This is a genomic window from Ruegeria sp. HKCCD6428 (assembly GCF_013110595.1).
Taxonomy (GTDB): Bacteria; Pseudomonadota; Alphaproteobacteria; order Rhodobacterales; family Rhodobacteraceae; genus Ruegeria.
On sequence record NZ_WVQX01000001.1, the window covers coordinates 904,675 to 1,095,357 of the forward strand.

Annotated in this window: 188 protein-coding genes (1 of these 188 only partly in view); 82 read left to right on the top strand and 106 right to left on the bottom strand. The window is 58.2% G+C overall.

Annotated features, from left to right (window positions below):
* The 4 genes from GS620_RS04475 to argS all read right to left on the bottom strand — a co-directional run.
* Positions 1-726, bottom strand: the 5' portion of a protein-coding gene (locus GS620_RS04475; protein ID WP_152458239.1) for a ScpA family protein. The gene continues 69 nt to the left of window position 1, outside the view; the window shows 726 of its 795 coding nt (coding positions 1-726); it begins with the start codon at positions 724-726; the stop codon falls past the left edge of the window.
* Positions 716-1,723: a beta-N-acetylhexosaminidase gene (nagZ, locus tag GS620_RS04480; protein ID WP_171614259.1), complete on the bottom strand. Its 1,008-nt coding sequence runs from the start codon at positions 1,721-1,723 to the stop codon at positions 716-718. Before nagZ ends, GS620_RS04475 begins: the two co-directional genes overlap by 11 nt.
* On the bottom strand, positions 1,720-2,784 hold the full coding sequence (locus GS620_RS04485) for an SPOR domain-containing protein (protein WP_171614261.1): 1,065 nt from the start codon (positions 2,782-2,784) through the stop codon (positions 1,720-1,722). Before GS620_RS04485 ends, nagZ begins: the two co-directional genes overlap by 4 nt.
* Positions 2,785-2,872: 88 nt before the next feature.
* Positions 2,873-4,618 carry an arginine--tRNA ligase gene (argS, locus tag GS620_RS04490; RefSeq protein WP_171614263.1) on the bottom strand — a complete coding sequence of 582 codons (1,746 nt, stop codon included), beginning with the start codon at positions 4,616-4,618 and terminating at the stop codon, positions 2,873-2,875.
* Positions 4,619-4,751: 133 nt separating this feature from the next.
* Here argS and GS620_RS04495 point away from each other — a divergent pair, with 133 nt between their 5' ends.
* Positions 4,752-5,303: a hypothetical protein gene (locus tag GS620_RS04495; RefSeq protein ID WP_171614265.1), complete on the top strand. Its 552-nt coding sequence runs from the start codon at positions 4,752-4,754 to the stop codon at positions 5,301-5,303.
* Here the strand turns inward: GS620_RS04495 and GS620_RS04500 are convergent, their stop codons facing one another.
* On the bottom strand, positions 5,304-6,443 hold the full coding sequence (locus GS620_RS04500) for a deoxyguanosinetriphosphate triphosphohydrolase (protein ID WP_171614267.1): 1,140 nt from the start codon (positions 6,441-6,443) through the stop codon (positions 5,304-5,306).
* A 76-nt stretch (positions 6,444-6,519) separates the two neighbouring features.
* Here GS620_RS04500 and GS620_RS04505 point away from each other — a divergent pair, with 76 nt between their 5' ends.
* Positions 6,520-6,843, top strand: coding sequence for an iron-sulfur cluster assembly accessory protein (locus GS620_RS04505; RefSeq protein WP_152458245.1), 324 nt, complete (start codon positions 6,520-6,522; stop codon positions 6,841-6,843).
* A gap of 278 nt (positions 6,844-7,121) precedes the next feature.
* Positions 7,122-7,901 carry an exodeoxyribonuclease III gene (xth, locus tag GS620_RS04510; protein WP_171614269.1) on the top strand — a complete coding sequence of 260 codons (780 nt, stop codon included), beginning with the start codon at positions 7,122-7,124 and terminating at the stop codon, positions 7,899-7,901.
* Positions 7,902-7,905: 4 nt separating this feature from the next.
* Here the strand turns inward: xth and GS620_RS04515 are convergent, their stop codons facing one another.
* Both GS620_RS04515 and dksA read right to left on the bottom strand, forming a co-directional pair.
* Positions 7,906-9,051 (bottom strand): FAD-dependent monooxygenase, encoded by a 1,146-nt coding sequence (locus tag GS620_RS04515; protein WP_171614271.1) that lies wholly within the window; start codon positions 9,049-9,051, stop codon positions 7,906-7,908.
* Positions 9,052-9,123: 72 nt separating this feature from the next.
* On the bottom strand, positions 9,124-9,546 hold the full coding sequence (gene dksA / locus GS620_RS04520; protein WP_171167736.1) for an RNA polymerase-binding protein DksA: 423 nt from the start codon (positions 9,544-9,546) through the stop codon (positions 9,124-9,126).
* Between the two features lie 382 nt (positions 9,547-9,928).
* Here dksA and GS620_RS04525 point away from each other — a divergent pair, with 382 nt between their 5' ends.
* The 5 genes from GS620_RS04525 (at position 9,929) to GS620_RS04545 (ending at position 14,065) form a co-directional block, all read left to right on the top strand.
* Positions 9,929-10,774 (top strand): MoxR family ATPase, encoded by an 846-nt coding sequence (locus tag GS620_RS04525; protein WP_152458249.1) that lies wholly within the window; start codon positions 9,929-9,931, stop codon positions 10,772-10,774.
* Positions 10,775-10,875: 101 nt separating this feature from the next.
* Positions 10,876-11,334 carry a GNAT family N-acetyltransferase gene (locus tag GS620_RS04530; RefSeq protein ID WP_171614273.1) on the top strand — a complete coding sequence of 153 codons (459 nt, stop codon included), beginning with the start codon at positions 10,876-10,878 and terminating at the stop codon, positions 11,332-11,334.
* The gene (locus GS620_RS04535; RefSeq protein WP_171614276.1) at positions 11,331-12,698 is read left to right on the top strand and encodes a DUF2927 domain-containing protein; all 1,368 of its coding nucleotides are present in this window, start codon (positions 11,331-11,333) and stop codon (positions 12,696-12,698) included. Before GS620_RS04530 ends, GS620_RS04535 begins: the two co-directional genes overlap by 4 nt.
* A complete protein-coding gene (locus tag GS620_RS04540) occupies positions 12,679-12,876 on the top strand; it encodes a hypothetical protein (protein ID WP_171613446.1) in 198 nt (65 codons plus the stop codon). Before GS620_RS04535 ends, GS620_RS04540 begins: the two co-directional genes overlap by 20 nt.
* Positions 12,877-12,880: 4 nt before the next feature.
* Positions 12,881-14,065: a VWA domain-containing protein gene (locus GS620_RS04545; RefSeq protein ID WP_171614278.1), complete on the top strand. Its 1,185-nt coding sequence runs from the start codon at positions 12,881-12,883 to the stop codon at positions 14,063-14,065.
* 15 nt (positions 14,066-14,080) lie between these two features.
* Here the strand turns inward: GS620_RS04545 and GS620_RS04550 are convergent, their stop codons facing one another.
* Entirely contained in the window at positions 14,081-15,565 is a 1,485-nt protein-coding gene (locus GS620_RS04550) for an inorganic phosphate transporter (RefSeq protein ID WP_171614280.1), read from the bottom strand.
* A 209-nt stretch (positions 15,566-15,774) separates the two neighbouring features.
* Here GS620_RS04550 and GS620_RS04555 point away from each other — a divergent pair, with 209 nt between their 5' ends.
* Positions 15,775-16,461 (top strand): M48 family metallopeptidase, encoded by a 687-nt coding sequence (locus tag GS620_RS04555; protein WP_171614282.1) that lies wholly within the window; start codon positions 15,775-15,777, stop codon positions 16,459-16,461.
* Between the two features lie 70 nt (positions 16,462-16,531).
* On the opposite strand, the gene GS620_RS04560 is transcribed toward GS620_RS04555, so the two are convergent.
* Genes GS620_RS04560 through GS620_RS04580 form a run of 5 tightly spaced genes read right to left on the bottom strand, consistent with a single transcriptional unit; the run spans position 16,532 to position 21,796 of the window.
* Entirely contained in the window at positions 16,532-17,074 is a 543-nt protein-coding gene (locus tag GS620_RS04560) for an RSP_2648 family PIN domain-containing protein (protein WP_171614284.1), read from the bottom strand.
* Positions 17,071-18,273, bottom strand: coding sequence for an RSP_2647 family RNA methyltransferase (locus GS620_RS04565; RefSeq protein WP_171614286.1), 1,203 nt, complete (start codon positions 18,271-18,273; stop codon positions 17,071-17,073). Before GS620_RS04565 ends, GS620_RS04560 begins: the two co-directional genes overlap by 4 nt.
* A gap of 38 nt (positions 18,274-18,311) precedes the next feature.
* A complete protein-coding gene (locus GS620_RS04570; RefSeq protein ID WP_152458258.1) occupies positions 18,312-18,584 on the bottom strand; it encodes a hypothetical protein in 273 nt (90 codons plus the stop codon).
* On the bottom strand, positions 18,568-21,363 hold the full coding sequence (locus GS620_RS04575) for a glutamine-synthetase adenylyltransferase (protein WP_171614288.1): 2,796 nt from the start codon (positions 21,361-21,363) through the stop codon (positions 18,568-18,570). Before GS620_RS04575 ends, GS620_RS04570 begins: the two co-directional genes overlap by 17 nt.
* Before the next feature lie 49 nt (positions 21,364-21,412).
* Positions 21,413-21,796 carry a nuclear transport factor 2 family protein gene (locus GS620_RS04580; RefSeq protein WP_253283786.1) on the bottom strand — a complete coding sequence of 128 codons (384 nt, stop codon included), beginning with the start codon at positions 21,794-21,796 and terminating at the stop codon, positions 21,413-21,415.
* A gap of 148 nt (positions 21,797-21,944) precedes the next feature.
* Between GS620_RS04580 and GS620_RS04585 the strand changes: the two genes are divergently transcribed.
* From GS620_RS04585 to GS620_RS04610, 6 genes are all read left to right on the top strand, one after another.
* Positions 21,945-22,367 carry a DUF2852 domain-containing protein gene (locus tag GS620_RS04585; RefSeq protein WP_171614292.1) on the top strand — a complete coding sequence of 141 codons (423 nt, stop codon included), beginning with the start codon at positions 21,945-21,947 and terminating at the stop codon, positions 22,365-22,367.
* Positions 22,368-22,432: 65 nt separating this feature from the next.
* The gene (locus tag GS620_RS04590) at positions 22,433-22,864 is read left to right on the top strand and encodes an RDD family protein (protein ID WP_171115477.1); all 432 of its coding nucleotides are present in this window, start codon (positions 22,433-22,435) and stop codon (positions 22,862-22,864) included.
* Between the two features lie 75 nt (positions 22,865-22,939).
* Complete coding sequence (locus GS620_RS04595) at positions 22,940-23,764, top strand: arginyltransferase (protein WP_152458263.1); 825 nt, start codon at positions 22,940-22,942, stop codon at positions 23,762-23,764.
* Positions 23,765-23,771: 7 nt separating this feature from the next.
* A complete protein-coding gene (locus GS620_RS04600) occupies positions 23,772-24,161 on the top strand; it encodes a VOC family protein (protein WP_171614294.1) in 390 nt (129 codons plus the stop codon).
* A 715-nt stretch (positions 24,162-24,876) separates the two neighbouring features.
* Complete coding sequence (locus GS620_RS04605) at positions 24,877-25,317, top strand: hypothetical protein (protein WP_171614296.1); 441 nt, start codon at positions 24,877-24,879, stop codon at positions 25,315-25,317.
* A 96-nt stretch (positions 25,318-25,413) separates the two neighbouring features.
* A complete protein-coding gene (locus GS620_RS04610) occupies positions 25,414-26,166 on the top strand; it encodes a hypothetical protein (RefSeq protein ID WP_171614298.1) in 753 nt (250 codons plus the stop codon).
* Between the two features lie 68 nt (positions 26,167-26,234).
* Here the strand turns inward: GS620_RS04610 and GS620_RS04615 are convergent, their stop codons facing one another.
* Complete coding sequence (locus GS620_RS04615) at positions 26,235-27,242, bottom strand: AraC family transcriptional regulator (RefSeq protein WP_171614300.1); 1,008 nt, start codon at positions 27,240-27,242, stop codon at positions 26,235-26,237.
* A 111-nt stretch (positions 27,243-27,353) separates the two neighbouring features.
* Here GS620_RS04615 and GS620_RS04620 point away from each other — a divergent pair, with 111 nt between their 5' ends.
* Together GS620_RS04620 and GS620_RS04625 are read left to right on the top strand one after the other, a co-directional pair.
* Positions 27,354-28,865 (top strand): DUF1214 domain-containing protein, encoded by a 1,512-nt coding sequence (locus GS620_RS04620; protein ID WP_216597806.1) that lies wholly within the window; start codon positions 27,354-27,356, stop codon positions 28,863-28,865.
* A gap of 34 nt (positions 28,866-28,899) precedes the next feature.
* Positions 28,900-30,393 (top strand): DUF1254 domain-containing protein, encoded by a 1,494-nt coding sequence (locus GS620_RS04625; RefSeq protein WP_171614302.1) that lies wholly within the window; start codon positions 28,900-28,902, stop codon positions 30,391-30,393.
* 240 nt (positions 30,394-30,633) lie between these two features.
* Here GS620_RS04625 and GS620_RS04630 read toward each other — a convergent pair whose 3' ends face one another.
* The 3 genes from GS620_RS04630 to GS620_RS04640 form a co-directional block, all read right to left on the bottom strand.
* Positions 30,634-32,988 carry a TRAP transporter large permease subunit gene (locus tag GS620_RS04630; RefSeq protein WP_171614304.1) on the bottom strand — a complete coding sequence of 785 codons (2,355 nt, stop codon included), beginning with the start codon at positions 32,986-32,988 and terminating at the stop codon, positions 30,634-30,636.
* A 17-nt stretch (positions 32,989-33,005) separates the two neighbouring features.
* Complete coding sequence (locus GS620_RS04635; RefSeq protein ID WP_152458266.1) at positions 33,006-33,932, bottom strand: TRAP transporter small permease subunit; 927 nt, start codon at positions 33,930-33,932, stop codon at positions 33,006-33,008.
* A 120-nt stretch (positions 33,933-34,052) separates the two neighbouring features.
* Complete coding sequence (locus tag GS620_RS04640; RefSeq protein ID WP_171167705.1) at positions 34,053-35,135, bottom strand: TRAP transporter substrate-binding protein; 1,083 nt, start codon at positions 35,133-35,135, stop codon at positions 34,053-34,055.
* A gap of 245 nt (positions 35,136-35,380) precedes the next feature.
* On the opposite strand from GS620_RS04640, the gene GS620_RS04645 reads away from it, so the two are divergent.
* Both GS620_RS04645 and GS620_RS04650 read left to right on the top strand, forming a co-directional pair.
* Entirely contained in the window at positions 35,381-36,814 is a 1,434-nt protein-coding gene (locus GS620_RS04645; protein WP_171614306.1) for a cache domain-containing protein, read from the top strand.
* Positions 36,811-37,458, top strand: coding sequence for a response regulator transcription factor (locus GS620_RS04650; RefSeq protein ID WP_171614308.1), 648 nt, complete (start codon positions 36,811-36,813; stop codon positions 37,456-37,458). Before GS620_RS04645 ends, GS620_RS04650 begins: the two co-directional genes overlap by 4 nt.
* 95 nt (positions 37,459-37,553) lie before the next feature.
* Here the strand turns inward: GS620_RS04650 and GS620_RS04655 are convergent, their stop codons facing one another.
* Positions 37,554-37,925: a VOC family protein gene (locus tag GS620_RS04655; protein ID WP_171204926.1), complete on the bottom strand. Its 372-nt coding sequence runs from the start codon at positions 37,923-37,925 to the stop codon at positions 37,554-37,556.
* 47 nt (positions 37,926-37,972) lie between these two features.
* Positions 37,973-38,818 carry a 2OG-Fe(II) oxygenase gene (locus GS620_RS04660; RefSeq protein ID WP_171614310.1) on the bottom strand — a complete coding sequence of 282 codons (846 nt, stop codon included), beginning with the start codon at positions 38,816-38,818 and terminating at the stop codon, positions 37,973-37,975.
* 422 nt (positions 38,819-39,240) lie between these two features.
* Between GS620_RS04660 and GS620_RS04665 the strand changes: the two genes are divergently transcribed.
* The 3 genes from GS620_RS04665 (at position 39,241) to GS620_RS04675 (ending at position 42,654) form a co-directional block, all read left to right on the top strand.
* The gene (locus GS620_RS04665; RefSeq protein ID WP_152458271.1) at positions 39,241-40,992 is read left to right on the top strand and encodes an acetolactate synthase 3 large subunit; all 1,752 of its coding nucleotides are present in this window, start codon (positions 39,241-39,243) and stop codon (positions 40,990-40,992) included.
* A 69-nt stretch (positions 40,993-41,061) separates the two neighbouring features.
* A complete protein-coding gene (ilvN, locus tag GS620_RS04670) occupies positions 41,062-41,622 on the top strand; it encodes an acetolactate synthase small subunit (RefSeq protein ID WP_117868667.1) in 561 nt (186 codons plus the stop codon).
* 312 nt (positions 41,623-41,934) lie between these two features.
* Positions 41,935-42,654, top strand: a complete 720-nt coding sequence (locus GS620_RS04675; RefSeq protein ID WP_171167696.1) for a helix-turn-helix domain-containing protein — start codon at positions 41,935-41,937, stop codon at positions 42,652-42,654.
* A 9-nt stretch (positions 42,655-42,663) separates the two neighbouring features.
* On the opposite strand, the gene GS620_RS04680 is transcribed toward GS620_RS04675, so the two are convergent.
* The 4 genes from GS620_RS04680 to prfB all read right to left on the bottom strand — a co-directional run bounded on the left by GS620_RS04680 (position 42,664) and on the right by prfB (position 46,813).
* A complete protein-coding gene (locus tag GS620_RS04680; protein WP_171614312.1) occupies positions 42,664-43,449 on the bottom strand; it encodes a DUF2189 domain-containing protein in 786 nt (261 codons plus the stop codon).
* 26 nt (positions 43,450-43,475) lie between these two features.
* Complete coding sequence (locus GS620_RS04685) at positions 43,476-44,876, bottom strand: amidase (RefSeq protein ID WP_171614507.1); 1,401 nt, start codon at positions 44,874-44,876, stop codon at positions 43,476-43,478.
* 103 nt (positions 44,877-44,979) lie between these two features.
* Entirely contained in the window at positions 44,980-45,684 is a 705-nt protein-coding gene (locus GS620_RS04690) for a M50 family metallopeptidase (RefSeq protein ID WP_371809769.1), read from the bottom strand.
* A 1-nt stretch (position 45,685) separates the two neighbouring features.
* The gene (gene prfB / locus GS620_RS04695) at positions 45,686-46,813 is read right to left on the bottom strand and encodes a peptide chain release factor 2 (RefSeq protein ID WP_171228125.1); all 1,128 of its coding nucleotides are present in this window, start codon (positions 46,811-46,813) and stop codon (positions 45,686-45,688) included.
* A 77-nt stretch (positions 46,814-46,890) separates the two neighbouring features.
* On the opposite strand from prfB, the gene GS620_RS04700 reads away from it, so the two are divergent.
* Positions 46,891-47,718 carry an aminoglycoside phosphotransferase family protein gene (locus GS620_RS04700; RefSeq protein WP_171614314.1) on the top strand — a complete coding sequence of 276 codons (828 nt, stop codon included), beginning with the start codon at positions 46,891-46,893 and terminating at the stop codon, positions 47,716-47,718.
* Here GS620_RS04700 and GS620_RS04705 read toward each other — a convergent pair.
* The 3 genes from GS620_RS04705 to GS620_RS04715 form a co-directional block, all read right to left on the bottom strand.
* The gene (locus GS620_RS04705; RefSeq protein WP_171614316.1) at positions 47,715-50,204 is read right to left on the bottom strand and encodes a PBP1A family penicillin-binding protein; all 2,490 of its coding nucleotides are present in this window, start codon (positions 50,202-50,204) and stop codon (positions 47,715-47,717) included. The two genes, GS620_RS04700 and GS620_RS04705, sit on opposite strands and share 4 nt — an antisense overlap.
* A gap of 94 nt (positions 50,205-50,298) precedes the next feature.
* A complete protein-coding gene (locus tag GS620_RS04710) occupies positions 50,299-51,519 on the bottom strand; it encodes an N-acetylmuramoyl-L-alanine amidase (protein ID WP_171614318.1) in 1,221 nt (406 codons plus the stop codon).
* Positions 51,520-51,585: 66 nt separating this feature from the next.
* Positions 51,586-52,749: a pyridoxal phosphate-dependent aminotransferase gene (locus tag GS620_RS04715; RefSeq protein ID WP_152458278.1), complete on the bottom strand. Its 1,164-nt coding sequence runs from the start codon at positions 52,747-52,749 to the stop codon at positions 51,586-51,588.
* On the opposite strand from GS620_RS04715, the gene GS620_RS04720 reads away from it, so the two are divergent.
* The 3 genes from GS620_RS04720 to GS620_RS04730 are packed head-to-tail and all read left to right on the top strand — an operon-like array spanning position 52,748 to position 55,980.
* Entirely contained in the window at positions 52,748-54,130 is a 1,383-nt protein-coding gene (locus tag GS620_RS04720) for a M48 family metalloprotease (RefSeq protein ID WP_171614320.1), read from the top strand. The genes GS620_RS04715 and GS620_RS04720 overlap by 2 nt on opposite strands.
* On the top strand, positions 54,127-54,885 hold the full coding sequence (locus GS620_RS04725; RefSeq protein WP_152458280.1) for a DsbA family protein: 759 nt from the start codon (positions 54,127-54,129) through the stop codon (positions 54,883-54,885). Before GS620_RS04720 ends, GS620_RS04725 begins: the two co-directional genes overlap by 4 nt.
* A gap of 24 nt (positions 54,886-54,909) precedes the next feature.
* On the top strand, positions 54,910-55,980 hold the full coding sequence (locus tag GS620_RS04730; protein ID WP_171614322.1) for an agmatine/peptidylarginine deiminase: 1,071 nt from the start codon (positions 54,910-54,912) through the stop codon (positions 55,978-55,980).
* Positions 55,981-55,998: 18 nt separating this feature from the next.
* Here the strand turns inward: GS620_RS04730 and ispG are convergent, their stop codons facing one another.
* The 3 genes from ispG to hemA form a co-directional block, all read right to left on the bottom strand.
* Positions 55,999-57,120 carry a flavodoxin-dependent (E)-4-hydroxy-3-methylbut-2-enyl-diphosphate synthase gene (ispG, locus tag GS620_RS04735; RefSeq protein WP_171614324.1) on the bottom strand — a complete coding sequence of 374 codons (1,122 nt, stop codon included), beginning with the start codon at positions 57,118-57,120 and terminating at the stop codon, positions 55,999-56,001.
* A 71-nt stretch (positions 57,121-57,191) separates the two neighbouring features.
* A complete protein-coding gene (locus tag GS620_RS04740; protein WP_152458283.1) occupies positions 57,192-58,397 on the bottom strand; it encodes a helix-turn-helix domain-containing protein in 1,206 nt (401 codons plus the stop codon).
* Positions 58,398-58,526: 129 nt separating this feature from the next.
* Entirely contained in the window at positions 58,527-59,750 is a 1,224-nt protein-coding gene (gene hemA, locus GS620_RS04745) for a 5-aminolevulinate synthase (protein WP_171328057.1), read from the bottom strand.
* Between the two features lie 325 nt (positions 59,751-60,075).
* Here hemA and GS620_RS04750 point away from each other — a divergent pair, with 325 nt between their 5' ends.
* Positions 60,076-61,461, top strand: coding sequence for a dipeptidase (locus tag GS620_RS04750; protein WP_171115441.1), 1,386 nt, complete (start codon positions 60,076-60,078; stop codon positions 61,459-61,461).
* 153 nt (positions 61,462-61,614) lie between these two features.
* On the opposite strand, the gene lpdA is transcribed toward GS620_RS04750, so the two are convergent.
* Positions 61,615-63,009 (bottom strand): dihydrolipoyl dehydrogenase, encoded by a 1,395-nt coding sequence (lpdA, locus tag GS620_RS04755; RefSeq protein WP_171614326.1) that lies wholly within the window; start codon positions 63,007-63,009, stop codon positions 61,615-61,617.
* A 213-nt stretch (positions 63,010-63,222) separates the two neighbouring features.
* Here lpdA and GS620_RS04760 point away from each other — a divergent pair, with 213 nt between their 5' ends.
* A complete protein-coding gene (locus GS620_RS04760) occupies positions 63,223-63,657 on the top strand; it encodes a hypothetical protein (protein WP_171614328.1) in 435 nt (144 codons plus the stop codon).
* 43 nt (positions 63,658-63,700) lie between these two features.
* Here the strand turns inward: GS620_RS04760 and GS620_RS04765 are convergent, their stop codons facing one another.
* The 4 genes from GS620_RS04765 to GS620_RS04780 all read right to left on the bottom strand — a co-directional run bounded on the left by GS620_RS04765 (position 63,701) and on the right by GS620_RS04780 (position 70,232).
* Positions 63,701-64,276, bottom strand: coding sequence for a DUF924 family protein (locus tag GS620_RS04765; protein ID WP_152458288.1), 576 nt, complete (start codon positions 64,274-64,276; stop codon positions 63,701-63,703).
* A 109-nt stretch (positions 64,277-64,385) separates the two neighbouring features.
* Positions 64,386-65,657: an MFS transporter gene (locus GS620_RS04770; protein WP_171115435.1), complete on the bottom strand. Its 1,272-nt coding sequence runs from the start codon at positions 65,655-65,657 to the stop codon at positions 64,386-64,388.
* A 111-nt stretch (positions 65,658-65,768) separates the two neighbouring features.
* Positions 65,769-66,815, bottom strand: a complete 1,047-nt coding sequence (gene queA / locus GS620_RS04775; protein ID WP_171614330.1) for a tRNA preQ1(34) S-adenosylmethionine ribosyltransferase-isomerase QueA — start codon at positions 66,813-66,815, stop codon at positions 65,769-65,771.
* A gap of 42 nt (positions 66,816-66,857) precedes the next feature.
* Positions 66,858-70,232, bottom strand: coding sequence for a DUF3971 domain-containing protein (locus GS620_RS04780; protein ID WP_253283787.1), 3,375 nt, complete (start codon positions 70,230-70,232; stop codon positions 66,858-66,860).
* A gap of 80 nt (positions 70,233-70,312) precedes the next feature.
* Between GS620_RS04780 and GS620_RS04785 the strand changes: the two genes are divergently transcribed.
* The 6 genes from GS620_RS04785 (at position 70,313) to aqpZ (ending at position 75,407) form a co-directional block, all read left to right on the top strand.
* Positions 70,313-70,774: a peroxiredoxin gene (locus GS620_RS04785; protein ID WP_171614334.1), complete on the top strand. Its 462-nt coding sequence runs from the start codon at positions 70,313-70,315 to the stop codon at positions 70,772-70,774.
* 60 nt (positions 70,775-70,834) lie between these two features.
* Positions 70,835-71,677, top strand: coding sequence for a ferritin-like domain-containing protein (locus tag GS620_RS04790; protein WP_171614336.1), 843 nt, complete (start codon positions 70,835-70,837; stop codon positions 71,675-71,677).
* A gap of 174 nt (positions 71,678-71,851) precedes the next feature.
* On the top strand, positions 71,852-73,183 hold the full coding sequence (locus GS620_RS04795; protein ID WP_171614338.1) for a DUF5930 domain-containing protein: 1,332 nt from the start codon (positions 71,852-71,854) through the stop codon (positions 73,181-73,183).
* Positions 73,173-73,673 (top strand): polymer-forming cytoskeletal protein, encoded by a 501-nt coding sequence (locus GS620_RS04800; protein ID WP_117868644.1) that lies wholly within the window; start codon positions 73,173-73,175, stop codon positions 73,671-73,673. The genes GS620_RS04795 and GS620_RS04800 overlap by 11 nt, the downstream gene beginning before the upstream one ends.
* 121 nt (positions 73,674-73,794) lie before the next feature.
* Positions 73,795-74,604 carry a zinc-dependent peptidase gene (locus GS620_RS04805; RefSeq protein WP_171614340.1) on the top strand — a complete coding sequence of 270 codons (810 nt, stop codon included), beginning with the start codon at positions 73,795-73,797 and terminating at the stop codon, positions 74,602-74,604.
* 113 nt (positions 74,605-74,717) lie between these two features.
* Positions 74,718-75,407: an aquaporin Z gene (gene aqpZ, locus GS620_RS04810; protein ID WP_171167669.1), complete on the top strand. Its 690-nt coding sequence runs from the start codon at positions 74,718-74,720 to the stop codon at positions 75,405-75,407.
* A gap of 62 nt (positions 75,408-75,469) precedes the next feature.
* Here aqpZ and GS620_RS04815 read toward each other — a convergent pair whose 3' ends face one another.
* Positions 75,470-76,027: a peptidylprolyl isomerase gene (locus GS620_RS04815; protein ID WP_152458297.1), complete on the bottom strand. Its 558-nt coding sequence runs from the start codon at positions 76,025-76,027 to the stop codon at positions 75,470-75,472.
* Entirely contained in the window at positions 76,020-76,526 is a 507-nt protein-coding gene (locus GS620_RS04820; RefSeq protein ID WP_171614342.1) for a peptidylprolyl isomerase, read from the bottom strand. The genes GS620_RS04815 and GS620_RS04820 overlap by 8 nt, the downstream gene beginning before the upstream one ends.
* Before the next feature lie 133 nt (positions 76,527-76,659).
* Between GS620_RS04820 and pgk the strand changes: the two genes are divergently transcribed.
* The 7 genes from pgk (at position 76,660) to GS620_RS04855 (ending at position 82,980) form a co-directional block, all read left to right on the top strand.
* Complete coding sequence (gene pgk / locus GS620_RS04825) at positions 76,660-77,850, top strand: phosphoglycerate kinase (RefSeq protein WP_171614344.1); 1,191 nt, start codon at positions 76,660-76,662, stop codon at positions 77,848-77,850.
* Between the two features lie 71 nt (positions 77,851-77,921).
* Positions 77,922-78,266 carry a lysozyme inhibitor LprI family protein gene (locus tag GS620_RS04830; protein ID WP_171614346.1) on the top strand — a complete coding sequence of 115 codons (345 nt, stop codon included), beginning with the start codon at positions 77,922-77,924 and terminating at the stop codon, positions 78,264-78,266.
* Between the two features lie 140 nt (positions 78,267-78,406).
* Positions 78,407-78,706 carry a septum formation initiator family protein gene (locus tag GS620_RS04835; RefSeq protein WP_171115419.1) on the top strand — a complete coding sequence of 100 codons (300 nt, stop codon included), beginning with the start codon at positions 78,407-78,409 and terminating at the stop codon, positions 78,704-78,706.
* A gap of 170 nt (positions 78,707-78,876) precedes the next feature.
* Entirely contained in the window at positions 78,877-79,866 is a 990-nt protein-coding gene (gene pdhA / locus GS620_RS04840; RefSeq protein ID WP_171115415.1) for a pyruvate dehydrogenase (acetyl-transferring) E1 component subunit alpha, read from the top strand.
* 15 nt (positions 79,867-79,881) lie between these two features.
* Positions 79,882-81,255: a pyruvate dehydrogenase complex E1 component subunit beta gene (locus tag GS620_RS04845; protein ID WP_171614348.1), complete on the top strand. Its 1,374-nt coding sequence runs from the start codon at positions 79,882-79,884 to the stop codon at positions 81,253-81,255.
* Positions 81,256-81,269: 14 nt separating this feature from the next.
* Complete coding sequence (locus GS620_RS04850; RefSeq protein WP_171228107.1) at positions 81,270-82,583, top strand: pyruvate dehydrogenase complex dihydrolipoamide acetyltransferase; 1,314 nt, start codon at positions 81,270-81,272, stop codon at positions 82,581-82,583.
* 226 nt (positions 82,584-82,809) lie between these two features.
* Positions 82,810-82,980 carry a hypothetical protein gene (locus GS620_RS04855; protein ID WP_171614350.1) on the top strand — a complete coding sequence of 57 codons (171 nt, stop codon included), beginning with the start codon at positions 82,810-82,812 and terminating at the stop codon, positions 82,978-82,980.
* Between the two features lie 4 nt (positions 82,981-82,984).
* On the opposite strand, the gene cysE is transcribed toward GS620_RS04855, so the two are convergent.
* Entirely contained in the window at positions 82,985-83,794 is an 810-nt protein-coding gene (gene cysE, locus GS620_RS04860) for a serine O-acetyltransferase (RefSeq protein ID WP_152458304.1), read from the bottom strand.
* 83 nt (positions 83,795-83,877) lie between these two features.
* Between cysE and GS620_RS04865 the strand changes: the two genes are divergently transcribed.
* On the top strand, positions 83,878-84,216 hold the full coding sequence (locus GS620_RS04865; RefSeq protein ID WP_171614352.1) for a TraR/DksA C4-type zinc finger protein: 339 nt from the start codon (positions 83,878-83,880) through the stop codon (positions 84,214-84,216).
* Here the strand turns inward: GS620_RS04865 and GS620_RS04870 are convergent.
* The 16 genes from GS620_RS04870 to GS620_RS04950 all read right to left on the bottom strand — a co-directional run bounded on the left by GS620_RS04870 (position 84,197) and on the right by GS620_RS04950 (position 96,871).
* Positions 84,197-84,493: a hypothetical protein gene (locus GS620_RS04870; protein ID WP_152458306.1), complete on the bottom strand. Its 297-nt coding sequence runs from the start codon at positions 84,491-84,493 to the stop codon at positions 84,197-84,199. The genes GS620_RS04865 and GS620_RS04870 overlap by 20 nt on opposite strands.
* Positions 84,493-88,608, bottom strand: a complete 4,116-nt coding sequence (locus GS620_RS21925; protein ID WP_253283788.1) for a glycoside hydrolase/phage tail family protein — start codon at positions 88,606-88,608, stop codon at positions 84,493-84,495. The genes GS620_RS04870 and GS620_RS21925 overlap by 1 nt, the downstream gene beginning before the upstream one ends.
* Positions 88,608-89,054, bottom strand: coding sequence for an NlpC/P60 family protein (locus GS620_RS04885; RefSeq protein ID WP_171614354.1), 447 nt, complete (start codon positions 89,052-89,054; stop codon positions 88,608-88,610). Before GS620_RS04885 ends, GS620_RS21925 begins: the two co-directional genes overlap by 1 nt.
* Entirely contained in the window at positions 89,051-89,938 is an 888-nt protein-coding gene (locus GS620_RS04890) for a DUF2163 domain-containing protein (protein WP_171614356.1), read from the bottom strand. Before GS620_RS04890 ends, GS620_RS04885 begins: the two co-directional genes overlap by 4 nt.
* Positions 89,938-90,570, bottom strand: a complete 633-nt coding sequence (locus GS620_RS04895) for a DUF2460 domain-containing protein (protein WP_171614358.1) — start codon at positions 90,568-90,570, stop codon at positions 89,938-89,940. Before GS620_RS04895 ends, GS620_RS04890 begins: the two co-directional genes overlap by 1 nt.
* 15 nt (positions 90,571-90,585) lie before the next feature.
* Positions 90,586-91,248: a phage tail tape measure protein gene (locus tag GS620_RS04900; protein ID WP_171167644.1), complete on the bottom strand. Its 663-nt coding sequence runs from the start codon at positions 91,246-91,248 to the stop codon at positions 90,586-90,588.
* Entirely contained in the window at positions 91,235-91,444 is a 210-nt protein-coding gene (locus GS620_RS04905; RefSeq protein ID WP_171614360.1) for a rcc01693 family protein, read from the bottom strand. Before GS620_RS04905 ends, GS620_RS04900 begins: the two co-directional genes overlap by 14 nt.
* Positions 91,441-91,761, bottom strand: a complete 321-nt coding sequence (locus GS620_RS04910) for a gene transfer agent family protein (protein WP_171115401.1) — start codon at positions 91,759-91,761, stop codon at positions 91,441-91,443. The genes GS620_RS04905 and GS620_RS04910 overlap by 4 nt, the downstream gene beginning before the upstream one ends.
* A gap of 4 nt (positions 91,762-91,765) precedes the next feature.
* Positions 91,766-92,179 (bottom strand): phage major tail protein, TP901-1 family, encoded by a 414-nt coding sequence (locus tag GS620_RS04915; protein ID WP_170343937.1) that lies wholly within the window; start codon positions 92,177-92,179, stop codon positions 91,766-91,768.
* Positions 92,180-92,199: 20 nt separating this feature from the next.
* Complete coding sequence (locus tag GS620_RS04920; RefSeq protein WP_152458314.1) at positions 92,200-92,613, bottom strand: DUF3168 domain-containing protein; 414 nt, start codon at positions 92,611-92,613, stop codon at positions 92,200-92,202.
* Positions 92,610-92,948 (bottom strand): phage head closure protein, encoded by a 339-nt coding sequence (locus GS620_RS04925; protein WP_171614363.1) that lies wholly within the window; start codon positions 92,946-92,948, stop codon positions 92,610-92,612. The genes GS620_RS04920 and GS620_RS04925 overlap by 4 nt, the downstream gene beginning before the upstream one ends.
* Positions 92,945-93,544, bottom strand: coding sequence for a head-tail connector protein (locus GS620_RS04930; RefSeq protein ID WP_171115395.1), 600 nt, complete (start codon positions 93,542-93,544; stop codon positions 92,945-92,947). The genes GS620_RS04925 and GS620_RS04930 overlap by 4 nt, the downstream gene beginning before the upstream one ends.
* A 170-nt stretch (positions 93,545-93,714) precedes the next feature.
* A complete protein-coding gene (locus tag GS620_RS04935; protein WP_171614365.1) occupies positions 93,715-94,893 on the bottom strand; it encodes a phage major capsid protein in 1,179 nt (392 codons plus the stop codon).
* A 34-nt stretch (positions 94,894-94,927) separates the two neighbouring features.
* Positions 94,928-95,473, bottom strand: a complete 546-nt coding sequence (locus GS620_RS04940) for an HK97 family phage prohead protease (RefSeq protein WP_171614367.1) — start codon at positions 95,471-95,473, stop codon at positions 94,928-94,930.
* 26 nt (positions 95,474-95,499) lie between these two features.
* Entirely contained in the window at positions 95,500-95,718 is a 219-nt protein-coding gene (locus tag GS620_RS04945; RefSeq protein ID WP_152458319.1) for a hypothetical protein, read from the bottom strand.
* Positions 95,711-96,871, bottom strand: coding sequence for a phage portal protein (locus GS620_RS04950; protein WP_171115389.1), 1,161 nt, complete (start codon positions 96,869-96,871; stop codon positions 95,711-95,713). The genes GS620_RS04945 and GS620_RS04950 overlap by 8 nt, the downstream gene beginning before the upstream one ends.
* Before the next feature lie 179 nt (positions 96,872-97,050).
* Here GS620_RS04950 and GS620_RS04955 point away from each other — a divergent pair, with 179 nt between their 5' ends.
* Positions 97,051-98,019 carry a cation transporter gene (locus GS620_RS04955; RefSeq protein ID WP_171614369.1) on the top strand — a complete coding sequence of 323 codons (969 nt, stop codon included), beginning with the start codon at positions 97,051-97,053 and terminating at the stop codon, positions 98,017-98,019.
* A gap of 19 nt (positions 98,020-98,038) precedes the next feature.
* On the opposite strand, the gene GS620_RS04960 is transcribed toward GS620_RS04955, so the two are convergent.
* On the bottom strand, positions 98,039-99,265 hold the full coding sequence (locus tag GS620_RS04960) for a DNA-packaging protein (protein WP_171614509.1): 1,227 nt from the start codon (positions 99,263-99,265) through the stop codon (positions 98,039-98,041).
* Positions 99,266-99,861: 596 nt separating this feature from the next.
* Complete coding sequence (locus GS620_RS04965; RefSeq protein WP_171167632.1) at positions 99,862-100,239, bottom strand: VOC family protein; 378 nt, start codon at positions 100,237-100,239, stop codon at positions 99,862-99,864.
* A 138-nt stretch (positions 100,240-100,377) separates the two neighbouring features.
* Between GS620_RS04965 and GS620_RS04970 the strand changes: the two genes are divergently transcribed.
* The gene (locus tag GS620_RS04970; RefSeq protein ID WP_371809770.1) at positions 100,378-100,815 is read left to right on the top strand and encodes a winged helix-turn-helix transcriptional regulator; all 438 of its coding nucleotides are present in this window, start codon (positions 100,378-100,380) and stop codon (positions 100,813-100,815) included.
* A gap of 326 nt (positions 100,816-101,141) precedes the next feature.
* Positions 101,142-102,407 carry a DEAD/DEAH box helicase gene (locus GS620_RS04975; RefSeq protein WP_171614373.1) on the top strand — a complete coding sequence of 422 codons (1,266 nt, stop codon included), beginning with the start codon at positions 101,142-101,144 and terminating at the stop codon, positions 102,405-102,407.
* 81 nt (positions 102,408-102,488) lie between these two features.
* On the opposite strand, the gene mltG is transcribed toward GS620_RS04975, so the two are convergent.
* The 7 genes from mltG to fabD all read right to left on the bottom strand — a co-directional run bounded on the left by mltG (position 102,489) and on the right by fabD (position 108,799).
* Positions 102,489-103,646 (bottom strand): endolytic transglycosylase MltG, encoded by a 1,158-nt coding sequence (mltG, locus tag GS620_RS04980; RefSeq protein ID WP_171614375.1) that lies wholly within the window; start codon positions 103,644-103,646, stop codon positions 102,489-102,491.
* Positions 103,647-104,912, bottom strand: coding sequence for a beta-ketoacyl-ACP synthase II (fabF, locus tag GS620_RS04985; protein WP_152458327.1), 1,266 nt, complete (start codon positions 104,910-104,912; stop codon positions 103,647-103,649).
* Positions 104,913-105,095: 183 nt separating this feature from the next.
* Positions 105,096-105,839 (bottom strand): HisA/HisF-related TIM barrel protein, encoded by a 744-nt coding sequence (locus tag GS620_RS04990; RefSeq protein WP_152458328.1) that lies wholly within the window; start codon positions 105,837-105,839, stop codon positions 105,096-105,098.
* A 123-nt stretch (positions 105,840-105,962) separates the two neighbouring features.
* Positions 105,963-106,502 (bottom strand): GNAT family N-acetyltransferase, encoded by a 540-nt coding sequence (locus tag GS620_RS04995; protein WP_171167622.1) that lies wholly within the window; start codon positions 106,500-106,502, stop codon positions 105,963-105,965.
* Between the two features lie 138 nt (positions 106,503-106,640).
* A complete protein-coding gene (locus GS620_RS05000) occupies positions 106,641-106,874 on the bottom strand; it encodes an acyl carrier protein (RefSeq protein ID WP_008756330.1) in 234 nt (77 codons plus the stop codon).
* A gap of 206 nt (positions 106,875-107,080) precedes the next feature.
* The gene (gene fabG / locus GS620_RS05005; protein WP_171115373.1) at positions 107,081-107,818 is read right to left on the bottom strand and encodes a 3-oxoacyl-[acyl-carrier-protein] reductase; all 738 of its coding nucleotides are present in this window, start codon (positions 107,816-107,818) and stop codon (positions 107,081-107,083) included.
* Between the two features lie 42 nt (positions 107,819-107,860).
* A complete protein-coding gene (gene fabD / locus GS620_RS05010) occupies positions 107,861-108,799 on the bottom strand; it encodes an ACP S-malonyltransferase (RefSeq protein ID WP_171614377.1) in 939 nt (312 codons plus the stop codon).
* Positions 108,800-108,973: 174 nt separating this feature from the next.
* Between fabD and GS620_RS05015 the strand changes: the two genes are divergently transcribed.
* Entirely contained in the window at positions 108,974-110,200 is a 1,227-nt protein-coding gene (locus GS620_RS05015; RefSeq protein ID WP_171231423.1) for a cytochrome b/b6 domain-containing protein, read from the top strand.
* Positions 110,201-110,261: 61 nt separating this feature from the next.
* Here the strand turns inward: GS620_RS05015 and GS620_RS05020 are convergent, their stop codons facing one another.
* Complete coding sequence (locus GS620_RS05020; RefSeq protein WP_171115366.1) at positions 110,262-110,834, bottom strand: YceI family protein; 573 nt, start codon at positions 110,832-110,834, stop codon at positions 110,262-110,264.
* A gap of 125 nt (positions 110,835-110,959) precedes the next feature.
* Positions 110,960-111,478 carry a hypothetical protein gene (locus GS620_RS05025; RefSeq protein ID WP_171167615.1) on the bottom strand — a complete coding sequence of 173 codons (519 nt, stop codon included), beginning with the start codon at positions 111,476-111,478 and terminating at the stop codon, positions 110,960-110,962.
* 283 nt (positions 111,479-111,761) lie between these two features.
* Between GS620_RS05025 and rpsF the strand changes: the two genes are divergently transcribed.
* The 6 genes from rpsF (at position 111,762) to GS620_RS05055 (ending at position 115,546) form a co-directional block, all read left to right on the top strand.
* Entirely contained in the window at positions 111,762-112,115 is a 354-nt protein-coding gene (rpsF, locus tag GS620_RS05030) for a 30S ribosomal protein S6 (protein WP_152458335.1), read from the top strand.
* Positions 112,116-112,143: 28 nt separating this feature from the next.
* Positions 112,144-112,371 carry a 30S ribosomal protein S18 gene (rpsR, locus tag GS620_RS05035; protein WP_005608650.1) on the top strand — a complete coding sequence of 76 codons (228 nt, stop codon included), beginning with the start codon at positions 112,144-112,146 and terminating at the stop codon, positions 112,369-112,371.
* Between the two features lie 12 nt (positions 112,372-112,383).
* Complete coding sequence (gene rplI / locus GS620_RS05040) at positions 112,384-113,004, top strand: 50S ribosomal protein L9 (RefSeq protein ID WP_152458336.1); 621 nt, start codon at positions 112,384-112,386, stop codon at positions 113,002-113,004.
* Between the two features lie 156 nt (positions 113,005-113,160).
* Positions 113,161-113,646, top strand: a complete 486-nt coding sequence (locus GS620_RS05045) for a lytic transglycosylase domain-containing protein (protein ID WP_171167611.1) — start codon at positions 113,161-113,163, stop codon at positions 113,644-113,646.
* Positions 113,647-113,882: 236 nt separating this feature from the next.
* Positions 113,883-114,584 (top strand): autoinducer binding domain-containing protein, encoded by a 702-nt coding sequence (locus GS620_RS05050; protein ID WP_152458337.1) that lies wholly within the window; start codon positions 113,883-113,885, stop codon positions 114,582-114,584.
* Between the two features lie 107 nt (positions 114,585-114,691).
* Complete coding sequence (locus GS620_RS05055) at positions 114,692-115,546, top strand: acyl-homoserine-lactone synthase (protein ID WP_152458338.1); 855 nt, start codon at positions 114,692-114,694, stop codon at positions 115,544-115,546.
* A 100-nt stretch (positions 115,547-115,646) separates the two neighbouring features.
* Here the strand turns inward: GS620_RS05055 and tig are convergent, their stop codons facing one another.
* From tig to GS620_RS05070, 3 genes are all read right to left on the bottom strand, one after another.
* The gene (gene tig, locus GS620_RS05060) at positions 115,647-116,978 is read right to left on the bottom strand and encodes a trigger factor (protein WP_171614379.1); all 1,332 of its coding nucleotides are present in this window, start codon (positions 116,976-116,978) and stop codon (positions 115,647-115,649) included.
* Between the two features lie 184 nt (positions 116,979-117,162).
* Positions 117,163-118,287 (bottom strand): porin, encoded by a 1,125-nt coding sequence (locus GS620_RS05065; RefSeq protein ID WP_171362661.1) that lies wholly within the window; start codon positions 118,285-118,287, stop codon positions 117,163-117,165.
* A gap of 308 nt (positions 118,288-118,595) precedes the next feature.
* Positions 118,596-120,197 (bottom strand): NAD(P)H-hydrate dehydratase, encoded by a 1,602-nt coding sequence (locus GS620_RS05070; RefSeq protein WP_171614381.1) that lies wholly within the window; start codon positions 120,195-120,197, stop codon positions 118,596-118,598.
* Between the two features lie 171 nt (positions 120,198-120,368).
* Between GS620_RS05070 and GS620_RS05075 the strand changes: the two genes are divergently transcribed.
* From GS620_RS05075 to GS620_RS05095, 5 genes are all read left to right on the top strand, one after another.
* A complete protein-coding gene (locus tag GS620_RS05075) occupies positions 120,369-120,707 on the top strand; it encodes a P-II family nitrogen regulator (protein WP_152458342.1) in 339 nt (112 codons plus the stop codon).
* 41 nt (positions 120,708-120,748) lie between these two features.
* On the top strand, positions 120,749-122,155 hold the full coding sequence (gene glnA / locus GS620_RS05080) for a type I glutamate--ammonia ligase (protein ID WP_171228085.1): 1,407 nt from the start codon (positions 120,749-120,751) through the stop codon (positions 122,153-122,155).
* Positions 122,156-122,281: 126 nt separating this feature from the next.
* Entirely contained in the window at positions 122,282-122,929 is a 648-nt protein-coding gene (locus tag GS620_RS05085) for an MSMEG_1061 family FMN-dependent PPOX-type flavoprotein (protein WP_152458344.1), read from the top strand.
* Between the two features lie 66 nt (positions 122,930-122,995).
* Positions 122,996-123,784, top strand: a complete 789-nt coding sequence (locus GS620_RS05090; RefSeq protein WP_171204971.1) for a lytic transglycosylase domain-containing protein — start codon at positions 122,996-122,998, stop codon at positions 123,782-123,784.
* Between the two features lie 197 nt (positions 123,785-123,981).
* Positions 123,982-124,893 carry a hypothetical protein gene (locus GS620_RS05095; RefSeq protein ID WP_171614383.1) on the top strand — a complete coding sequence of 304 codons (912 nt, stop codon included), beginning with the start codon at positions 123,982-123,984 and terminating at the stop codon, positions 124,891-124,893.
* A gap of 36 nt (positions 124,894-124,929) precedes the next feature.
* Here GS620_RS05095 and GS620_RS05100 read toward each other — a convergent pair whose 3' ends face one another.
* Positions 124,930-125,673 carry a DUF3445 domain-containing protein gene (locus GS620_RS05100; RefSeq protein WP_171614385.1) on the bottom strand — a complete coding sequence of 248 codons (744 nt, stop codon included), beginning with the start codon at positions 125,671-125,673 and terminating at the stop codon, positions 124,930-124,932.
* Positions 125,674-125,796: 123 nt separating this feature from the next.
* Between GS620_RS05100 and dddP the strand changes: the two genes are divergently transcribed.
* Positions 125,797-127,140, top strand: coding sequence for a dimethylsulfonioproprionate lyase DddP (gene dddP, locus GS620_RS05105; protein ID WP_171614387.1), 1,344 nt, complete (start codon positions 125,797-125,799; stop codon positions 127,138-127,140).
* 10 nt (positions 127,141-127,150) lie between these two features.
* Here dddP and GS620_RS05110 read toward each other — a convergent pair whose 3' ends face one another.
* Complete coding sequence (locus tag GS620_RS05110) at positions 127,151-127,345, bottom strand: hypothetical protein (protein WP_171204975.1); 195 nt, start codon at positions 127,343-127,345, stop codon at positions 127,151-127,153.
* A gap of 274 nt (positions 127,346-127,619) precedes the next feature.
* Between GS620_RS05110 and GS620_RS05115 the strand changes: the two genes are divergently transcribed.
* Positions 127,620-128,834 carry a bifunctional alpha/beta hydrolase/OsmC family protein gene (locus GS620_RS05115; protein ID WP_171614389.1) on the top strand — a complete coding sequence of 405 codons (1,215 nt, stop codon included), beginning with the start codon at positions 127,620-127,622 and terminating at the stop codon, positions 128,832-128,834.
* Positions 128,835-128,864: 30 nt separating this feature from the next.
* Here the strand turns inward: GS620_RS05115 and GS620_RS05120 are convergent, their stop codons facing one another.
* From GS620_RS05120 to GS620_RS05130, 3 genes are all read right to left on the bottom strand, one after another.
* Complete coding sequence (locus GS620_RS05120) at positions 128,865-129,194, bottom strand: hypothetical protein (protein WP_171167593.1); 330 nt, start codon at positions 129,192-129,194, stop codon at positions 128,865-128,867.
* Positions 129,195-129,204: 10 nt separating this feature from the next.
* Positions 129,205-129,765, bottom strand: a complete 561-nt coding sequence (locus tag GS620_RS05125; RefSeq protein ID WP_171614391.1) for a hypothetical protein — start codon at positions 129,763-129,765, stop codon at positions 129,205-129,207.
* A gap of 174 nt (positions 129,766-129,939) precedes the next feature.
* A complete protein-coding gene (locus GS620_RS05130) occupies positions 129,940-130,272 on the bottom strand; it encodes a hypothetical protein (RefSeq protein WP_171614393.1) in 333 nt (110 codons plus the stop codon).
* Positions 130,273-130,360: 88 nt separating this feature from the next.
* Here GS620_RS05130 and purB point away from each other — a divergent pair, with 88 nt between their 5' ends.
* The 4 genes from purB (at position 130,361) to GS620_RS05150 (ending at position 134,814) form a co-directional block, all read left to right on the top strand.
* Positions 130,361-131,665 carry an adenylosuccinate lyase gene (purB, locus tag GS620_RS05135; protein ID WP_171228076.1) on the top strand — a complete coding sequence of 435 codons (1,305 nt, stop codon included), beginning with the start codon at positions 130,361-130,363 and terminating at the stop codon, positions 131,663-131,665.
* Between the two features lie 374 nt (positions 131,666-132,039).
* Entirely contained in the window at positions 132,040-132,582 is a 543-nt protein-coding gene (locus GS620_RS05140; RefSeq protein WP_171614395.1) for a tetratricopeptide repeat protein, read from the top strand.
* A 96-nt stretch (positions 132,583-132,678) separates the two neighbouring features.
* On the top strand, positions 132,679-133,752 hold the full coding sequence (locus tag GS620_RS05145) for a flagellar motor switch protein FliG (RefSeq protein WP_253283800.1): 1,074 nt from the start codon (positions 132,679-132,681) through the stop codon (positions 133,750-133,752).
* 138 nt (positions 133,753-133,890) lie between these two features.
* Positions 133,891-134,814: a lysophospholipid acyltransferase family protein gene (locus GS620_RS05150; protein WP_171614397.1), complete on the top strand. Its 924-nt coding sequence runs from the start codon at positions 133,891-133,893 to the stop codon at positions 134,812-134,814.
* Here the strand turns inward: GS620_RS05150 and GS620_RS05155 are convergent, their stop codons facing one another.
* The gene (locus GS620_RS05155; RefSeq protein WP_171614399.1) at positions 134,815-135,516 is read right to left on the bottom strand and encodes a thioredoxin family protein; all 702 of its coding nucleotides are present in this window, start codon (positions 135,514-135,516) and stop codon (positions 134,815-134,817) included.
* Between the two features lie 224 nt (positions 135,517-135,740).
* Here GS620_RS05155 and acnA point away from each other — a divergent pair, with 224 nt between their 5' ends.
* The 3 genes from acnA (at position 135,741) to GS620_RS05170 (ending at position 140,894) form a co-directional block, all read left to right on the top strand.
* Positions 135,741-138,431 (top strand): aconitate hydratase AcnA, encoded by a 2,691-nt coding sequence (gene acnA, locus GS620_RS05160; RefSeq protein ID WP_171614401.1) that lies wholly within the window; start codon positions 135,741-135,743, stop codon positions 138,429-138,431.
* A 119-nt stretch (positions 138,432-138,550) separates the two neighbouring features.
* On the top strand, positions 138,551-140,053 hold the full coding sequence (locus tag GS620_RS05165) for a BCCT family transporter (protein WP_171614403.1): 1,503 nt from the start codon (positions 138,551-138,553) through the stop codon (positions 140,051-140,053).
* Positions 140,054-140,192: 139 nt separating this feature from the next.
* Complete coding sequence (locus GS620_RS05170; protein WP_171115317.1) at positions 140,193-140,894, top strand: SDR family NAD(P)-dependent oxidoreductase; 702 nt, start codon at positions 140,193-140,195, stop codon at positions 140,892-140,894.
* 29 nt (positions 140,895-140,923) lie between these two features.
* Here GS620_RS05170 and GS620_RS05175 read toward each other — a convergent pair whose 3' ends face one another.
* The 10 genes from GS620_RS05175 to yajC all read right to left on the bottom strand — a co-directional run bounded on the left by GS620_RS05175 (position 140,924) and on the right by yajC (position 147,921).
* Complete coding sequence (locus GS620_RS05175; RefSeq protein ID WP_171231406.1) at positions 140,924-141,463, bottom strand: DsbE family thiol:disulfide interchange protein; 540 nt, start codon at positions 141,461-141,463, stop codon at positions 140,924-140,926.
* The gene (gene ccmD / locus GS620_RS05180; RefSeq protein WP_171115312.1) at positions 141,456-141,614 is read right to left on the bottom strand and encodes a heme exporter protein CcmD; all 159 of its coding nucleotides are present in this window, start codon (positions 141,612-141,614) and stop codon (positions 141,456-141,458) included. Before ccmD ends, GS620_RS05175 begins: the two co-directional genes overlap by 8 nt.
* Positions 141,611-142,384 carry a heme ABC transporter permease gene (locus GS620_RS05185; RefSeq protein ID WP_171614405.1) on the bottom strand — a complete coding sequence of 258 codons (774 nt, stop codon included), beginning with the start codon at positions 142,382-142,384 and terminating at the stop codon, positions 141,611-141,613. The genes ccmD and GS620_RS05185 overlap by 4 nt, the downstream gene beginning before the upstream one ends.
* Positions 142,385-142,445: 61 nt before the next feature.
* Complete coding sequence (gene ccmB / locus GS620_RS05190) at positions 142,446-143,102, bottom strand: heme exporter protein CcmB (protein WP_171614407.1); 657 nt, start codon at positions 143,100-143,102, stop codon at positions 142,446-142,448.
* Positions 143,099-143,713 carry a heme ABC exporter ATP-binding protein CcmA gene (ccmA, locus tag GS620_RS05195; protein ID WP_152458363.1) on the bottom strand — a complete coding sequence of 205 codons (615 nt, stop codon included), beginning with the start codon at positions 143,711-143,713 and terminating at the stop codon, positions 143,099-143,101. The genes ccmB and ccmA overlap by 4 nt, the downstream gene beginning before the upstream one ends.
* Before the next feature lie 144 nt (positions 143,714-143,857).
* Positions 143,858-144,211 (bottom strand): Mth938-like domain-containing protein, encoded by a 354-nt coding sequence (locus GS620_RS05200; protein ID WP_171614409.1) that lies wholly within the window; start codon positions 144,209-144,211, stop codon positions 143,858-143,860.
* A gap of 12 nt (positions 144,212-144,223) precedes the next feature.
* A complete protein-coding gene (locus GS620_RS05205; RefSeq protein WP_371809771.1) occupies positions 144,224-144,988 on the bottom strand; it encodes a TSUP family transporter in 765 nt (254 codons plus the stop codon).
* Positions 144,969-145,937, bottom strand: coding sequence for a protein translocase subunit SecF (gene secF / locus GS620_RS05210; protein ID WP_171614411.1), 969 nt, complete (start codon positions 145,935-145,937; stop codon positions 144,969-144,971). The genes GS620_RS05205 and secF overlap by 20 nt, the downstream gene beginning before the upstream one ends.
* A 1-nt stretch (position 145,938) precedes the next feature.
* Positions 145,939-147,600, bottom strand: a complete 1,662-nt coding sequence (gene secD / locus GS620_RS05215; RefSeq protein ID WP_171614413.1) for a protein translocase subunit SecD — start codon at positions 147,598-147,600, stop codon at positions 145,939-145,941.
* Positions 147,601-147,633: 33 nt separating this feature from the next.
* The gene (gene yajC, locus GS620_RS05220) at positions 147,634-147,921 is read right to left on the bottom strand and encodes a preprotein translocase subunit YajC (RefSeq protein ID WP_152458368.1); all 288 of its coding nucleotides are present in this window, start codon (positions 147,919-147,921) and stop codon (positions 147,634-147,636) included.
* A 201-nt stretch (positions 147,922-148,122) separates the two neighbouring features.
* On the opposite strand from yajC, the gene GS620_RS05225 reads away from it, so the two are divergent.
* Entirely contained in the window at positions 148,123-149,787 is a 1,665-nt protein-coding gene (locus GS620_RS05225; protein WP_171327979.1) for a mechanosensitive ion channel family protein, read from the top strand.
* Between the two features lie 72 nt (positions 149,788-149,859).
* Positions 149,860-151,152 (top strand): serine--tRNA ligase, encoded by a 1,293-nt coding sequence (serS, locus tag GS620_RS05230; RefSeq protein ID WP_171614415.1) that lies wholly within the window; start codon positions 149,860-149,862, stop codon positions 151,150-151,152.
* A gap of 57 nt (positions 151,153-151,209) precedes the next feature.
* Here serS and GS620_RS05235 read toward each other — a convergent pair whose 3' ends face one another.
* Positions 151,210-151,851 carry a helix-hairpin-helix domain-containing protein gene (locus GS620_RS05235; protein ID WP_171614416.1) on the bottom strand — a complete coding sequence of 214 codons (642 nt, stop codon included), beginning with the start codon at positions 151,849-151,851 and terminating at the stop codon, positions 151,210-151,212.
* A 93-nt stretch (positions 151,852-151,944) separates the two neighbouring features.
* Positions 151,945-152,928 (bottom strand): fatty acid desaturase, encoded by a 984-nt coding sequence (locus tag GS620_RS05240; protein ID WP_171614418.1) that lies wholly within the window; start codon positions 152,926-152,928, stop codon positions 151,945-151,947.
* Between the two features lie 458 nt (positions 152,929-153,386).
* Between GS620_RS05240 and GS620_RS05245 the strand changes: the two genes are divergently transcribed.
* Positions 153,387-153,809 (top strand): hypothetical protein, encoded by a 423-nt coding sequence (locus GS620_RS05245; protein ID WP_171614420.1) that lies wholly within the window; start codon positions 153,387-153,389, stop codon positions 153,807-153,809.
* A gap of 44 nt (positions 153,810-153,853) precedes the next feature.
* Here GS620_RS05245 and der read toward each other — a convergent pair whose 3' ends face one another.
* Genes der through GS620_RS05260 form a run of 3 tightly spaced genes read right to left on the bottom strand, consistent with a single transcriptional unit; the run spans position 153,854 to position 157,405 of the window.
* Positions 153,854-155,317: a ribosome biogenesis GTPase Der gene (gene der / locus GS620_RS05250; RefSeq protein ID WP_171614422.1), complete on the bottom strand. Its 1,464-nt coding sequence runs from the start codon at positions 155,315-155,317 to the stop codon at positions 153,854-153,856.
* 49 nt (positions 155,318-155,366) lie between these two features.
* On the bottom strand, positions 155,367-156,689 hold the full coding sequence (locus GS620_RS05255) for a PQQ-like beta-propeller repeat protein (RefSeq protein ID WP_171614424.1): 1,323 nt from the start codon (positions 156,687-156,689) through the stop codon (positions 155,367-155,369).
* A 44-nt stretch (positions 156,690-156,733) separates the two neighbouring features.
* A complete protein-coding gene (locus tag GS620_RS05260; RefSeq protein WP_171362641.1) occupies positions 156,734-157,405 on the bottom strand; it encodes a hypothetical protein in 672 nt (223 codons plus the stop codon).
* Positions 157,406-157,630: 225 nt separating this feature from the next.
* On the opposite strand from GS620_RS05260, the gene GS620_RS05265 reads away from it, so the two are divergent.
* Positions 157,631-158,857 carry an efflux RND transporter periplasmic adaptor subunit gene (locus GS620_RS05265; protein WP_171614426.1) on the top strand — a complete coding sequence of 409 codons (1,227 nt, stop codon included), beginning with the start codon at positions 157,631-157,633 and terminating at the stop codon, positions 158,855-158,857.
* Positions 158,854-162,642 (top strand): efflux RND transporter permease subunit, encoded by a 3,789-nt coding sequence (locus tag GS620_RS05270; protein ID WP_171614428.1) that lies wholly within the window; start codon positions 158,854-158,856, stop codon positions 162,640-162,642. The genes GS620_RS05265 and GS620_RS05270 overlap by 4 nt, the downstream gene beginning before the upstream one ends.
* A gap of 44 nt (positions 162,643-162,686) precedes the next feature.
* Here GS620_RS05270 and GS620_RS05275 read toward each other — a convergent pair whose 3' ends face one another.
* The 3 genes from GS620_RS05275 to GS620_RS05285 all read right to left on the bottom strand — a co-directional run bounded on the left by GS620_RS05275 (position 162,687) and on the right by GS620_RS05285 (position 166,398).
* The gene (locus GS620_RS05275) at positions 162,687-163,085 is read right to left on the bottom strand and encodes a DUF2147 domain-containing protein (RefSeq protein WP_152458379.1); all 399 of its coding nucleotides are present in this window, start codon (positions 163,083-163,085) and stop codon (positions 162,687-162,689) included.
* Between the two features lie 57 nt (positions 163,086-163,142).
* Positions 163,143-164,948, bottom strand: coding sequence for an ABC transporter ATP-binding protein/permease (locus GS620_RS05280; protein WP_171614430.1), 1,806 nt, complete (start codon positions 164,946-164,948; stop codon positions 163,143-163,145).
* Positions 164,949-165,024: 76 nt separating this feature from the next.
* Positions 165,025-166,398 carry a LysM peptidoglycan-binding domain-containing protein gene (locus GS620_RS05285; protein ID WP_171614432.1) on the bottom strand — a complete coding sequence of 458 codons (1,374 nt, stop codon included), beginning with the start codon at positions 166,396-166,398 and terminating at the stop codon, positions 165,025-165,027.
* Between the two features lie 127 nt (positions 166,399-166,525).
* Here GS620_RS05285 and GS620_RS05290 point away from each other — a divergent pair, with 127 nt between their 5' ends.
* Complete coding sequence (locus GS620_RS05290; RefSeq protein ID WP_171115275.1) at positions 166,526-167,077, top strand: TIGR00730 family Rossman fold protein; 552 nt, start codon at positions 166,526-166,528, stop codon at positions 167,075-167,077.
* A 43-nt stretch (positions 167,078-167,120) separates the two neighbouring features.
* Here the strand turns inward: GS620_RS05290 and GS620_RS05295 are convergent, their stop codons facing one another.
* The 3 genes from GS620_RS05295 to GS620_RS05305 form a co-directional block, all read right to left on the bottom strand.
* Complete coding sequence (locus GS620_RS05295) at positions 167,121-167,582, bottom strand: host attachment protein (protein ID WP_152458383.1); 462 nt, start codon at positions 167,580-167,582, stop codon at positions 167,121-167,123.
* 218 nt (positions 167,583-167,800) lie between these two features.
* Positions 167,801-168,679, bottom strand: a complete 879-nt coding sequence (locus GS620_RS05300; protein WP_171614435.1) for a metallophosphoesterase — start codon at positions 168,677-168,679, stop codon at positions 167,801-167,803.
* Positions 168,680-168,683: 4 nt separating this feature from the next.
* On the bottom strand, positions 168,684-169,283 hold the full coding sequence (locus GS620_RS05305) for a superoxide dismutase (protein WP_152458385.1): 600 nt from the start codon (positions 169,281-169,283) through the stop codon (positions 168,684-168,686).
* Between the two features lie 100 nt (positions 169,284-169,383).
* On the opposite strand from GS620_RS05305, the gene GS620_RS05310 reads away from it, so the two are divergent.
* Together GS620_RS05310 and GS620_RS05315 are read left to right on the top strand one after the other, a co-directional pair.
* Positions 169,384-170,145 carry an FkbM family methyltransferase gene (locus GS620_RS05310; RefSeq protein WP_171205038.1) on the top strand — a complete coding sequence of 254 codons (762 nt, stop codon included), beginning with the start codon at positions 169,384-169,386 and terminating at the stop codon, positions 170,143-170,145.
* 102 nt (positions 170,146-170,247) lie between these two features.
* Positions 170,248-170,640 (top strand): hypothetical protein, encoded by a 393-nt coding sequence (locus tag GS620_RS05315; RefSeq protein ID WP_171205001.1) that lies wholly within the window; start codon positions 170,248-170,250, stop codon positions 170,638-170,640.
* Positions 170,641-170,673: 33 nt separating this feature from the next.
* On the opposite strand, the gene GS620_RS05320 is transcribed toward GS620_RS05315, so the two are convergent.
* The 4 genes from GS620_RS05320 to GS620_RS05335 form a co-directional block, all read right to left on the bottom strand.
* Entirely contained in the window at positions 170,674-171,240 is a 567-nt protein-coding gene (locus GS620_RS05320; protein WP_171167529.1) for a sarcosine oxidase subunit gamma, read from the bottom strand.
* Complete coding sequence (locus tag GS620_RS05325; protein ID WP_171614437.1) at positions 171,233-174,247, bottom strand: sarcosine oxidase subunit alpha family protein; 3,015 nt, start codon at positions 174,245-174,247, stop codon at positions 171,233-171,235. Before GS620_RS05325 ends, GS620_RS05320 begins: the two co-directional genes overlap by 8 nt.
* 67 nt (positions 174,248-174,314) lie before the next feature.
* Positions 174,315-174,644, bottom strand: a complete 330-nt coding sequence (locus GS620_RS05330; protein WP_152458389.1) for a sarcosine oxidase subunit delta — start codon at positions 174,642-174,644, stop codon at positions 174,315-174,317.
* Between the two features lie 75 nt (positions 174,645-174,719).
* Positions 174,720-175,964, bottom strand: a complete 1,245-nt coding sequence (locus GS620_RS05335) for a sarcosine oxidase subunit beta family protein (RefSeq protein ID WP_152458390.1) — start codon at positions 175,962-175,964, stop codon at positions 174,720-174,722.
* A 176-nt stretch (positions 175,965-176,140) separates the two neighbouring features.
* Between GS620_RS05335 and ccmI the strand changes: the two genes are divergently transcribed.
* Genes ccmI through GS620_RS05350 form a run of 3 tightly spaced genes read left to right on the top strand, consistent with a single transcriptional unit; the run spans position 176,141 to position 178,073 of the window.
* Entirely contained in the window at positions 176,141-177,361 is a 1,221-nt protein-coding gene (gene ccmI / locus GS620_RS05340; RefSeq protein ID WP_171614439.1) for a c-type cytochrome biogenesis protein CcmI, read from the top strand.
* Complete coding sequence (ruvX, locus tag GS620_RS05345) at positions 177,358-177,822, top strand: Holliday junction resolvase RuvX (protein WP_171115259.1); 465 nt, start codon at positions 177,358-177,360, stop codon at positions 177,820-177,822. The genes ccmI and ruvX overlap by 4 nt, the downstream gene beginning before the upstream one ends.
* 17 nt (positions 177,823-177,839) lie before the next feature.
* Positions 177,840-178,073, top strand: coding sequence for a DUF1289 domain-containing protein (locus GS620_RS05350; RefSeq protein ID WP_171614441.1), 234 nt, complete (start codon positions 177,840-177,842; stop codon positions 178,071-178,073).
* Positions 178,074-178,726: 653 nt separating this feature from the next.
* Here the strand turns inward: GS620_RS05350 and GS620_RS05355 are convergent.
* From GS620_RS05355 to dusA, 4 genes are read right to left on the bottom strand one after another with little or no spacing between them, the layout of a single operon-like run.
* Positions 178,727-179,455 carry an STAS/SEC14 domain-containing protein gene (locus GS620_RS05355; protein ID WP_171614443.1) on the bottom strand — a complete coding sequence of 243 codons (729 nt, stop codon included), beginning with the start codon at positions 179,453-179,455 and terminating at the stop codon, positions 178,727-178,729.
* 36 nt (positions 179,456-179,491) lie between these two features.
* Complete coding sequence (locus tag GS620_RS05360) at positions 179,492-180,247, bottom strand: hypothetical protein (protein ID WP_371809772.1); 756 nt, start codon at positions 180,245-180,247, stop codon at positions 179,492-179,494.
* 23 nt (positions 180,248-180,270) lie between these two features.
* Positions 180,271-181,095, bottom strand: coding sequence for a sulfite exporter TauE/SafE family protein (locus GS620_RS05365; RefSeq protein WP_152458396.1), 825 nt, complete (start codon positions 181,093-181,095; stop codon positions 180,271-180,273).
* 15 nt (positions 181,096-181,110) lie between these two features.
* Entirely contained in the window at positions 181,111-182,112 is a 1,002-nt protein-coding gene (gene dusA / locus GS620_RS05370; RefSeq protein ID WP_171614447.1) for a tRNA dihydrouridine(20/20a) synthase DusA, read from the bottom strand.
* Between the two features lie 162 nt (positions 182,113-182,274).
* Here dusA and GS620_RS21935 point away from each other — a divergent pair, with 162 nt between their 5' ends.
* On the top strand, positions 182,275-183,357 hold the full coding sequence (locus GS620_RS21935; RefSeq protein ID WP_171614449.1) for a site-specific integrase: 1,083 nt from the start codon (positions 182,275-182,277) through the stop codon (positions 183,355-183,357).
* A gap of 63 nt (positions 183,358-183,420) precedes the next feature.
* Here GS620_RS21935 and GS620_RS05380 read toward each other — a convergent pair whose 3' ends face one another.
* From GS620_RS05380 to GS620_RS05390, 3 genes are all read right to left on the bottom strand, one after another.
* On the bottom strand, positions 183,421-183,948 hold the full coding sequence (locus GS620_RS05380) for a hypothetical protein (protein WP_171614451.1): 528 nt from the start codon (positions 183,946-183,948) through the stop codon (positions 183,421-183,423).
* Between the two features lie 200 nt (positions 183,949-184,148).
* A complete protein-coding gene (locus tag GS620_RS05385; RefSeq protein ID WP_171614453.1) occupies positions 184,149-184,454 on the bottom strand; it encodes a hypothetical protein in 306 nt (101 codons plus the stop codon).
* Between the two features lie 162 nt (positions 184,455-184,616).
* Positions 184,617-184,877, bottom strand: coding sequence for a pyocin activator PrtN family protein (locus GS620_RS05390; protein ID WP_171614455.1), 261 nt, complete (start codon positions 184,875-184,877; stop codon positions 184,617-184,619).
* Between the two features lie 605 nt (positions 184,878-185,482).
* Between GS620_RS05390 and GS620_RS05395 the strand changes: the two genes are divergently transcribed.
* The 3 genes from GS620_RS05395 (at position 185,483) to GS620_RS05405 (ending at position 189,145) form a co-directional block, all read left to right on the top strand.
* The gene (locus tag GS620_RS05395) at positions 185,483-185,977 is read left to right on the top strand and encodes a type IIL restriction-modification enzyme MmeI (RefSeq protein WP_216597807.1); all 495 of its coding nucleotides are present in this window, start codon (positions 185,483-185,485) and stop codon (positions 185,975-185,977) included.
* A 596-nt stretch (positions 185,978-186,573) separates the two neighbouring features.
* Positions 186,574-187,251, top strand: a complete 678-nt coding sequence (locus GS620_RS05400; RefSeq protein WP_171614457.1) for a hypothetical protein — start codon at positions 186,574-186,576, stop codon at positions 187,249-187,251.
* 571 nt (positions 187,252-187,822) lie between these two features.
* Positions 187,823-189,145, top strand: coding sequence for a radical SAM protein (locus GS620_RS05405; protein ID WP_171614459.1), 1,323 nt, complete (start codon positions 187,823-187,825; stop codon positions 189,143-189,145).
* Positions 189,146-189,430: 285 nt separating this feature from the next.
* Here GS620_RS05405 and GS620_RS05410 read toward each other — a convergent pair whose 3' ends face one another.
* Positions 189,431-189,808 carry a type IIL restriction-modification enzyme MmeI gene (locus GS620_RS05410; protein ID WP_171614461.1) on the bottom strand — a complete coding sequence of 126 codons (378 nt, stop codon included), beginning with the start codon at positions 189,806-189,808 and terminating at the stop codon, positions 189,431-189,433.
* A gap of 105 nt (positions 189,809-189,913) precedes the next feature.
* Between GS620_RS05410 and GS620_RS05415 the strand changes: the two genes are divergently transcribed.
* Positions 189,914-190,465, top strand: coding sequence for a tyrosine-type recombinase/integrase (locus GS620_RS05415; RefSeq protein WP_216597831.1), 552 nt, complete (start codon positions 189,914-189,916; stop codon positions 190,463-190,465).
* Positions 190,466-190,683 lie beyond the last annotated feature (218 nt).

Genomic DNA, 190,683 nt, shown 5'->3' on the forward strand with positions numbered 1-190,683 from the left:
ATGTCCTTCTTTCACCAGTTCCAACGAGGCCGCAAAGGTCGCCGCCGTTGCCGACCTGCGCCTTACCGGGTCGGAATCCCAGCCATCGGGCAGGTAAGTTTCCATGTCGGTCCATGTCCCGGCAAACCCGATCAGCGGTCGCATCCGTTCCAGTGCCTGTTCCATGGTGAATACCGAATCGCGGTCCATCACAAACGGGCGGAATTCATCACGGGTGCGGATGCGGGCATAGCCCTGCATCAGATCCAGCAGCGTGGCGGAATAGGTGACGGTGCGGATCCGGGTGATATCTTCGCCCTGCCCGCGTTTGAAGAAATCTCGCCCCAGCTGATCGCGCGCCATCAATCGTGCCGCAGCGTCGCGCATCGCCTGCAAGCGTTCCAATTGAAACGCCAGATGTGCGGCCAGTTCCTCACCCGAAGGTCCCTCGTCTTCGGGGTCTGGCGGCAACAGCAGGCGGGATTTCAAAAAGGCCAGCCAGGCCGCCATCACCAGATAGTCGGCGGCCAGTTCAATGCGCAACGCACGCGCCTTTTCGACAAAGGCAAGGTATTGCTGCGCCAGCGCGAGTACGGAAATTTTCCTCAGATCAACCTTCTGCGTGCGCGACAGGGTCAGAAGAACGTCCAGCGGGCCTTCGAACCCATCGACATCAACAATCAGCGCTTCGGCCGCAAGACGATCCGCGACCGAGACAGGGTCTTCGCTGAAAAGATTATCGTTCATATACCTGCCCGCCCATTAGGGCAGATAGTTCCGCCTCGACGGCAGGGATGTCAAGTTCCTGCGGAGCTTTGCGCATCGCCAGCGCCCGTTCTGCGCGGGCCTGTGCCACATCGGACATCTCCCCGGCAGCTTCCATCACCTGGGCGCGCTCGGCAAAGGTTCCGTTGCAGTGCAGAACGACGTCACAGCCCGCGCTTATGGCTTGCCGCGACACCTCAGCAGGCGTTCCGCTGAGCGCCTTCATCCCGATGTCATCGGTCATGATCAGCCCGCCGAAGCCAATCCTGTCGCGGATCACATCCATCATGGTTGCCGAGATAGTGGCAGGCTGCGGGTCAATCCGGTCATAGACCAAATGCGCAGTCATCCCCATCGGCAGGTCGTTCAAGGCCCGGAACGGCACGAAATCGCTGCGCTCAAGCTCATCCAGGGGCAGATCCACATGCGGCAAGTCATGGTGGCTGTCCAACGTGGCACGTCCATGGCCCGGAATATGCTTGAGCACTGGAAGCACTCCGCCATCCAGATGACCCTGCGCCACGGCTTTGCCAATTCTGGAAACGCGTTCAGGATCAGCGTCATAACAGCGGTTCTTCAGGAACTTGTGCGTCTCGGGACGCGCGACATCCACCATGGGCGCACAGTTGCTGTCGATGCCCAGACTAAACAATTCATCGGCAATCAGGCGGTACCTCAGATACATGGCGCGCTCGGCCTGCTCGGCGGCATTGGCTACGTGATCCAACGGAGGCAGCCATTCGCGGGCCAGCGGCGCCCGCAGGCGCTGCACGCGCCCACCTTCCTGATCGATGGTGATCGGGCAATTACGCCCGACTGCCTCGCGGAAATCATCACACAAGGCGCGCGCCTGATCCGCGTGTTCGATGTTGCGGGCGAACAGAATGAACCCGAACGGGTTCATCTGCCGAAACAAGTCTTTTTCCTGTTGTGTCAGGCGCAGGCCCTCTGCATCGGTGATCGTGGCACCGTACTTCACCTGACGGCCACCGGGATACAATCAGCCCCTTGCGCAACAAGCGCGGCACAAAACTGGCGCGAGTCGCTCAGGTCTTCAAAGCCCAGCACGCGCAGGCGGTAAAAGGTGCGCCCACCGCTTGAGGTCTTCTGGATAACGCGCTGTTTTCCTGCCATATATTCGCCGAACTTCCCGTTCAGGCGATCCCATTCCGTTTGCGCAACCTGGACGCTGTCATAGGCCCCAAGCTGCGCCAGACGCGTGCCTTTTGCCAGCGTATCAGGATCAACATCCAACCCAACCGCAGCCTTCACCGCGGCATTGATGGCGTCTTCGGAATTCTCGCTTGGCGACACCCGGCTGCGTGAGGTGCGTGCCGGGCGGGTCAAGGGGCGCAAGGACCGGCGCACGCCCGGCAGCGCGGCAATGGCCGGGTCCGGCAAGGCGGCTGCGAAATCGGCCGGGTCAATTGCGGGTTCTTCCTCGGGGGTGGTCAGCGATGCCAGCTGCACGCCATCCTCGGCGTTTTGCTGCGTTTTGGCGGCCTCACCAGCCAGTTCTGCTACCAGCGCATCCACTGCGTTTTGGCGCAATCGGGCGGCTTCCTGGGTTGAAATCGGCTTTTCCACAACATGCAGCGCCGGTGTCGGCTTCAGATCAGCGGCAGGTACGTCTTCATCCGTCAACGAGACCGGCCGCGGCGCAAGGATCAGACGATCCGCCGGGGCGGCAGCACTGCCCTTGGCGGCCACGGCATTGACGGCCAATCCCTGATGATCGGCTGGTGTTCCGCCCGGGTTTTCGGGCTGCACCCGCATCGGCCCTTCGGCTGCACGCACGACCGGCACGCCGCTGACATCCCGCATGACAAGCTTGTATCCCCAGACACCAACGCCGGCGACCAGTGCCAACGATGCGACAGCCCCCAGGAAATTGACGGCCCGCCCCAGTCCGAACGCGCCGCGCGGCGCGTCGTAATCCTGCATCTCGTCGGGATAGTCGTACGCATCCTCGAAATGCGCTTGATTCGGGTAATGATTCTGCCCGGGGCTTTGGTGCCCCGAGTAATCGTAACTCGCCATGTCCGCCTCACTGCCCGCTTCGCGCCCGAAAATAAGGCGCGCGGGTCATTTCTTGCCTACCTCGTACCGGCGGTTCGGGCGATATTTGTTACCGCATCTCCTGCGCCGGGGTAACGCCAAGAATACCCAAGCCCGCTGAAATCACAACAGAAACGGCCCGGGCCAGCGCAATTTTCGACTGGCTTGTGGCAACATCGCCATCCTGAATGAAACGCAACTGGGTTTCGTCATTGCCCTTGTTCCACAGAGCGTGAAAATCCCCAGCAAGTTCATACAGATAGAAGGCGACACGGTGCGGTTCGTTGGTCCGCGCGGCGATCTCGACCAGGCGTGGCCATTCCGCCAGCTTCTTGGCAACCGTCAGTTCGGCGGGGTGGTCCAGCGACGCCAGATCGGCCCCGCGCAGCGTGGTGTCGGTGGCGTCGATCCCCGCCTCGGCGGCACGGCGCAGCACGCTCATCACCCGGGCATGGGCATATTGCACATAGAACACGGGGTTCTCGCGGCTCTGTTCCAGCACTTTGTCGAAATCGAAATCCAGCGGCGCGTCGTTTTTGCGGGTCAGCATCACGAAGCGCGTGACGTCGGGACCAACCTGATCGACCACATCGCGCAGGGTGACAAAGTTCCCGGCCCGTTTCGACATCTTGAACGGCTCGCCGTTTTTCCACAGTTTCACCAGCTGCGTCAGCTTGATGTCCAGCGGCACCTTGCCATCGGACAGGGCCGACACGGCCGCCTTCATCCGTTTGACATAGCCGCCATGATCCGCCCCGAACACGTCGATCAACGCGTCAAAGCCACGGCTCACCTTGTCATAGTGATAGGCGATATCGGGGGCGAAATAGGTCCAGCTGCCGTCCGACTTCTTGACCGGGCGGTCGACGTCATCGCCATGTTCGGTGGATTTGAACAAGGTCTGTTCGCGCGGCTCCCAGTCTTCGGGCTTTTTGCCTTTTGGCGGCTCCAGCACGCCTTCATAGATCAGGCCCTTTTCAGTCAGCGATTGCAGCGCGGCCTCGATCCGGCCCGTGCCATAGAGCGATTTTTCCGAGAAGAACACATCCATTTCTACGCTCAGCGCCTTCAGGTCGGCGCGGATCAGGTCCATCATCGCGTCGGTCGAAAACTCGCGCAGCTCTTCCAGCCATTCGCTTTCCGGCTTGTCGATCAGGCTGTCGCCATATTTCTCTTTCAGCGCCTCGCCAATCGGGATCAGATAATCGCCGGGATAAAGCCCTTCGGCAATCTCGGGGCTGAGGCCATTGGCCTCGCGATAGCGTTCATAGGCCGACCGCGCCAGCACATCCACCTGCGCGCCACCGTCGTTGATATAGTATTCGCGGGTCACGTCATGGCCCGAATAGGCCAGCAGGCTTGCCAATGCATCCCCGAACACCGCGCCGCGTGTGTGCCCGACATGCAGCGGACCGGTCGGGTTGGCCGAGACATATTCGACATTGACCTTCTGCCCCTGCCCCATGGTCGAGCGCCCGAAATCGGTGCCTTTTTCCAGCACAGCCGCCAACACGCCTTGCCAGACGGACGGCGCAAGACGCAGGTTCAGGAAACCGGGACCTGCCACTTCTGCGCTTGTGATCCGGTCATCCGCTGCCAGTTTCCCGGCCAGAACATCCGCAATGTCGCGCGGCTTCATCCTGGCAGGTTTCGCCAGCACCATCGCGGCGTTGGTTGCCATGTCCCCATGGGCCGCGTCGCGCGGAGGCTCGACCGCCACGTTGTCAAAGCTCAGCCCCTCGGGCAGTGCGCCTTCGGACTGCATCTGCGCCAGCGCGTCCAGTACAAGGCCGCGGATCTCGGAAAACAGGTTCATTTCGGATGTCCTTTTGCTTGTCGCGGGGTTTACCACGCAAACCGGCAAGGTCAATGGACGCCTAATGTTTAAGCTTGGTTTGGCGAAACATCTCGCTAATCTCGGGCCTGTACGCCGCTACCGGAGACCGTAGATGCACCGCGCCTTGTCCTTTGCCTTGCTTTTGTCCACCGCCCTGCCTGTGCTGGCCGACCTGCCACAGCCCAAAGGCCATGTGCTGCTGACGCTGGGTGGCGCCGTCAGCGAAACAAACCTGCCTGCGCGGGGTCAGAATGACGGCGGTCTGCTGGGCTATCTGGAGGTCACGCATGACGGCGCGGCTGGTTTTGACGCAGCCATGCTGGACGGGCTGGAGCAGTTCGAGATCACGATCCCCTATGGTCCTCCGCGCAATGAGCGGGAATACAGGTTTTCAGGTCCGCTTTTGGCAGACGTCATGACATTGGCGGGGGCCGAGGGGAAAACCGCTCTTCCCATGGCGCTGGATGGGTATCAGGCTGAAATCGAGTGGGACAGTATAGCCACGCACAAACCGATCGTTGCAACGCATGCTGATGGCGCACCGATGGGGATCGGAGGTTACGGCCCGACGATGATCGTGTTCCCACCAACGAAGAACGCCGAACAGTCCGCTAAACAAGCCGCTCAGCAAGTCTGGGCCATCGCTTACATAGCCGTGGAGTGATCAGCCCGTCAGCCGCGCATGGTCCTGCAAGGCAAATCGGTCGGTCATGCCCGCAATGTAATCGGAAACGATGCGGGCCAAGGCTGTGTCGTCCCTGGCAGCTTCAATGTCATCGTGCCAGCGCACAGGCATTTGCCTGGGATCGTTCATGTAGATCGGAAACAGATCTTCCACGATCTTTGCCACCTCTGCCCGCACTGACATCACCCTGGGTGCGCGATACATCCGTGTGAACAGAAACGACCTGATTTCACGCAGTTGCGCCCAAACCTCATCCGAGAACTGGATGACAGGATACCCAAGATGTCGGATTTCTTCGACGGACTGCGCGCCAGACACGGCAATGAGATCGTTCGAAGTGTTGATGACATCCGCCACCATGACCCCGAAAACCCGCCTGAGCGCTTCGTGACGCCGGCGATAGGAATCCAGCCCTGGGTATCTGGCATCCACCTCGGCGTGACAGACCCCGACAATCGGCAGGTCCTGCAAATCGTCATCCGTGAACAACCCTGCGCGCAACCCGTCCAGAAGATCGTGATTGTTGTAAGCTATGTCATCAGAAAGGGCGGCAACTTGCGCTTCCGCGCTGGCATGGGTGTGCAGTTCTAGATCAAACTCCTGATCGCACTCGGCCAATGCCCAGGGCAGATCGCCCTCTACCGGACCATTGTGCTTGGCTATCCCTTCCAGACATTCCCAGGTCAGGTTGCACCCGTCGAATTCTGCATAGTGGCGCTCCAGCTTTGTGACGATCCGAATGGCCTGCGCGTTGTGATCAAAACCACCATAGGGTTTCATCAACGCGTGCAACGCGTCTTCGCCGGTATGTCCAAAGGGCGTGTGCCCCAGATCGTGCGCCAGAGCCACGGCTTCAGTCAGCTCTGGGTTCAGGCCCAGGGCACCGGCAATGGTCCGGGCCACCTGCGCCACCTCGATGGAATGGGTCAGGCGGGTGCGGTAACTATCGCCCTCATGCTCAACGAAAACTTGCGTCTTGTGTTTGAGGCGCCGAAAGGCACTGGCGTGAATGATCCTGTCCCGATCGCGCTGAAAGCATGATCGGAAACTGCTTTCCTCCTCGGCTACGAGCCGTCCCCTGGTGCGGTCCGGATCCGAGGCAAAACTAGCTCTGTCCAAATGGCCCGTCCTTGTCGCCTGTCCTTGCACTTTCTATATTGTATGGCGTAACGGAAGGAAACCTTTGGAGACCGGCATGAATCTGCCCCCAACAGTCACGGATCGCGCCTTTGAACGCCTCGCAGAAATCGGCGCGGCGGATCAGGGTCAGGCACTGCGCGTCGCAGTGGAAGGCGGCGGTTGCTCGGGGTTTCAATACGAAATCGCTTTGGATACGCCAAAAGAAGATGATCTGGTCCTTGAAGGCAAAGGGCAAAAAGTCATTGTTGACGCCATTTCGCTGCCCTTTCTGGAAAACGCGGTTATCGACTTCACCCAGGAACTGATTGGCGCGCGATTTGTGATCGACAACCCCAACGCCACCTCTTCCTGTGGTTGTGGCACATCTTTTTCGATGTAACCGTGGGGGCTTTGCCCCCACACCCCCAGGATATTTTCAGCCAGATGAAGCAGGAGTCCGCCCTCTGACCGAAAGACCAGAGGGCTTCACCTGGCGCGGTCATCGGCGTCCCCGCCTGTCCCGCAACTTCAGCTTGAAGAAATTCGGTTAATAATCCGTTTCTTCATCTGGCCAAAAATATCCCGGAGCGCGAGGCAGAGCCTCGCAAATACGATCTCCGCCTTGCCGTTGGGCCCGTTCTGCGCGATAGGTTGCACCAAGTATTCGGAGGATCGCGCATGAAAATCGCCACGTTCAACATCAACGGCATCAAAGCGCGGGTCGAAGCCCTGCCCCGTTGGCTGGACGAAGCGCAGCCGGACGTTGTGCTGTTGCAAGAGATCAAGTCGGTCGATGAAAACTTCCCGCGCGAGATATTCGAAGAGCGTGGGTTCAACGTGGAAACCCACGGACAAAAAAGCTTCAACGGCGTTGCAATCTTGTCGAAGCTTCCCCTCGAGGATGTATCCCGCGGCCTTCCCGGCGATGACGCGGATGAACAGGCCCGCTGGATAGAAGCCACCGTCGTTGGCAAAAAGGCTCTTCGGATCTGTGGGTTGTACCTGCCCAATGGCAATCCGGCACCCGGCCCGAAATACGATTACAAACTGGCATGGATGGAACGGCTATATGACCGTGCCCGTGATTTGCTGGCAACCGAAGAACCCGCGTTGATGGCGGGGGATTACAACATCATCCCGCAGGCGGAAGACGCCAAACGCCCCGAAGCATGGCGCGACGATGCATTGTTCCGCCCCGAAAGCCGCGCCGCATTCCGCAAGATCCTGAATCTGGGCTTCACCGAAGCGTTCCGGGCCACCACCCAAAGCGCGGGGCACTATTCATTCTGGGACTACCAAGCCGGGGCCTGGAACCGGAACGACGGAATTCGCATCGATCACTTTCTGCTGACCCCGCAAGCGGCAGATCTAATGCGGGATTGCCAGATTGATGCCGCCGTGCGCGGGCATGAAAAACCCTCGGATCACGTGCCTGTCTGGGTCGATCTGGATATTTAGCGGTTCAGGCCGTGACGTCGTAGCTGTATATCCATTCGTAGCGGCGTGACAATTTCCCCCCTATGGCCATAAGCGCACATTGGGCCGCCAAACGGACGGGGCCTGACAGGTGGAAATTGCGTGCGTTCGACCCGGCCGCGGCAACCACGCTTTCTGCCCTTGGCCTGCGCGTTTGCTCGTAGGCGGCAAGCGCGCTGGTGACGCCCGAGTGTTCGTCGAATGATCGTGCAAGCGTCCAGGCGTCTTCCAGCGCCAGGCAGGCGCCTTGCGCCATGAACGGCAAGGTCGGATGCGCCGCGTCCCCCAGCAATGCCAAACGACCGTTCTGCCATTTTTCTGCGACCGGGCGCAGGAACAGGGCCCACAGATTCGCATCCGAGACCTTTGACAGAATCTCACCTACCGGACCGCCGAACCCTGAAAACCGTGCGCGCAGCTCGTCCGGATCGCCCTTCAGCTTCCATCCCTCTTCCTGCCAGTCCGAGCGTTCCTCGACCGCAACGATGTTCATCATGCTTTGATCGCGTAAAGGATAGGTTACGACATGCCGACCCGGCCCCATGGTCAGGGATGCCGTAACCACGCCTGAATCCGGTCGCCAGGGAATGGTGGCGCGCCAGGCGACCTGGTGCGTGAACTCGGGTGTCTCGGGCCCGTTCAGAGCCGGGCGAATCGTGCTTCGGCCACCGTCGGCGGCGATGACGCATTCGGCGCGCAGCCGTTCGTCGCTCGCCAACAGAATTTCGGCTTCGTTGGGGTGTTTCTGCACGTTGGAAACCTTGGCCCCCAGACGGACATCCACACCGGCCTTGCGGGCCGCAGAATGCAGCAGATTCAACAGATCGGCACGGTGAAAATAATAGGTCGGGCCAGCCGTAGGCCCGGGCAGCCGGCTGACAACGCGGCCTTTGCGGTAATCGCGCAAGATCGTACCGTGCGACTTCTGGCCCGCAGACAGATCCGCCACCCCAAGGGCCCGCAACACGCACATCCCATTTTCACTGATCTGAAGGCCCGCGCCAACCTCGGTCAATGCCGGGGCTTGCTCCAGCAGGGTGACCTGCGCCCCGTGTTGCCGCAGCGCCAACGCAGCCGCCAGACCGCCGATACCGCCGCCAATTACACAGAAATTCAACCGATTGATCTTCATGCCCCCCGCATAACGCAAAAACGCCAGAGCCACAGGCCCCGGCGTTCGTAATTTTCCAGCTGCACCCGGCGATCAATCGTCGCGGTGGACCTTTTCGCGGCGCTCGTGGCGCTCTTGCGCCTCCAGCGTCATGGTTGCAATCGGACGTGCATCCAGGCGTTTCAGCGAAATCGGATCGCCGGTCTTTTCGCAGTAGCCGTATTCACCTTCTTCAATCCTGCGCAGGGCTGCGTCAATCTTGGCAACCAGCTTGCGCTGGCGGTCGCGAGTCCGCAGCTCCAGAGCGCGATCGGTCTCCTCGCTCGCGCGGTCTGCGACATCCGGGATGTTTCGGGTGTTGTCTTGCAGCCCTTCGATCGTATCGCGGCTGCCCGCCAAAAGCTCATTCTTCCAATCCAACAGCTTGCGGCGGAAATATTCAAGCTGACGTTCATTCATGAAAGGTTCATCTTCGGCCGGGCGGTAATCCTCCGGCAGAAAAACTTCCTGTTTCATATTTGCTCCCTCGGTATGGCCAGAAACGTCGGTCGCGGATGTTTCACCTGACATTTGGCACCCCCTTCTGCGCAGCGTTTAGCCGACGGGCGTGGGATTGTCACTACACAAACGTTGCTTCAGCACGCCCTCGTGCTGTTTTGTCTAAATATGAGACAAACAACAACAAAACCCTGTTTTTCTATGAAATTTAGCAGGCCTTTTTGAGGCAGGTGTCAATTGGCAGGGTACATTCGCGCGCACGAATCAACCAAAAGGGCTTGGAGTTCCTGCAAAAATCGCCTCAACCGACGCAGGGACGCGGGTTGTCAAAATCATTGACCGTCTGTAACCCGGACAACACAACCTGCCCACGGATCACGAAAAACCACACGAGAGGCCCATGACCGCACGCTTTCAAGGTACAGCCGAATATGTCGCCACTGACGATCTGACGATTGCCGTGAACGCCGCCGTCACACTTGAACGCCCATTGCTGGTCAAGGGCGAGCCCGGCACCGGCAAAACAGAGCTGGCCAAACAGGTGGCCGGCGCACTGGGGCTGAGGATGATTGAGTGGAATGTGAAATCCACCACCCGCGCGCAGCAAGGCCTGTATGAATATGACGCGGTCAGCCGCCTGCGGGACAGCCAGTTGGGTGAGGAACGCGTGCATGACGTGTCGAACTATATACGCAAGGGCAAGCTGTGGCAGGCCTTCGAGGCCGACGAAAAGGTCGTTCTGCTGATCGACGAGATCGACAAGGCGGATATCGAGTTTCCAAACGACCTTTTGCAGGAACTCGACAAGATGGAGTTCCATGTCTACGAGACAGGGGAAACGATCCGGGCCAAAAACCGCCCTATCGTCATCATCACCTCGAACAATGAAAAGGAACTGCCGGACGCGTTTCTGCGCCGCTGTTTCTTTCACTACATCCGCTTCCCGGACGAGGCCACGATGCGCCGCATCGTCGAGGTTCATCACCCCGGCATCAAGGATGCGCTGCTGACCACCGCCCTGACCCAGTTCTATGAAATCCGCGAGACGCAGGGGCTCAAGAAAAAGCCGTCAACATCGGAAGTGCTGGATTGGCTGAAGCTGCTGCTGGCCGAGGACCTGAGCGCCGAAGACCTCAAGCGCGGCGGCGCAGATGCGCTTCCGAAGCTGCATGGCGCGTTGCTGAAGAATGAACAGGACGTGCATCTGTTCGAACGTCTGGCCTTTATGGCACGCGGCAAACGATAGCCGGACGGTGACCAGACGGTGATCATGGCTTGCCTTGGGACGGCCCGGATGCCAGCATCGGTCCATCTGGCGAAACAGAGCTTCGCCGCCCACAGAATTGGATGAAACGCGTGGCGAACGCACTGACAATCCGCACCCTGCGTGCCGAGGACAAAAGCCAATGGGCCGACATGTGGCGGGACTATCTGGCATTTTATGAAACCGCCCTGCCCGATGATGTATACGAAACAACCTTTTCCAGACTGCTGGGCGACGACCCGCAGGATTTTTCCTGTTTCGTTGCCGAGCAGAATGGCGCCTTGGTCGGACTGACACATTATCTGTTTCATCGCCACGCTTGGAAGGTGGAAAAGGTCTGTTACCTGCAAGACCTGTTCGCGCGCCCCGAGGCGCGGGGGGAAGGCGTTGGCCGGGCCTTGATCCAGGCGGTCTATGATGAGGCAGATCGTCAGGGCGCGCCGTCGGTCTATTGGCTGACCCAGGAATTCAACCACACTGCGCGGAAACTGTATGATCGCATCGGCACACTGACACCGTTCATCAAGTACGCCCGCTCATGAAGCGATTGAGTGCCCTTTTTCTGGCACTGGTTGTTGCCGGCTGCGCGACGGTTGAAACGATCGAACTGCCCGATCAGGTCGCGCCCATCGAAGCAAGCCTGCCGCCTGCAAAGTCTTTTTCAACGGCGCGCCCTTCGCCGCCTGCTCGGTCCAACAAGAACATCGCCTCTGACTTCCTGTCCCTGCATTTCGAACTGGAAAGCGGCGCCGCCCTGCCCGTTTTCACGCGTTTTGAGACCCCGGTCACAGTCCGCCTGACAGGATCGCCGACCGCAAGCATGCAGCAGGATCTGACCCGGTTGCTCAACCGTCTGAAGCGCGAGGCCGGGATCAACATCCGACAGATCGACGAAGGACAGGCCAATATCACCATCGAAGCCGTCAGCCAGAAAGACATTCTGCGCATTCTGCCCAATGCGGCCTGTTTCGTCGTCCCCAACTCCTCGAGCCTTGAAGAATATCGCCGTGACCGCCGAAAGATCAAAAGCAGCTGGACTGAACTGCGCAAACGCGAACGGCTTGGGATTTTCATCCCATACGACGTCAGTCCGCAGGAAATACGTGATTGCCTGCATGAAGAACTGGCCCAAGCGCTTGGTCCGCTGAACGATCTGTATCACCTGCCGGATTCGGTGTTTAACGACGACAATATCCATACGGTTCTGACCGGGTTCGACATGTTGATCCTGCGGGCTGCCTATGCGCCGGAACTGCGCACCGGCATGACCCGCGATCAGGTCGCCGCGGTCATCCCGGGGGTTCTCAGCCGGATGAACCCGCGCGGGGACAGGGTGCCCGTTCAACCCTTCACGGATACGCCGCGCGAGTGGATTGACGCGATTCAGAAATCACTGGGGCCGGGGTCGGGTTCGCCCAGACAGATGCGCGCGGCGCGAAAGGCGGCACGGATCGGGCAGCAACAGGGATGGACAGATCACCGCCGCGCCTATCCCCATTATCTGATGGGCCGGATGGAACAATTCCGGGACCCCAACGAAGCTCAGCGCCAGTTTCAGATTGCGCAGCAATTTCTGAAGGCCACGCCCGGCACAGAGGTGCATCAGGCCTATGTCACCACGCAAACCGCGGCATTTGCTCTGGCACAGGACAAGGGGCCCAGTGTTCTGCCTGAACTGGACAGGGCCATCGATGTCATGACACGGGCTGAAAATGCGTCTCTGCTGGCCACGTTGTTGTTGCTGAAATCAGAAGCGCTGAAACAGGCAGGGCAGATACAGCAGGCACGTGTCGTCAGGCTGGACAGCCTGGGATGGGCGCGGTACGGGTTTGGCTCGGATCTGGTGGCCCAGTCATTGTCGCGGGGCAATGGCCGAAGAAACACGGATGGCACGAAAGACGGATGACACACATATGTTGGTAGTTCTGGGAATGGCGGCACTGGGTGCGACCTTGGGCGCACTGGCCGCGAAAAAGCGCAGCGGCAATCGCGCCGACATGGCGCAATATGCCGCCGGATACGGCATTGCCTTTGCGCTGGTGGGTCTGGTGATCTCGTTGGTTCTGGTGCGTTTGGTGGGCTGACACGATGTTCCTGCCCTTTTTCGAAAACCTTCGCAAAGCTGGCATCCCGGTATCGCTGCGGGAGTATCTGACTTTTCTGGAAGGCATGAAAAAGGGTCTGGCCACCTATGATGTCGAGGCGTTCTACTATCTCGCCCGCGTGTCGATGGTGAAGGACGAACGCAACATCGACAAGTTCGACCGCGCCTTTGCCGCCAGTTTCGAAGGACTGAACGAGATCAGCTTTGACCAAGTTCTGGAAGCCGTTGACATCCCCGGCGACTGGCTGGCCAAAATGGCCGAAAAGCACCTGTCGGATGAAGAAAAAGCCGAGATCGAGGCGCTTGGCGGTTTCGATAAGCTGATGGACACGCTGCGCGAGCGTCTCAAGGAACAACAAGGCCGCCATCAGGGCGGCAACAAGTGGATCGGCACGGCCGGGACCTCTCCTTTCGGGGCCTATGGCTACAATCCCGAAGGCGTGCGCATCGGCCAAAAGGAAAGCCGCCACCAGCGCGCGGTCAAGGTTTGGGACAAGCGCGAATTCAGAAACCTGGACGACACGGTTGAACTGGGCACGCGCAACATCAAGGTTGCCCTGAAACGCCTGCGCCGCTGGGCGCGCGAAGGTGCTGCGGAAGAACTGGATCTGGACGGCACCATTCGCGCCACGGCCGAACACGGCTATCTGGACGTCAAGACCCGCCCCGAACGTCACAACGCGGTCAAGGTCCTGCTGTTCCTGGATGTTGGCGGTTCAATGGACCCGCATATCAAAGTGGTGGAAGAGCTGTTTTCAGCCGCACGGTCCGAGTTCAAGCATCTGGAATATTTTTATTTCCACAATTGCCTTTACGAGGGCGTCTGGCGTGACAATCGCCGCCGCTGGGACCAGCAGACGCCCACGCATGAAGTGTTGCGCACCTATGGGCCCGACTACAAATGCATCTTCGTCGGCGACGCCTCGATGAGCCCATATGAGATCGCCTATCCCGGCGGCGCCAACGAGCATTGGAACGCCGAGGCCGGGCAGGTCTGGCTGCAACGCGCGCGGGATCAATGGGCGTCGAACCTGTGGATCAATCCCGTGCCCGAGAAATATTGGGAATACACCCATTCCATCGGCATGATTCAGGAAATCTTCGAAGGCCACATGGTGCCGATGACCCTGGCAGGGCTGGAACAGGGAATGAAAGCGCTGACCCGTTGAGGTCAGCGCCAGAGTTTACCCGGCAATCACCTGAATCCCAAGAAACAGGATCGCTGCCAGCATTGCTGCGGCGGGAACAGTGATAACCCACGCGGCAACGATGGTCAGGAAATGCGACCGGCGAACCAGCTTGCGGCGGCGGCGTTCTTCCGGCGCGACGCGGGGGCGTTCGGGAAAGGCCAGCCTTGCGCGTTTCAGCCTCCGCTCGGCATCCCATTCCCGGAAGAACCCGACCCCGAAGACAGCGCCAACCGCGATATGGGTGGAACTGACAGGCAGGCCCAGCCAGCTTGCAACGATCACCGTGATCGCGGCCGACAGGGCGACGCAATAGGCCCGCATCGGGTTGAGCTTGGTGATCTGGCTGCCGACCATGCGGATCAGTTTCGGACCAAACAGGAACAGGCCGAACGATATCCCGAACGCACCGATGACCATGACCCAATGGGGAATGCTGACGGCATGAGTGAAATCGCCCGAGGCAGAAGCCTGCACAATCGCGGCCAACGGCCCCACCGCGTTGGCAACGTCATTTGCGCCATGCGCAAAGCTCAGCAGCGCCGCAGAGACGATCAGTGGAATTCCAAACAGAATCTTCAGCGATTTGTTGCGGTTCTCAAGCCCTTCGGACTGGCGGCGGATCACCGGGATCATCACTGCCCAGATCAGCCCTCCACACGCCGCACCGATCAGCAACGCCGTCCCGAGATCGATCTTGATGATTTTCTTGAGGCCCTTGAGCGCCAGATAAGATGCAAAGGCGCCCGCCATGATCCCGACCAGCATCGGCACCCATTTGCGGGCCGCGGCGATCTTGTCTTCCTGATAGATGATCCTGGCCTTGATGAACCACAGGAAACCGGCTGCGACCAAGCCTCCCAGAAGTGGCGAGATCACCCAACTGGCGGCGATTTTACTCATGGTACCCCAGCTTACGGCGCCGAACCCAGCCGCGGCGATCCCTGCCCCCATGACGCCGCCCACAACCGAATGCGTGGTGGAAACCGGCGCACCGACCCATGTGGCCAGATTGACCCAAAGCGCCGAGGACAGCAGCGCCGCCATCATCGCCCATATGAAGACATTGGCCGTTCCCATGCTTTCCGGCGCAATAATTCCCTTGGCGATGGTCGACACGACATCGCCCCCGGCAATGAGCGCCCCGGCGCTTTCAAAAATGGCGGCAATCGCGATGGCACCGCCCATGGTCAGCGCATTCGCCCCCACCGCAGGGGCCATGTTGTTGGCGACGTCATTGGCCCCGATATTCAGCGCCATATAGGCCCCGAACATCGCCGCGATCACGACGACAAGCGTGTTGTTGCCCTGCCCGAACAGAAAAGCGGCCACAAGGCCTGCGGCAGCAATGAATGCCAGGGCAATCCCTGAGCCCACAAAGGGCCGTCCAGCCTGTGCGGTCGCCATTTCTAGGCGTGAAAAGCGCCGCAAATCCCGGTCGAGTGTTTCCAGGTGACGCGCTTCATAGTTCTTGTCGGTCATGGGTCCCCCATCGATAGCGCCCCGTCGGTTAAGTGGGATCGTTGAAATAATCAACAGCTCATATCGCAAGATCACAACTTATCGAAGGTTGTGCCTGTTTCGGCGCACGAGGAGGGTTTTGCCGATTTCGGCGCACGAACATGCGGGTCCCGACGAACATCCCGCAGGTGTGACTTGCGCAATGCCCATGTTCGGACCATATCTTTGACATGCTTCGATTGACCCCGATCCTGCTGGCAATTGGCTACGCCATCGTGATGTACCGCATTTCGGTCTGGCGCACCCATCGTGAGCTGGACGCAAAATCGACCGAACTGGCCGACCCGGTGCTGAAACGGATGACGGACCGGCTGGCCGCAGCTTTGGAAATCGATCGGGTCCCCGTCTATATCTACGAGATCGACCCGGTGAACGGGCTGGCTGCTCCGGACGGTCGGATTTTCATCACGCGCGGGTTTTACCGAAAATTCCGCAACGGAGAGGTTTCGGCCGAGGAGATGGCCAGCGTGATCGCACATGAGTTGGGGCACGTTGCCTTGGGTCATGCAAAGCGACGGATGATTGATTTTTCAGGTCAAAACGCAATGCGGACGGCGCTGATCATGGTGCTGAACCGGTTTATTCCGTTCATCGGAGCGATGATTGCGAATGCCTTGACGTCATTGCTGGCCTCGCGCCTCTCACGACAGGATGAGTATGAGGCAGACGAATATGCCGCCGCCTTGCTGACCAAGGCCGGAATCGGGATCGGGCCGCAGAAATCCTTGTTTCACAAGCTGGAAGACCTGACGCGGCAACGGGCGGGCGTTGCCCCGGCATGGTTGATGAGCCACCCGAAAACGGGTGAGCGCATTGCGGCACTGGAGGCCCTTGAGCAGCGTTGGGCGCGTGGCTGAGGGTGCGCAGCGAGAGGCCAGCCTCTCGCGCTCTCCGGGATATTTTTAGCCAGATGAAGGGGGGCCCAGTCTATTGAGTGAGCGCCTTGCCAAGGCATGGAAGGCGGGCCTTTTTCATCAGCGCGCGCAAGGTCCATTGGTGGCCGGAAAGGCGGATGGCTTCACTCAGAACGCGATCGGCGATGGTCGCCAGGCCGTCAGGGTCCGATAGCCAGAGACCATGCAGCAAGCCGTCGGGATCTCGGCGGTCGAGCCCCTCCTCTGCCAGAATATTTCTGGGGAAATCCTTGGCGTTGACGGTGACGATGACGTCAGCCGAGGCCGTGATGGCCGTCGCCAGGACGTGGATATCGGCTGCGTCGGGCAGCCAGAGGCGCTGCTCCAACCCCGGGACCGGCGCGCGTTCGGCCTGCGGCCACTGCGCCTGCGCCAAGGCAATTTCGGCGCGGGCTTGCGCCTCGCCCGTCGGGCCCAGCTTGCGCGCGGCGCGGGCCCATTCTTCGAGGATGCGGGCAGACCAGATCGGAGTGAAATGGCCAAGGCGGGCCGCGCTCAGCAGCATCTCGCGCATCACCGTGGGATAGATGACGCAGGTGTCGAGAACGGCCTTCACAGGCGGTAGAACACTGCTTTGAGGTAGCCGCTTTCCGCCAGTTGCGGCAGTTGCGGGTGATCCGGACCCGCAAACCCGGTGTGGATCAGTTGCGCCTGACGCCCGGCGCGCCCGATCCCACGGGAGGACGCATCGCGGAACCGGCTCAGGTCAGCCGCGTGCGAACATGAACACAGCCCCAGATAACCACCGGGTTTGACCAGAGGCGCCGCCAGTCGTGCGATACGTTCATAGGCGCGCAGCCCCGCATCCAGCGCTTGTCTGGACGGTGCAAACGCGGGCGGATCGCAGATCACCACGTCAAATCGCGCGCCTTCTTCGCCCAATTGAGTCAGAACCTCGAACGCGTCGCCCTGTCGGGTCTGGAACTTTTCAGCAAGGCCCGACGCCTCGGCCCCTTGTTTCGCGAGGTCGAGCGCGGCGGCTGAGCCATCGACGGACAATGCCTGCCCCGCTCCACCTGCAAGCATCGCCAGACCGAAGCCGCCCACATGGCTGAACACGTCCAGCACCTGCGCATCGGGATGAACCAGGCGCGCGGCAAAGGCGTGGTTGGGGCGCTGGTCGTAAAACAGCCCGGTCTTCTGACCGCCTGTCAGATCCGCCATGTAGGTGGCGCCATTCATCGGCACCGGAAGGGGCGCATCGGGCGCGGTTCCGCGCAATACCTGGTTGACGTCGTCCAACCCCTCCAGCCCGCGTGTACGGCCCGAGGCGTTCTTCAGCACCGTGGTCACGCCAGTGACTTTGACCAGAGCTTGGGTCAGCACATCCAGATGCGCCTCGGCCCAAGCCGCGTTCGGCTGAATGACGCAGGCCTCGCCAAAGCGGTCGATGATGACGCCGGGCAAGCCGTCCGCTTCGGCATGGATCAGGCGATAATACGGGGCGTCAAACAGGCTTTCCCGCAGATCGAGGGCGCGCTGCAAACGGTTCTCGAACCACGTCGCGTCAAGCTGCGCGTCGATGTCACGGTCCAGCACCCGGCACATGATCTTGGACGCGGGGTTGACCGCGACCAGCGCGACGGGCGCCCGTTTGTCATCTTCAAGCACTGCCAGAGCGCCCGCGGGGATTTTTCTGGTACGGCGGTCCGAGACGATGTCATTGGCGTAGACCCAGGGGAAGCCATGGCGCAGGCCGCGCGCATTGGCTTTGGGTTTCAGGCGGATGCGGGGACGGTCGGCAGATTGGGTCATGGCGCCCTCATAGTCCTGAACGCGCCGGTGCGAAAGCCCTAGCGGTTACGGGATCGCCAACCGCCGCGGCGTTTTGGGGCCTTTGCCGTCTGAAGGCCTTCGGTCAGAACCTGTGTCATCGGATGATCGGGGTTCTGCTCGGCATAGCCCGCGTGCAGCTCGGCCAGCGCCGTGTTCTGGTCGCGATCCGCAGGAAGGCTCAGCGCCCAGTCCAAAAAGATGCTGCGGCACTCTGGCAGGGTGATGCCGTCGATTCGATAGGCTTCGCGGATCAGACCTTTGTGGTCGTTGGGATCACTGCTGCGCGCCATCTTCTTCCCCCTTGATCACGCCGCCGATCAGATCGGCCGCGGTCGTGTAACATTCCTGCAATGCCGCCTGCAACGCCTCGACCTGTTCGAACCCGGTGGCGCGGCACAAAAATGCAGTACCGCCTTCGCCGATCTTGTCGGCTTCGATTGTCTTGCCCGACAGCAACCGCGCGGCGCATTGCACCGACCAGAATAGGTCATAGCAGTCTTTCAGAGATTGCGCCTGCGCGACATCCAGCAACCCGGCTGCGACGGCACCATCCAGACCCGACGCGACATCGCGCTGCGCGGACCCTGCCAGCAAAGCACCGGTTTCGGCCATCAATTCGATATCCATCAGCCGGCCGGGGCCGTTCTTGGCGTCCCAGATGCCGGCGGGTGCCTTGGCCGCGGCCAGACGTGACCGCATCTCGGCCACTTCGCGCAGAACCTTCCCCTGCTCTCGCGGGTGCGACAGAAACTCGGTGCGGAAGGCTTCGATTTCCTCGGCCAGTCCGGCGTCCCCGGCAACAACATGCGCGCGGGTCAGAGCCAGATGCTCCCACACCCAGGCTTCGTTCCGCTGGTAATTGACAAAGCTGGCCCAACTGGTCGCAACCGGCCCCTGATTGCCCGAGGGACGCAATCGCATATCGACCTCATACAAGCGTCCCTGCGACATCGGCGCGGACAATGCCGTGATCAGGGCCTGCGTGAACCGCGCATAATACGTGCGCGTGGCCAAAGGGCGCGGACCGTCAGACATGTCCTGATCCAAAGGATCGTAGATGACGATCATGTCCAGATCGGATTGCGAGTTGATCCGGCCTGCCCCCAGCGACCCCATCCCAAGCACGGCAGCGCCGCGCCCCGGTGCAGGGCCGTGTTTGCGGGCGAAATTTTCGGTGACATGCGGCAGGATGGCCGCGATGACCGACTGCGCAAGCTCGGCATATTGCCGACCTGCCTTCTTTCCGTCGATCAGGCCGCGCAGGTGATGCACGCCGACCCGGAAATGCCATTCCTTGCACCAGCGCCGGGCAAGATCAAGCTGGGTTTCATAATCCGTTTCTTCCGACAAAGCCTGCGTCAATTCCGCTTGCAACGCCTCTTGCCCGGGCCAATCCGCAAAGAAACTGCCCCCGATCACCGCATCAAACACCGACGCGTTGCGGGACAGGTGCGAAGCCAGAGCATGCGAGGTTCCGACGATATCGATCAGCAAGTCGATCAGTTGCGGATTCGCCTCGAACAGCGAAAACAGCTGCACCCCGGCGGGCAGGCCCGCCAGGAACCCGTCCAAAGCCAACAATGCTTCGTCGGGCTTGGCGGTTTTGGCCAGACGTGACAGCAACTCGGGGCGAAGACGTTCGAAAATCCGCGCGCCGCGCTGGGACCTGAGGGCCGGATATGTCGTCCATCGGGCCAGAACGTTCTTGTCGAACTCCACATCCTGTACATGGGCGGGCGCCGCACCAGGTCCGGGGGCAAAGAACCCTTCGGTCAGCTCATGCACTTCGGTCAGACGGTTTTTCAGGTCCTGCGTCAACTCGGCACTGCTGATACCCATCAGGCAGGCGACGCGTTCGATCCCGTCGGGTGAGTTCGGCACCTTGTGGGTCTGGGCATCATGAATCATCTGGATGCGATGTTCGACTTCGCGGTGCGCGCGGTAATGATCTGTCAGCTTGTCCGCCACATCCTGTGGCACCCAGCCTTTTGCCGCCAGCGCCGCCAACCCGGGAACCGTGCCTCGTACCCGCAGGTCAGCGTCCCGCCCGCCCGCGATCAACTGGCGGGTTTGCGTGAAAAACTCGATCTCGCGAATACCGCCCTGCCCCAGTTTCATGTCGTGACCGGGGATCGACAAAGACCCGCCTGTCCCTTTGTTTTCCCGGATGCGCAGGCGCATGTCATGGGCGTCCTGAATGGCGGCAAAGTCCAGATGGCGGCGCCAGACAAAGGGGCGCAAGCCGTCCAGGAAACGCTGCCCCGCATCCAGATCCCCGGCGCAGGGCCGCGCCTTGATGTAAGCCGCACGCTCCCACGTGCGACCGAGGCTTTCGTAATACCGCTCGGCGGCCTCCATCGCCATGCAAACCGGTGTCACGGCCGGGTCGGGGCGCAGCCTCAGATCCGTTCGGAACACATAGCCATCCGCCGTCTTCTCGCTCAACGTCGCACAGAAGTTGCGCGTGGCCCGAACCATGCCCTGCCGGGCCTCGTAAAAGTCTTCGGGGTCAAAGCGCGTCTCATCAAACAGGACGATCAGATCGATATCCGAGCTGTAGTTCAGCTCATGCGCGCCCATCTTTCCCATCGCCAGTATGACCAGGCCGGCTGCGGTTTCGACATCATCCTCGGTCATGCCCGGCAGCTTCTTGCGCCGGATCAGTGTCGCGATCTCGGCCTTGGCGGCAACATCCGCGGCCAGCGCACCGAAATCGGTCAGGGCCGCCGTGACCTTCTCCAATGGCCACGCACCTGCAATATCGGCCAACGCCGTAAGCAGAGCCATTCGCCGCTTGGCCTGCCGCAATCCGGGTTTCAACTGATCCGGCGGCAGATCACGCGCAGCAGCCATGACGTCAGCCAATGCCTGATCCGGGTGCATCAGGGCCTCGGGCAGCCAGCCCTCCTCTTGTTCGATCAGACTTTTCAGATAGGGGCTGGAACCGGCGGTGCCCGCCACCAATTCTGCCATCTCGGCCGGCAAATCAGGCATCAGGGCCTGCGCCTCGGCCCCCAGGGATGGATCGAAAGGGCGCGGAAGTCGTGAAATGGCTAAAACGTCTGTCATGGGCGCAAACTGCGCATCGCGGCGCGTGATCGTCAATGGGGCATTCTGATCAGGTGTTCTGAACCGGCGTGTCCTGACTGAAACTGTTGACCCAAACGTCGTTACTGCGTTCCCACAAAGAAGAAATCAGCATCGCCTCGCGCGTTGCCGCACCCGGGCGCAGGTAATCGGCCTTGTAGGACAGCAAGACGATATCCGGTGTCAGAACACGCAATCTCTCGTCGCTCAATTCAAACTCGGCCATCGTCGGTGCGTCTGCAAATTGACCGACATGATCGTCACGATTGGCAAATCCCGTCGGATAGACCCCAAGAAAATCCGCGCTCAGCAAAGCCCGGTCTGCGCTTGCGTTGCCCTCAACCAGCGCCATCCAGACCTGCTTTTCCAAATTCAGAATCTCACTCAGTGCAGGTGCCGTTTTGTGTTCTGTCATATCCATTTCCGCAACCTGCGGCTGATGGCGCTCACCGTCAACCGAATTGCTGAATGTAAATCTTTTTTACATTGAGCCCTTGCAACCCTCGTCTACGACCCCATCTAAGCAATGTGAAAAGAGTTTACATCAACCCTGGAGAGCTCAAATGACCGCATTGTCCGACCCCGCCGTCCCCGCGAATCCGGGATGGCTTTATCGAATCGAGGCCTGGCTGGATGACAAAGGCAAAGGGGCCTGGATCGCCGCCATGGTCCTTGGTTTCATCTTTTTCTGGCCGGTTGGCCTGGCCCTTCTGGCTTACATGATCTGGAGCAAACGCATGTTCAACAAATCCTGCAGCCGCCGCAAATCCTGGCACAGCCACATGAGCGCAATGAAACCATCCGGCAACAGCGCATTTGACGCTTACAAGGCAGATACACTGGCCCGCCTTGAACGCGAACAGCAGGACTTCGAGGCATTCCTGCGCCGCCTGCGCGAGGCCAAGGACAAGGCTGAATTCGACGAGTTCATGGACGAACGCGCCCGCGAGAACCATGAAGACGACGGAAATGCCAAGCCCGCCTGATTGACCTTGCCCTGTCCCGGCATTCCGGGACAGGGTACCCTGACCCTTTTTTTCGGACCTGACGAATGAACCACCTGCCTGACCCGGATACCCAACCAGAATTCTACAACTCGGTGACAAGCAAACGCTTTGTCGCTTGGTTGTTTGATATCGCCTTCATCTCGCTGCTCTGCACGGTGGCGATCCTGTTGAGCGCAGGCCTCGGTCTGTTTTTTCTGGCAGTGATCTATGCCGTGATCAGCTTTGTCTATCGCGTAGTAACCATCACCAACGGCTCGGCTACACTGGGCATGCGGTTCATGGGAATCGAATTGCGCGACGCATTCGGAGAACGAATGGATATGGGCAAGGCCATCGCCCACACTGCCGGCTATTTCGTCAGCATGGCGTTTGCGGTGATCCAGATCATCTCGGTGATCATGATGTTGACCAGCGCCCGCGGCCAGGGTCTGACCGACAGTTTTCTGGGCACGGTCATGATCAATCGACGGGCCTGACACGCGGTTGCGCGAAACACTTGGCGGCCTCGGGAACGGTTGCTATCATCCCTCCCGAGGCTATCTGGGAACTTCATGCGACACACGCTGCCAATTGCGCCACAATTCTATGTCACGGCCCCGCAACCCTGCCCCTATCTCGATGGCAGGATGGAGCGTAAGCTGTTCACCGCGCTCCAGGGCGAAGGTGCGGAACAGTTGAACAATTCCCTGTCGCAGCAGGGGTTTCGCCGGTCGCAGAATGTACTCTACCGCCCTTCCTGCACAGATTGCGCGGCCTGCCTGTCCGCCCGGATCGACGTATCGGCTTTCCGCCCGACAAAAAGCCAGAAACGCGCGGTGAAACGCAACGGATATCTGCAACGCCGCGCCACATCGCCCTGGGCCACGGACGAGCAGTATGAGCTGTTCCGCCGCTATCTTGACACCCGGCACGCCGACGGCGGCATGGCCGACATGGACGTGTTCGAATTTGCGGCAATGATCGAGGAAACCCCGATTCGAAGCCGGGTGGTGGAATATGCAGATCCTGAGACCGGCGACCTGATCGCTGTCAGCCTGACCGACGTGCTCGATGATGGGCTGAGCATGGTCTACTCTTTCTACGATCCGAACCAGCCTCAGAATTCTCTGGGCACCTATATGATCCTGGACCATATCGAGATCGCGCGCGAAGCTGGCCTGCCCTATATCTACTTGGGCTATTGGGTCCCCGGCAGCCCCAAGATGGGCTACAAGGCAAAATTCTCTGGGCTTGAGGCCTATGTTCAGGGCGAATGGCAAAAGATCACAGATCCGGATACCTTCTGCTCTTCCTCACGGCACCCCCTGTCCACCGCTCCGATTGCCGAGCAAGTGGCCAATATCCAGCTTCCCGACCGCCACCCCACCAAGGGCTGACCATCCGATGAAACAGAACCTGCACGCCGTCACCCTCGTGGTGCAGGATTACAATGACGCACTTGCGTTTTATACGGAAAGACTTGGCTTCCAGCTCTTGAAGGACATCGATCTCGGGGGCGGAAAACGCTGGGTCCTGATCACACCGCCGGGTTCAGACGGCGGCGGCCTTCTTCTGGCCAAAGCCGACGGGCCCGAGCAACGCGCCGCCATCGGCAACCAGACCGGCGGCCGTGTGGGCTTTTTCCTTCAAACCGATGATTTCCAACGCGACTACACACAGATGCGTGCCAACGGGGTCCATTTCGAAGAAACTCCCCGCTTTGAATCCTATGGCACAGTCGCCGTCTGGCGCGATCCTTATGGCAACCGCTGGGATCTGATCCAATTCACCTGATCCGCTTCTTCATCTGGCCCCAAATATCCCGGGGATGAATTGGCCGCAGGGCAAGAAGGGGCTGGCCCCTTCCCTGCAACAAACAAGAAAAAGGGGGCCTTCGGGCCAAGCCACTATAGGTAAATGTTGACGAGCTATCGACCAGCAGTTCGGCTGCTGGTCGTTTTCGTTTAGAAATAAGAGCTTGTGACGTGCCGGAACCCAAGAAGGCTTCGCAACATCCGCGAACAAAATGAGAACTTGACTTCCTCGCCTGCCTGGAGGTTTCTCAGTCAATTTTTGCCGCAATCCACTTTGTGACCGTTACGGCGTATTGCCTGACCCGCGAGATGGGCGCGGCCGTCCAGCTACTCCTGGTTCGAACTTGGCGCGGGGCAAGGTCTCCGGGTCTGGCGATGAGCGCACCTATGTTTGCCCAAGTTGCGGACGGTCTTGCATCCTCAAATCCAACAAGGCATTGGCGGAAGAATACGCAAGGCTCTCCCGCCTGAATAGAAGAACAAAACATGAAAGTTGTCCGAGTGTTGCATGTATCAATCATGGAGCGACCGTTGAGCTTATGCCGAGCCGGTATCGAAAGTTCGGTAAGACGGCCAAAGGAGATCCAAGATATCAGTGCAAAGCGTGTAAGAAGACCTTTTCGATTGGTCGCTCGACTAGGCGACATAAGCGTAGCGACCTAAATGTTAAAGTCTTTAGGTCGCTGGTTAATGGCGTGACGCGTTCAGCTATCTCACGATTGCTCGATACATCACTTCCGGAAGTCTATTCGAAGATCGACTTCATCCACGAGCAATGCCAAGCGTTTGCAGCAGATCGGGAGAAGCGACTGCCCGAAGTTTTTGAAGGTGATTGTCCTCACTTCGCCACGGACACACAAATCCTTCAGGTGAACTGGCCCGACAAAGGTATTCGTAAATTGGTAGAAGTGCGTCAAATGTGGACCGTCCACAGCTACAGAAAATATGTCATTGCGTCTACAACAGATGTTGATCCTGACGTTCACCCGCTTGCCGTCGAAAAGGCGATGGATATTGTCGGGGACAAAGAAAAACCTCGTTCTATGCGGGAGAACGCTCGGATTTGGTTTGCCAGTGAGTACATCGAGTACATTTGCAAACGACACGAGGCGACCAACCCAAAATCAAGTAGGTGACACCGTAACAAAAAGCCAAGAGAGCTTGATGACGATATCAGGCTCCTTGAGATGGCCGCTAGGGTTCGACAAGACGCGGCCGAGTTTGCCCATATCATGCTGATTAAGAAGAAGATCGGTCGGAAGTATCGACTGCTGAACTTTTCAGTCGACAGCGATACGGGTGTCTCTTCAGCCTTTTCGGCTGTGTTCAAAATTGAAGTGCAGAGGAAAGTGGTGCGGATTGCAGACGTCACGATGGCAAAGAATGAAAGCCATCCGCGGCGCTTGGGATTTGTGGCTGATGGTAACAGGGAATTAGAGCGCGTGGATTATTTGATGCGTCAGGCAGGGTTCTTGCCTGGAGACGGTGATCAGGCTGTCTCCAGACCACAAGACGGCGCCATGGAGTACCTTTTGGAATCCTCCTTTGGCAATGTGGCACTCTCCGACGTCAGGGAGCTCCTAATGGATCATACCGGTCAGTCTGAAACGGCCGGCATTCACTACCCATTCCACTTCATCAATGAGCCGCAAAAGCGGGTGATTTTCCGCACTGACCCGACACGATTAGACTTTGCCCAGATGGCCCAGTTCGCAGTTCGAGCGGGAACGCATCCGGTAGACATGTATCACGCTCGGGCATGGACCAAGGTCATGGAATTTGAGCGTCGCTTGGCGACCTCGGGCCGCCGAAGTCTGTGGCACTACAAGCAGTACTACAATCCGGTCATAGTTATGAATCTGGTGGATATCTTGAGGTTTGCACATAACTACACCGACCTCATGGTAAAAGAACACAAGAGCCCAGCTATGAAGCTCGGTATTGCGAAGGGCTTTGTGTATGATCGGGATCTCTTCAGTTTTTGAATTCGGTAACCTCAACTTAAATTTGTGAGCAATGCAGACGCCAACGGCTTGATTTTGCAGACGGCCATTCAAGTATGACCGGAGTTCATCTTGCGATAGTCAGAGGGCGTCAGTCCCGTCACCTTCCTAAATGCGCGGCTGAAATTATTTGCGGTTTCATATCCTAGCATGGAGGAGATACTGGAGACTGTCTCGCGCGTATCTGTGAGGAGTTCCTCGGCCCTTGCTACCCTGACATCGTTGACGATTTCGCGAAAACGAACCCCTTCGCTTGCTAACTTCCGCTGTAGTGTGCGAACGCCAAGATCGAGCGAACGCGCGGTGGCATCAATCGACATTTCCTCCCGATGAAGTTGTTGCCAAACCACTTCCTCGACTTGTCCTCTAAGTGTTTGAGGTGGGCCGCCCAATCGTTCGCGAGAAATATCTCCGACAGTTGTCGAGCCGCCGGTGAGTTTTTTGGGCGTGGCTTCGGAGCTCAAAGCCGAAGCTTCAAACTCAACCCCAAGGCGGGTGGCGTTCCAGATTACAGGACAAGCGTAAGTGTCTTCTGCCTCGACAAACCCAGGAACTTTCGGAAAGTCCAAGAGCACGGCCGATGGCTTCCAGTCGTTTCCTAAATACGCGCGGAATATGCTCAAAAAAACCCCAACGGCCGAGAAACCGATGTCCGGATACGCGAAATGCGAGCGAAGTCCAAAACGATAACAGTAGCGCGCGCTAGTGCCCGAAGTTTCAAGCCACGCGCGATCCGTGGACGAATGAAATGGCATGACGGCAGAAGCTCGTATTAGCGCTGCCCCCAGCGTTGGAGCAGAAAGAACGTAACTCCCCCAGGCGCCGTAGTCAGCGACAGTGAGATACGGTGACCACAACAATCCGATGTTTTGTTGTCCCGAGGATCGTGCGGCTTCGTGCACAAAGGTCGCCAAGGCATGCTCCGAGATGTAACCGCCTCTTTCCTCAATGAAGTGAACAGGAAGATCGGCAGAGTCAAAAGCACGCAACAGGCGTCTTTCCCCAGCGGCTTCAAGCACAAACTGGGGCATCGCACCCAAGGCCTTGGCCGAAATCATCGGTGGTAGGTTCAATCCGTCAACCCGCTTGTTCGCCCGCGTGTCGTGAAATGATACGCATCGGCTGAACGGATGTGCAAGCTTTCCCTAAACAGCAGGGAGCATTGCAATATGAAAATACTTCGGCCACTACACGGCGGTTTTTCGATGCATTTTTTGGGAATGGTGCTCGGCGCAGGTATTTCTGCTTCACCAGTTTTCTCGCAGTCCTTCAACGACACGGGCGACATCCTTGCACGATCAGCCGAGGTCGAGGACATCGAGTACAAGATTATGGTGCAGCGTGCCACCCAGACGGCCATCTGGGGAATGCCTGCCGCCGGTATGATCGATTTCCTCAAGGGCATTCGTCGCGACCTCGGTGGCGACTACAATGACATCATTTATCTCAACAAGCCGTTCGACTCCAAACATGGGTTTCTTACGGCCAACGATGTTACGGCCTATGCTTGGGCTTCGATGACCTCCGAACCCGGCCCCCTTGTCATTGAAGTGCCCGCTGCCACCGACAAGGTGAACTACTTCGGTACAATCGTAAGTGCCTGGGATGTTCCGATTGTGGACGTTGGTCCCGACGGTTTCGATGAAGGTGCTGGCGGCAAGTACCTTATGCTACCCCCAGGCTACGAAGGGGATATGTCGCTGGAAGAATTAACTGAGGCGGGATACCTTCCCTTTGAAACAGATACCTACGAATATGGGTTTTCGTTCCGGCCAAAACTGACGAATGGCGGAACGGACGCCGATGCGGCCGACTACGCTCAAACGATCAAAGTGTACTACCTGTCTGAGGCCGACAATCCACCACCCAACAACTATCTCGAAGCGTCAGAAGTGCCGTACGACTCGCTTCCATACTACAACGAGACCTTCTTTCAGGATTTGAACGATTACGTTCAAAACAACCCCGTCAGACCACAAGACAAGGTCATGGTAAATTTCCTGAAGGATCTCGGGATCGAAAAGGGAAAACCTTTCGAGCCATCGGAAATTCAGATGCAAGCAATGAATGAGGGTTTGTTGTTGGCGTATGCCTCAATGCAGAATTACTTTGTAACGCCCGGCAAAGCCATGAATCCGCTCTGGGTCGACGATAGCGGCGAGATGAAAAGCCAGTGGCTGATATGGGACTTTGCCGAAGGTCAACCCGAGGCAGGTTTCCCGTATGAGACTGAGACTGAAGTCCTTGTGGATGCACGTGCGGGCGGCAGTTATTTCTGGATTACATACCTGCCGAAACAACTGGGCGGGGGTACATTTTATCTGACTGGCCTACGCGATAGCGATGGCGAAATGTACGACCACAATGAAACCTACCGACTAAACGTTCCGGCAGACACACCCGCCGACGATTTCTGGTCCGTGATTGTTTACTCGATGGAGACCAAGAGTTTCATTCGGAACGTTGATCCTGTCGGTTTGTCCGAGCGCGACACTGATGCGATGCAGGCTAATGAAGACGGTTCTTACGACATCTTTTTTGGACCAGAGGCACCGGAGGGCGTGGAAAGCAACTGGATACCAACCACGGAGCCGTACTTCCTTTTGTTTCGTCTATATGGGCCGCAAGAAGGATGGTTGGAGAGTGGCTGGATGCTGGGCGATCTTGAAAAAGTAAACTGATCAAAACAAACAGAAATTCCCAATGGAGTGAACAATGAAAACAAAGTCGTTAGCTGTGCTGACTGCCCTGGTACTCGCATCGCATTCTTCAGCCCAAGAATTCAAAGCCGACGTGCCTGAGAATGTTCTTACACCAGACAAGGTCGAGACTCAGACGCTTGGTGAGCTGGAATTCTTCGATGGTATGCCATCACCTGAGACGGTGGAGAAAGTCTTCGACAACCTTGATCTGATCAGAGCAACGACGGCTTTCCTGGATGGCATGAAGATCGCTTCGCTTCGAGCGATGTTCCAAGCTTACGAAGATCTTGGAGTGGAGCCAAACGAAGTTGTCATTGCAGAAGATTTGCTTGATGCTCGTTCCATTTGGCTGACACCCAATACAACGACGATCTACACCGGTTCGAACGTTGACATATCTGAGGGTCCGATGGTGATTGAGGTGCCGCCCGGGTTGCTTGGCCTATTGGACGATGCGGCATTCGAATATGTGACGGACATTGGTGCGCTTGGCGCTGACAAAGGCGAAGGCGGCAAATACCTTCTTCTTCACAAAGACGATGAAACGCCTGTGCCAGAAGGGTACTTTGAGCTGCGCACAAAGACCTACGAGCACTGGCTCATCCTTCGCAGGCAGCCCGGGCCAGATGGCGATACGGCTGGGCCTGTTGCAGAGATCAAAGCAGGTTTGAATATCTATCCGCTTAGCGAAGCGGATAACCCGCCTGTTGAAACCTTCTTGAATATCTCAGGTGTCCAACACAACACTGTTCACGCAAACAACGAAGACTTCTTTGAAGAGATCCATGTTGCACTCGAAAACAATCCAATAGGCGCTTTCAATCCGGAGATCGTAGGCACGTTCGCTTCCATAGGGATCAAGAAAGGCGAGCCCTTTGAGCCCGATGCCCGTATGCAGGGCATATTTAAGGAGGCAGCAGCAATCGCAAACGCCACGGCGCGAGCGATCACGTATGCCTCGCGCGATCCAGGAGTGTTCTTTTATGACGACCGGCAATGGAACTCACCGTTCCAACGCCAGAGCTATCTTTTTCTTGAGGACGGCGCGCGCATCCTCGATGATCGGTCGTACTTTTTCTATATGGCAACGGGCATAACGCCTGCGATGACCTCGCCACCGGTCGGGACGGGGTCTGTCTATGCGATGACAGCGCGAGACAACAACGGACAGTACCTTGACGGCTCAAAAACCTATAAGGTAACGCTACCGGCGCCGGTTCCCGCCAAAAACTTTGCGTCGTTTATGTTGTATAGCGGACAGACTCGGTCAATCCTTGAAACTGACCAGCAATCCGGTGGTATCGACTCTAATAGACCGGGGATAAAACCTAATGAGGATGGGAGTACCAGCATCTATTTTGGTCCAGAAGCCCCAGAAGGTTGGGAGAACAACTGGGCGCAAACCATGCCCGGGCAAAGCTTCAACGTGATGATGCGCCTCTACGGCCCGCTCGAGCCTTGGTTCGACAAGACCTGGCGTCCCGGTGATCTGGAACTGGTAGAATAAAGCGACAACCGCGACTATCGGGCGACGCTGCTTTTTGGCGTCGTCTGGCATTTTTTCGGTGTCCGCTTTGGGCTCGAAGCGGTCCTTCGCTGCACCAAAATCAAACGTCTGATAATTAACGCCAATTCTCGAACTTCTCAATCTGAGCACAAAAGGAAAGAGGCTGAACTCCCAGCCTCTTTCAACATTTACCTATAGGGCCTTGCCTTCGGGCCCCCTTTTGCATTTTGATGATCCGGATCAGTTCGGGATCAGGTCCGGTACGATCGTGACAATCGCCGGGAAGAACCACAGAATTGCGATCCCTACCACCTGGATCAGAACAAACGGAATGATCCCGCGATAGATATGGCCCGTCGTCACTTCCTTCGGCGCAACCCCTCGCAAGTAGAACAACGCGAACCCGAACGGTGGTGTCAGGAAGGATGTTTGCAGGTTCACCGCCACCATGATCGTCACCCATTTCGGGTCGAACGACCCGCCATAGATCACCGGCCCCACGATCGGGATCACGATGTAGATGATCTCGAGGAAATCCAGCACGAAGCCCAGAATGAACAACACCAGCATAACGATCAGGAAGACCGTGAACTCGTTGTCAAAACTCTTCAGGAATTGCTGGATATAGTGCTCCCCTCCGAACGAGATCACCACCAGGTTCAGCAATTGGGATCCGATCAGGATGGTAAACACCATCGAGGTCACCTTGGCCGTCTCGCGCACCACCGGGGTCAGAACTCCGCTTGAATACAGCACCCAGCACCCGAACAGCAGCCCGAACAAGGCATACAGATAGGCTGCATACGCGATGATGAAGGCGATCCAGGTCTCCAACGTCACATTGCCCTGATTGACCCGCAGGTCAAAGTTGACCCCCATCAGCAAGGCGATGATCACGGCAAATGTCGACCAGATGATCACCTTGCCCGATCGCCCCTGATCCTGCAGCTTACGATAGGCCGCCAGCATGATCGCGCCACCCGCCCCCAGCGCAGCTGCCGGTGTCGGGTTGGTCACACCACCCAGGATCGATCCCAGAACCGCGATGATCAGAACCAGTGGCGGGAAGACCACGCGGATCAGGTCATTGGTCGCACATCGCGCTGCGGCTTCCTTGCAACCATACATGGCCAGCGCAAATGGCAACGCGAGCAACAGGAACGTCGCCCCTGAAGTTGTTGTGGGCGAAATCAGCAAAATATCGACCAACAACATAAGAAGCAGACCAATCGCACCAACGATAAGCGGCTGTGGCGCACGCGAGGGGGCGATGCCACGGCCCAGAACCAGAGTGAGGCCCAACAGCACGACCGTGATCGCGACACCCGTGCCAATTGGTGCGGCTGATGCAATCATTTCCTGTTGTGCGGCGGCCAGTTCTTCTTCGGTCAGGCGCTGAGACTCAGCTGCACCGCCAGCGGCATCAATTGCTTCCTGCTCGGCGACGGCCTGATCCCAGGCGGCCTGACCATGCAGATCGATCATCGATACCTTGCATTCTTCCGACACGTTGGTACGCAACGATGCGCCCTGTCCGATGTCCGAGAAAGCCGAGACCGAAATGTTCTGGCTGCCGATCAGGCCGACATTGCCCAGCAACACGGTGCCGACGATCAGCGCAACCGGTGCGCCCAGCAGCCAAGTCAAACCTTCGGACCGGGTGATCGGCTCACCCGACCCGCCTGACAGCGCCACAGCAGGTGCCTTATGGGGATTCAGCAATGCATAACCAAACGCATACAACGCATAAAGCAGGGCCAGAAGGATCCCCGGCAAAAGCGCCGCCTGGAACAAAGTTCCGACCGAGACAACCGCGGGCTCCCCCAGATAGGTCAGCGCATCGGTGCAGCCGGCCTCGACAGCCCGTGTCTCTTGCGCCGTGGAATACAGATCGCCCGCCAATGTGCCAAGCAGAACGATCACGATCGAGGGCGGAATAATCTGCCCCAGCGTACCCGAGGCCGCGATCACACCCGTTGCGAGTTCCGGCGAGTAATTGTTCCGCAACATGGTTGGCAGCGCCAGCAGGCCCATGGTCACCACGGTCGCGCCAACGATGCCGGTAGAGGCCGCAAGAAATGCCCCCACAACCACGATGGACACGGCCAGACCACCCGGCAGCGGTCCAAAGACGCGCGCCATCGTCGTCAGCAGGTCGTTCGCGATTTTCGAGCGTTCCAGCGTGATCCCCATCAGAACGAACATCAGCACGGCCAACAGGGTCTCAATGGATTGCCCTGCCAGTACGCGCTCGTTCATGCGGTTCACGATGAACGACACGTTGCGGTCCAGCGCGGTTTCCCAGCCAGAGACAAAGACCGGCTCGGCTATCCTTGGCAAATCCGGGTATCGGAATACCGATATGACATCAGGTTTTACCCCGGAATTTACAATATCCCGATAGGCTTGTGAGCCTGTGTCGATTGCCTGGTGGATCAACAGCCCGGCACTGTCCAGTGCCGCGATGATCCCAAAGGAAATCACTCCGGCGCCGCCGATGGCAAAGGCCACCGGGAAGCCGGAAAGGATGCCTCCGAAGAGGCAGAAGAATACGATAATGAGGCCTATCTCGACGCCATCAAGTCCGAACAACATAGTCTGGGTCTCCGTCCCTAATGTGCGCCTTCATAGGCTTCTTCACCCTCACCAAGGCTGTCCTTGTCGAGGTATTTTCCGGTGCTTTCCGGCCCTTCCACGTATTCCAGATACGACCGGTACAGGAATGCGATTGCGTGCAGGAACACCATGGCTGCAAAGGCCACCAGCAAGATCTTGAACAGGAAGTAGGCGTTGAATCCGTTGGGGCTGAACCCAATGGTTTCCACGTTCCAGCGCAGCGCACGGGACTTGGCCACCAGTCGGTCCAGCGTGTCACTGGCCGAAGGTTTCGGCACGATCAGGTGCCGCCACATGAAGTACCAGCCATACATCCAAGTTAACACCGCCATGGGCATCATGAACAAAACCGCACCGCACATATCAACCACCCGTTTGGCACGGTGGCTGATGCCGGCATAGATGAGGTCAACGCGCACATGCCCACCCTGCACGAATGTGTAGGTACAGCACAGGCACACGACCATCGCATTATACAGCTTCAGTTCTTCCGCGAACCAACTGATATCCATCTGGAACGGGATACCCAAACCAAAAGACATATCGGGTCGTGTAAAGACCCGCTGCATGAAAACGATCACGATCTGCTGGATCACCATCAAAAGGCCCGCCCAGGCAAAGAAGCGGCCGGTGGTATTGGCGAACCCCTCAAGGCCCCGCACGATGGCCCACATGAAGTTCCGGTAGTACAGCCCGATGGCCGTCAGAACCAGAAAGAACGTGAACACCACAAAGAAGAACTCGACCGAACCGCCGTAATAGACAAAGCGCATGATCGACGCCTTGTCGGACCAGTCCAGCCAGAGTTGCGGATGCGTGATGGCGTATCCGAAATTATAGAAGGCTTCGGCAATGTTCTGAATGAACCAGACCAGTCCATTCCACAGGGCGCCGAAGAACGAGATACCGTTTTCGTCCTGCATGTTGTCCCCAGGTCGTCTCAGTTGTGCATGGGATTATTGTTGCTTGCCCAAACCCCTTAGCGCAACGGGAAAGGCTCCCCCACGACGCGGGGGAACCGGTTTTTCTTGGATCAGAATGGCTTAGCCGCGAACACGGTCGCGCTGAGCGGTGTAAACACCCGATGACAGGTTGTTCCAAGCAGACGATGCTGCCATCGACGTCATCGCGCTGTCGTGGATCTTCTTGAACAGCTCATCGCCCATGTTCTCGTCCAGAACTTCCTGGCTGGCCTGACCGAACGCGTCCCAGACACTGTCCGGGAATTCCAGAACCTTGACGCCGCCCGCCTGCAGGCGCTGCAGCGCTGCGCCGTTGTTGGCCAGGAACTGCGCCAGGTTCCACTGGTGCGCTTCGGCGGCAGCGACCTCGATGATCTTCTGCTGTGCCGGGGTCAGTTCATTGAACACGTCGCGGTTGGTTGCCAGCGACAGACCTGCGCCCGGCTCGTGGAAGCCCGCAGTGTAGTAGGTCTTGGTGATTTCCTGGAAGCCGGCCTTTTCGTCGGCCCATGGACCGATCCACTCGGTACCGTCGATCGCGCCGGACGACAGCGCCTGATACACTTCCGACCCCGGAATGTTTTGGACCGATGCGCCCAGTTTACCCAGCGCCTTGCCGCCCAGACCCGGCATACGGAACTTCAGACCGTTGAAGTCTTCGGGGCTGTTGATCTCTTTCGAGTACCAGCCACCCGCCTGCGCACCGGTGTTGCCGGCCAGGAAGGACTTCAGGCCAAAGATTTCGCCCAGCTCGTCATGCAGCTCCATACCGCCGTCATGATAGTACCAGTTCACCAGTTCCTGTGCAGTCATGCCGAAAGGAACGGCCGTGAAGAACGCATAACCCGGGTGCTGACCCACAAAGTAATAGTCAGCGGCATGATACATGTCCGCCTGACCCGACGACACCGCGTCAAATACTTCGAAGGCGCCAACCAGTTCGCCTGCCGCCTTGATTTCAACATTCAGGCTGCCATCGGACATGGCGTTGATGCTGTCGGCACAACGCTGCGCGCTGTCAAACACGCCCGCCAGACCACGACCCCACGAGGTCACCATGGTCAGGGTACGCTGGCCCTGAGCATAAGCCGGTGCCGCCAATGCTGTCGCTGCAGCTGCCGAACCGCCCAGCGCGGATTTTTTCAGAAATGAACGACGATCCATATGAGTGTTCCTCCCCTTCATAGTCACGGTCCGGCAGAACCGGACCTGTCGCATTCAGTGCGCGTCAGCCTAATGTGACCGAACTGAAAGGGAATACCTACTACTGCGTAGAGAATCGGATTCTTTGCGATTTCCGGCAAGAAATCAGACCTCAAAGCACGTCTTCCCCGACAATAAACTCTGTATTCCCCGAACAAAGCCCAATCTTTTTGCATTTTCGCCGCCGCTTGCGTATCGATTCGTCCATGCAAAGACTCCGACATCTGATCTCGCTGACCTATGCGCAGAAATTGTCACTGGTTGCCGCAATCCCGCTGGTCGTGGCCGTGGCGGCAATTGCGGTGCTTGTGGCATACGAGGCGCGCGCGACCGCCGAGCGTGAGATCGAAGCGCTGGAACGCAGCCTGGTCGAAGCCAAGAAGGAAGAGTTGCGCAACTACGTGACACAGGCGCGCAACGGGTTCGCCTATATCTACGGCCGGGCCGAGCCTGATGACGAGGTCGCGAAAAACCTCGTGTCCCAAATCCTGTCGGCAATGATCTATGGTCAGGATGGGTTCTTCTTTGTCTACGATTATGACGGCAATAATCTGGTCAGCCCCCGCCAGACGCAGTTCATCAACCGAAACTGGGAAGGGCTGACGGACAGCGATGGCACTCCGATCGTTGATGAATTCATCCGCCTCGCCCGCCAGGGGGCTGGTTGGCACAGCTTCATGTGGCAAAAGCCTTCGACCGGAGAGGAAGCGCAGATGATCGCCTATGTCGTCGGGCTTCAGGACTGGCGCTGGGTCGTGGGAACCGGAGTCTTCATCGACGACATCGTTGCAACGGTCGCCAACGCCAGGGCCGAGGTCGAGGCCCGCGTTCAACGCACCTTCATGTATATCGGCGCGATCGTTGTGGCGGCGGTGCTCATCGTCTTTGCATCTGGCATGTTGCTGAACATCCGCGAGCGCAGACTTGCGGACGCCAAGCTGAAGGAACTGACCCAGCGCGTCTTCGATGCCCAGGAAGAGGAACGAGGCCGCGTTGCCCGCGAACTGCATGACGGCATCAGCCAGATTCTGGTCGGTGTACGCTATGCGCTGGACAACGCGCGGCGCCGCCTGTCGCGCGGCGATGACGCGGGCGCACGCGATCCGCTGGACAAAGGGATTGACCATCTTGGCACCGCCATCACCGAGGTCCGCCGCATCAGTCGCGACCTGCGCCCCGGCGTACTGGACGATCTGGGCCTTGGGCCAGCGCTGAAAGCTCTGACCGACGATTTCCGGGACCGCACCGGGATCGAGACGGAATTCTCGACCGTGGTGTTCCGCAACCGGCTGGATCAGGACAGCAAGATTGCCCTGTATCGCATCGCGCAAGAGGCGCTGACCAATATCGAGCGCCACTCTGGCGCCACGCATGTTACGATAGACCTGCGCGGGCACAAGAAAGGTGCAACCATGCGGATCACCGACAATGGCCGGGGCATGCGGACCGATCCGGGTACCCCCAGCACCGGGATCGGGTTGCGCAACATGCAAGAGCGCATCGAACAGCTTGACGGGTCCCTGCGCATTCTGTCATCACGCGGACCGCGTGGCGGCACCGTCATCGAAGTCAGCCTGCCGCTGAGCCACCTTCTGCCACCGCAGGAAGACGCAACCCCGAACCGAAAGGCCGGCACATGAGCGCCGAAAGCATCCGAGTTCTTATCGTCGACGACCATCCCATGGTGGCCGAGGGCATTCAGTCCATCCTGGAAAGCTATGATGAGATCGAAGTGGTCGGTACGCTTGGCAGCGGACAGGCGGCAGTGGATCAGGCTGTTGACCTTGCCCCGGATGTGATCCTGATGGATCTGAACATGCCCGGCCTCGGCGGTCTCAGCGCCACGGAAATCATCCTGGAACGATTGCCGGAAACGCGCATCCTGATCCTGTCGATGCATGACAGCCCGGAATATATCTCGACCGCGCTCAGCCACGGTGCCAAAGGTTACGTGCTCAAGGATGTGCCCACGGAAGAGATCAAGCAGGCCATTGATGCGGTGATACGGGGTGAACAGTATCTGTGCACCGGCGCCAGCGGATCGCTCAAGCCCAAGGGCAACAACGTGCGCGAAGCGCTGACCGGACGTGAACAGACCATTCTGCTGGAACTGGCGCAGGGCAAATCCAACAAGGAAGTTGCGCAAACGCTGGATATTTCCGTGCGGACGGTCGAAACGCACCGCAAGAATATCAAACGCAAACTCGGCATATCCTCAACCGCCGGGCTGACACGCTACGCTTTGGAACATGGCGTGCTGCAGGGGACTGGCGTCGGTTTCTGATCTGCACGCGCCCGCAGCGCGCAGCGCTGCCCGGCCCAACCAGAGGATACGCGCCGCAAGCGTGTTGAAGATGGGCGGGAGCGGTACCCGCCGGGTCAAAGACCTTCTCCGAAAAAAACCAATGTCCCGTCTTCGTCCAGAACGTGGAATTCACGCTGATTATAGGGCTGATTGAACGGCGGCCTGACACGGCCTTCGGGCAGATCGGCCAATCGGTCGCGCAGGCTGTCATAAAGCCCATCAATATCTTCAACATCGATATAGAAGGAGTGTTCATCACCCAATGGCTTGCCGTCATCCCGCGGCGGGCACTCCAAAAGGCGGATCGCAACAGGACCACGTTTCAAAAAGGCATAATTGTCTTGCATGAACCCACAGGTGAACCCAAGGCGATCACAATAGAAGTCGATCTGGTCCTTCAGGGACGAGCACAACACAAATGGTGTAAGCTGCAAAATCTTGGGCATCTGACTCTCCGGACATCAATCAGATGCATTGTACCGAGGTTGAACACTCAATCCAGCAATTGATCCTTTCGCAGCCCCGCGCGCTTGTAGTGATGCGGCAAAACGCGGCCATACAATTGCTGCGTCCGTTCCACACCGCCACACATGCCTTCAGCCTCGACAAAGGAAAAGATGCCGACATAGCGACGGCGCTTGCCTCTAACCGGAGCGACCCGGTGCAGTGAATACCGGCCCTTGAAAATCTGCAAATCCCCCGGCCGCAGCTCCAGCCGGCGAACCCGCCCCATGTTCCCATCGAGAACCGAGGCCACCAGATCAAAGTTTTCATTTTCCGCCGTCCGCAGGTTGGGCACATACTCGAACGCGCCGCCCGTCTCTCCGTTCTGGATGGCCAGCGTCACGGTGTAGTTGTTGGTGTCGAAATGCCAGGGAAAGCCCTGCCCTTCTTCCACGACATTGATGATCACGTCCGCCAATGGGTCATCGTAGCGGAAAAAGCGGTCTTCGGGTTCATTCAGGGCATCGCGGACAAAGGGAAGAAAGCCGTCGAACTCGTAAATGCGCCGCAGCGGGCCGGATTTCGAAAGATTGTCGGCCGGAACAAAGGCGTTCGAACGATCATAGAACCGGCGGATCGGATGAGCGATGCCAAGCCTTGGGTCGTCCTTCGTGAAATAGGCGTTGGTTCTGTTGAAGGACCGGTGCGCCTTGGGCGCTACCCCCTCGGCTTCTTGCACCAGAAGCTTGACCCCTGCTTCGTGCACGAAACCCGGCAGAACGGCACATCCATCCTGTTCCAACTCGCGTCTCAAATCCTCGATCAGCCGATCATAAGCCGGTGAATCCGGACGATCGATTGGATAGCGGCCAAGATCAACCAGGTCCTGCAACATTTCAAGCCTCCGGGTTTTGCCCCCTGCACGTTCAGCGTGGCGCAGAAAAAAGTAATGGTCATGCCCGTTTCGGACATCGGCCTGACGCTTTCAGACCGCCTTATCCGCACACAAAACGGCCAATTTTCACGTCGAATTCCCGGAAATTCCCGACATGCGGCAATCTACGCAATAAAATGTCGCAAAATACCGCCGCTGAGATAGAAAATTGGTGCAATTGCCTGTTGACGCCCCTTCCCCCCGACCATAATGTCGCCTCCAAGCAAAAAGGAGCCTCTGGCGATGAGAACGCTAGTCGTAATCGTAGGAACCACGCGCATGGGCCGGTAACGGTAAACCATAATCGAACCCATGCGCCTCCGAAAAATCGGGGGCTTTTTTTTGTCGAACGCAAGACACATGTCGCGAACGGAGCAAAGCAGATGACACGTGAGATGACCGGCGCAAAGATGGTGGTTCAGGCCCTCAAGGATCAGGGCGTGGACACGGTATTCGGATACCCCGGTGGCGCCGTGCTACCGATCTATGATGAAATCTTTCTGCAAAACGACATTCGCCACATTCTGGTGCGTCACGAACAGGGCGCTATCCACGCCGCCGAAGGCTATGCCCGATCGACGGGAAAACCGGGCGTCGCGCTTGTCACCTCCGGCCCCGGTGCCACCAATGCTGTCACCGGTCTGACCGATGCGTTGCTGGATTCGATCCCGATCGTCGTTCTGACCGGGCAAGTCCCGACCTTCATGATCGGATCGGATGCGTTTCAGGAGGCCGACACTGTAGGCATCACCCGCCCCTGCACCAAGCATAACTGGCTGGTGAAGGACACGGACTCGCTGGCTGAAACCCTGCACGAGGCATTCCATGTCGCCACCTCGGGCCGCCCCGGCCCGGTGCTGATCGACATCCCGAAGGATGTGCAGTTCGCGTCGGGCGAATATGCCAGCCCGAAACCTTCGACCTCGCATTACCAACCCGCGATGAAAGGAGATCTGGAAGAGATCACCGAACTGGTTGCCGCGATGGAAACCGCAAAGAAACCGATCTTCTATACCGGCGGTGGCGTTATCAATTCCGGCCCCGCGGCCAGCCAGTTGCTGCGTGAACTGGTGGATGCAACGGGCTTTCCGATCACCTCAACCCTGATGGGTCTGGGCGCCTATCCCGCCTCGGGCGAGAACTGGCTGGGGATGCTCGGCATGCATGGCCTTTATGAGGCCAATATGGCGATGCATGATTGCGATCTGATGATCAATATCGGTGCGCGGTTCGATGACCGGATCACCGGGCGCATCGATGCGTTTTCGCCGAACTCGAAAAAAGCGCATATCGACATCGACCCGTCCTCGATCAACAAGGTCATCCGGGTGGACATCCCGATCGTCGGCGATGTGGCGCATGTGCTCGAGGATATTCTGAAGATCTGGAAGTCGCGCGGCCGCAAGACGGACGCCGCGAATGTCAAACAATGGCAGAACCAGATCGCCGAGTGGCGCAAGATCAACTGCCTGGCCTTCACCAACAGCGAAAAGTCGATCAAACCGCAATACGCGCTGCAACGCCTTGAAGAACTGACAAAAAAGCATGATCGCTACATCACCACCGAGGTGGGTCAGCACCAGATGTGGGCGGCGCAGTACCTTGGGTTCGAAGACCCCAACCGCTGGATGACATCGGGTGGTCTGGGCACGATGGGCTATGGGTTCCCCGCCTCGATCGGCGTGCAGATGGCGCATCCGGATGCTCTGGTGATCAATGTCGCCGGCGAGGCCAGCTGGCTGATGAACATGCAGGAAATGGGCACCGCCGTTCAGTACCGCCTGCCGGTGAAACAGTTCATCCTGAACAACGAACGTTTGGGCATGGTCCGCCAGTGGCAGGAGCTGCTGCATGGCGAGCGCTATTCACATTCCTGGTCCGAGGCCCTGCCCGATTTCGTGAAACTGGCTGAGGCCTTTGGCGCCAAAGGTATCCTGTGTTCCGACCCCGCCGATCTGGATGACGCGATCATGGAGATGATCAATTACGACGGTCCGGTGATCTTTGATTGTCTGGTCGAAAAGCACGAAAACTGCTTCCCCATGATCCCGTCGGGCAAGGCCCATAACGAGATGCTGCTGGGTGAGGCCGAGACGCAGGGCGTGATCGACTCCAAAGGTTCGGTTCTGGTTTAACGAAATTCGACGGATTTGGTTGAGCGCCGCGCTGCGCCCAACCTGTCAAGGATGATGAAAGGGACGTAAATGTCTGCCCTACATATCAAAAAAGGCTCTACCCGCCATTCGGCCTATAACCTACGGCCCACCTTCTCGGACGTTCAGGAACGCCATACCATCGCGGTTCTGGTCGAAAACGAGCCCGGAGTGCTGGCCCGTGTCATCGGCCTTTTCTCGGGTCGTGGGTACAACATCGAAAGCCTTACGGTGGCCGAGGTTGATCATACCGGCCACCTGAGCCGCATCACCATCGTCACCACCGGCACGCCCCAAGTCATCGAACAGATCAAGGCGCAGCTTGGCAGGATTGTCTCGGTGCGTGATGTGCATGATCTGACGGTCGAGGGCGCCTCGGTCGAGCGTGAACTGGCGATCATCAAGGTTGTCGGCGAAGGCGACAAGCGGGTCGAAGCCCTGCGACTGGCCGATATCTTCCGCGCCAATGTTGTCGACAGCACACTCAATTCCTTCATCTTCGAAATCACCGGTGCGCCCGACAAGATCGACGCATTTGCCGACCTGATGCGCCCGCTGGGCCTGATGGAAATCGCGCGTACCGGCGTGGCGGCCCTGCTGCGCGGCGATTGATCGAACTGTCCCGCCTTGGCACTTGTCTTGCAGCCAAGGCGGGAACACTTATTAGGGTGGCTGGTCCTTTCAAATTCAACTCTTGCGATCTGAATGCGCTATAATTGCCATAAGGTCGGCTTTTCCCGAAAAAGATCAGGCATTTTCAGATAAAGCCTATTGCCTTTACACATGAGGACGTTAGCCTCGAAGCTGCAACGCGACGTGGGGATACGTTGCTTGGGGTCATTCTGTACGATTTAAAAATGCACTGGGCTTCGGCTTCAGTGCGACGATGGTTTCTTTCAGAAACTAAGCAAGACGTGGGCACCCATGACTGACGATATTCGTAGTCCGGCTGAGATTCGCGCAATGTTTGGTGCGAACCTTCGGCAATTGGCGAAGCGATATCGCTCGATCTCGGCGCTGTGCCGACAACTTGGCGTAAACCGTACCCAGTTCAACAGATATCTTTCCGGTGAAAGCGTTCCCAGACCAGATGTGCTGGACCGTATATGCAGGTTTTTCGATGTCGATGCCCGCATTCTTCTGAAACCGCTGGACGAGATCGAGAAGATCGAAGAACACCCTGCAACTCCGGCCCTGACAGAGTTTCTGGGCTCGGGTGCGGATGCGATCGAGAAATCCCCGTTTTCCCCCGGGTTCTACGCGGTGATCGAAAGCCTGTCGGCTGAACACCGGATGACCCTGCTGCACGCCCGACCCCTGGCCCAATGTACGTTGATCCGTGGTTACGTGTCGCGTGCGGCAATGCCCGAGGCACCCCCGAAGGCGCGGGAGATACAGGGGATAGCGGCCGCAAGCGGTGACACTGTCTATATGCTCACCTCCCAGCGGGAAGGTCACAACAGCCGGGTCTATCTGATCTCTCCGGACCCTACGGGAACGGCAGTTCATTGGCGTGGGTCGGTCATCAGCCCGACAAATGCGACAACGCCCGAACCCGTTGTGCTGAAATACCTTGGGCACGACTCGACGGCCATCTTTGCTGCTGCGCGATTGTCGACGAACAACGTGGCTAAGCACCTGTAACCTACCGTCTCAGGTAGTTGTTTTCCCTTCATCATTCTGCGTGATCTGCCGGTACAGATGCCAACTGGCATGTCCCAGCAACGGCAGAACCACCAGCAACCCCAGAAACCAGGGCACCATCGCCAGAAATGTCAGCACCGCGATGAAGGCACCCCAGGCCAGCATCACCGGAAAGTTCTCTGACACGTAGGTAAAGCTGGTGATCATGGCCGTTACGAAGTCCAGCTCGCGGTCCAGCAGCAGAGGGATCGACAGAACGGTGATCATGTACAGAACGGTCGCAAAAACCGCCCCGACGGCGGTGCCGACGGCCAGCATTGTCAGGCCATTCAGTGTCAGAAACACCTCAAGCGAGGTCGACACGTTGGTCATCGTCGCCAAACCCATGAACAGGGCAAAAATCATGTGCCCCAGAAAAAACCAGAAAAGAAACACGACAACTATGATCGCGCAGATCGAGGGCAATTGTCTGCGGCTTTGCTGCATCACGACCCCGAAGATCGCGCCAAAATCGAGCGGCTTTCCTTGTTCCAGCCTGTGCGATACCTCGTACAGACCAACAGCGGCAAACGGGCCGATTAGCGGAAACCCGATGGCCGCCAGCACCAGCCAAAAGGTTGTTCCGGTCTGAACTGTCACCCATGCCATCGCCCACCCGGACAGTACGTAAAACCCCGCAAAAATAAGGCCGAACAGCGGTGCGCGGCGAAAGTCGGCCCAGGCGCGCTGCAATGCAGTACGCAGCATGGCGGTATCGACCGGCCGCATATCCGGAACACCAAAGGGTTTGTCCATGTTGTCTTCCTCCTCCCTGACCGGCGTTATGGCATCGCCGGCCTCTTGTTCGGCCAATTGGTTTCGGCGTGGTAAGCCGCACCGACTGACAATAGTTTCCGATCCGATCCTCTGGGCCCGAACAATTGAAACCCCATCGGCAGCCCCTGCGTGCCAAACCCCGCGGGCGCAGCAAGACATGGCAGGCCGATCAGGCTGACCGGTATCGTGACATGCATCCATCGGTGATAGGTATCCATGGCCCGGCCCGCGATCTCTGTCGGGTAAGGCAAATCAACCGAAAACGGCCAGATCTGAGCAGACGGCAGAACCAACGCGTCAAACTGTTCGAACAGGTTCGCCGCGCAACGGAACCATTCCGAGCGGATGACACTGGCGTGGTGTACCTCCATTGCACTCATTGCCAGACCCCGATCCAGTTCCCATTGTGCTGAATCTTTCAAATCTTCCTTTTCCGACGCCAAGGGTTCCAGCCCGGCGGCCACGCTGAACGACCGCAGGGTGATCCAGCTGGTCCAGAGTTTTTCGGCATCGAAAGGCGGGGCGACGTCCTCAACCCGCGCGCCACGTGTTTCGAACACGTCCATCGCGTCTTTACAGATGTCAAGAATACCGGGCTCGGTCGGAAAAGCGCCGCCCCAGTCGCCAAGCCACCCGATCCGCAGCCCTTGCAGATCTGTGGCGGTCACCGGCGACACCGGCGCACTTTCAACGGCCAGCGGCAAGCGCGGGTCCGGACCCGAGATGACATCAAGCAGAACACCCAGATCTTCGGGGCAGCGCGCCATGGGGCCCAGTGTCGACAACTGGTGCAAAAAGCTGTCCCCTACGGGATCGGAAGGCACCCTGCCCCAGCTTGGCCGAAAGCCATAAACGTTGTTCCAGGCGGCAGGGTTGCGCAAGCTGCCCATCATGTCCGAGCCATCGGCCAGCGCAACCATGCCCGTCGCCAAAGCAACCGCCGCCCCGCCGGATGAGCCACCGCAGGTACGATTGGCATCATAAGGGTTGCGCGTTGCCCCATAGACCGGATTGAACGTGTGCGATCCCAGCCCAAATTCCGGCGTATTGGTTTTGCCGATCAGGATGGCACCGGCTTGCCGCATCCGGGCGGCGATCAGATCGTCACTGGCTGGCACGTGGTCTTGAAAAACAGGTGATCCTTGCGACGAGACGACACCCGCCACATTCACAAGATCCTTGACTGCGATTGGAAGACCGTGCAGCGGGCCGGTGATCGGGCCGTCGTCACAGGCCTTCGCCTCGGCCATCAAACCATCTGAATCCCTCAGCGCCACGATGGCATTCACCTCACCATTGACCTTGGCGATGCGATCCAGCGTGGCCTGCATCACGTCCGAGGCTGAAACCTGCCGGTTAGTCAACTGTTTCAAAAGGTCTGCAGCCGATATCCGGGTCAGGTCCATGACGCGCCAATCCATTGTCGTTTCCGGCAGCCTAGCGGGCAGCTCGGATCATTTAAACCCACTGTTTAAATGTATCTTTTCAGCGTCGTCCCAGACGGCAATGTCAGCGCGCTGATCTGCGAAAATGCAGGTTACTGTCAGCCCCAAGCCAGTAGCGCAGGCAAAGAACGATCACGATGCAGCTGAGCACCAGCCAGATCCCGCCCCACAACATGGCAGAGCCACCGAATTCCTCGGCCAGCATGAATGCATCCGAACGAGCGCCAGACCGTCGGATCGTGTCATCGAAGATGTCGAAAGGGACATAGATCATACTGGTCAATCCGATCACACGCAGCACCAGATCGCTTGCATCGGGACGTAGATACCACGCCGCAGCAATCATCGCAGCCCCGGTTCCGATGCTGAAAACAAGGGCGAACGGGTCGCGGATATACAGCACCGCCACCAGACACATAACACCACCAAAACCCGCCAGAACGGCGCGGTCGGCCCTTGTTCGCAAGGCAAGGATCAAAAGGGCCATGCCAAGCGCCAGTGAACCAAGATACCCGGCAGACAGGCTGAGAAAGCGATTGCCGCCCCGGCCGACGACAACGCCGCCCTGTTGTGGTGAGATCGAAAAGCTCTCGACCGAGCCGCCCGTCATCAGGATCGTCACCGCATGAGACAACTCATGCAGAAAGACGACCAGTATCTTCAGTGGAACCGCAACCGGTGTATTCCAGAGCAAAAACACCAGGGCCGTGATCAGGATAAGCTGCCAATGCCCTTTCAAAACGTTCAGGAAAGGGCTGTTACGCTTCACCTCAGCTGTCGCCCTGGGCCTCGGAGCGGCTCTTGCCCGCCACGTTCAGGGCCAGTGTGGCCGCCATGAAGCCGTCCAGATCGCCGTCCAGAACACCCTTGGTATCCGAGGTCTCGTAATTGGTCCGCAGGTCTTTGACCATCTGGTAGGGCTGCAAAACATATGACCGGATCTGGTTGCCCCAGCCCGCATCCCCCTTGGCCTCGTGTGCCGCGTTGATGTCGGCGTTCCGGCGGTCCAGCTCCAGTTGATACAAGCGCGATTTCAGAGCCTTCATGGCGATATCGCGGTTCTGGTGCTGCGACTTCTCGGACGAGGTCACGACAATCCCGGTTGGAATGTGCGTGATCCGCACGGCCGAGTCCGTGGTGTTCACGTGCTGACCACCGGCACCCGATGACCGGTAGGTGTCGATGCGGATATCGGCGGGGTTCACCTCGATCTCGATATTGTCGTCGACCACGGGATAGACCCAGACCGAACAGAACGAGGTGTGCCGCTTGGCCGCCGAGTCAAAAGGCGAAATCCGCACCAGCCGGTGCACGCCGCTTTCGGATTTCAGCCAGCCATAAGCGTTGTGCCCCGAAATCTTGTACGCAGCGGATTTGATCCCTGCCTCTTCGCCCGGGGTTTCGGACTGAAGCTCGACCGTATAGCCTTTTTTCTCGGCCCAGCGCACATACATCCGCGCCAGCATCGAGGCCCAGTCGCAGCTTTCGGTTCCGCCCGCGCCCGAGTTGATCTCGAGGAAGGTGTCGTTGCTGTCGGCCTCACCGTCAAGCAGGGCCTCAAGCTCTTTCTTCGCGGCCTTGGCCTGAAGCGCCTTGATCGCGGCTTCGGCGTCCTGGACAACTTCTTCGTCTTCTTCCAGTTCGCCCAGCTCAATCAGTTCGATATTGTCGCTTAGATCGGTTTTGATGGCCTCGTAGGTCTCGATCGCGTCGACCAGCATCTGCCGATCGCGCATCAGTTTCTGCGCCTTTTCCGGATTGTCCCACAGGTTGGGATCTTCGACACGCGCATTGAATTCCTCAAGGCGATGCGGCGCGGTCTCATAGTCCATGCGCTGCGCCAGCAGCTCCAGCGACTTTTCGATTTCCGCCACAGTGTTCTGGGTTTCGGCGCGCATGGTCTTGTCCCAACTTGCTCAATCAGGCCTGCGTGATAGCAAGAGGTGCGAGACACCACAAGACGGGCTGAGCGTGAATGCAAGGCACATTCAAAGAGTTTCTGGACCGATGGGAATTGCATCAACCGGAACTGGTTGCCGAGACGGCCCAGGCGCGGGTGTGGAAGGTACGGTCGGAACACGGGCCCGCCGCCCTGAAACTCTATCGCGGACCGGATCGCGGCAACGAAGAACCCGGGACCGCTTTGTTGAAGGCCTGGCATGACCGGGGCGCGGTTCGGGTTCTCAACGAGGAACGGAATGCCGTTCTGATGGAATGGCTGGAAGGCCCGTCTTTGGGGGACATTGCACGGGCAGGACGCCCTGAAGACGCTGTTGCGATCCTTGCAGAAACGGCGGCGCGCCTGCATGGGAAGGCCACCGCTGACATCGGTGGCTTGAAACCCCTGAACCAGGTGTTCGCCCCTTTGTTCGGCTGCGCCTTTGCTCCGGCCTGCCCAACCCTTCTGCGCAAGGACGTGCTGTCTGCCACGAATCTGGGTCAGCACCTGTTGATCAGCCAGCCCACGCCGGTACCCCTGCACGGGGATCTTCACCCGGACAACATTATTCTGACCCACAATGGCCCGCGGGTTTTCGATGCCAAAGGATATGCAGGAGATCCGGCCTTTGAACTGGCAAATGCACTGCGGCACCCAAAAGGCATGACCGAATTGGTGCGCGATCCCCGGCAGATCGAAACCTGCCTGTCGCTCTATTCCGAAGCCATGAATGTTTCAGAGAAACGGCTGGCCCAATGGGCAGCCGTCAAATGCGCCTTGTCCATCTGCTGGCGATCCGAAGGTGCCATCGAAAACGACCCGGAAGCCGACCTTTTGCGCCTTTTTCTGGACGTGGCCGATTAGTAAAGACCGCCGGTACTCAGATCGCCTTGCGTGGCCTTGGGGCCGACCGTGATGGTTTGACCGGTGGAGGTTTGAACCTGCACACCTGCGCGCTGCGCTTCCTCGAACAAAGGCAGGTCGGAACCAATCGCAAAACCACCGTCATAAACACGGTCGATGAACCCATCGACACCGTCGCGGAAGAACTCGGCCACGACAAAGTCGCCAGTGGCGTCATCCGGCAGGCGGGCGCCGCTGAAACGGTCGATTTTGATAAAGTGACCACCTTCTGGAACCTTGAATGGCCCACCGCCATACTTTTCGACGGCTTTTTCCATGAAGCTCTGGAACACCGGGCCGCACAAGGTACCACCATAAGCCCCCCGTCCCATCGGGCGCGGGCGGTCGTAACCGATATAGCAGCCCGCCACGATGTTCGAGGTGAAGCCGATGAACCACGCATCCTTGGATTCGTTGGTGGTTCCGGTCTTGCCGGCCGTCGGCACCGGCAGGTTCACATAGCGCGAGGCGGTGCCGCGATCCACCACGCCTTTCATCATGGACGTCAGCTGATAGGCCGTGATGGCATCCATGACCTGCGCGCGGTCCGTGACAAGGGTTGGGGCCTCGTCGGGCTCGAGCCAGGTCGAGTTGCAATTCAGGCATTGACGATCATCATGACGATAGATGGTCTTGCCGAACCGGTCCTGAATACGGTCGACCAGTGTGGGTTCAACCCGCTGACCCCCGTTCGCGAACATCGCATAAGCCGCGACCATCTTGTACAGCGTCGTTTCTTCGGACCCCAGCGAGTTTGCAAGGAACGCGCCCATCCGGTCATAGACGCCAAAGCGTTCGGCGTAGCCTGCAACCACCGGCATCGTGACCTCTTGGGCCAGACGGATGGTCATCAGGTTCCGCGACTGCTCGATCCCGGTGCGCAAGGGCGTCGGCCCGTAGAACTTGTTCGACGAGTTCTTGGGCCGCCACAAGCCCTGTGGCGTGTTCACCTCGATCGGTGCGTCCACAACGATGGTTGCCGGGCTGTATCCGCTGTCCAGCGCGGCGGCATAGACAAAGGGTTTGAAGCTGGACCCCGGCTGGCGCTGTGCCTGCGTGGCGCGGTTGAAAACGGTATCCTGATAAGAAAACCCGCCCTGCATCGCCAGAACGCGGCCCGAGTTCACATCCATCGCCACAAAGGCGCCCTGAACTTCGGGCACCTGACGGGCAGACCACTGCCCCTCTTCGCCCTCGACAACGAGGATCACATCACCGCGCTTGAAGTTCGCCGCAAAATCACCCTGCATCCACTTGATATCGGACCGCGGAATGGTGCCATCCGCAGGGCCGTCTTCGATCCCGACGGTAAGTTGCTGATCCGAGACATTCAGAACCACGGCGGGATACCAGCGGGTCGGCAGCACCACATCGCGCGGGATTTCCAGAAGCGACAGCGCCTCGCGCCACTGCGCTTCATCCGCCAGTTTTTCTTCCGAGATCACTTCGCCGGTGCCGCGCCATTTCCCGCGCGACCGGTCATATTTTTGTAACGCCGTGCGCAGGGCCTTTGCGGCCTCGACCTGCATTTCTTCGTCCACCGACGCACGAACCGTGAAGCCGCCGGTAAAGAACTCACCTTCACCAAAGTCCTCGCTCAGTTGGCGACGGATTTCATCGGTGAAGTAGTCGCGCGGCGGCAATGCGGTGCGGAAGCTTTCGAAATCGCCGTTCTGAACCGAGCGCAGCGGCATCTCGACCTCGGACTCATAGGTCGCCTGATCGATGTAACCGTTCTGGTACATCTCGCGCAACACATAGTTTCGGCGGGCCAGCAGGCGTTCCTTTTCCCGAACCGGGTGGTAATCCGACGGCGCCTTGGGCATCGCGGCCAGCATCGCAGCCTCGTGCGGGGCCAGTTCCTGCAAGGTCTTGTTGAAATAGGTCTGCGCGGCGGCCGTCACGCCGTACGAGTTCTGACCCAGAAAGATCTCGTTCAGGTACAGCTCAAGGATCTGCTCCTTGTCCAGGGTATCCTCGAGCCGGGTGGCCAGGATGATTTCCTTGATCTTGCGTTCCGCCCGGCGGTCGCCCGACAACAGGAAGTTCTTCATCACCTGCTGCGTAATGGTCGACGCACCGCGCACGGTACCGCCTTTGGTGCGCACCGCTTCGACACCTGCCGCGACGATGCCGCGTGGGTCGTAACCCTGATGGGTATAGAAATTCTTGTCTTCCGCCGAAATAAACGCCTGCTTCACCAGATCGGGAATTTCCGCGGACGGCGTGAACAGGCGGCGTTCCTGCGCAAATTCGTCGATCAACTGACCTTCGCCCGAATAGATCCGGCTGATCGTCGGGGGCTTGTACTGGGCCAGGGATTCGTGGCTGGGCAGGTCCCGGCCATACATCCAGAAGACCGCACCGATCACCAGTGCGACCATGAAAATACCCAAGGTAACGATACTGAAGATCGCCCCGAAAATCGAAAGAATGAACCGGATCACGTTACTGCCTTTTTCTCGCGGTGGTGCCTATATAGTGTTGCACCGCCCAAGGGTCAAAACACCAAGCGCATTCTAGCCGTTTTGCGCCGTAAGGTCACTGGCCAATCAGGGATTTGCGGATCACATCCTGCTGACGCCAGTCTTCGATCCCCTGAAAGATCCCTAACGCCATTTTCGCCCGCCATTCCGAATCCCTGAGGTTTTCTCGATCTCTGGGGCTCGACAGAAATCCAAGTTCGACCAAAACAGACGGAATATCGGCCGCCTTGAGCACCGAGAACGAAGCGGTCCGCAGCGGTTTTCGGTTCATCGGCCCGCCTTGCTGGGCCATCCCGTTGGCGATCGCGCTGGCCAAGGACCTGGTCCGCGGCATCGTTTCCTGGCGCGCCAGATCAAGTAGAACATCGGCCACCTGATCATCGGCACCATTCAGATCGATACCCGAGATCAAATCCCCCCGATCATGCCGCTCGGCCAGTTTTGAACTGGCCACATCCGAAGCATCGGCCGACAGGGTATAGACGGCAGCCCCATGGGCCTGACCTTCCGAAAGGGAATCCGCATGCAGCGAAATGAACAGATCCGCGCCAGCCCGATGCGCCAGGGCAATCCGGCGCTCCAACGAGACGAACTGGTCGTCAACCCGGGTCAGGACCACCTCATAACCTCCTGATCGCAAGAGAACTTCGCGCAGTTCGCGGGCAAAGGTCAGCATCAGGGTTTTTTCATCAACGCCGTCGATTTCGGCACCCGGATCAATCCCGCCATGCCCCGGATCGAGCATCACGCGCAACGGCCGGTCTGCCGAGCGCGCCGATGCCTGCGGCACATCAGCTGGCTCCGGCAGGTCCCATCCCGGGTTGCGCGGCGCACCTGCGGTTGCGTTGAACGTATCAAAATCCGTGCCCTTGAGGTTGAGAGACAGCAAAGCCGCCCCCGAAACCTCGGAAACTGACAATACGGCAGTGTCTACGGCCATCGGAGCGCCCAGTTCCAACACCAGCCGCGACCAACCCGGAACATAGGCTCCGAATTGCACGCCGCTGACGCGTTCGGATTGCAGGAAATCCGTTCGGTTCAGCCCGGTCCAATCCACTTCGTTGAAGTCCAGAACCATCCGGTACGGATCCTGCAAGGTGAAGATCCGGTACGGCACCCCCTGGCTCAGGCCGATATCCACGCGAACGCCAGTTCGCCCCACATCCGTGATGCGGCTTTGGTCGGGCTGAACGCGTGCCAGCGCGCTGAAATCCTGCGCGACGGCACTGCCGCACAGCGCCCAGATCAGGGCGATGCAAATGAAGATCCTGCTCATGGCCTCAAGTTTTCCCGAGATCGTTTGCCGGGCAGCCTATACCACAAGGGCTGATTTGTGAACGGCTCAGGCAGGTTCCCCGATCACCTTCCGCTCGGTCATGAAAACGCGCAACCGTTCCAGCCCGTCCTGAATGTCGGCCGTCGAACGCGCATAGGAAAAACGCAACGTCGTATGGCCGCGCTGCGGATCGAAATCCAGACCCGGCGTGACCGCGACCCCGGCCTTTTCCAGAATCTCGGCCGCAAATGCGCGGCTGTCATCGGTCAGGTCAGACACGTCGGCATATACATAGAAAGCCCCGTCCGGAGGCGCGATTTTCGTAAAGCCCGCCTTGGGCAGCCCGTCCAGCATCAGGGCGCGGTTTCGGCGGTACACGTCCAGATTGGCTTGCAGTTCGTCCTCGCAATCCATCGCGGCCAGTGCGGCAACCTGACTGGCATGCGGCGCGCAGATGAACATGTTCTGGGCTATCCGCTCGACCACGCGCACCTGATCCTCAGGCACGACCATCCAGCCCACGCGCCAACCGGTCATCGAGAAATACTTGGAAAACGAGTTGATCACATAGCACTCATCCGTCAGTTCCAGCGCGGTCACGGCCTTGGCCTCATATTCCAGACCATGGTAGATTTCGTCGCTGATGAAGGATGCCCCCTGCCCGTGTGCGGCTTCGATCAGCGACCCCATGGCGGCGTGATCCAGCATCGTGCCGGTAGGATTCGCCGGAGACGCCACCATCAGCCCCTTCAGGCCCATTCCCTGAATATCCGCTGCCACGGGTTGCAGACGGTTTTCAGGCGCGGTCGGCAGATCGACCGGCACCAATCCAAGTGCCCTGAGAATCTGGCGATAAGACGGATACCCCGGCGCACCGATTCCGACGCGATCCCCGCTGTCGAACAATGCCGTGAAAGCCAGCAGAAACCCGCCGGACGATCCGGGCGTGATGACCACGCGCCCCGGGTTCAGGTCCACATCGTACCACTCACCATAAAGCTGCGCGACACGCTTTCGCAGTGCAGGCAAACCCAGAGACACCGTATAGCCTAACGGGCTTTGATCCATCGCCTTGGCCAGCGCCTCGGTCGCGCCCTTGGGGGCGCCGGTTCCGGGCTGGCCAACTTCCATGTGAATCACATGGCGGCCCGCTTCTTCCGCACGGCGCGCGGCCTCCATCACGTCCATTACGATGAAGGGATCGACCCCGGACCGGGTTGAGTTTCTCATGCCCATCTCCCATGTTGCAGCCATGGCTTTTGAACGCGTATCCCTGCTGACGTCAATCCCGGCTCTGATCCTGTCGGTTGGTGTCTGGCTGGCGGCGGCAACGCAATCCCATGGGCAAAGCCTGATCCGCGACCCCGATATCGAGCGTGGCCTGCGCGAGCTGGCCTTTCCGGTTCTGCGCGCCGCCGGTCTGAACACCAATCGGGTTCAAATCCTTGTGGTCAATGACAACACGTTCAATGCATTCGTCATCGACTACAACGCCATCTATTTGAATTACGGGCTGATCCTTACGGTCGAAAGCCCCGAAATGCTGCAAGCGGTGATCGCGCATGAGGCCGCGCATATCGCGAACGGCCATCTGGCCCGCCGCGCCGAAAACCTGAAGGCGGCGCGGCGCAATGCGGGCCTTGGTACCGCTTTGGCCCTGCTTGCGGCTGCGGCCGGAGGGGGTGAAGCCGCCATTGGCATCGCCGCAGGCACCCAAGGCGCCGCAATCCGCAGCTTTCTGGGCCATACCCGCGCCGAAGAGGCCTCGGCCGACCGAAGCGCCGCAAGCTATCTGCGATGGGCTCAGATTTCCCCCAGCGGCATGGTCGAGCTGCACAGAAAATTCGCGGGTCAGGAATTGTTGAGCGTCGCTAATCAGGACCCGTACATGCGGTCGCATCCCACCAGTCGTGAACGATTGCGCGCCGCCGAAGCGTTTCTGGATGAGTTCGGCGACAAGGCCGTTCCGAATGCCAATGCCGATTACTGGTTTGCCCGCGTCAAAGGCAAACTGTCGGCCTTTTTACGCTCACCCAGTTGGACATTACGACGCGCCAAAGAAGAAACCGCTCAGGACATCCGCCTGATGCGCGAGGCTTCGGCCCATCATCAGAACCGTGATTTGGATCGCGCGCGTCGTGCCATCGACGAGGCCTTGGCGCTGCGCCCGAACGACCCCTACTATTATGACCTGAAAGGGCAAATTCTGCTGGAAAACAGGCAAATACGCGCGGCTGTTGAAGCGTACGGAAACGCTGTTGAAATGGCTCCGAACGATGCGCTTATCCTGGCTGGATACGGGCGGGCGTTGCTGGCGCAGGGTCAAACCAAACAGGCCCTGAGCGTGCTGGAAAAAGCCCGCGCCCGGGACTACCGGAACGCCAGGCTGTTGCAGGATCTGGGTGTGGCCTATGCTCAGGTTGGCAATGATGGTATGGCATCCACCGTGACGGCAGAGCGGTATGCGCTGCAAGGGCGGTTGAAAGATGCCGGAATTCACGCGAAACGCGCCGTGGCACGACTGCCCGAAGGTTCACCGGGTTGGCAAAGGGCACAAGACGTGTTGATTGCGGCAGAACGACTCGACAAAGACAAAAGGAAACGGAAATGATCCTCAGACATGCTGCACCCGCCCTTCTGGGGCTTTCCATGGCGGCGACCTCGGCGCAGGCGCTGGACTTGAATGCGATGAACGATGCCGAGAAGGCGGAATTTGGTGCCCAGGTGCGCGAATACCTGCTGGAAAACCCCGAAGTGATCATCGAAGCCATCAACATTCTGGAAGAGCGCAATGCCGTCGCCGAAGCCGCGGCGGACAAAGAACTGGTCGCCGCCAATGCGGATGAACTGTTCGATGATGGGTACAGCTGGGTTGGCGGCAACCCGGATGGCGACATCACGCTGGTCGAGTTCATGGACTACCGGTGTGGCTATTGCCGCCGTGCCGTTCCCGAAGTTACCAGCCTGCTGGCAGAAGACGGCAACATCCGCCTTGTGATCAAGGAATTCCCCATTCTGGGTGATGCGTCTGTGCTGTCCTCACGTTTTGCCGTGGCCACCAAACACGTGGCGGGCGACGACGCATACAAGCAGGTCCATGATGCCCTGCTGGAATTCACCGGCGAGCCAACCGAAGTTGCCCTGCGCCGCATCTCGGACGGTTTGGGGCTGAACAGCGACGAGATCATCGCGGCGATGGACAGCGATCGCGTTACGGATGAGATTGCGCGCACCCGTGCTCTGGCCCAGCGGATGCAGATCTCGGGCACGCCTTCGTTCGTGTTGGGCACAGAGATGCTGCGTGGCTATTTGCCAGCCGATCAGATGCAGCAGATCGTTAACGGTATACGTGCCGAACGCGGCTAAGGCCGGATCTGTCGGCGACGTGCCATGAAGCGGCGGGAATTTCTGGTGGCCGGAGGAGCGTTGGGTATGACGGGTTTCTCTGGCCAGTCTATTGCGCAGTCCGCGACAGGCTTCCACGTGCCGGCCGAAGACGCCAGGCATGAACGCACTTTCATGCAATGGCCGGTAAGCCGCACCGTCTATCCCGACCCCGTTTTTTTGGAATTGGTACAGGGGACCATTGCGGAAATCGCAAACACGATCTCTGCTTTTGAACCCGTTACAATGCTCGCCGGATCGGAACATCACGCAGACATCAGCAAACGGCTTTCTGCGGCGGTCGAGATCTGGGATGTCCCGACCGAAGATCTGTGGTGCCGGGACGCAGGCCCTGTCTTTGCGATCAATACCCGTGGCGCGCTTGCGGTCCAACAGATCCAGTTCAATGGGTGGGGAAGAAAACAGGTTCACGCACATGATGCGAAAATTGCCGGCAGAGTGGCCGAAAGGCTGGGTCTGCCCCTGTTGCCGACCGGGCTGATCGGCGAAGCCGGTGGCGTCGAGCAGGATGGGCATGGGACACTTATGGCGCATGAAAGCTCGTGGGTGAATGACAACCGCAATCCCGGCCTCACTCGGGACGAGATCGAAGCCCGGTTGTTGGCGGCCTATGGGGCCAAACGCATGATCTGGTCCGAAGGTGTCTGGGGCGAAGACATCACCGACTATCACATTGACAGTCTGGCCCGCTTTACCGGCCCCGGTCGCGGCATCATCAACTTGCCGGATGAACCGGACAAAGATGATCCTTTCCACTTGGCCGCGCTGGACACCTACGATCGTCTCATTGCCGCGGGCATCAACATGGACGTGATACCCGAGCCGCATTTCCGCCGTGTCAAAAACCCGGATTTCGTGGCCTCTTATGCCAATTACTACGTCTGCAATGGCGGTGTGATTGCGGCCCGGTTCGGAGACTCGGAAACAGACAGGATCGCGTCGGAAACGCTTGCAAGGCACCACCCTGGGCGTGAAGTCGTGACGCTTGACGTGGATGTGCTGGGAGAGCTTGGCGGCGGCATCCATTGCGCTACACAACAGATGCCCGGTTTTTAAATGTCGCGAAGAAACATGCTATTCAGCCGCTTCAGCCGCCGCATCCAGTTCAGCCGCCTTTTTCTCGACCTCTTCCACGATGTGATCGATCATCTGGTCGTTCGACATCTTGTGGCTGGCTTTGCCGGCCAGATAGACCATGCCGGACCCTGCCCCGCCGCCGGTGAAACCAACATCGGTCATGAGCGCTTCACCCGGCCCGTTGACCACGCATCCGATGATCGACAGGCTCATCGGCGTCTTGATGTGTTCAAGGCGATGTTCCAGCGCCTCGACGGTTTTGATGACATCAAAACCCTGTCGCGCGCAGGATGGGCACGAGATGATATTGACGCCCCGATGACGCAGGCCAAGGGATTTGAGGATTTCAAACCCGACCTTGACCTCTTCCACCGGATCAGCAGACAGGCTGACGCGGATCGTGTCGCCGATCCCCATCCACAGCAGGTTGCCCAACCCGATGGCCGATTTGATCGTGCCGCTGACCAGCCCTCCGGCCTCGGTAATGCCCAGATGGATGGGGGCATCCGTCGCCTCGGCAATGCCCTGATAGGCCGCGGCCGACAGGAACACGTCGCTGGCCTTTACGCTGATCTTGAACTCGTGAAAATCATTGTCCTGAAGGATGCGGATATGTTCCAGCCCGCTTTCGACCATCGCCTCGGGGCACGGCTCGCCATACTTCTCAAGTAGGTGCTTTTCCAGGCTGCCCGCGTTCACGCCGATGCGGATCGAGCAGTTGTGGTCGCGCGCCGCCTGGATGACTTCCTTTACACGGGTTTCGTCTCCGATATTGCCGGGATTGATGCGCAGACAGGCAGCGCCCGCTTCGGCGGCTTCAATCCCGCGCCGATAGTGGAAATGAATGTCCGCCACGATGGGTACCGGGCTTTCCCGAACGATCTGTTTCAACGCCTTGGACGACGCCTCATCAGGAACCGAGACGCGAACGATATCCGCACCCGCTTCGGCCGCGGCCTGCACCTGCGCCACGGTCGCCGCCACATCGGTGGTCAGCGTATTGGTCATGGTTTGAACGGCAATGGGTGCATCGCCACCAACGGGGACGTTGCCGACCATGATTTGACGGGATTTACGACGATAGATGTCGCGCCATGGGCGCACGTTATTGAGGGACATAAGGACGGATCCGCGTCTGCCTGAGTTGCGACTGTAGATAGTTCGGCAACGGGGTTATCGCAATGGCTAGATCACTCGGCGGGCGTTTCTGTCGCCTCGGTTTGCAGTTCCGCCACCAGTTGCTTGAGCGCACTGTTCTGTTCCGCCTCCAGATCGGCGACGGCATAGGCCTCGGACACGGCGTCTTTCGACAGAACGACACCCTTGGCGACAGTGCCCGGAGCACCCGCCGGGCCGTAATGTTCACCGTTCATCGCGAAATATACCGATCCCGACGCGCCCGCACGCAATGTCGGCGGTTCTTCCGTCAGGGGCACTTCGAATACGCTGCCTTGCTCGACGGTTCCCAGCGTACCTTCGAAAATGACGCTGCCATCCGCAGCCGTCACACGCATCCAGGCGGGATCAACTGCCACGATCTTGAGCGTGGTATCGATCTGTTCGACCACTTGCGGCAGGGCCGGTTTTTCGACCGTGTGCAGTTCAGCCACTTCGAACTGCGGCAATTCGGGCGGGCGGAAGGTTCCAACCTCGCGCGGATCAAGCGTTGAGATCGGAGCATCCCGCGAGACCAGCACCGGAACATCCAGCGCCTGCGGACGATAGAGACGGTCCAGTGCTTCTGCGCTTGCTACTTCCGTAACATCATCTGACACGTTGCTGCGCGCCGCATCCAGCGGATCCAGATCAGACAGAACCACCGGTGCCTGTTCAACCGGGCTGACCTGTACTTGCTGAATCTTGTTCAAAACAGCCCAACCGCCATAGCCAATGCCACCGATCACAGCGAGCAAAACCAGCGACGAGCCGATTGCACGAGGTTCAATCTGACTGACCAGAGACTCCTTGCCCGGGATATAGGGCGTATTGGGCGAAATGAACGGATCCCGCCCCATCGGGCCGCGCGCAGGCAAAGCCCCTGAAGGTTTCCGCACCACCGAGGCCTCTGCGGACATGCCATGCGCAACCTCAAATCCGCTTTCCTCGCAGAAAGTCGCGAAGGTCTCATCGGGGTTCATACCCAGATAGCGCGCATAGGAACGCACATACCCGGCGATAAAGCCGGGTGTATCAAACGCATCGGGGTCGGCGTTTTCAATTGCAGCTATATAGTTGGCTTTGATCCGCAGCTCGCGCTGAACATCCAGAAGAGATTTGCCCATCGTTGCGCGTTCACCGCGCATCTTGTCGCCTAGGCGAACTTCGTAGTCGTCAAACCCTTTTGGTCTGACATCTACGTCCTCTTCGGATTCGCGCTGAGATCTGCGCCCAATCATCCCTGCTGCCCCATTCTGCCTGTCGCGTATTTCGCGTAAGTGGCGAATCATCCCCAGAATGATTCGTCTACTCGTTTTGTTAGCGTAAGCTTAACACGCGGCAAACTCGTTGCACACTTTGGCGTTAGGTTATCCGGCAAGTTCGGCGCGATTTAGCGCACAATGTGACCAAAGTTCGTCCATCGCCTGCACCAGACGGTTCATTTCGTCGGGTCCGTGCACCGGAGACGGGGTAAAACGCAGACGTTCGGTTCCGCGCGGGACGGTCGGGAAATTGATCGGTTGCACGTAAATACCATAATCGTCCAGCAGCATATCGCTGAGCTTTTTGGTGTGAACCGGATTGCCGACGATCACAGGTACGATATGGCTGCCGTGGTCGATCAGCGGAAGGCCCATTCCCTTCAGCCGCAGCTTGAGGATCTTCGCCTGAGTCTGGTGCTGCTCGCGCAGCTCAGACGCGGTTTTCAGGTGCGCAACGGATGCAGCAGCCCCTGCGGCAACTGCCGGCGGCAACGATGTCGTAAAGATAAAGCCCGGCGCATAAGACCGCACGGCATCGCACATCTTTGCGCTGGCGGCGATATAGCCCCCCATGACGCCATAGGCCTTGGCCAAAGTGCCATTGATGATGTCGATCCGATGTGCCAGCCGGTCACGCTCGGTCACGCCGCCGCCGCGCGGGCCATACATGCCCACCGCGTGCACTTCGTCGATATAGGTCAGCGCGCCGAATTCATCTGCCAGATCGCAGATTTCTTCGATTGGACCAAAATCGCCATCCATCGAGTAGACGGACTCGAACGCGATCAGCTTGGGTGCGGCGGGATCGTCCGCCTCAAGCAATTCGCGCAGATGCGCCAAGTCGTTATGACGGAAGATGCGCTTGGCCCCGCCGTTTCGGCGCACCCCCTCTATCATCGAAGCATGGTTCAGCGCGTCAGAATAGATGATCAGCCCCGGAAACAGCTTGGGCAGCGTGCTGAGCGTGGCGTCGTTGGCGATATAAGCACTGGTGAACAAAAGCGCGGCTTCCTTGCCATGCAGATCTGCCAGTTCGGCCTCGAGCCGTTTGTGATAGACCGTTGTTCCCGAGATGTTGCGCGTACCGCCCGATCCCGCACCTGCGGCTTCGACCGCCTCGTGCATTGCGTTCAGAACAACAGGGTGCTGGCCCATGCCCAGATAGTCATTGCCACACCATACGGTGATGTTCTGCTGCGAGCCGTCCGGGCGCGTGCGTACCGCGTGCGGAAAGTGTCCGTTGCGACGTTCGATATCGATAAAGGTCCGGTAACGTCCTTCGTCATGCAGCCTGGCAATCGCTGAATCGAGCTGAGCAGTATAGTCCAACGGACCCTCCTTGAATGCCCGTTTCCGGTTTCCCTTGGGCAATTAGTCTGCCACATCCAACAGCTTAACCTGTATCAGCAGCTTTGTGTTACTTTATTCAGCTGGTTACAGCCGAACAGGTGAACCCAACTTTGATTTGCATCAAATATAAGTTTGCAATGCTCACGGCAAGTATAGTTCCGGCTATCGGACGCGTGGAAACGACGCAGCCCGCGCAACGTCATTCGCGGGCTTGTGATTGCATGAACAATTCAGATCAACCGCTCTGGACGGCGCCGTCAACGCTGCTAGGGTTCGCGCGAACACAGACAAGCAGGAGATCCCCATGTCGCTAGACACCGTGCTGAACCGGATTGACGAAGATCTGCAAACCTCGATCGACCGCCTGATGGAGCTGCTGCGCATCCCTTCGATCTCAACCGATCCCGCGTACAAGGCCGACGTCAGCCGTGCGGCCGACTGGCTGGTTGCCGACCTCAACAGTATCGGAATTGCAGCAGAAAAACGGGAAACCCCGGGACACCCGATGGTCGTAGGCCATGTGGGCGAGGACTCGGATGCACCCCATATCCTGTTTTATGGCCATTATGATGTGCAACCCGTCGATCCGTTGAACCTTTGGACGCGCGACCCGTTTGACCCCGCCATCGAAGATACCGAGCACGGCCACGTCATCCGCGGGCGCGGGGCATCGGACGACAAAGGTCAATTGATGACATTCGTCGAAGCCTGCCGCGCATGGAAAGCGGTGCACGGATCCCTGCCCTGCCGCATCACCTTCTTCTTTGAAGGCGAAGAGGAATCCGGCTCACCCTCGCTGGTCCCCTTCCTCGAAGAAAACGCGGCCGAACTCAAAGCGGATCTGGCGCTGGTTTGCGATACATCCATGGTGTCGCGAGGTGTTCCGTCGATTGCCGCGCAGCTTCGCGGCATGCTGAAGGACGAGTTCACGATCATCGGGCCCCGCATCGATCTGCACTCCGGCCATTACGGTGGCCCGGGGCTGAACCCGCTGCGCGAGCTGTCGAAGATCGTTGCCTCATTCTATGATGACGAAACCGGGCGTGTCGCGGTCGATGGTTTCTATAAAGGCGTTCATGAAGTGCCCCAGGACCAGCTGCGCCAGTGGCAGAATTGCGGTTTCGATGAAGCGGATTATCTGAATTCGGTCGGCTATACCCAGCCGCACGGCGAAAAAGCCTATTCGACGCTCGAACAGCAATGGGCGCGCCCGACACTTGAGGTGAACGGGCTGTGGGGCGGATACAATGGCGCAGGCTCGAAAACCGTTATCCCTTCGGAAGCGCATTGTAAAATCACGTGCCGACTGGTCGGCGACATGGACCCCGACGCGCTGCGCAACAAGATCCGCAAACATGTCGAGGATCGCCTGTCCCCGGATGCAAAAGTTGTCTGGGACAACGATCTGGAAGGTTCGCCCGCTTCGGTCATGAATATCGATCGCCCGGAATTCGAAGCCGCGCGCAAAGCACTGTCGGACGAGTGGGACCGCGAAGCGGTGTTTACCGGCATGGGCGGCTCGATCCCCGTCGTCGGGTATTTCAATACCGTTCTGGGGCTGGATTCGATGCTGGTCGGCTATGCCAACGAGGACGACGCCATCCATTCGCCGAATGAGAAATACGACGTCAAAAGCTTTCACAAGGGCATCCGTTCGTGGGCCCGCATTCTGGATGCTTTGAACAAGTAACGGATTTCAGCGAGGCTCTGCCTCGCGCTCCGGGATATTTGCCGCCAGATGAATAAAAGATCCCTTGTTCATCGGGCCCAAAATATCCCGGGGGAGCCGCGCGCAGCAAGGCGGGGGCAGAGCCCCCTGTCCGACCGCAACACGCGTATGACGTTACATGTGGATCACGCGGCCATAAGCGTCCAACACGCTTTCATGCATCATTTCTGACAGAGTCGGGTGCGGGAAGACCGTGTTCATCAGGTCTTCTTCGGTGGTCTCCAGCTGCCGCCCAACCACATAACCCTGAATCAGTTCCGTGACTTCCGCGCCGATCATATGGGCCCCCAGCAGTTCGCCAGTCTTGGCGTCGAACACGGTTTTGATCAGACCTTCCGGTTCGCCCAGAGCAATGGCCTTGCCGTTGCCGATGAAGGGGAAGCGACCCACTTTGATGTCATAGCCCAGCTCTTTGGCCTTGGCTTCGGTATATCCCACCGAGGCCACTTGCGGCTGACAATAGGTACATCCGGCGATGCTTTCGGGCTTGACCGGATGCGCATGCTGGCCCGCGATCAGATCGGCAACCATGACACCTTCGTGGCTGGCTTTATGTGCAAGCCAGGGCGCGCCCGCGATGTCACCGATCGCATAAAGGCCATCGACGCCGGTGCGGCAATATTCATCCGTCACCACATGCGTGCGGTCGATCTTGACGCCCAGCGCCTCGAGCCCGAGGTTTTCGACATTCCCAACAATCCCGACAGCCGAGATAACGGTGTCGAACTCGTGCTTTTCAACCTTGCCCTTGACCTCGATATGAGCGGTGACCTTGCCCTTGCCGCGATCCAACTGCTTGACCATGGCTTTTTCCATGATGGTCATGCCTTGCTTGGTGAAGGCTTTCTTAGCCAAGGCACTGATTTCCGCATCTTCCACGGGCAACACGCGGTCCATCACCTCGACCACCGTCGTGTCGGCCCCCAACGTGTTGTAGAAACTGGCAAATTCGATTCCGATCGCGCCCGAGCCGATGACCAGCAGCTTCTTTGGCATCCGGGGCGGTTGCAGCGCGTGCTTGTACGTCCAGACCAGATCGCCATCAGCCTCGAGACCGGGCAGTTCGCGGGCCCGTGCGCCGGTTGCAAGAATGATGTTCTTGGCCGTCAGTTCTTCGGTGCCCTTATCGGTCTTGACGCTGACCTTGCCTTTTGCGGGGATCGTCGCCTCACCCATCACCACGGCGACCTTGTTCTTTTTCAGCAGATGGCCGATGCCGCCCGAAAGCTGCCCGGCAACGCCACGGGATCTTTTGACGACCGCGTCCAGATTGTAACCGATCTTGTCGGCCTTCAATCCGAAATCCTTGGCGCGTTCCATCAGGTGGAACACTTCGGAAGACCTCAGCAATGCCTTGGTGGGAATGCACCCCCAGTTCAGGCAGATGCCACCAAGGTGCTCGCGCTCGACCACGACGGTTTTCAGACCAAGCTGGGCCGCACGGATGGCGGCGACATAGCCACCGGGGCCAGCCCCGATTACGATCAGATCATAGGATTGTGCAGCCATGTGTTCCTCTCGGCGCAGGTGGTGAAAATTTAGTTTACCATTAAACTATTTTCAGAAACGCATCAACACGCGTTCCCGCGACAAATGAGACACAGGGTAAACCTTACCTGAATATGCGGATTTCAGCCTATACGCAGGCCCATGCTATGGCTAGAACAGAAACGCCGACGCCGCTCGGACATTTGTGAACACATTGAATTCAAGGGGTTTACCATGGCCAAAACACTAAAAGATCTGGCGCTTGCTCTGCTAAACGCAACTTTGATACTTGTGGCGCTGTGCTTGTTTTTAGGCTGGAAGCTGGCATCGAAAGTCGAAAGCGTCTCGGCGGAATTCTCAGAGACAGTGCAAGTTCTTGCCCCTATTCGGGATGAAGCGAAGGGCATTCGGGGCGAGCTTTCCGCGTTGCGCGGTGATTTGACGACGCTGATGAGGGAAAACCAAGTTACGGACAGTCAAACCGCTCAAAATATCCAGGCAACATTGCGCCGCCTGAACGCGGTTGAACAAAAGCTACAAACTGCGCAGGAGCGATTCACAGAACTTGCAGAGACACCAGAGGTTTTGATCGCCCAGGCCATACAGACCGGAGCAGACGTCGCGTCCGAACGCGTCTTGTCGTTCAAAGGATGCGAGCCGGGAGCCTGAAGCCACCGCACTAACAACAGAGGCGCAAAACCTTTGTACAGTCTCACGCCATTGCTTGCAGCTCTCGCACAGTGCTGCCATAGCCGCCCATGTCGACGTAAGCCTCTTCATGGGGGGTCGAGCTGCGCGACAGTGCTTTGTTCCGGTAAGGGAAACGACCGAACTTGCGGATCACTTCGCGATGCGCACGGGCGTGCAGCAGATTGCTTGTATCGCCGCTTAGGTTCTGACAGATCAGACGCACGCAGCGTTCCTGATCACACAGATTTTCCGAATGCATCATCGGCAGGTAAAAGAACTGCCGGGCCGGTTCATCGATCTTCTTGTCCCAGCCTCTGTCTACCGCGCATTTTGCAGCTGCCAGGGCCGCTCGGTCCGTCGCGAAAGCACGCGCTTGCCCGCGGAACATGTTGCGTGGAAATTGGTCCGTCAAAATTATGTAAGCCAGTGACCCGCTGGGATAGGTCAGCCAGAGCGAAAACTTGCCCTCGGCCGCAGCCTCCCACGTTGATTGAAAACGTGCGCGGATTTCTGAATCCAGCGCTTCATCCTCTATGTACCAGCCCTTTGGACCCACCTCATCTAACCAAAAACTCAATACTTCTTCAGGCGTTACCATTGCCTTAAACTCCGTCTTGTGCCCGTAGTTTGGACGTAACGTCATTTAAGGCCGTTTTACAGAACTGTTACAGTAACATATTGCAACACTTGCGACATAATCCTGTGTCCTAGGCATCTTCCTGCTCAGCCTGTTCGGCCTCGGCGGCTTCGATGGCGACTTCCTGTGCCACTTCAAACGCAACTGGCGAGGCCGTTGGATACAGCGTCGACATTGTGCCGGTTTCGTCCACGGGTATCGATGCCCGCTGCGTCGTCCGATACAGGGCGTAAAGTGCCATTGCGAGTAACAGTGCCGCAATAAAGAGAAAAAAGCCCGGTGGCCCGAATACGGCATCCCCCATCAGCCAGCCGGTGATCACCGGCCCGGCAATCGCGCCCAGACCGTTGATGAATACCAGCCCACCGGATGCGGCCGCCATGTCCTCGTGATCCAGAAAGTCATTCGCATGCGCGATCAGCAGTGAATATAGCGGGTTGGACATACCGCCGATCAGGAAAGCCGAAGCAAGCAGAATTGGAAACGATCCCCCCATCATCATAGCGATCGTTGCGCCACCGGCACCGGCGAGCGCCACAAGCAGGATCAGAAAGCGGCGATCCATACGGTCGGAGAACCAGCCCAAAGGGTATTGCAGAACCACAGCGCCGATATAAAACGCCGCAACGAAGGTCGAAATTTCAACAAGCGACAGCCCTGCCCGGGCGCCATACACCGCCGCCATGCCGAACTGCGCGGAAAACACACCCCCCAGAAGAAACATGCCCACGCAGCCCAGAGGCGAGGTTTCCAGTAGTTTCTTCAAGGTCATCGGTTTGGTGGTATCAAAGGCCGGTGTCGGCGAGATCGACAGCAAAATCGGTGCGAAGGACACTGAAACCAGGATCGAGGCGATCACAAACGTCTCGTAACCGGCCGGGTCGCCGACAAGAACAAGCGCCTGCGCACTGATGATCCCCGTCATCTGTACGATCATATAGAGCGACAGCGCCTGCCCGCGATTTTCATTGCTGGCCGCATTGTTGAGCCAGCTTTCGGCAGTGACATAGACGCCAGAAAAACAGAACCCGATCACCACCCGGCCCAAAGCCCACGCGATCGGGTTGGTCAGCATGGGATACATGATCATCACGGCCGAAATAAATGACGCAAGTGCCGCAAAGACCCGCACGTGGCCAACGCGCCGGATCATCTCGGGCGCAAGGCGTGAGCCGCCCAGAAAGCCCAGAAAATAGGCCGACATGACAAAAGACATCTCAAGGGTCGAAAAGCCTTCGATCTCACCCCGCACACCCAGAATCGTGCCCTGAAGGCCGTTTCCGACCATCAGCAACCCCATGCCGAGCAGCAGCGCCCATGCGCTGGAAAGGACTTGAATCATTGGGGCCTCCGACTAGTGCCAACCTGATTTTAGTGTCGTTCTGCGATCAAAGACCGCCTACGTCGCGCTTGTCTACGACATTCCCGATCCGCGATGCTGTTTCCGCGCCTCTCAAGGGATCAAAAGCGACGCGTCGCCATAGGAAAAGAACCGGTATTTCCGGGCGATGGCATGCGCGTAGACATCGCGCATCCGATCCTGCCCCATCAGTGCCGAAACCAGCATGAGCAACGTGGACTTCGGCAGATGAAAATTGGTCATCAATGCGTCAGTGACATGGAATTCAAAACCGGGATAGATGAAGATATCCGTTTCGCCTTCCCAGGGTTCGATCTTTCCTGACCTTGCCGCACTTTCGATCAGTCGCAAAGCCGTTGTCCCCACCGGGATCACCCGCCCGCCGGCGACCTTGGTTGCCTGTATCTCAGCGGCGGCGTCGGGGCTTACCTGCCCCCATTCAGCATGCATCTTGTGTGTTGTGACATCCTCAACCTTGACCGGAAGAAAAGTCCCTGCCCCCACGTGAAGCGTCACATGCGTGAAGCTTACACCTCGCTCGGCCAGCGCCCTCATCAGCGCCTCATCGAAATGCAATGATGCGGTCGGGGCGGCCACGGCGCCGGAGTGATTTGCCCAGATGGTCTGATAATCCGTCTTGTCCCGTTCATCAGCCGGACGTTTGGCTGCGATGTAGGGCGGCAGAGGCATTGCTCCGGCCTGATCCAGCGCCGCGTCGAAATCCTCGCCGCTGAGATTGAAGCGCAGATAAGCCTGGCCATCCGCAACCCTGTCCAGCGTGGCGCTGAGATCGTCCGAGAAGACAATCTCTTCCCCAAGCTTCACCTTCTTGAGCGGCTTGATCAACGCAGACCACGTGCCATCGGCCTGTGGATCAAGCAAAGTGGCCTCGATCCCTGCGGAAACCGGCCCCTGCGCGCTGTCCCGGTGGCGTCGGCCGTTCAGTCGCGCCGGAATGACCCGTGTGTCATTCAACACCAGCCGGTCACCTGGCCGCAGAAAATCGGGCAGGTCGAAAACATGGCTGTCCGTGATTGCATCCCCCTGCGCCACCAGCAGACGTGCAGAGGAACGCGGGCTGGCCGGCCGCGTGGCGATCAGGTCTTCGGGCAGATGGAAATCAAAATCGCTGAGTTTCATGCCCGCGCCTTACAACCCTGCATCAGATTCGGCCATATCCTGTCAGCGGTCACTTGGGGATGAGCCGAATGTGCGTTTGGGTTCATCCGGTTTCTGCGGCACTGCGTTCGGACCATCCTGAACTTTGGGTGCCGGGGCGCGCATCAGGTCGCGCAGGAACAGAGGTGCGAGACCGGACAACGGATTTACCGACACTTTGGGCGAGGCAAGCGGGCCGGTCAGAGTGTAGTTGAAGCCAAAGACGCCCTCGCCCTTGCGCGTAAACACGCTGCCAACTGCGTTGAGGAGGTATATGGGCGAGATCGCACCGCGCAGGTTCAGCAATCCGTTCACCGTATCGATGGTGCCATCAAAAGACAGGCCCATCGACGGGCCGACGGCACTGCCGCTTAGCACTTTGATGTCTGTGGGGGTGACACGCATCCGGCTGTCGATTGCTGCAAAAAAGATACCCTGCCCCGCCATTTCATCCAACAGGCCCACAAGGCTGATGGCATTCAGCAAGGCCGCCATGGCCGGGGCGTCGGTAATCCGTGTGTTGGTGATTTTCAGTATCACGTCATAGCTGCCCGGTGCCGTCACAGGTTCGAGCTTGAGATTCATTTCTCCGCCCCGCGCCTGTGTCAGTACTCCGGCCGATCGCAGCGCGGACCCCGCATCTTGCGACGTAAGGTCAACAGCACTTCGGTTCCCTCTGGGGCTGACCTGCCCCCTGACCGGCGCGCCGCCATTGACCTGCGCGGTGAAGTTCCCTTGTATTCCGCCGGTCGTCTGAAATGCGCCCCGGAACCCGGTCAGCGCGACGGTTTCCGTAACCTGTAGGCGATCCAGAGCCACGTCCAGTTTAGGCCCGGCGCCGCCCCCGCCGCCCGATCCGCCGCTTTCGCCGAAATTCGCGCGACCCATATCAAGGACGCCGCCAAGCACACGGATATCCGGCATGGCGTTTCCGCGCCCGATCAGCTCTGCCGGGACCGCCAGCCAGTCGCCGAGGTCAAAAGAGGTGAAGCGAACCCGGTCATATTCGCCGTTTTCGCGAAACGTAATGGAGGCTGATGTACGCAATCCGGCTGCATTCAAGCGCAGGCTATCCACCTTCAACTGCGATCCCAAAGTCGCTTCGGCCGTCAGAGAGCCGGTCGAATTGGCCCCCTTTCTCCAACCAAGTTCGGGTATGGCCAGCGCGACCCCCTGCAAATCGGATGTGACGGATAATTTCGGGGCAACCCCGGCGCCGAGCCCCAACGTGATATCTGCAATCCCTTTGCCGGTCAGCATCCCCGGAGGCAGGCCGGCGCCGATCTCATCCATCAATCGCGGCGACAGCTCGATCTGACCGGTCAGGGTGCTTCGCTGATCCGACTTGCCGTCTATAGGCTGCCGCCAGAGCGCCGTCAGCGGTACATCCCCGAACTGCCCCTGCCCCTGAATCTGAACGCCGGACTGATCACCAGAAAGGTCCAGAAGATCAGCACTAACGTCAAATCCGGGCACCAAGCGGTCACTGAACAGGTTGGCCAACCTTCCGTCGAAATGGAACTCGGTCTCGTCAAACTTGAGACCCTTTTTCAAAGGCAAGGAAAGGGTTCCCGCCAGCGACACCGTTCCTTTCGCTACGTCAACGGGCAACCCCGCCTTGCTGAGCAATTCCAGCGGAGGCCTGTCCAACAACGACAACGCGGCCGTCACGCTGCCTTTGGCCTGAATGCGCGCAATCGCAGGCGCGGATTTCTTGATATCCGTGTCGGGTATGATGAAGGACGTCCCCGACGCATCAACAGCACCGCCGTCATCCGCAATCACAACACCCTGCTGTGCAGTGACCGTGAACCTGCTGTTGATCAGGCTGGCCTGACCCTGCGCCTTTTCGATCGGCGGCAGCGTTTTGACAAACCGAATCTTCGCCTTTTCAAATCCGAAATCCAGATATAGATCCGGTTTCGATCCGGGCAGCAGGCGCAGGGCAAAGTCCATATCCGACAGAACCCCTTCGTACAGGTTTTCGGTCACCCACTCTCGCGGTTTCGGGGCCAGACGTTCGGGCCAGTATCCCAGAACCTTGTCCGACGTCATTTGATCCAGGTGTGCGTCCAGCTTGACGGCCCAGCCATCCGGCCGCCCGGTCAGGACGCCAAAGGCACGCACCGTGTGACCCGGATCTTCAATGGTCATCTGACCCAGATGCAGCTGGAACGGGTTGAGGACCATCTTGAAATCCAGGCTGGCCCGCGAAAGCTGAATAGGTTGCGGGAACAGGTTTGCCGGGTTCACGTTGATACCGGACAGCCGCAACTGTGCAGACAGGCTGTCCAGCACGCCATCTTCTGCACCTTCCAGATACGCCTTTCCGTCAGCCTGAACCTCACCCCAGGCCGAGACCACCGAAACTTCGTTGAAATCCAGAATCTGACCTTTGGGATCATAGGTGAAATAGGTGCGCGCGGATTCGAAGGGAACCGGGCGTGTTTCCGGGTTTGGCTGCACCGCCCCCGCCCCCAGATTCAGCGTGGCGTACAAAGTTCCGATCGCTCCGTTTTCGTCGACACCACCGCGCAAGGCACCCGAGATCGGGGCCCGCAGAACCTGCAACCAGGCAAGGGCAGGCGTTTGGCCCGCGATGTCCTCGGCCGGAAGATCGGTGACCGAGATTCCGAATTGTGCGGCAGGTGTGCCCAGAACGCTTGTATAATTGGCCTCGATGGCACTGACATAGTCACGCCCCGCCAGAACCGAAAACCCGGTTGCCAAGCGCACTTCGTTGCCGCTTCGGTTGGCTTGAATATGCCCACCGTCCAGAATCCAGGACCGCCCCTGCCGAAGATCGCGATAATCCAGTGTGATCGCATCAAGCTCGACCGAGGTCAGCGCCGACAGGGCCGGAGACAGGAAAACCTGATCCGAAGCCTCGATAAGCTGTGCCAGGTTCGGGGCCTCCTGCACCGGTGCGCTGCCGGACCCGACCGTAAGGCTCAGCGCCCCGTCCTTGTCCCGGGTCACGGCGATCTGCGCACCCCTCAGAATTATCCTTTTGGGGCGGACGTGCCCCCGCAACAAGGGGCGCATGGCCAGGCTGGCGCGCATGTCGGACACCTGCGCAATTTGCCGACCCTCAGCGTCGCTGATGGCCACATCGGTCAAGCGCAGACGGGGTCGCCATCCCTCGTGAATGATGAAACTCACATCGCCAAACCGGATTTGCAGCCCGCCCAAAGCCTGCTCAAGCCGCGCTTCGACCCTGTCCCGCAGCCAGACGGGTGCGTGCATTCGTTGTCCGACAACCATGAAACCGGTGAACAGCGCCAGAAGTACCAGCACGAAAGTGCCGCGCATGGCCCACAGACCAGCGGCCCGGCGGCGAGACCGACGGCGCGCGGGCTTAACGGGCTGTGCTCCGTCGTCGTCTTCGTGCTGCTTCAAATTGCTATCCACGCCTTCCAACCCGCACGCGTTGCCCTATGATATCAGGCAGCCTTTAAAAACCTTTAGCGGAGTTTCCAATGCCCGACGTTTCAGACATCGCCCCTGACTTCACTTTGCCGCGCGACGGCGGCGGCGAGGTGACGCTTTCGGCGTTGCGCGGTAGCACCGTGGTTCTGTTTTTCTACCCCCGCGATGATACGCCGGGCTGCACCAAGGAATCCATCGGTTTCTCGGAACAACTTCAGGCCTTTGCCGATGCGGGCGCACAAGTTTTCGGCATCTCGCGCGACAGCGTCGCCAAACATGACAAATTCGTCGCCAAACATGGGCTGACAACACCGCTGTTGTCGGATGAGAACGCGACCGTCTGTGAAGACTACGGCGTGTGGGTCGAAAAGAACATGTACGGGCGCAAGTCGATGGGGATTGAGCGTTCGACCTTCATCATCGACCCCGAAGGCAAAATTGCCCGCGTTTGGCGCAAGGTCAAAGTTCCCGGCCACGTGGACGAGGTGCTGGAAGCCGTGCGCGCGATGTAACGCCCTCGACCACGGTCGCCATCCGGTTTAAGAGCCACAGGATCAACCAGGCGGAGAATAATGGTGTCCAAATCGCTGACCCAGATGGCGACCGAAGTTCTTGCAACGGCAGAAGGTCGGGAAAAGACCGCCCTGTCCAAACAGCACGCCGCCGCGTGGTTTGCGTCGCGCAAGGGCGACGCGCCCCCGATCGAGATCGGGACGGCGTCACCCCCGCTGCGACCCGCGCGCCCGGAACGGCCAGAACTCCTGTCTCCGCGCGAGGTACCAAAGCGCAAACCGGGCACCGAGGCGGGCCGCATCGCCCTTTTGCACGCCGTGGCGCATATCGAACTGAACGCCGTCGATCTGCATTGGGATATCATTGCCCGCTTTGGCCATGTGCCGATGCCGATCGGGTTTTATGACGATTGGGTAAAATGCGCCGAAGAGGAATCGCGCCATTTCGAGATGGTCTGCGATTGTCTGGAACAGATGGGCAGCCACTATGGCGCCTTGCCCGCCCATTCGGGCATGTGGCGCGCGGCCGAAGACACCGCAGACGACCTGATCGGACGGCTTGCGGTCGTTCCGATGGTTCTCGAAGCGCGTGGTCTGGATGTGACCCCCGGCATGATCGAGATTTTTCGCAAGGCCAAGTCTGAGCAGGCCATCGCGGCGCTTGAGGTGATCTATGCCGAAGAAGTCGGCCATGTCGCTTATGGGTCCAAGTGGTTTCACTTCCTATGCGGCCGGGAAAACACGGACCCCAAGGACGTGTTTCACGCATTGGTACGCCGGTATTTCCACGGCGTCCTCAAACCACCCTTCAACGAGGAAAAACGGGCCGAGGCCGGGTTGCCGCCCGATTTCTACTGGCCGCTGACCGAAGACCTGCCCGCGCCTGGCGAAATCACGAGCTGACGCCTCAACATGCTTTTCGGCAATTTCCCGCCGATCTTTGGGGGGATTTCTACGCAGTTGGCGCCAGACTGATCAACAAACTTGCCCGAACGCTGCCTGCCCTTTATGCAGTCGGCCCAAGGAGCGGCCGGCACTCACGACCGGGCCCGATCTTGGGGATGAGAGGTAGGACGCGTGCGAACACGTCTGGCAATAAAAATACACTCCGCATTTGAACGGTACTTTCCGGAACGCCGGGTTTTTCTGAAGTCTGACAAAGATACACGTTTTATCCGTCTCAGCTCGGAAACGCAGGTGGTCGCGGTGGCCGGTGTTGCCGTCATGGTCGGATGGACCGCGGTCGCAACTGCCATTCTGCTTATGGACAGCATCGGTTCGGGCAACTTCCGGGAACAGGCGAAACGCGACCAGGCAACCTATCAGGAACGATTGAATGTCCTGTCCGCAGAACGCGACGCCCGTGCGCAGGAAGCCCTCGCCGCTCAGGATCGTTTCAACGCCGCACTGGAACAGATATCCGCCATGCAGTCCGAACTGCTGGCCTCGGAAAACCGCCGTCGCGAACTTGAGACGGGGATCGAAGTCATTCAGACCACGCTGCGCACAACCATGAAACAGCGGGAAGATGCGCGGAAGGAACTGGCGGCGCTGAAGCAGGAAAACAGCAACGCTGACATGTACGTAACGGCCTCCAGCGCGCCGGTACAGATGGGTTTCATGACGGACGCTCTGGCGCGTACGGCCGAGGAACGCGATCAGATCGCCGCCGACGCCCGGCAAGCACTGGACCAGCGCGATGATCTTGAGCTGGAAATCCGCCTGATGCAGGAACGCAGCGACGAGATTTTCCGGCAGCTGGAAGAGGCCATGGTGATCTCGGTCGAGCCGCTGGACAAGATGTTCCGTCAGGCGGGAATGCCAACAGACCGTATCATCGAAGAGGTTCGGCGCGGATACAGCGGTATGGGCGGTCCGCTGACCCCTTTATCCCTTAGCACGCGCGGTGAGGTGGACGAGTTGTCCGCCGAGGAAGCCCGCGCGAATACATTGCTGAAACAGATGGATCAGCTGAACCTTTACCGACTTGCGGCGGAAAAGGCCCCCTTTGCCAATCCTGTACATTCGGCCGTGCGTTTCACCAGCGGCTATGGCAGCCGGCGCGACCCCAAAACCGGTGGTCGCCGGATGCATAACGGGGTCGATTTCGCAGGGCCGCAAGGCACGGATATCTTTGCGACCGCAGACGGCGTCGTTACCCATGCAGGCTGGCAATCCGGTTTCGGACGGCTTGTGAAAATCAAGCACGCATTCGGAATTGAGACACTTTACGCTCATAACACCAAGATCAACGTGAAGGTTGGTCAAAGGGTCTCGCGCGGGGATCATATTGCTGATATGGGTAGCACCGGACGGTCGACCGGCACGCATCTGCACTATGAGGTGCGCGTGAACGGAAAACCCGTAAACCCAATGACTTACATCAAGGCTGCGAGAAATGTTTTCTAAAAGCAAAATCAACGAGCCCGCATCCAAGGCACCCGAGGCGGCCAAACCAGCCGCTCCGGCGACCCCAGCGGCCCCTGCACCGACCGAGTCGAAACCTGCCACTGCACCCAAGCCCAAGCCACCTGCGTCGGTTTTGTCTTCGGATCTGCACATCACTGGCAATATCAAAACCTCCGGTGACATACAGGTGGAAGGCACAGTCGAAGGCGACATCCGCGCTCACCTTCTGACCATTGGTGAATCGGCAACGATCAAAGGTGAAGTCACCGCAGATGACGTCGTGATCAACGGACGTATCGTGGGTCGCGTACGTGGCCTCAAGGTGCGTCTGACATCGACCGCACGTGTCGAAGGCGACATCATCCACAAGACCATCGCCATCGAAAGCGGAGCGCATTTCGAAGGGTCTGTACAGCGCCAGGACGATCCGCTGAATCCGGGCCGCAGCGCCAAAGCCGGATCGAACCCGGCAGCAGACGTCAAACAATAATTCGACCCTTCAGGTCAGATCGGAAACGCCGCAGGGAGACCAGCGGCGTTTCTTTTTTGCGCCACAGCCTGTACCCGGGAAACTTGTTTTGATCCCGCCGGGATCACGCTAGGGTCGGGTCATGTTGATTTTTCTGACACTTGTTGCGGTGATCGCCGCAGGTCTGGTCTTTTACTTCTGGTCCAAACGACAGGCGCGCCACGCCCTGTTGACCGCGCCGTTGACTGACAAACAAAGGCAGCTTGTCGACACTCAGGTCCCGATCTTGCGGAAACTGCCGCACGGCCTGCGCGCAAAGCTGGAGGGCAAGATCAACCTGTTCCTTGATCAGGTTGAATTCATCGGGTGTGACGGCCTGGACGTTACCGAAGACATGCAACTGTCCATCGCCGCGCAAGCCTGTCTGCTGGTTGTGAATACCGATCTCTGGTATGACAACCTGACCACCATTCTGATCTATCCCAGCGCATTCAAATCCAGGCAGAGCCGGCACAGCGGCTATGTCGTCACCGAGAAGGAAATCGTGCGCACAGGGGAAAGCTGGAACCGCGGCCCGGTGATCCTGTCCTGGGCGCATAGCCAGCGCGGGGCCATGAACGATCATGATGGCCAAAACGTTGTGTTTCACGAATTTGCCCACCAGATCGACGATCTGACAGGGTCGGCCAACGGAGTGCCCGTACTTAGCGACGACCAAAGCTTTTCAGAATGGGAATCCGCATTCCTGACAGCCTATGACGCGCATGTCCGCGCCGTCGAATCCGGGCAGCCAACCGTAATCGACCCCTATGGTGCGGAAGGGCACGAGGAGTTTTTCGCCGTTTCGGTTGAAGTGTTCTTTGAGCGACCAAAAGCCCTGCGCAGGTCGGACCCGGAGGTTTACAAGCAACTGTCCAAGCTGTTCCACTTGGATCCTGCTCAATGGCACTAAGGGCTTTTCGACCCCTGGTGCGAGGGTGCCGGGAAAATTCCCCGTTCGGCACAATTTAACAAAAGTTAATTTATGAACTACGCTTAAGCGCATTGCATTGTGGAGGAAATTTCATGTCATCAAAACTACTGGCCGAGTTCTTCGGCACCTTCTGGCTGGTTCTCGGAGGTTGCGGCAGTGCCGTATTGGCAGCGGGCGTTGCAGATGTCGGCATTGGGTGGCTTGGCGTTTCCTTCGCCTTCGGCCTGACGGTTCTGACAATGGCTTACACGGTTGGCCATATCTCGGGCGGGCACTTCAATCCAGCGGTCAGCCTGGGCCTGATGATTGGCGGACGGTTTCCGGCAAAGGATCTGCTGCCCTACTGGATCGCTCAGGTCATCGGCGCCATCGCCGCCGCAGTGGTTCTGTATCTGATCGTCAGCGGCGCGCCCGACTTCGCCGGCGTCGGGGGATTTGCGTCCAACGGATATGGTGAGGCCTCACCCGGCGGGTATTCTTTGATGTCGGCTCTGGTGATCGAGATCGTGATGACCGCTTTCTTCATCCTGATCATCCTGGGTGCAACCTCGGACAAGGCGCCGGCTGGTTTCGCCCCCATCGCAATTGGTCTGGCCTTGACCCTGATCCACCTGGTATCAATTCCGGTCACCAACACTTCGGTCAACCCGGCCCGGTCCACAGGCGTCGCCCTGTTTGCCGACGGCCCTGCCCTGTCACAGCTGTGGCTGTTCTGGGTGGCCCCGCTGATCGGCGGCGCGATCGGTGCTGTCATCTGGAAAGCGATGTCACAAGACGATTGAGTTTCGTTCAATCGACCATAAGGAACAGCCCGGCGCTCTTTGGAACGCCGGGCTGTTTCGGTTCATTCGGTGACGGTGACTTTTTTCATTACGTCGGGCTGTCCCGTAACCGCTCCGGTCTGGGAATGCCCCCGTTTGATTGCATCCACCACGTCCATCCCGTCGGTCACCTGACCGACCACGGTGTACTGGCCATCCAGAAACGGGCCGGGTTCGAACATGATAAAGAACTGCGAATTGGCTGAATCCGGGTTTTGCGACCGGGCCATGCCGACCACGCCACGATCAAAGGTCAGATCAGAAAACTCAGCCGGCAGATCCGGGCGGTCTGACCCACCACGCCCGGCATACCGCATGTCAAAGCCGTTCGCGGTGGAATTGCCGTATTGAACATCGCCGGTCTGGGCCATGAAACCTTCGATCACGCGGTGGAACACCACACCATCATACTTGCCGTCCGCAGCCAGTACCGTGATCTGTTCCACGTGCTTCGGCGCGACATCTTCGAACAGATCGATGGAGATCGTGCCATTGGCCCCTTCCCCTTCGACCTCGATCTGCAAACCGCTGGCCAGCGCCGGGCTTGCCAGCAAGGCAAAGGTGGCGGCAAGCTTATACATCTGCGGCCACCTTGACGCTGATCATGCGGTCGGGGTTCGCAGGCGGCTCGCCACGAACGATCGCGTCCACATGCTCCATGCCTTCGATGACGCGGCCATAAACGGTGTACTGACCGTTCAGGAAGTGGTTGTCCTTGAAGTTGATGAAGAACTGAGAGTTGGCCGAATCCGGGTTCTGCGACCGGGCCGCGCCCAGCGTACCGCGATCATGGGGCAACTTGGAGAACTCTGCCGGTACGTTCGGCAGCGACGAACCGCCGGTCCCCGCCATACGCAGGTTGAACCCATCTTCCATGTCGCCATGCTGCACGTCACCGGTTTGGGCCATGAAGCCGTCGATCACTCGGTGAAAGGCCACGTTGTCGTATTCTCCGCTGCGGGCCAGTTCTTTCATCCGCGCGCTGTGCAAAGGCGCCACATCCGGCAGCAGCTCGATGAAGACATTGCCGTCTTTCAGCTCGATGATGATCGTGTTTTCGGGATCCTTGATCTCGGCCATGAGGCCCTCCTGTCGTTTATCTTGCGCAAATACCTATGACGCACGCGTACGAATGCCAAGTGACGCATTGACCTGAGGGCAAATTGCAGGAAAAGAACCGCCTAAATCATTTGCCAATGACAAGGATCGCACAATGGGCTGGAAAACACTGGACGATATGGACCTGAACGGCAAACGCGTACTTGTGCGTGTGGATATCAACGTGCCCGTGGTTGACGGTGTTGTGACCGACGCCACCCGCATCCAGAGAATCGTGCCGACGGTGCGCGATATTCTGGCCGCAGGCGGCAAACCGATCCTTCTGGCCCATTTCGGTCGCCCCGGAGGAGAGCGGCGCGAGAACCTGTCGCTCAAGCAACTGGTTCCGACCCTCGAAAGCGCTTTTGACGCCAAAGTCCTGTTTGCCGCCGACTGTGTCGGAACCGAGGCCGAACTGGCGGCACAGGCGTTGCAGCCCGGCCAGGTTCTGTTGCTCGAGAACACGCGTTTTCACGCGGCCGAAACCAAGAACGATGCTGATCTGGCCGCAGGTATGGCCAGGCTGGGTGACGTGTACTGCAACGACGCGTTTTCAGCGGCGCACCGGGCCCACAGCTCGACCGAGGCCATCGCGCGCCTGCTGCCCGCCTGCGCCGGTCGTTTGATGCAGGCCGAGTTGCAGGCACTGCAAAGCGCGTTGGGCGCGCCCAAACGCCCGGTGACAGCGGTTGTGGGCGGGGCCAAGGTTTCGACCAAGCTGGAATTGCTGGGCAATCTGATCGACAAGGTAGATTATCTGGTGATCGGTGGCGGCATGGCCAATACGTTCCTCGTCGCGCAAGGTGTCAGCGTCGGAAAATCGCTGGCCGAAACGGCGATGAAAGACACCGCAGCCGAAATTCTGACCAAAGCCGAAAACACCGGCTGTCAGATCGTTCTGCCACGTGACGTCGTGGTTGCCGAAACGTTTGAAGCCAATGCCCCTCATCAGGTTTTGCCCGCGGATCAATGCCCCGACGATGGCATGATCCTGGACGCTGGCCCCGAAAGCGTGGCCGCGATCATCGAGATATTCGAAAAAAGCAAAACCCTGATCTGGAACGGACCGCTGGGCGCATTCGAACTGAAACCGTTCGACGCCGCCACCAATGCCGCCGCCTTGAAGGCGGCCGCGCTTAGCCGTTCGGGCCAGCTCATCTCGGTCGCCGGGGGTGGAGACACAGTTGCGGCCCTGAACGCCTCGGGTGCCGCCAAGGACTTCACCTATATCTCGACCGCGGGTGGCGCGTTTCTGGAATGGATGGAAGGCAAAACGCTGCCCGGTGTCGCTGCGCTGGATCAGTAAGCACCGCTTGCCGCCTTTGATCGCCTGATATGGTCCATGGTAGTATCCCCTTTTGAACGGGGGATATTACCGTGAAGCCAATTTACCTTCTTGTCCTAATGAACCTGCCCTGCTCTGCCGTAGCTCAATCCAGTTGCGGCGGCCAGACCCAGCTTGACGCCAGTTTCTGCGCCAAAGAACAATGGGAAGTCGCAGATCGCGAACTCAACCGGCTGTGGGCTCAGATCAAACCCGCAGCCGATGCGTGCGGCGACGGTGATGCCCTTCTGACCGAACAACGCGCCTGGCTGAAGGCCCGAGACGCAACCTGTGACAATGAATTGTCGGGCGGCGGCAGCGCTGCGCCGATGTTCTACTGGACCTGCATGAAAGAACAGACCGTCGCGCGAAATCAGGCGCTGGAATCCTGGCGCTGACGCGGATCAGGACGCGCATAAATTACTGATGAAAAAATCGAAACAGGGGATTCACAACCCGAATCACCTGTGACATAGTGTGTCCAGATGCTCGCAAAGGGCACGTTTTTGAGGCTAGTTTTCATACGGCGGTAAACAGAGTGTCCCGTTCCCATCGGCCCGGTTTGGGCTCAATCATCTTCTTCTCGGTGGCTTTCATGCTTGGTGTGTATTTCACCTTTGCCGCCGTACAAGGTGACTATGGCCTGTTTCGGCGGGTCGAAATTGCTGCGGAACGGGACGCCCTGTCACAGGACCTGGAAAAGCTGAATGCCCAAATCGCCGAATTGGAAAACCTGACCCGGCGCCTGTCCGACACCTATCTGGATCTTGACCTGCTCGATCAGCAGGCGCGTTCGGTTCTTGGCATGATCCGGGCGGATGAGATCGTGATCCGCTGATCCTTCTTAGGCCGCCGGACATCTTCGAACCATCGTCGCACCGCTTTGTTTGTCGGCTGCGCCGCGCCTGCGCGGACGCTGCGTCACATTTCCCCTCGCCAGAAAGCCACAAATGCTTTATGAGATAGTTTAACGCTAAACTATCTTGCCGAAAGGGGGAGATCGCCACTATGGCTGCGCGAAAAACCACAAAGAAACCAAATGTTTCTGCGGAAGAACTCAAGACATACTACCGCGAGATGCTTCTGATCCGTCGATTCGAAGAAAAGGCGGGTCAGCTTTATGGCATGGGCCTGATCGGCGGGTTCTGCCACCTGTACATCGGTCAAGAGGCGGTTGTTGTCGGGCTCGAAGCGGCAGCACAGGACGGCGACAAGCGGATCACCTCGTATCGTGACCACGGCCATATGCTGGCCTGTGGCATGGACCCGGGCGGCGTGATGGCCGAACTGACCGGGCGCGAAGGCGGCCTGTCCAAGGGCAAGGGCGGCTCGATGCACATGTTCTCGAAAGAAAAGCACTTCTATGGGGGCCATGGCATCGTCGGCGCGCAGGTTCCGCTGGGTGCAGGTCTGGCCTTTGCCGACAAGTACAAGGAAAATGGCGGCGTGACCTTTACCTATTTCGGCGACGGTGCCGCAAACCAGGGTCAGGTCTATGAGACGTTCAACATGGCCGCCCTGTGGGATCTTCCCGTGGTTTTCGTGATCGAGAACAACCAATACGCAATGGGCACAGCGCAGGCGCGTTCGACCTCGTCACCCGATATCTATGTGCGCGGCGAAGCCTTCGGCATCCCCGGCGAGATCGTGAACGGAATGGATGTGCTGGCCGTCAAAGCCGCCGGCGAAAAGGCCGTTGCCCACTGCCGCGCCGGCAAGGGCCCATACATTCTTGAGGTAAAGACCTACCGCTATCGCGGCCACTCGATGTCTGACCCGGCCAAGTACCGCACTCGCGAAGAGGTTCAGAAAGTCCGCGAACAAAGCGACCCGATCGAACATGTGCGCGAGTTGCTGCTGACCGGCAAACACGCGACCGAGGATGACCTGAAGGCGATCGACAAGGAAATCAAAGAGATCGTGAACCAAGCCGCCGAATTCTCGAAAGAAAGCCCCGAGCCCGCCGTTGAAGAGCTCTGGACCGACATTTACGCCTGAGAGGACGAATAAGACATGGCAACCGAAATTTTCATGCCCGCCCTTTCGCCCACGATGGAAGAGGGCACGCTGGCCAAATGGCTGGTCAAGGAAGGCGACACCGTATCAAGCGGTGACATCCTGGCCGAAATCGAGACCGACAAGGCGACAATGGAATTTGAAGCTGTCGACGAGGGTATCGTCGGCAAGATCCTGATCGCCGAAGGCACCGAAGGGGTCAAAGTGAACACCCCGATTGCGGTTCTGGTCGAGGAAGGCGAAGACGCCTCGGCCGTGACCGCGGCTGCACCGGCAGCCGCAGCGGTGGCCGAAGCCGCCCCGGCGGCGGTCGAGGCCCCCGCTCCTGCCGCTGCGGCCCCCGCTGCGCCGGTAGTCGACCTGTCGCCCGACTGGCCGGCAGATGCCGAGATGAAATCCGAAACCGTTCGCGAAGCTCTGCGTGACGCGATGGCCGAAGAAATGCGCAACGACGAAGACGTCTATCTGATGGGCGAGGAAGTCGCGGAGTATCAGGGCGCATACAAGATTTCCCAGGGTCTGCTGGACGAATTCGGCCCCAAGCGCGTGATCGATACACCAATCACCGAACATGGTTTCGCCGGTATCGCCGTCGGGTCGGCCTTTGGCGGTCTGAAGCCGATCGTCGAGTTCATGACCTTCAACTTCGCCATGCAGGCGATCGACCAGATCATCAACTCGGCCGCCAAGACGCTTTATATGTCCGGTGGCCAGATGGGCTGTCCCATCGTGTTCCGCGGCCCCAACGGCGCCGCCGCCCGCGTCGCGGCCCAGCACAGCCAGGACTATGCCGCCTGGTACATGCAGATCCCCGGCCTGAAAGTCGTCATGCCCTATTCGGCGGCTGACGCCAAAGGATTGCTGAAATCAGCCATCCGCGACCCAAACCCGGTGATCTTCCTGGAAAATGAGATCCTCTACGGTCGCTCCTTCGACATGCCACAGGTAGACGACCTGACCATCCCGCTGGGCAAGGCACGTATCTGGCGCGAAGGCTCGGACGTGACCATCGTCAGCTTTGGCATCGGAATGCAATACGCGCTGGAAGCCGCAGACAAGCTGGCCGAAGAGGGCATCAGCGCCGAAGTCATCGACCTGCGCACCATCCGCCCGATGGATACCGGCGCGATCATCAACTCGGTGATGAAAACCAACCGTCTGGTGACCGTGGAAGAAGGCTGGCCGCAAGGTTCGGTCGGCAGTTACATCTCATCCGTCGTGATGCAGGAAGCATTCGATTATCTCGACGCGCCGGTCATCAACTGCACCGGCAAGGATGTTCCGATGCCCTACGCCGCGAACCTCGAAAAGCTGGCCCTGATCACTACGGACGAGGTGATCGAAGCCGTGAAACAAGTGACCTACCGGTAAGGAGCGACAGACAGATGCCCACCGAAATTCTGATGCCCGCCCTTTCACCGACCATGGAGGAAGGCACGCTTGCAAAATGGCTGGTCAAGGAAGGCGACACCGTCTCCTCCGGCGATTTGCTAGCCGAGATCGAAACCGACAAGGCCACGATGGAGTTCGAAGCCGTCGATGAAGGCATCGTCGGCAAAATCCTGATCCCCGAAGGCACCGAAGGGGTCAAAGTCAATACCGCCATCGCGATTTTGCTGGAAGATGGCGAAAGCGCCGATGACATCGCCGCGGCCCCGGCCAAGACCCCGGAGGCTGCCCCCGCAGCCGACGCGGGCAACGAGGCCGCCGCCCCTGCGGCGTCCGAGGCGCCCGCCCCTGCCCCTGCGCCGGCCGCTCCGGTCAAGGCGGATGGCGGTCGTATCTTTGCTTCCCCTCTAGCCCGACGGATCGCTGCGCAGAAAGGCCTAGATCTGGCACAGATCACAGGCTCTGGCCCGCATGGCCGCATCGTCAAGGCGGATGTCGAGGGCGCGACGGCCACTGCGACGCCCCCTGCCCCGGCAGCCGCCGCGGCCGCGCCTGCGACCGCACCGGCGGCGGCCTCTGGACCGTCCGCCGATATGGTCGCGCGGATGTATGAGGGCCGCGAGTACGAAGAAATTCAGCTCGACGGGATGCGCAAAACCATCGCTGCGCGACTGGGCGAGGCCAAACAGACCATCCCGCATTTCTACCTGCGCCGTGACATCAAGCTGGATGCGCTGCTGAAGTTCCGCAGCCAGTTGAACAAGCAGTTGGAAGGCCGTGGCGTGAAGTTGAGCGTGAACGACTTCATCATCAAGGCCGTCGCCAACGCGCTTCAGCAGGTTCCGGCCTGCAACGCCGTCTGGGCGGGTGACCGCGTGTTGCAACTCAAGCCGTCGGACGTGGCCGTAGCGGTCGCGATCGAGGGCGGGTTGTTCACCCCGGTTCTTCAGGACGCCGACATGAAATCTCTGTCGGCGCTTTCGACCGAGATGAAGGATCTCGCCGCCCGTGCCCGCGAGCGCAAGTTGGCACCGCACGAGTATCAGGGTGGCACGTTTGCCATCTCGAACCTCGGCATGTTCGGCATCGACAATTTCGACGCCATCGTGAACCCGCCTCACGCCGGTATTCTGGCGGTGGGTACCGGCGTGAAAAAGCCCGTTGTCGGGGATGATGGAGAACTGACGGTGGCGACCGTAATGTCCGTTACCATGTCCGTCGATCACCGCGTCATCGACGGCGCGCTGGGGGCAGAACTGCTCAAGGCTATTGTCGACAACCTGGAAAACCCGATGGTCATGCTGGCCTGACGACCCAAAGAATGCCCGCGCCCCGGACAGCCGGAGCGCGGGCAGCCTCAAGTGTTTGCACTGAATTGAACTTGCGTGATCGGGGCACCGATTGCCCGATGTATCCAAGCGCCCCACTTCCTTCCTTTAGAAGCAGACGGAAGGCAGGTGCGCGATGCTCTCAAGAAATCTCATTCTCTGCCTGACTGTTTTGGCGATACTCGCAGCCACGGCACCTGAATGTGCCATGGCAAAGCCCAACGGCTATCCGGGTGAGCATTCAAAGTTCAAGCCAAACGATCCGGCCGCGATTGCCCGGCAGAAAGCCGCACTGGACAGACGGCAGGAGCTTCGCAAACAAAAAAGGGAAGAACGGCGGCGCAAGCGGTTGGACAAACGCGCCAACCGCTCTCGCTGAACTGTTACTGATCCTTGCCCAGCATATGATCCATCGAGATCGAAGGCTGGTCGCACCCGGCTTCCCCCACGATTTTGGCGGGGATACCGGCGACGGTCTTGCAGGGCGGCACCTCTTGCAGCACCACCGAACCGGCCGCGATGCGGCTGCAATGGCCAATGGTGATATTGCCCAGCACCTTGGCCCCGGCTCCGATCAGAACACCGTCTCCGATTTTTGGATGGCGGTCTTCTTCTTCCTTGCCGGTTCCGCCCAGTGTCACCGAGTGCAGCATCGACACGTTGTCGCCCACCACTGCCGTCTCGCCAATCACGATGGAATGGGCATGGTCGATCATGATGCCCTTGCCGATTTTGGCTGCCGGGTGAATGTCGATCCCGAAAATCTCGGATGAGCGCATCTGGAAGAAATAGGCCAGATCATAGCGCCCCTTGCGCCACAACCAATGGGCCACGCGATATGCCTGCATGGCCTGGTACCCTTTGAAATACAGGATCGGCTGCAACAGCCGATGACAGGCCGGGTCACGTTCGTAAACGGCCATAAGGTCCGCCCGAGCAGCTTCGAGCAAACCCGGATCGTCGGCATATGCCTCATCCACGATTTCACGCAGAACCATCATCGACATTTCGTTCGAGCACAGCTTCGCCGCCACCCGATATGAAAGCGCGCGTTCAAGGCTGCGGTGATGCAGGATACAGGCGTGCACGAGCCCCCCCATGAGGGGCTCTTTCTCGACGGCCGCATGGGCCTCGGATGTGATACGGGTCCAGACCGGATCAACCGGTGTCACATGGCTGCGCTTTTCGAACATGGCTTTGATCCTTTGCTGCGCCTAGAATGCCATTTAGTGGCAAAAAGACCAAACGCAAACCCATGATCGGTCATGTAACGAAAATGAATGAGTCAGAGCGCACCCATTTCGAAACACGAATTCGCGAGCGATTGGCGGAATTGCAGCAGATGTCAGCGTCGGGACAGCAGGCCCAGGCCGTTGTCGAGCTGGATCAACAGGCCGTTGGACGGCTGAGCCGCATGGATGCGCTGCAAAATCAGGCCATGGCCAAGGCACAGCAGGCCAATCGCGATGTGGAAACACGCCGGCTTCTGGCCGCGTTGGAACGGCTTGACGACGGCGAGTTCGGATATTGCGAAGACTGCGGCGAGCGCATTCCGGATGGGCGTCTGACTCTGGATCTGGCTGCCAGCAAATGCGTCAGCTGCGCGTCCGGCTAGCCTGAAATCTGGCAAGCTGGTGCAGAACCATCTCAAAACACTGGCAATATTGCAGATCGTCAAACCCGGGTTCATCGGCCAGGGCCCTGTTTCGCGCAACGGCCATGAGAGAACCATTGCCGTAAACCGGGTGGAGCTTGCCCGTGCGCTCCAAATGCCTGTCGGCCAATTCCGCCTCGTGGATCATCCGCACACACAAAGCCCCCCTGTCCGGCTGCGGCACGGCCAGCAAGGCGCGCGCCGCAGCACTGACATCTCCATGCAGAACCGGCCGCATCAAGCAGCTTGCCCAACCGCAAGACGCGACCAGGCACCCGGTCCGAATACAGCAGATACCTGGGCCACTTCGACCTCATAGCCCCCGGACAGACCATCCGCCGCTTTCATGGCTGCCGAATAGGTCCACCTTGGTTCGGATGTCAGTTCTTCGCGCAGAACGGTTCCAACCGAAATGACACGGACCAGGTAGGATTCGCTTTCTTCGCCCAGGGGAATCTCCAGCCCCGACCAGTCATCCGCATCCGTTCGGGCACGTCGGATCCACGTAAGCTCATCCCCGGCGGTACCAGACCGAGCCCGCATGTGCACAGGCGCATAGGGGCGCAATCCGTTGCCTGCAAACGAGGCAATCAGGTGTTGATAGGACGGGTCATCATAGCCGCGGGTCGCAGGCCCAATGCGATAATGTTTGGCAAGACGCCTTTCGTTTCGCAGCAGGCTGATCTGTTGCACCCTGTCATTCAGCAGCACGAATACCGATCCATCCGGCCAGACATCAGGCATCAAGGCGTCTGTTCCCAGTTGACCCCTGAGCCGCCCGGACAACGCGTATACATCCGGGGCCTCGAGCGCCGCGTCAGCGAACTGAAAAACCTCCCAGTTACCGGGTGTTCCGTCACCGATTGCAGCCAGATTGACGCCATTCAGCACCGAGCTGCGCGGGCGGGATTCCAACTGACCTGCAAGCAGTTTGACCTTCAAGGCAGGGCCCTCATCCCAGACACCGACACTGGCGCGCCTCAGCGGTGTTTCGGTCACGCCGACCACTGCCCGCTGGGCAATGACGTCGCTCAGGCGATAGCCATCGTCACTGGACGAGGAATAGACCGCTGCCGCCCCGGGCCACGGATCTCCGGTAACGGCCAGATAGGGCGCATGAGGGGCCTCGGCCCCCGTGATCAAGGGCAGATCCAGAAAGACCGGCAGCACGGGGACCGGCGCCGCATATGGTTTGACCGTTGCCGAGTCGTCATTCAATTCGGACGCCTTGTACACGCCCTGTTCGATCCGGACTGCGTCAACCAGTTGCAGGTCAGCGGATTCCAACCGGTCAATCCGGTAAACCGGCCCGGTTTCAGCGTCTGTCAAACGAACCAGATCCCCTGCCCCCAGGTGCATTTGAGACGGCGGAAGCGCAAACCGAACCGTATCGCGCGAAACTCTGGCTTCGCTCAACCAGCGTTCGGCTGTTTGCCGCCCCTCGGTGCGGGTCATGGACAGAGGCATCTCATTCACGGATACGGAATGGGTGCGATCATCGGGCAAAACCGCCTCTTCCGCGACGACATCATGATCCGCGTCTGACTGAACAAAGCGCAGACGAACGCGCCCGGTCATTTCGGCCTCGGCCTCGCGCCGGTGTTCGACCGTACCCTCAAGATCGCTGCTGATCGCCAGATGGTCGGGGTTCAAGGCAACTGCGCCGTACCCGTCGCGCATCTGGAACTTCAACACTCCATCCCTTTCGATCGCATCAAACCCATAGCGCAGCATCAGCGGCTGCAAGGCGGAACGGGCGTTCGTCACGTCTTCGATGACATACCCTCGGACCACACCGTACAGACCAGAGACGTCTATATCCGTGACACCTGCACCGTGGCAGATTTCGGTCACCACGGATGCCAACGTGCGAGACCCGGACCGACCGTTCAGCCAGTGCCCTCTGGGATAGTTCTCGCCATCGTCCCACTGGCTTTTCAGGTTCGGAAAGGTCGGAAACGGACGGGTATCCCATGCCCAGACATAAGCGTTTGCCATGTCCAGCATCGGCGCGCCGTAGATGTCCGAGATCGGATTGACCTTCGGATCGCTCCAATAGCCAAACATCGCCGTCAGATACTGAACCTGAATGAAGTCGTCGCGCAGCCCGTTTGAATACGCGGGCAACAGCGATTCCGATGATTTCGGGTCCAGGAATTTGTTTGGCTGGTTCGTGCCTTTGTCGATTGCCGCGCACCCCAACTCGGTGAACCAGATCGGTTTCGAGCCGGGCACCCAATCGGTCGGGTTGGGTTGACGCACGCCTCCGACCCGTTCGTGATGCGGATTCGACCACCAGTTGCGCAGGTCCTTGTATCGCCAGATCCACGGCTCGTCATGCCCCTGATCCTCGATCGGAGTCCTGATCTGCGCTTCCGCCTCTTCCGGAGAGGCGTAATACCAGTCATACCCTTCACCGCCTTCGATATTGCTGCGAAGATACCCCAGGTCGTATATCGAAGGCGCGCCGGCCTCGGCGTCCAGATGGTGTTCACCGTCGCGCCAATCGGACAACGGCATGTAGTTGTCGATGCCGATGAAATCGATGTTGTCGTCCGCCCAAAGAGGGTCGAGGTGAAAATACCTGTCGCTGGTGCCCTGTGGCTGGTATCCGAAATACTCGCTCCAGTCCGCTGCATAGCCGATTTTCGTGTCCGGCCCCAGAATCTGACGGACCTCGGCCGCCAAGGCGCGAAGCTGCGCAACGGCCGGAAAGCCCGAAGCCCCCCTGATCTGGGTCAGGCCACGCATCTCGGACGAGATGCAGAATGACGAAACTCCGCCAGCAGCCTTGCACAGCATGGCATAGTGCAGAATGAAACGCCGCAGGCCCCATTCCTGAGGGCCGGAATATGTGATGATTTCTTTGGCCGTGACTCCGCTGTCCCCTAGCAGCCCGCCAAAGGTACCGCCCCCGGAGACCCAGGTTAAACCGGTATCCCCTCTGTCGTCGGGCCGACCACCCGGTCTGGGCCTGACCGGACCACCCGAGCCACCGCCGGTGCCGCCCGATCCGTTCGTATCCTGGTTGATCGCAAAATCCTGCGCTCGAGCTGTTCCGAAGAACGCGGCGACCTGTGCATCGGCCGCGGCCGTCTGGTCCACAGAACCCGGACGCCCCGGCGCCACATCCAGGGTGATCCGCCCACGCCACGGCAGGTGAGGCTGACTTGACGCATCCGACCAGGGATCGGGCAGCCCATTCCCCGGCAATTGCTCCATCAGGATGAATGGGTAAAACATCACCCGCTTGCCGGATTGGTTCAGATGCCGGATCGCCTCGACCACGGCCGCATCCGCCGGAGTTCCCCCATAGACCGGGCGGCCGTTCTGTCGCACCACAAGCCCGGCGCCGCTTCGGGCCTGATCAGATACGATCCAGGGCATATCGCTGCTGTCGATCTCACGCTGTTCGATCTTGGGCCGAATTTCGCATTGCCCGCATCTCAGATCATTGCCGAACCACGACACCACCAATGATGCGGCATCACAATTGGGCAACTCGCTTTCCAGCGCTCGGGTCGAGGAGACAAGATCCGAGGTGCCGGACGCGGAATGTGCGTTGGCAGGCCAGCTTTTACCAGATTGTGAATAATTCACCTGAGAGCTGGCCAGAGCATATTCTCCGGTCCCCGGTATCATGGCGACCCCGCGCACGACCTGAGGCAATGCACTGTCATGATCCGGCATGTCCCGCTGCGTGGGGCGAACAACTTCGAATGAAAACTGCGGCACCCGGTTGCCGAAAGCGCCGAGCGGGAAGTCCTCGATCACGACATAGGCGGTTCCGCGATACGCTGGAACTGTTCCCGCGCCTTCAATCGCCTCGATCAGCGGGTCCGGTAACTGATCCCACGTACCATGGTAAACCCGCATGTTGAGGCTGGATCGATCTTGTTCTTCTCCATCCGCCCAGATGCGCGCGACATCAGCAATCTCACCAGCGCCGACCGCAATCGCCAGCGAAATCGAGTAACTGTACGTGACGGTAGTCACCTCAGGGGTCTTGGGTTTCCCCTTGCCACCCCCGCCACCACCCTCTGTGGTGGTCGTCTGGGTCTCGAGAAAATCCGAAGCCCAAATGACCTGACCACCCACACGCATACGGCCAAACACGGTGGTCACCGGCGCACCTTCGCCGGTTTCCGTCAACCGAAACCGATCCATGCGGCCGGTTTCGACGACTTCACTGCCACTGCCCATTACGGACTGGCTAAAGAACTTCTGGTCAAGGACCCGCCCGACCGTCGCACCGACGGCCCGACCGATAACTGCGGTTGAAAGGCCCGCGACCGTGCCACCTATCGAACCGCCCAGCGCGGCCCCGGCTGCAGAAAGAAGAATAGTGGCCATCAATGCATCTCCATCGGGAATTCGAAACAGGAAACGATACGGCGGTACCACGGCCTGCTCAGTGCGTTTTCCACCACGCCGTGGCCGGAATACGCGTGAATAAAGCGCGGCTCGGGTTGCGTGCTACTGACGATGCCCAGGTGTTTGGCGACGCTTGTGTCGCGCATCCGAAACAGCAGAACGTCCCCCGATGCCATCTTGCCTATTGGTTTTTCGACCAGATGCCGCCTGGCAGCCACCCACATCCGTTCCTCACCCTGCGGTTCGGACCAGTCCATGCTGTAGGCCGGAACAGATTCAGGTTCCCGCCCGATCACGGCGCGCCAAACGCCCCGCAACAGGCCCAGACAATCCGCACCGGCACCTTTGACCGAGGCCTGATGCACATAAGGCGTTCCAAGCCATTCGCGCGCCTCTGTCACGATATCCTCTCTACGTATTGTCACCGTAAGCTGCCTCCGCTATTGGCTTTGCTTTTCTTGGGAACAGCCATGACCCAGTCTTCGCCCGGAAGATCTGGAAACCCTTGAAAATTCAAAAAGTTGTTGAACTTGAACCGGCAGGTTTCCATGCGCTTGTCGCATCCTGCCCGCAGCTTCACACTGTCGCCGATCGCCAGGCTTGCCCCGAAGCCGGACCAAAGCGTGATCTCCCGCCCGGTTGCCGTCTGCCTGTCGTTCTTGATCGAAGACCACAACCCCTTGGCAGAACCAGACAATACATCCACGCGTCCCCGTTCGAACCAGCCTTCTTCAATGGTCTGGCCTCCTGCGACATGCAGAAGAGTGCCGCCATCGAAACCCGAGATCACACCGTCGAACCAATAGCCCGGCGTGTCGGTGTTGAACCGGCAGGCCCGATCCCCCAACACAGCCGTGCAAGGCTTTTGGTAAACGCGCCCCAAAGGGCGGTTCAGCAAGTCGGTCAGGCCACGCAATTCCGCATGGAACGCGCCGCCAGAGCGGCGCAACTCACCAATTGAACCCCGGAACTGAAGGACGCGTTGATCCAGATCTGTCCAGTTGACCAACCAGGCGCGCACCTCGGCCCCGTCAAAACGCCCCGCTTCGATATCCTCGTCGCGAATGGCCGCATCAGACAGGGCGCCCATCGCTTCCGTGTTGTCGATGGACAGGCCCGTAGCCTGCTCGATGGCAGCGGCCGTCAGACCGGTGCTGGCCTTGAAGGTCAACCCGTCAAAACTCAGCTCCATGTCGTGGTCGGTGAAACCGTATTCCTGACCGTCCGTGCGTTTGATCGCCCAACAGCGGCAGACCGTTGTCAACCCGCTTTGCAGATGCGCGTGCAGGCCCTGTATATCTTCAGCCATCAAATGCGCACCTCGACCACTGGAACGTTCGGTACGTCGCCGGCCTGGAAACTGGCAACACTGGTCTGGATTTTGTCGGTGTCAAAACGCACCGGCACATCAAACTCAAAACCCGCGGTGATATCGACTTCTTCCGGCGGCGGGTCCGCAAACGTGACCTTGCCAGTCGTCAGATCAACGTCAAAATCCACGCCCTCGCGGACCTCATCCTGATCCAGCCCCAGACGCACCGTCCCCAATACCGGTTTCACGATGGGGCGCGCATAGCTTGCTCCGCCCGAATGGTAGGTCTTGATCAACTGGAATTCGGTGCGTGTTCCGTCGCCTTTCGCGATCACCTGATCTCCGAAATTGGTATCCGCCGTGGCCTTGCCGGATTTGAAATCCGACCAGTCTTTCCAGCGAAAGCCGAACATCTGGCCCTGCCGCGCTTCGAAGAACGAAATCAGTGTCTCGATATCGTCCAGCGAACGCATCCCCAACCCCGCGTCATATCGGCGACGCGAATGGGCCCAGGGCGTGTTGCGCTCTTCAAAACCATTGGCCAGCGTCACGATGTCCGTGCGCCGTTCCGGCCCCCCGACCGAGCCAAAGCTCAGGCTGGCGGGAAATCTCACCTCGTGGAAATTCATCAGCTGCTCCCTGATTTACCTGTTGCGATTGCCGCGCCCCAGCGCGCGGCTCATCTGGGCCGCAATCTGCCCCTGAGAGCGGCGGAACCCCTGCACGTCAGGTGTCGAAATGTTCATCACCACATTCACGGCACGCCCGGCGCCCTGCGTCCGCACGCCCAGTTTGCCATCGGCCCCGCGCGCAAGCGGCATGATCGCCTCTGGCCCGGCTTCTCCCATCAGCCCGGTGCCGCCGCGCATGGGAAACATGGTCGGGCCGCTGACCACACCGCCATTGGCGAACGGCATCACCCGGCCCTGGCTGAAGCTACCGCCATCAGCAAAGGGCAGAATTCCCTTCACCAACCCGCCAACCGTGTTGGCCAGCATGCCGCCAAAGTGGTCCGTCACCGGCTTGATCGCAGCCGCATAAGCCGTTTGGATCAACGAGTTCCTCAGGATATCCAACGCACCGGAAAGGCTCATCCCATCCAGAACGACACCATCGAAGGCCTTGCGCAATCCGCTGGACATGCCGCGCTCCAGCGTGGCGACATCCTTGCCGGTCTCTTCAAATGCGGCGCTGATGCGCTTCATCTGGCTGTCAAACGCCGCCGCCATAGTCGCTGCATCGCCGAGGGAATCGCCCAGCGCTTCACCTCGTTCTTGCAGGTCATCAAACCCGTCACGATCTGTCATCACTCTCTCCTTGTGTCTTGTCCGGATAGGCCGCCAGCAAAGCGTCCAACCCCACCCGGTTCATTGCGGGCGCTCCGGAACCCTGCCCCAGCATCAGCCGCAGCTCTGCCGGGGTCAGACGCCAGAATTGATCCGGCGTCAGTCGCAGCCCCAGAAATCCGGCCCGCATCAGGGCAGGCCAGTCGAACCCGTTCATGCGCCCTCCGGCACCATGAAGGCGCGCGCCAACAATTCGGCTGCGGTTCTGGCGGCAGCCATGGGGCCGCCTTCGATCTCGGCATGCATCAGGTCGGCCCGGGCAATGTTCAAGCCACCGCCCCGCAAACCGGCACCGATCAGCGCCAGAACATCCGCACTGGAATACGCACCGCCCTCAAACCGTTGCACCAGCTCAACCAGCGACCCAGCATTCAGCTCCTGCTCCAGCTCCGCCAAAGCACCAAGCGTCAGTTTGAGCACCCGCTGCTCGCCATCGATGGTCAGCGCCACCTCGCCTGTCCACGGATTGGCCATCGGATCAAAGCGCCGTAAAGGTCAGAGCACCGGCACTGGCCATGCTCATCTCATAGGTCGCCTCACCGTTGTGCGAGCCCGCGTACTCGATGCTGGTCACTTGGAACGGGCCTTCTACAATCCCGAAATCAGGGATGATGACCTGAAAGGCCGGAGTTTCGCCATCAAAGAACAACTGCCGCGCGCGTTCATCCGTGCCAGCATCCTTGAACACGCCAGAGCCAGAGATCGAAGCCGATTTGACCCCCGCCCCGGACAAAAGCTCGCGCCATCCACCCTGGCTTTCCAGACTGGTGACATCCACACTTTCAGCATTGAAACTTATGCGCGTGGCCCGCAGCCCCGCGATGGTCTGGAACAGGCCGGTACCGTTCATATCCATTTTGACCAACAGGTCTTTTCCGTTCTGGGCAGCCATGTGCTCTCTCCGTTGATTGCTTAGTCATCTTCCACGCGGGCGCGGAACTTCAGGTCGATCTGGCGGATGGTGCCGCCGGTCCCGGTGCGCCGGGCCGAGGCCCGCTCGAACCACAGCCCCACCAAACGCCCGCGAACCAGGTTGAGTGGCGCGTTTTCCAGCGCGTCACACACCGCGCCCGCCAGTGTTTTGGCAGCACCGAACCCTGCCTCCTGGGACACCACCGAAACGGTGAAGCGGTGTATCGCGCCCGCGCCTGTTCGGTCCGACGCGTCCCGCACCTCTTCGGGGCCCAGCGTCACATAGGTCTGCGGCACGGTTCCCGCGGGTACGGCATCATAGATCGCGCCCCCCGATTGGCTGCTGACTGCTGCGTCCGCTGAAAGCTGTTGATACACGGCCGCCTGCAAAGCGGCGGAAACGCCATAGCTCATGCCGCCACCTCTTCATCTGCGAAACAGGTCAGGAACTTGCCGCGCGGGTCATGCTCGGCCACGGCCCGGATTACGAAACAGCGATTTCCCTCGCGAAACCGCTGATCTGGCGCGGGGCGCACCGAAGATCCCATGGGCGCTCCGCGTACCACGATGCGGAACCCGACGCGCGAAACGGACGCTCCGGCGATCTGCCGTTCGGCGCCACTGCGCGCCGTCACCTCGGCCCACAGTGTCCCCATCGCAGCCCATGTTTCGGTATAGCCCCCCGCCCCATCAGCACTTCGCATTGGCGCCTCCAGCACCAGTTTACGGTTCAGATGCGGCGTATTCATTGCGATACCCCCGCCCCGAAACGCACCATGCGATAGCGCTGGATCAGGCTGGTGACACCAAAGGGCATACATCCAGCGCCCAATGAGGTTTCATCCCGGTATTCATAGTAATGCGCCGCCAGCAGCAGCACGGCTTGCCCAAGATCGGCAGGCAACCCGCCCCAATCCTGCGCCATCCCCGCGACAAACGAAATCTTTACGGAACCACCCGTTTCGATGGCAGGCAGGCTGGATCCCAATGGGCGGATCCGGGGCCGCTGACTATCATGCTCCAGGCGATAGGTCGCGGCGTCCGCAACTGTTTCGGCTCCTTGCTTGTCAGTCAGCGTCACGGCCTGCACTGAAACCACCGGGGCCACAGGCAGCACTTCGCCCGACGGGTCGCGCCACCTGTTCAAACTCCACGAGAAATCCCGTGTGATCAGAACCGTGCCAGTGCGCGCCTCGATCGCCGCGATGGCGGCCCGCAGGAACCCCTTCAACACTTCATTCTGCACATCATCTTCGGCAAAGCCCGTGCCCAACCTCAGATGCGCCTTGAACTGATCCACCGGCAGCGCCGCATCCGCGATGGCGGTCTCTTCGATCAACATCATCCACTCACTCCGCAATCTCGGACCCCTCCAGGGCCCCATCCTTGGACAATGGCGGGCACGCGCCGCCCCACGTTGCTCGGACGGAGGGGAGCAGCTAGACAACGCAGAGGATCTCACTCCGGCCCGCGCCCGCCGTCCGAGGGGCCAGGGCCCCCCGGATTCAGCCCGCGTTAGGCGGTGCCGAATTTCACCAGCTTGATCGCAGCAAAGTCGCTGACATCGCCGCCGACGCGCTTGGTCGCGTAGAACAGGACATGTGGCTTGGCGCTGAACGGGTCGCGCAGCACGCGCAGATCAGGACGCTCGGCAATGGTGTAACCAGCCTGGAAGTCACCAAAGGCAATCGAGAAACTGTCGGTTGCCACATCCGGCATGTCCTCGGCGATCAGAACCGGATTCCCCATCAGACGCGCCGGCTCACCTGCGGCCAAACCATCGGACCACAGGAAGCGGCCATCGCTGTCCTTCAGCTTGCGGATCACACCTGCGGTCTTCGAATTCATCACGAAGGTCCCGTTGACCCGGTACTGCGCGCCCAGCGCATAAACCACATCGACAATCGCATCCGCATCAATACCCGCATCAATACCGGTCGCGACATAGCCAAGGCTGCCCCAGGACCAGCCATCATTCGGAACCGCTCGGTGGATCATCAACCCCTTGGGCTTTTCGACGCCATCGCCGTTGATGAATGCGGCCGCCTCGGCGCGTGCAAACTTGTCGGCAATGCGCCCGGCCAGCCAGCCCTCGACGTCGAAGGCGCTGTCATCCAACAGACGCTGCGACGCTTTGGGCAGCGCGCTCAGCTCGTGCAGCGGGATCGAGATGCGATCGATCGACGATGTTCCGGTTTCCGCTGTGGCCGAGTTTTCGTCAGCCCAGCCCGCACCTACATCGGTGTGATCGATCAGCACGTCGAACGAATTTGCCTCGACATTCACGACCGATGCAATCGAACGGATCGAGGCGGTCGAGTTCAAAACCGACTTGATCGTCTCGGCAGTCTGCGGATCAACCAGATAGCCACCATCGCTGTTGACCGCTGTTGACAGGGACTTGGCCTCCATCTCGAGGCCACGCAGCCCGTCATCTTCGCCGGACCGCACATAGGCGTCAAATGCCTTCTGATGCGGGGCTCCGTCTTCGATCGAAGCGGCAAGATGCGGGCGTGCCGCGATGGTTGATTTACGATCCAGCATGGTCAGTCGCTCTTCTGTTTGTTGCAGTCTGGTGTTAACTTCGGCTTTCAGGCCCTTGAATTCATTCACGAAGCCAGCCATCGCCTGCTTCACCTCCTGAACCAGGGGCGCACCCTCTCCGGTCAAGGCCGGGGTTTCGGTCTTGCTCATCAGCATGTCCTGTTCTGAGTGGTTTTGAGGCGCGCTAGTTCCGCGCCAGCTCCTGCCGGGCATCGTTGAATACGTCGGCAATACAGCGCAGGGCCTCCTCGGCGTCAGGTGTCCTTCCCTTCGCCGCCACCCGCGCACTGGGCAGCATCGGGAAGGTCACCAATGACACCTCCCACAGCTCCAGTTCGGTCAGGACCCGCTGGCCCCTGTCATTCTTCACGGCCCGTTTGGTGCGGTAGCCGATCGACAGACCATCCATCGCACCTGCCCGGATCAATTCTGCCGCCTCGCGGCCCTTCTGCGTGCTCTCCAGCAGACGCCCCTTGACCCACAGGCCCTTGTCGTCCTCGCGTACTTCGTCCCACACGCCGATGGGCTGCGCCGGATCATGCTGCCACAGCATCTTGACGCGCTGCCTCGCCCTGGCCAACCTGTCAAGCGAACCGCGATAGGCGCCACGCTGCACCACGTCACTGCCCTGATCGACCTGCCCAAACAGGCTGGCATAGCCCTCGATTACCGCATCATCCGTAACCGACAAACCGTCGCCGAACCGTGCGAACTTATGCTCCAAATCCATGAACTTCTCCACGTAACCCATTGAACTCATGGCGCTACCACCAAGAGAGATTGAAACGCCTGTGCCAGAATCACCGCCGCCACGCCATAAACCGTCAGCCACAGCCGGCGCTCCAGCCGCTCCATCATCTCTTCGATCTGATCCAGACGCCGACACAGATGTGCATGCTGGATCTCGGCCACCCGCTCATGCGCGGCCAGACGCAGACCCGGCGCGCACTCGAACGAGGGATACCCCTCACCCATCCGCACGCTCCGGCAGGCCCAGCAAGGCACGCTTCTCGGCGTTGGTCAGGAAGTCGGCCCCGTTGACCCGCGCCCATTGCGCATCCCGTTCTGCGGACAGCGCAGGCACCTGATCCAGATCGGGCTTCAGCATCAAATCCTCACCGGTAAAGCCCACCAGCCACTCCGACACCGCCGCCGCCACCCGCGTCACCAGGGGCAACACGGTCAGGCGATAAAACGCCCGGTTGGCCTCCTGATAGTTCGAATAGGTCGCATCGCCCTGGATCCCGAGCAGCATCGGCGGGACACCGAAGGCCAGCGCGATCTCACGGGCGGCGGCTTCCTTGGTCTTTTGAAACTCCATATCGGACGGAGAGAACCCCATCGGCTTCCAATCCAGCCCCCCTTCCAGAACCATCGGACGGCCTGCATTGCGCGCCCCGCGATAGTTCGCCTCGATCTCGTCTGACAGACGCCGGAACTGATCTTCGCCCATCACCCCGTGGCCATCACCCTTCCAGACCAAAGCCCCCGAAGGCCGCGCCGCATTGTCCAGCAGCGACTTCGACCATCGCGACGCGCTGTTATGTACATCAATCGCCATCGCAGCCGCCTGCATGGGCGAGAACCCATAGTGGTCATCCTGAGGGTGGAACGATTTGATATGGCAGATGGCTTCCGCCGCAAACCGATGCTTCTTGCCGCCAACCGCATAGTCATACGCCTTGGGCCATCCATCCGCCCCCGGCACGACGCTCATCCGGTCCGAGCGCAACACATGCAGCTCGACCGGCAGGCCTTCCTCTGCCTGAACCGCCTCGACATAGGCATTGCCCGACAGCAGCAACTGCCCGAACAGAGCCTCCATCAACTCCGCTTGCCCCTGCGCCGCATTCGGACGACGCATCAGGGACAGGATCGGATGGGTATCAAACCGCTGCGCCTGATCCTGCAACACCAACGGCAAAGCCGCCGCCGCCTCGGCAATCAGCTTGACGGAACGAAACCCCACCGGGTTCCCTGAAAACCCCGTCCGCGTCAGCGACACCGCGTCCCTGGGGCTCCAGGCTACGCGCCCGCCCGTCTGCCACGCCACCACCGGCCCAGCCGCGCTTGCTTTTGCCTCGGGCGCCGCTTCAGCCGATCCACGACGCAAGAAATCGAATACCATCTGTGCTCCTTTCTGCCGCCGCTCTGCCCGGCTTGTTGAAAGGAGTTATGACGGAAAGAAGTTTAAGCCTCGGGAATGGGGCGTACGGGGGTTGGGCAACACGAACAACCAAAGTGGGTGGCGAATTCCGAATGGATGGCTATTGGTAGAAGTACTGTAAGCAAAGCGGGACCGATCGAATGACCCAGCCAGAATTGGCCATCAGAAAACGACTGGAAAGCCGCGCACTAGTAGTGGCAATGGGCGGAAATCTCTTCATGGGTGCCGCAGGAATCCTGGCCAGCATTCTGTCGAATTCGAACGCGATCATGATGGACGGACTGTTCTCACTGATCGGTTTTACTTCAGCCGTTCTCGGCCGAAGGATCAGCCAACGAATTGATGCCGGACCCGACAAGCTACGACCGTTCGGCTATGCCGCAGACGAGGCCATCTTTTCAACACTCCGCTCTCTATCCCTTTTGGGTCTTGTATTGTTTGCTATCACCAGCGCCCTCAAAAGCATCTACAACTATCTGAACGGCCTGCCCCCCGAGCCACTGAGCTTTGCGCCAATGATCCTCTATTTCTCAGGTATTGGGCTGACCTGCACCTTGCTCTGGGCCTTTCATCATTTCACCTGGCGTCGCATCGGACGAAACAGCGCAATCCTGCGACTGGAGGCCAAAGCGGCGCTTTTTGACGGGATGATCACTGCGGCGGCAGGCATCGGCCTGGCTGCCATCTACTATTCCAGGGAAGGACCACTTGCCTTGATCGCTCCGATCGGGGACTCCGTGATTGTCCTACTGCTTTGCTTGCTGGCCCTCGGGGCGTATATCCGTGAATTCAAAGGCGGATTGGGCGAGCTTGCAGGGTTAAGCGCCAGCCCCGCCACTATTGCGACCGCGCGCCGCGCCGTACGTGCAACTCTCATTGAAGATGGCGGCCGGATCCGGGATCTGTCTGTTACCAAACTGGGCCGATCCCATTTAGTGACTGTCTACTACGACCCATGTCGCTCCGTTTTCGCGCACGAAATCGACCGCCTCAATCTGGATTTGATACGTGATGTTCGAACCGTATTGGCCGGGGCTGACGTTCTGCTGATTGTCTCTGAACACCCCAGACGATGGCCAGATGAACTCGCCCCTGTCCAAAGCGCTTGATGTGTTTGCCGCACTGGGCTTACAAAATCCGCACCCTCGGCCGCCGATACGCCCCCGCGGGCCCCACGACCAGCTCATGCAGCGCCCAGACCAGCGCGTCGACGCGGTCGGGCGAGCCCTGCCCCTCGAACCCGCGCGCGGTCATCTGGCACATCTGTTCCTCCAGCGCGTCCAGCCCGGCCACATGGAGCACCCGCCCCTGTTCGTACAGCGCCGCCACCGGCTCGGCCCGTGCGACCTTGCCACGTGAGGCCCGCACCGCCCGGAACGGGACCAGAGGGTCCACCTGCCGCACCACCTCTTCCACCAGCTGCCCGCCCTGATTGACCTCGGCCACCAGCCGTTCTGCGCCAAACTCGTCCATCGCGTCAATCGCCGCCTGTGCCCAGCCCGCCGGGCCAACGCCCTGCACCGTCCGATCAGCCAGCACATAGGCGCGCCAGTCCTCGGGCGGGCCTTGCAGTTGCGCGCCCACCACCACGATCCCGCAGGCATCGGCGCTTGATCCCGCCGTCACCGCCGGGTCCAGCGCAACGACGATGCGATCCAGCTCGGGCACTGCCTCGACCCGCGCCGCATCCAGCATCGAGCCTGTCCACAACGCCCCTTCGGCATCGGCCAGCAGCACCCCGTCTAGCTCCTGCCGCCCCAGCCGCGTGCCCGCATAACGCGCACGCACCTCTTGCAGGAACGAGTCCGCCAGATTGGCCCGGTTCGCCTCGGTCGGAGCATGGGTCTGAACCGTGGACGGCGAGGCCAGCAGATCCTTCAGCACTTTCACGTTGCGCGGCGTCGTGGTCACGCAGACCCGAGGCTGATCCCCCAACCGCAGCGCAAATTGAAGCATGTCCCAGGTCTCGCCGGCCTTCTTCCACTTGGCCAACTCATCCACCCATGCCGCATCGAATTGCGGGCCGCGCAGCCCCTCGGGATCATGCGCCGAAAAGGTCTGCGCCTCGGCCCCGTTGGGCCAGATCAGCTTGCGTTCCGATGCCTTCCACACAGGCCGCCGATCCGGCGGTGAACATTGCAATATCCCGCTATCGCCAAAAATCATCACATCGCGTACCTGATCGAAGGTCTCACCAACCAAAGCCACCCGACAGGCCTTGCCCCCATCCAACGGCAAAGACCCCTCGACCATCGACCGTACCCACTCGGCCCCGGCGCGTGTTTTGCCCGCACCGCGCCCGCCCATGATCACCCAGGACCGCCAGTCGCCCTCGGGTGGCAGCTGATGCGGCAGCGCCCAGAATTCGAACAGGAAAGGGAGAGCACACAGCCCTCCCTCCCCGATCTCACTCAGAAATCTGTTCTGCGCCGCAACAGGCGCGGAGGCGAGCCAGCCTGCACCCGACTTCAAACCGAGCTCGGTCAAGATCGAGCGCGTACCCTCCTTGGGCAATTCCGGCTTGTCTGTGATGTTGTTCGACAAAGCTTGTCTCCACTTTCTGACAACTTCGGATCAGCCCCTCTAACTGCCCGAGTTGCTTGGCTGAACCAGCAAGATCTGCATCCTCCCCGGCTCCGATCTGTTTGCGCAGGTCTTCCGCCGCTTGCCGCAGATCGCGAATGGACCTCTCAAGCGACTGCAACAATTCAGCCGTCTGGGAAATCCGCTCTTCCGGGGTAATCAAAGTCATGTTTGCCTGTGACCTCATGCGTGAGTTTTCTCCGCACGAGAGAAGCAATAAACGGCCACCGGGTCGCCCCGGGGCCGTTGCCCACTTCTTCTAGCATGACACAAGCTATACGGTATTAAGTGCGCAAAGTCAATGAGTTGCGCAACGTCGACGCAACACGTAGCGGTCGCTGTGTTGAGTTTTCCTTTTCCTCTTACTCTCAGCTCTGGCCTGTCAAATCCTGCGCCAGCATCAGCGCATTCCTATCCGGATCATAAAACGTTGCCGTGCTGACCATACCCTCAATCGTGTCCGTTTCACCGTCAAATTCCACTCCTGCAAGTTCCAACTTTCCGCGCGCCTCCGCGATATCCGCGACTTCGAAAACAGGCACGCAATTCCCCGGAGAGGCTTCGGCCTGTTCGCCCAGCCCCAAAGTGACTCGGTCGACATTGGTTCGCAATTCGCTCCATCCCGCTTCATCAATGTGGTGGATAAGCTCAAATCCCATCTTGGCGGCATACCATTCCGCACTGGCGTGTCGATCCCGAACGGACATCGCAAGTGTGATGGTGTTTTTCAATGAAACGAGCGACATAAGGCTTTTCCTTTTTGAAAATTATATTTACTATACTTTATGGACATAAATACACTTGTCAAGCTGACATCGCGGGCTTGGTCCCTGAAAATTCTTGCCCTGCTGCACGCCAAAGTTCCGGGCCGGCAAGCCCCGCTTTTGGCAGCGACCGACGCAAGCCGAACGGCCTTTGCAGCCAGCCTTTCTCATCTTATTGAACTTGGAATGATCGAAAGAAACCCCGGACATGGGCACCCTCTGCGTCCAGAATTTCGACTTACGCCATTCGGAACCGAGGCTGCCGAGATCGCCAGCAAGATAATTACTACCGCCCGCTCTGAGGATGAAATCAGACTGCTAAGAAAATCCTGGACTGTGCCAGTTCTGGCGTTGACAGGTACCCCTCATCGTTTCTCGGCCATCAAATCTGGTCTTACGATCATTACAGATCGGGCGCTGTCCTCATCCCTTCACCAATTGGAAGCACAAAACTGGATCCGACGCGACATTCACACTGCCGAGAGGATGCCATTTCCAACCTATCAGGCCGTGAATACTGGAATGGCGATCAACAGGGCCGTTGGTTTTACGCTGTAATTCAATGGCAGTCTGGTGCCGCGAACAGTGCCTTATTCGACTCAGTAGACCACCAGAAGGCTTGCCAGCGCTTGACATTTCATGGCGGAACCCTCATGTGCCCCACATCACAGCGCTGATGCGTGAGTTCAAGCGGACCTCGTCCGCCCCACAGCGCCAACTCATCATTCCAGTTCCCCATCACGCAGGGTTCTTGACGCGGCGGCCGGATGGCGCAGGATACGCCTGCTCGTCCCGAGGTCTCGCACAACCCCTGTCGGTCGCCAACGCGCGACCCTTCATGACCTGTCCGTGGGCCAACGCTCCGGGCTGCAAAGGATAGTTATTTGTTCGACTTTGATATGCTGGGCCTTGCCCCGGCACTGAACGAGGCACTCAAACGCGCCAATTTCACTCAACCCACCCCAATCCAGAACCAGGCGATTCCACTTGCTCTGAATGGTCACGACATTCTGGGACTGGCGCAAACCGGCACCGGAAAGACCTTGGCTTTTGGCCTGCCTCTGATCGATCACCTTCTGGCCCAACCCGGCAAGCCCGACCCGAAAACCGCCAAAGCACTGATCCTGGCGCCCACCCGCGAACTTGTGAATCAAATCGCCGACAGCCTCCGCGCCTTGACGAAAGGCACCAAGCTGCGTGTGGCCACCGTTGTCGGTGGCCAATCGATCAACAAGCAGATAATGTTCCTTTCCCGTGGCACCGATATTCTGGTCGCCACACCGGGCCGCCTGATAGATCTGATGGAGCGGGGCGCGGTAAACCTCGGAGCGGTACGCCATCTGGTGCTGGACGAAGCAGACCAGATGCTTGACCTGGGCTTTATCCATGCACTGCGAAAAATCGCTCCTGCCCTGGGCACCCCACGCCAAACCATGTTGTTTTCGGCCACCATGCCGAAGCAGATGGAAGAGCTCAGCCGCGCTTACCTGACCAACCCGCAGCGGGTGCAGGTCTCGCCTCCGGGCAAAGCCGCAGACAAGATTACGCAATCTCTGCACTTCGTCTCCAAACCCGGGAAACCAGCCAAGCTGCGTGACATCCTGTCGAAGGACATGGATGCCCTGACACTGGTCTTTACCCGCACCAAACATGGCGCGGAACGGCTGATGAAAGGGCTTGTGGCCGATGGCTACAACGCCGCATCCATCCACGGCAACAAAAGCCAGGGTCAGCGTGATCGCGCGATCAAGGCGTTCCGCGCGGGTGACATCAACATTCTGGTGGCCACCGACGTTGCCGCCCGAGGCATCGACATCCCGGGCGTCGCCTACGTGATCAACTTCGACCTGCCCGAGGTACCTGACAACTACGTCCACCGTATCGGCCGCACTGCCCGCGCAGGGCGCGAGGGCGAAGCCATCGCCTTCTGTTCCGCGGAAGAAGTTGATCTGCTGCGCCAGATTCAAAAGCTAATGAAGATCGAGATTCCAGTTGCCAGTGGCGCGATGCCCGAAGCTGTGCAACCTGAAAAACCGGCGCGCCGCCCGAACAACCGTCGCCGGGGGTTCAAACCCAAATCCGCCGACGCGGGGTCAAAACCCGCAGCAAACAAACGGCGTCGCCCACGCGGCAAACGTCCGGCGGCCTAAGATCGGAACACAAAAAAGCCAACGCCGGTTCAATGACCGGCGTTGGCGCAACACGATGAACGAAACCATTTTTCGTTCAGATCAATTCCCCGAATTCTGCTCTGCCTCAATCTCGCGCCATTTGGCGACATTGCGATTATGCTCCTGCAAGGTTTCGGCAAATGCATGGCCGCCCGTGCCATCGGCAACGAAGAACACGAAATCCGTGTCATCCGGCGCAACAGCAGCTTCAAGGCTGGCCAAGCCCGGATTGGCAATCGGCGTCGGCGGCAAACCGTCTATCTGATAGGTGTTCCACGGGGTTGGTCGGTTCAGCTCGCTGCGGCGCAGCCCGCGCCCCAACGTGCCTTGCCCTTTGGTGACGCCATAGATGACGGTCGGGTCCGTCTGCAACCGCATCCCCTGTTTCAGCCGGTTCACAAAAACACTGGCCACTTGCCCGCGCTCTTCCGGAACTCCGGTTTCCTTTTCGATGATCGACGCAAGGATCAGCATTTCTTCGGGATTTTGCAGCGGCAACCCGTCCTGACGGCTTTCCCAAACGGCATTGATCCGCAATTGTTGCTTGTCCTGCATCGCCTGCAAAATGTCGTTACGGTCCTGGCCCGCCACAACATCGTAACTGTCAGGCGCCAGCATCCCTTCGGCCGGGATCTCGGTCACCTCACCTGTCAAAGCGTCGAACGCCTTCAACGCCTGGACCACCTGCCACGAGGTCACACCTTCGGCCAGCGACACGCGGTAACGGGTGTCCGCCTCGTTGCGTTTCTCGGTATAGGTCTCAGGCACCTCGTCTTCCGAAGGATCAAACGACGCGATTTCGACAAAATCCAGGGTCGCAGGGTTCAACTCGCGCACACGGGTCTGAGCACGCGTCACACCGATACGATACTCAATCTCGGATCCGCAGGTGCTGGCACCGCTGCTGGTAATTTCGTCGATGATTTGCTCCATCGACGCGCCTTCCCGCACCAGGAAGCTGCCGGCTTTCAACTGCTGTGCCCGATCCGTGTAATCGGCGGCCATCCGAAAGATCGTGGCACTGCGGATGGCGCCCTGCTCTTCCAGTTCCTGACTGACACGTGTCATGTTCGATCCGCTTCTGACCTGAAGGCAGATCGCGGTTTCAAGCGGGCCTTCGGCCTTGTACTGGGTCTGCCCCCAAAGGATCAGTCCACCCATCAGGAACAGGCCGACCACCAGAATGGTCAGCGCGTTCGAAGCAATGGCCCGCCACATTTAGTTGGCCTTTCCAAAGATCACGCTGGCATTGGTGCCGCCAAACCCGAACGAGTTCGACAGGGCCACGTTGATCTCGCGCTCACGCTTGGCGTTCGGGGCCAGATCAATCGGTGTCTCCACCGCGGGGTTGTCCAGGTTGATCGTCGGAGGTGCGACCTGATCGCGGATCGCCAGAATCGAGAAGATTGCCTCGATCGCCCCCGCTGCACCCAAAAGGTGACCGGTTGCCGATTTGGTCGACGTCATGGTGGCGTTCGCGGCGTGGTCTCCCAGCAGACGTTCGACCGCACCCAGTTCGATCGTATCCGCCATGGTCGAGGTGCCATGGGCGTTGATGTAGTCCAAGTCCTTCGGCTCCAGCCCGGCGCTGCGCAACGCGGCTTTCATCGAACGTTCTGCCCCGTCACCATCCTCGGACGGTGCCGTGATGTGATATGCGTCGCCCGACATGCCATAGCCCAGCACCTCGGCGTAGATCTTTGCACCGCGAGCCTTTGCGTGTTCATACTCTTCCAGGATGACGATGCCCGCACCTTCGCCCATGACGAATCCGTCGCGGTCAACGTCATAGGGTCGGCTGGCCGCCTTCGGGTTGTCTGCATATTTGGTCGACAACGCCTTGCATGCGTTGAACCCGGCGATGCCAATTTCGCAGATGCAGCCTTCGCCGCCGCCTGCAACCATGACGTCTGCGTCCCCTGCGCGAATGATACGGCTGGCGTCACCGATTGCATGGGCACCGGTGGAACACGCCGTCACGACCGAATGGTTCGGCCCCTTGAAGCCATGCCGGATCGACACCTGACCTGATGCCAGGTTGATCAGAGCGCCCGGAATAAAGAACGGTGAAACCCGGCGCGGGCCCTTGTCGCGGATCAGATTGGCTGTATTCGCGATCGAACCCAACCCCCCGATGCCAGAACCGATCAGAACACCTGTTCGCAGGCGGTCCTCTTCATCTTCCGGCAACCAGTTCGCATCCTTGCAGGCCATTTCCGCGGCTGCGATGGAATACAGGATAAAGTCCTCGATCTTGCGTTGCTCTTTCGGCGGCATCCAGTCATCGGGATTGAAGGTCCCATTGGTTCCATCCCCGCGGGGCACCTCACAGGCGTAGGTCGTGGCGACACCACTGCCTTCCGCATCAAAATGCGTGATGGGACCAGCGCCGGACTCTCCGTCCAGCAGCCGCGACCAGGTTTCCTCGACCCCGCTGGCCAAAGGAGTGACCAATCCAAGACCGGTTACAACGACTCTGCGCATGAAGTGCCTCTTGCCTGCTTCCTGTTATGAGAACCGCTCTTACCCCGGCCCGGGGTGCGGGGGCAAGAGCAACGGCGATTTCAGGCGGGCTTCCCGCCGCCGGGCAACCGAAGCAGTACCGCTGTGGGTTACGGAAATCGGTGCCCGCCCTTTCACGGATCCGGTTGAAAGGGCGAAGCGTATTTATTGGAACTGTGCCACCGGCTCATGCGCCGATTTTGCCATTTCCAGTGCATCCGTCAGATCAAGTGTCTTGCGAAACAGTGCACGCCCCACGATTGCACCCGAGATATTGGGAATATAGGCCAGCCGCGAGATGTCATCCGCGGTACGTACAACCCCGCTTGCTATCACCGGGGTGCGCGAATGGCTGGCAAGTCCCGAGATCAGGCCAAGCTGAGCCTCGACGTCCTCCATATCGCTGTCGATATCCGTCACCACGATAGCAGCAAATGGCGCTCCTTCGAATGCATCGATAAACGCTTCGGGCGTGAATACGCTTTGGCTGCGCCAGCCATCCGTCATTACATAACCTTGCCAGACATCGACCGACAGCACGATTTGATCCGGGTAGAGCGTGGCCAATTCCTTGACCAGTTTCGGCTCGCGCGCTGCCAGCGTCCCGATCACGACGCGACCGACGCCCTTGTCGATCCAGCGTTCGACCTGTTCGCGGGTCCGCATACCCCCCGCCAACTGAACCGGGATTTCGGCAGCGCGGATAATCTCTTCAATCAATTCGACGTTGGTATCCTTGCCTTCGATCGCGTCGAAATCGGTCAGATGCATCCATTCGGCACCCGCTTCCGCCCAGCTTCGCGCTGTTTCGACTGGGTTTACATGCCAAATCATAGCGTTGTCCAAACGACCTTTGTCCAACGTGACACACCGGCCGTTCTGCAATTCCATAGTGGGGTATATCCTCATGAGCTCGGTCCTCCGCTCAATCGCTCTGAAAATCCCCGGAAGCATACACCTTGAACGCCCTCCCAATATCACCGGGATCGGCACAGTTTGGCCATTTTGCGGCATAGTGTCGAAGTGGCGGATTTACGCGAGCGCCGGTGGCCCGTTGCGCCGAAGCAAATGCACCGGGGTTTCATTATACACCCCTTCCCGCATCAATACATAGCCCAGCTTTTTGGCAAGTTTCTGCGACGAGGCGTTGGACGCATTCACCATCGCAACCAAAGGCCCGGGAATCACCCGGTCAAACCAGTCATGCGCTGCCTTGGCCGCCTCATACCCCAGGCCCTGCCCCTGCGCCTCGGGCGCCAGAACCCAGCCCGCCTCGGGAAAGCCGTCGAAATCATCGCCCATCTGACGGTTTCCGTAAAAGAAACCGGCCTGTCCGATCAGCTTTCGATTCGATTGTTGCAGCACACCCCATTGTCCAAACCCGGCCATGTGCCAATGCCCGGCATTGCGCAAAAAGGAATCCCATGCCTCTCCGCGCGATCGGGGTGAGCCGCCAATATGCTGAACGACGCACGGATCCCCCCAGATCTCGGCGAACCGGTCAAAGTCCTCCGGGCGCATGGCACACAGCGTCAAACGCGCGGTATTTATCATGGGAGTGGATCTTATCATGCCCTGTCCACTTTGAATTTTGCCTCAATGGAAACAGTGCGCATCCGAAAATGCACGCGCAAGCATGAATTTTGAGCGGGCATAAAAAAACGGCGCCTCCGTTGCTCGGAAGCGCCGCTTTTGATCAGAAGGAAACGCTTAGGACGCTTCGCTGATGAATTTGACCGCGTCGCCGAAGGTCTGGATGGTCTCGGCTGCGTCATCGGGGATTTCGATGCCGAACTCTTCTTCGAAGGCCATGACCAGTTCAACGGTGTCCAGGCTGTCTGCGCCCAGATCATCGATGAAAGACGCGTTTTCCGCGACTTTATCTTCTTCAACACCCAGGTGCTCAACAACGATCTTCTTAACGCGATCTGCGACGTCGCTCATGTCTATTCCTCATTCCTTTACAGGGCGGTCTGCCCAATTCTGCCCTTGCCCGCACGGGTTGGCTTTGATTTGCCCGTTTCGGGCGGTTTGGGTCCCGGCGAACCGGGAAGTCGAAGGCCGACCTGAACAACCGACCCCGCATAGATGCGCCGCCTATAGCATAGTCGACGCAAGAGGCAAACGCTTTCGCGCTGCCCCTGTGGCGATCACAACATGGCCATACCACCGTTCACATGCAAGGTGCTTCCGGTAACATAACCCGCTTCGGGGCTGGCAAGATACAGAACAGCCGCTGCAATTTCTTCGGGTTCACCCATGCGGCCCGCCGGAACCTTGAGCAACAGACCCTTTTTCTGCTCCTCGGTCAGCTTCTCGGTCATTGCAGTCGTTATAAAACCCGGTGCCACGGCATTAACGGTAATTCCGCGCGTTGCCACTTCGTGAGCCAAAGCCTTGGAAAACCCTATTATCCCGGCTTTTGACGCAGCATAGTTGGCCTGCCCCGGGTTGCCAATTGCGGCCACCACGGACGAGACATTCACGATCCGGCCCCAGCGTGACTTCATCATGCCGCGGATCACACCTTTGCATAGTTTCATCGTCGAGGTCATGTTCACGTCTATCACGCTCTGCCATTCCTCGTCGGACATGCGCATGAACAGGTTGTCGCGCGTGATACCCGCATTGTTCACCAGGATATCCACCGATCCCATCGCCTCGACCGCTTGCTTTGGCAACGCTTCTACGGCTTCCGGATCGCTCAGATTGCAAGGCAGCACATGCGCGCGTTCGCCCAGTTCGTCTGCCAGAGCCTGCAATGGTTCGACTCGTGTACCGGACAATCCGACCGCTGCGCCAGCACCGTGCAACGCACGTGCAATGTCGCCTCCGATACCGCCCGAAGCACCGGTGATCAGCGCATTTTTACCTGTCAAATCAAACATTCGGTTTTCCTCTTGGTGCGTCGGCCACGACGCTTTTTGAGCTTACGATTCGGCCTGAATGGCCTTTTGAACATCTTCCGGTGTGCCCACAGCCTTGCCTGCAATGGCACGATCGATCTTGCGGATCATGCCGGACAACGCTTTGCCGGCACCGATTTCCCACGTTTCAGTCACGCCCTGCGCGGCCATGAACTGAACGCTTTCGCGCCAGCGAACCGACCCCGTCACCTGTTCCACCAGTAACTGACGTATCAGATCCGGATCACTGACGGCTTCGGCGCGCACATTGGCCACCAAAGGCACGGAAGGCGCCTTTATCTCGACGGCAGCAAGCGCTTCCGCCATGACATCTGCCGCAGGCTGCATCAGCGCACAGTGAAATGGAGCACTTACAGGCAACATAACAGCACGTTTTGCGCCTTTTTCCTTGGCAATCTCGGCGGCACGCTCCACGGCAGCCTTGGAACCGGACACAACGACCTGGGTTGGATCGTTGTCATTGGCAGCCTGACAGACCTGCCCCTGCGCGGCTTCTTCTGCAACGGCGCGCACCGCCTCCAGATCCAATCCAAGAATGGCCGCCATTGCGCCCTCGCCCACCGGTACGGCACTTTGCATCGCCAGACCGCGGGTGCGCAGCAAGCGCGCGGTGTCCGCGACCGACAAAGCCCCCGCAGCCGCAAGGGCCGAGTATTCACCCAAGGAATGACCCGCCACAAAAGCCGCCTGACCAACCGAAACGCCTTCGGCTTCCAGCGCACGCATTGCCGCCATGGATGTCGCCATAAGAGCAGGCTGGGCGTTCTGAGTCAGCGTCAAGTCGGCGATATCGCCTTCCCAGATCACGCAGCTCAGCTTCTCTCCCAGTGCCTCGTCCACCTCATCGAAGACGGCCTGCGCCGCCGGATAGGCATCGGCCAGTGCTTTGCCCATACCGATGGTCTGGGCGCCCTGCCCCGGAAAAACAAACGCGAGTGTCATTGCAACCTCATGGATGATGTCAGGTTGCGGCGGGGTGTAAACTGACTGATCGTCTGGCACAAGCATTGCCTGTGTTCTGCATTCTGGCACCTTGGCTGTGCACAAGCGCTTACTTGTGTCGACCTCCGATAACCTTAACTTGAGCGCAGCACAGAATCCCGGAGCGTTGCACCCATGGCCTCGACCAATTCCTTCTCAAGCTACGGAAGTGTCGCAAAGACGTTTCACTGGCTCACCGCGTTGCTGATTTTCACGGCCCTGCCGCTCGGCTGGATCGCGGACAATCTGGCCCACGCCGTATTGCATGCCTCCACAGCCCCAAGCGAGGCCGAAATCGCACGCGCGGCGCGCATGTTCTCATTGCACAAAACCGTAGGCGTCACCGTGTTCTTCGTTGCTTTGGCTCGGATAATGTGGGCCTTCACGCAAACCAAGCCCGGCCTGCTGAATGCCGACAACAAGCCCGAGGCTTTTGCCGCCGAAACTGTCCACTGGCTTCTTTATGGGTCACTGGTGCTTGTGCCACTGACCGGTTGGGTGCACCACGCCGCAACCGAAGGGTTTGCTCCAATCCTCTGGCCCTTCGGCCAAAATCTGCCTTTTGTACCGAAATCAACCATTGTGGCCGAGGTGACAGGCGTTCTGCATTGGCTGTTCATGTGGACGCTCGTCGGCGCGCTGGTCCTGCATGTTGCCGGAGCGTTGAAGCATCACGTCATAGACAAAGACAGCACGTTGCGCAGGATGTTGCCGGGTGGGTCAGATGCACCGGAGCCTCCACACCAGCATCATTCCCTTGTGCCCGCCGTCGCCGCGGTGGCCGTTTGGGCGCTTGTCCTCACCGGCGGCTGGGTCTCTGGCGAATTTGCGCGTGAGGCCGACGATGATGACGCCGACGTCCAACTGGCCGAGGTGCAATCAGACTGGCAGGTTCAGAACGGCACCCTTTCCATCACGATTTCCCAATTGGGCAGCCCGGTCACCGGCTCGTTTTCCGACTGGACAGCCGCAATTGCTTTTGACGACCCGGCCGAGCCTGGTCCGGCCGGGTCCGTCGAGGTCACGATCGCAATAGGTTCTCTCAGCCTCGGAACCGTAACCGAACAGGCCATGGGTGCGGATTTCTTCAACAACGCCCAGTTTCCGACGGCCCAGTTCGCGGCTGACCTTTTCAAAACCGAAAGCGGATATGAGGCACGCGGACCACTGACAATCCGCGACAAGACGATCGATATCATACTACCGTTTTCACTGGACCTTCAGGACGACACCGCGACCATGACAGGCTCGGTTGATCTGAACAGGTTGGATTTCGGCATCGGCGCATCGCAGCCCACCGAAGATTCGCTCGGCTTCACCGTCACAGTCGCTGTGGAACTAGCCGCGTCCCGCAGTCAGTGATGCCAAATAAATACCGCCGGTGACAGGATCACCGGCGGTTTTCGTGTTCGCCGTCTTGCGCTTACTCGGCTTTTTGCGCTTCGACCGAGATCTGCACCTGCACTTCGTCACTGACAAACGGTGCGAACTGCCCCAGATCAAATTCACTGCGGACAAGGGTCGTGGTGGCGTCGAAACCGGCCCATGGCTTGTTCGCCATTGGATGGGTATCAACCTTGTTCAGTTTGGCATCCAGAACAACGGATTTGGTCACGCCGTTCATGGTGAGGTCGCCGGTGATCTTGGCAGTGTCTTCACCGGTCACTTCGATACCCGTCGAGGTAAAGGTGATCAGATCGCCCTCGGTCGCACCAAAAAAATCCTCGGTCATGAAGTGATCTTCACGCGGCTTCCAGCCGGTGAACATTTCCAATACCGGCATCGACACGCTCACGCTGGAGGCGGCGGGATTTTCCTGATCAAACATGATCTCGCCCTCAAAGCCCGAGAACATGCCGGTTGTGGTTGAAAAGCCCAAGTGATCATAGCTGAAGACAACCTGGCTGTGGCTCGGGTCCAGCACGTATTTCTCGGCGCTGGCGAATGCCGTGGTCGCCGATACGGCCAGTGCAGCAGCAAGAAGGGTGGATTTCATAACAATCTCCGCGTTTTTGTGAACGCAACCCGGTAGGGTTGCTCACAAACAAAATGTGCCGCCTGTCGGCGGCACACAACCTTTTTCGAGTCACAACATCTGTTCCTTTTTGAACAGAATAAAGTTCAGCCGAAAATTGTTACGCTCTTGCTCAGTTGCCCTTTCAGCGCTCGGCTGACATCCGCCGATTCAAGGGGCAGCTTCATCAAAAGGCTCCCGTCCACATCAAACAAGTGGACTTCGTTTTCTTCAAAACGTGCACCACCCAGCGATTCATAGCTGCGGCGCAGCACCGTCTGAGGGCGTCCGTCTTCGTTCTTTTGCAGAACACGGACTTCGCGACGGATCGGGTCGAAATAGGCATCCGGGCGCTGATCAAGAACTTCGATCGTCAGCAAACTGACACCGACGATCAGAAACAGCATGGATGCCACCATCTTGATCGGCCAGACATCTGCACCCACGATTGAACCTGGCATCAGCCACATCGAAAACGCCGAAAAGATCAAGAACGCTCCTACCAACCGCGCCAGAATCAAACGGGCCTTCCAGTTTGGCGCGAAGGCAATCATTACCGGCACCGAATGCTCAAAGCGCGAGCCCGCCGCCTCTTCCCGGTATGTGTTTGTATTGGTCGCGGTCATAACACTTCACCTTTTATCAGGTTACTGTCGAATTTCTGTTTGGTCCGGGTAACGTCCGGTATGCAAAACAACTTTGAGCCGAAAAGCGTCAGCATTTGGGCGGCCCAAAGGAAATTGGGCGGCGTCTCAAAGGCATATGTGGCGGGGCTTGCTCCTGCGGTTCAAACGTGTATACGGGGCCATCCTTCGCAATCAGATGAATCGCGCAGCCTCTCGTGGCAGGGTCGCGAAGGACCGGATGGCCCCGCCTATGAAATGCGCCTTGACATAAACAGGAGTGCACATGCCACTGTATGAGCATGTAATGATCGCGCGTCAGGATCTGTCCAACGCGCAGGCGGAAAGCCTCGTCGAACATTTCGGCACCGTTCTGGCTGACAACGGCGGCAAGCTGGTTGATAGCGAGTACTGGGGCGTCAAGACGATGGCCTACAAGATCAACAAGAACCGCAAGGGCCACTACGCCTTCCTGAAAACCGATGCGCCCTCGGGTGCGGTTCAGGAAATGGAACGCCTGATGCGCCTGCATGATGACGTCATGCGCGTGCTGACCATCAAGGTTGACGGTCACGAAGACGGCCCGTCGGTTCAGATGCAGAAGCGTGACGAACGTGGCGACCGCCGCGAGCGTCGTTGATCACCGCCTGAGGAAAGGACACTAAACCATGGCCGCAAAACCATTTTTCCGCCGCCGCAAGGTCTGCCCGTTCTCGGGTGAGAACGCGCCGAAAATCGACTACAAAGACACTCGTCTGCTGCAGCGCTACATCTCTGAGCGTGGCAAGATCGTACCTTCGCGCATCACCGCCGTTTCGGCGAAAAAGCAGCGTGAACTGGCCCGTGCTATCAAGCGCGCCCGCTTCCTCGCCCTGCTGCCCTACGCTGTGAAGTAAGGAGAGACTGATATGCAAGTTATCCTGCTGGAACGCGTTGCGAAACTGGGTCAGATGGGCGACGTCGTTGACGTCAAGCCCGGCTACGCCCGCAACTTCCTACTGCCTCAGGGCAAAGCTCTGAGCGCCTCAGACGCCAACATCGCGTCGTTCGAAGCCCAGAAAGCGCAGCTTGAGGCACGCAACCTGGAAACCAAGAAAGAAGCTGAAGCACTGGCTGAAAAGCTGGACGGACAGCAGTTCATCGTGATTCGCTCGGCATCGGATGCTGGCGCTCTGTACGGCTCGGTCACCCCGCGTGACGCCGCAGAGGCTGCAACCGAAGCTGGTTTCACCGTCGACAAAAAGCAGGTTGTTCTGGTCAATCCGATCAAGGAACTGGGCCTGCACTCGGTTGCAGTCAAGCTGCACCCCGAAGTCGAAGTTGAAATCAAGATGAACGTGGCGCGTTCGGAAGAAGAAGCCGAACTTCAGGCCTCGGGCAAATCGATCCAGGAACTGGCCGCTGAAGAAGAAGCAGCCGCTGAATTCGAGATCGCCGAACTGTTCGACGACATCGGCTCGGCCGCATCCGAGGACGAAGAGCTGGCTGCAGAAGCCGCTCCTGCCGAGGAAGACGAAGCCAAAGCCTGATCCGGCAAGGTTTCGAACACAACAAAGGCCGTGCTTCAGCGCGGCCTTTTTTCTTGCCTCCGAGCCAAACCAGCAAATTTTAGCCCAACTCCATCCATAATCTTGCAGCCAAATACTCAGACCATATCATTGCAACTCGAAACCCCGGAGAAACGTATGCCCCTGTTCACCCGTCGCAATCTCATGGCACTCTTACTGACAGCCCCGTTGGTTGCCTGCGGTGCAGGAGAAGTATCCAAGGCGGAGACACAACAATTCAATCCTCCGCTCTATCCAAACGAAACGCCGGAACTGCGCGCGTCGATCAACAAATGGGCGGACCACTACGAGCTTCCGCGAGAGCTTGTTCACAAGCTTGCTATTCGTGAAAGCACGCATCGCCCTTGGGCGGTCAACCGACCCTATTATGGGTTGTTGCAAATCCTTCCGGCCACCGCGCGATCCATGGGATACACCGGAAACGCCAAAGGCTTGTTGGACGCGGACACCAACCTTGAGTTCGCCGGGAAATACCTTCGTGGCGCCTGGCTTTTGTCTGATGGCAACCAGGATCGGGCCATATTTCTTTATGCCAAGGGCTTTTACCCCGAGGCCAAAGCGCGCGGATTGTTGGTGGAAACTGGGCTGAAACCCGCCAACTGACGGTGATTAGCGTCAGAAAGCCGCGTGAAATTAGCACTTTTTACCGAATAGTGACAAAAATGTTCTATTGAATGTCTCATTATTTGGAATTGCGCAGACAATTAGTACCTCGCCTTGTCATGTTTAGGAAAGTATGGTGTTCTGGCTCGGTGAGGTAAACGGGTTCCACTCTGTGTTATATGCATGCTCGACGACACCATCGGGCTGTAAGATGGGCCGCAGCTGGTAGGCACCACATGGAAATTGTCGATCTGAGCACTCTGCCGGATTCAGAAGTTCGATACACCGAATTTCTTAGGCAAATCTGTGAGAAGCATGATATGGATCATGCTGCTTATGCTGGCATGAACCCTGCTGCCGGCACGGTTGCCGGCTTTGTTACCTATGACGACGCCTGGAATGAGCACTACCAAAACCAGGGTCTGATCATGATTGATCCGACCATCCATATGGCCCGCCGCAGCATCGCGCCAGTGGATTGGAGCCGACTTGAGCGCAGCCCCGACTTCCAACGTGTATTCCGGGATGCCCATGATTTTGGATTGCCAAACCAAGGCGTTACAATTCCCGTGCGGGGTCCATACGGAGATATCGGCCTGCTGAGCGCAACGCGCAATTGCAGCAAAGAGGAATGGCGCAAGCTATACACGCATGTCATCAGTGACTTGCAATCGATGGCAGTGCACATCCATGACAATGTGGTTTCCTCAGACGAATTGACCAGCGCGCTGTATCATCCAACACTTTCCAGACGTGAGACAGAGATCTTGCAGTGGGTTGCAGCAGGGAAATCGCAACAGGACATCGGCGATATTTTGTCCATTTCACACCGAACCGTAGAAGTGCACTTGCGTTCCAGTCGAGAAAAGCTTAGTGCGCTGACCACCCCTCAGGCCGTTGGCCGGGCGATTGCAATTGGGCTTATTACCCCAAGTTAAACAAAAAAAACGCAAAATTTCGCCAAAATACGGGAAACCCCCAATAGAAAAATCCCCTGTGTCCGGTAACGTCTAAGTTACCGAACAACCACTCGAAGGGGGAAGAAATGATCATCGTGGTAGATGGCCTGAACAGACATATGTTCAGCGAAGTTCTTGATGAAATGTTCGAGTTGAGAGCAAGAGTTTTTGGCGAACGCCTGGGATGGGACGTCAACATTGAAGATGGCAAAGAGATCGACGAGTTCGATCACCTGGACCCGGCATATGTAATCGGACTCGACGATGAGGGGAATGTCGTCGCAGCCGTGCGTGCCCTCCAGACCACCGGACCACACATGTTGTCGGATGTCTTTTCGGCGATCCTTTGCGGCGAAGCACCACTTCGCAGTGCGACCATGTGGGAATCGACCCGGTTCTGCGTCGACACGCAACGGCTCACGCGTGGCAAAGAAAAGAACTCGGTCTCCTACGCGACTTGCGAGTTGATGATCGGATCTTTGGAATATGCGAAGAATGCAGGTATTCAGGACATCATCACCGTGATTGATCCGGTTATGGATAGGGTGTTGAAGCGTTCGAATTGCGCGCCTTACGACTATGTCGGTAAGACAGTTCCAATGGGTAAGGTTCACGCATTGGCCGCTCTGCTGGACTGCACCGAAGAACGCATCGCCGGCCTGCGTGAATTTGCGGGCATTCACAACGACGTCTTTATGGACGAAGAAGAAGCGTTAGCTCTGTTTGCCGCGAAGAAAGCCGCAGCACAGAACCCCGCGAACCAGGATCACAAACCACTCACCGATCTCGAGAAATATTTTGTGGAACAGATGAGCGCCGCAAAAACAGAAGCTGAACGGCAGGATGTCCTCAAGCTGATCGAAGCGCTCACGGATACGTTCACGCCAGAGCAAAGAACTGCTCTTTTGGAAACCCCCCGTGCTTTTGCTCATGAGGCCTGACCCCCTCACCTCATAGATACAAAAGCCACCCATGCGGAGCCGTCTGATTGCAGGCGGCTCCGTTTTTTGTCCCTTCTTTTGACGAAGGGAAGGAAGAGGATTACTCCTCTTCCAATGCGTCAACGGCTTTCTTAAGGTCATCTTTGCTGACTTCCTTGTCAGTGACCTGAGCCAGCTCCAACACATAGTCCACAACCTTGTCTTCAAAGATCGGGGCACGCAGCTGCTGTTGCATCTGCGCGTTCTGCTGAACGAACTCGAAGAACTGACGTTCCTGACCCGGGTACTGACGTGCCTGGTTCATGATCGCCTGCGTCATCTCGGCGTCGGTAACTTCAACCTCGGCCTTCTGGCCCAGTTCAGCCAGCAACAGGCCCAGACGCACGCGACGCTCGGCCAGCTTGGTGTGCTCGTCCGTGGGCTCGATCGGGTCATGGTCGTGGCCTTCGACTTCTGGGTTTTCTTCGTGCCACAGTTGATGCGCAATCTGCTTGGCCTCGGCTTCAACCAGCGACGGCGGCAGATCGAACGACACCTTCTCGTCCAGCGCATCCAGCAAAGCGCGCTTGATCACGGCGCGCGATGCACCTGCATATTCAGCTTCCAGGCGCTCTGCGATCTGGCTTTTCAGGGCTTCAAGATCTTCGGCACCGAATTTTTTAGCCAGTTCGTCGTTCACTTCCGCAGCAACCGGTTCTTTGACTTCCTTGATGGTGCAGGTGAAAACAGCGTCTTTGCCAGCAAGATGCTCGGCGCCGTACTCTTCAGGGAACGTAACGTTGACGTCCTTTACTTCTTCGGCTTTCACGCCAACCAGCTGCTCTTCGAAGCCGGGGATGAAGCTGTTCGAGCCCAGAACCAGCGGGTAATCCTCTGCCGAACCACCTTCAAATTCTTCGCCGTCAACCTTACCGACGAAATCGAACACGATCTGGTCGCCGTCCTTGGCTTTTGACCCCTTGCGGCGCGCTTTGAAATCCTGAGCTGTTTCCGCCAGATTGTTAAGAGCTTCCTCGACGGCTGCTTCATCAGCCTTGACGATCAGCTTTTCCAACTCGACCGATTTCAGATTAACTTCCGGGATCGCTGGCAGCGCCTCGTAAGACATGGCGACTTCTACGTCATCGCCTTCTTTCCAGTCCTCATTGGTCATCTTGACCTCGGGCTGCAGCGCAGGGCGATCACCACTGTCTTCGAAATGCTTGTTCATGGCGCCGTCGATGGTTTCCTGCATCGCCTCGCCCAACAGGCGCTGGCCGAACTGCTTTTTCAGCAGCGCCATAGGCACCTTGCCTTTACGGAAACCTTTCATTTCGATTTCCGGCTGCGCTTCGGTCAGCTTTTCATTGACCTTTTCGTCCAGCTCGGCTGCTGACACAACGATGTTGTAGCCACGTTTCAGACCTTCGTTCAGCGTCTCGGTAACCTGCATTATGGTAGTCCCCATAGGATTCGGGGCGCGCAAAACGGGCGCGCCGGGCAAATTTGAAGCCTTCTATTTGCCCTGCCGCCCGCGTGCAAGGGGCAAAGGCTGAATCCAGTGGTATTTGATCGCCAAAACCGCAAAAAAGAACGCCCCGGAAACTGGGGCGCTCGCACTTAGCCCAGCCCGACAATCAGAACTTCCAGCGTGCGCCCAGAACCCATGCTTCGTTGTTGTCGAATGACGAGCCGTCATCGAAATCGTGGTTGCGGTATTTCAGATAAACATCCGTGTTGATCGGCTCGACTTTCTGCACGACCGCGATACCCCATGCTTTGGTGTCAGAACCGTTGCTCTGGAAATCCGAGCCATCATAATAATCGATGCCGACGCCGGTCTTGCCCCAGGACACCCAGTTGCCTTCGTACGAGATCTTACCGTACCAATAGTTCGGATCCGTGGCACCGGCCTGATCATCGTCGCGCGTACCGCCCGCAATCGTAAAGCCCAGGCCGCTGGGAAGCAGGACGGAAGCGGAACCGATCGTATCTTTGCGATCCCCCGAATTGTTATCCCGGTCTCTTACCGAATAGGCAACGGCTGCAGCGAATTCCACACCACCGGCAAAGGTGTTTTCATAAAACAGGCCGACGTCATAATAGTCGTCGTCGTCGCTGCTGGACAAAATGTTCTGACCATATGCGAATCCGGCGGAAAACCCGTTGAACGACGGCGTATCATACCGCACACGACCACGCCGCGCGCCGTCAAAGTTGCTGGAACTGTCACCAACCGTAATACCGCTCAGCATACCGGTCGTGTCCCGATAGAAGAACCCTGCATTTTCATCGTTGGTAAACGAATACAGCGCGGTTCCGACATATGACAGATCAACTTCTGCGGCGCCATCAGCGACCATGCTGCCCTGACCTGCCGAAAACTTGCCGTAGCCACCTTTCAGCGAAAAATCCACGTGGCGAATGTCTTCGCGATTCCAACCATCTGCGTTGGTTCCGAATTGATCGGCAGACGCCGAACCCGGCAGGCCAAGGCCTGATTCAAACCAAAATTGGAATTCGTTGCTTCCATATGGCTGCACGAGACGCAGGCCAACACGGCTGTTCGACAGATCGTTGTCGAGAACACGGGTCTCGGTATCCTGTCCGTCATCCACCGAGATCAAGGCGGGGTGCAGTTGTCCATACAGCAGCACATATCCGCCACTATTGTTTTCGTATTTCATTTCCGCCACAGCCGGGATGGCGGTCGTCGCAGTCAGAACAGCGGCTACTGATATCGGTTTGATGTTAAGGGTCATTTCACTCACCATGAAAGGTTCGGGGTTCAGGTACTGTCCATTTGTTTACGAACTGCGAGCGTTCCAGTGGCCCGCATTCACTCCCTCGCAAGAATTGCAAATTCGCAACATGGCATATCGAAAAATTGGTTATTTTTCATTTTATTTCATACAGTTACGAATCCATTCGAAGATCCAAAGCACAGTGTGCAAATAAATTGTGACGTCCAGCCATGCATCTGGCAAACATTCGGTCTGCACTGATGTGAACCTTGACGGCGGATTTCCGCCGACTCGCCGTAAATTGAGCCGTTCCACGCCCAACAAACTCAAGTATTCAATTTTCTAAAAACCTCCGGCACCTGTTCCGGCAAATCTTCCGCGATCAAACCCGGCCCGAACTGGCGCGCACATTCCACATGCAGCCACGCGGCAGTTTCCGCCGCCTGCATTGGTGCCAAACCTCGCGCCAACAAACCTGCGATGAACCCTGCCAGCACATCGCCAGACCCGGCCGTCGCCAACCAGGGAGCCGCTCTTTCGTATACGGCCAAGTTGACCACGCACCGTCCATCCGGCACAGCGATCACCGTGTCCGGGCCCTTGAACAGAACCACGCACCCAGCCCGTTTTGCGGCAGCACGCGTTGCGTCCACCTTGGAAAACGCCGGGCCTTTGGCCGGTTGCGCGTTCATCTGCGCGGCGATGTCCGGGAATACCCGAGCAAATTCCCCGCCATGCGGTGTCAGTACGCATTTGTCGTGCAATCGCGCGATCAGGGCGCCGGGATCCTCTGCAAAAGCTGACAAAGCATCCGCATCCAACACGGTCGCCCGCCGTGCAGCTAGGACAATCGGCACCAGCGCCCGCGCCCGCTCGAATCCCAGCGCAGGCCCAAGGCAGAGTGCATTCAGGCGCGTATCCTCAAGTATTTCAGACAATCCATCAGCCCCATCAACCCGCTGCAACATGAGAGCCGTGATCTGGCTGGCCACCTCCATCTGCGCAGACGGCGGCACGCCCAGCGTCACCAGCCCCGCTCCAACCCGCAAAGCCCCCCGCGCCGCCAAACGCGCGGCCCCTGTTTTGCCCGCCCCCCCAGACAGGATCAAAGCATGACCATGTGAGTATTTGTGGCCAACCGAAACTTTCGAAAGCTTCACCCCGTCAGCCTCGGTCGTGTGAACGATCTGACCGTCTTCCAGTGTTTCAAGCCCGATCGACTTGGTTCGGACCGTCCCGCAGGTCACCGGACCATCGCACAGAACATGCCCAAGCTTCTTGCTGTGAAACGTCACCGTCATATCCGCAACAATCGCCTGACCAAGAATGCGACCACTGTCGGCGCACAAGCCGCTTGGCGCGTCAATTGAAACGACCTTTACGCCTCGATCTCGCAGCAGGTCTCTGACCGGCGCATTGGCCAACATGGAAAACGCCCCTGCAAATGGCCGGGTGAGACCCGTGCCAAAAACCCCGTCGACAACCAGATCAATGCTCTTTGGAAACCCAAGAAAATCATCCGCCAACGGGGCGGAGTCGACAGCGAAGACGCGAACCTCGTTCTTTGCCCCCCATCTCTCATAATTCACCCGCGCATCCGGAGGCAGCTTTTCCGGGTCTCCATAAAGGAACACCTCAACCGCCCACCCCTGCTTCTGCAAAAGCCGCGCCACGACAAACCCGTCACCCCCATTGTTGCCCGGTCCGCACAGCACCACTGCGCGCAGCGGATCCTCTTCATCTGGCCCTAAATATCCCGGGGAGCGCGAGGGGCTGGCCCCTCGCCTGTCCAACACGGGCCATTCTTCGAAAATCGCGTCAACAACACCCCGCCCGGCCCGCTCCATCAGCTCCAGACCGGTCACGTCACCAGACTTGATGGCGGCCTGCTCAATGGCCCGCATCTGTGCCGCTGTCAGCAATTCCATCCTTTCACCCCTTGCTCGATTCAATTTTGATTACTTTTTGTGCAAGTCGCTCAAAAAATAGCACGCAGCCGTTTTTCCAAGCACCCCGACCCGCACGATATCGCAATCACATTGCCGCCCGATCTTAGACGTGATCACTGCCCCTGAGACAACCATTCAAGGTGAGCCGGGATGAAAAAGATCGAAGCGATCATCAAGCCGTTCAAACTGGACGAAGTGAAAGAGGCATTGCAGGATGTGGGCGTCCAGGGCCTCAGCGTCATCGAGGTCAAGGGCTTCGGTCGCCAGAAAGGCCATACCGAACTGTATCGCGGCGCCGAGTATGTCGTCGATTTTCTGCCCAAGGTTAAGGTCGAGGTCGTATTGGACGACGACCAGGTCGACGCCGCGATCGAAGCCATCGTATCGGCCGCCAAAACCGACAAGATCGGAGACGGCAAGATTTTCGTCTCGCCCGTCGACCAAGCCATTCGCATCCGGACCGGCGAGACCGGCTCAGAAGCACTCTAACTCACAACATTACTGACACATCTATCAGAAGGACCAAGGGAATGAGCGCAGAGGCAGTTCTCAATACAATCCGCGAAGAAGACGTCGCATATGTCGACATCCGCTTCACCGACGTGCGCGGCAAACTGCAGCACGTCACGGTGGACGTCGATCTGGTCGACGAAGACTTCCTGGAAGAAGGCTTCATGTTTGACGGCTCGTCCATTGCAGGCTGGAAATCGATCGAAAACTCGGACATGAAACTGATCGCCGACACGACTTCGGCTTACATCGACCCGTTCTATGCGGAGAAGACACTGTGTCTGCACTGCTCGATCGTTGAGCCCGACACCGGTGAAGCCTATGGCCGCGACCCGCGCGGAACCGCGCAGAAAGCCGAAGCCTACCTGAAGTCCAGCGGTATCGGTGACGTTGCCTATATGGGTCCCGAAGCTGAATTCTTCCTGTTCGATGACGTTCGTTTTTCCAACAGCATCAATAAAGTATCTTTCGAAGTTGATGCAACGGATGCGTCGTGGAACACCGACACCGAATACGAGATGGGCAACATGGGCCATCGTCCGGGCGTCAAGGGCGGCTACTTCCCGGTCAACCCCATCGACGAAGCGCAGGACCTGCGTTCGGAAATGCTGTCGACCATGAAACGTCTGGGCATGAAGGTCGACAAGCACCACCACGAAGTGGCCTCGTGCCAGCACGAGCTGGGTCTTGTCTTTGACAGCCTGACCAAGCAGGCCGATGAGCTGCAAAAATACAAGTACGTCATCCACAACGTAGCACACGCCTACGGCAAATCGGCCACTTTCATGCCCAAGCCGGTCGCAGGTGACAACGGCACCGGCATGCACGTGAACATGTCGATCTGGAAAGATGGCAAGCCGCTGTTCGCTGGCGACAAATATGCCGACCTTTCGGACGAGGCGCTGTACTTCATCGGCGGCATCCTGAAACACGCCAAGACCCTGAACGCCTTCACCAACCCGTCGACCAACAGCTACAAGCGCTTGATTCCCGGGTTTGAAGCCCCCGTTCTGCGAGCCTATTCGGCACGTAACCGTTCGGGTTGTGTGCGTATCCCATGGACTGAAAGCCCCAAAGCCAAACGTGTCGAGGCGCGGTTCCCCGATCCGTCATCCAACCCCTATCTGGCGTTTGCCGCCCTGCTTATGGCTGGCCTGGACGGTATCAAGAACAAGATCAACCCCGGCGAGGCGATGGACAAGAACCTGTACGACTTGCCCGCCGAGGAACTGGCCGACATCCCGACCGTCTGCGGCAGCCTGCGTGAGGCTCTGGAAGCTCTGGCATCCGATCACGACTTCCTGCTTCAGGGCGATGTGTTCACCAAAGACCAGATCGACGGTTACATCGCACTTAAGATGGAAGAGGTGGAAACCTACGAGCACACGCCGCACCCGGTGGAGTACGGCATGTACTACAGCTGCTAAGCTGAGTACGGAAACGATTTGGCAGGGCGCCCCTTCGGGCGCCCTTGTCATTTCTGCCCACACGGTTTGACGCGCCGCCGTTGATCCAACAAACTGGTGAGAACACTCCCGACCGGAGACGACAGCATGCCTTGCGATACCTCACCTTTCTCGAAATTCACAAACCTTGTGACATCCGAACAGGAGCTGAGGAGGATCTCTGGCCATCCGCTGCCACAGATCACTGCCAAGGAGGTGTCCTCCCTCGATCAGATGTGTCGCGATTTCATAGCGACCTCGCCCTTTTGCCTTATCGCTTCGGCCAACACGGATGGGCATCTTGATGTTTCACCCCGTGGTGACCCGCCCGGCTTTGTTCAGGTGCTGTCCGATACCCTGATCGCGATCCCGGATCGGCCGGGAAACAAACGCGTGGATACGTTTCACAATGTTCTCAAGGATCCGCGCGTCAGCGTCCTGTTCTTTGTTCCCGGCAAGATGGAAACGCTCCGCATTCGCGGCACGGCCCGCATCTGTGCTGACCCCCGTTTGCTTGAAACCATGGCCATTGACGGGCACCCACCCAAACTGGCGCTGCTCATCCACGTCGAGACAGCATTTGCACACTGTCCCAAGTGTGTAATCCGCGCACATCTGTGGCAACCCGAAGACTGGCCGGATTCGACCCATCTGCCAAATATGAATGCGATGATGGTGAAACACGCCCGCATCAATGCCACGCCTGAGGAATGGTTCGAAACGCTCAGGAAAAAGGGCGAGTTGGACCTTTATTAACCGCTTTGCCCAAGACGCAGCCCACGCTAGGCTAACCGCAGATTTCAATTCCATCGGATTACGCCCATGTTTCGCCTTGCCACCATTCTTGCCCTTTCCCTGACGTCCCCGGTTCTGGCCGCACCCTGTGGCAACACCAGCGCAGGATTTGAGGCGTGGAAGGCCGATTTTGCCAAACAGGCACGCAAGGCGGGAGTGAAAAAGAAAGGTCTGCAAGCGCTGTCCCAGACCCAATATGCCACGCGCACCATCGCCGCGGACCGCAATCAAAAAAGCTTCAAATACTCGCTGGACAAATTCATGCGTGTTCGAGGGGCCGATACAATCGTCGCACAGGGGCGCAAACGCAAAGCCGCCAACCCGAACTATTATGCCGCCTTTGAGCGGCAATATGGTGTTCCTGCGGGCGTTCTGATCGCCATTCACGGCATGGAAACCGGCTTTGGCAATTTCATGGGCGACAGTCAGGTTGTTTCCGCAATCACAACACTGGCCTATGATTGTCGCCGGTCAGAGTTCTTTATTCCCCACGCAATTGGGGCACTGAAACTGGTCGACATGGGTAGTATCACAATGGCGACAAAAGGGGCAAAACATGGCGAACTGGGCCACACGCAATTCCTGCCCGGCAACGCCCTGACCTATGGTGTCGATGCTACGGGCGACCGGCGCGTGGACTTCTACAACATGACGGATGCACTGGCCTCAACCGCCAATTTTCTTCGCAAGAAGGGGTGGAAACCGGGGCGCGGTTATCAACCCGGAGAACCAAATTTTCGCGTCTTGCAGCAGTGGAATGCAGCCTCGGTCTATCAGCAATCCATCGCAATAATGGCTGCCCGAATCGACAATTAGCCCCGCCGCACCGGCACCACGCGCCGCACCTGATTTCGCCACATTTCCGCCACAGTGACAAACAAAAGCCTTTAGTTGCTTGGTTTCCAAAGCGTAACCAATCGCTAGGAAATTTCACTTTTTTGCATTTTTCGCCAAATTCTCTCCAAGATGGGGTGCTAGTCTTTGAATAACAGAACGCAGAAAAGGACGGGGCAGTGGCTCGGAAGCACAGCTACCATGGCGGCCTGCAATTTGATGGCGACGCAACCGGCGCAATAGAGCGCTTTGGATCCATCGTTGCCACGACGCTGGAAGACTACGGTCATCTGGTCGAGCGCAAGGCCCTGCTCAGCGCGACCGAGGCCAGCATCGTCTCGAGCCAGTATCTTGTGCGGATGACTCTGGATACAGGCGCCTCCGGGCAGCAGGACCGCTACGAGCGCATGGATCGCGCCGCAGGGTTGAAAACCATAACAAAGCCCCGCGTGTCGCATCCCCAAAACAGGTTGGTGCTGACAATTACTCCAGTCTCGCCACTTTTGGACGACGCCGAGATTTCGGAACTGATGCTGGTGGTCACTCTGTATCGCATGGTCGATATCTGTTCGACCCGACGGGTTGAATGGTTGTCGCCGCACACGGTTCTTACAGTCGAGCACTTCATGAGCGCCTTTGACACCCTGACACCAAGCCGAACAACGCGGGATCGAAAGCAGATCTTTCAATCACTGACCGGACAGTTCGCCGGGATGCAGCAGTCTGAACAGGATGACACGATCACTGCCCTACACTCTCCTGCCGCGCGTCCAATTCAACTGACCGACGAACAATTGCTCAGCATCGCGTTCCGAAGCGACGAGGCAGACCTGCCCACCCAGATAGACGCAGGTGCGGCCATCGCGGATGATGATGACAAGCCAAGCGACATCCTGCGCCTTAGTAGTTGGTGCATGACCGGAGTTTTGGCCAGCATTTCAGCGCCAATTGCCGTATCGATGGCCGCAGTCAACCTGATCCGGGGCGAGGATTTCCGCCTGAACACACAGGTGCTTGTGCTCACATTCGCCATTGTCGCGCTGAACGCCAGCAACGCGTTGGCTGATGTTGCGGGTGCCTTGGGCATGTAAAAGAATTATCGAAGACCCTCCTAGGAGGCCCCGCCATCAGGCGGGGTTTTCCGTTTTTGGGATCGCGTTTGCGGCCAGAATGTATGTGTGGATGGAAAACACGACCGCGTTGGTTTTCGGCAAACGCAACAACGTCTGCCGCTCGCTTCGCAGATAAGACGCCTGACGCCGGTCCCGTATTTCGCGCGGCTCACTGGCACTGCGAGGTTGGAACAACTCCGGGTCTTCGTACCACAGGGCGTTGAAGCGCCACAGCGGGCGACCGGGTTGAATACCGTCAAACAGCCTCTGTACCCGTTTCGCGACATTGGCGTCATAGCTTTCCACGGGCACGTGGATATCAATCAGCGGCCGCATGAATTTCTCGGACAAGCGCCAACTGGCAGGAAAACACAGAATGGCACCCGTCAGAACATGCTCATTTCCCCGTTTCTGAAGAATGCAGAAGTCCTCCTGCACCAGCCTGCACAGCGTATCAAGCGGACGGTCGCGGTCGATCGCGACGGATACGCCATCCGGCCTTGCGGCCTCTGCCACGGCCGTGGGATATGTCTGCATCAGCACCAGATCCAGCAACTCCACCGCGGCAGGTTTGGCCCCAGGATCAAGCGCAAGAACATCGTCGCGCCGCTCAGACAGAATTTCTTCGCGGCGCCGCATCTGGTCGGCAAAAGCCTCATCCTGATGCAGCCAGTTTTCCATGGTTGCCGGTTGAATACCCGGCAAAGCGCGTGGGTTTTCGACATCATACGGGATCTTGTTTTGCAGAATACGAGTCATGCCGGGGGCTTAGCATGCGCAGCATTTCTTGTCGGTCGAAAACGACAACCTCGCCGTCGCATTTTTCTCAGACGATTGGTCGTGGCGGATGAATTGTAATTGGAACAAGCAACGAGGCCAGCCATGAACCAGCACTACCGAGACGCGCGCAAGATTGACCCCAGCCGTGGCACGACATTGGGCGATGGTACGCCAAACGAAAATGACCGGATCGAGATTGGTCCGACGCAGCTTGCGTTTGACGAGTGGGCCGCTGCGGGGCTGGAACTTCCCAATCTGGCACGGATGCGGGAACACCGCTGGAAGCGGCTGACACAGGCCGTCGTGGATCGCGGCTATGGCGGTTTGCTGATTTTTGACCCGCTGAATATCCGCTATGCCACCGACAGCACGAATATGCAGCTGTGGAACACCCACAATCCGTTTCGGGCGGTTTTGCTGTGCGCGGATGGCTATATGGTGATCTGGGATTACAAGAACTCCCCCTTCCTCAGCACCTTCAACCCACTTGTGCGCGAGCAGCGCTCGGGCGCTGACCTGTTTTACTTCGACCGGGGCGACAAGGTTGACGTGGCCGCAGATGTGTTCTCGAACGAAGTACGCGTACTGATCGAAGAACACGGCGGCGGCAATATGCGCCTGGCGGTCGACAAGATCATGCTGCACGGATTGCGCGCGCTCGAGGCGCAGGGGTTCGACATCATGGAAGGCGAAGAACTGACCGAGAAGACCCGCGCCATCAAAGGGCCTGACGAAATCCTGGCCATGCGCTGCGCCAGCCATGCCTGCGAAACTGCGGTTGCCGAAATGGAACGGTTTGCCCGTGCCAATGTCGGCGACGGCAAGACCTCGGAAGATGATATCTGGGCTGTCCTTCACGCCGAAAACATCAGGCGTGGCGGTGAATGGATCGAAACCCGTCTGCTGGCTTCGGGCCAGCGGACCAACCCGTGGTTTCAGGAATGCGGCCCGCGGATCACCCAGCAGAACGAGATCATCTCGTTCGACACTGACCTGATTGGTTCTTACGGGATTTGCATCGATATTTCCCGCAGTTGGTGGATCGGCGATCAGAAGCCACGCGAGGACATGATCTATGCCATGCAGCACGCCCATGAACACATCATGACCAATATGGAGATGCTCAAGCCCGGCGTTATGATCCCGGAACTGACCGCAAATTCCCACAGGCTGGACGAGAAGTTCCAGGCGCAGAAATATGGCTGTCTGATGCACGGCGTCGGGCTTTGCGATGAATGGCCGCTGGTTGCTTATCCGGACAAGGCGGTTGAAGGGGCCTACGATTATCCGCTGGAACCCGGAATGGTCTTGTGTGTCGAAGCCTGCGTGGGCGAAGTGGGTGGCGATTTCAGCATCAAGCTGGAGGATCAGGTTCTCATAACCGAAGACGGATATGAGAACCTGACGAAATACCCCTTCGATGCCCGGTTGATGGGGCTCGAGTGAGGCCGGCGCCTCATTCTGACCAATGAGACCGGCGCACGTTGCCGTGCCAATCTTCGACAGTTGGACTTGCCTGAGCCTGCGGCCCGCTGAAAACTGCGGGCCGGGATTGCCCGACGGCAAAACCCACGAGGCCAGCCAGAACAATCGCCATGACTGTACCGGGAAGTATCTTTGGAAGGTGTGCGGCAGCGTCTGCATGTGCCATCTGCGTCTCCTTTATCAATTGCTGTAGGCCGTAGATGGGCCTGATTGCGACATAAGTGAAACGAATGCTTGTTCGGTTTTGCATCACACACATTGATGGAACGCCAAGCACCCCCAATTAGCGGCCGCGCCTGTCACCGCCCGGGGCATCTTTCGGATTGCAAGGCGCTCGCTTGGTTCTCACCTTCCCGTGACGCGTTTGACATAAGGGTTGTGACCCGGCGGGCTTGACCACAGTATTGGGGATGTTTCCCCGAACCGTTCAAGGAGCCGACATGCCCACGGAACGCATCACTTTTGCCGGACATGAAGGCAGCCAATTGGCCGCGCGGCTGGATTTGCCGGATGGTCCGGTCCTTGCGACAGCCCTGTTTGCCCATTGCTTCACCTGTTCCAAGGACATACCTGCGGCCCGGCGCATTTCGGCCCGCCTGGCGGCCATGGGAATTGCAGTGCTTCGGTTCGACTTTACCGGCCTGGGTCATTCCGAAGGAGAATTCGCCAACACGACCTTCACGTCGAATGTCGAGGACCTGATCTCGGCCGCGCAATATCTGGCCGGACGAAACATGGCCCCTGCCCTTCTGATCGGTCACTCGCTTGGCGGCGCAGCGGTTTTGCGGGCGCGTGCCGGAATTCCGACGGTCAAGGCTGTGGTCACCTTGGGCGCACCGGCGGATCCCGTCCACGTGTCCCATCATTTCGAGGAAGCCCTGCCCCAGATCGAACAGGAGGGCAGCGCCGAGGTCACCTTGGGCGGGCGCCCGTTTCGAATTGGCAAAGCGTTCGTGGACGACATTGCGGGATCGGCCCTGTCTGCCTCGATCGCTGATCTCAAGGCCGCTTTGCTGATCCTGCACGCCCCTCGGGACGAAACGGTCAGTATCGACAACGCAAGCACCATCTTTCTGGCTGCAAAGCACCCAAAAAGCTTCGTCACCCTCGACGATGCCGATCACCTGATCACACGGGCGTCTGATGCTGAATATGCCGCGGATGTCATCTCGGCTTGGGTCTCGCGCTATCTGAAACTTTGCCCACCCGCGCCGCCCCCGGGTGCGCCCGAAGGTGTCGTTCGCGTGACAGAGGCGGATCCGAATGGCTTCATGCAGGATATTCAGGCAGGCCCGCACCATCATGCGGTTGCGGATGAGCCTGCCTCTTATGGTGGCACGGATAAGGGCATGTCGCCTTATGGCTTTGTCTCATCCGGCCTCGGCGCCTGCACGTCCATGACGATAAGGATGTACGCGCGCCGCAAAAAATGGCCGCTGACCAGTGTCAGCGTAGATGTCTGCCATGACAAAGTTCATGCTCAGGATGCCGGTTTGGCAAATGAGGGCAAAGTGGATCAGTTCCGCCGCAAAATCCGCCTGAACGGCCCGCTTGATCAGGAACAAAAACAGCGCCTGCTGGAAATCGCAGACAAATGCCCGGTTCACCGGACACTTGAAGGCTCGGCGCATATCACAACCGAACTTCTTACCTGAGAAAAGGCCGCCGGACAGGCGGCCTTTTGATTATCTGCGGCGTGGTGCCGGGCGATGGATCGGTGGCCGCGCGGCAGGTGGCCGGGCCACCGGGGGCCGCGGCCGCGCAGGCGGTTTGGCAACCGGTGGATTCGGACGCTCGGGACGCACGGGCCGATCAGGTCGATCTGGGCGGTCCGGGCGGTCGATATCAACATTCACATCGACATCGCGATAGTAGTCGTTCCACAGCATCGAGTCATAGAACGGGTCATACCCGTATCCGACGCCGACCGTTACGCCGTCACAGGCCGACAACGTCAAAGTCGCGGCCCCCAGCCCCAATGCGAGGGAAATCCGTTTGATCAGTCCAATGCGCATCTTGCCCCCCTTACAGAAGCGACCGGAACGACGCGAAAACGGCGTTCAAATCTTTGGCGAAATCCGGGTCTGCCCCGTCCCGCAGGATGGCAACAGCTATGGCGACACGGTTGCGCGGCAAATCAATGACAGTGGCCGTGAAGTTCACCCCCTTGCCATCGCGGCGCCCCGTCCCCCGAAAGACCCGGGCGGGCAACCCGCCGATGCGGATGTCGCTGGTGCTGGTAAGGGTCGGGTCTTTGACCAGAAACTTGTCGATGTCCTGCAAGTAGCGGACCCCATCCTGAATGGTTGCAACCCCTGAAGGTGAAACAAACCCCATCCAGACGTTGTCGTCCGTTACGGGGCGCAGCCCCATGACCCGAGCCACCGCACGCGGATCATCCAACCCGGTGTCTTCGATCTCACGCGGGCCGCCAGTGCGCAGCACCCAGAAATCGGGCACGTCGAATCTAAACAGAGCGCGACCATCCTCGGTATATGTCACCGGAGTGTCGGCCAGTGCTGATCCTGCCTCACCCAGCCAGACAGCGGCGCAAGCGGCAAGAATTGGAGATGATAATAAACGCATATCTCAATAACCTGATGATTTCTTCGCCCTCAGCTTGACCGCTCAAGGCGCGACTTGTCCAGCACTGCGTTGCGAAGACCCAGGAAAACCGCGTTCAGGTATTTCCCTTCCCCGCACATGTCGCCTGACTCTTGCAAGCATCACGCCCCAGTTTTTCATACAAATACATGAGTTCTATTTCGCATAGACCCCGACGGTCTGGCCGCCCGCATCATCAACGAAACGGATCGCGTCCCCGTTTTGCCAGACGTCATAGCAGGCCCACAAATCGGCAGGTGGCCATGCCGAGCAGTATTGATCCCCTCTCACCGCCCAGCGCCCGACACTGGGCCCGCCCGAGAAATACTGCGTGGTCATGCTGGCTTCGAAAACCTGCCAAACACCCGCGCCGTATTCCAGCTTCTTGCCCGCCAAGGTTGACAGGATTTCCTCTCCGGACAGTTTCTGGAAGTCTCCGGCCACTAAAACACCCGGCCAAAGGGCGAAAATCAGGGCAAACCGTCTCATACCTGTTCTCACATCTTGTTCCCTTGCGCACAGGCGGCTAAACCCCGCGCCAACGCCTCATCCCAATCACATAAAGGTGCTGCCGCCAATGATTCCCCGTTATTCCCGCCCTGACATGGTTGCCATCTGGTCGCCCGAAACGAAGTTTCGCATCTGGTACGAAATCGAGGCGCATGCCTGCGATGCCATGGCCGATCTGGGCGTGATCCCGCGCGAGAATGCAGAAGCCGTCTGGAAAGCCAAGGACGTGGAATTCGACGTCGCCCGCATCGACGAGATCGAAGCCGTCACCAAGCATGACGTCATCGCATTCCTGACCCATCTCGCCGAACATGTCGGTAGTGAAGAGGCCCGGTTCGTGCACCAGGGCATGACCAGTTCGGACGTGTTGGACACCTGCTTCAACGTCCAGCTGACGCGCGCGGCGGACCTTTTGATCGCCGATCTCGAAGGGCTTTTGGCAGCGCTCAAGCGCCGTGCGTTTGAACACAAGGACACCGTTCGCATCGGCCGCAGCCACGGCATCCACGCAGAGCCCACGACAATGGGCCTGACCTTTGCCCGGTTCTATGCCGAGATGGACCGCAACCTGTCCCGTATGCGCGACGCCCGTGCGGAAATCGCAACCGGGGCCATCAGCGGCGCCGTCGGCACATTCGCCAATATCGATCCCGCCGTCGAGGAACATGTCTGTGACAAACTGGGCCTTGTGCCCGAACCGATCAGCACCCAAGTGATCCCGCGTGATCGCCATGCGGCCTTCTTTGCGACGCTTGGCGTCATCGCCAGCAGCATCGAAAACATCGCCATCGAAATCCGCCACATGCAGCGGACCGAGGTTTTGGAGGGCGCAGAATTCTTCTCGATGGGCCAGAAAGGCTCGTCTGCCATGCCGCACAAGAAAAACCCGGTACTGACCGAGAACCTGACCGGGCTGGCCCGCATGGTACGCGCGGCAGTGATCCCGGCAATGGAGAATGTCGCGCTCTGGCATGAACGCGACATCTCGCATTCCTCGGTCGAGCGCATGATCGGTCCGGATGCCACGATTACACTGGATTTTGCGCTGGCCCGTCTGACCGGCGTGATCGACAAGATGCTGATCTTCCCCGAAAACATGCTGGAAAACATGAACAAATTCCCCGGTCTTGTCATGAGCCAGCGTGTTCTGCTGGCCCTGACCCAGGCAGGGGTCAGCCGTGAGGACGCCTATGCCATGGTCCAGCGCAACGCGTTGAAGGTTTGGGAACACCGCACCGATTTCAAACAGGAACTGCTGGCGGACGCCGATGTAACTGCCGCGCTCAGCCCCGAAGAAATCGAAGAGAAATTCGACCTCGGCTATCACACCAAACACGTTGATACGATCTTCGCCCGGGTATTCGGCGAATAACGTAGGTCTCGACGCCGCCTTCCCACGGCCCGGTCTGCATTTCACAGGCCGGGCCTTGTTTTTTGCCAGACCGCCCGAAATCGGTTATTCTGTGGATGATTTTTTGGGGAGAGGCACCATGATCCGTACCGTTCTTTGCTCACTTGCACTTGTTTGTGTGGCATCTGCCAGCTTTGCGTGCAGCGGGCATTCCAAACAGACGCAATCCTGCGCGCCCGGCACAACCTGGGACACTGAAACGCAAAGCTGCGCGAAATCCGTCAACAGCTGACGAATTTCTGTCCGACTTGTGAATAAAAGCAACCGTTCCACTGTTAGCTTTTTTGTAGATCGCACTATGATTTTGTGAGCAGCCCCGAGAACGGAGTAAGAATATGCGCCTTTTGTTAGCTTCAGCCCTCGCTTTGCAGGCCTTCGCCTTTGCCCCGGTGGTCCACGCCGCAGGCGGCGACAGCAGCAGCCCGCCGAAACCGACGAATACGACCAAGAAATGTTTGTTCGGTCGGGTCTATGACGAAGCCAGAGGCCGGTGCGTGAAACCCAACAAAACCAACCTGTCGGAAAATCAGCTTTACGACGCCGTCCGCGAACTGGCCTATGACGGGCAATACGGGCACGCGCAGGATATCCTGCGGATCATGGATCAGGACGACGACCGTGTGCAGACCTATTGGGGCTTTACCTACCGCAAGATGGGCGAGCTGGAGCTGGCGAACGTCTTTTACCAGAATGCCATCAATGCCAATCCCGACAATCTTCTGGCGCGCAGCTACATGGCGCAAGGCTTTGTAACCGAAGGCAAAACCGATCTGGCAATCGAGCAATGGCGCGAGATCAAGGCCCGCGGCGGCGAAGGGACCTGGGCCGAGACGTCTCTGCGCGAGGCCATCCGGACAGGGTTGACCTACAGCTACTGAGCTTCAGGGTTATTTAACCCAACTCCCGTTAATCTGCCCGTGGTTCGGAAAATTTGGCACTACGGGCAGATGCAGGACACAAACGCTTTGATACAAATGGCAAATGGGGGGTCTGCCCCACTTGCCGCGGGGGATGAACACGCGCCGCAAGTTGTTCCGCGAACATTGACCGGTCGGCAAAAAGCGGCCGTTGTCGTGCGCCTTCTGTTGAACGAAGGCGCCGATATTCCACTTGAGGAATTGCCAGACGACCTGCAAGAGACATTGACCCATCAACTTGGTCAAATGGGCCTTGTCGATCGCGTCACTCTAGGCGTGGTGGCCCAGGAATTCAGCGACGCTCTGGACAATGTCGGGCTTGCTTTTCCACATGGGCTTGCAGGTGCATTGGATGCGGTGAACGGAAAGATCGCACCATCGACGGCCGCGCGCCTGCGCAAGCTTGCCGGGGTGCGCCAGATCGGCGATCCATGGCAACGCCTGCGTGAGGTATCCGTTGAGGATCTTGCCAAAATGGCCCAGGCGGAAAGCACCGAGGTGGCGGCCGTCATGCTTTCAAAGATGGATACCGCACAGGCGGCGCAGATGCTGGCCCATATGCCGGGCCCGGTTGCGCGGCGCATTACCTATGCCATCTCGAAAACAACAAATGTCACCCCCGAAGCGGTTGAACGTATTGGCTGGTCGCTGGCCGCGCAACTGGATCAGCGGCCTGCTCAGGCTTTCGACAATGGTCCCGACGCACGCGTGGGCGCGATCCTGAACCAGTCGGCGGCCGCAACACGCGACGACTTGTTGAACGCATTGGACGAAGACGACGCCGAATTTGCGTATCTGGTACGCCAGTCGATCTTTACCTTTGCCCATATCCCAAGCCGTATCGCGGCCCGCGATGTTCCCGCCATCCTGCGTGAAGTGGAACAGCCGGTTCTTGTCACCGCATTGGCAGGTGCCGCCGCAGATGATGACAAAGCCTCCGTTGAATTCATTCTGTCAAACATTTCGTCCCGCATGGCCGATAATCTGCGCGAGGAAATGGCCGAACGTGGGCGCGTCAAACAATCAGAAGCCGAAGATGCCATGACACAGGTCGTGGCCGCCATTCGCGTTCTGGTCGATGCCGGTTCCATTGTTCTGATCGAAAACGATGACGAGGAAGATGCAGCCTGACCCCGCGAACCCACGGGTATTGCGCGATCCGGCCACCTGCTGCGGGTTCAGGTTTTCCGCCCGTCTGGGCGCTTGAGCTTGCAGGCATCGGGCTGTATGTCTTTCTCAGCAATTCGCAACACGCGGTGAGACACCTCCATGCCCGTTGAAAAGTCGGAGCTCAGCCGGTTTGAGCTTGGGAAATACTATGTCGCCAACCTGTTTCTCCAGGGGGTCATCCGCGTTATGCGCATGCTTCCCTATGAGCGGCGTATTGCAACGATGGGGGCCATCGTGCGGTTTCTGGCACCTGTCGTCGGGTTTCGCAAACGTGTCCGTCGAAATCTGAAGCTGACTTGCCCGGACTTGCCTGAAGCCGAAGTCAGGCAGATCTGCCGCGATGTGCCGGACAATGCCGGTCGTGCGATCATGGAACATTTTTCTCCGGAAGACTTTATCGAACGGCAGAGCAAGGCCAAGATTTCTGGGCCAGGTATCACTGCATTAGACGCGGCTGTTGCCGAGGGGCGTCCGGTCATGATGATTACGGCGCATTTCGGTCACTACCTGGCAGCGCGCATCGCCTTGCAGACATACAGCGGTCAGCCCATCGGCTGCCTGTATCGGCGGATGGCCAACCCGTATTTCAACGACGCTTATGTCGAATCCTTCTACAAGACAGGCGCCCCGATGTTCGAACAGGGGCGGCGCGGAATGGTCGAGATGGTACGCTCGTTGAAAAAGGGCGGGATCATTGCCATCGTTTCCGATCTTCATGCAATGGGCGGTGAGGAACTGATGTTCTTCGGCAAACCCGCCGTGACATCCGTGCTGAACGCCGAGTTGGCCATCAAATACAATGCCGAGCTGATTCCGTGTTACGCGGTGCGTCAGCCCAACGGTATCGATTTTGAGATCGTTCTGCACGAACCGGTTCCGCACACGGACCCTAAAACCATGACCCAGTTCACCAATGACGATCTGGAAAAGATGGTGCGGCAGCATATGGGGCAATGGTTCTGGATTCACCGTCGCTGGAAACATTGGAACGGGTTGGGCATCAAACCGGAAGAAATGCCCTGATCACTTGACCCGGGTGGCGGCAACAATCGGCCCTTCCCCGGCCCTTTGAACCAGAACGACTGCCGGCAGGTCCAAACCAAGCTGAACCGTGAATGATTGCGGTGCAGTTCCATCCCATTGCCCCGCAATCTGCCAGGCCTCAACGACATTGGCATAGTCCAGCTCGTGCCCGGCCAGCTCTCCACGACGGATCGAAGCGTGACGCAGGGGAGAATACTGAACCACATGCACGTCATAGGTATCGCCTTTCGGCAACTCGACGGGCGTCACATCCACTGTCACTTCATCGGCTGAGCGCACGGCCGTCACAAGCGCTTCGGGCGCTGCTTTCAGATGCGCTTCGATCAATCGATCAAGTTCACGGGATTGCGCCCCGACGATGTCGTGCTGCCCGTTGATCACCATCTGCGGGGTATAGATCATGGAACGCCCCCCCTCGCGGGCATAAGCCCGCTGCCGAAGCGTATGATCGGGGTTCGCATATTCGTCCTTCCACCCGATATAGTCCCAGTAGTCGACATGCAAAGCGAGCCCTATGACGTCGCCGCGCTTGGCCAAATCATGCATGATCCGATCCGCCGGCGGGCAGGATGAACACCCTTGAGACGTGAACAGCTCGACCACAACCGGGTCTTCCTCGGCCGCGACCTGTACCGCCACAAGGCAGGAAAACACGGTGGCCAAAGCAATGGATCTGAACATGTGAACTCTCGGGTTGGGCGGTTGGATCTCAGGGATAGCTGCTTTGACACTCAACAGCCAATCAAGGTTTCTTGAGGCTTTGATACATTCCCTCCGCGAAAAAGTGTACAATAGTATACAAAATTGCCTCTCATTGCGTGTTCAGCCTTGAACACGGGGGCTTGGTGATGCAGATAACACTCAGCAAATCCTAATATCCAAGTCATTTGAGAGGGAGGCCACAGATGCCCATCAAAGTCGGACAGGATACCGCCAAAACGCGCCGCAGTCTGAGCGTGAATGGTAAATCCATTTCCTATTATTCGATCCCCGCCGCGCAAGAGGCCGGTCTGGGCGATTTCTCGAAACTGCCTGCCGCACTCAAGGTGGTGCTGGAAAACATGTTGCGGTTCGAGGATGACGGCTTTTCAGTCTCTGTCGAAGATATCAAAGCCTTCGCCGAATGGGGTGCCAACGGTGGAAAGAACCCGCGTGAGATAGCGTACCGCCCTGCCCGAGTGCTGATGCAGGATTTCACTGGCGTTCCGGCAGTAGTGGACCTTGCGGCGATGCGCGACGGCATCAAGGGACTGGGCGGCGATGCGCAAAAAATCAACCCGCTGAATCCGGTTGATCTGGTCATCGACCACTCGGTCATGATCGATGAATTCGGCAATCCGCGCGCATTTCAGATGAACGTGGACCGCGAATACGAACGCAATATGGAACGCTACCAGTTCCTGAAATGGGGCCAGTCGGCGTTCAATAATTTCCGTGTCGTGCCCCCCGGAACCGGTATCTGCCATCAGGTGAATCTGGAATACCTTGCGCAGACTGTCTGGTCAGACACAGACCAAAACGGGGATGAGGTCGCCTATCCTGATACGCTGGTCGGTACTGACAGCCACACCACCATGGTCAACGGCATGGCCGTTCTGGGTTGGGGCGTTGGCGGCATCGAAGCCGAAGCCGCGATGCTGGGTCAGCCGATTTCGATGCTGATCCCCGAAGTTGTGGGTTTTGAACTGACGGGTTCGATGGTCGAAGGCACCACCGGCACAGACCTTGTTCTCAAGGTCGTGGAAATGCTGCGCGAAAAGGGCGTCGTCGGTAAGTTCGTCGAGTTCTACGGCGAAGGCCTGGACCGTCTGCCATTGGCCGACCGTGCGACCATCGCCAACATGGCGCCGGAATACGGCGCGACCTGCGGCTTCTTCCCCATCGACGGCGAAACCCTTCGTTACATGCGCAATACCGGCCGCGACGAGGACCGTCTGGCGCTGGTCGAAGCCTATGCCAAGGAAAACGGTCTCTGGCGCGACGCGGACTACGCTCCGATCTACACCGATACCCTGACGCTGGATATGGGCACGATTGTTCCGGCGATCTCGGGCCCGAAACGCCCGCAGGACTATGTTGCCCTGACCGACGCCAAGGCGGCCTTTACCAAGGAAATGGCCGAAACATTCAAACGCCCGATGGGCAAACAGGTCGAAGTCAAAGGCGAAGAATACGGCATGGAGTCGGGTAAGGTCGTGATCGCTTCGATCACCTCCTGCACCAACACCTCGAACCCTTACGTGATGATCGGAGCGGGCCTCGTGGCGCGCAAGGCAGCCGCGCTGGGGCTGGATCGCAAGCCTTGGGTCAAAACCTCACTGGCACCGGGGTCGCAGGTTGTGTCCGCTTACCTCGAGGCCGCGAGCCTTCAGGAGGATCTGGACAAGATCGGCTTCAACCTCGTCGGATACGGCTGCACCACATGTATCGGCAACTCGGGTCCGATCCAGAAAGAAATCTCGGAGGCCATTGCGGAAGGCGATCTGGTCGCCACTTCGGTCTTGTCCGGCAACCGCAACTTCGAAGGCCGCATCTCGCCTGACGTGCGCGCAAACTATCTGGCTTCGCCGCCTCTGGTCGTCGTGTACGCCCTGGCAGGCACCATGGACATTGACCTGACATCCGAACCGATCGGTCAGGACAAGGACGGCAACGACGTCTATATGAAAGACCTCTGGCCGACGCAGCAGGAGGTCGCGGAACTGGTCGAACAGACCGTCACGCGCGAAGCGTTCCAATCGAAATACGCCGACGTCTTCAAAGGGGACGAGAAATGGCAGTCGGTCGAAACCACCGATGCGGAAACCTATGACTGGCCGCCGACATCGACCTATATCCAGAACCCGCCCTATTTCCAGGGCATGGGCCCCGAACCAGGCACGATTTCCAACATCGAAGGCGCCAAGGTTCTGGCCATTCTGGGTGACATGGTCACGACCGACCACATCTCGCCCGCGGGGTCATTCGCGACGACCTCGCCCGCAGGCCAGTACCTGATCGAACGTCAGGTTCAGCCGCGTGAATTCAATTCATATGGTTCACGTCGCGGCAACCACGAGGTGATGATGCGCGGCACTTTCGCCAACATCCGCATCAAGAACGAAATGCTGGACGGCGTCGAAGGCGGTTACACCAAAGGCCCGGACGGTGAACAGACGTCAATTTATGACGCCTCGATGGCCTATCAGGCGAACGGCACCCCGCTTGTGGTATTCGGTGGCGAGCAATATGGCGCAGGCTCAAGCCGCGACTGGGCGGCCAAGGGCACGGCGCTGCTGGGCGTCAAGGCCGTAATCGCCGAGAGCTTTGAGCGTATCCACCGTTCAAACCTTGTTGGCATGGGGGTCATTCCGTTCGAGTTTACAGGTGGCGACACCCGCAAAACCCTGGGGCTGAAAGGGGATGAAACCGTTTCGATTCACGGGCTGGATACGATCGAGCCGCTACAGGAAGTCCCCTGCACGATCGTTTATGGCGATGGAACCGAAAAGACCATCACCCTGAAATGCCGCATCGATACCGCGCCCGAGATTGAATACATCGAAAACGGAGGCGTGTTGCATTACGTCCTGCGCAATCTTGCGAAGGCATCATAACCGATACCAAAGCGTGCAATTCAAACCCCCGGCCACCCGCCGGGGGTTTTTTGTATTCTGGTCATTTATTCGAAAACCTGAAACTGTTGGGCAAGGTCATCAACGGAAAACCATTCGCCATGAAGAAACCCAACGCCCTGCTGGTATGTTCGCTCAGCGTAATTGCCGTGATCGGGATATGGGGTATCGTGGACATTCAAAGCCTGGTGACCTGGGCAAGCGGCATCGTCCAGCAGACCTTCCACAGCCGCGGCTGGTTCGTGATGCTCGCCGCTTCGGGCATGTTGATCGGATGCCTGTTTCTGGCATTTTCACCCTATGGAAACATTCGCCTCGGCCGGGATGACGAGGAGCCAGAGTTTTCCACCGCCACATGGATTTCAATGTTGTTCTCCGCCGGTATGGGCGTCGGCCTGCTGTTTTGGGCTGTGGCGGAACCGCTGACCCACTTCAACTTCATCTCCGGCATGGCACCGGATTTCATCGCGGCGCAGCAGGCGATGCTGGCGACAAATTTCCATTGGGGGCTGCATGCCTGGGCGATTTATGGCTCCACCGCGCTGACTATTGCCTATTTCAGTTTTCGGCGTGGTACGGGGATGATGGTCAGTGCGCCGATCAAGAACCTGTTTCCCGATGAACGCTGGGCTGAACGCGTCGGGTGGCTTTCGGACTTCATGGCGATCATCGCCATTGCCATTGGTGTCGGTGGCTCCATGGCCATGGGCGTGTTTCAGGTGGCAGACGGCATCGCAGTGCTGGGCGGTCGGGAAACGGTCGGCGCCCTTTTGATTGGTGTCGTGTTTCTGGCAATGGTTGCTGCGTATATCCCGGCACTCATGATCGATCTGAGCCAGGGCATGGCGCGCCTGTCCAATGCCGCCATGCTGATCGCAATCGGCCTTGTTGCCTACACGGTGGTCCTTGGCCCCACCGAATACCTTCTGAATACCATCGTTCAGGGGTTCGGCGACTATGTCACCAATGTCATTCCCAGGGGATTTCAGACCTTTACGTTCTTCGGCGATGACGTCACCAGATGGTTCAGCGACTGGACCCTGACCTACATGGTCTGGTGGATTGCCTGGGGCCCGTTCGTGGGCGTCTTTGTCGCCCGCATCTCTCGCGGTCGCACGATACGGGAATTCGTGATCGGCGTCCTGTTCGCCCCCACGCTGTTTTCAATCCTCTGGTTCGGTGCCTTTGGTGGCATTGGCCTGTTCGAGGCACTCAATGGTGCGGGCGAACTGCTGGCCTATACGCAGACAAATATCGAACGCGTGACCTTCGCCTTGCTCGACCGACTTCCACATTCAATGATCACCACGCTTGCAACGGTACTGGCCGCCTTTCTGTTCATCGTGACCAGCGTCGTAAGCGCAGCCTTTGTTCTGGGCACCTTCTCGACGGGCGGGGACGAGAATCCCCCGCCGCGTGTGCGTCTGATCTGGGGGGGATTGCTGGGACTGCTGAGCGTTGCAATGATCCTTTCGGGATCCGTGGACTCGGTGAAGATCCTCATCTCGCTTGGCGCATTGCCCTTTGTCTTCATTTCGGTCCTGCTGATGGTTTGCTTGTTCCGCGGGCTCAGAGAGGAGGGCCAACGCAATGCTGATCGGTGATCTCACGGACACATTGATGAACCTTGTCACCTTCGCTTTCATCGCGGCAATGCTCTGGATATTGCTGCGCAAGTGACAGCAATCCGGCAGCGCAAAAAACAACGTTGAATCCTGGGCGCTTTGCCGGTCATCTGAGTTCATGGAAAAAGTTGCACTGATAACCGGTGGCGCACGTGGAATTGGGCGGGCAATAGTCGAAGACCTGCGCGGTGATCACCATGTCGCCTTCACCTGGTTGGCCAGCCACCCCGATTCAGAATTGCTGAAAGGTGACGTTCTGGCGGTTCAGTCTGACCTTACAAAAGACAACCAACCCAACCGGGTGGTCGAAAAGGTCATTGATCACTTCGGGCGACTGGACGTGATCGTGAACAACGCTGGTCTTGTTCGCTCCACTCCGAAACAAGAGTTTCAGGCCGCGGACCATCGCGCCATTCTTGACCTCAACGTGCTGGCCCCCGCCGCGTTGCTTGCTGCGGCGTTGCCGCATCTGAAACGCGGCGCTTCGATCGTCAGCATCTCATCGATGAACGCAACATTGCCACCGCGCGACGCCGCGACCTATGGGGCAAGCAAAGCCGCGCTGAACCTCTGGACGCGCGCCATGGCGAAAGAGCTTGGCCCGGACGGAATCCGCGTCAACGCGGTTGCGCCGGGTGCCATCAACATCCCCGAAGACCCCCGTCCTGACGATCTGACATCGCTATTCGTCAAGGAAACGGCGCTGGGCCGGATCGGAACTCCGGAAGACATTGCCAGGGTCGTTCGGTTTCTGGCCTCGGACGCGGCGGGATTCGTAACCGGAGAGGTTCTGGGCGTGACCGGAGGCTATCGCTTGTAAGATAGCTTAAACCTCGTTTTTCAAATTGCTCAACCGCCCGCAGCCTTTTCCAACGCCGGACGCAGAGTGTTTTCAATCACACGCTGCGTAATCGGGCCGGCAAAGCGCAGAATGATCGTGCCGTCGCCATCAACCACATAGGTTTCGGGAACGCCGTAAAGGCCCCAATCCAATGCCATGCGACCCTTCTCATCACGTCCAATCGCGGCGTAGGGGTCACCCAGCTCGGTCAAGAACGCTTGGGCGTTGTCCAACTGGTCTTTGTAGTTGATGCCATAGACCGGGATACCTTCGGCGGCCAGGGCCTCCAGATTGGGATGCTCGGCGCGGCATGGTGCGCACCAGCTGGCCCAGTAGTTGACCAGCTTGACCTCTCCATCCCGCAGCGTGGCGTCATCAAACAGCTTCTTTTCCGGGAACTCGCTCAGAACCACGGGCGGAGCCGGTTGGCCTTCGCGGGCAGAGGGCAACGCGTTGGGGTCTTCACGGAACATACCGATCCCGGCCAACACGGCGAAAGCGCCAAAAATCAAAGGCGGCGCGATCATCAGGGGCGATATCTTAGCCATTTCGCGAAATCCTTTGTTCGATCTTTTCCATTTCAGTGCGTACCTTGCGCCCTCGCATCACGCTGAACACGATCAATGCCACCAGCAGCACGATGGACACGGCATAAGACGACAAAACCGCGTCAGCATATTTTCCAAGATCGGGGATCATCCGCCTACCCTTTCCCGCGCCTGCAACGCCTTTATGCGCCGCGCGCGGATTTCAGTTCCGGTGCGGTACAGCACCAAAGCGATGAACAGCAGCACAAATCCGATAATGCACAGCAACAGCGGATAGAAGTAGATATTGCTGACTTTTTCTTCCGTATCGGCCCCGGTCACGGCTGCCGCGCGCATGACCGATGCACCCTGATGCAGGCCCTGGTTCCAGAAGTTGACCGCATATCGGCTGAGCAGCGCAAACACGGATCCGACCAGACACAGAACCGAAGTCAGGTCCGCCGCAGTGTCCGGATCCTCGATGGCTTCCCACAACGCGACATAGCCAAGATAGAACAGGAACAGGATCAGAAACGACGTCAGGCGCGGATCCCACGCCCACCAGGTGCCCCACATGGGCTGTCCCCAGATCGCCCCGGTCAGCAACGCAATAAGGGTCATCACGATCCCGATCGGCGCAGCCGCCCGTGCCGCCAGCGCGCTGACATGATGACGCCGCACCAGCCAGACCAGAGAAGTTGCCAACATCATCAGCCAGCAATTGATCGCCATCAGGGCCGCCGGGACGTGCAGATAGATGATCTTGACCGTCGACCCTTGTTTGTAGTCGTCCGGCGTGAAGAAGAACCCCCAGATCAGCCCGACGACGATACTTAAAATCGAGACAATCCAGAAAAACGGCAGGACACGTTCACTGGTCGCAAGAAACTTGCGCGGGTTGGCGTATTCCCAGAGGGCATTGGCTTTGGCTGCTATCGACATGGGCCCTATCTAGTCCGAGTTGGGGGTTTTCTCAATTGACATCAGTCAAAGTTGGGACGGTTCACCGCAGATTGATACGCAACACAGCCGCGCTGGCGAAGGGCAACAACGCGATGGTGGCCGCCGTGATCCCCGCCAGCATCAACAACGGCGTCTGCACGTCCATCCCCGTTGCCCCACGCCGGGCGACCTCGGCCCCGAAAATCAGGGTGGGGACGTAAAGCGGCAGCACCAAGAGCGACAACAGCAACCCGCCGCGCTTGAGACCGACGGTCAAGGCAGCGCCGAATGTTCCGATCACGCTCATGGCCGGGGTGCCGATCAGCAGCGAGATGACAAGCCAGAAGAACCCTTGCGCAGGCAGGTTCAGCAAGACCCCCAGAAAAGGTGCGGCCAGAACCAAAGGCAGGCCTGTGGTCAGCCAGTGGGCCAGCGCCTTGATGGTCACGACTGATTCCAGTGGCAGCGGCGCCGTGGCCAGCAGGTCCAGTGACCCGTCCTCCCAGTCCAGCGCCAGAAGACGGTCAAGAGACAGCAGGCAAGCCAGCAACGCCCCCAGCCAGAGCACACCGGGCGCAATGGTGGACAGCAGTGACGATTGTGGCCCCACTGCAAACGGCACCATCACGGTCACGATCAGGAAAAAGGTCAATCCCAAACCAAACCCGCCGCCCGCACGGAAGGCCAGTTTCAGGTCGCGCAGCAGAAGGGCGATCACAGGAAGCCTCCGTCGAAATCGTCAATGGGTTTGGGTTTGGCCTTGTTCGGGCCGACGTCCAGAACCTCACCATCGAGGCCAAGGTCGATATGGGTCGCGATCAGGGCTGACCCACCCTGCCCCAGATGCGCGCGGACTGCATCGGCGAACATCTGCACCGCATTTCTGTCCAGAGAAACGGTCGGCTCGTCCAGCATCCAGATCGGCCGCCCGGTGACCAGCATGCGTGCCAGCCCCAGCCGCCGTTTCTGACCTGCCGACAGGTTCCCTGCATGGCGATCCGCCAGCTCGTTCAACTGGAACGCGTCCAACGCCGTCTGGATGCCGTTGGTTCCAAAAACAGAAGCCCAGAACGTCAGGTTCTCGGATACAGTCAGCGTCGGTTTCAGCCCGTCCGAATGGGACGCATATGCAATCTGATCTTCCGCGCCCTGAATCTGACCCTTCAGCGGCGGCTGCAACCCGGCCAATGTGCGCAGAAGGGTCGTTTTACCGATCCCGTTCGGCCCACGCAGAATCAGCGCTTTGCCAGGAGGCAGCTGAAAGCTGAGATGCTCCAGGACGGGAATGCCACCACGGGTGATCGACAGGTCGGTTACAATCAGAGTCATGAGACCCGCTTATCGGAATGTCATCAGAGGCAAAAGGTGGGATTTGCCGCAGTTCGGTTGTGGGAGCTCTGAGCAGAGAGGTCCGAGTGAGGGGCCAGCCCCTCACACACCCCGGGATATTTTCAGCCAGATGAAGGGATCCCGTCAGACCGGGATCAGAGCAAGCGCTATTCGACGACCTTCAGAAAGCAAGACATTGTAGGTGCGGCACGCAGCCGGAGAATTCATGATTTCGACGCCGACACCGGCACTCTCCAGCCGGGTGCGCAAAGACTGGGGAATGTGGGCCATGTCTTTGCCCGTACCGACAAGCAGAACGTCAATTCCATCGGCCAGCTCCAGAAGTGGCTGCGCATCTTCATAACCGCCCCAGGTGGCAGGTCCTGCGGGGCCCGTCAGAACGGCGCCTTCGAACACATCACCGCCAATGCGAAAAAAACCGGGGCCATAGCCATCAACCGGTTTGGCATCTGAAAACGTAACTTGGTTCAGGCGCATTTCTTCCCTCCTTCAATCCAGGATCGGCAAGCCGGACACGACTGCTATCAGAATGACCGAATAAGCCGCAGCGCGATAGATCCGTTCGAGCTTTGGATCGAACAGAGCCTTGCCGATCAGTGTCGTGGTCAGATAGGGCAAGCCCAGCAGCAGGACAATCCAAAGGATCGACAGATCCGCAGCGCCTCCGATCAGGATGCTGAAGACGATGGCCACGTCCAGCAAAGCCAGAAAGATGATCGTGTTGGCACGAATCTTGCGTATGTCTGAAGAGCTGGCCAGATAGAATACGATAACGACCGGGCCGGTCAGTCCGGTCATGCCGCCGATCACGCCTGCGCTGCCTCCGATGGCCAGCCGTCCCGGCACACCCAGCCGCCCCTGCCAGCGCCAGCCAGTGACGATCGCCAACAGGGTCACGCCGGTGATACCGCAGGCAATCCAGCGCAGAACGACCGTGTCGGCCTGTGCCATGACCCAAAGGCCAAGCGGCACGGTTAATGCCGCTGCAACGCCCAAAGTGCTGATTTCAGTCTTGTCGCATTCACGCCATGCCTGCGGCGCCAGCGCAAAGGTCGATACGATCCCGGTAGCCGCCATCAGAAAGACGACATCGGCAATCGGCAGAAATTGAGTGGCCACCGGAACAAAGATCATCGCGGTGCCAAAACCAGTGAAGCCGCGGACAAGTCCCGCGGCTCCGATGGTAAGAACCAACCAACCCAGCCCCGGCAGGGACAAGGCCTGTTGCAACGCCTCAGGCATCAATATTGGCAAACTGGTTGCCCGCCGTGTTCGACGGCTTGGACCAGTCGCGCTTGACCCCCAGCCACAACAGGATGGTCGAGGCGACGAAGACCGATGAATAGGTGCCCACGATCACGCCCCAGATCATCGCGAATACAAAGCCGCGGATCACATCGCCACCCAGAACATAAAGTGAGATCAACGCCAGCAACGTGGTGACCGAGGTCATCACCGTCCGGCTGAGCGTCTCGTTGATCGAAATGTTCAGCACCTGTTTGAGTTCTTTCTTTTTGTACTTCCGCAGGTTCTCACGCACCCGGTCGAAAACGACCACGGTATCGTTCAGCGAATAACCGACGATGGTCAGAAGGGCCGCGATAATGGCCAGGTCAAACCGGATTTGCAGTTCCGAGAAGATGCCGATGGTCAGGATCACATCGTGAACCAGTGCCGCCACGGCCCCCAGCGCGAACTGCCATTCGAACCGTAGCCAGATATAGACAAGCACCGCGCCAATCGCCAAAGCCACCGCGATGACGGCGGTCTGGATCAACTCGCCCGAGACCTTGGGGCCGACGGATTCCACGGACACGAACTGTATGTCCGGAACAACTTGCTGCAACGCGTCCTCTACGGCGGTGATGGTCGCTGCTTCGACAGCCTCGGCATCTTCCTGCGCCTGGATGCGGATCATCGCAACGTTTTCGTCATCCGCAAAGGTTGGATCGAAAATCTCGGTGATGGTCACATCGCCCAGTTCCAGCGGGGCGATGGCATCTCGGTATGTGCCCACATCGATCTCGACCGCGCTTTGCGTCCGGATCGTCGTGCCACCCCGGAAATCAATACCGAAATTCAGCCCTTGCAGCATGAACGAGGTGAAGGCAATCACCATCATCAGGCCGGAAATGCCCAACCAGACCTTCCAGCGGTTGAAGAAATCGAACGAGGTGTTCTGGGGTACGAGTTTCAGTCTCATGTCAAACCTCGATCGTTTTCGGACGGCGGCGTTCGAACCATATCACGATCATCAGGCGCGTCACGAAGATCGCGGTGAAGACCGAAGTCAGAATGCCGAGGCCCAGAGTGATTGCAAAGCCGCGCACCGGGCCACTGCCCATGGCAAACAGGATCACGGCGGTGATGAATGTGGTCACGTTCGCATCCAGAATGGCAGACAGCGCCTTTTCATAGCCCAGTTCGATTGCGCGCGCCGGACCTTTGGCGGATTTCAATTCCTCGCGGATACGTTCAAAGATCAGCACGTTGGCGTCCACCGCCATACCGACAGTCAATACGATCCCAGCGATACCCGGCAGGGTCAAGGTTGCTCCGATCATGGACAGCAGACCGAACAACAGGCCCACATTGATGATCAGCGCGATGTTGGCGAAGATCCCGAACAGACCATAGCTGAGCGCCATGAAAACCAGTACTGCCACAAAGGCCACGATTGTGGCGACTTTGCCCGCGTCGATACTGTCCTGCCCCAACTCGGGTCCGATGGTACGTTCTTCGAGGAATTCCAAACTGGCAGGCAGTGCGCCCGCTCGCAGCAAGACGGCCAGGTTGGTGCTTTCCTCAACCGTAAAGTTGCCGGTGATGATGCCCGAGCCGCCCGGAATATGACTTTGGATCACGGGGGCCGAAATTACCTCGTCGTCCAGAACGATGGCAAAGGGGGCTCCGATATTGTCGCGGGTGTAATCCCCGAATTTGCGCGCACCAGACGTGTTGAACCGGAAGTTGACCGCAGGGCGACCGTTTTGGTCGAACGCGGGCTGCGCATCGACCAGTTCCTCTCCGGTAACGACCGGAGCGGACTCAATTGTGTAGTAAACACCGCTTTCGTCAATCGACGGCACAATTTCTTCGCCGATGCCTGCAACGGCATCCGGATCGGTGCCGCGTCCGGCAACCGGGTTAAAGGTCAGTTGCGCCGTCGTGCCGATGATCTCTTTCAACTCACCCGCGCTGCCGATGCCAGGCACCTGAATCAGGATACGATCGGCACCCTGACGTTGAATGGTCGGCTCTCGGGTGCCCACTTCGTCGATCCGGCGGCGGATGATTTCCAACGATTGACGCACTGTGCGGTCGTCTGAGGCCAGTTTTTCTGCCTCGGACAACTGAACGACAATCGTGTCGCCTTCGGCACGTGCCTCGATATCCGTTGCCCCGACACCGGTCAGGGTCTGCACTTGACGGGCAAGACCGCGCACGACCTCCAGTGCCCGCGCCATGCCCTCAGGCTGGCTGATGCGCACGCGAATCTCATCTGGGGCCGATTCCTGACGGCGGACCGTCCCAACGGTCGAACGCTCATCGCGCAGGGCGTCACGGATATCTGGCCACATCGCCTCCATCCGGGATTCGTAGACGTCCTGCACCTGAACTTCGGCCAACAGATGTGCACCGCCGCGCAGGTCAAGGCCCAGATTGACCAATGACGAGGGCAGCCAGTTCGGCCATTGCCCCGCCTCGACCTGCAACTCGGGCGTGTCCACGCCCAGCTCGATCGCAGCTTTGGCATCGTTTGATTGCTCGACCCGTGTATAAAACGCATTTGGCAGGGCCATGATCAGGCCAGTCACGCAGACCAGCCAGATCAGAACCCGCTTCCAGGTATCAATGTGCAGCATTACCCTGCCTTTTCAAGGATTTGTAAGGTGATGTTATTTCGCAGGTTCGGTTTTGTTCAGAACCTGAGCGATGGTCGATTTAACCACACGCACTTTAACACCTTCGGCGATCTCGACTTCGATCTCGTTTTCGCCTTCCTTGACCTTCGACACTTTGCCGATCAGCCCGCCCTGGGTGACAACCTGATCCCCCCGACGCACGGCATCGACCATGGCCTGATGTTCCTTCATTTTCTTCTGCTGCGGACGGATCAGCAGGAAATACATGATCGCAAAGATCAGTATAAGCGGGAGAAACTGGGCGATTGCGCCACCTTCCATGGGATATTCCTTTGTTCAGATCTTGCGGCACCGTTCCGCAAATTTTGCCGGAACCTATGCTTTGAAATGCGCGTTTGCAAGCAAAGGTGGTCATGTGATCGGCCGCAACCTGACAAAGGTGCCACATGAACCGGTCAATCGTTGCAGATATGTCCTATGCAGATATCTCAATTTGGCTATAGTCGAACATCAGGGGGGGCAATGAGAGCTAGATACAAACCATTCCAATCGTTGACGCTTTTGCTGTCTCTGCTGAGCTTGATCTTGTGTCTGGCCGCATCGGTGAAGGCCCAGGAATTGCCTGCCGAAGCCACCGAACCCGAGGCAGAAGAAACCGAAAGTTTCAAGGCACCCGTCATCGTGGACGGCGACATGTTGTTCTTCCTGCGCGGCTCCAGCGCCCTGCCCGCGCCGGAACGTGCCGAAAGCGTGCAGAACAAGATCATTGAGGTGGCCGAGGCCTCGGAAAGCCCCACGGTCGACATCACCTTTGAAGAAACCGACCTGGGTATACGCATTCGCGCCGACGGTGAAATCGTATCGATCGTTACAGTTGCAGACGCCGAACTGGACCAGATGGAGCTGGACGTCCTCGGCTTCTTGCATGGTCAGGCCATCGAAGAGGCCATCCTTGCCTACCGCTCCAACCGTACAGATCAAGCCCGGGTATCCGGAGCGATTGAAGCCGCGGGATGGACCTTAGGTTTTGTCGTCTTCGTGCTGGTTATCCTTTGGCTTCACCGGCGGATCAGGCGGCGCACTCTGAAACTGGTAAAGCGTTATTTGAAGGATGTCGAAACGGCGACGGCCAAAAGCGTTCAGGCCGAAGCAATCGCCGCCCTGATCCGATACGGGCTGAATTTTGCCCTGTTGGTCATCTTCTTTCTCGGCTTCTACTACTACCTGTCCTTCGTTCTACTGGCCTTTGCGGAAACACGCTATTTCGCGCAACTGCTGCTTACCTATCTGACAGAACCGGTACTGCTGATATTCAAGGGAATACTCAGCTATATCCCAAACCTGATTATGCTCAGCCTGATCGCATGGGTCACTTTGTACATAATCAAGGGCATGCGCGTGTTCTTCGACGCGGTCGAAGCCGGTTCGTTCGAAATGGGCGATTTTGAAAAACACTGGGTCAATCCGACGTTCAACATCGCTCGGGTTATCGTGATTCTGATCGCGCTCGTCTTTGCTGTTCCCTACATTCCCGGTTCGGATTCGGCCGCCTTCCAGGGTCTGACCATTCTGGTCGGCGCCATGCTGTCGCTGGGTGCCAACTCGGTCGTGTCCAACATGCTGGCAGGGCTGTTCGTGATCTATCGTCGTTCCACGTCAATCGGCGACCGCATTCAGATCGGAGAGCATATCGGCGACGTGGTTCAGATCAAACTGATGGAGACGCATCTGAAATCCATCAAGAACGAGCTGATTTCGATCCCGAACGCCCAATTGATGAATTCGGACGTCGTGAATTTCTCGAAGAAGACCGATGGCAGTGGGTTGCTGCTGCACACGACTGTTGGCATCGGATATGAAGAACCGCCCGAAAAAGTCGAAGCGATGCTGATCGAGGCGGCCAACCGCACCAAGGGGATCAAGGCCAAGCCTGAACCTTTCGTGTTGTGGACGGCGCTGGCCGACTACGCCATCAATTATCAGATCAACGGTTACACCACTCGCGGCAGCATCATTCCCAAAATCCGCTCGGACCTGCATCGCAATATTGTCGCCGTTTTCAACGAGAACAAAGTGCAGATCATGACGCCATCTTACATGGCTGATCCGCCAGAACCAAAAATCCCGGCGGATGAATGGGATGGTCATCTGGCACATGAATCGCACGAGGAAGCGGATAAGTCGTAACCGGCGCTACACCCTGCCCCACAGATGGTGCATAAGCGGTTTCAGTGATTCACGCATTCAAGGATCTGAGACATGCACGACATCCGCGCCATTCGCGAAAACCCTGCCGCTTTCGACGCCGCTTTAGCGCGCCGTGGGGACGCGCTGGTGTCGTCAGATTTGCTCAGGTTGGACGAAAGCCGCCGCGCCAAGATTCTGGCGGCCGAAACAGCGCAAGCCGAACAGAACAAAGCGTCCAAGGAAGTCGGGGCTGCCAAAGCTCGAGGCGACGAAGCCGAATTCGAACGCCTGCGCGCGCTGGTCGCCGAGAAAAAGGCCGAAATCGCGCGCATGCAGACCGAGGCCAAGGATCTGGATGCCCTGCTGACGGATCAGTTGATCCGGATCGCAAATCTGCCCGCCGAGGATGTGCCGGATGGCGTGGATGAAAACGACAATGTCGAGATCAGCCGCTGGGGCACACCGCGTGAACTGGATTTTGCGCCCAAGGAACACTTCGAGATCGAAGCCGTTCAGCAAGGCATGGATTTCGAAACCGCGGCCAAACTCTCGGGTTCGCGATTTGTGCTGTTGTCCGGTGGAGTCGCTCGTATTCATCGCGCTTTGGCGCAGTTCATGCTGGATACGCATATCACCGAAAACGGGCTGACCGAGGTGAATGGCCCGGTTCTGGTTCTGTCCGAGATGATGCAGGGCACCGGCCAATTGCCGAAATTTGGCGAAGACAGCTATCAGACCCGCGAAGGCTGGTGGCTTATCCCGACCTCCGAAGTGTCGCTGACCAATATCGTAAACGACAGTTTGATCGAGGAAAGCTATCTGCCCCGTCGCTACACCGCGCATTCCCTGTGCTTCCGGTCCGAGGCCGGATCCGCGGGCAAAGACACCCGCGGGATGTTGCGGCAACACCAGTTCGAAAAGGTCGAGATGGTTTCGATCACGCATCCGGACAAATCGGATGAAGAACAAAAGCGCATGCTGCGCTGCGCCGAGGGCATTCTGGAAAAGCTGGGCATTCCTTACCGCACTGTCATCCTGTGTACCGGTGACATGGGCTTTGGCGCCCGCCGCACCTATGATATCGAGGCCTGGTTGCCCGGTCAGGACACCTATCGCGAGATCAGCTCGGTTTCGACCTGTGGTGATTTCCAGGCCCGCCGCATGAACGCAAGGTTCCGTCCCGAAGGTGGCGGCAAGCCGGAATACGTCCATACGCTGAACGGTTCGGGTTTGGCCGTTGGGCGTTGCCTGATTGCAGTGCTTGAAAATGGCCAGAACGCGGACGGCACCGTGACCCTGCCCGAAGTCCTGAGCCCCTATCTGGGCGGCAAACTGACCCTGCAACTGGACGGCACACTAGCCTGAAAAACGAAACCGGCACCACCGGGCGCCGGTTCACAATGCAAGACGGGGCGAAGGAATTTATTTCTTCGCCTTTTTCTTATCCTTCTTGCTATCTTTCTTCTTGTCACTTTTGTTCTTGCCCTTCTCGGCGTCTTTTTTGCCCTTCTTGGCGTCTTTTTTCTTTTCGTCCTTTTTCGATTTTTTGTCCTTCTTGGACTTTGCTTTCACCTTATCCTTGGCCTTGGAAAACGCTGCTTCCATTTCTTTGCGTTTCTTGGCGGCTTTTTCAGCTTTCGCCTTGGCCTTGGCCTTTTTCTTGGCGGCGGCTTCGGCTTTTTCGGCCGCCGCTTGTTCCTCTGCCGCTTTGCGTGCAGCTTCTTCCGCCCGTTTTTCTGCCGCTACAGCGGCCACGGTCTTGCGCGGGGCGGCTTTTCGTGTCGCCGCCTTTCGGGCGGCTGGTTTTGCGGCTGCTGGCTTCCGTGCCGCTGGCTTTCGTGCCGGCGCCTTGCGCGCGCCAAGTTTACCGGCAGTGGGTGTTGCGGCTATTGCGGCTTTTGCGGCTTCGATCAATACGGCGGCTCGGCTCTCACCAACCCGAGGAACCTTGACCAGATCTGCCGGTGACGCCTTCGCTATCGCTTCTGCGGTCTTAAAGCCATTGGCTGCAAGGGCTTTTTCCAGCGCCTCTCCCACACCTTTTACGTCGGTCACTGCAGTCATCTAAGGGTCCTTTCTCTATCGCCCTGCCTCATCGCGTATACATTGGAAATGCATGTCCGCCAGTTCAGCGCTTGCCTTCTCAGAGCCAATGGATCAGCTATGCGCCAACCCAGCGGTTCGGTCATTTTTCGGGAATGGCACGAGGCGTTTCGCATCCTCATCCCAAAGCTTGAGGTTCAAAGCCGCTACTGCCTCAGGGAACTTGATCCGACGAGGCGTGAATTCAGGCGGCAGGTTATAGTGGCAGGCCCGCAACCGATAAGATGGGATACGTGCATTGAAATGGTGGATGTCATGCAGCGTGATGCAGGCTACGGCGGTATCGAACCACCATCCGAAATCCAGCGCAGAAGATCCATGCAACGCTGCAGTCTGCGGGTTCAGATCAGGACGGCGATCCCAATAGGTATCTTCAAAATTGTGTTGCAGATACACGAGAAACACACCCAGCATTCCGCCCAGAAAAGAAAACACCAGCCAGACCAGAATTCCGGTCATGCCCGCCACCAGGTACAACAGGCCCAAAAATACGATGATCGAGGCATTGTGCAGCAAGACGCCTTTGACACCGAAACGAACAGTGTTCTTGGGCCAGCGATAGCGAATGAAATATGTGAACAGCGCACCGACCGGCACCAGGATGAAAGGGTTTCGATACAGCCTGTAAAACAAACGAGTTTTCCAGTCCGCGTCCTGCCATTCCCGCAATGTCATGGTGTGAATTTCGCCGGTCTCACGATGCTCAAGGTTTCCGATCCCCGCGTGGTGCAGATTGTGGTTCTGTTTCATCACCTCGAACGGTGCAAAGGTGAATGGCGAAAGACCATGCCCTGCCCATTCGTTCTGCATTCGCGTTTCAAACAGCGAATGGTGCCCGCAATCATGTTGCAGTACATAAAGGCGTACCGCCGAAAAGGCGAAAACGATCCCGGCCGGGATCATGATGTACCAGCGATCCACGAATACGATCGCCAGAGACAACGATGCGAAATACACCGCAAACGTGCCGAAATAGCTCAGTGCAGCCAATCTGTTGTCCTGAACTGCGTAGTGTCTTGTGTATTCCCTCAGATCCATCCAGTCCGCTCCCCACGATGGTCCTGTATTAATCTGTTAAAAATCCAGGCGCGGCTTGACCGCGTGCAGGCAATGCATGTGCTGACAGATGCACACACATGAATGCTAACGCGCAGAACAGGGACTGTCACGCCCTCAGAGCGAAAACGCTGAAAATTGGCGCAGTTACGCGCTGGCGTCAGGATCACCGGCACTGAAATACGCAAGCCTTTCATATGAAGGAAGCGCCCGAGAAATACTGCCCTGAAGTGTCTCGAAAAGCTTCAACCGCATTCGCATGCCCCTCTGAGTTGACGCGTGGAGACTTCCGATCAGAATAACAACCAGAATTTTCAGGTCCATTGATTGATTTTTTTCAAGAATAATATTGCCGCTTGCGCCAATGATCTGCGTCTCGCTTGCGGGGTGCTCTTATAACGGTTTCAGCACCTCATCCTCTGCCGCCATCTTGACTGGCAATGCAGTCCTGCACGAGTTGCGCGGTCGCGGGTTGCACCTCGATTCAGGATCGCAGTTTGGTCTATGGGGAACGCAGCGGCGTGAACATCGCCTTGCGCTCTGATCCCGCCAAGGCACTACCTGTCGAGGTCAACGCAGGTGTACAGCGCCGCATAACAACGCTGGTTCCGCCCATATCGCGCAATCAAAACAAACGACCCAATGATGAGGCGGTCAGTTTGGTTTCGACATTTGACCTGACCTATGACAATGCCGACGCTTCCAAAGGTCTTTTCGGAGGTCGAACGCGAATTGCATCGATCTTCACGACAGGTTCAGCCGCGACCGAACTGGCGACGGCCATTGAACAGGGCAATGGGACGTCAGAGGGTATCGCCAATGCCGCAGAAGCGAACCGCGCATTCGTCCTTGGGAACGATTGAGACAACCAGCCTGTGTCATCAAAGCCCTGTGTCTGGTGCGCAGCTTATCCGCGCCCCTTCAGATGCTTGGCCAATGCGCCCGCGTTTTTCTTGCGCCGACCCTTGTAGGGGTTCTTGTCCCCCTGCCCGCGCAGCGTCAGGCGGATCGGTGTTCCGGGCATGTCGAAATCCTGCCGTAAACCGTTCACCAAATAACGGGTATAGCTTTCAGGCATTTTGTCCGGATGCGAACACATCACCACAAACCCCGGAGGTCGGGTTTTGGCCTGCGTCATGTAGCGCAGTTTGATCCGGCGTCCCTGTGGGGCTGGCGGCGGGTGTTGTTCCAGCATCGCGGTCAGCCAGCGATTCAAGGCGGCAGTCGGCACCCGACGATTCCAGACGTCATGGGCGCGCAGGATCGCGGCGCGCAAACGCTCCAACCCCCGGCCCGTCTTGGCGGAAACCGTGATCAGCGGCGCGCCGCGAAGTTGCGGCAGCAGACGGTCAAACGACTCCTTCAACTCGCGCAGCTTTTCCTGCTTGTTGTCTTCGATGTCCCACTTGTTGACGGCGACGACAACGGCCCGGCCTTCGCGCTCGGCCAAATCGGCAATTCGCAGATCCTGCTGTTCAAACGGGATCGCGGCGTCCAGCAACACAACGACGACCTCGGCAAATTTTACCGCGCGCAGGCCGTCGGACACGGAAAGCTTTTCCAGCTTTTCCTGTACTTTTGCTTTCTTGCGCATCCCTGCGGTGTCAAAGATCCGCATCGGCGTGCTTTGACCGTCCGGGTCAGCCCAGTCGATTCGCAAACTGATTGCGTCACGCGTGATCCCGGCTTCTGGCCCGGTCAACAGACGGTCTTCGCCGATGATCTTGTTGATCAAGGTGGATTTGCCAGCGTTCGGACGCCCCACCACCGCAACCTGCAAGGGTTTGGCTGCAGTGATCAGCGGCGTCTCACCCTCACCGTCTTCGTCCAGTTCAATGTCGGTTTGCGGGGCTTCCTCGACCTGTTTTTCCTCTGCCGCATCCGCCAGAGGCATCAGCTGCGCATAGAGGTCCGTCATCCCTTCACCGTGTTCGCCCGACAAGCGGACCGGTTCACCCAGACCAAGGTTGTAAGCTTCCAGAACACCCGCATCCGCAGCATTGCCTTCGGCCTTGTTGGCCGCAAGGATCACGTGCTTGGACCGTTTGCGCAGGATCTCTGCGAACATTTCATCCGTAGGTGTCACACCCACGCGCGCGTCGATCATGAACAGGCAAACATCAGCCATGTCCACGGCACGTTCCGTCAGACGGCGCATCCGCCCCTGAAGGCTGTCATCCGTCGCGGCCTCAAGACCCGCCGTATCAATCACTGTAAAGCGCAGATCGCCCAGACGCCCTTCGCCTTCGCGCAGGTCACGCGTCACGCCGGGCTGGTCGTCGACAAGGGCCAGACGTTTGCCCACAAGGCGGTTGAACAGGGTGGATTTGCCCACATTCGGGCGCCCCACGATGGCGAGGGTCAGCGACATGATACTCAACTTTCAAGACTCAAGAAGCGCCCTTTAGCGCATCTTGCCGTCAACGGAAAGCGTGTAGATCCCCCTTGGAGGAAACGACATACAGCGTTTGCCCGGCGACAACCGGAGCCGTAGTTGCACCTCCGGGAACTTCGACCTGGTGAACCAGTGCCCCGTTAACCGGATTGAAGAAGCGCAGATAACCATCATTGGATGCAATCACAATACGGCCTCCGGCCAGGATCGGACCGTAATGTGCAAAGATCGGTCCACGGCGGCCTCGCTTGTCCTTGACAAAGCTTGGCAGATCCTGCGCCCAGATGACCGAGCCATCGGCCGCATTCAAGCGCACCAGCTGACTGCGGTCACTGATCAGGAAGATGCTGTTGCCTGCGGGCCAGACAGTATCAACCGCTCCTTCATCGGCGGTCCAGCGGCGTTCACCGGTGGCAGCGTCAAAGGCAACGGTCCGGCCAGAATGGTTGCCGATATAGATTGTGTTTCCGACAACCATCGGACTGCCGGTCACGTCAACGATCTGCGCAGCGGCCCGTCCCCGCCGCCCGCCTGCGACGGACGCATTCCAGCGACGGATGCCCCCACGGCGGAAGGTGGCCGCAACATCGCCGGACCCGAATGCAAACACAGCCAGGTCCGAGGCAATCACCGGTGCCGGTGCGCCCAGAACGTTGCCGACGCTGGGCGTGCCTTCGATTTGCCAGGCGATACGCCCATCCTTGGTGTTGATGGTCCACCCGGTTTCGTCCCCCGCAACCAGGTACAACAACCCGTCATTGACCATCGGAGAGCCGCTTCCGGTTGCGTCCAATCGCTTCTGCCACCGCACGGCGCCCGATTTTGCATCCAATGCGGTCAGTCGCCCGAACCCGGAGGACACATAGAGAACGCCGTTCGAATACGCCATGCCGCCACCGGTGGCGTCTGCATCTCCGTCGCTTGGCGGAACCAGATCGGTATCCCAGGCCAACTGGCCCTGTGGTGTGACCGCTGACACCGTCGCCCCCGCATCCAGCGTATAGATCAACCCGCCCGCAACCACCGGTTCGGCAGTGATACGTTGCTTGCGCGAGTCGCCCTGCCCGATCGAAACAGACCAGATCCGCTGTGGCGTGGCACGCAGTGCCGCATTCGTGGTTCGGTAAGCAGCCGTACCAGGGCTTTGCGGCCAGCTGGCATTCGCTTTTTGAGCTGGCAGGCTGATGGGCTGAGAGCCGCTTTTTTCCACTGTTTCCAGATCAGACGCCGGACGGATGTCTTCACGTTCTCCGGGCAAAATCGCTTCGGGAGGTTCACAGGCGGTCAATGCGGTCAAAGCCAGTGCCGCAACCGGCAATCCCGCGCGGGAAATTAGTCTTGTTACCATGGTGTTCCGAACTCGCCTGTCATTAAGTCTTTTGTCCCGCCTGGTCAGCCCTGTTGCGCCACCAATGGCTCGGGTTCGCCGCCCAACGCAACTATCAGCTGGGCCGCACGCTGTTGCAGATCAATACCGACCTCGGCGTCCTGACGCAGCGCCTGCAAGCGGTCCAGTGCCGCATCGACATTGCCCTCGGACACGTCGATCAGGGCCAGTTGCTCTTCGGCCAGCAGTCGAAGGGGCGCACCCGGCGCTGCCAGCGCTTCGAACTGCTGCCGACGGTCGGCGGCGGGCAAGGTGTCGCTTTGCAACAAAAGCGCCTTGAAGCTTGCGATCGCACGATAGATCTCGGGCAAATCCCCCTGCACGGCAACCGCGTTCAGACTGTTGACCGCCTCTTCGCGCGATCCCGCTTCAAGCTGGGACGCAGACAGCAGCATGTTCAGAACAGCATTCCCGCCCGGCGACTGCGCCTCGATTTCCCGCAAACCGGCTGCCCGTGCATCAGAATCGTTTTCCGACAGGGCCGCAAGAATCGAGTCACCCAGATCCTGCGCCTGCGCCGTATCGCGGGATTTGCGGTATTCATTGAACGCCGCCCCGCCAACAATCAGCACGACCGCCGCTACACCAACCCAGCCCCAACGGCGCAGCAGCAGATACATCCGGTCACGGCGTACCTCTTCCGTGACCTCATCAATGAAACTGTCGGTGTCGCTCATTCCTGCCCCCTGGGCTGTGTGTCTTGCATAAGTGCGCCATGTCATACCCCGCCACCAACGCCAAGCCAAGGGTCCGATTTTGCGCATTTTCACCGCTTGGCTTCTCTCTTGCGAAAAAAACTAAACCGAACTATTCAGTTTAGTGTAGAAATTACACAGCCGACGCCCCATTTCATACCAAGACGGCCCGCTTTCGTTGGCACCGAATTCTAGGAGAAACACTGAATGCGTTTGATTTCTTTCATCAACGCCCTTCTGGTTATTATTGCGTTGTATTTTCTTGTTTTTGAGCGCGACTCTTTGTTTGCTTTCGCCGGGCGTGGCGAAGCGGAAGAAGCGGCGCAGACCGAAGCCGCCGAATCCGACGAGACCGATATTGATGCCGTTGGCGTGGTCGCCCTGCGTTCGCAGGCGCGCGAAATTGACAGTGCGGTTCTGCTGCGAGGACAAACCAAGGCGAACCGGCAGGTCGAGGTTCTGTCTGAAACCACGTCCACGGTCATCTCGGAACCCAAGCGCAAAGGTGCCTTTGTCGAGGCCGGGGATGTTCTGTGTGAACTCGACCCCGGCACGCGCCCAGCGCAACTGGCCGAGGCGCTGGCCGGAAAACTCGAAGCCGAAAGCCGCATTCCCGAGGCTGAAGCCCGCTTGCAAGAGGCGCATGCCCGTGTGGCCGAGGCCGAAATCAATCTGACGGCTTCGCGCAAACTGGCGGAAACCGGGTTTGCTTCGGAAACCCGCCGGATTTCCAGCGAGGCTGCGATGAGCGCCGCCAAAGCAGGTGTAAAATCCGCCGAAGCCGAGCTGGAGGCGACCCGGGCCGGAATCGAAGCCGCCGCAGCGGCTGTCGAAGCCGCGCAGCGAGAGGTCGGACGCCTGACCATCAAAGCCCCGTTCAAAGGTCTGCTGGAAAGCGACACCGCAGAACTGGGCAGCCTGATGCAGCCCGGATCGCTGTGCGCAACCGTGATTCAGCTTGATCCGATCAAACTGGTCGGGTTCGTGCCGGAAACCGAAGTCAACCGTGTTCAGGTTGGGTCCGAGGCATCGGCAACGCTGGTCACCGGTCGGCAGCTTGGCGGCCGCGTCACTTTCCTCAGCCGGTCGGCTGATGAAACAACGCGTACGTTCGAAGTTGAAATCACGGTTCCGAACCCGGATCTGACCATTCGCGACGGTCAGACCGCGACCATCCGCATCGCAGCCGAAGGCACAAAGGCACATCTGCTGCCGCAATCCGCTCTGACCCTAAGCAACGAGGGTCAATTGGGTGTGCGTACGGTCGGCACCGGCAATGTGGTGGATTTCCTGCCTGTCCGCATTCTGCGTGACACGGCAGAGGGTGTCTGGGTCGACGGTCTGCCTGAAACAGCTGACATCATCATTGTCGGACAAGAGTTCGTGACACGCGGTGTGACCGTTGCGCCGACCTATCGGGAAGCTTCACAATGACCGGTATCGTCGCATGGGCCGCAGATCGGGCCCGCATGGTGTTGGCATTTATCGCCATCTCGCTGGTTATCGGCGGATTTGCCTATGTCTCGCTTCCGAAAGAAGGCGAGCCGGATATCGAAATCCCTGCCCTGTTTGTATCAGTGCAGTTTCCCGGGATTTCCGCAGAGGATTCTGAAAACCTGCTGATCAAGCCGATGGAGACCGAACTGGCGGATCTCGACGGGCTCAAAGAAATGACATCGACCGCTGCCGAAAATTATGCAGGGGTCGCGCTGGAATTTGACTTCGGTTGGGACAAGACCGCGATCATGGCCGATGTGCGTGACGCAATGAACACAGCTCAGGCGGACTTTCCCGAAGGCGCAGAACAATATTCCCTGACCGAGATCAACTTTTCCGAATTCCCGATCGTCATCGTGAACCTGACCGGTCCCGTTCCCGAACGCACGATGGCCCGTGTCGCCAAGGATCTGCAGGACGATCTTGAGGCTCTGGATTCCGTTCTCGAAGCCGGTATCGCAGGCAATCGCGACGAGATGCTCGAAGTCGTGATCGATCCGCTTCGGCTCGAGGCCTACAACGTGACGGCGGACGAGCTGATCAACGTAGTTCGAAACAACAACCAGTTGATCGCGGCCGGTGAAGTTGAAACCGCGCAGGGCACCTTCTCGGTCAAGATACCGTCGTCGTTCAAGACCGCACAGGATGTTTACGGCCTGCCCATCAAGGTCAACGGGGATCGGGTCGTCACCTTGGGGGAACTGGCACAGATCAACTACACCTTCGAAGACCGCGAAGGGACAGCCCGTTTCAACGGCGAACCGACCGTCGCGTTGCAGGTGGTCAAGCGCAAAGGATACAACCTGATCGACACCGTCGCGCAGGTGAAGGAAACCATTGCGCATGCAAAGACCAAGTGGCCGCCCGAACTTCAGGCGGCGGTTGACCTGGGCACATCGAACGACCAGAGCCGCATCGTCGGCTCGATGGTCAGCCAGCTTGAAGGCTCGGTTCTGACCGCGATTGCGCTGGTGATGATCGTGGTTCTTGCCTCGCTGGGTACGCGGGCCGCCCTGCTGGTCGGTTTTGCGATCCCGACCTCGTTCCTGCTGTGTTTTGCGTTTCTGGCGGTCATGGGTGTCAGCATCTCGAACATTGTGATGTTCGGCCTCATCCTGGCGGTGGGGATGCTGGTGGATGGCGCCATCGTCGTGGTGGAATACGCCGACAAACGTATCAAGGAAGGGGTGGGCCCGATGCACGCCTATGTCGAGGCCGCCCAGCGCATGTTCTGGCCCATCGTGTCCTCGACCGCAACGACACTCTGCGCGTTCCTGCCCATGCTGTTCTGGCCCGGTATTCCCGGCGAGTTCATGGGAATGCTGCCGGTCACGCTGATCTTCGTTCTGTCGGCTTCACTGATCGTGGCGCTGATCTATCTGCCGGTCATGGGCGGTGTATCCGGCCGCCTGAGCCGTCTCTTCGATCGGTCTTCGACGTGGTTGCGGGCGCGCACGCCTTGGTGGGTACGGGTGCTGATGGTGCCGCCGTCGCTGTACATGATCTTTCTGGGCGCGATGCAGGTTCTGAACCCCAACTACCTGCTGCCCGGGGGCTCGATCGCCGGCGCCCTGCTGTTCCTGTTCGGGGCGTTTGCCGGGTCCGTAACCCTGAGCGCGGCCAAAATTGAACGCGCCGAAGAGGACCACGTTCATACAGCGGACGAACACACGTTTTTTGGCCACGTCGTTCGGTTCCTTGTCGGCAATCCGATCATGCCGATCGTTTCCCTGCTGACGGTTTTCACGGCGGTGTATTTCGTGGCCTTCGTCTGGTTTCCTCAGGAATCCCGCGGGGTTGAATTCTTCGTGGAAAGCGAACCTGAACAGGCCACCGCATATGTGCGTGCCCGCGGGAACCTTTCCCTGGCGGAAAAAGACGCGATGGTTCTTGCCGCCGAAGAGATCATCGGATCTCATCCCGCGGTCATCAATGTCTTTGCCTTTGCGGGCGAAGGTGGCCTGAACCAGAATAACGGTGGCGCTCAGGCGCCGGCCGATACAGTGGGCCGGGTTCAGTTCGAAATCATCCCGTGGGAAGATCGTCCCAACATCTCGGAATCCGCTCTGTGGGGCCTGTTCGAGCGGCACTTCGTGGCGCCCGAGTATGACGGCGACTTCGTGATTGATGAACTGAATGCCCAACTTGCAACGATCCCCGGTATCATCGTCGAGATTCTGCCCTTGGAGCAAGGCCCTGCTTCAGCCAAGCCTGTGCATCTGCGCATCAAGGGTGACGGGTGGGAAGACCTGACCTCGGCAGCGATCACCGCCCGCGAGGTTTTCGACACCACGCCGGGCCTGATCAAGACCGAAGACACCCTGCCCCTGCCCGGCATCGACTGGCAGATTGACGTGGATGTCGCCAAGGCCGGTCGGTTCGGAGCCGACGTGGCAACCGTCGGCGCCATGGTCCAGTTGGTCACGCGCGGCATATTGCTGGGCGAGATGCGCCCGGACAGCAATGACGAAGAGATCGAAATTCGCGTTCGTCTGCCCGAAGAAGACCGCGTTTTGTCGACACTGGATACACTCAAGGTTCGTACCCCGGACGGTTTGGTGCCGTTGTCGAACTTCGTAACGCGCAAACCCGTGGCCAAGCTGGCCGAAATCAACCGCGTCGACCAGCAGCGATACTACGACGTCAAAGCGGATGTCGAACCGGGGCTGAGCAAGGTCGTGACCGAAGGCCCCGATGGAAAACAGGTGCGGCTGGCCGTCATGCGTGAAGTGACGGAAGGCTACACACCGAACGGCACCGTTTTGAATGGTACGGGTGGAAAGTCATATGAACTGGTGCAACTGACCGGCGCAGAAAGTGTCGACCAGCTGCGCAGCGCAATCGAAGACGGGGACGCTCAGTTTGCGCTGATCAACCCGAACGAGCGTATTGCGGTGCTGACGGAGTGGCTGGAAACCGGCCCGTTTGCCAACGCGATCAGCTGGGAATGGACCGGTGATCAGGAAGAACAGGAAGAATCCGGCGCCTTCTTGGTGAACGCCTTCATGGGCGCGCTGGGGCTGATGTTCGTGATCCTGCTGGCCCAATTCAATTCGTTCTACAATTCGGTGCTGGTGCTGTTGGCCGTTGTTCTGTCCACCACCGGGGTTCTGATCGGCATGATCGTGATGGAACAGCCCTTCTCGATCATCATGACCGGGACCGGCATCGTGGCCCTGGCCGGTATCGTGGTGAACAACAATATCGTTCTGATCGACACCTATCAGGAATACAGCAGCTATATGCCAAGGATCGAGGCGATCATCCGCACCGCGGAGTCCCGTATCCGCCCTGTGCTGCTGACCACGCTGACAACGATGGCCGGTCTGACGCCGATGATGTTCGGCCTGTCGCTGGACTTCATCAATGGCGGCTATTCCATCGACAGCCCCACCGCACTGTGGTGGAAACAGCTGGCCACAGCGGTGGTCTTTGGCCTGGGCATTGCAACTGTCCTGACGCTGATCGTGACGCCATCGCTTCTGGCCTTGCGGGTCTGGGTGACAACCTATGCGATTTGGCTCGGCCGAGTTCTGGCCCGTGTAACGGCAGGCCGGTCCAGCCAGATCGCGCAGGACATGGCGATAGGGCGCTCTGCCCGGCAGATGCAGGCCACTGAAATAGTGTGGGAGGACGACTCGCGTTCCGACGGACCAGAACAGGACAGTCGATCAGATCAGTCTGGTCGCCCCTCTGGCCCGCCGCTGAAAGCTGCTGAATAAAGGAAAAGGACCGGTATTCCCGGTCCTTTTTCATTTGGCCATCATCACAACCGGGACCACGTCTGATGCGCGCAAATCGCATGTTCGCATCCTTTGACCAGCAGCTTGTCCCCCTGCAACGTCATCTGTGGCACCGCATCCACGTTGATCAGCGGGACCCAGAATTCGCCGCCGCCGTATTTTCCACCGCCTTCACCGACCACGTCCCAGAACAGTTTTTTGCCGATATTCGGTGTTTGGACTTCCTTGCCTGAAGCGTCATAGGCCGAAAGGATCCGACCGCAGAACTTATCTCCACACGCCGTGATTTTGATGTGCGAAATCAGGTTCTTGCGGTCAGGTTCAGTCTTCCAGACACCCACGATGGGATCTGCCACCACAATGACGGGCAGACAAATCGCGATCACAATAGACGATAATCGTGATTTCAGTCGCTTCATCATGACAGGCACCCTCCTGGTTTGGTGTATCCTACCATGTTTCGCCCCATGTTTGGATCTTCAGGCCGCTTCCCCGTCCGATTGCTGCCGGTTCCACAATTGGGCATACCGCCCCGACCGCGCCAGCAACTCGTCATGCGTGCCCTGTTCGATGACCTCGCCCGCTTCCAGAACCACGATCCGATCAGCTTCGGCAATGGTGCTGAGGCGATGGGCAATGGTGATAACCGTACGACCCTCTCCTGCGCGCGCCAGCGCATCTTTGATGTCCTGCTCGGTATCCGTGTCCAGGGCCGAGGTCGCCTCGTCCAGCAACAGGATCGGCGGGTTCTTGAGCAAAGTCCGCGCGATGCCGACCCTTTGTTTTTCACCACCTGACAGTTTGAGCCCGCGTTCACCGACCATAGTGTCATAGCCTTCGGGCAGCGAGGTGATGAAATCGTGAATTTGCGCAGCTCGGGCCGCGGCCTCGACCTCCTCCGGGGTGGCGTCGTCACGGCCATAGGCAATGTTGTACCGGATGCTGTCGTTGAACAATACCGTGTCCTGCGGCACAACGCCGATGGCCGCGTGCAGGCTGGACTGCGTCACATCCCGCACATCCTGTCCATCGATCTTCACGGATCCTTTGGTCACATCGTAGAACCGGAACAGCAGCCGCCCGATGGTTGATTTGCCAGACCCCGTTGCCCCCACGATGGCCACGGTCTGCCCGGCAGGAACGGTCAACGAAACACCTTTGAGGATCTCTCTTTCAGGGTCATACCCGAAATGCACGTCGTCCAGCGTGACTTCGCCGCCATTCACCTTGAGGTTGGGCGCACAGGGTTTGTCGGTGACTTCGGCGGGCTGTTCAAGCAGATCGAACATCTGCCCCATATCGACCAACGATTGCCGGATTTCCCGATAGACCGTCCCCAGAAAATTCAGGGGTACGGTGATCTGGATCATGTAGGCGTTGACCATGACAAAATCGCCCACTGTCAGGTTCCCGCTCTGAACCCCGAAGGCAGCCAAAACCATCACACCGATCAAACCACAGGTGATCAGGAATGACTGGCCAAAATTCAGAAATGCTAGCGAATAAGCCGTTTTCAGCGCCGCCCCAGCATAGGCTTTCATCGACACATCATATCGTCCAGCTTCGCGGGCTTCGGCATTGAAATACTTGACGGTTTCGAAATTCAGCAGACTGTCGATGGCGCGCTGATTGGCTTCGGTGTCCTGATCGTTCATCTCGCGCCGAAGCTTCACCCGCCATTCGGTCACGGCAAATGTAAACCAGATATACAGACCGATTGTGACGGCGACGACCACCAGATACCAGACATCGAACAGCCACATCAGGATGATCGCCACCAGCAGCAGTTCCAGGATCAGCGGCCCGATCGAGAACAGCAGAAAGCGCAACAGGAACTCGACGCCCTTGACACCCCGTTCGATGATGCGGCTCAGCCCTCCGGTACGGCGGGACACGTGGTAACGCATCGAGAGGTTGTGAATATGCTGAAAGGTCTCGAGCGCCAACGCCCGCAAAGCCCTTTGCCCCACGGGCGCAAAGGCCGCATCTCTCAGTTGTTGGAAACCCACGGTCAGCATCCGGGCCACGCCATAGGCAACCGTCAGCCCGACCGCGCCCAGCGCCACCGGCGGCACGCCCTCACCTGCCAGGGCGTCAACGGCACCTTTGTAAAGGATTGGCGTATAGACCGCGATCAGCTTGGCCAGAACCAGCATGACCATGGCAATCACCACGCGGCGCTTTACCCATGGCTCATCCTGTGGCCAAAGATAGGGTGCCACTTTGCGGATCGTGCGCCAGCCCGAGCTTCGTTCGTCGCGCGGCGCCGTATCGTCCGGGGTCATAGTAGGTGTTCGTCTCATCACGTACCTTAACTGCGGTCAGAGATTGACCCCGGCCCGCTTGGGCCAAAGGCGATGCTTATTCAGGTATGGTGAAGACCTGCCCCGGATAGATCAGATCCGGATCGCGGATCAGGTCGCGATTGGCCTCGAACAGCCGTACATACATGACCCCGTCGCCAAACCGGTCGCGCGAGATGGCCCACAGCGTGTCGCCCCGTTGAACCGTAACCGACCGGATGGCAGCTGCTTCGCCCTGCGCGTCGGCCTGGCTGGCCGCGACGGCGGCATCCAGCACTTCAACCGGCTCTCGCTTGAACGGCGTTTCGACCCGGCTTAGCACCGTCCCGTCCGTATTCACCGCGTCCACGCGCAGCGTGTAGACACCCGGATCAATCCCCTCCAGATCGCTGCGCCAGGATCCATCCTCTTTCGGGTCGACATCGGCGATCAGGCGATTGTTCAGGTACAGTCGAACGGCTGCACCGTCCTGCACACGTCCTGTCAACTGAACATTGCCGGTATCAGAATATCCGATGGTATCCAGTGCGATCTGATCGGGGGGCGTATCCCGCACCACAGGCGGCTGCACCAGTTCAACCCCTTCTTCGCCGGACCGCAGCACCGCAATCTGCTGATCCGGTTCGGGTGTCTGTGTCGGCAAGTCGGCGGTTTGCGTTTCCTCGGCTTCCGGCACTGTGCTTTCGGTTCCGGTCACGTCAGCTTTTGGCGCTGGAACTTCGGTCGTCGTTTCGGGCTCGACATCTGCATCGGCCGTCGCGATCGTGGCGTCTTCGGCATCGGCCGGCGTGTCCGGATCGGATGCCGGCGATTCTTCAGGTACAGGCGCTTCTTCGACCGGCTTTGGCAAAGCCGCAATAAGATAGTCGTCGGACTGTGTGATCCGTTCGCCATCCTTGCTTTGCAGGACCAACCCCTGAGTCGCGTCGCTGAACGGGATCGAAACGAATTCGGCAAACTGGCCGCTGCCGTCCACATTAAAGCTGTGCAGGGGTTCGCCGTTCAGCAGCACCTCGATCCGGCTGCCGGGCTCGGCATCGCCGGACAACAGCGCCGTGCCATCTGGCTCAACAAATATCTGATCCAGCGCCGGAGGGGCCGCTGGCTGGGGCGCGGTATCATCCGTCTTGGCAACGGCAGTATCTGCGTCAGAGGCGTCGGCCGTTTCACTTGTGTCCTCGGCAGGCTCGGTCGTGGGCCCTTCATCCGCAGGAGCCGCCTGTTCAGCCACTTCCGGTTTCGAAACCTGCGCATCCTGCCCTACAGGTTCCGGGGCTACGGCAGAGGCGGTTTCCTGCGGAGTGCTCGGCTCGGGCGTTTTGGTGAAGACGCCGGACAGATACAATCCACCCGCGCCCAATATCGCAACAAGACCCGCAATCACCCCCCAGATGAAATTGCCCGAGCTTCCGTTTCCCGATTTGGCGTCCATTATTTTCCTTTCACTCCGACGGGCAAAAGCTTTGCGTTGAAAAGCTTTCCGACGGACAGTTGAGCCAATCTATCAATCCCGCTATCACGGGTCAAAACCCCTGACACAACCCCGGAGCCCCTCTTTGATGTCTCAGAAATCAGTCTGTGTGTACTGCGGGTCACGCAATGGAGCCGAGAAGGCTTATTCTGAAACTGCACGGCAGTTCGGCAGCCTGCTGGCGCAGGAAGGCTGGCGGCTGGTCTACGGAGCCGGAGATGTCGGTTTGATGGGTGAAGTGGCCCGCGCCGCGCAGAATGCCGGTGGTGAAACTTTCGGCGTCATTCCGGTGCATCTGGTCAAGCGCGAGGTCGGAAAAACGGATCTGACCCATTTCGTGATCACCGAGACAATGCACGAGCGCAAGAAGGTCATGATCATGAACGCCGACGCCGTCGTGGTTCTGCCAGGCGGTCCGGGGTCGCTGGACGAGCTGTTCGAAGCGCTGACATGGCGCCAGCTTGGCCTGCATGACAAGCCAATCGTCGTGGTCAATGTGAACGGCTATTGGGACGCGTTGCACACATTGTTGGATCAGGTGATCGGGCAAGGCTTTGCCGACACGTCTTTGGCGGATTTCATCACCTGGGTCGAAGACGCCGATACTGCCATGATCGCCCTGCGTGACACGCTGACCTGAGGATGGGAAACCGTGCGGGCGGTTGAACCGCCCGCCGTATTGATCAGGCCAGTCTGGCTTTGGGTTGCAGACTGTGGCGCACCACCTGTTCGACCTTGTGCAAAGGATGATTGGTCAGGGTCTTGTTGACCTCGGCCACGACCTTTCCCAGCACCTCGCTGTGCAACCGACGCCGCAACAGGCCCAGAACATGAGGGCTGGCCACCAGAACCAGCCTGTCATAGGCGCCTTTCAGCCCCTTGCGATTCAACAGGTTCGCCAGATCCTGCACGAACAGAGATTTTGCGTGCGCCTTCCACGTGGGTTCTTCAATTGCCGATTTCTGTTTTGGTCCGCCGTCGTTGCGACGACCTGCGCGGTCCGTCGGTTTTCCGGTCGGGCCGTCTTGTTCTTCGACAGCGACGACGACAAGGTTGGGATCGTCGGCGTCGGTGATATTCTCCATCACCAGCGCTTTCTCTCCATCTGCAACAATAACCCAAGTTCCCTGTGTAAGTGCGACCATTGCGATCTCCTGATTAGGTTGTGTTCTGGGTATCCCTCGACCTGCCGGACATGCGGGGTTGTTGACGCACGAACAGTGCGCAGCCCGATCATGGTTTGAATTGATATGCAGTTTCTCCCTCTGCCCTACAGAGATGTGTACTGGAAAACAGCAAACAAGATACCGTCATGCGGAAAGGGCGCGTATCGGCGGGTTTTCACCGGCTGGTCATCAACCCTTTAGGCGGACATCTCGACAACCGTGATTTCGGGCGTCACGCCCAGACGAACCGGCAGGATCGAACAGCCGATACCGCCCGAAACGACCAGATCGCGCCCATCTTCGCGTACATGGCCATAGGCATAGCGATTGCCGAATTTCGATGGCACCACAGGCGACCAGCCGAACAGGCGCACCTGGCCACCATGTGTGTGCCCTGAAAGCGTCAAGGCCACCCGCCCGGGCACAGTGGGAAACACATCGGGCTCATGCGCCATCATCACAACCGGAGCGTCATCGGTGATCTGCGCCAGAGTACCTTCCAGATCGTCCAATCCTTGCGGCTTGCCATTGCGCCAGATCGCCAGCTGATCCTCGAGCCCGGCCAGCCAGATGCCCAGAGCTTCGAGTTTGATCGCGGCATTGGACAACACCGAAATGCCGTTCTGTTCCAGAATTTCGGCATAGCGATTGGGCCCGGACCCGCGCCGCTGTGCCGACCTGTCATCCCACCAGTCGTGATTGCCCAGAACGGCAAAGACACCATTCTTCGCCTCAAGCCCAGCAAGCACAGGGGCCAGGTCCTGCATCTTGACCGTGTCCGAGACACCTTTGTGGCTTGCAAAGAAATCACCCAACAGCAGGATCACGTCCGGAGCCAGCGCATTGGTTCGACGGACCACCTGCTTTACGCGGTTCAGGCCGACATAGGGCTCGCCCACATGCATATCGGACAGTACGGCGATTCTGAGCGGCGGCGCTGTCCAGTCGTCCCGCTGAATGCGCCATTTGCGCACGCGCAACCGAACCGCGGGTTCAATGATGAACCCGTAGGCGGCCGTGACAAGGCCTGCCAGCGTCACCGCCAGCAGGCCCTTTATGAACCGACGTCGGTTCAATACGTTACATCCGCGATGCGACGTTTTCCCAGTTCACCAGATTGTCGAGGAAGTTCGACAGGTAGGCCGGGCGTTTGTTGCGGAAATCGATGTAGTAGGAGTGCTCCCAAACGTCGCAACCCAGCAGCGCGGTTTGACCAAAGCACAGTGGGTTCACGCCATTCTCGGTCTTGGTGACGGCCAGCGAGCCATCGGCGTTCTTGACCAGCCACGCCCAGCCTGAACCGAACTGACCCGCACCGGCGGCACTGAATTGCGACTTGAATTCATCTACCGAACCGAAGTTCTCGACCAGAGCCTTTTCCAGCTCGCCCGGCATGGCGCTGTCGCCCGGCCCCATCATTTCCCAGAACTGGTTGTGGTTCCACAACTGGCTGATGTTGTTGAAGATACCGTTTTGTGCCACGGCGTTTGCGTCGTAAGTACCAACGATGATCTCTTCCAGCGACTTGCCGTCCCATTCGGTGCCGGCGATCAGCTTGTTGCCGTTGTCGACGTAGGCCTTGTGGTGCAGGTCGTGGTGATATTCCAACGTTTCCGCGGACATACCCTTGGCTGCCAGCGCGTCATGTGCATAAGGAAGATCAGGAAGTTCAAAAGCCATGTCGGCCCCCTGTTTAAATGTAAGTTGCGGTTCCCAAGGTTAAATGCTTTGACAGCCGCCGCAGGTCAAGGGGCGTGGCAAGAAAACCCGGAGGCAGGCGATGCTGACACAGGCGCGCAAGATGTTCTATCGCGCCCGCGGATATTATGCGGGCAATCTGAACGGCGAGCCGTTTCGTCTGGACCCGTACCATTCGAAATTCTGGCGCAAAGCCGCTGCGGGCGCTTGGGAACCTGAAACATTTGCAGTTCTTGACCGGTTCCTGTCTCCGCAAAGCGACTATCTGGACATCGGCGCGTGGATTGGCCCGACGGTGCTGTACGGTGCGCGAAGGGCACGGCATGTCTGGTGTTTTGAGCCTGACCCGACCGCGTTTCGGCATCTGGCATGGAATCTTGATCTGAACGGCATTCAGAACGTTTCGGCATTCGGGGTCGCCCTGTCAGATCGATTTGGCGTGGCACGCATGGCCTCTGTGCGCGGTGAACCCGGGGATTCCACCAGTTCGCTTCTGCACGACGGGGCGCATGGGTCTGACACGCTGACGATCGCCTGGGACCAATTCGAAAAAACAAACGACCTGTCACGGGTTTCGCTGGTCAAAATGGACATCGAGGGTGCGGAATTCATTGTTGCCCCCACTTTGTCCGCATGGCTGAAGAAACGCCGCCCCGCCCTTCTTCTGTCTCTTCATGCGCCTCTGCTTCCGGAAGACCAGAGGCACGAACGTGTCACCGCGTTGATGGATGAACTGGGTTATTACGCAAAGCTGTCGGATGACAAGGCGCAGCCTGTAAAGACTTCGGACTTGCTGACCGAAGACGGCCTGAACCGTTTTCACACCGTTCTCTTGCATGGGTAGAACGTCTGGCGTTTTTTTCTTCGTTCACGCGAGGTCCCGCTTGCGGCATTGAGGTGTATCAGTTTGAGTGCACTTACAAAGAATCATACCCAAGTGGATAAAATGAAAAGACTTTTACCGATTGCAGTCGCCGCATTGCTTGCACAAACCGCTGCGGCAGAAACGGTTACCTATCATTGCAAGATGACCAAACAGGACGCCCATGGCTGGATTGCGCCAGAGTATGCGTTCCGGATCGACCCCGCCGCATCTTCGGCGATGGCCGCAACGTCGTATCAGGATTGGGCCAAGGCAAAATTCAAAGACCGCGGCGCCAAGGGATATCGTATTATCTGGAACCTCGATCAAAAAATGGTTGCCGGCGGCAATGTCCGCGTTCGATATCAGGCGAACCTGAAAACAACCGACAATACGGTCGCCGTCCGCATGGCATTCGTTCAGGGAAATTTCGCGAACAAACCTTTCGGAGTCGGGACCTGTTCGACAGTCAAGTAAGAAAAAGCCCCGGATGAACCGGGGCTTTTTTGTTCAGTAGACCCCGACTTCACTGCCGGGCTGTGCTGCCACCTTGAGCAGTTTGAACACGTAATCCGCAGCGGAACGGAAGCAGACCACGCGGAAGGTCTGTTCATCATCCATCCAGAAAGCACCGGCCACCTGCGCCAGACGCGTGCGGCGGATCTGGCCGGGCAGGAATGCATCCGCCGACAGATCGACAGGTGCGACCTTGCCCAGTACCTCTCTTGCGCTGGCACCAGAGACGCTGAAGACGGCGCGGGCATCCGAGACATTGACCGCCAAAGCATGGGTCCCACTCAGGGCACCGACCATGTCGGCCAGTTTGGCTTCGACCTCGGCATAAGGCACCAGAACCAGCAACTCGTCTGTCGACATCCAAGCCACGCCGGTATCGCCAGTCACAAGCACCTGGCGCTGACCCGGCACTTTCTGACCGGTTGCATCCTTGACGGCCTTGGCCAGCACCTTGTCGGACAGGTCGCCGCGCAGGGTTATCATGCCTTGCAGGCCGCATTCCTGGACCTTGGCGATGCCGTCATAGCTGGCGTGGTTCAATGCGCTGATGGGTTCAGACATTCTGCTTCTCCCCGTCCTTGTCATAAAAGATCGGGTCCACGATCTTGGCTTTGTAGGTTTTGCCGTCCGTGCCCGGGAACTCGACGATCTCGCCCATGCGGTCGGGGCCGTGTTTGATCAGCCCCATGGCGATGCCTTTGCCCAGATTGGCCGAGTAATATGTCGACGTCACACGGCCGATCATGTTGCGCTGACCGTTGGCATTGACGCCCTCGCCCACCGCGTAAGCACCATCCGGCAGAACCGATCCGTCCACAGTCTCGAGACCGACCAGCTTCCAGCGCTCGGGATCCGCCATGTGGCTGCGGGAATGAGCGCGTTTGCCCAGATAATCCTCTTTCTTCTTGGACAGCGCCCAGTGCAGCCCCAGATCCTGCGGGATCACGGTGCCGTCGGTCTCGTCCCCGATCATGATAAAGCCCTTCTCGGCCCGCAGGATGTGCAGACATTCGGTTCCATACGGCATCACGCCGAACTCTTTGCCTGCCTCCATCAAGGCATCCCAGAACGCCTGACCCTGGCTGGCGGGAACAGCGATTTCATAAGACAGCTCGCCCGAGAACGAAATGCGGTAGGCCCGGCAATCGAAGCCTCCGATCTTGCCATCGCGCCATTCCATGAAGGGCAGCGCCTCTTTGCTGACATCCATGCCGCCCAGCTTTTCAAGCACCTTGCGGGCGTTTGGGCCGACTACGGCGACCTGCGCGTATTGCTCGGTCACGTTGGCGACATAGACTTTCCAGTCCCACCATTCGGTCTGAAGCCATTCTTCCATGTGACCATGGATACGCTCGGCCCCGCCGGTGGTGGTGTGGCACAGCCATGTGTCCTCGTCGATGCGGGCGACAACACCGTCGTCGATCAGGAAGCCGTTTTCCGAACACATCAGGCCATAGCGGCATTTGCCGACCTTCAGCGTGGACATCATGTTGGTGTACATCATGTCCAGAAACTTGCCCGCATCCGGGCCTTTGACGATCAGTTTGCCCAGCGTCGAGGCATCCAGCAGGCCAAGATTCTCGCGAGTGTTCTTGACCTCGCGATTGACCGCGTCATGCACGGATTCACCGGGGCGGACATAGGCATAGGCCCGGCGCCAGTGACCGACCGGCTCCCAGTCGGCGCCGTTCCTGTCGTGCCAGTTGTGCATCGGTGTCCGACGGATCGGCTGAAAGACCTCACCCCGGGCCTCACCGCCAATCGCACCCATCGAGATGGGCGTATAAGGCGGGCGGAAGGTGGTTGTGCCAACCTTGGGAATCTCGGATTCCAGCGCATCAGCAAGGATCGCCAATCCGTTGATGTTGCTCAACTTACCCTGATCGGTCGCCATGCCCAGCGTGGTATAGCGCTTGGTGTGTTCGACGCTTTCATACCCTTCGCGCGCGGCCAGTTGGACGTCAGAAACCTTGACGTCGTTCTGGAAATCCAGCCAGGATTTCATGCGCAATTGGACTTCTGCATTTGCCGGCATCAGCCAGACCGCTTCCATCGGCGCTTCGGCGGTTGTTTCCCCTGCGGGCGCCTTGGTGTTCTTGGGCTTGAAGCCAGCCGCCTTGGCGGCCGCCTTACCGGCCGCATGGGCGTCTGTCAGAACATCTTGCAACGCCAGAGGACCGTTGGACGCGCCAACAGCAACAACGAACCCTTTGCCGTCGGCCCCCAGCGGCGGACGCTGAGGATCCGGCCGGAAATGCGCGTTCGCCTCATCCCAGATCAGCTTGCCCCCGCAATGGGACCACATGTGCACGACCGGAGACCAGCCGCCGGACATGGCGACTGCATCCGCCTCAACCTCTTCACGCGCGCCACCAACACCTTCCTGGTTGCAGATGGCGACTTTCTTGACGCGCTTACCGCCCTTGACCTTGGCAATGGCCTTGCCCGGATCAACGCGGATACCCAACTGGCGAGCTTCTTCCGCCAAAGGTCCGGCCGTTGCGCGTGCGTCAACAATGCGCAAAACATCCACACCTGCCTGTTTCAGGATAATCGCGGTGCGGTAAGCGTCATCATTGTTGGTGGCGACGATGACCCGATCGCCCGGAGTAACCCCCCAGTTCACGACATAATCGCGCATGGCCGAAGCCAGCATAACACCTGGAACATCGTTGCCAGCAAAGGACAATGGTCTTTCAATTGCACCTGTCGCCGTCACAATTTGCTTGGCGCGAATGCGCCACAAGCGGTGGCGCGGGCCCTGCACGCCCGGCGTGTGATCCGTCAGGCGTTCGTACCCCAACACATAACCATGGTCGTAAACACCCGCTCCCATGCAGCGCGTGCGCATGATGACGTTGTCCATTGTTTCGAGTTCGGAAACCAATTGTTCCACGAACTTATCCACAGGCTCACCATCCACGGTGCCGCCGTCAACCGGAGCGCGACCGCCCCAATGCGCGGTCTGCTCGATCAGCAGGACCTTGGCACCGGATTGTGCCGCCACCTTGGCCGCCTGCAAACCAGCCACACCGCCGCCGATCACCAGAACATCGGTAAAGGCGTAGAAATGTTCATAGGTGTCGGCATCCCGGTTGTCTTTGTCGGGCGCCTTGCCCAATCCCGCCGACTGCCGGATGAACGGTTCGTAGACGTGTTTCCAGAAGGGTTTGGGGTGGATGAACGTCTTGTAGTAGAAGCCGGCCGGCAGAAACCGGGCAAAGGCTGTGTTCACCGCACCGATGTCATATTCAAGGCTTGGCCAATGGTTCTGTGAAATCGCGGTCAAACCGTTGAACACCTCGGTCGTCGTAGCACGCTGGTTCGGCTCGAACCGGTTGCCCTGCCCCAGGCCGACAAGGGCGTTCGGTTCTTCCGCGCCGCTGGCGACAACGCCGCGGGGACGGTGGTATTTGAACGACCGGCCAACCATCATCTGGTCATTGGCCAGCAGAGCCGAGGCAAGCGTATCCCCCTCATAGCCCTGCATCGAGGTTCCGTTGAAGGTGAATGTGACCTTTTTCGACCGGTCAATCAGCCGGCCTTGTTTTGCGAGACGGGTGCTCATTGTGCGGGCCTTTCGCATGTGGAGGCGTCAAAGCCTCCGGCGGGAGTATTTTTGAAAAGATGAAGCATCAGGAGAACTCTCTCCACGTCCAGCCGGGCCGTTTGGCAGTGATGGCATCCTTGATGTCTTGCGGCGGCTCGGTGACCTGCGCGGAATAGGTGCCGAACACTTCGAGTGTCTGCGTGCAGCGTGCGGCATGGAACCATTTGCCGCAGCCATTGGCGTGCCGCCAGCGCTCGAAATGAACACCTTTCGGGTTTTCACGCATGAACAGATAGTCGTGGAATTCGTCATCGGACGAGCCCGGACCGAAACGCTTCAGATGCGCTTCGCCGCCGGCGGCCAGTTCGGTTTCTTCGGCGTCTACGCCGCAATAGGGGCAATTCAGGATTAGCATGTTGTCATCCTTTTGGCGGTCGGTCGGCGCGGGGGCCGACCTGAATTCTGTTTTCTGGCACCTTCGGGAATCCCCCTAGTGCGCCACCCCGGCGGCGACGCTTTCGTCGATGAAGCGGCCTTCCTTGAAGCGGTCCATCGAGAAGGCTTCGGTCAGCGGTGAATGGCCTGTCGCCATCAGCTGCGCCATCCCCCAGCCGGAACCCGGAATCGCCTTGAAGCCACCGGTGCCCCAGCCGCCGTTGATAAAGCAGCCCTGCAACGGTGTTTTCGACAGGATGGGCGAGCGGTCACCGGTCATGTCCACGATCCCGCCCCACTGGCGCAGCATCTTCAGGCGCGAAATCATCGGGAAGGTTTCGACCAGCGCCCGCACTGTTTCCTCGATATGATGGAAAGACCCGCGCTGCGTGAAGTTGTTGAACCCGTCGGTGCCACCGCCGATCACCATTTCGCCCTTGTCGGATTGCGACATGTAGCCGTGCACGGTGTTGGCCATCACGACAACATCCATGCAGGGTTTGATGGGCTCGGACACCAGCGCCTGCAAAGCAACGGCTTCCAGCGGCAGGCGGAAGCCCGCCATCTCGGCCAACTGACCCGAATGGCCCGCGACGACGATGCCCAGCTTGTCACAATCGATGGCACCCTTGGTGGTATCGACCCCGACAACGCGACCGTTTTCCGAGCGCACACCGGTGACTTCGCATTGCTGGATGATATCCATCCCCATCGCCGAACAGGCACGCGCATAGCCCCACGCCACCGCATCATGGCGCGCAGTGCCCCCGCGTTCCTGCCAAAGGCCGCCCAGAACCGGATACCGGGGGCCGTCCAGATTGATGATTGGCACCAGTTGCTTGACGCGCTCGGGGCCGATCCATTCCGTCTTGACACCTTGCAGCGCGTTGGCATGGGCCGTGCGCTGGTAGCCGCGGATCTCGTGCTGGGTCTGCGCCAGCATGATGACACCGCGCGGGCTGAACATGATGTTGTAGTTCAGTTCCTGGCTCAGGTCCTCGTAAAGGCTGCGCGCTTTCTCGTAGATCGCCGCAGACGGGTCTTGCAGATAGTTCGAACGGATGATCGTCGTGTTGCGACCAGTATTGCCGCCGCCCAGCCAGCCTTTTTCGATAACCGCGACATTCTGGATGCCATAGTTCTTGCCAAGGTAATACGCGGTCGCCAGACCATGACCGCCAGCACCAACGATGATGACGTCATAGCGCTTCTTGGGTTCGGGTGAGCGCCAGGCGCGCTCCCATCCGGTGTGATAGCGCAGAGCTTCCCGCGCCACAGCAAAGGCTGAATAGTGTTTCATGTGCGAATCCATCCGGTTCGGTGATTGGGCGCAGATATGCCGTGTGACGGCATTTTAACCCTGCCGTGCAACGCCGCAATATCGCACTATTGCGACATGTCGCTCATTCGCGGCCATTTGTCCCTTTTGTCGGACGCCTCACAGGTCTAAGTCAGGGCAGCATCCTCGGAGGGACCATGACGTTCTGGGTTCTGATTTTTCTTGTCGCGCTGCTGATCGCAGCTTTTCTCAGCTTTACCCTGCTGCGCAAACGCCGTGGGGATGAACCCGCGGCGGCATACGATCTGCGGGTTTATCGCGAACAGTTGGCCGGTGTGGACCGGGATCTGGCGCGCGGGGTCATTGGCGAAGCCGACGCGGAACGGGTGCGCACGGAAATTTCCCGTCGCATACTGGCCGCAGATGATCAAATGAAGAAAGAGGGTGCCGGCGCCGGGCCATCTCGTGCGGTTTCGGTGTTGTCGATCCTGGCAATCTCGTTGCTTCTGATCGGCGGAGCATTGGCGATGTATCATCGCACCGGGGCCGTGGGTTTACCTGACATGCCGCTGACCGCCCGGCTTGAACTGGCCAAGGAAGTGCGCGCCAACCGGCCATCCCAAAGCGCCGCGGAAGAACTGGCGACCCCACCTCGACCTGCGCAGCTGGAAGAAAGCTATGCCAACCTGCTGAAGCAGTTGCGCGAAACCGTTGCAAGCCGGCCGGATGATTTGCAGGGTCAGATGTTGCTGGCGCAGCACGAGACGAATGCGGGCAACTTCAAGGATGGGTACACCGCGCAGCAAAAGGTGATCGAGCTGTCCGGCGACAGCGCCACGGCTGATACCTATGCGGACCTGGCTGAAATGATGATTCTGGCAGCAGGTGGGTATGTCTCACCCGAAGCGGAACAGGCGCTGATCGAAACGCTGAACCGTGACCCCCGTCACGGCCCGGCGCGCTATTATTGGGGGCAGATGCTGGCACAGATCGGGCGGCCGGACCTTGCCTATCGCATGTGGGTCGAAACGTTGCAGGATTCCCCCGCGGGTGCGCCCTGGGCCGAAGCAATTCGGGCTCAGATCGACGAACTCGCCTTTCGGGCCGGCGTTTTCAATGCACCGGATCTGAGCACAGCACCCGGCCCCAGCCAGGAAGACATGGCCGCCGCCGCAGAGCTGAGCCCCGAAGAACGGCAGCAGATGATTCAGGGTATGGTGGACCAGCTGTCTGATCGGCTGGCGACAGAAGGCGGATCCCCCGAGGAATGGGCCCGCCTGATCGCCGCCTTGGGCGTTCTTGGCCAAGGCCAGCGTGCCATCGATATCCGCGATGAGGCCATGGAAGTCTTTGCCGGCAATTCAGAGGCGTTGCAAATCATCGATGCGGCGGCCCTTCAAGCCGGGATCGCTCAATGATCCATGACGCTTTCGAAGAATTTGCAGCCGCGCTGCAACCGATGAGTGCCCTGATGGGGCTGGACCTTGGGGAAAAGACAATCGGCGTCGCCGTGTCCGACCGGATGCGCGGTGTCGCCAGCCCGCTGGAAACCGTGCGACGCAAGAAATTCACGCTCGATTCCGCGCGCCTGATCGAAATTGTCACCGATCGCGAGATCGGGGGCATCTTGCTGGGCCTGCCCAAGAACATGGATGGCAGCGAAGGGCCAAGATGCCAGTCAACGCGGGCATTTGCGCGCAATTTGTCCCGCCTGACCGATTTGCCCATCGGATTTTGGGACGAGCGGCTCAGCACGGTTGCGGCAGAAAAAGCACTACTTGAGGCGGATACGACACGAAAACGTCGCGGACAGGTTATTGATCACGTTGCGGCCAGCTATATCTTGCAAGGGGCGCTGGACAGGCTGCGCTTTTTGTAACGGGTCGGAGACCAGTGATGACGAATATGGTTTGGAAAAGGAATGAGGTCGAAAGCCCGTGTGTCCAGATCTGTGTCGTTCACCCGACTGAACGTATCTGTACCGGCTGCTATCGCACGATTGACGAAATCACCCGCTGGTCCAAGATGGACAGCAGCGAACGCGCCGAAATCATGGAAGATCTGCCCACCAGAAAGCCGCGCCTCAGTAAACGCCGTGGCGGGCGTGCAGCGCGCGTAAACGGTTCCTGAAGTCAGCCAGCCTGCTTTGGGGACGTATCCCTGTGGTCATTGGATTCGTCGCGGGCCGACCTGTTTGTGTCTTGCCCGCGCAGCTCTGACTCGAACAGAGCTGCGATTTCGGATCTGCTTGTTTTTGCAGTCCCGTATTTTTTCGCTGCACGTCGGACATGCTTCGTGCCGGTCTTGTCCGCCTTGAATACTGGCGTTTTGCGTACCGCAAATCTTTCCATCAATAACCTGAGTGTCATCGCAAACTTCCCGCTTCCAATAACTGTGCCGCCGCGGGCCGATTTCGAGCTCCTAAAAGGGGCCAGCTCATGAACGCATCTGTTCAACGTGAGTGGAGGCCCGCAGCGACACGGCGTAGGTAAGGACATTTCCGGTCAAATTTAGGGGGAAAACACAGGGTTTTTGGTCCGTGTTGACCTTAAGGTCAGAAATTCCACGGAAAAACCCACCAGTTCCCTTACGTCACAATTCTTGACCGGCACGGGATCAAGACCGGTTTCAAGACATGTGGCGCGTGTCGTTCCGCGAAAAAAGCCAATCAGATTTGGTCAATTCGCGCTCAAGGGTGCATTGTTCTGACCAGAGAACAAAGCACGCAAGCCGCCTGTTGGCTGCAATATCACAGGATGCAGGTTGAGGCGCAGAGCAGGGCCTTACCCGGCGGCCAGCCAGGTTTTGGCGTTTTCGATTTCCTCGGACGGAAAGAACTGAGTCCGTGTGCCCAATACATGACTGGCGACACGTTGTGCCATGTGCTGCCAGCTTTTGTCCCCGACGATCGCCGCGCGATCCAGTTGTCCGATGTGGCGACTGGCCAGACGAAAATGCGCTGCAAGAGCGGACAACCCCTGCCAGCCGTCAAATTCCCGCAGGTCGATCAGCAACCGAAACCCGGAGCGGTCATGCAACAAAGCGTCCAGGTCGCGCTCGGCCTGCTTGTACTCCTCTGGGTCCAGTTTTCCCAAAAGGCTGATCTGCACACATGGGCCGTCAAGATCGGTCACGTGAATGGATCCCAACGACTCGCGCATCCAGCGCCGGGCGACTTCAAGCTCGGCCAGTTCAAAGACCTGAACGGGGCATGGCAGGATCGGGGCGGCCAATCGGATGCCGGTTTGTACCCAGCCCTGATCGGCAACAACCGCGATCCGGTCAAACCCCCGCCAGTGGCTGAGCCCCAGCTTGGTGTCGGACCAGGCCGCGCCCAAATCATACCCCTTGAACTCTGGCTGCACGATGGCCAAAAGCCGAACGGAATCGTGTTCGGTCAGCGCTGCTTCGATTGCAGGAACCAGGACATCGGCATAGTCGGCGCTGGTGACTTGCCCCGACAACTCCACTTCTATCAACGCACCATCAGAATTCGTATGGACCGTAATCATCGGTCAAAACCTCCAAAGCCAAACAATGACAGGAGGTTAAGTGGATTCGATCCATTCCGCCACACCCCCGGCACATTCCGGGCGGAAATAGGCGATCATCCGTCCATCCGGCCCTGCGCTTACCGTTTCCGCCCAGGGGGCAACCCCGTGCAGGCATAGGCGGTGCAGCACGTAAGCCTCGCCCGGCTTGGCCGGCAGTTCGATTCGCGGGCAGGTTTCGAAAACCTCGCGACGGGCGGATTGGTAGATATCCGTAATATCGACTTCATGCAGACGCTCTGGTGGCGTCCCCGCAAGGGCGCGCCTGAACGCCGCGCCCAGGATATGATGGCTGCCTTCCCACAACACCATGGGCGACGCATCCGGGCTGGCCTCGGTCAGCGGTATGCCCAAAATCCAGGCGTGCGGTTCATCCACCCGGCGGCGACGATCCGGCCCCATCGGGCGCAAACCGTCCACATGAGCCGCGTCCCGATTTCTGCGATACCGCGCGGCGGCTTCGTTTTCCCCCCGGCGCGGGCGTGGATATCCCGGATGCATGACCGAGACTTGGCCTTTGTGAAGCGGCAACTGCCCGTAACGCCCTGCAATGAATGACATGGCGGTTCCGGCCAAAGGCCCCGATTGGCCGACCCTGCCCTGAGCGTCATTGGGCAACGCGTCAACACCGATGAACCACGTCCCGTCACAATCCAGCCAGTCAGCATGGGCCGGGTCCGTTACCGCGGCCCGTGCGGCAGGCAGCGCATGGCCTACCCAGGCCGCAAGCACTGGATCATACGGGAATTTCACCCAACCCCTGGCGCCAAAATCCTTCACAAACCCACCGCTTTGCGCAGCATATTGAGCGCCACCAGCGTAAGGAAAACGGCGAAAACGCGCTTCAAAGGTTTCGGATCCATCGCATGGGCCAGCTTCACCCCCCAGGGCGCGGTGATCATCGTCATAGCCACGACGATACAGAAGGCCACCAGATTGACCGCCCCAATGGTCAGCGGAGGCCGGTGTTCCGGTGCGATATCCAGAAACAAAAACCCGATGACCGAGGGCACGGCGATGATCACACCAAACCCGGCGGCGGTTGCGACGGCGCGGTGGATCGGCGTGTTGTACAGGCTCATCAGCGGTACACCAAAACTGCCGCCGCCGATTCCCATCAGAACAGAAAGAAACCCGACCGCGGGGGATAGGATGGCCCGCTTTACCCCACCGGGCATAACATCACCCAGCCGCCATTCCGAACGACCCAGCCCCAGATAGGCCCCGATCACCATTCCCAATATGCCGAACAGCGCCTGCAAAGCTTCGGTCCGCAGGGCCGAGGCAACAAGAACTCCGATGATCGCACCGACGACGATCCCCGGCCCCCAACCGCGCAGGATATCCCAATCCACCGCACCCTTTTTGTTGTGCGCAAGAACGGATCGGACCGATGTCACGATGATCGTGGCCAGCGACGTGGCCAGACACAGTTGCATCAACTGCGGGCCGCCATAGCCAAGAGTTTGAAACGCATAGAAAAAGGCAGGCACCAAGACGATTCCACCGCCGACCCCCAGCAATCCGGCAAGCACGCCGGCCAGCGCTCCGATCGCAAGCAAAAGGCCCAGCATCTGGGCCAGCAACATCGTCTCGGGCATCGTTCCCCCTGCCGCTTAAACTTCTGCCATGGGCGCCACATGATCCAGCGCCCGCAGCATCACTTCGGGTCCGGCGCCATCCCGCACAGCCCCTTCCGACAAGGCGCGCCGCCATGCGCGGGCTCCGGGACGACCTGCGAAAAGGCCCAGCATATGACGCGTGATCTGGTGCAAACGCCCGCCATTGGCAAGGTGCCGTTCCACATAAGGCACCATATGTTGAACGATCGCGAACGGATCACGCGTCGTTCCGGTACCAAAGATGCGTCGGTCAGCATCCGACAGGACGTCGCCCGGCTGATGATACGCGGCCCGGCCGATCATCACCCCATCCAGACCTGCTTCCAGATGTACGGCTGCCTCGTCCAGCGTGTTGATGCCGCCATTGATCGATATGTGAAGATCCGAAAACTCAACCTTCATCCGATGCACAAGGTCAAAGTCCAAAGGCGGGATATCCCGGTTTTCCTTGGGGCTCAGCCCTTGCAGCCACGCCTTGCGGGCATGGATTGTCACCCTTTGGCAACCTGCCGCGCTGATGTGCTCAAGAAACGCGGGCAATACATCTTCGGGCTCCTGATCATCGACTCCTATGCGGCATTTCACGGTGACATCCACATTCACCGCTTCGCACATGGCAGTCACGCAGTCGGCAACGCGGGCCGGGTCTTTCATCAAGACCGCGCCGAAAGTGCCGGATTGCACCCGATCCGACGGGCAGCCGCAGTTCAGATTGATCTCATCATACCCGGCCTCGGCCCCCAGTCTCGCGGCTTGCGCCAATTCTTCCGGGTCAGAGCCGCCGAGTTGCAAAGCAACCGGGTGTTCCTCGGGAGAGTAGTCCAACAGATGCAACGCCCCGCCCCGCACGAGCGCCGGCGCCGTCACCATCTCGGTATACAGCAACGTTTCCGCGCTGAGCAGCCGATGGAAATAGCGGCAGTGTCGGTCTGTCCAGTCCATCATCGGCGCAACCGATAGCCTCGCGGCCTTTGTTATTAAGCGCTTATCCGTCATTTTGGCAATCTTTGCTGGCTTTTACGATGATCTGATTGGACCTTATTTTGCTGGGTTTTTTCGTATTTTGAGTTTTTGGCATACTGTTTGGCATACCCACTTGGAGCTTGGCATACCGCAAACCTATATCCTCAGTATGCCAAAAACAAAGAATGGGAAATAATGGGCACTATCGTAGAGCGCAAGAGCAAATCCGGCATCAAGTACCGGGCGCAGGTCATTAAGAAAAACAACGGTCGGGTCGTCATCTCCAAATCAAAAACGTTCCCAAGAAAAACCGCTGCCGCGGGCTGGATCAAGCTAATTGAGAAAGAGTTTGATGCCGGTAAACTCGTCAATGACCAGGTTCGCACCACTGTTCGGGAACTGATCGATAAAGTGGTCGCAATGCAGCGCAAGGAAATGGGCAAAACCAAGGCCCAAGTCCTGAATGCAATCAAACGCTTTGACGTGGCAGATTTCGAAGTCACATCTCTTCGACCCGCTGATCTTGTGGAGTTTGCCAACCAAGTAGCTGAGGGCGAACACGGGCCTGCGGCACGGTCTCCTGCAACCACCGCAAACTACATGAGCCATTTGTCTGGTTGCCTCAGACTTGCAAGGCCGGCCTTCGATGTACCCTTTGACAAAAACATCATCGTGGAAGCCCGAGAAACTACGACCTCATTGGGGATTACCGGGAAGTCCAAAAAGCGTACGAGGAGACCCAGCAGGACCGAACTGGATGCGCTTATGGAAAGCTATGTGAAGCGAGAAACTCGCGACAGCCGAGCTATTCCAATGAGCAAGATTGTTCCCTTCGCGATTTTTTCAGCAAGGCGCCAAGCCGAAATTACTCGCATTTTGTGGGACGATTACTCCAAGGAGCACCGCACGATTCTGGTGAGGGACATGAAAGATCCTGGGGAAAAGGAAGGTAACGATGTTACTTGTGAACTTCCGCCTGAAGCCATCCGAATTATTGAAAGCATGCCGCGTGTGGCCGACGAGATCTTCCCCTTCCACAAAGATGTAATCGGCAGACAATTCACCGGAACATGTAAGTTCCTAGGCATTCGCAACCTCCATTTCCACGATTTGCGCCATGAAGCAGCATCTTGGCTGGTTGAAACCGGCCGTACTTTACCGCAGGCGATGTCAGTGACGGGACACAAAAGTTGGTCCAGTTTGCAGCGATATTCGCATCTAAAAACTGTCGGAAATAAGTATGAAAACTGGAAGTGGCTTGAAGAAATCGTTGCATAGTTCATAGAACGCTCTCTAGCAGCAGTTCAGCCGGCAATGCATGCCGGCTGGACCTCCAGGCGCTTAGTCGACTTCCGGAAGCCAAAAACCTTCGCGCTCGTATCGGTATACCCGGTCCACGATTTTAGACGGGCAACAATTTGGGTCACCATCAGCGAACTTGTGTCCAACTATTCGAACGCGGTCATTCGCCAGTGCTTCGACTGCCACCAATCCACGGCTCGGCATTCCAACAAAATCAATCTCAGCGGTTGCCCACATATCAACGTGCGCTGCCATGGTTCTATACTCTGGAACACGAACAACAACTGGCGTGAAGGCGCTGGTTCCTGTCCCCCCCTGACAGCCTACGTCGGCGACCGGGAATGCAATATATGTGGAAACATCAAGATCGTCTGTGCCGAGATCCGCAATTAGGATTTCATGGGCCCCATCAGATTCTGTGCAACCAACTGCGCTTACGAAGCTATCAACTTGGGAAGCTACAATTGCATGCCTTTCAGCATCTAATGCCATCGCATTCGAAGAGCACAGGGTGAATGAAATGAAGACAGTCGCCGTCGTTCGGGTGGAGGACAGAATTTTCCTCATACTTTGCCTTTCTTGAATGAGAACTCCGCTCGACTTCTAATAATGCTCACCGAGAGGCTTTCAACTCAAAAGTGAAATTACCAACGAAAGGGTACTACCTCGCTACTTCCACCATAAAAAAACCTGCCCAACGTCCGTTGAGCAGGTTAAGTAGAAGAACAGGGGTTCAGCTTTTGGCTGTAAGTGATGCTTCGCTACAATCAAATCCAAACTCGATCTTTCAACCACTCAAGCTTTGTCAGCCCTTTCTGTTTTAGATAGTTTCCAAATTCCCTGTCATCTCCTCCGGTAACAGCGTGCGCTATTACGACAACCGCTGCTTGGCGATTGGTACTGTCGAACTTGTGGGTTTGGCCGATGTCGAATCCCATTCTGCCATGTGAGTGAACTAGCAAGTCTCTGGCAACAAACGACGAACTAGAATTCTGCCGAGCGATGCCCATCAATTGGTCAAATGCTGCCCAGAGATCACTACGACAAGGCCGCCCCAGATAGTCAACTTTCATTATTTCTCTCTTTCTGATCCATTTACCATGGGTGCTTTGTAAGTGTTGCGGGCCCAAAAAAACCAAACCTAGTACCGCCACACCTGGTTGAAGGCAGCACAGCATCACGATTGAAGATCCAAACCAGCGTGTGCCAAACAGCCTGGATTTGGTCGCTGCGTTTTAAGCAACTTTTCTTCGCGCCTCAGTCCGAGCCTTTTTTGCCTGATCGTCCAGGAAATCCGCCAAGTCTTTTACGTGCACCATTCGCCCTGATTTTTGCGATGGGCCTAGTCGCGTGACGACCAGAGGAATTTCACCACTGTCTGTCTTGGTCTTCAGCAAGTTCAGACTAAGCTCGGGAAAGAAGTCCTGACGAACAGCTTCTAGCGGAACCATGACCCGTGCGTCATACCTTCCCATCAACATGAATATCGTCTGCATGTGCGCCCCATTATTTGCTTTGTTTTCGGAACTTTAGGCGTTCATCCGTTCTGGACTTAGCCACCGCTCAACAACAGGTTCTACTCAAGAATCAGCACCAAACAACCCCTCTCGACAGTGCCCGACAGCCGATCTGCCAAAGGTTGTAGGATGGGGGGTGGAAGGAAAAATTGTACCCCTAGAACGGCTCAGAATACACGTGAGTGCATCCTTTTCGGAAAGCAGGTCAGGCGATGACCTAGAACTGCGCAAGTATGCTCAGTTTGCGTCCATTCGCGATATAGGCCCTAAAAATAAATTTTTCGATTCCGCTGAATACGACCCGCGCTACAACTTTCGAGAGTGACATTCTGGAAAATCCGAGAGACCGACAGGCGAATCACTTGAGGATCCAACGCCCTTCACCCCCCAATCTGACGGGTTTTATAGCCTGAAAACTACCCGCAGGCTGGATTGCAACTTGAGGGCAGCGACGATTGGACCATTGTTGATTGCTCGCGCCTGATGTTCCAAGGTGATAGGCAATGAACCGCAGTACCTCGCTAGCAGGCAATCTCTAGAAATTCGCCGAGCATGGTGACAGAAGGAAGTAACAAGGACGAGCAATGAACGCCGTTGAAATTGAAGAAGCCATCTCCGAGTTGGCCGAGCAACCATTTGATGCTAAAGAATTTCCATATCTGTTCATCCAAGCATTTGGCGCCAAGTCCACAACCATCAAACGCCTCCGCAAAGGCGACACCAATGGTTCAGATCTCGGGGGCGTTCTACAGCGCAATAATATCCATATTGTTACCTGCCCCGCTGGCGAGGTCACAGCGACGCTTACAGCCCTTCAAAACAGCTCAGCGACCAGGAAAGGCAAAGTAAAGTTCGTTGTCGCCACTGACGGCACCGACCTGCACGCCGCTGATATGAATAGTGGTGAGGTTGTGGCCTGCGAGTTCAAAGATTTCCCCGACCACTTCGGCTTTTTTCTACCCCTTGCCGGCATCAGCACCATCAAGCAAATCCGCGAGAGTGCTTTTGTATTTCGGGCCACCAGTCGCCTTACCCGATCTTTCTGGTCATTGTCTTACCTTTGTTCAATTTGCCTCTAGAACTTACTCGGAATGTGTTAAGTTGGAGTGAAAGCCACCCTAATTGAACACTCCTCCATAAATTTTTCGACCGCATCGACTGTTGTCTTAGGGTCCACTCTGATTGAACACTATTTCATTATTTGGCTTTTGGATTGGGGTGACTTCCCAAGCTACCTCTGCCATCAGTGCTCTCACCCACTTCGTAAAATACTGAGCACTGAAATGTTTGTTCCTGCTCCTGACGCATTCGCAGAAATACTGAAGATGGACACCACAAAGTGGTTTTCACCGGGCAAGCGGATTGAAGGGAAAGGGGGTAACGCGGCCAACAAGCGGTACATTTCCCGGACCCAGAAAGTTCTCAGGGATAAGTTTCAGGATGGCCAACTCACAGCAGCTTTGTCAGAGAAGCACATAGGGAAGTTCATAAAGCGATTTGGTGATCGATCCGTACCATTGGTAGAATTTCGAGATCGCATTAAATCATCGTCCGATTGGCGGGATATCGCGATCATTTCAGGACAGCTTGCCGCAGGTGAAATCGCAGGAGGACTCCCAAAGACAAGGTCAAATCTCAAGGCGTTGATTGAATTCAGGAAACTGGAGTACACCTCATGGGTCTTGCGAAAAAACTCTACTATGACCAAATAACCAACTGTGATCTGAATATTGCGGCACCTTCTAGAATACTGAACTCGCGCACATATCAGGCTTTCAGATCTCCTGCTGCCTTTGAAGTATGGAAATCTATTCCGTTTCCTGTACTTCACCCTTGCGAGTTCCTGACGCTTGGCTACGTCCTGCAACAGGTAACCCAACAAAGGCGTATGCTCAGCGATGTGTCCATTCAGGAATATCCGTCACAGGTCAAAACCATATTTGTAGAAAACTATCTCCTCAAAAACAGTCAATGGCCTGACAAGTCGACGATGTGGGAAGCCACCCCCATTGATCGAATAAAAACGTTTACTGAAAGGAACGGGAGCCCTTTCATTGATACCTTTATTCAATACAAAAAACTGGTCGATCACAGCGAAAACCCAAAGCTCGCTTCAGTTAGTCCCGAGCATAGGAACGCGATTAACAGCTATGTTCGATCATGTTTGTTTTTGATTTCGGTCTTCTGCTGCTTTGCAATCAGAATGGAGCAAGATTGGAAATATTGGGAACAGACTGCCCTGAGAGCTGGTTTCGAACACGAAGATTTGATCCACGACTTTCAAGATTTTGAAAGAGGGGTGCAACCCAACAGCTGCACCCCTTCGGAAAAAACTCAACTCATTACGCAGTAATCACGGTTGGCTCACTTACTCTTGCCGCCTCCTGGAGGGTTGTTTGAACGTCCACCGCCAGACGGATTTCCCGTTGTTGCCGGCCAGCCACCACCGTTACCTTGACCTTTTCCTTTTGCCATTTTGCGTTCCTTTTTTTGTGTTCAATGAAGAGAAGTCATCCAGCTCCTCTTGAGAACGTTTTAGCTTTGCAGGCTTCTCATATGCAAAAGGCACGCAGGGACAAAAATGCCAGGTTTGTAAGGAACTAGCGATTGTTGCTCAGGTCAAAGGAGCATCAGACCGCGACACGTCCAATTAAAGAAATATGAAAGGTTAGGTTCTCATTAGTTGCGTCATAGACCGCAACTGACTGTTTGCGCGCCGCAAAATTATCTTAACGGATAGGGTTCGGTATGATAGCTTGGAGGCCCAGTAAGCAGGAGCTCATCTATGAAGGTAATTCTTAATCTCAAACCTGAAAAAAAGGACGATGCACCGAAGGAGCCGAAGAAGACCAACGTCGCGAAATGGTGCGTCGGGTCCTTGCCGCAAGACCGTTAGTACATGAAAATGAAATCTTCAAAAGTTCGTGAGTAAGCGCAAGATGAAATTAAGGCCCTCCACGTTCAATCATTATTTGCAGGTGGAGGGCGGCAACACCCTCGTTTTCAATAAAATGCATGGCAGCGTCGCGATATTGAGCGACGCAGATTTCTCGGCGCTCGAAAACGTCGGCATTGATCAGTGCGACGAACGCTCACAAGAATTCTTGTCATCGGGTTTTGCGGTCTCGTCCGATGTCGATGAGTTCCGCATTGCACAAGAGAAATACGATTACAATCGAGCAACGAACGCTAGGCTTTCGATTACGATTGAAACTACTCAATCTTGCAATTTGGCGTGTCCATTTTGCTACCAGAACAAAAACCGAGAAACGGATTATGTGCTAGACGAGAATTTAGATTGGCTTGGCGAGTATGTTCGAGAGGCGATTAACTCTGGTGACCGGAGCATTGAACTTGTCGACTTGGGAATCATTGGCGGAGAGCCTTTGCTCCAAAAAGAGCGGGTTCTTGAGATTGTCCAAGCAATAAGGAAACGCGCTGAGTCTGAGGGTGTCGGCTTCGAGTCTGGGTTGGACACAAACGGCGTTTATCTAACAAAGGAGGTAGTTCGGGAGTTTTCAAGGATAAACTTGCCTCTTTCTGAGCGTCACGGCCATGACGTATCAAGAGTACAAAAAAATGGGAAAGGGAGCTATCAGCAGATCCTTGACGCATTACACAGTTGCCGTGACGAACTCAACTGCGGGACGCAACTCAATATCAAGTACATAGTCAATAAAAGGAATGCTGAGGGTTACCAATCCGTTTACGCAGACTTGGATAGAATTGGTCTAAATAATTATCAACTGTCTCTATACAACACGTTGAATTATAATTTTAACTATGGCGAATCGGCTCGCGGACTTGATGCGCGTACTTATTCGAATTTGTTCATCGACTTTTTGAGATTCAAGTTCGACAACGGCATCAAGATTTCAGAGTTTCCGTTTCCGGCATTTATGACCTGCCGTGCTTATCTTCCGCTCAATATCAAAATTGATGCGAAGGGCAGACTCCTAAGATGCAACTCAGATAATGATCCATTTTCAAATTCTGCGCACTTCAGTCCGCTCGATCTTGTCCAGAGTGAAAATTTGAATAAGGGATTTTCACCATTTGAAAATGAAAGTTGTGGGAAATGTTCTAATGTAGGGATTTGTGGCGGAGAACTGCTCTGCAAGATGAATCCGGAGATAACCAACTTGTCCGCGTGCGATTTTCTCGAATATGACTTAGATGATTATCTTACTTTCTTCGCTGAGAACTACCCTAATAAGCCCGAAGCGTTTTCGATAAATGGCTGGTAATATCCTTGCGGACGTTTTGTCCCAATGATGCATCCGTGAGAGGTGGTCGCGGAAATTCAAACCATTGTTTAAGGTGGATCGACTTATGAGAAAGACGATCTGCAATGACGAAGAAGAAAACCATTCACCGGAATTCAAAGCCAAGGTTGCGCTTGGGGCGATCCGGGAAGAGCTGACACTTGCCGAGCTGTCGAAGATATAGGCACGCGCCTGCATCTCGCGCATACCCATGGCGTTGGTCGAGGATTTTGAGCGCCCGTAGGTCACATTGAGCATCTGAGCCATCTATTTGCTCCTTTTGCCGCGCTTGCCCTTTGCGGCCTGTTTTTCAATCTGTTTGATCTTGGCGGCATAGAGCTTGAAAAGATGCTCCAGCCTTTCGGTGTCATTGCGGAAGGGCCGCCCGATATACATGGTCTCGAGCAGTTCATCATTCTCCCGATGTAAAGCGCGCAGATCGTCGGGCATTTTGTCGGGGTCGTATAGCTGCGCGATGGTCGCCGGGTAATGAGAATAGCGGCACTTCAGGATCTTGCGAGCCGAGGCATTGAGTTCGCCCAATTGGTCCTCGGAAAAGTTTGGCACGGGGAAGGTGTTCCAGCCTAAGTCATTGGAGTATCTATAGTCCTCCTTGAGCTGTCCGCAGATGGCCGCAACCCACACGAAATGCATTTTGGATGCAGTCAATGAGAAAACCCAAACCTACCAGCCATTCGCGCACTTCGCCCTGCATGGAACAAAGGTCGTATCGTCGGTCAGAAGCGACCTCTGAAACCCAAGCATGTCTGGGCGATCCGTGTCCGCCTTGAATTGGCTAAGAACCACCGGGACCTCGCCCTGTTCAACATGGCGATCGACAGCAAACTGCGCGGCTGTGACCTTGTTAAGATGAAAGTCGTCGACGTTATGGCGTCCGGCCAGATCAAAGAAAGAGCGTCGGTCCTGCAAAGCAAAACCCAGAAACCCGTTCGCTTTGAGATATCGGAGGGCACGCGTGCATCGGTGGAGAAGTGGATGGAAGACGAGCTTATGGTTGGCTCAGAGTACCTTTGGCCCGGACGCTTTCATGAGCGCCTGCACATCTCGACCCGACAATACGCACGAATTGTCAGAGACTGGGTAACATCGATCGGCCTTGAAGCGAGTGCCTATGGTACGCATTCGATGCGGCGTACCAAGGTAACCCAGATTTACAAGAAGACAGGCAATTTGCGGGCCGTTCAGCTCTTACTGGGCCATACGAAAATGGACAGCACTGTGCGATATCTAGGCGTCGAACTCGAAGATGCACTGGCCATCGCGGAAGCCATTGAAATCTAGTGTATTTGGGTCGCCTTAACTGGCGGCCCTAAACTGCCATTGCCTGGCGCTTTCGTTGCCGCACTGCGGCGTCGCATAAGCTGCCGTTGGCATCTTTTTTCGCCTGATCGCGGTGATTAGGTGAGATGAGACGATACGCGTCACCGGGCAGTCAGGCGGATAATTAGAGGGAGATAAAACGTGATTCACTTGGTAGCGCCGTTAGGCGGAAAGGTTAT

What these genes read in the sequence shown, in the direction of transcription:
- GS620_RS05320 (WP_171167529.1), bottom strand. Translation starts at nt 171,240, where the DNA reads ATGTCTGAACCCATCAGCGCATTGAACCACGCCAGCTATGACGGCATC.
- GS620_RS04625 (WP_171614302.1), top strand. Translation starts at nt 28,900, where the DNA reads ATGAAAACAAAGTCGTTAGCTGTGCTGACTGCCCTGGTACTCGCATCG.
- ruvX (WP_171115259.1), top strand. Translation starts at nt 177,358, where the DNA reads ATGATCCATGACGCTTTCGAAGAATTTGCAGCCGCGCTGCAACCGATG.
- GS620_RS05085 (WP_152458344.1), top strand. Translation starts at nt 122,282, where the DNA reads ATGCCTTGCGATACCTCACCTTTCTCGAAATTCACAAACCTTGTGACA.
- GS620_RS04565 (WP_171614286.1), bottom strand. Translation starts at nt 18,273, where the DNA reads ATGACCCAATCTGCCGACCGTCCCCGCATCCGCCTGAAACCCAAAGCC.
- GS620_RS05365 (WP_152458396.1), bottom strand. Translation starts at nt 181,095, where the DNA reads ATGCCCGAGACGATGTTGCTGGCCCAGATGCTGGGCCTTTTGCTTGCG.
- dusA (WP_171614447.1), bottom strand. Translation starts at nt 182,112, where the DNA reads ATGACGGATAAGCGCTTAATAACAAAGGCCGCGAGGCTATCGGTTGCG.
- GS620_RS04870 (WP_152458306.1), bottom strand. Translation starts at nt 84,493, where the DNA reads ATGCGGCCGGTTCTGCATGGAGATGTCAGTGCTGCGGCGCGCGCCTTG.
- GS620_RS05350 (WP_171614441.1), top strand. Translation starts at nt 177,840, where the DNA reads ATGACGAATATGGTTTGGAAAAGGAATGAGGTCGAAAGCCCGTGTGTC.
- GS620_RS05130 (WP_171614393.1), bottom strand. Translation starts at nt 130,272, where the DNA reads ATGAGACGGTTTGCCCTGATTTTCGCCCTTTGGCCGGGTGTTTTAGTG.
- GS620_RS04815 (WP_152458297.1), bottom strand. Translation starts at nt 76,027, where the DNA reads ATGTATAAGCTTGCCGCCACCTTTGCCTTGCTGGCAAGCCCGGCGCTG.
- GS620_RS05055 (WP_152458338.1), top strand. Translation starts at nt 114,692, where the DNA reads ATGATCATCGTGGTAGATGGCCTGAACAGACATATGTTCAGCGAAGTT.
- GS620_RS04610 (WP_171614298.1), top strand. Translation starts at nt 25,414, where the DNA reads ATGCTGATTAAGAAGAAGATCGGTCGGAAGTATCGACTGCTGAACTTT.
- GS620_RS04515 (WP_171614271.1), bottom strand. Translation starts at nt 9,051, where the DNA reads ATGAAGATCAATCGGTTGAATTTCTGTGTAATTGGCGGCGGTATCGGC.
- GS620_RS04575 (WP_171614288.1), bottom strand. Translation starts at nt 21,363, where the DNA reads ATGACAGACGTTTTAGCCATTTCACGACTTCCGCGCCCTTTCGATCCA.
- GS620_RS04505 (WP_152458245.1), top strand. Translation starts at nt 6,520, where the DNA reads ATGAATCTGCCCCCAACAGTCACGGATCGCGCCTTTGAACGCCTCGCA.
- GS620_RS21935 (WP_171614449.1), top strand. Translation starts at nt 182,275, where the DNA reads ATGGGCACTATCGTAGAGCGCAAGAGCAAATCCGGCATCAAGTACCGG.
- fabF (WP_152458327.1), bottom strand. Translation starts at nt 104,912, where the DNA reads ATGCGCAGAGTCGTTGTAACCGGTCTTGGATTGGTCACTCCTTTGGCC.
- GS620_RS05225 (WP_171327979.1), top strand. Translation starts at nt 148,123, where the DNA reads ATGAGAGCTAGATACAAACCATTCCAATCGTTGACGCTTTTGCTGTCT.
- GS620_RS04485 (WP_171614261.1), bottom strand. Translation starts at nt 2,784, where the DNA reads ATGGCGAGTTACGATTACTCGGGGCACCAAAGCCCCGGGCAGAATCAT.
- GS620_RS04495 (WP_171614265.1), top strand. Translation starts at nt 4,752, where the DNA reads ATGCACCGCGCCTTGTCCTTTGCCTTGCTTTTGTCCACCGCCCTGCCT.
- ccmI (WP_171614439.1), top strand. Translation starts at nt 176,141, where the DNA reads ATGACGTTCTGGGTTCTGATTTTTCTTGTCGCGCTGCTGATCGCAGCT.
- GS620_RS05165 (WP_171614403.1), top strand. Translation starts at nt 138,551, where the DNA reads ATGAAGAAACCCAACGCCCTGCTGGTATGTTCGCTCAGCGTAATTGCC.
- GS620_RS05400 (WP_171614457.1), top strand. Translation starts at nt 186,574, where the DNA reads ATGGGTCTTGCGAAAAAACTCTACTATGACCAAATAACCAACTGTGAT.
- GS620_RS04630 (WP_171614304.1), bottom strand. Translation starts at nt 32,988, where the DNA reads ATGTTGTTCGGACTTGATGGCGTCGAGATAGGCCTCATTATCGTATTC.
- GS620_RS05355 (WP_171614443.1), bottom strand. Translation starts at nt 179,455, where the DNA reads ATGATTACGGTCCATACGAATTCTGATGGTGCGTTGATAGAAGTGGAG.
- GS620_RS05155 (WP_171614399.1), bottom strand. Translation starts at nt 135,516, where the DNA reads ATGTTCAGATCCATTGCTTTGGCCACCGTGTTTTCCTGCCTTGTGGCG.
- rpsF (WP_152458335.1), top strand. Translation starts at nt 111,762, where the DNA reads ATGCCACTGTATGAGCATGTAATGATCGCGCGTCAGGATCTGTCCAAC.
- queA (WP_171614330.1), bottom strand. Translation starts at nt 66,815, where the DNA reads ATGAAACTCAGCGATTTTGATTTCCATCTGCCCGAAGACCTGATCGCC.
- GS620_RS05110 (WP_171204975.1), bottom strand. Translation starts at nt 127,345, where the DNA reads ATGGCACATGCAGACGCTGCCGCACACCTTCCAAAGATACTTCCCGGT.
- GS620_RS05025 (WP_171167615.1), bottom strand. Translation starts at nt 111,478, where the DNA reads ATGACCGCGACCAATACAAACACATACCGGGAAGAGGCGGCGGGCTCG.
- GS620_RS05255 (WP_171614424.1), bottom strand. Translation starts at nt 156,689, where the DNA reads ATGGTAACAAGACTAATTTCCCGCGCGGGATTGCCGGTTGCGGCACTG.
- GS620_RS05265 (WP_171614426.1), top strand. Translation starts at nt 157,631, where the DNA reads ATGCGTTTGATTTCTTTCATCAACGCCCTTCTGGTTATTATTGCGTTG.
- GS620_RS05070 (WP_171614381.1), bottom strand. Translation starts at nt 120,197, where the DNA reads ATGGAATTGCTGACAGCGGCACAGATGCGGGCCATTGAGCAGGCCGCC.
- cysE (WP_152458304.1), bottom strand. Translation starts at nt 83,794, where the DNA reads ATGTTCGAAAAGCGCAGCCATGTGACACCGGTTGATCCGGTCTGGACC.
- dksA (WP_171167736.1), bottom strand. Translation starts at nt 9,546, where the DNA reads ATGAAACAGGAAGTTTTTCTGCCGGAGGATTACCGCCCGGCCGAAGAT.
- GS620_RS05305 (WP_152458385.1), bottom strand. Translation starts at nt 169,283, where the DNA reads ATGGCTTTTGAACTTCCTGATCTTCCTTATGCACATGACGCGCTGGCA.
- GS620_RS04555 (WP_171614282.1), top strand. Translation starts at nt 15,775, where the DNA reads ATGCTTCGATTGACCCCGATCCTGCTGGCAATTGGCTACGCCATCGTG.
- GS620_RS04660 (WP_171614310.1), bottom strand. Translation starts at nt 38,818, where the DNA reads ATGTTGCAGGACCTGGTTGATCTTGGCCGCTATCCAATCGATCGTCCG.
- GS620_RS05200 (WP_171614409.1), bottom strand. Translation starts at nt 144,211, where the DNA reads ATGCGCCTGAACCAAGTTACGTTTTCAGATGCCAAACCGGTTGATGGC.
- GS620_RS05185 (WP_171614405.1), bottom strand. Translation starts at nt 142,384, where the DNA reads ATGTCGATAGCAGCCAAAGCCAATGCCCTCTGGGAATACGCCAACCCG.
- GS620_RS05050 (WP_152458337.1), top strand. Translation starts at nt 113,883, where the DNA reads ATGGAAATTGTCGATCTGAGCACTCTGCCGGATTCAGAAGTTCGATAC.
- GS620_RS04580 (WP_253283786.1), bottom strand. Translation starts at nt 21,796, where the DNA reads ATGACAGAACACAAAACGGCACCTGCACTGAGTGAGATTCTGAATTTG.
- GS620_RS05385 (WP_171614453.1), bottom strand. Translation starts at nt 184,454, where the DNA reads ATGAAAGTTGACTATCTGGGGCGGCCTTGTCGTAGTGATCTCTGGGCA.
- GS620_RS21925 (WP_253283788.1), bottom strand. Translation starts at nt 88,608, where the DNA reads ATGGCCACTATTCTTCTTTCTGCAGCCGGGGCCGCGCTGGGCGGTTCG.
- mltG (WP_171614375.1), bottom strand. Translation starts at nt 103,646, where the DNA reads ATGTGGCGGGCCATTGCTTCGAACGCGCTGACCATTCTGGTGGTCGGC.
- GS620_RS04740 (WP_152458283.1), bottom strand. Translation starts at nt 58,397, where the DNA reads ATGATTGGGCGCAGATCTCAGCGCGAATCCGAAGAGGACGTAGATGTC.
- prfB (WP_171228125.1), bottom strand. Translation starts at nt 46,813, where the DNA reads ATGCGCGCCGAAACCCAGAACACTGTGGCGGAAATCGAAAAGTCGCTG.
- GS620_RS04850 (WP_171228107.1), top strand. Translation starts at nt 81,270, where the DNA reads ATGCCCACCGAAATTCTGATGCCCGCCCTTTCACCGACCATGGAGGAA.
- GS620_RS04910 (WP_171115401.1), bottom strand. Translation starts at nt 91,761, where the DNA reads ATGGCCAATCCGTGGACAGGCGAGGTGGCGCTGACCATCGATGGCGAG.
- GS620_RS05285 (WP_171614432.1), bottom strand. Translation starts at nt 166,398, where the DNA reads ATGGACGCCAAATCGGGAAACGGAAGCTCGGGCAATTTCATCTGGGGG.
- fabD (WP_171614377.1), bottom strand. Translation starts at nt 108,799, where the DNA reads ATGACACTCGCGTTTGTTTTTCCGGGGCAGGGCGCCCAGACCATCGGT.
- GS620_RS04820 (WP_171614342.1), bottom strand. Translation starts at nt 76,526, where the DNA reads ATGGCCGAGATCAAGGATCCCGAAAACACGATCATCATCGAGCTGAAA.
- GS620_RS05065 (WP_171362661.1), bottom strand. Translation starts at nt 118,287, where the DNA reads ATGACCCTTAACATCAAACCGATATCAGTAGCCGCTGTTCTGACTGCG.
- GS620_RS05145 (WP_253283800.1), top strand. Translation starts at nt 132,679, where the DNA reads ATGGCAAATGGGGGGTCTGCCCCACTTGCCGCGGGGGATGAACACGCG.
- lpdA (WP_171614326.1), bottom strand. Translation starts at nt 63,009, where the DNA reads ATGGCTGCACAATCCTATGATCTGATCGTAATCGGGGCTGGCCCCGGT.
- GS620_RS05075 (WP_152458342.1), top strand. Translation starts at nt 120,369, where the DNA reads ATGAAAAAGATCGAAGCGATCATCAAGCCGTTCAAACTGGACGAAGTG.
- GS620_RS04935 (WP_171614365.1), bottom strand. Translation starts at nt 94,893, where the DNA reads ATGAGCAAGACCGAAACCCCGGCCTTGACCGGAGAGGGTGCGCCCCTG.
- rpsR (WP_005608650.1), top strand. Translation starts at nt 112,144, where the DNA reads ATGGCCGCAAAACCATTTTTCCGCCGCCGCAAGGTCTGCCCGTTCTCG.
- GS620_RS05015 (WP_171231423.1), top strand. Translation starts at nt 108,974, where the DNA reads ATGGCCTCGACCAATTCCTTCTCAAGCTACGGAAGTGTCGCAAAGACG.
- GS620_RS04720 (WP_171614320.1), top strand. Translation starts at nt 52,748, where the DNA reads ATGCCCATCTCCCATGTTGCAGCCATGGCTTTTGAACGCGTATCCCTG.
- acnA (WP_171614401.1), top strand. Translation starts at nt 135,741, where the DNA reads ATGCCCATCAAAGTCGGACAGGATACCGCCAAAACGCGCCGCAGTCTG.
- GS620_RS05100 (WP_171614385.1), bottom strand. Translation starts at nt 125,673, where the DNA reads ATGACTCGTATTCTGCAAAACAAGATCCCGTATGATGTCGAAAACCCA.
- GS620_RS04680 (WP_171614312.1), bottom strand. Translation starts at nt 43,449, where the DNA reads ATGGACAAACCCTTTGGTGTTCCGGATATGCGGCCGGTCGATACCGCC.
- GS620_RS05390 (WP_171614455.1), bottom strand. Translation starts at nt 184,877, where the DNA reads ATGCAGACGATATTCATGTTGATGGGAAGGTATGACGCACGGGTCATG.
- GS620_RS04915 (WP_170343937.1), bottom strand. Translation starts at nt 92,179, where the DNA reads ATGGCTGCCCAGAACGGAAAAGACCTGTTGGTCAAAATGGATATGAAC.
- GS620_RS04655 (WP_171204926.1), bottom strand. Translation starts at nt 37,925, where the DNA reads ATGCCCAAGATTTTGCAGCTTACACCATTTGTGTTGTGCTCGTCCCTG.
- GS620_RS05090 (WP_171204971.1), top strand. Translation starts at nt 122,996, where the DNA reads ATGTTTCGCCTTGCCACCATTCTTGCCCTTTCCCTGACGTCCCCGGTT.
- GS620_RS05235 (WP_171614416.1), bottom strand. Translation starts at nt 151,851, where the DNA reads ATGACTGCAGTGACCGACGTAAAAGGTGTGGGAGAGGCGCTGGAAAAA.
- GS620_RS04805 (WP_171614340.1), top strand. Translation starts at nt 73,795, where the DNA reads ATGTTGATTTTTCTGACACTTGTTGCGGTGATCGCCGCAGGTCTGGTC.
- GS620_RS04845 (WP_171614348.1), top strand. Translation starts at nt 79,882, where the DNA reads ATGGCAACCGAAATTTTCATGCCCGCCCTTTCGCCCACGATGGAAGAG.
- GS620_RS04545 (WP_171614278.1), top strand. Translation starts at nt 12,881, where the DNA reads ATGTTCCTGCCCTTTTTCGAAAACCTTCGCAAAGCTGGCATCCCGGTA.
- GS620_RS05125 (WP_171614391.1), bottom strand. Translation starts at nt 129,765, where the DNA reads ATGCGTTTATTATCATCTCCAATTCTTGCCGCTTGCGCCGCTGTCTGG.
- GS620_RS05380 (WP_171614451.1), bottom strand. Translation starts at nt 183,948, where the DNA reads ATGAGGAAAATTCTGTCCTCCACCCGAACGACGGCGACTGTCTTCATT.
- GS620_RS04550 (WP_171614280.1), bottom strand. Translation starts at nt 15,565, where the DNA reads ATGACCGACAAGAACTATGAAGCGCGTCACCTGGAAACACTCGACCGG.
- GS620_RS04760 (WP_171614328.1), top strand. Translation starts at nt 63,223, where the DNA reads ATGGCCAAAACACTAAAAGATCTGGCGCTTGCTCTGCTAAACGCAACT.
- GS620_RS05140 (WP_171614395.1), top strand. Translation starts at nt 132,040, where the DNA reads ATGCGCCTTTTGTTAGCTTCAGCCCTCGCTTTGCAGGCCTTCGCCTTT.
- GS620_RS05280 (WP_171614430.1), bottom strand. Translation starts at nt 164,948, where the DNA reads ATGACCCCGGACGATACGGCGCCGCGCGACGAACGAAGCTCGGGCTGG.
- glnA (WP_171228085.1), top strand. Translation starts at nt 120,749, where the DNA reads ATGAGCGCAGAGGCAGTTCTCAATACAATCCGCGAAGAAGACGTCGCA.
- pdhA (WP_171115415.1), top strand. Translation starts at nt 78,877, where the DNA reads ATGGCTGCGCGAAAAACCACAAAGAAACCAAATGTTTCTGCGGAAGAA.
- GS620_RS04640 (WP_171167705.1), bottom strand. Translation starts at nt 35,135, where the DNA reads ATGGATCGTCGTTCATTTCTGAAAAAATCCGCGCTGGGCGGTTCGGCA.
- GS620_RS04620 (WP_216597806.1), top strand. Translation starts at nt 27,354, where the DNA reads ATGAAAATACTTCGGCCACTACACGGCGGTTTTTCGATGCATTTTTTG.
- GS620_RS04715 (WP_152458278.1), bottom strand. Translation starts at nt 52,749, where the DNA reads ATGAGAAACTCAACCCGGTCCGGGGTCGATCCCTTCATCGTAATGGAC.
- GS620_RS04905 (WP_171614360.1), bottom strand. Translation starts at nt 91,444, where the DNA reads ATGAACGGGTTCGACTGGCCTGCCCTGATGCGGGCCGGATTTCTGGGG.
- GS620_RS04950 (WP_171115389.1), bottom strand. Translation starts at nt 96,871, where the DNA reads ATGGTATTCGATTTCTTGCGTCGTGGATCGGCTGAAGCGGCGCCCGAG.
- GS620_RS05120 (WP_171167593.1), bottom strand. Translation starts at nt 129,194, where the DNA reads ATGCGCATTGGACTGATCAAACGGATTTCCCTCGCATTGGGGCTGGGG.
- GS620_RS04710 (WP_171614318.1), bottom strand. Translation starts at nt 51,519, where the DNA reads ATGAGCAGGATCTTCATTTGCATCGCCCTGATCTGGGCGCTGTGCGGC.
- GS620_RS04685 (WP_171614507.1), bottom strand. Translation starts at nt 44,876, where the DNA reads ATGGACCTGACCCGGATATCGGCTGCAGACCTTTTGAAACAGTTGACT.
- GS620_RS05310 (WP_171205038.1), top strand. Translation starts at nt 169,384, where the DNA reads ATGCTGACACAGGCGCGCAAGATGTTCTATCGCGCCCGCGGATATTAT.
- GS620_RS04990 (WP_152458328.1), bottom strand. Translation starts at nt 105,839, where the DNA reads ATGAGGATATACCCCACTATGGAATTGCAGAACGGCCGGTGTGTCACG.
- fabG (WP_171115373.1), bottom strand. Translation starts at nt 107,818, where the DNA reads ATGTTTGATTTGACAGGTAAAAATGCGCTGATCACCGGTGCTTCGGGC.
- ilvN (WP_117868667.1), top strand. Translation starts at nt 41,062, where the DNA reads ATGTCTGCCCTACATATCAAAAAAGGCTCTACCCGCCATTCGGCCTAT.
- GS620_RS05290 (WP_171115275.1), top strand. Translation starts at nt 166,526, where the DNA reads ATGTCTCAGAAATCAGTCTGTGTGTACTGCGGGTCACGCAATGGAGCC.
- GS620_RS04945 (WP_152458319.1), bottom strand. Translation starts at nt 95,718, where the DNA reads ATGGGTGAGGGGTATCCCTCGTTCGAGTGCGCGCCGGGTCTGCGTCTG.
- GS620_RS05150 (WP_171614397.1), top strand. Translation starts at nt 133,891, where the DNA reads ATGCCCGTTGAAAAGTCGGAGCTCAGCCGGTTTGAGCTTGGGAAATAC.
- xth (WP_171614269.1), top strand. Translation starts at nt 7,122, where the DNA reads ATGAAAATCGCCACGTTCAACATCAACGGCATCAAAGCGCGGGTCGAA.
- GS620_RS05170 (WP_171115317.1), top strand. Translation starts at nt 140,193, where the DNA reads ATGGAAAAAGTTGCACTGATAACCGGTGGCGCACGTGGAATTGGGCGG.
- ccmD (WP_171115312.1), bottom strand. Translation starts at nt 141,614, where the DNA reads ATGATCCCCGATCTTGGAAAATATGCTGACGCGGTTTTGTCGTCTTAT.
- GS620_RS04590 (WP_171115477.1), top strand. Translation starts at nt 22,433, where the DNA reads ATGAACCACCTGCCTGACCCGGATACCCAACCAGAATTCTACAACTCG.
- GS620_RS05395 (WP_216597807.1), top strand. Translation starts at nt 185,483, where the DNA reads ATGAACGCCGTTGAAATTGAAGAAGCCATCTCCGAGTTGGCCGAGCAA.
- GS620_RS04525 (WP_152458249.1), top strand. Translation starts at nt 9,929, where the DNA reads ATGACCGCACGCTTTCAAGGTACAGCCGAATATGTCGCCACTGACGAT.
- secD (WP_171614413.1), bottom strand. Translation starts at nt 147,600, where the DNA reads ATGCTGCACATTGATACCTGGAAGCGGGTTCTGATCTGGCTGGTCTGC.
- GS620_RS04675 (WP_171167696.1), top strand. Translation starts at nt 41,935, where the DNA reads ATGACTGACGATATTCGTAGTCCGGCTGAGATTCGCGCAATGTTTGGT.
- GS620_RS04930 (WP_171115395.1), bottom strand. Translation starts at nt 93,544, where the DNA reads ATGATGTTGATCGAAGAGACCGCCATCGCGGATGCGGCGCTGCCGGTG.
- GS620_RS05045 (WP_171167611.1), top strand. Translation starts at nt 113,161, where the DNA reads ATGCCCCTGTTCACCCGTCGCAATCTCATGGCACTCTTACTGACAGCC.
- GS620_RS04890 (WP_171614356.1), bottom strand. Translation starts at nt 89,938, where the DNA reads ATGGCTGAAGATATACAGGGCCTGCACGCGCATCTGCAAAGCGGGTTG.
- GS620_RS04665 (WP_152458271.1), top strand. Translation starts at nt 39,241, where the DNA reads ATGACACGTGAGATGACCGGCGCAAAGATGGTGGTTCAGGCCCTCAAG.
- GS620_RS04800 (WP_117868644.1), top strand. Translation starts at nt 73,173, where the DNA reads ATGTTTTCTAAAAGCAAAATCAACGAGCCCGCATCCAAGGCACCCGAG.
- aqpZ (WP_171167669.1), top strand. Translation starts at nt 74,718, where the DNA reads ATGTCATCAAAACTACTGGCCGAGTTCTTCGGCACCTTCTGGCTGGTT.
- GS620_RS04955 (WP_171614369.1), top strand. Translation starts at nt 97,051, where the DNA reads ATGACCCAGCCAGAATTGGCCATCAGAAAACGACTGGAAAGCCGCGCA.
- GS620_RS04600 (WP_171614294.1), top strand. Translation starts at nt 23,772, where the DNA reads ATGAAACAGAACCTGCACGCCGTCACCCTCGTGGTGCAGGATTACAAT.
- GS620_RS05295 (WP_152458383.1), bottom strand. Translation starts at nt 167,582, where the DNA reads ATGGTCGCACTTACACAGGGAACTTGGGTTATTGTTGCAGATGGAGAG.
- GS620_RS04790 (WP_171614336.1), top strand. Translation starts at nt 70,835, where the DNA reads ATGGTGTCCAAATCGCTGACCCAGATGGCGACCGAAGTTCTTGCAACG.
- secF (WP_171614411.1), bottom strand. Translation starts at nt 145,937, where the DNA reads ATGAGACTGAAACTCGTACCCCAGAACACCTCGTTCGATTTCTTCAAC.
- GS620_RS04925 (WP_171614363.1), bottom strand. Translation starts at nt 92,948, where the DNA reads ATGAATACGCCGCATCTGAACCGTAAACTGGTGCTGGAGGCGCCAATG.
- GS620_RS05000 (WP_008756330.1), bottom strand. Translation starts at nt 106,874, where the DNA reads ATGAGCGACGTCGCAGATCGCGTTAAGAAGATCGTTGTTGAGCACCTG.
- der (WP_171614422.1), bottom strand. Translation starts at nt 155,317, where the DNA reads ATGTCGCTGACCCTCGCCATCGTGGGGCGCCCGAATGTGGGCAAATCC.
- yajC (WP_152458368.1), bottom strand. Translation starts at nt 147,921, where the DNA reads ATGGAAGGTGGCGCAATCGCCCAGTTTCTCCCGCTTATACTGATCTTT.
- rplI (WP_152458336.1), top strand. Translation starts at nt 112,384, where the DNA reads ATGCAAGTTATCCTGCTGGAACGCGTTGCGAAACTGGGTCAGATGGGC.
- GS620_RS04540 (WP_171613446.1), top strand. Translation starts at nt 12,679, where the DNA reads ATGGCACGAAAGACGGATGACACACATATGTTGGTAGTTCTGGGAATG.
- GS620_RS05115 (WP_171614389.1), top strand. Translation starts at nt 127,620, where the DNA reads ATGCCCACGGAACGCATCACTTTTGCCGGACATGAAGGCAGCCAATTG.
- tig (WP_171614379.1), bottom strand. Translation starts at nt 116,978, where the DNA reads ATGCAGGTTACCGAGACGCTGAACGAAGGTCTGAAACGTGGCTACAAC.
- GS620_RS04615 (WP_171614300.1), bottom strand. Translation starts at nt 27,242, where the DNA reads ATGATTTCGGCCAAGGCCTTGGGTGCGATGCCCCAGTTTGTGCTTGAA.
- GS620_RS04725 (WP_152458280.1), top strand. Translation starts at nt 54,127, where the DNA reads ATGATCCTCAGACATGCTGCACCCGCCCTTCTGGGGCTTTCCATGGCG.
- GS620_RS04535 (WP_171614276.1), top strand. Translation starts at nt 11,331, where the DNA reads ATGAAGCGATTGAGTGCCCTTTTTCTGGCACTGGTTGTTGCCGGCTGC.
- GS620_RS04765 (WP_152458288.1), bottom strand. Translation starts at nt 64,276, where the DNA reads ATGGTAACGCCTGAAGAAGTATTGAGTTTTTGGTTAGATGAGGTGGGT.
- GS620_RS04855 (WP_171614350.1), top strand. Translation starts at nt 82,810, where the DNA reads ATGGCAAAGCCCAACGGCTATCCGGGTGAGCATTCAAAGTTCAAGCCA.
- GS620_RS05330 (WP_152458389.1), bottom strand. Translation starts at nt 174,644, where the DNA reads ATGCTAATCCTGAATTGCCCCTATTGCGGCGTAGACGCCGAAGAAACC.
- GS620_RS05020 (WP_171115366.1), bottom strand. Translation starts at nt 110,834, where the DNA reads ATGAAATCCACCCTTCTTGCTGCTGCACTGGCCGTATCGGCGACCACG.
- GS620_RS05240 (WP_171614418.1), bottom strand. Translation starts at nt 152,928, where the DNA reads ATGGATCTGAGGGAATACACAAGACACTACGCAGTTCAGGACAACAGA.
- argS (WP_171614263.1), bottom strand. Translation starts at nt 4,618, where the DNA reads ATGAACCTGTTTTCCGAGATCCGCGGCCTTGTACTGGACGCGCTGGCG.
- GS620_RS05275 (WP_152458379.1), bottom strand. Translation starts at nt 163,085, where the DNA reads ATGATGAAGCGACTGAAATCACGATTATCGTCTATTGTGATCGCGATT.
- GS620_RS04730 (WP_171614322.1), top strand. Translation starts at nt 54,910, where the DNA reads ATGAAGCGGCGGGAATTTCTGGTGGCCGGAGGAGCGTTGGGTATGACG.
- GS620_RS05175 (WP_171231406.1), bottom strand. Translation starts at nt 141,463, where the DNA reads ATGGCTAAGATATCGCCCCTGATGATCGCGCCGCCTTTGATTTTTGGC.
- GS620_RS04895 (WP_171614358.1), bottom strand. Translation starts at nt 90,570, where the DNA reads ATGAATTTCCACGAGGTGAGATTTCCCGCCAGCCTGAGCTTTGGCTCG.
- dddP (WP_171614387.1), top strand. Translation starts at nt 125,797, where the DNA reads ATGAACCAGCACTACCGAGACGCGCGCAAGATTGACCCCAGCCGTGGC.
- GS620_RS04645 (WP_171614306.1), top strand. Translation starts at nt 35,381, where the DNA reads ATGCAAAGACTCCGACATCTGATCTCGCTGACCTATGCGCAGAAATTG.
- GS620_RS04570 (WP_152458258.1), bottom strand. Translation starts at nt 18,584, where the DNA reads ATGGCGCGCAGCAGTGATCCCAACGACCACAAAGGTCTGATCCGCGAA.
- GS620_RS04920 (WP_152458314.1), bottom strand. Translation starts at nt 92,613, where the DNA reads ATGAGCTATGGCGTTTCCGCCGCTTTGCAGGCGGCCGTGTATCAACAG.
- GS620_RS04750 (WP_171115441.1), top strand. Translation starts at nt 60,076, where the DNA reads ATGTCGCTAGACACCGTGCTGAACCGGATTGACGAAGATCTGCAAACC.
- GS620_RS04770 (WP_171115435.1), bottom strand. Translation starts at nt 65,657, where the DNA reads ATGATTCAAGTCCTTTCCAGCGCATGGGCGCTGCTGCTCGGCATGGGG.
- GS620_RS04785 (WP_171614334.1), top strand. Translation starts at nt 70,313, where the DNA reads ATGCCCGACGTTTCAGACATCGCCCCTGACTTCACTTTGCCGCGCGAC.
- GS620_RS04530 (WP_171614273.1), top strand. Translation starts at nt 10,876, where the DNA reads ATGAAACGCGTGGCGAACGCACTGACAATCCGCACCCTGCGTGCCGAG.
- GS620_RS04585 (WP_171614292.1), top strand. Translation starts at nt 21,945, where the DNA reads ATGACCGCATTGTCCGACCCCGCCGTCCCCGCGAATCCGGGATGGCTT.
- GS620_RS05335 (WP_152458390.1), bottom strand. Translation starts at nt 175,964, where the DNA reads ATGAAACACTATTCAGCCTTTGCTGTGGCGCGGGAAGCTCTGCGCTAT.
- serS (WP_171614415.1), top strand. Translation starts at nt 149,860, where the DNA reads ATGCACGACATCCGCGCCATTCGCGAAAACCCTGCCGCTTTCGACGCC.
- GS620_RS05325 (WP_171614437.1), bottom strand. Translation starts at nt 174,247, where the DNA reads ATGAGCACCCGTCTCGCAAAACAAGGCCGGCTGATTGACCGGTCGAAA.
- GS620_RS04940 (WP_171614367.1), bottom strand. Translation starts at nt 95,473, where the DNA reads ATGGATTTGGAGCATAAGTTCGCACGGTTCGGCGACGGTTTGTCGGTT.
- GS620_RS04635 (WP_152458266.1), bottom strand. Translation starts at nt 33,932, where the DNA reads ATGCAGGACGAAAACGGTATCTCGTTCTTCGGCGCCCTGTGGAATGGA.
- ispG (WP_171614324.1), bottom strand. Translation starts at nt 57,120, where the DNA reads ATGTCCCTCAATAACGTGCGCCCATGGCGCGACATCTATCGTCGTAAA.
- ccmA (WP_152458363.1), bottom strand. Translation starts at nt 143,713, where the DNA reads ATGACTCTGATTGTAACCGACCTGTCGATCACCCGTGGTGGCATTCCC.
- purB (WP_171228076.1), top strand. Translation starts at nt 130,361, where the DNA reads ATGATTCCCCGTTATTCCCGCCCTGACATGGTTGCCATCTGGTCGCCC.
- pgk (WP_171614344.1), top strand. Translation starts at nt 76,660, where the DNA reads ATGGGCTGGAAAACACTGGACGATATGGACCTGAACGGCAAACGCGTA.
- GS620_RS05315 (WP_171205001.1), top strand. Translation starts at nt 170,248, where the DNA reads ATGAAAAGACTTTTACCGATTGCAGTCGCCGCATTGCTTGCACAAACC.
- GS620_RS04595 (WP_152458263.1), top strand. Translation starts at nt 22,940, where the DNA reads ATGCGACACACGCTGCCAATTGCGCCACAATTCTATGTCACGGCCCCG.
- GS620_RS04965 (WP_171167632.1), bottom strand. Translation starts at nt 100,239, where the DNA reads ATGTCGCTCGTTTCATTGAAAAACACCATCACACTTGCGATGTCCGTT.
- GS620_RS04700 (WP_171614314.1), top strand. Translation starts at nt 46,891, where the DNA reads ATGCAAGGCACATTCAAAGAGTTTCTGGACCGATGGGAATTGCATCAA.
- GS620_RS04865 (WP_171614352.1), top strand. Translation starts at nt 83,878, where the DNA reads ATGAATGAGTCAGAGCGCACCCATTTCGAAACACGAATTCGCGAGCGA.
- GS620_RS05270 (WP_171614428.1), top strand. Translation starts at nt 158,854, where the DNA reads ATGACCGGTATCGTCGCATGGGCCGCAGATCGGGCCCGCATGGTGTTG.
- GS620_RS04995 (WP_171167622.1), bottom strand. Translation starts at nt 106,502, where the DNA reads ATGATAAGATCCACTCCCATGATAAATACCGCGCGTTTGACGCTGTGT.
- GS620_RS05245 (WP_171614420.1), top strand. Translation starts at nt 153,387, where the DNA reads ATGCAGTCCTGCACGAGTTGCGCGGTCGCGGGTTGCACCTCGATTCAG.
- GS620_RS05260 (WP_171362641.1), bottom strand. Translation starts at nt 157,405, where the DNA reads ATGAGCGACACCGACAGTTTCATTGATGAGGTCACGGAAGAGGTACGC.
- GS620_RS04900 (WP_171167644.1), bottom strand. Translation starts at nt 91,248, where the DNA reads ATGACAGATCGTGACGGGTTTGATGACCTGCAAGAACGAGGTGAAGCG.
- GS620_RS04650 (WP_171614308.1), top strand. Translation starts at nt 36,811, where the DNA reads ATGAGCGCCGAAAGCATCCGAGTTCTTATCGTCGACGACCATCCCATG.